Raw genomic sequence first — 222,404 nt, 5'->3', positions numbered from 1 at the left:
CCGCTCGTGAGCGCGCCCAGGCCGCCGAGGTTGGCGATCTGCACGGTGGTGCGCCCGCTCGCCGTGCCGCCGTCGATCACCAGGCGGTCCGAGGTGCCGCCTTCGCCGAGCACGGTGCCCAGGCGCAGCACGCCATTGCTGCCGACGTAGTTGCCGCGCACGGTGAGCGTGGTGCCCGGCGTGCTGCCGGCGAGCGAGACGGTGCCGCTGTTGGCGAGCGAGGCGACGGTCTGGTTGAAGCCCGCGAGATCGAGCGTCGCACCGGCAGCCACGCTGTGGGCCGAAGCCGCGCTGAAGCTGTTGACCGCACCCGCACGCAAGATGCCCTGCGCCACATCGGTCGCGCCGGTGTAGGTGTTGGCGCCGGTGAGCGTGAGCGTGCCTGTCCCCTGCTTGGTGATGAAGCCGCCGCCGCTGATCGCACCGGCGAGCGTCGCGCTGAAGGCGCCGGTGTCGATCACCGGATCGTTGCTGCCGGTGAGTTCGATCGCGTTGGCGATGGTGAGCCCGTCGGCGCTGAAGCCCAGCGTGGTGCCGTCGTCCATCGCGAGCGCGCCGGTGCCTAGCGCCTGGCTGTGGCCGAGGTTGAGTCGCCCTTGCTTGAGCGCGGTGCCGCCGGTGTAGGTGTTGGCGCCGGAGAGCGTGAGCGCGCCGCTGCCGACCTTGACAAGCGAGCCGCCGGTGCCCGAGACCTCGCCCGAGATCTCGGTGTCGGTGCCGAGCCCGCCGGTGGTCAGCGTCTTGGCGCCGAGGATCACCTGGCCCGCACCCGAGAGCGCGCCGATCGCCACGCCGCCGCTCGAGAGCGAGCGGATGCGCAGGCGCCCGCCCGCGTGGTTGACCACGGTGGCCTGGTCGGCGGTGGCGCGGTCGAAGAAGTCGATCAGGCCGCCGTTCTCGTTGACGAAGGTCGCCTGGCCCGCGCTCGCGTCGTCGAGCAGGTTGATCTCGCCGCCGGCGAAGTTGGTGATCTGCGACTTGCCGGCCGTGGCGTTGAACCACAGCCGCGTCATGCCGCCGCGGTTCTCGATCACCGACGTGCCCGCGCTCGCGCTGCCGCGGAACTCGGCGACCGCATCGGTGTTCATCACGAGGTGCGCATTGCCGGCCGAGCTGTTGTCGCGGAACTGCACCAAGCCCGCGTTGTCGGCGGGCGATGCGCGTCCGGCCGCGGTGATGGTCAGGCCATCGGCCGCGGCGCTGCCGCCGAAGATCAGCGCCGCCTTGCTCGCCACCGAGACCGGCCCGCTGCCGAGCGCGCCGGTCGCGAGCGCCTCGAGGCTGCCCGCCGCCACGGCGGTGCCGCCGGTGTAGCTGTTCGCGGCCACGAGCGCGAGCGTGCCGCGGCCGGTCTTCGTGAGGCCGCCGCTCCCGCCGAGCGCCGAACTCACCGTCAGCGTGTGGAAGGCGCTGTCGACATCGATGGTGCCGCCCGCGGCGCCGAGCGTGGTGCTGCGCGACAAGGTGCCGAAGCCGGTGCCCGTGATCCGGAGCGCGCCGCCGTCGAGCACCAGCGCACCCGCCGCATCGCCGAGTGCCGCATCGCTCGCGACCGACAGCGTGCCGGCGCGCACGTGCGTGCCGCCGGTGTAGGTGTTGGCGCCCGTGAGCGTCAGCGTGCCGGCGCCGGTCTTCGCAAGGCCGTCGGTGCCGGCGATGACGTTGGCGATGGTCGCGTTCCAGCCCGCACTCGCGGCGCTGCCGTCACCCACGCGCACCTCCACCGGCGCGGGGTGGCCCGCATCGGCCACGAGCGTGAGCGCGCCGCCCGCAAGCCGGTAGCCGTCGCTCGCGAACTGCACGCCGCTCGCCGTGACCGCGCCATCGGCGTTGTCGACCGTCACGTTGCCCGCGGCGCCGCCGAAGATCGCAAAGCCCGGCGCCGGCTGCAGCGGCCCGGCGACTGCGCCCGTCACGTCGGCCCAGTTGGCCGCGCCCATCGACCAGGTGCCGTCGCCGCCGCCGCTCTGGGAGCCGCTCGCAAGGCCGTTGCCGTTCCAGAAGTTCAGCGTGTAGCCGGCCGCGGTGATGAGGTTGATCTTCTTGCTGGCCCCGAGGATCTGGATCACCTGGCCCGGCGGCGGCATCAGGCCGCCGTTCACGAACAGCGTCTGGCCCCACGAGAACAGGTTGTAGACGCCCGGCCCCATCCCGCCCACGTTGGTGACGTTGATCGTGGGCGCGTTGAGCGTGAGGTTGCCGCCGACCGAGACGTTGTCGCCCTGCCCCGCCGCACCGCCGCTGCCGGGCGCGCCGAGGTCGAAGTCGAGCTGGGCGCCGGCGCCGATCGTGAGGTCGCCGTCGATGCGCAGCGCGCCGATGCGGGTGGCGGTGTCGCCGGCTGCGAGGTGCGCGCCGCTGGCGAGCGTGACGTTGCCGCCGACGGTACCGAAGCCGCCCAGCGTGGCGCCCGAGGCCACGTCGACCGCGCCTGCGACGCGCGCGGTCGGGCTCGCGCTGCTGCCCACCGTCAGGCGCCCCGCGAGCACCTGCGTGAGGCCCGTCGCGTTGTTGCTGCCGTCGAGAATGAACTCGCCGCCGCCCTGCTTGACCAGCGAACCCGTGCCCGCGATGGTGCCGGTGAAGTTCATGCCGGCGGCCATGTCCAGGGTGAGCGTCTTGCTGCCGAGCAGCACGTCGCCGCCGCTCATGAGGCCGCCGATCGTGGTGCCGGCGCCCGAGAGCTTCGAGATGTCGAAGCTGGCGCCGCCAGCGATGCCCACCAGCCCCGTGTTTGCGAGCGCACCGCTGCCTGCGAGCGCGAGCGTGCCCTGCGCGACCAGGGTGACACCGGTGTAGTCGTTGATGCCGGTCATCGTCAACGTGCCGGCGCCGGTCTTGGTGACGGAACCGGTGCCGCTGATGGCGCCGGCGAAGCTCGCGTTCGCGGAATCGTTGATGCTGAGCGCCCGGCTGCCGAGCATGACCGCGCCCGCGCCTTCGAGGGAAGCGATCGGCACGGTGGTGTCGGCGGCCTGGATGTCGAAGGTCGCACCCGCATCCACGGTGAGCCGGCTTCCGCCCGGCAGCCGTCCGGCGGCCGTGAGCGCGAGCGTGCCCTGCGCGACGTGCGTCGCGCCGCTGTAGGTGTTGACGCCGCCGAGGCTCAAGGTGCCGAGAGAAGTCTTCTCGAGCCCGCCCGCACCGGTGATCACGCCCGAGAAACTGCCCGCGGCCACGCCGACGGCCGCATTCGCCAGCACGCCCGTGCGCACGGTGCCCTCGCCCTGGAGGCTTTTCACCGGGCTCAGCGCACTGCCGTGGTCGTTGAAGTCCAGCGTGGCACCGAGCGCCACGGTGGTGGAGGCCGCGGCGCTCGTCATCGCCGCGAGGGCATCGCCGCCCGCGCGCAGCGCGCCGTGGTTGACCGCGATCTTGCCCGGCGTCGCACCGCTGCTCTTGCTGGCGGCGATCTCCACGATGCCGTCCTGTCCGGCCGAGCCGAAGCTCAGGTCGGCGTTGAACACCGGCTGGCCCGTGAGCCGCAAGGTGGTGCCGGCGGCCGCGGCGATGGTCGCGTTGCCGGCGATCGTCAGCGAATTGGCGAGCGTCGTCGTCATCGTGCCGCGCAGCTCCGCATCGCCGATCGTGACCATGCCCGTTCCGAGCGCGCTGCCGTTGCCGACCGCGACCACGCCCTGGTTGATCGTGGTGCCGCCGCTGTAGTTGTTGGCGCCCGACAGCGTCAGCATGCCCGCGCCGTTCTTGATCAGCGCGCCGGTGCCGGACAGCTTGCCGGACAGGCTCGCGTCGAAGCCGTTGGTGTCGATGGTCGAGGTGGTGCCGCCCATCGTGGCATCGACCGCATTCGCAAGGCCCCCGTTGATCACGCGCAGCATGCCGCCGTTCCAGTTGAACGCCCCCGTCGCGCCCGCGGCGGGCGGAGACAGTCCTGCCCCCCCGAGTTCGAGCGTCCCCCCGCTGTTCAGGTTCACCGTGCCCGAGCCGCCCGGGGTGGCGCCGAGTTCGAGCACGCCGCCGACCGTGACCCGGCCGCCGTTCGCGATCGTCAGCACGCCCTGGCCGCTGCTCGCGAAGCCCAAGGTCATGCCGCCCACGTCGAGCCAGGCGCCGCCGCCATCGACTTCCACCGTGCCCCTGAAGCCGCGGCCGAGCCCGATCTTCACGGCCTGGAGCTGGCCGCCCGCGAGCACGCGCACGGTGCCGTCACCGATGGTGTCGCCCACCGTGAGGAAGTGGACCCGGGCGGAGCCGCCGATGATCTGCGCCTCTCCTTCGTAGACCTGGGCGTCGTCGGCCGCCGTCGGCACCGTGCCTTCATCCCAGTTCAAAGCATTGAACCAGCTGCCCACTGACATGCCCCACCCGTAGACCGCGGCCGAGGCGCCGAGCGGCATCGCACCGAGCATCGCCGCGATCGCGATGACCACCGCGGAGTGCGCACTCGAGCGCCCCCCGGACGAAGATTTCGCGGTCTCGGGAACGGCCTGGCGCGCGCCGGTACGGCGGTTGATGACGATGCGGTGGGTACGGTTCATGGCAGGAGAAGCGCGCAGCACCGCTGCGACATGGTCAGGAATATGGGGGAATCGTAAGTTTGAGTTTCAATTGTTAAATAAATAGACGGCCCGCGTCTACGGAAGATTGCGCCCGCTCGGTGGATCGGCGTACGCCGACGCGGCTTCGCTGCCTTCGGCAATCGGCAGTGGCGCCTGGCGCCTAGCCCGACTTGAGCAGCCCCACCACGCCGGTCGCGACCGAGAGCACCGCCGTCGCGATCGGCGCCACCAGCGTGATGACTTCCTTGATGCTCTCGGTATAGCGCTTGATGCGCTTGGCCCGGCCCGGCAGCGGCGCGTCGCCCTCGATCGCCTGCGCGAGCTTCGTCGCCATGCGGTCGATGCCGCGGTTGCGCCGGCGCAGCACCAGCATGCCCGTGAGGATGCCGGTGATGTGGCTGAAGCCGATGCTGAGGATGTAGTAGACGACCTCGCGCCATTCGCGCGCATCGCGCGGCAGGAAAGGCTGCTCGTCGACCTGCGCGACCACGGCCGTCATCGCGGCCACCGAGCTCACAGCGATGAAGCCGGCCGCGAGCAGCTGCTGCGGCAGGCGGACCCTGTACTTGGCGACGAACAGCACGCCGAAGCCGAGCGGCAGCACTACCGACAGCACGCGCAGGTAGATCGGATGGAGATCGAGCAGCATCACCATCACCCCATGCGCGGCCACGAGGCAGGCGACCGGCAGCAGCGGGAACAGCAGCTTCGCGAGCAGCCCCGGCGGGCGCTGCGCGGCCGGCTGGTTGGCCGCCGGCGCGTCGGACGCCTCGGCCGCGGCAGCGTCTTCGGCGGCCGCCGCGGGCTTGGCGAAGCGCTCCGTGATCAGCGCCGCGAGCCGCGCGTTCTGCGCCTCGAGCCTCTCGACCTTGCGCGTCAGCGCCTCGAGTTCGCGCTTCAGCGGCGTGAAGAACAGCAGGTCGCGATGACAGTGCTTGCAGACGATGGCCTGCGCCGAGATGCGCTCGGTGCAGTAAGGGCAGGACATCGTGGAGTCCGCGGACTCCGACGCGGCAACGGGCGCGGCGGCGGCCACTGGCAGCTCAGTCGGCCTTGAAGCTGATCAGCTTGCTGCTGATGCGGCCTTCGGTGTCGGCCACGTCCACCTTTAGCTGATGCTCGCCCGCGGGAACGCGCGCGCCGTCGATCGCGATGCCGCTCTCGCTCACGTGCGTACGCACGCGCTCGGTCAGGTCGACCGCGGGCGACTTCATGTAGACCACGCGCACGCTCTTCGGATCGATGGCGACGCCGCCGCGCGGCTTGAAGCCCACCTTGAGCGCCATCGCGCCCTTGTCGACCGCGCCGGACGGGCTCTGGACTTCGATGCCGGGGCCGCGCGTCAGGCCCGCACGCTTGCCCTCGGCATAGGCCGAAGGCAGCCGCGCCTCGGCATCGGTGATCAGGTCGATGGCCCACGCCTGGGCCGCGAGGAAGCTGCCGAGCAGCGCGAGCAGCATGCGCGAGGACTTCTTCGAGACCGGCACTACGAGGATTCGTGGCATTGAAGTAGGCGGAAGAACGGGGCCACATGCAGCCCTATACTTTTTCCGGTGCAGTTCAAAGGCCGCAGATGCTACCGAAAAATTCGCGCTGGTTCCTTCTGTTTCTTTTCCTGACCATCACGCCGTGCATTGCACAGACAGCATCGCCGCCAGCACCACCACCGCAGCGCGATCCCTTGCGCATCCTCGACGGCCCGCTGCTGCCGCTGCGCGACAAGGTCGTCGAGGCCCGCGGCCTCGCGCAGCGCGGCGCATTCCGCGATGCCGAAGACCTGCTGCAGCAGTCGCTCGACACGGTCGCCGACGAAGCGGCCAACCCGATGCGGCCCTACCTGGCGCGCGACCTGCTGCTCGACCGGCTGATCGACAACGCCGCCGCGCGCTTCGACGACGAGGCGCAGCTGCGCTTCATCGACAGGAAGGTCGCCCTGCGCACCGCCTTCTGGGGCGCCGATGCGAACGCGACGCTGGCCGCGCGTAATGCTTTTGCCTTGCAGCTGTGCAAGCTGGGGCGTTGCGCCGAGGCGCTCGAGATGCAGGACGAGATCGAGCGCAAGACGCTCGCGCTCGCCGGCCCCGATGCGCGCAACACGCTGGTCGCGCGCCACAACCGCACCGTGACGCTGGCGCAGATGGGGCGCTACGCGGAAGCGCTCGAAGCCTCGCAGGGGCTCGCGGCGCGTGCCGAGGCGCGCTGGGGCGCGAACGATGCGACCACGCTGCGCTTCCGCAATGCGGTCGCGACCTTCTACACCGACCTCGGCCGCTATGCGGAGGCGCTCGCGCTGCACGAGCGCGTGTACGAGGCGCGCAAGACCACGCTCGGCGCGAGCGCGCCCGACACGCTGAGTTCGCTCGCGAGCCTCTCGGCCTCGTACTCGGCGCTCGCACGGCGGCGCGAGGCGCTCGCGCTGTCGCAGCGGCTGCACGAGCTCTCCGCGGCCGCCTACGGGCCGCAGCATCCCGGCACCTTGAACGCGGCGGCCGCGCTCGCGCTCGAACTGCGGCGCGCGGGCCGGCTTGAGGAGGCGCGCCGCATGGCGGCGGCGACCTGGGAGCGGCTGCGCGAGGTGCTCGGTCCGCGCCATCCGGACACGCTCTATGCGATGAACATCCACGCGAGCATCCTGGAGCAGATGGGCGCGCACGCGGAGGCGCTCGCGGTCTCGACGCAGGCCTACGAGGCGCGGCGCGAGGTCATGGGCGAGCTGCATCCGCTCACGCTCGCGGCGCGGCAGAGCCTGGGCCGCGCCCTGCTGTCGGCCGGCGACACGCAGCGCGCGCTGGCCGAGCTGACGCAGGCGCACGAAGGCCATGCGCGGCTGCTCGGGCTGCAGCATCCGTACACGCTGCTCGCGCTGGTCGAGCGGCTGCGCGCGGCGATCGCGGCCGACCGGATCGACGACGTGCGGCATCTGCTGCCCGCGTTCCGCACCGACGTGGAGGCGCTGCGCGCGCAGCACGGGCTGAGCAGCAAGAGCCGGCGCACGCTGTTCGAGCGCTATGTCGAAGGCTATCGCCACTACGCGCTCGCGAGCCTGCGCGAGGGCGCGTCCGAGCAGGCCTTCCAGCTGGCCGAACTGTCCAAGGCGCGCACGCTGCTCGAGAGCACGGCGCTGCAGCGCGCGAACCGCGCCGGCGTGCTGCCCAGCGCGGCGCAGGAAGCGGTGGAGCGCCACGAGGCGGAACTCGCGGCGCTCGACCGCGCGCTCGACGAAGCCAAGGGCCAGACCGACCGGCGCCAGGCGCTGGAGTCGGAGCGCAACCGCGTGGTCCGCGCCTATGCCGACCTGCAGCGCGAGCTGCGCGAGCGCCATCCCAAGTACCGCCTGCTCATGGACCCGCCACAGGCCACGCTCGCCGATGCCGCGAAGCTGCTGCCCGCGAACAGCGCCTTCCTGAGCTACCTGACCGACGGCGACCGGGTGCTGGCCTTCGTGGTCGAGCGCCGCGGCCTGGTGCAGGCGGTCGAGCTGCCCGCGCTGCCCGGCCTGAGCGACACCGTCGAGGCCTACCGCAAGCTGGTCGGCGATGCGCTGGAGGGCGGACAGGCGGTGTGGAAGCTCGGGCCCGCGCGCTACCGGATCGCGCCGTCGAACACGCCGCCCGCGCCGGGCGCCGAGCAGGTCGGCGATGCGCGCCCCATCGGCGAACTGCTCGCGAGCCATCTGTTGGCGCCGCTCGCCAGCGCCACCGCGGGCCGCGAGCGGCTCATCGTCTCGCCCGATGCCGCGCTCGCGCTGCTGCCCTTCGAGGCGCTGCCGGTCGGCGGCGAACCGCTCACGCGGCGCCACGACGTGAGCTATGTGCAGTCGCTCTCGATGCTCGCGCTGCTGCAGTCGCGCACCGCCGAGTACCGGCAGCTGCGCGCGCGCCGCACGCTGCTCGCGGTCGGCAACCCGCGCTACCAGGGCGGCGCGGAGGCGCCGCGTCCGGCGGCCGCGCGCTCCGCCGCCGACGGCGGCGCGGTCGATGCCGTGGCCGCGGCGCAGTCGCTCGCCGAGACCGAGACCGAGGTCGACGTCGACGAGGCGATCGGCATGCTGCGCGAGGCCAGTTGGGAGAACCTGCCGGGCACCGCGCGCGAGATCGAAGCCGTGCGCGGCGTGGTGCGGCGCGGCCGCGTCGACACCCTGACCGGCGACAGCGCGACCGAATCGAAGCTGCGCTCGCTCGACCGCGAGGGCGAGCTCTCGAAGTACCGCTACCTGCTGTTCTCGGTGCACGGCTACCTGAGCACCGCGGTGCCCGCGCTCAGCGCGCTGGTGCTCGGCCAGGTGGCGAACCCGCCCGGCATCGACGGCTACCTGACCGCGGCCGAGTGGCCCGGCTACACGCTGCGCAGCGACCTCGTCGTGATGTCGGCCTGCGACACCGGCGTCGGCAAGGTGGTGCACGGCGAAGGCGTGATGGGCCTGCCCTACGCGCTCTACGTGGCCGGCAACACCAGCACGCTGATGACGCTGTGGCCCGTGGCCGACGAAAGCACCGCGCGCTTCATGACCGCCTTCTTCGCGCGCCTGTCGGCCAACGAGACGCCCCAACAGGCGCTCTCGGCCACCAAGCGCGCGTTCGCGGACGGGGCGCATGGCGAGAAACTGCGCAAGCCCGCCTACTGGGCGCCTTTCGTGCTGTACGGCAGCTGAACGCGTGCGTGCCGGCAGCGCAGATGCATAGTTAGCATCGCCGCGATGAACCACGTTGCGATTCCTCCGGCCATCGCGGCCCAGCTTGCGCTTGCACGCGCGGTGCTCGAACGGCAGCTCGGCGCCAACCTGCAGTCGCTGCACCTCTTCGGTTCCGCGCTCGACGGCGGCCTGCAGCCGCGCAGCGACATGGACCTGCTCGCCACGGTCGCCGCACCGCTTTCGGAAGCCGAACGCCGCGCGCTGATGAGCGGGCTGCTGCAGGTGTCGGCGCCACCGGGCGCGCCGGGACCGCTGCGCCCGCTGGAGCTGACGCTGCTGGTGCGCGCGCACGTGGTGCCGTGGCGCTATCCGCCGCTGCGCGAACTGCAGTTCGGCGAATGGCTGCGCGAGCCGCTGCAGGCCGGCATCGTCGCGCCGCCCGAGCGCGATCCCGACATCGCGATCCTGCTGCACAAGGCGCGGCAGCACAGCATCGCGCTCACCGGGCCGGCGGCCGCCGAATGCTTCGCGCCCGTGCCCGCGCGCGACTTCCGCCAGGCGCTGGCCGACACGGTCGCGCAGTGGAATGCGCCGGAGGACTGGGAGGGCGACGAGTGCAACGTGGTGCTCGCGCTGGCGCGCATCTGGTTCAGCCAGGCGACCGGCGGCATCGCGCCCAAGCACGTCGCCGCGGACTGGGTGCTCGAGCGCCTGCCCGCGGCGCACCGCCCCGTGCTCGCGCGGGCGCGCGCCGCCTACGTGCAGGGCGTGGACGACCGGCTGGCGGACCTCGGCGCGGAACTCGCGGCCTTCGTGCGCCACGCACGCGCGGCCATCGAAGACGGCCTCAGAACAGGATGATCCATTCCCCGCGCAGGTAGCGGTACTGGTAGCTCGGGCCCGAGAAGCTGGTGCTGCGGTTGTAGCCGAAGCCGAAGCGGAACACCTGCGAGCCGCGCACGGGGCTCTGCAGGTTCACGTCGAGCAGGCGCGTGGGCTGGCTGATCTCGTGGTTGATCTTCTCGTTGCCCAGGCCCGCGGTGACCGAGGCGGTCCAGCCGTTGAAGCGCTGGCGCCAGCCCACCGCGAACATGCCCTCGCTGTAGCTCTTCGGGTTGAAGTAGGCGCGGTCCACGTCCTCGTGCGTGCTGCGGTAGGTGCGGTAGCGCAGCTGCAGCGTCAGGCCCAGATCGAGCGAGGGCTGGTAGATCACGCGGAAGCGGCCGAGGTCGCGCCGGTTGCCGTCGGAGAAATACTGCTGGCCGAGCAGGCCGACCAGCGTCACGTGCTCGCCGAGGCCCTGGTCCACCGCCACGCCGACGATCGAGAAGTCGATGCCGCGGTCGAGCGACTTCGGCGTCTCGACCCAGTCGCGGTTGACGATGAATTCCACCGCCGTGCGCTTGGCCGGCGTGATGCGGTAGCTGCCGTCGAGCGTGAGCAGCGTATGGCCGCCCTGCTCGAACACGCCCACTTCCATGTTGCCGCCGTCAGCGGTGCGGGTCTCGACCGAGCGTGCGAGGAACGAGAGCTTCTTGCCGTTGCGCCGCCAGCTGTCCTGCTGGTAGTTGTACTCGCCGAGCCGGATGCCGAGGTAGCGGTCGGCGTTCTCGAAGGCCGGGAAGAATTCGGCCGACACGCGGCGCGACTGGAAATGGTCGCTGTCGTTGGTCACGAAGGCCTCGGTGCCGAAGGCCATGTCGGACCGCGCGGCGCCCTTCTCCACATCCTGCGCCTGGCATGGCCCCGCCAGCGCCACGCAGCAGCCCGACAGCGCGACGAGCCAACCGCCCGAAGCCCGCTTCACTTTGTGCCCCATTTCTTCGGCTTTCTCAGCAATTCGTCCAGATAGCCCAGGGCGCTCGCCGGCTGCAGCATGAAGCTGTAGAGCAGCACATAGGCGAAGAAGCCCTGGATGTTCCTGCGCACCACGAGCCCCTGGGTCCTGAAGGTGCGCCGTTCGATCAGGAACTGCAGCAGGCTCAGCGCGAAGGCGGCCGGCAGCAGCGCCAGCGTCATCGGGCCTACGACCCAGTAGTAGCCGAACAGCGCGAGGATCACGCCCGGAATGAACCCGAGCGTGAACGCCACGTCCAGCCAGGGAAAGAACAGGTTCCACCAAATGAAGAAGGTCGACAGCCGCGGCTTCAGCAGGATGCCCGGATGCTGCACGAAGGCTTCGGCCATGCCGCGCGCCCAGCGCTGGCGCTGCTTCACCAACTGCTTCAGCGTGGTGGGCGCATTGGTGAACAGGCACGCGTCCTCGCAGTGGCCCACGCGATAGCCGGCCTTGAGCAGCGCCCAGGTGAGCACGATGTCCTCGCCCACGCACTCGGGCCAGCCGCCCACTTCGGCGAGCGCGTCGCGGTCGTAAATGGAGAAGGCGCCCTGCGCCACCAGCGTGCCCTGGAACAGCGACTGCACCCGCTTGATGGCCGCGATGCCGTGGAAGTAGTCCCACTCCTGGCAGCGCGTGATCCAGTTCAGGCGCGAGTTGCGCACCAGGATCTTGCCCGCCACGGCGCGCGTGTTGGGCGGGTCCTCCAGATAGCGCTCGACGATGTTGGCCAGCGCCCCGCGGTAGAGGAAGGAGTCCGCATCCACCGTGATGACGAGGTCGTGCCGCACCTGCTGGAAGCCGATGTTCAACGCGCGCGCCTTGCCGCCGTTCTTCTCGAGGTCAACGAAGGTGAGCCACGGGTACCGCGCCTGGACGCGGCGGACCACCTCGGCCGTGCCGTCCTTCGATCCGTCGTTCACCACCAGCACCTGCATCTCGCCGGGGTACTTCTGCCGGTCGATGCTGACGAGCGTCTCCTCGATCGAGGCTTCCTCGTTGTAGGCGGCCACGAGGATGGAGATCGGCGGATAGACCTGCAGCGGCACGCGCCGCGGCCGCCGGTCCAACATGAGGCTGATGGCGACGAACGCGTTCATGAAGCCCGGGATGATCGCGATGCCATACACCAGGAAGATCGTGAGCGCGAGGCCGACGTGCTGGCGCAGGTCGTCGAACCACTTCTGCGCAATCCAGATCGAGAACGCCATCCAGGCGATGGCGCCGATCAGCGCGATGGTGAACTTGCCGGCGACCGGCAGGTACAGCCGGGATCGCCGTGGTGTTTGGCTTTGTGCGTTCATGACGCCCTCGGTGGTTCCAGGAATGTTACGCCCGAGAACGTGTTAACTAATTTGTTTACATCTTACCGAGGCACCCGAAATTGTCCGGGGTTTCGCGTCAAAGGTGTGAACTAGTTCACATGAGGTGGCGTTCCTGCACCACAAAGGCGCTGCGGGTTGGGCGGAACGCGTCGCTCAGCGCCGCACCCACGCCACCATCGGCGCGAGCAGCGCCGGCCGCCAGGCCAGCGCAAAGGCGACCGCGACGGCGGCGCCGCTCAGGGTCATGATCCACACCAGCACCGCCATGGTCGGGTGGTCGGCGCGCAGGCACAGCACCAGCGCTGCGGCGATCGCGAACGCGCCCGCGAGCCGCATCGCGGCGGCAATGCCGGCACCGAGCGGCGCCGGGCCGCGCACCTGCTCCCAGTGCACGTCCATCGCGAGCGCGAGCCAGGCCATGCCCGCAAGGTTGGCGAGCGCAGCCGCGAGCAGCAGCAGCCCGGCCTCAGACACGCTCGGCCTCCGCCATCGGCACCGGCTTCAGCGTGCCGCCACCGCCCGCGGCGGCGGCAGCAGCGGCAGCAGCCACGCTCTGGCGCTCGCGCCGGCGCAGCCGTCTCGCGGCCAGCGCCGCAAGGCCGGCACTGACCAGCAGCGCGAGGTCGAGCCCCGCCACCGGCCAGTAGGCCTGCGCCAGCGTCCTGCCGAGGTGGTCGCCGGTGGTGATCCAGTTCAGCGCCACGGCGGACACGGCCAGCGCCGCGATGACCCAGCACTGCTCGCGCCAGGCGGGCGCGAGGCGGGCCTGCGCGACCGGCGCGCTGCGCCAGGCGGCATGCGCGAAGGCCAGCAGCCAGCTGCCCCAGAAGACCGACTTCTCCCAGTCGCCGCGGTGCGAAAGGTCCGCGGGCAGCAGGCGGTTGGCCACGAGGATCGCGAGCGCCGCGATCACCATGCCGGTGACCGTGGTCACCGCGAGCGCATCGACGCAGCGCACCGCACGGCTGCCCTGCTTCGCATGCTGCGCCTTGCGCTTCTCGACGAAGAAGAAGAACCCGGTCGCGATGCACGCGCAGCCCAGCAGGCCGCCCAGCACGTAGAACCAGCGCAGCATCCAGTGCTCGAAGTGCTGCAGGTGCAGCCCGGTGAGGAAGTTGTTGATGCTCGCCACCGGCGTGGGCGGCGGCTCCTCGAGGATGACCTCGCCCGTCGTCGCCGCGAAGTGCACCGCCTGCCCCACGAGCGCGACGCGGTCGCTGCCGGCGCGGTAGATGCTCACGTAGGCGTTGGCGTCTCCCACGTGGTTGATCTGCAGGAAGCCCACTTCGCCGGGCATGTCGCGCGCGGCCCAGCGGCGCTTGGCCTCGAGCACCATCGCGTCGACCGAGGCCATGGGTGCCGGCACGCCGGCCGGCTTGAACGCCAGGCCCTTGGCCTGCGCCTCGGCCATGGCGTGCGCCTGGGCCTGCGGCCGCAGCATGGTCTCGGACACGGGCAGGTAGATGCCCGCGAAGATCGTCAGGCCGGAGAGCGCGAACACGAAATGGAACGGCAGCGCGACCACGCCCGTGAGGTTGTGCAGGTCGAGCATGCTGCGGCGCACGTGCTTGCCCGGGCGGAAGGTGAAGAACTCGCGGAAGAACTTGCGGTGCATCACCACGCCGCTGACCAGCGCTGCCAGCATCACCAGTGCCGCGAGCCCGACGATCCAGTAGCCCAGCGACTTCCATTCGATGTGCAGGCTGTAGTGCAGCGGATAGAAGAACTCGCTGCCGATCTTCAGCTGGTCGTGCGGCAGCACCGCGCCGCTGCGCGGATCGATGGTGACGTGGCCGTGCACATGGTCGTCGGGGTCGTTCGGGTTGTTGGTGACCGCGAACTCGGCATACATCTGCAGCACCGGGTCGCGGTGGGTGGTGTAGGCGCTCCAGTTCATCAGCGGCAGTGAGGCGGGCAGCGGGCCGCCGACGCGGGCGCGCGCGGCCGCGAGCTCCTCTTCCTCGGGCCCGATGGTCTTGAAGATCGGTGCGAGCATGCGGTCGAACGAAGGCATCACCTGCGGCTCGAAGCGCGTCTGCGGAATGGCCCAGCGGTCGATCTCGCGGTCGAACACCGAGAGCGCGCCGAAGAAGAACGCGATCATCAGCACATAGCCGAGCACCAGGCCGAACCAGGTGTGCAGCCAGGCCATGGAGAGGCGGAAGGACTGGAACATGGGTTTCGCCTCCAGCCTTCAGCGCGCGCCGCCGAGCAGCAGCCAGGCGGCGCCCGTCATCAGCGCACCGCCGCCCGCGAGCACGCCCCAGACCCGGCGCAGGCTCGCCGCGGCAAAGGCCCAGCAGAAACAGGCCAGGAACACCAGGAACGCCAGCAGGTTGCACAGCAGCCGGGCATCGTCATAACCCACGCCCGCGGCCAGTTGCAGGGCGATGCCCAGGGTGACGAAGCCCCAGACGAATGCGTAGCCGCCGAGCAGGCTGGCGGCCACGCGCGATGCGATGTGCAGGGGCGTCATCTTGAATGTCGGAATGCGCAGGAAGGGAAGACAGGACGGAGATCGATGGATGCGAGCGAGTCGCATTCCCATTCTAGGGGGCAGCGCGTGCGCAGCCCGGCCAATATCCCTGCAAGCCGGGGGGCACTGGCGCAGCGATCGGCTCCGCTGCGCGCTTTGCGGAACTGAAGGCGCTGGAACAGAAGAGTCGATGGCCCGCGCAAGCGCGAGTTCGGCGAGACCTACAAGGAATGGATTGCCGCGCAGAACGATCTCGTCGACCGCATCGCCGTCTTCGGCGAAGAGTTCAGGCCCTGGTGAGGTTCCGCGCAGTGGCTCAATTCGACGTCTACGCCAACCGCTCGAAGCATCAGCGGTCCGAGCGGCTTAGACGAATTCGGGCAGGGTCTCGCCTTCGGTCAGCACGGCTTCGACTTCGGCGCGGAACTCGGGCTCGACCTCGAGCGAGGGCAATGCGGCGGTCTTCATCCGGTCATCGTATTGCAAAGGCAACGCCTGCGCCCATGCTCCTCGCCGCCGCGCTTGCCGCCATGCGCCCCGCCCGCGTAGCATCCACGGCTTTTCGATCCCCGCGCGCAGCGTTCTTCCGCCCCACGGGGCACGGAGTGAGACATGAACACGGAAGCATTCGATCCGGAACCCGCCGGCCGCCGTCGCCGCCTGCTGCGCGGCCTGGCCGCAGGCATCGGTGCCGCGGTCGCGCTGCCGCGATGGGCGCAGGCCCAGGCCGGGCCGGCCGCGCCGCCGAGCACCATCACGCAGCCGCCGCGCGACTTCGGTCCGAACGGCGCGCCCACCACCTACTTCACCGATCCCGACGTGCTCACGGTCGATCCGGCCTTCGATGCGCTGCGCCAGCCCAACGCGCCGATCCAGCGCCTGTGGACCGGCGCGCTGTGGTCCGAAGGGCCGGCATGGAACGGGGTCGGGCGCTTTCTGGTCTGGAGCGACATCCCGAACAACCGGCAACTGCGCTGGAGCGAAGACGACGGCCACGTGAGCGTGTTCCGCTCGCCCTCGAACAACAGCAACGGCAACACCTTCGACTACCAGGGCCGCCAGATCTCGTGCGAGCACCTCACGCGCCGCCTGGTGCGCTACGAGCTCGACGGCTCGGCCACGGTGCTGGCCTCGCACTTCAACGGCAAGCGGCTCAACTCGCCCAACGACGTGGTGCCGCATCCGGACGGCAGCTACTGGTTCACCGATCCGCCCTACGGCGCGCAGCTCTACGAAGGCGCGGTCGATGCGCCCGGCGGGCCCGCCAACCGCTCGGGCCGGCTCAACCCGCGGCTCGGCCAGCCGCCCGGGATCGGCAACGACAAGCGCGAGCTGCCGACCGCCGTCTACCGCCTCGACAAGAACGGCACGCTCTCGCAGGTGGCCGGCGAGGACCTCGTGCCTGACCCGAACGGCCTGTGCTTCTCGCCCGACTTCAAGAAGCTCTACATCGTGAGCACGGGCCAGGGACCGGGCGACACCATCGCGGGCGGCAAGGGCGACATGTACGTGTTCGACGTAGGCGCGGACAACCGCCTGAGCGGCGGACGGCGCTTCAGCGACTTCATGATCGACGGCGTGAAGTGCGGCCCCGACGGCGTGCGCGCCGACGTCGACGGCAACCTCTGGTGCTCGAGCAACGCCGGGCGCAGCGTGGGCTACAGCGGCGTGACGGTGTGGAATCCGCAGGGCCGGCTGATCGGCCGCATCCGGCTGCCCGAGGTCTGCGGCAACCTGTGCTTCGGCGGTCCGAAGCGCAATCGGCTCTTCATGGCGGCGAGCCAGTCGCTCTATGCGGTCTACACCGCCACGCAGGGCGCGGCGCCGAGCTGAAGCCCGAGGCGATGCCTACCGGAACGGCACGCTCTTGTACGGGCTGCGCGCATCGCGCAGCAGCATCGCGTTGGTGCGCACCAGCGCTTCCTGCCGCGCATCGGAATACTTCCAGATCAACCCGCCCGCCACATAGGCCGCGCTGACCTGCGGCCAGTTGGCGTAGGCGGTGCGCACGCGACCGGCAAGGCCGCCGGCGAAATGCGCGAACTCGCCGCGCTCGATGTAGCCCAGTTCCACGGCCCAGCGCGACAGGCTCGCGAGGCGCACCGCGTCCCACGCGACGAGGTCGGTGATCTCCGCGGGCGGCACGCCGAGCGGATCGCGCAGGTCGCCCAGCCAGTCGTCGTAGGCGGTCATCAGCGCCGCGATCTCGGGCACGCTCTTGCCGGTCTGGTTGGCGAAGGCCTGGTAGTTGAGCTCGTTGCGCAGCTTCAGCATGAAGAGGCCCGGAAAGACCAGCGAGGCCACGCTGCGCAGCAGCAGCGGCGCCGAGCGGTGCGCGGCATCGAGCTTCTGCAGCGCCTGCCAGACCTCGCGGTACTTGTCGCGGTGGCCCTCTTCCACCAGCCAGCGCGCGGTCTGCTCGAAGCTCTTGCGGTCCTTCACGCCCCACAGGCTCGCGATGCCGTCGCGCAGCGCCTCCGGGTCCTGCCCGGTCTCGACCGCATTCACGAAATTGCCGTTGAAGGCCGAGAGCGGCGCGCTCAGCGTCACCAGCCAGCGCTCCTCGGGCGAGCAGCGGGGGTCGTCGGCGAAGTGCAGCTCGTCGTTGTCCAGCAGCGCATGGCCAACCTGATCCATCAAACCCATGGGGGCTCCTGTGTGGCGAGAAATGATCGGCCGCGAGTCTATGCAAGGCCCGCCCGCGCCGCCAGTTGGAAGAAGGTTCACATCCCGCGCCGCGCGGCTCGTTAAGATGCGCGCGGCCGCGCACCGCCGCAACCCTTTCCCGCTCCCCTTCCCTCTCTCTCTCTCTTCCACGAGGATCAAAGCCAGTGACCATCAACCTGCAAACGCTCAAGTGCGGCGAATGCGGCAGCGGCACGCTCCAGCGCTCCGGCCTGAACCAGTACACCTGCGCGCACTGCGGCTCGGTGTCGATCGTGGAAGACGACGTCTCGGCGCGGCTGGAGCGCGTGCTCGAGCAGGTCAAGAACGAAGCCGGCCGCCGGCTCGCGGCCGAGCAGTCGGCACGCCAGCAGCACGTGGGCCGCGCGATGGGCATCGCGGCGATCGCGATCGTCGGGCTGGTGGTGGTGGTGTTCGCGGTCACGGCGTTGCTCACGGGCGGGCGCAAGGACACGCAGACGGCCGCCGCGAGCAGGCCCGCGGCCGTCTCGAGCGCGCCGCGCAGCATTCCCGTCGACGGGCTCAAGCTCGACCCGCCGCGGCAGGTGCTCGTGGGCAGCGGCAGCTCGGCCAAGCCGCGGCTGCTGGTGGTGGCGCGCAACGAGACCGGCCAGGCGCTCGAGCGCCCGAGCATCAAGGCCGTGTTCTACGAAGGAGAAAGCCGCATCGGCGAGCGCAGCGAATCGCTGCCGATCGGCACGCTCGCGCCCGGCGAGAGCGCCCCGGTGCTGATCGACCTGCCCGGCGACCGCAACGTCACGCGCCAGGAGCTGCAGGTGCAGCCGCTCTCCGCGCCCTACCGCACGGTCGAAGGACCGCCGCTGAAGTTCGCACGCGCGCGGCTGGTGCAGCAGCAGGACAACCTGCGCCTGGTCGGCCGCATCGTGAACGACCGCAAGGACCGCGCGATGCTGACCGGCGTCGAGGCGCTGGTCACCGTGTACGACGATGCCGGCGCGGTCATCGGCTTCGGCCGCGGCTTCGCGCAGGCCAGCGAGATCGCGCCGGGCGAGCGCAGCGCGGTGGAAGTACGGGTGGAGCGCATCGGAAACCGCGAGACCCCGATCGCGGCCTGGGACTACCGCATCGACCACAACCTCACCGAGCAGGCGCAGCAGGGCCGCACGCGCGTGCTGAGCGGCAGTGCGCGCGTGGTCCGCACCGCGGGCGGCCCCGAGCGTTTCCATCCCTCGCTGCGCCTCGGCAGCGAAGACCTGCTGGCCGACGAGGCCGAGCGCTTCGACGCCGCGAAGATCGAGCTGCTGCCGCTCGTGGCCGGGCGCGACACCACGCAGCGGCCGGTGTACCTCGCCGAGGTGGTCAACCGCAGCACCGATGCGATCGCGATCGCGCCCGGTGCCGTGGTCTCGCGCTACGACGGCAGCCGGCTCGACGGCACCACCGCGGTCGGCGGGCCCGCGTACCTCTACCCTGGCGAGCGCTTTCCGGTGCTTCTGGAGCCGCGCGGCGCCGACCGCATCACGTCCACCCGCGTCGAATGGAAGCCGATGCGCCGCGCCGCCCTGCCCGGCCCGCGCGCGCCGCTCGAAGTGCGCGTGACCGACACGCGCGCGGCCACGAGCAGCGTGCTCGTCAACTTCAGCCGCCGCTACAGCTACAAGTACGTCGAGGTCAGCGGCACGGTGGCGAACCCGACGCAGGCGATCGTGCGCAAGCCGCGGCTCTGGGTGAGCCTGCGCGATGCCGCGGGCCAGCTCGCGGGCTTCACGCTGCTCGACAACCTGCCGGCGATCGCACCGGGCGAGAGCGTGCCGTTCCAGGCCAAGGTCGACCAGTACGGGCGCGACTTCGCGCGCGTGGAGACGCTGTTCCAGAGCGAGTAGCATCCACCGCGGGCGCGCGGGGCCGCTGCCAGGAAGATCATCACCAATGCGCATATTGCTCGTCGAGGACGACCGGGTGCTGGCGGACGCGCTGTCGCGTGCGCTGGTGCAGTCCGCGCACGCCGTCGACGTGGTCTCCACCGGCGAGGAGGCCGACCATGCGCTCGCGGCCGGCAGCTACGACCTCGCGATCCTCGACATCGGCCTGCCGGGCCTGAGCGGGCTCGAGGTGCTCAAGCGCCTGCGCGCGCGCAAGTCGACCATGCCGGTGCTGATGCTCACCGCCTTCGACACACTCGCCGACCGCGTGCAGGGCCTCGACCTCGGCGCCGACGACTACCTCGCCAAGCCCTTCGACCTGCCCGAACTCGAGGCGCGCGTGCGCGCCCTGCTGCGCCGCAGTACGCGCTCGACGCCCTATCTCGAGCACGGGCTGCTGCGCTTCGACACCGTGGGCCGGCGCGTGTTCCACGACAAGCGGCCGCTCGATCTCTCGCCACGCGAGCTCGCGCTGCTCGAGCTGCTGCTGATGCGCGCCGGCCGCGTGGTGAGCAAGGAGCACATGGTCAACCATCTCTACGGCTGGGGCGACGAGGTCGGCGACAACGCCATCGAGGTCAACGTCTACCGGCTGCGCAAGAAGCTCGAGCCGCTGGGCTGCGAGATCCGCACCGTGCGCGGCATGGGCTACCTGATCGACAGCAGCGATGCGGAGGTCTGAGCCCCGGCTGCAGCGCAAGCTGCTCGCGTGGCTGCTCGGCCCGCTGGCCGTGCTGCTGGTGCTCGACACCGGTGCGGCCTACTGGAACTCGCTGCGCTTTTCCAACCTCGCCTACGACCGTGCGCTGCACGAGATCGGGCGCGAGATCGCGATGCACGTCCGGCTCGACGGCGAGCGCCCGCGGCTGGAACTCTCGAAGCCCGCGGCCGACATCCTCTTCGTCGATCCCGAGGACCGGCTGTTCTACCGCGTGGTCGGCGCCGACGGCACGCACCTGGGCGGCGACGCGCAACTGCCCGCGCCGCGCAACGCCCGGCCCGCGGGCTCCGACTTCTACGGCGCCACGGTGCACGGGGAACCGGTGCGCATGATGGTCGCTCGCATGCGCATCGGCCCCGACGCCCAGCTGCCCGAGGTGCTGGTGCAGGTGGCCGAGACGCTCCACAAGCGCGACCGCTTCACCTGGGAGATGGTCGCCAACGTGGTGCTGCCGCAGCTGCTGCTGATCGTCATGGCGACGCTGGTGGTCTGGTTCGGCGTCTCGCGCGGGCTCGAGCCGCTGCAGCGGCTGCGCCGCGCCGTCTCCGACCGTTCGCACCTCGACCTGAGCCCGATAGACACCCACGACGTGCCCGGCGAAGTGCGCCCGCTGGTGGACGACGTGAATGCGCTCATGGCCCGGCTCGGCCGCACCTTCGATTTCCAGAACCGCTTCGTGGCCGATGCCGCGCACCAGCTCAAGACGCCCGTCAGCGGTTTGAAGGCGCAGATCGAACTCGCGCTGCGCGAGAACGACCTGCAGCGCGTGCGCCATTCCCTCGCGCAGCTCTACATCAGCGCCGACCGGCTCTCGCGGCTGGTGCGGCAGCTGCTCTCGCTCGCGCGCAACGAGCCCGGTGCGCTCGATTCCATGCAGCTGCAGCCGCTCGACTTGAACGCGCACGCGCTCGAAGTGAGCATGGAATGGGTGCCGCAGGCGCTCAAGCGCAACATCGACCTGGGCTTCGAGGGCACCGACCATGCGCTGATGATCGATGCCGACCACGACCGCCTGCGCGAGCTGCTCAACAACCTGATCGACAACGCGATCCGCTACAGCCAGCCGGGCGGCCGCGTCACCGTGCAGACCAGCCAGACCGGCGACGACCAGTGCCGCCTCGCGATCAACGACGACGGGCCGCGCATTCCGGTGGAAGAGCGCGCGCGCATCTTCGAACGCTTCCACCGGCTGCTCGGTACGCAGGAGGACGGCAGCGGCCTCGGCCTCGCCATCGTGAGCGAGATCGCCACGCTCCACGGCGCGCGCATCACGCTCGAGGAAGACAGCGACGGCGTGGGCAACACCTTCAGCGTCTTCTTCCCGCTGCGCGCGGGGGACGGCGCCGCGCCCGCGGCCTGACCCCCGGCTGTAAGCTTTCTGACAGCTTGCCGATAGGCAGCTGTCAGCCGGCCGGCAGAAAGGTGACAGCACGGGCCCCTACGCTCGTGGATGGCGGAGCCACCGTGGCTCCGGACGTCATTCACCGAGGAGACACCCGTGTCGTTTTTGTCGAGCCCCGAGTTCTGGATCGCCCTGTCGCAGATCATCCTGATCAACATCGTCCTGAGCGGCGACAACGCCGTCGTCATCGCGATGGCCTCGCGCTCGCTGCCGCCCGCGCAGCAGAAGAAGGCCATCATCTTCGGCAGCGTCGGTGCCATCGTGCTGCGCGTGGTGCTGACCTTCTTCGCCGTCTACCTGCTCACCCTGCCCTACCTCAAGCTCGTGGGCGCGGCGCTGCTGCTGTGGATCGGCATCGGCCTGCTGCAGCAGGAAGACGAGGGGCATGACCTCGAAGGCCATTCCGGCCTCGCCGGTGCCATCAAGACCATCGTGGTGGCCGACCTCGTCATGAGCCTGGACAACGTCGTCGGTGTGGCCGCCGCGGCCAAGGGCAACGTGCCGCTGCTGGTGTTCGGCCTCGTGATCAGCATTCCGCTCATCATCTTCGGCAGCACGCTGATCCTGAAGCTGATGGACCGCTTCCCGATCATCATCATGGTCGGCGCTGCGCTGCTCGGCTGGGTCGCCGGCGAAATGGCGATCGGCGACCCGTCGATCGCCGGCTGGGTCGCGGAACGGCACACCCTGCACACCGTGGTTCCCGCGCTCGGCGCCATGTTCGTGGTGGCGATCGGCAAGTGGCTGAGCGTGCGCCGCGAGCACCGCCGAGAGCAGCTCGAGGCGCAGCAGCAGCAACAAGAAGCCAAGAACCAACCCGCCGTCTGAGCGAGTGCCGGCATGACGCGCATCTTGGTACCGGTCGACCCGGACCAGCCGGCGCGCACGCGCTCGGCCATCGAGGAAGTGGTGCGCATGCACCGCAGCGGGCGCGTGAGCGTCCGGCTGCTGCGCGTGCAGCCGAGGGTGTCGGGCCACGTGGCGATGCTCTTCGACAAGCAGGAACTGCTCGACCTGCAGCGCGAGACCGGCGCCGAGGAGCTGCGCTTCGCCGAAGGCCTGCTCGACCTCGCCGGCGTGCCCTACACCAGCACCGTGCTCGTCGGCCGCACCGCCGAGACCATCGCCATGGCCGCGCGCGACTACGGCTGCAGCCGCATCGTCTTCGGCCGCGACGCACCCACGCTCGCGGGCCGCGTCTTCGGCTCGCTCGCGCAGCAGGTGCGCCAGCAGCTCAGCGCAAGCGGGGATTCGCAGGCGCAGGTGATCAGCTTCTGATAGGGGCGCGGGCCGTTCACTCGATCGCGTCGCGCCATAGACCCGTATCGGTGATCTGTTGCAGCTGCGAAAACTGCGTGCCGTCGTAGTGCCAGAAGTGAGCGAACGCAGCGCGAAACGCCTTGCCGCTCTGCTTCGCAGTGCCGTGGTACATGCCGCGGGCGATGAGCATGTCGCCCGCTTCGAACAGCTGATCGACCTCCACATCCAGGTCGAACAACTGGTCGACGACCGCCCACGCCTCGCCCATCATTGCGTTCAGGCCGCCGTAGGTCTTGCCCAGACCTCTCGGCAGGCCGGGAGACAGGCAGCCGCTGAAGTCATCCCGCAGCAATCGCGCCAGCGCATCGGCATCTCCGCTGTTCAGCGCCGCGTAGAGTTCGCGGCCCTTGGTGGAGATCTCGCTCATGAACCGGCTTCGCTTCGACGCCTTCTCCGGGGCGACCGCCCACGCTTCATCGCGCCACCTTTCGCATTGCCATGTACAGCGGCAAGGCGAAAGCGAGCCCAAGTCCGAACGTCAGCGCGACATAGATCCACGGCCGGCGAACGCGCGCTGCCGATGCATCTCGAAGCAGCCAGACAGAGAACGCTGCGGCAGCGAGGTAGACGTCCCAGGTGATGCCTGCCACCAGCTTGTTGGCCGAAACGGCGGCCATGAAAGGCCCCGGCGCGAAACTGCCGCCGTCCAAGAGGAACGCGGCATGGAAGTACCAGGGAACAACCAGGCCGGCAAAAGCCAGGATGAAGAGGACGCGCGCTGCATTCTTCGGTGTCATGCGTGGGCATGCTATCGGGCCGGTCCCGCGGCCGATAGGAAAAATGCGACATCGGCTTCAGTGCGACGATCACCGGGCCATGCCAACGGCGAGCGCCCAGTTCTCCGAGTCCTGCCGGCGGGCGGCCTCGACCAGCGTGCTCAGCGAAGCGCCGGCCAGCATGCGCAGGTCGCGTGCCATGTGCGATTGGTCATAGTAGCCATGACGCAATGCGAGTGCCGCGTCCGTCTTGGCCGTGGCGAGGGCATCGCGCAGCAATCCTTCGACGCGGGCCACGCGCTGGAACCGCTTCGGCGTCAGGCCGAAGGTGCCGGCGAACACGCGCTCGAACTGCCGCACGGAGAGGCCCACCGCATCGGCCGGCGTCGCCGCCCGCAGAGCAGCCTGCTGCAGCAGAGCGGCACGCCGCAAACGCTGTAGATGCACTTCCTGGCGCAGGTGCTCGCGTGCGAAGGTCAACAGGGCCGCCAAGCGCCGCTCGGGGACGGTCTCCGCCCTGATGCGCTCCACCAGACCCGGCCACGCCCGGCCGAAGACATCCGCCGCATCGGCAAGCCGGTGCGGCAGGGACAGCGGACTCGATTGCAGCATTCCGAGCGTCCCGGTGGGCTGCAGCCGCAGTCCGGCGTAGCACAGTCGAGGCGTGCGGTAGAGCGTCAGCGGCAAGGCGCGGGCGCTGCCCACGAATCCGGCAGGAAGAGAGGCGAACACACCCGAGGGTTCCTTGACGAAGAAGCGGCCCTCGAGCACCACGACGAGCCCGCCCTCGACCAGCGCGGGAAAGTGGCAGGGCACCGGTTGCGTGCCCGGGCTGTCGAACGAGAGGTGCACAGCCATTGAAACCCACGCGCTCACATCGGGATGCGGCCGCGCGACATGGAGTTTCATCAGCGGATTATCCGACGCACGGCTGCGTCTCCTCTGCGAACGCTCAAGGCCCCAACGCCACCCCCGCCGGCGCCACCGCCACCTTCCTGCGCGCCTGCAGCACGAAGGCCGTGAGCTGCCAGACCACGAAGACCGCCACCAGGCTCAGCAGCGTGCCGCTGATCGGCCGCGAGGCGAAGACACCGAAGCTGCCGCGGCTCAACAGCATCGCGCGGCGGAAGTTCTCCTCGAGCATGGGGCCGAGGATGAAGCCGAGCATCAGCGGCGCGGCGTCGAGTTCGAGCCGCATGAACATGTAGCCCATGAAGCCGAAGCCGGCCGTGATGAACACGTCCTCGAGGTTGTTGTTCACGCTGTAGGTGCCGATGCAGCAGAAGAACAGGATCGACGGGAACAGCACGCTGTACGGGATCTTGAAGACCGAGAGCCAGTAGCGCACCAGCGGCACGTTGAGCACCAGCAGGAACACGTTGCCGATCCACATGCTCGCGACCAGGCCCCAGAACAGCTCGGGATGGCTCGCGATCATGTTCGGGCCGGGCTGGATGCCCTTGATGATGAAGGCGGCGAGCATCAGCGCCATCACAGCGTTTTCCGGAATGCCGATGCTCATCAGCGGAATGAAGCTGGTGCGCGCGGCGGCCTCGTCGGCCGCGGCCTGGCCGGCCACGCCTTCGATGCAGCCGGTGCCGATCTCGTGCTTGTACTTGCTGACCTTCTTGTCGAGCGCGTAGGCCGCGAACTGCGCGATGGTCGGGCCGCCGCCGGGCAGGATGCCCAGGAAGGAGCCGATCACGCTGCCGCGCAGCGCGCTCGGGATGATGCGCTTGAACTCGGCCCAGGTCGGGATGAGGTTGATCTTGCCGTTGAAGGGCGATCGCTCCTCGCGCGCATCGAGGTTCTTGGTGATCTCGGCAATGCCGAAGCAGCCGAGCGCAATGCTCACGATGCCCACGCCGTCGACCAGGAACGGCAGGTCCATGGTGAAGCGCTGCATGCCGCTGTTGACGTCGGTGCCGATGGTGCCGAGCAGCACGCCGATCATGCACATCGCGAGGCCGTTGAGCAGGCTGCCGGTGGTGACGAAACTCACGCATACGAAGCCCACCAGCATCATCGCGACGTAGTCGGCCGGCCCGAACAGGAACGCGACCTCGCCGAGCACCGGCGCGAGGAACGACAGCACGAGGATCGCCACCGTGCCACCGATGAAGCTCGAGAATCCGGCCGTGAACAGCGCCAGCCCCGTCTTGCCCTTGAGCGTCATCTGGTAGCCGTCGATGCAGGCCACGATGCTGCTCGCATGCGGGATCTTCATCGTGATCGCGCTCACGCTGTCGCCGTACTGCGCGCCATAGTAGATGCCCGCGAGCATGATGAGCGCGCCGGTGGTAGGGATGGAATAGGTCAGCGGCAGCAGCAGGCTGATGGTGGCGAGCGGGCCGAGGCCGGGCAGCAGGCCGACGAGCGTGCCGACGCTGCAGCCGATGGCGCAGAACAGCAGGTTCTGCCAGGTCAGGGCGTGCGAGAAGCCGAACGCGAGGTTGTGGAGCACTTCCATGGTCGGCCTCCTCAGTAGAGCGGCAGGTTGAGGCCGAGCAGCTTCTGCAGCGCGAGCGCCATCGCGATCAGGCCGAGCGAGATCTTGACGTTGCGCACCCACGAGTAGGAACTGCCGGCAAAGCCGGAGCAGAACACCATGAAGACGATGCCCGCGATCATGTTCAGGTACATCGAGATCAGCGCGAAGCCGCAGAGGCTCGAAAGAATCAGCGCGATGTTCCTGAAGCTGAACTGCAGCGGGACCGGCTCCACGAAGCGGGCCCGGATGACGGTGGACAGGCCGATCAGCAGCAGCAGGCCGCTGATCATCGCGGGGAACAGTCCTGGCCCGGCGCGGCTCAGGTCGCCGATGGGATAGCGAAGCGCCGTCAACCCGAAGGTCAAGGCGATCGCCATGAGGAACAGGCCTCTGACGAGGTTTCTATTTTTCATACGCTCACGATCTGGTGTTCGTTCGTCGGATGCACCGATCCCGGAGGGCCGGGCGCGGGCTGTCTCCGCCCGTGGCGGGGAGCACCACGGACGCTCGGATGCTCTTGCGCGGAACTGATCCCTGTCTGACCTGCGGCGTAAGGGGAACTACGTAAGCCTCGACTATGCTCGGCGCCTTCCACCCACGGACGCGACGGAGGCGACCCCCATGTACATCGAACAAGGCGGCGAGGGCCCGGACCTGCTGCTCATGCTGCACGGCATGGGCGCCACGGGCGCGGTGTGGTCGCCCATGTGCGCCGAAGCCGGTGCGCGATGGCCCGGCCGCTGGCTGGTGCTCGACCTGCCGGGCCACGGCGCTTCCGAGCGGCAGGAGTGCTATGCGATCGGCCAGCACGCCGCGAGCGTCGCGCGCGCGGTGCGGCCGCACATCGCCGAAGCACCCGGCCGCCTCGTGGTGCTCGGGCACTCGCTGGGCGGCGTGATCGGGCTCGCGCTGGCCACGGGCTGGTTCGGCGTGGTGCCGCAGCGGGTGTTCGCTGCCGGCATCAAGATCGCATGGACCGACGACGAGCTCCGCCGCATGGACACGCTGGCGGCACAGCCCGCCAAACGCTTCGCCACGCAGGAGGAGGCCGGGGATCGCTACCTCAAGGTCGCCGGCCTGGCCGGCATTGCCGATGCGTCGTCCGCCGTCGTCGCGCGCGGCATTGCCCGTGATGAGGATGGCTGGCGCCTCGCGATGGACCCGCGCGCGAACGCCGTGGGCAAGCCGCCGCTCACCGAACTCATGGGGCTGGCGCGCTGCCCCGTCCACCTGGGCCAGGGCCGCGACGATGCGCTGGTGACGATGGCGCAGACCCGCGGCCTCGACCCCAACGCGCAGGAGCTCGGCCCGCACGGCCACAACGTGATGGTCGAGGCGCCCGGGCGGGTCTGGGAATGGGTCGTGTCGTCCTGCGGGATCAGCTGAGGCCGTTCGGGCGCACCAGCGTGACCCGCGCCTCGGCCGCACGCGCCCTGAGCTGCCCGCATCCGCCGTCGACGTCCTGCGCCGCCGAATGGCGCAGCTTGGTCAGGATGCCGCGCCGGTGCAGCGTGCGCGCGATCTGCTCGCAGCGCGCCAGCACGGGACGGCGGAACGCCACGCCGTCGACCGCGTTGAAGGGAATCATGTTCAGCACGCCGAACTTGCCGGAGAGCAGTTCGACGATGCCTTCGATCTCGTCGTCCCCGTCGTTCACGCCTTCGAGCAGCGTCCACTGGTACTGGATCGGGTAGCCGGTGGTTCGCGCATAGCGCTCGGCCGCGTCGACCAGTGCCTCGGGCGAGAGCTTCGGCGCGCGCGGCAGCAGCGTCTCGCGCAGGCCGGCGCGGGTGGTGTGCAGCGACAGCGCCAGCGCGGGGCGCACGCGCCCCTGCAGCAGCCGCTCGAACACGCGCGGATCGCCCACGGTGGAGAAGACGATGTTCTTGTGGCCGACGTTGCCCACCGTGCCGAGCAGTTCGATCGCTTCCATCACGTTGTCGAGGTTGTGGGCGGGCTCGCCCATGCCCATGAACACCACCCGGCGCACCGGCCGGCGCGTGCGCGCGAGCGCGACCTGGGCCACGATTTCGGCGCTGCCCACCTGGCGCAGCAGGCCGTCGCGCCCGGTCATGCAGAACTGGCAGCCGACCGCGCAACCGACCTGCGACGAGACGCACAGGCCGTCGCGCGGCAGCAGCACGCTCTCCACCGTCTGGCCGTCCGCCAGCGCGACGAGCAGCCGCTCGGAACCGTCCGCGCCCGGGTGCACCGCCGCGATGTGCGCGAGGCCCGCCAACTCCGCCTCGATGGCGGGCAGCTCGGCCAGGAGCGCGGCCGGGAAGAAGGTCTCCGGCAGGCGCCGGCCGCTGCTGCGCGGCAGCGCATGGGACCACAGCCGCAGGATCCGCTGCTCGTGGCTCGGGCCGGCGCCCGCCTGGCGCAGGCGATGTCGGAGGTCGGGAATGCGCATGCGTTTGTCGGTCGGGTTGTGGTGGGGATGCGGCGGCTGCGCGGTGATGAACCCGCCATTGTGCCCAGGCGTGGCGCGGGAGTGGCCAGCCGTTGAAAGACCAGTCTCGGCATCTTTCGCCTGTTGTCCTACACACCGGCGCACTCAGCCGCTGCAAGGTGATCCGGACGGCTCGAACGAAAACTTGAGAAATATCGACGCGGACCGCGCGGGCATGGGCTCGCGCGGCCCGCTCGTCTGCGCTCGTTGCAGCCGTTCGACTTTCTGGACACAGCAAAGGAGTTTCACCATGCACAAGATCAAGGATGTCATGAGCCGGGACGTGCAGGTCATCAGTCCCGACGCCACCATCGCCGAGGCGGCCCGGCGCATGCGCGAGGGCGACTTCGGCATGATGCCGGTGGGCGAGAACGATCGCCTCGTCGGCGCGATTTCCGACCGCGACATCGTCGTGCGCGGACTGGCCGAAGGCCGCGACGGCACCGCCAAGGTGCGCGACGTGATGTCGGACGGCATTCGCTGGGCCTACGACGACGAGACCGTGGAGCGTGCGGCGCTGATCATGGCGCAGTACCAGATCCGCCGCCTGCCCGTCATCAACCACGACAAGCGCCTCGTGGGCATCCTGGCACTGGGCGATGTCGCGGTGAAGGAACGCAAGGTCAAGCCCGCGGCCGAGGCGCTCTGCGGCATCTCGGAACCCGTGCCGGCCTGAGGCGGCACGCCATCGCACCCGGGCCGACGCACCGACACCCCACGAAGGAGAAGCCATGGTCACATTGGATGGGCAGCATGTACAGAGCGGCACCGGCGAGACGGTGACCTACGAGATGAGCCTGATCCACGGCCTGGATTCCAGCACCTACGCGGCCCGCGTGCTGCTGGCGGGCGACGTGCGGCACGAGCTCGAGGGCGGCATGGTGATCGGCCCCGACCAGAACGCGCGCACCGCCGCGGCCAAGCATGCGGTGCTCGCGCAGATCGACAACCTCGACTTCGAAGCGCTCAACCGCCCGCTGATGCCGCTGCGCATGAAGCAGCGCGCGGCGCGCGAAAGGGCCGGCGCGTCCTGACTGACCCTAGCCGGGCGGCGCCGCGTCGGCCGCGCGGCCTGATCGCGTGCGGTCGTGCCAGATCTCGACGATCGCGGCGGTCACCGCGAGCACCAGCGGGCCGATCACCACGCCCGGCGCGCCGAAGGCCACGAGCCCGCCCACGATCGCCACGAAGACCGCGAGCGTGTGCAGCCGCAGCCGGTCGCCCACGAGGATCGGGTAGAGCAGGTTGTCGATGAGCGCCACCACGATCGAGCCCCAGGCGGTCAGCACCAGGGCCTTTTCCCAGTGGCCTTCGAGCAGCAGGAACAGGGCCGCCGGCACCCAGACGACCGCCGCGCCGAGCAGCGGCAGGATCGACAGCAGGAACATCACCGAACCCCAGAACAGCGGCGCCGGAAGACCGAGCCACCAGAACATGAGGCCGCCGAGCAGGCCCTGGACCGCCGCCACCAGCAGCGTACCGAGGACGCTCGCGCGCACCACCTCCGAGACCCGCTTGAACATGCGGTTGGTCTCCGGCGTCGTCAGCGGCAGCACCGAGCGCAGGTAGACCAGTGCCTGCTCGCGGTCGCGCAACAGGTAGAACAACGCGAAGAAGGTGACCAGCAGCTGGATGCAGGCCCACACCGACCCGGTGAGGAAACCCGACACGCGCGGCGCGAGCTGCTTGGCCAGTTCCTCGCCCGAGGGAGCCTGGCGCGACACCCATTCCACCGCGGGCGCCAGCGCCGGCTGGTTGCGGACGAGCGCCTGCACGCGGCTGCGCACCGACTCCGAGCGCAGGCTGTCCCAGCCGTCGCGCACGCTGTCCATCGCCACGGGGGCGAAGGCGACGAGCGGCGCCACGACCAGCACGCACAGCACGGCCGTGACCAGGCCTGCGCCGAGGCTCGGCCTGCCCCACCGCTCGGACAGCCTCTGGTGCACGCGTGCGCCGAGGATCGAGAGCGTCAGCGCCCAGGCCAGGGCCGGCACGAACGGCTCGGTCATCTTCCAGCACAGGTAGAGCGCCAGTACCGTGACCACCATCAGCACCAGCGCCGAAGTGCGCGCACGCGTGAACCAGCCGGCCTCGCGCCGGGGCGCTGCTGCATGGACGACGGGCTCGTGGGCCGAGGGAGCGGTCATGGCGGGTCGGGCCTCGCGAGGAGGCCGGCAGAAAGGACGGGCACAGCCTAGCTTCCGTCGCCGGCGCCGCGGGACGGACAGCGCCCCGCGCGGCGGTCAGCCGCGGGCTCGATCCGAGGCCATGCCGTCCAGGAAGACCTCGATCGACTGCCCGGCGCTTTGCAGCAGTGCTTCCGGCCGGGCATCGGGCGTCTTGAGCATGCCGATGCCGAGCAGGGTGGCCAGCCCGTGCACCATGGCCCAGCACGCGTGCGACAGGTGGCGCGGGTCGCCGCCTCGGAAGACGCCGCGTGCCTGCCCTTCGGTCACGAGCCCGAGCAGCACCTCGAAGAGGCGTGCGCCCGCGCCGACCAGCGCTTCGCTGGCCTGCGGCTCGGCCACGGTCTTGAACATGTGCGCCAGCAGCCGCGGCGTGGCCATGCCGAAGGCCACGTAGGCCAGGCCGCAGGCCCGGAGCCCGGACCTCGGCCCCTCCGGCGCCGCCTGCATGCCCGCCTGGAAGCCCGCGATCAGTTCCTCGAAGCCCTGCACCGCCACCGCGTCGAGCAGCGAGCGCCGGTCGGCGAAGTGCCGATAGGCCGCCGTGTGCGACACCCCGACGGCCTTCGCCATCTCGCGCATCGACAGGTCGTCGAGGCTGGCGCGCTCCATCTGCTCGCGCGCATAGTCCAGCAGCACGCTCTTCAGGTCGCCATGGTGATAGGAGTTGCTCATGCGCGGCTCGACCCTTCAAGTTGACAGTGTAAACATTCAGGCATCACAATGTTTCCATTGTAAACACCACCTGGAAGGCTCATGAGTTTCCTCGCACTGATCGCCGTCGCCGCCGCGATGGCATGGGCCCTGTCCCGCCTGGTCCGCCGCCCGCTGGACCTGCGCGGCGCGATGCGCTGGGGCATGGGACTGGGCTTCATGTTCACCGGCTCGGACCATTTCGCGAATGCGGCGACCCGCTACGTGCCGATGATTCCCGACACGCTCGCGGCGCACGCCCTGGGCTGGGTCTACCTGACCGGCGCGGCCGAACTGGCGGGCGGCATCGGCCTCCTCACGCCCGCGTCGCTCTACCGTCGCCTGGGCTGGCCGAACCTGCAGCGCCAGGCGGGCATCTGGCTCGCGGTGATGCTGGTGGCCGTGGTGGCGGCGAACATCAACGTCGCGCTCAAGGGGCAGTCGGTCGAAGGGCTGGCGTTCGGCGCCTGGTACTACTGGCTGCGGCCGCTGTTCCAGCCGGTCTTCGTCGCCTGGGCACTGTTCAGCGTGGGCGTGTGGCCGCGGCGCGCCGGCGCGGCTGCGCGCTGACCGCGCGCTGACCGCGCGGCCGTACAGGCCATGTTCGAGGCTTCTCTGCCTATTTTTGCCATATTTGCCATAATGGCCCCAAAGGAGCATCCTCATGGCCGCCGTCCTGCCCTCTCTCGATGAACTGCCGCGTCAGAACGCCTCCCAGGTCAAGAACCGCTGGGGCGACGTGGTCCGCCAAGTCCAGAAATCGGGCAGCGTGGCCGTGACCAACCACTCGACGGTGGAAATGGTGCTGCTCACTGCCGCCACCTACAACCAACTGGTGGAGGACGCGCAGGCGCTCAAGGCGCGCGAGCAGTCGGTGCTTGACGAACTCGCGCGCCGCTTCGACGAGCGCCTGGGCGTGCTGCAGCAGCCGGGCGCGGCGGGCCGTGCCGCCGATCTGTTCGCTGCCAAGGGCCGGCTCGGGCGCCGTCCCAAGGCGGGCGACAGCTTCTGATGGCGGCGGCCGCGCGCCCCTTCATCCTCGTGCTGGCGGGCGTCAACGGGGCGGGCAAGAGCTCCGTTGGTGGCGCCCTGCTCGCAGAGCACGGCCTGCCCTGGTTCAATCCCGACAGCTTCGCCCGTGAACTGGTTGCGCAGCTCGGGATCACGCCCGAGGAGGCGAACGCCCGCGCCTGGACGCACGGCCGCGAGCGGCTGGAGGCGGCGATCGCCGAGGGTCGCAGCCATGCCTTCGAGACCACGCTGGGCGCGCGCACCATCCCTGCCCTGCTCGCGGGCGCGGCCGCGACGCACGACGTGCTCATGATCTTCTGCGGACTCTCGTCGCCCGAGCAGCACATGGCGCGCGTGCGCGCACGGGTGGCGCATGGTGGGCACGACATTCCCGAAGCCAAGATCCGCGAGCGCTGGACCGCATCGCGCGCCAACCTGATCCAGCTGCTGCCCAAGCTCGCGCGGCTGCAGGTGTTCGACAACAGCGCCGAAGCGCCGCCGGGCGGCGAGATCGCCGATCCGCTGCTGGTGCTCGAACTGGAGGCGGGGCGCATCGTGTATCCCGGCGCCGGCGACGTCGAGGCGCTCGCGGCCACGCCGGCCTGGGCGCGCCCGATCGTGCAGGCGGCGTTCGAGCTGCTGGGCTGAGACCGCCAGGTCAGGCAGTCGACCTCATCACGCCGTCTTCAGACCTGCCAGAAACGAATCGAAGCCAGAGGCGATTCGGCGCATGTATTTGTACGAATTGGTGGGCGGCTCCGGCTCTTCGGACCATGCCCAGTAATAAACATTGCCGGCGTCCGTACCTTCGACCGAAATCAGGATTCTGTCCCCGTTCGCCACCACTGCAACCGGCAGGAGATTGCGGGGGATCCATCCGCTGGACGCAAACTCTCGATATTCGGTTTCACAATTCTCGGCTTCCTGCATGGCACTCTTCGTGACCAGGAAATCGACGATCCAGCCGGCAACCTTCTTGTCCTCGGTTTCAAACATGAGGTTTTCATGAGGGATCGACTCGCTTTCCACCGCGGAAACGAGAGCGCGGGGCAAAGGCGAACCGATGCTTTTCTCGAGAGAATCGAAGATTGAATTCATTCAATAAGTCCGACGGAAAGAATTTGCCTCACGGCATTTTTTGGACGGCCTGCAGGAACCGGGTAAGACTCCCTGCCACCTCAAAGACGCCATTCTCGTCCAGGAGCTCGCGTTCATGGTCCCAGAAGTACACGGGACCTTCGGCTCCGGGACCGACATCGAGGCCGATCATGTTGGTTCCGACATCCACGGCGACCGGAAGAAACCATGAGGGAATCCGCTGGCTGCCGGTGTAGTAGTTGTAGTTGCTGATCAAATCGAAGTCTGCGTTCGAAGCGTCGACGGAAAAAAATCGCTCGAGCGGGATGCCGATCTTGCCGTGATCCGGATGCATGATCTCGCAGCCGAATCCCCGCACGTCGCCGCCATTGGACGTCAGCAGGAACCGGATGTATTCCTTCGGCAGGGCAAACCCCAGCGTTCTTTCCACGAACCCTATTCTGTCGAGTGCAGCGGGGGTGCTGGCAGTGAAAGGGAGCATCATGGTCAAGGCGAGCCCGCATTGCGCGCCGCCGATGCGGTTCCCGTGTGCGGAGTTGCGGAATGGATGTCCGTACGGATCAGTTGCATTTGATTGCTGATTGCGTCGTGGTGCCAGGTATATCCCGCCGGATGACTGTAGGCACCCTGGCCAAAACCGGCAGCGCGGTTGGCGGCAGGAAAATCCGTGGCATTGTTGCCTGTCACTTCGATGGGAACCTGCCATTTCCCCGCATCCCCTTGATAACGATAGGGCGTCAAGTCAGGATACCCATCCCTGAACGTCACGTCGAAAGTCTCGCCTGATTTTGTTTTCAGCGTATAGGTCGTCGATCCATCCGGATTGACGACCTTGCGTTCGTAAGTACGCGGCTCGCGCAATTTTCTGGGCCGCCTCCGAGGTGGACGTCTGACCACGGTGCCTTCGGTCTCCGGTCCGACGGGCTCTCGGGGCGCGCTGCGATTTGCTTGTCGGATCGGCGCGCCGGCCCCTTTTCCAGTGCCTTTGACCGCGCCCGCGGTCGCCATGTCGAAAGCCATCGCACCTGCATCGTTCGCCGCGGCCACCTGACTTTCACTTCCTCCTCCCATGCGAGTGAGCAGTCCGGGGATTCCGAACGGCCCCAGAAGCGCCATGCCCATGGTGTTGGTGGCGTACAGGTTCTTCTCGTCGACCCAGGCCTGCTCGGCGGAACTCAGTGCCAGATCGGGGTACTGCCCGGGCTGATAGACGCGCTGCAGGATATTCAGATCGTTCTTCAGCTTGACCGATTGTTCCGGAGGCAACCCGCCTTGTGCCCGCTGGCGCATGTCGTCCAGGATCGCTTTATCGATCTCGCCGGGCAACGCCCTGCACTCCCTTTGGAACATCAGCGCCGAATTGATCTCCGGCGTCTCGCCGGAACCCACCGGCCTCCCATGGCCTTGGATGAAGGTCCGATAGAACCATCCATGTTCTCTCTCGTTTTCCTGGCGGAGGCGGTTCAGCAACTCGTCGCAGATCCCGTCGGGCTTCCTGAGCTTTTCTGCGGGGCGCGGAACCTGGCAGGACAGAAGCCGGCCGGGGGTTCCGTTTCCGTTGAACGAGGGCATCTCTGCCATCAGGCAGCCCCGTTCATCTCGCACAGATCGCCGTGGCGGGCGACAGCCCGGCTCTCGACGAAGACCGTCTGGGAGCCGGAAACGATCTTCACATTCCCGGCACCCAGCGAGACACCGGACCGCACCCCGCGGCCGGCGTTGCCGGCAACGCCCTTCACCACGCTGTCGACCATCAATACCTTCTCGCCCCGCGCGAACACGGTTTCAGCGTAGGCCGCCTTTTCGGGCGGAAGAATGGACACGATGTCGAAGGGGATCACCTGGTTGCCGACGATGCAGAAATCGGGGGCGATGTTGACGACCATGAACTGCGCCTCTGCATCGGCAATGTGCTTTTCCATGGTCATGGGCGCGCTCCGGCCGCAGGGGCGATTTCATCGAGTGGCTGCTCGGCGAGATCGACCGCCACCGTGTCGGCTGTCTGATCGAGGGTGAGCCGCCAGGTCAGATGAACCAGCATCTCGTCAAGGTCGAGATGCACGGTATCGAGCTTCATCTGCTCGGCGTACTCCGAGCCGTCGCCGCGTCGGCAGAGCGCCTGGATCCCCACGAGGGGCAGCTGCATCTCGATGGATTCGGTGGAGGCGAAGAAACCGCTCAGGCGCAAGCACTCGTCGCCGACCAGGTGATGCGGAACGACCTGATCGGCCGGGGCGTACTGGAAGAACCGTTCATCGAAGTCCTCGGCGTAGTCCATGAACGGCTCTTGGGCGTTTCGCCGCTGCCACGCCTCGTCGTAGGTGCCGGCCAGCCCGGCTCTTGGCTGCCAGTGGCGTGCAATGGGGCCAAGCCCCGCAACGGGCGTGTCCTTCTGATTGGCTCTCAGGACCGGTGTATCGACCACTTCGATCTGCGGCCCCTGGAACACGTGTCCGGCAGCCTGCCGTGCCTTGGGATGGTGCTCGCGCAGTGCCGTGCCGAAGCAACCTGTCCCGGACGGATTGGCCGCATGAATGCGCGGCGCCGCCTCTGGGTCATCGCCCTGATCGAACCACCATCCGCCGTAGGCGAGTTCATATCGCAACGGCACTTCGTGGGTGGGAACAGGCTCGGACAACGTCCGCTGCTCGGGGTCGGGATGCCAGTGCCAGACGCGCGGCCCCGTGAGATGCAATGCCTTGTGCAGCAGAACCGCACCTTGCCGCGACACCTGCAGCTCGACCCACCAGTCGGATCGTGCTGTCCAGTGCAATGCACTGGCCGCTCCGGTGATGTACACGTCGGTGCCGGGCTTGCGCAACAAGACGTCCGTTGCCCTTCGCAGGCTGGACAACTCCGCCGCTGCGGGATCCCAAGGCTCGTCCGCGAAGACGGGTCCGCGGTGACTGGCGGCGGCCATCAATCGGCCGGCCGCAAGCACATGACTCGCGCAGAGGATCACGACGTCGTAGAACCGACGCCCCTTGCCCATCTTGTCGAACTGAAAGTGCGGAAAGCGTGTCGCGTTGCGCACCTGCTGCAAACGCGGCGAAGGAATGACGGACGAGCGCCCCGCCATCAGGCATTCCCTTGCTGGCTGCCGCCCGGTCCGGTGGCGGTCCTCAGGACTTGTCTCGCAGCGCCGTCAGGCCCTCCGGCCCGGCCTGCGACCGCCGAGGCGGCGCCGATGATCTGACCGACCTGGCTCGCAGCACCGCCTCCGCTGCCCGCCATCGAGGCAACCTGCTGTGCAACGGAGGCCAGCTGAGAGACCTGACCCAGCATGGAACCCGGGTTCTGCATCAGTGCACCGAGCTTGCTCATGGGACTGTCCGCAGGTTCGGCCGGTGGTGGCGTTGGCACCGCCGACGGCTGCAACGCCGCCTGACCGCCTTGGGGGTTGAGCCAGATGTTGTTGCCGTTCACGGTGACGTCGTCGCCTTGCGCGGTGATGTTGATCTTCTTTCCCGTCACCGCGATCGAGCCGTCGGCCTTGAGCTGCATGACCGATGCACCCACGCGCAGAGAGATGGTCTTGCCATCCATCTCGATGTGGCTGCCCTTGTCACCCCCGACGGACAACAGGTACTTCTCGCCGACATGGGCGGCCTGGGTCTTGCCGACGATGGTGTTGTCCATCATGCCGACGACGGTGTTGCGCAGCATGCCGACGTTGAAGGAATAGGCCAGGCCGATATTCACCATCTTGGCGAGGCCCACGTTGTGCATGTAGGTCATGCCGATCGTGACCATCTGGTTGCGCCCAACCTTCTTGCTGCGGTCACGGCCCACCGAATGGGTCTCGTCATGCTCGACCTCGATGTCCTGGTTGCGTTCGGCATGCAGCCACACCTGCTCCTCGCCCTTCTTGTCTTCGAAGCGCAGCGCGTTGGCATTGCTGTCACTGCCGCCTTCGGAACTGCGCGTGAGCAGCCCGCTCTGCGTGGCGTTGTCGGGCAGCTTCCACGGCGGCATGTTGTCGGCGTTGTAGACCCGGCCGGTCACGATCGGCCGGTCCGGGTCGCCGTTTTCGAAATCGACGATCACTTCCTGCCCGATGCGCGGAATCTGGATGCCGCCGAAGTTGGTGCCGGCCCAGGGCGAGGACACGCGCACCCAGCAGGAGCTGTTCTCGTCCCTGGTGCAGTAGCGGTTCCAGTGGAAGCTCAGTTTCACGCGGCCGTATTCGTCGGTCCAGATCTCGCGGCCTGCGGGGCCGGTGACGATGGCGGTTTGCGGGCCCGTGGTGCGCGGACGCGGCACGGCGGGCGGCGGCGGCCGGAACACCTTGCTCGCGGGAATCACCTCGAAATCGACGCGGCACTCGAACTCCTGCTGCGAACTCGCGTCGCCGACGTCCTGCAGCCGCAGGCGTGCATCGGTCACGAGGTACTGGCGGTTCGATTCGTTGTGCGGATGGCGCTCGAGCGTGACGAGGCAGCCGGGCACCACCGCGCGCAGGTTGCCCGAGCCACTGGCGCGCTCGCCCCGGCTCCCTGCTTCTTCCATGCGGGTGCGCACCAGCTGCTCGCCCTCGGACTCGACCACGTAGTCACCCGGCCAGCCGTAGCGCTCCCAGGTGTTCTGCGCCGTCCTGCGCGGCATGGCGCTGACCTGCTGCAGGTCGGCCTTCGGACGCTTGAAGTCGAAGTCGTCGGTCACCCAACGACCGCTTTGCAACTCTTCGCAAGCATTGAAGCGGTCGCAGTGCTCTTCGCGAACAGTGGCCTCCGCTGCGTGGAAAGGAACAACCTTGTAGCCCGAATGAGCGAAGGGCTGGTGCGAAGTCATGTCGTCGACGATCACCAGCTTGTGGCTCTTCTCTTCGTGCTCGAAGAAAAAATACAGACCCCACTCATGCAGCAGCCGTGCGACGAAGTCGTAATCGCTTTCACCGTACTGCACCTGGAACTCGCGCAACGGATACTTGCGCGTAGCACGCACGTCGAAGGGCAATCCATATTCGCCGAGCACCTCCCTGACGATGTCCAGCACGTTCTGGTTCTGGAAGATGCGGTAGTCGCTGGTGCGCGTGGCCAGCGTGAGCCAGGGCTCGATCACCGCCTCGTACAGCGCGCGGCGGTTCTCCAGGCGCAGAAAGCGCACGCGCGTCACCAGCCCCGCGAGATGGCGCTGTGCAGGCCCCTTGCCGGGGCGGCCGTCGAGCACGATGTGCGCGATGAGCGGCTCGCCCACCAGCTGCTTGACGGCCACGTTGGCGGCCTGGCGCTCGTTGTAGCCGGGCTGCTCGGGCGTGGCCAGCGTCAGGGTGTAGCGGAACAGGCGACTGAGGCCTTCGTCGCCCTCGATGGCGACGGGCTCCAGCGCCGGTTCGCCGCCCAGCGCGGGCATGGCGGGCGACGAGACACTGAGAACACGCACGAGCGCAGTGCCTTGTGGCATGAGGATCTCAGCCCTCGCGGTTTTCCTTGATGTTCCAGGCCAGCACCGTCTCGGCGCCCTTGCCGCCCTTGTCGGTCTGCTCCCAGTACTGCTGCTTGACCTTCGCGGCCTGGAACGCGTACTGCACCAGCACCGCCTCGCTGCCCTGCTCGGCCGAGTACTGCACCGACGTCACCAGCACCTCTTCCAGCGTCACGCGCGTGTACTCGATCTGCGAACCGCCCGCCTTGCACACCGACACTTCCACCTTGCTCAGGTGCTTGCCGCTCGCGCAGTTCTTCAGCACCGACGGCGCCGCCTTGTCGATGCGTGCGATCACCTGCAGATCGTTGAAGCTGGCCTTGCCCACGCCGCCCCCGCCGCCGCTCACCATGTTGCCTGGCTGCGTCGCTCCCCATGCAAACGACCGGATATCCGTCCACTCCTTGTGGTTCGAGTCCTTGGATTCGCCGTTCGCGCCCTCGACGCGCATGAACATGTCGACTGCCATGATGAAGCTTCCTTTCTGGTCGGATGGATGGATCGATCCACGCGCCCGAATGGGGCTCGGCCTTCGACGCCGCGCGGGACCAATCGTTAATCTATTTAAAGGTCGTTACTTCAGCGTGACTCGAATTAACGAGTGGATGGATTCTTTGGAGATCCGTGAATTCTTTCCATAAGCCATTGGAATTAGCGAAGCATCGATACAGCTTTTTGATTAACGCTTTCGCACCCCTGGAAAGAAAAACTTCGTCGATCTCTGTAACCCCTCGGCACAAGGCGTCGAACTGACACCGCGCATGTCAGCGGTGCCACGGTGGATCGCCGGCCTGCGTGCCCTGCAAAGGTGCTGCCGCGCGGTATGGAGGGCGCGGCTTTTTCAACCATTCCATTCGGAGAGAAATACATGACCAAGCCTTCTTTTGCCGCCACCCTCGCCGGCACCGCCGCCATGTTCGCGCTTTCGGCCTGCGCGGCGACCGCGCCCCAGGGCAGCACCGGCGCCGCCATCGCCGCCAGCGACAAGGTGCATTGCTACGGCGTCAACCAGTGCAAGGGCACGGCCGACTGCAAGACCACCGAGAACGCCTGCAAGGGCCAGAACGCCTGCAAGGGCCACGGCTTCAAGGCCGCCACCGCCGGCGAATGCCTGTCGAAGAACGGCGTCATCGGCGACATCGTCGCGAAGAAGTAAGCCATGCCCGCGGCGCCTGCCTCCGAGCCGGGCCGGGCGCCCGGATTCGGCCTGGGCCTTCGCACGGCCCACTACAACGATTTCCTCGCCGCGCCGCAGCGCGTGGACTGGCTGGAGGTGATCTCCGACAACTACATGGTGCCCGGCGGCAAGCCGCTCGCGATGCTCGATGCGATGCGCGAGCGCTATCCGCTCGCGATGCACGGCGTGTCGCTGTCGATCGGCAGCGTCGACGGCCCCGACCCCGCCTACCTCGAGAGGCTCCGTGCACTCGCCACGCGGGTGCAGCCGATGTGGATCTCCGACCACCTGTGCTTCACCGGCGTGCACGGCCGGAACACGCACGACCTGCTGCCGCTGCCCTACACCGAGGAAGCACTGCGGCTCGTGGTGCGCCACGTGCAGCAGGTGCAGGAGTTCCTCGGGCAGCGCGTCCTGCTCGAGAACGTGTCGAGCTACCTGAGCTTCGACGCGTCGACGATGCCCGAATCCGAATTTCTCGCGCAGGTGGCGCGGCAGGCCGACTGCCTCATCCTGCTCGACCTCAACAACGTGCACGTCAGCGCCGTCAACCACGGCCTCGATGCGCTCGACTACCTGCGCGCCATGCCGGCCGAACGCGTACGGCAGTTCCACCTCGCGGGCCACACCGACCACGGCGACCACCTGATCGACACCCACGACCATCCGGTCGCAGACCCGGTGTGGGCGCTCTACCGCGCGGCGCTTCTGCGCTTCGGCCCCGTGGCCACGATGATCGAGCGCGACGACCACATTCCGCCGCTGGCGGAACTGCTGGCCGAACTCGACATCGCGCGCCGCATCGCGGCCGACACGCTGCGGCAGGCCGCATGAACGGCCACGGCGCCCCCACCGGCCTGGCCACGCTGCAGCATGCACTGCAGGCCCACCTGCTGCACGGCGACGAGGCGGTCGCCGCCAGCCTGCAGGGCGGCGGCATCGGCATCGCGCGGCGCCTGGCCATCTACCGCAACGGCTACCGGCTGCGGCTACTGGATGCGCTGAAGGACAGCCATGGCCATCTCGCGCGCTGGCTCGGCGACGCGGTGTTCGAGCCGCTCGCCCTCGCCTGGATCGAAGCCCACCCCTCGCAGTGCCGCAACCTCAACGACTACGGGGCCGGCTTTTCGCAGTGGCTGCAGCAGGCCTGCCCCGAAGCGCCCGTGCGCGCCGAACTCGCGCAGATGGACTGGGCGCTGCGGCGCGCCTTCGACGGTCGCGACAGCCCTGTGCTGACGCGCGACGAGCTGGCCGCGCTGCCGCCCGAAGCATGGGCGGACGTGGGCTTCACGCCCGTGCCGACCTGGACGCTGCTCGTGCAGCGGCACAACACCCTCGCGCTCTGGCTCGCGCTCGACGAAGAGGACACGCCGCCGCCCGTGCAGGCGCTCGCGGCAGCGCAGACGGTGATGGTGTGGCGCAAGGGCCTGCAGCCGCATTTCCGCAGCATCGGCCGCGACGAATGCGAGGCGCTGCAGCTGCTGCATGGGGGCGCGAGCTTCGCCGAGGTCTGCGGCCGACTGGCCACGCAAGATCCCGAGCAGGCACAGCATGCCGCGCAAACGGCCGGCCGCTGGCTGCAGCGCTGGCTCGACGAGGAACTGCTCGGCCCCCTCGCCGGCCGTTGAGGGGCGCGCGGCCGTCCCTCAGCCTTTCTTCGCCGCGCCCGCCGCGGGAGCAGCCCGCTTGCGGCAGTCCGCGCACTGCCCGTAGAGCGTGAGCTCGTGCGACTCCACGCGGAAGCCCTTCGGCGCCAGTTCGGAGAAATCGCCCGGGCATGCATGCACGTCGAAGACGCGGCTGCAGGAGCGGCATTGAAAGTGATGGTGGTGCCCGTGCCGCGCCGACTCGTAGCGCGGCGCCTCGCCCGGCAGTTCGACGCTGCGGATCTGCCCCGCCTCCGCCAGCAGCTTGAGGTTGCGGTAGACGGTGGCGATGCTCAGCGCCGCCACTTCCTGCTGCGCGGCCTCCAGGATCTCCTGCGGCAGCAGCGGCCGCGCGGCACCGTCGATCACCGCGCGGATCGCGGCCTTCTGCCGCGTGCCGCGCTGGGTCACCGCGGGCGCTTCCAGGCCCTGGGCAGAAACAATTCGGGTCGATGGGGAAGCAGCCATGAAAAGCAAAAAGGAACGCGCCGCCGTGCGGCAGGTGGGGGACGGGAGCCGAGTCTAGTGCCTTCGCCCGGTGCGTGTGGTCCGTATTATTGCGATTGCAATATCATTAGCGGTTAACATTTCCGCACACCCGGCCCCCGATCCATGAACGCGCCCCCGACGCCCAGACTCCGACTCCCCTCCTCGCTGGCTTTCGTGGCCGGCCTCACCTGCGCCGGCACCGCCGCGGCGCAGGACCCGGTCCAGACGCTCGGCGAGATCAGCGTGACCGCCTCCGACGATGCCGAGCGGCAGATCAGGCGCACCCGCCTCACGAACGACAGCACCGGCCTGCCTTCGGGGCTCAGCGTCATCACGAGCGAGGAGATCGGCACGCTCAACGTGGGACGCGACATTTCCAACGTGTTCCGGCGCGTGCCCGGGGTGGTGGCCAACAACATCGACCAGGGCGACACCGGCAACGGCTTTCGCATGCGGGGCTTCGCCACGCAGGGCACGCACGGCGCGGACACCGCCGTCTACGTCGACGGCGTGCCGCAGAACATGCCCTCGAGCCAGGCCGGTGCGGGCCACGGCCCGGCGTTCCTCGAATGGATCACGCCCGACATGATCGGCCGCATCGACGTCATCAAGGGGCCGATCTCCGCGCTCTACGGCGACCAGAACCGTGCCGGCGCGGTCAGGGTGGACACCCGGACAGGGCCGGTGCCGTCGAGCGTCGGCCTGTCCCTCGAAAGCTACGGCGGGCGGCGTGCCTCGCTGGTGCTGGGCAACGCCTTCGCGAGCGTGCAGTCGCTGCTCGTTGCCGACAGCTACCGCACCGACAGCTACCGCTTTGCCGGCCGGACCGAGCGCGACAACCTGTTCTGGAAGCTCTCCACGCGCCTGGGCGACGGCCTCTACAGCCTGCGCGTCAACCACTACCGGTCCGACAGCGTCGCCGCGGGCTACCTGCTGCTGCCCGACCTGCAGCGCGGTGCCGTCGATCCGCGCGCGACCCAGTTCAACCTCCCCGGCTTCGGCAGCGGCCAGCGCACGGGGCTGGTCTTCAACCGCAGCCCCGCCACGAGCGAGGAAGGCTGGTCGGCCAGCGCGTACGCCGAGCGCTTCGAGCGCTTGCGCGGCATCGCGAGCAGCCATGTGCAGCACACCGTGGGCTCGGACGACCGCCATTTCTACGGTGGCCGGCTGGCGCGGAACTTCGTGTTCGCCGACAGGGCCTCGCTGATCGTCGGCGCGGAGCTGCGCCGCGATGCCGGCGACGCCGAGCGCCGCATCTGGCGCGCATGGCTGCCGACGGCCAACTACGTCAACAACCAGAAGCTCGATCTGCTGACCTACGGTCTCTTCGCCCAGGGACAGTACAAACTCGCGCCCAACCTCAAGCTGCTCGCGGGCGTGCGGCGCGACTGGTTCGACTACGACATCGACAACCGCAAGCTGCCGGGCGCGTCGACCCACTACAAGGATGCGGTCACCACGCCCAAGCTGGGCGCGGTCTGGAGCATCACGCCCGCGCTCGACCTGTTCGCCAACATTGCCGAGGGCTTCCGCTCGCCGGCCGCGGAGCAGATCAGCGGCAGCGGCGCGACCGGCCCGCTTGGCGCGGCCGGCGGCACGGTGTACGACGTGGCGCCCTCGAAGGTGAAATCGCGCGATCTCGGCTTCGGCTTCTCGCCCTCGCCCGACTGGACCACCTCGGGCGTGGTCTACCACACGCTCAACCAGGACGAGATCGTGGCGCAGGCCGACGGCTCCTACAAGTCGGTGGGCGAGACCACGCGCAAGGGCTACGAGATCGAGACGCGCCTGCGTCTCGATGCGCGCTGGTCGGTGTACGGCAGCTACGGCCGCATCGTCGAGGCGCGCGTGAACAACCCGCTGCCCAACACCGGCGCCCGGCTCTCGGTGCCCGAGCATCAGCTCAAGCTCGGCGCGGAATACCGCCAGCGCCTCGGCGCCGGCCGGCTCACGCTCAATGCCGACGCCTACCTCACCGCCAACAATCCCTACTACGTCGGCACGCCGCAGACCCAGCTGCGCATGATGCCCACCTACACGCGCTACGACCTCAAGGCGACCTACGACCGCGAGAACGTCCAGTTCACGCTGTTCGCGATCTTCCAGCCACACCGCTTCGCCGCCGACATCGCCTACGGCTCCGCGGCCGGCCTGCTGATCTCGCCCCAGCCGCGGCGCCAGGTCGGTGCGTCGGTGCGCTACTTCTTCTGAGCGCCACGCCATGACGCCACAACAGGACATCCTCTCGGTGCGCGCGCTCACCGTCGAGCGCGACGGCCGCCGCACCATCGACCGCCTCGATCTCGGCGTCGGTGCCGGCTGCGTCTTCGCGCTGCTCGGCGGCAACGGCGCGGGCAAGACCACCACGCTCAACGTGCTGCTGGGCTTCGTCGCGCCCGCGTCGGGCGAAGCGCGCGTGGCGGGCTTCTCGCCCACGCGCGATGCGGCCGAGGTGCGACGCCGGCTCGCCTACCTGCCCGAGAACGTGGCGCTCTATCCGTACCTGAGCGGCGTGGAGAACCTGCAGTACTTCTGCACGCTCGCGGACATCGCGCTCGGGCGGGCCGACGCCCGGGCGCTGCTGGCGCGCACGGGCCTGCAGGCGCAGGCGCACGAGGCCAGGGTCGCCACCTACTCCAAAGGCATGCGGCAGAAGGTGGGGCTCGCCATCGCCCATGCCAAGCGGGCCGAGGCCATGCTGCTCGACGAGCCGACCTCCGGGCTCGACCCCGGCGCGGCCAACGATTTCGCGCGCCGCATGCGCGCCGCCGCCGACGGCGGCATGGCGGTGCTCATGGCCACGCACGACCTGTTCAACGCGCGCCAGGTGGCCGACCGCATCGGCATCCTCAAGGCGGGCCGCCTCGTCGCGGCGTTCGATGCCCGCACGGTGAGCCACGGCGAACTCGAACGCGCCTACCTCGCCCACGCGCACGGCGATGCCACGGAGCCCGCGCCGTGATGCTGACGGCGGTGATCCGGAAGGAACTGCGCGCGCTGCTGCGCGACGGGCGCTTCGCGGTGCTGGCCGTTTCGATGGGGCTGCTGCTCGCGGGCCTGCTCGTGGTCTCGGCGCAGCAGCACCGGCGGCTGGCCGCGGAAAAGGCCGAGGTCGCCGCTGCCGTGCGCCACCAGTGGGACACGCAGGGCGACAAGCATCCGCACCGCGGCGCGCACTTCGGCCTCTATGCCCTGCGTCCCGACGCGCCGCTCGCGGCCATCGATCCGGGGCTCGGGCCCTACCTGGGGCAGGCGCTCTGGCTCGAACCGCATCGCCGCAACATGACGCGCTTTCGCCCCGCGGCCGACGAGGCGCCTTCGGTGCGCTTCGGGCAGCTGACGCCGGCCTTCGCGTTGACGGCATTGATGCCGCTGCTGATCATCGCGCTCGGCTTCAACGCGGTGAGCGCCGAACGCGAGAGCGGCACGCTGCGCATGCTGCACGGCGCGGGCCTGCGCCCCGGCCGGCTGATGGCGGGCAAGCTCGCCGCGCTGCTCGCGGTGGTGGCGCTGATGCTGCTGGCCTGCGTCGGCGGCGGGCTGCTGCTCGCCGCGGCCGGCGGGTTGCCGGATGCGGATGCGTTCGGCCGCGGCGGCCTGCTGGCGGCCTCGTTCCTCGTCTACTACGGCGTGTTCGCGGCCCTGGCGCTGGCCGCATCGGCGTGGCTTTCCACCAGCCGTCTCAGTCTCTTCGTGCTGCTCGGGCTCTGGGTGACGTTCGTGTTCGTGGTGCCGCGCCTCGGCGCCGCCGCGGCCGAGCGCGCGGTGCCGCTGCCGAGCGCCGAGCGCTTCTGGGGCGACATCCAGCGCGACTACACGCAGGGCCTTCCCGGCGACGCGGATCTCGCAGCCCGCGGCAGGGCCTTCGAGGCCGAACTCCTGCGCCGGCACGGCGCCGCCAGGCTCGAAGACCTGCCCTTCGGCGTCGCGGCCGTGCGGCGCATGGAACGCGACGCCTACGCGGACCGCGTGCATGCGCTGCACTTCGACGCGCTGTGGTCGCGCTATGCCTCGCAGGAGCGCTGGCTGCGCGCCGCTGCCGGGCTCAGCCCCGCGGTCGCGATGCGCGCGATCTCGATGAAGCTGGCGGGCACCGACCTCGCGCACCAGCGCCACTTCGAGGACGCCGCCGAAGCCTACCGGCGCCAGGTCAACACCACCATCGACGAATGGGACGCGGGCCACACGCGCGGACTGACCTCCTTCGACGACCGCTATGCCGACGATGCGCTGTGGCGTTCCGTCGCACCCTTTCGCTATGCCCCGCCCGGCGCGGGCTTCGCGTGGACGGCCGCGCTGCCCGACATCGCGCTGCTGCTGGCCTGGGCGCTCGCCGCCGCATGGCTGTGCATCGCGAGCCTGCGGAGGCTGCAGCCATGAACGCGGCCATGACGCTGCGGCTGGTGCGGGCCGAATGGCTGCGGCTCGTGCGCCAGCGCCAGAACCTCGGGGTGCTCGCGGTGTTCGCGCTGCTGCTCGCTGCGAGCGCGGCATGGTCGGGCCTGGCGGCGCGGGAGCATCGCGCGGCGGCTGCCGCGCAGCAGGCGCGCTGGGAGCAGCTTCGCCTCGACGCCCGTGCCGGCGCGGGCGAGCCCCGCGACGCGATGCAGGCCATGATGGCCGCCTTCCAGTTCGCACGCAGCGAAGCCCCGCCGGCGCGGCTGCCCGCGCTGGGCGGGCTCGCCCTCGGCACCGGCACCTTCGACCTGATGGGTCCGGAGGTGCGCGTCACCGTCGAGAACCGCCACACCGACGCGCGCAGGTCGGAGCGGCTCGGCAATCCGCTGCTGGAGGATTTCGGTCTGCCCGACTTCGCCACCGTGCTCGCCCTGCTGCTGCCGCTGGCGCTGATCGGGCTCTGCCACGGACTGGTGCAAGAGGAGCGCGAGCAGGGCCGCTGGCGGCTCGTGGCGGCGCAGTGTGCGCGGCCGGCCCGGGTCGTCGCCGTGGCGCTCGCGCTGCGCGGCGCCGCCGTCTGGGCGGTGGCCGCGGCTGCCTCCCTGCTCGCCTTCGCGCTCGATCCGGGTGCGGGCGCGGCGGCGCTTCTGTGCTGGCTGGCGGCCATGGCGGCGTTCTGTGCCATCTGGCTCGCGGCGGCCGGGCTGTTCTGCCTGCTGCCGTTCTCCTCGGGCTCCGCGGCGCTGGGCCTGCTCGCCTGCTGGCTGCTCTCGACCTTCGCCGTGCCCGCGGCACTGGCGGCCTGGGCGGACCGCGAAGCGCCGATGCCCTCGCGGCTGGCCGCCGTCGCGGCCGTGCGCGAGGCACAGCAGGCGGCCGAAGTCGACATGGACCGGCACCTCGCCGCCTGGTACGCCGCGCATCCAGAAGCGCTGCCGGCCGACGGACGCACGCGCCACGCCTGGCCGGTTTCGTTCCTGCCGCGCTACCTTGCGCAGGACCGGAAAATCCGGCCGCTGATGCTGCGTTTCGACGAGGCGCGCGCGCGCCGCTTCGCGTGGCTGGAGCGGCGGAACTGGCTCTCGCCCAGCCTCGCCCTCGCGATGCTCGCCGACCGCCTGGCCGGCATCGATGCGCCGCGCTACCTGCGCCACGTCGAGCGCGTGAACGCCTACGAAGACGCGTGGCGCGACTTCTTCGTGCCGCGCATCATGCGCTACCGCGGCCTCGCGCCGGAAGACTTCGATCGGCTGCCCCGCTTCGAACCCGTGCCGGAGCCGGCGCCCGCGGACGCCGGCCGCCAGATCCTGCAGCTCGTGCTGGTTGCGCTGGCGCTCGCGGCCTGCGGCGCGGCGGCGCATCGCACCCTGGAGCAGCCTTAGCCTCGTCGCACCCGGCGCACGGCCTCACGCCGCCGCGAGCACCGATGCCGCGAATGCCGCATTGGCCACGGCGAGCGCCAGATCGACGAAGAAGATGAGGCGCATCGGCCCGCGCAGCACCGCCCAGCTGTCGGCCCGGCCGCGGCGATGCCGCAGCGCCATGTGCGCATTGACCGCGAACTGTCCCGCATGCACGAGCGCGAGCACCGCCGCCAGGCAGGCCCACTGCGCCGGCGCCGCGAACAGCCCTTGCCCGGCGAGCAGCAGCAGGCAGAAGACCAGCCATGCCAGGTTCATCGCACCCAGGAAGCGCACCGCGCCCGCGACCGCGAACAGCAGCGGCGACGCCCGCTCCGCCCTGGGCAGGAGCAGCCTCGCGGCGCCGGCCGCATCGACGCAGAAGAACCGCGCGCCCAGCGCGAACCACAGGGCGTTGAGCACCAGAAGGCCGGTCCAGACCGTTTGCTGCATTGCACTTGCGTCCATGGGTTCGTCGGATTTCGAGTTTAGGTCAATAATGTTGACATGACAAACTCCGCAAGCTCCGGCGCGGCCGGATCCATGGCCGCGAGCGGCCTCGACGTCCTGCAGGCCATGATGGAAGGCCGCATCGCGCCCTCCGGCATCGCGCAGACGATGCCGATGCGGCTGTCGGCGGTCGCACCCGGGAAGGTGAGCATGCGCGTCGTTCCAGACGAGCGGCATCTCAATCCCGCGGGCATGGTGCATGGTGGATTCGCGGCCACCTGCCTGGACGGCGCCGCCGCGCTCGCGCTGTTCTCCGCGCTCGATGCGGCAACGCCCTATTCGACCGTCGACCTCAGCGTGAAGTACCTGCGCCCCCTGGCCGCACACACCGAGTACCTGGCGCATGCGACGCTGGTCGAACGCACGCGCTCGCTCGGCATCTGCAGCGCCGAACTCCGGGGCACGGACGGCAAGCTCCATGCGCTCGCGTCCGCCACGCTGATGGTGAAGACCTAGTGCGCTGTCGCGTGCTGCCGGGCTAGGCGTTGCGCGCGAGCTCGAGCATGACCCGGCGCCAGGCATCGCGTTCGCGTTCGCCCACGGATCGCAGCGCGCGGTCCATCACCGCGGCCTCGTGCGCAGAGGCGGCCCGCTCGATGCGGGCGCCTTCGCGCGTGAGCCGCAGCAGCTTGGTGCGATGCTCGTGCGGACTGCGCTCGGCGAGGACCAGCCCTTCTTCCTGCAGGTGCTTGAGCGGCCGGTGCAGCGCCTGCTTCGACACGCCCAGCAGCGCGACCAGTTGGCCGACCGGCATGCCGTCGGCACGCGCGATCGCATAGAGCATGCGGTGATGCACGCGCGAGAGCCCGTGCCTGGCCAGAAACACGTCGGCCTGCGCGACGAGCCCGCGGAACGCGAAGTGCATCAGCAGCAGCGCGCCGTCGTCGGGACGCACCGCTTTCAGCCCGGCTTGGGCCACCTGCAGCAGGTCGAAGATGTTCTCGGGGCGGGAGGCTCCCATGGCCTGGACGGATGCGACGGAGGATGATGAAGAAGGCGGAGCCGCAGTCTAGCGGCACCGCCCGTGCATCGCGTCGCCGCCGCCGGCCGCTCAGACCCTGAAGGAAAGCGGCTTGGACGCCAGCGGCCCGCGCCGCCGCGGCAGCGATCTGGCCGGCAGCGCCTTCAGGGCCTGCCAGCGGCTCGGCGGCGTGCGCCGTGCATAGACGAGCGCAGCCACCAGGCCCAGCCCCGCAAGGGCGGCACCGCCCCAAGCTGCCGCGGGACTGCGGAGCGCGCGCGCGAACCTCGATCGCTCGCCGTCCCCCGGCTGCCAGCCGGAAGCGGCGCGCTCGCGCGCGGTCAGGGGGCGCGCCGTGTTGGGGTTCTCCTCGCTCTCGAGAACGGCCTGGGAGACCTCCAGCGGCGTGAGTTCGTCGGCGCTGGACCCGGCCGGGGCGTTGGCTTGCGAATGGATGCTCATGGGGAAACCTCTCCTTGCTTGCGTGGTGGATGGGTGAGGGTCGATGGACCGTTGCACCCGAGCCTCTCCCCCCGCCTGCACGCGGCCGTACAGCGCGCAACCGACATTCGCGTAGGTCAAAAGCGCAAGCGGGAACCCGACGCCCGGGGACGCGCGGCGGCGTTCCCGCCCGCCGGCGCCGGGTCGCACGCCAGTCCCGCCAGCAGCAGGTCGAGGCTGGCCCGGAACTCGTCCTCGGGCGTGCTTCCGATCGCCGCGGAGGCCGTGTCGATCAGGTGCGGAAAGCGGTCGGCGGGCAGCGCCCGGAACCTGGCGATCGTTTCCTCCGCCGACTCCGCCGCCTGCAGCGACAGCGGCCCGGCCAGCTCGGCCTGGGCCAGTCCGGTGACCAGCGCGGAGATCGCGCGGAACGCCACCAGCAGCCGCGCGCCCGAGCGCCCGCTGCGCGCCAGGGCCGCCAGCAGCGCCTCCAGCACTTCGAACATCGCCGGCGCCCGGCTGCGGCGCGTCAGGATCAGCGGAATCGCGTGGGGATGCGCCCGCACCGTGCGCCACAGCGCCGTCGCGATGGCATGCACTTCGTCGCGCCATGTCGCGTAGGGCCCGGGCGCCCAGGCGACCTCGGCGAGCACCGCCTCGATCACGAGCAGGTCGACCGCCTCGCGCTGCGGCACGTAGTTGTAGAGGGTCATCGCGCTGGTGCCCAGTTCGGCGGCGAGCGAGCGCATCGACAGGCCGCTCGCCCCCTCGCGGTCGAGCAGGCGCAACGCGGCGGCCTGCAGTTGTGCGTGCGTGAATCTGGCAGGTCGGCCCATCGCGGCTCCGTTGACGTCGGTTCGATCGGGCGAGTATAGTCTTTTACGTACACTGTACGTTTATGGCTGCGCACCTCCCGCCGCGGCTCCAAAGGAAATCCATGAAGCTCTCTCCAGGTGCGGTCGCGCCCGCCTTCACCGCCCAGACGATCCTGGGCAAGCCGGTCTGCGTACCGGCCGCCGGCGAGACATCGTTGGTGCATCTGCAGTTCCGCCGCTTCGCGGGCTGCCCGGTGTGCAACTTCCATCTGCGCACCATGGCCCTGCGGCAGGCGGAGATCGAAGCGGCCGGTGTCCGGCAACTGATCTTCTTCCACTCCTCGGCCGACGAGATGCGCAAGTACCAGGCCCAGCTCCCCTTCGATTGCATCGCCGATCCGCAAAAGCAGCACTACCGCGCCTATGGCGTCGAGACCTCCTGGCGCGCGATGCTGCACCCTCGTGTGTTCTGGAGCGGCATGCGCTGGGTGCTGTCCACCGGGCGGTTCTACCGGCGGGCGGAGAACGGCATCGCGGGGCTGCCCGCGGATTTCCTGCTCGACGCACGGGGCCGGATCCTGTTCTGTCGATATGGCCAGCATGCCGACGACCACTGGGAGGTCGACGAGCTGCTGCGGCTCGCGGGCCATGCCGCCACCCGGCCGCACGCCGGCGATGCCGGCGTGGCGAGCGCCTGAGCGCGCGCGATCAGGCCTTGTCCGCCACGCGCATCTCGGGCCGCCAGCCCAGCACGCGCCGGGCCTTGGCGCTGTCGACCTCGGGCCCGTCCTCCGTCACGTTGAAGACGCCGCCGATGCCGCGCTGCCAGGCCAGCAGCGCCGCCCATGCGGCCGCCTCCACATGCACCGGACCCGGGCCCGCCGGCGCCTCGGTGCCTGTGCCCGATCCGTAGAACCGGCCGTAGCGCAGCACGGTGCCGGTCATGCCCTCGGCGTTCAGCACTGCCTGCTCCAGCGCCGCCACGCCGCGCACGCTCACGCCACGCGCACCTTCCGCATCCAGGTCCAGCGGCAGGTCCTCGGTGAAGGGCTTCGGCGCGGGTGCATAGGCCCAGGCGATGCTCTGCGCGACGATGCGCTTCGCGCCGGCGGCGCGCGCGGCGTCGACCAGGTGGCGCGTGCCCTCGGTCCGCACGCGGGCATTGCGCACCAGCGACTCGGCCATGCGCGCGGGATCGAGCCCCGGCGGCAGGTCGGTGAGCTGGTGGATCACGCCCGCGGGCGCGATGCGCACGAGCGCCTCCTTCAGCGCCTCGGCATCGAACACGTCGACCAGCACCGGCGTCGCGCCCATCGCCTGCAGCGCCGCCGCGCGTTCCGGCCGGCGGGTGCTGCCGTGCACCTCGTAGCCCGCTCCTCGATCAGCAGCGGGACCAGCACGCGGCCCACGGCGCCCGTGGCACCGGCCAGGAAGACCTTTTCGCTCATCGCTCGTGTTCCTTCTTCGTGTGCGGCCGGAGGTTCATGCGGACAGGCCGGCCGGCAGCTGCCGCTCCAGCAGCGCCTGCGCGTCGCGCAGGGCTTCTTCGACGCGCGCTTCGCCCCCGACCATGCGCTGCAGTGGGAAGAAGCGCAGGTCGCGCAGGCCGATGGTGCCGAGCGCGGCCTGCAGGTACGGCGTCAGGAAGTCGGGCTGCCGCGCGTCCGCGCCGGTGTAGCTGCCGCCCGCCGCCACGGCGACGTAGACGGGCCGGTCGGCCAGCAGCCCCTTCTTGCCCTCGGGCGTGAGCCGGAAGGTGCGGTGCACCCGGATCACATGGTCGAGCCAGGCCTTGAGCACCGAGGGCACGGTGTAGTTGTGCATGGGCGTGCCGATCACCAGCGTGTCGGCGCGCTCGAGCTCCGCAATGAGCTGGTCGGAGCGCAACAGCGATCCGCCGTGCGCCGGCGCGTCGTCCGGCGGTGGACGCGAGCCGGCCAGCGCATGCCCGTAGTCTTCGTCGGCATGCGGCAGTGGCACCGCGCCGAGGTCGCGCGTCGTCACCTCGGCGCACGGATGCCGCGCCACGAGCCGCGCGACGATGCGCTGCGAGAAGCGCAGGCTCAGCGACTCGGCGCCGCGCGGGCTGCAGACGATGTGCAGGATCTTCATCGCGCGCCTCCATCGGCGAGCGGCTTGCTGAAGCGCATGGCGCCGCTCAGCAGGCCCTGGCGAAAGTAGAAGCGCTGCGCGAGCGCGTTCGACAGGCCGGTGTCGAGCACATAGCGCACGCAGCCCGCCGCCCGCGCGATGCGCGTGGTCTCGTCGATCACGCGTTCGCCCCAGCGGCGGCCGCGCGCCGATTCGCGCGTGACCAGGTCGTCGAGGTAGAGGAAGCGGCCGTAGACGAGGTTCTCCTGCAGGCGGTAGCCGCCGAGCGCCACCGCCTCGCCGTCGTGCCAGACGGCGAGCAGGCGGTATCCGTCGGCCTGCATGCGGCGCATGCGCGCGATCATGTCGTCGGCGCTCTCGAGGTGCGGGCGCAGTTCGCGCATCACGGGCCAGCAGGCGCGCAGTTCCTCGTCGGTGTCGGCATGGCGCACGATGGCGCCGGCGTGTCGGGCGTCGGTGGCCCGAGGGTGGGTGGCGGGGGTGGAATGCATCGGCACGACTCTAGGGAGCGCTGCGCCGGCGCGAAAGGCCCAAGACATGGGCGCTGCGCTGAACCAAGCAGGCGCGCCGCCTCGCATACGGAGCGCTGCCTCCGAGGCCGTCAGCGATGGCGCGCGATCAGCCGCAGGAGCTTGGCGCAGGTCTCGTGGGCGATCTCTTCGCGCAGGTTGGTCACGCCGAGCAGCAGGCCCGACTGCGCAGACGTCGGCGCCGCGTACCACGGCGACAGCGGCACGGGCGCCATGCCCTCTTCGTGCGCGGCGCGTGCGAGCGCGAGGTCGGAACATCCCGGCGGCAGCCGCAGCAGCACCGCGAGGCCCGCGGCATGGTGCGTGGCGGCCATCGCATCGAGGCCGGCGACCAGCGCGTCGCGGCGCGCCGCATAGAGGCGCCGCATGCGGCGCAGATGCCGCAGGTAATGGCCGTCCTGCATGAAGTCGGCCACCGCATGCTGCACCAGCGGCGAAGGCGCGGCGCCCGTGGCACCGGCATGCCGGCCGAAGTGCTCGGCCTGTTCCGGCGGCACCACCAGGAAGCCGAGCCGCAGCACCGGACTCAGGGTCTTGCTGAAGCTTCCGATGTGCAGCACGCGTGCGCGCCCGGGCGCATGGCCGGCGGGCTGCTGCGCCGCGCAGAGCGACAGCGCGGCGCGGCCCTGCAGCTGCAGTTCGCTCAAGTAGTCGTCCTCGACGATCCATGCCTGCGACCGTTCGGCCCATTCGAGCAGCGCCTGCCGGCGGCGCGGCGACAGGGTGACGCCCAGCGGCGCCTGCTGCCCCGCGGTCACCACCGCGAGCGATGCCCGCGGCGCCCGCGCGATGCCTTCCGCCACGTCGAGGCCCTCGGCATCGACCGGCACCGCGACCGGCGCCATGCCCAGCAGCGCGAGCGCACGGCGCGCGACCGGATAGCCCGGGTCCTCCATCCACGCGGCGCCGCCGGCCAGCCGAAGCGCCCGCACCGCCAGCGACAGCGAAGCGCCGTAGCCCGTGGTCACGAACACCTGCGCCGGCGTGCACGCCAGCCCGCGCGCGAGCGACAGGTAGGCCGCGATCTGCGCGCGCAGCGCCGGTTCGCCGCGCGGATCGGGGTATTGCTGCGGCGCCTGCGTCACGCGGCGCGCCGCGGCGGCCAGCATGCGCGACCAGGTCTTGGCCGGGAACATGTCCTGCGCCGGCACGCCCATCTGGAACACGCCGGCGGGCCGCGGATGCCCGCCGATCTCATCGTCCAGCCGGATCGAGGCTTCGGCGCGCGGTGCCACCGGCGGGCGCCGCGCGACATGCGTGCCGGCCGCGCCCGAGGAGACGATCAGCTGCTCGTCGCACAGGCGTTCGTAGGCGAGCCGCACCGTGCCGCGCGCCACGCCGAGCTGCGACGCCAGATCGCGCCATGACGGCAGCCGCGCCCCAGCCGCGAGCCGGCCTTGCTCGATGGCGGCGCGCAGGCCGTCGCTGATCTGTTGCGTGATCGGTTCGCGCGCGTTGCGGCGGATGGAAATCTGCAGGTGGTCGGGCATCCGCCAATGTTAGGCAAGAGAGGCCGACCTGCTCCGTACGGCCGTCGCGACGGCGGCGACCGGGCCGCGCTTAGAGTGCGGAGGGGGCGCCCGAACGCACGCGCGCATTCCGCGCCGGGTTCAGGAACTCGAAATGCCGCTCCACCGGCGACGATTCCGGCAGCACGTAGACCACGCCGCGGCGCTGTCCGAGCGCGGGCTTCACATGCGCGTCGTAGAAGGCGGCGGGCACGTTGATGCAGCCGTAGGAGATGCGGTTGTCCGCGATCGTGCGCGAGGCCAGCCGCTCGAGCCGTCGGTCGGCCTTGTTGGTGGTGCGCACCCGGTGCATCGAGACGGCGGCGCCGTAGTCGACCCACACGATGTCTTCGCCGAGGGTGTTGCGCCCCGGCTCGGAAGCGAAGCGGCCCGCCGGCGTGGTGCGTTCCTCGGGACGGACTTCCGCCATCGGGCGTTCGCCGATGCCGGGCACCGAATCGTCGCCGCGCGCCAGGCCCAGCAGCACCGGTGACGCGCCGAGCAGCTTGCCCTGGGCATCGAAGACGAACACGCTGGCCGCCTTCTTGTCGACGACCGCGAACGCGGCGCCCGCGTTGTCGCGCGCCGCGACCGCCGCACGGGCGATGCGCTGCGCATCGGCCGTGAGCGGTGCCGCAGGCAGCGGCTTGTCCGCCGGCGCAGCGCCCGCCGCGAAGGCCGCGGGCCCCGCCAGCAGCAGCGCCGCCAGCAGGACGGCCCGCGGCCATTCACGGCGACGCGCCGCGCAGGTGGGCATGCCCATGGCTGTCATCGACGGGATGGTGATCGCCGCCTCAGTTGCGGTCGGCACGGGCCGGACGCATCGGTTCCGCCGCGGCCATGTTGGTGCCGCTGTTCATGCTGCCCGAGCTCTGCGACGTGGTGGTCGAGCCCGACGAGGTGGTGCCGGCGGTGTTGTTCTGCGGCAGGGTGCCGGTGGTGCCCATCGGCGTGCCGGTCTGGCTTTGCTGGCCGGCGGCCGTCGCGGGATTCGCGGGGGCGGTGGTGGGCGGATTGCCCTGTGCGAAGGCGGCACCGGCGGCGCCGAGTGCGAGGACAGCGATCAGTTGGGAAGTGCGACGCATGACGAGTCTCCTGGAAGTTGAACAAAAGAATCCGCCGGACCGTTTGCCCGACTGAGGCCAACTTAGGCGCCGAGAGAAATCGCCGGGTCAGTTCGCAGCGCGGGGTCCTGTAGGAGCTTGGAGCGCCCGCGCGACGGTCAAGGAGACCGCCGGTTCACATCGCGCGAAGGATCGCGGCCGCGCCGGCCAGCGGCGCATGCAGCGCCATCAGTTCGTCGATCCACTCGATGAACACGCGCAGCTTCGCGCTGACATGGCGGTTCGGCGGGAACACCAGGTACATCGGCATCGACGCGACCTTCCAGTCCTCGAACAGCGGCAAGAGCTCGCCGCGCGCCACGTGCGGATCGGCCATGTAGCGCGGCAGCCAGAGAATGCCCATGCCCGCGAGCCCGGCCGCGAGGTAGGCGTTGCCGTCGTCCACCGCAACCACGTAGCGGCTCTGCGGCGCGAGCTGCTCGCCGTCGCGCTCGAGCGCGATCGGCGCGATGCGGCCGCTGCGCGCGCGCAGGTAGCCGACGATGCGATGCTGCGTGTCCTCGAGGTCGCGCGGATGCGCGGGCGTGCCGGCGCGCGCCAGGTAGGCCGGTGCCGCATAGACGCCCAGCCGCAGTTCGCCCACGCGGCGCGCGGTCAGCGAGGAGTCGCTGAGTTCGCCGCCGCGCAGCACGCAGTCGACGTTGTCGCCGATCACGTCCACCATGCGGTCGCTCGCGCCGAGGTCGAGCTGGATCTCGGGATGGCGCGCATGGAAGCCCGGCAGGGCCGGCACGAGGATCAGGCGGGCGAACGGGCTCGGCACGTCCACGCGCAGCCGCCCCTTGGGCGAGGCCGAGGCGCTCGCCAGGCTGGTGTCGGCGTCCTCGAGGTCCGCGAGCACGCGCACCACCCGCTCGTAGTAGGCCGCCCCGTCGGCCGTGACCCGGACCTGCCGCGTGGTCCGGTGCAGCAGCCTCACCTGCAGGCGCGCCTCCAGCTGCTGCACCAGCTGGGTCACGGTGGTCTTGCTCATGTGCAGCGTCTGCGCCGCCTTGGTGAAGCTGCCGGCCTCCACCACCCGGGCGAAGGCCTGCAGCGTGTCGAACCGGTCCATGTCGCGCCTCGCGGGGTTCAGGATGCGCGCGAAGCGGCCGGCTCGCTGACCAGCGCCCACAGGGCCTCGGCCACGGGCGCCATGTGCGCGAGCTGGCGATAGAGCCGGATCTCCACCGGCACGCGCCATCCGCCCGCGCCGGCATCGACGAGCGCGCCGTGCTTCAGGTCGTCCGCCACCAGGCTCATCGGCAGCCAGGCCAGGCCGCGCCCTTCGAGCGCCATGGTGCGCAGCAGCGCGGCGTGGTGGGCGGTGAAGACCACCGACAGCGACGATGCGAAGGCCTTGCCGAACTCGCTGTCCTGCAGCGCGCGCATGATCCGCCCGAGCCCGGAGGCCTCGCTGTAGGCCAGCACCGCGGGCGGCCGGCCGGTGCCGAGCGCATGCAGCGGCGCGCCGCCGGCACCGGGGGCCGCCACCGGCACGAGGATGTCCTCGCTGAGCCGCTGCACCGGGTACTGCGCCTCGTCGAGCCGGCCCGGCGCGCCGGCATGGCCGTGGCACAGCACGAACTGCACGCGCCGCTGCAGCATCAGGTCCTCGCAGGCCTGCGAGCTGTCGGAGACGGTCTGGATCGGGCCCATGCTGAGCCGTGCCTCCACGCTGCCGAGCCAGCGCGGAAAGAAGGTCAGCGACAGCACGTGCGTGGCCGCGAAGCTGAGGCTGGCCGCCGCCATGTCGTGCGCGGCCCGCGCCTTGATGCGCGCGGCTTCCAGCCCAGCCAGCACGTCCTGCAGCAGCGGCTGGAAACGCTTGCCCGCGGCCGTCAGCGCCGCCGGATGCGCGCTGCGGTCAAACAGGTCCACGCCCACCCATTCCTCGAGCGCGCGGATGTGCCGGCTGAACGCGGGCTGCGCGATCGAGCGTGCCTGCGCCGCGCGCGAGAAATTGCCGCTCTCGGCCAGGGCCAGGAAGTCTTCCAGCCATTCGAGGTCGAGGGGTCGGTTGCCGGGGCCCATGCGCAGCGTGGTCGGTGGGTGGGTTGAATAGTTGTATGCGATTCGAGTATTGGACGGCGCGCGGCCCGTCGGCCGAAGATGCCGCCATACCTGCACCTCGAACCACGGAGACGGACACAGCATGCCTTCCATCGCGAATTATCGCGGGATCATTCCCGCCATTTCCTGCCCCTTCACCGCCGACCACCGCATCGACGAACCGGCGCTGCGCAAGCTGGCGAGCTGGCTCGCGGGGCACGACGGCGTGGTCGCGGTCATGACCAACGGCCACACCGGCGAGGTGTTCTCGCTCACCCCCGCCGAGCGTGCCGAAGTCACGCGCATCGTGGCCGACGAACTGAAGGGCCGCATGCCCGTGATCTCGTCGATCGTCTGCGAGGGCCTGGCCGAGGCCGCCGAGCATGCGCGCGCCGCGGCGGCCGCGGGCGCGGTGGCGCTCGACGTGATGCCGCCGCACCACTGGCTGCGCTTCGGCTTCACGCCCGGCCATGCGCTGCAGTACTTCGAGGCCATCCACCGCGCCGCGCCCGAATGCGACCTGGTGTGCCACGTGTACCCGGCCTGGACGCGCGCCTCCTACTCCTCGCAGCTGCTCGCCGACCTCGCCCGCCTGCCCTACCTGCAGGCCTTCAAGGTCGGCCAGCGCGACATGAACAAGTACGCCCGCGACATCCAGGCGATCCGCGAGGCCGACGCCTCGAAGGCCATCCTCACCTGCCACGACGAATACCTGCTGGCCTCGATGGTGCAGGGCGTGGACGGCGCGCTGGTCGGCTTCGCGACCTTCATCCCGCAGCTGATCATCGACCTGTGGAATGCGGTCAAGGCCGGCGACCTGAAGAAGGCGATGGCGGTGCAGGCCGTGATCACGCCGCTCAAGGACGCGGTGTACGGCGGCGGCGAGCCGACCGGCGAGGCGCATGCGCGCATGAAGGGCGGCATGTACCTGGCCGGCGTGCTGGCCAATGCCACCGTGCGCCCGCCGACCGAGGCGCCGAATGCGCAGGAGATGGCGGCGCTGCGTGCCGCCGTCGAGCAGGCGGGGTTGCTGCCGAAGCGCTGACCCGCACGCCCCGCGCGCGGCACGGCACCGCGCCTCGAACAACCAGAAGGAGACAAGAGACATGCAACGCAAGAATTTCGTCCGTGCCGCGCTCGCCGGCCTCGTGCTCGCCGGCACCGGCGCGACCGCCCTGGCGCAGGCGCCGGCCTGGCCGAGCCGCCCGGTGCGCGTGGTGATCCCGTTCCCGCCCGGCGGCACGCTCGACACCGTGGGCCGCATGCTCGCGCAGAAGCTCGGCGAGCAGACGGGCCAGTCCTTCGTCGTCGACAACCGCCCCGGCGGCAACGGCGTGATCGGCGCCGACGTGGTGGCGAAGGCGCCGGCCGACGGCTACACGCTGCTGTTCAATGCCTCCACCTTCACGACGGCGCCCATGACCATGAAGTCGGTGCCCTACGAGGTGGTGCGCGACTTCACGCCGGTGGCGCTGGTCGCGAAGGCGCCTCTGTCGGTGGCGATCAACAAGAACCTGCCGATCACCGACATCAAGTCACTGATCGCCCATGCCCGCGCCCACCCCGGCAAGCTGAGCTTCGCCGTGGGCTCCGTCGGCTCGGCCGGGCATCTGTCGACCGAGCTGCTCAAGCGCGCGGGCGGACTCGACTACCTGATCGTGCCGTACAAGGGCACGGCGCCCGCGTTCCAGGACCTGATCGGCGGGCAGATCGACGGCTTCATCGACCCGATCCTCGGCTCGCTGCAGTACCACAAGAGCGGCATGCTGCGCGTGGTGGCCGTCACCTCGGCACAGCGCGCGGCGAGCCTGCCCAACGTCCCGACCGTGGCCGAGACCATCCCGGGCTACGAGTTCTACAGCTGGTACGGCCTCTGGGGCCCGGCGAAGCTGCCGGCCGCGATCGCGCAGAGGCTCAACGCCGAGGTCAACAAGGCGCTGGGCGGCGACATGCGCGAGACGCTGGGCGCGCAGGGGCTGCTGCTGACGCCCGGCAGCGTGGAGGACTTCGCGAAGTTCCAGCAGGCCGACATGGAACGCTCGAAGAAGATCATCACCGAGGGCAACATCCGTGTCGAATGACAGCGCCGCGCCGCATGCCGTGGTGACGGGCAGCAGCAGCGGCATCGGCCGCGCCATCGCGACGCTGCTGCTGGAACAGGGCTGGCGCGTGAGCGGGCTGGACCTCGCGGCGCCGACGCTCTCGCACGAAGGCTTCGCGCATGCGACGGCGGACCTGGGCAACGCGGCCGCCCTCGCGCGCGCCGCGGCCGGGCTGCGCGATGCCGACGCGCTCGTCCATGCGGCCGGCGTGCTGCGCGTCGGCCCGCTCGGCGAACTCGACCATGCGGGCGGCGAACTGATGTGGCGCCTGCACGTCGACGCGGCCACGCGGCTGGCCGATGCGCTGGTGCCGGCGATGGCCGCGCGCGGACGCGGGCGCGTGGTGTTCGTCGGCAGCCGCGTGTCGCACGGCATGCCGGGCCGCGGGCAGTACGCCGCCACCAAGGCCGCGCTCGTCGCGCTCGCGCGCAGCTGGGCCGCGGAGGTCGCGGACCGCGGCGTGACGATCAACGTGGTGTCGCCCGGCGCCACCCGGACCCCCATGCTTCAGGACCCCGCGCGCGCCGCCAGCGCGCCGCGGCTGCCGCCGATCGGCCGGCTGATCGCGCCCGAGGAGATCGCCGCGCTGGTCGGCTTTCTGCTCTCCGCGCCGGCGGCCGCGATCACCGGGCAGGACATCGCGGTGTGCGGCGGCGCCTCGCTGCACCGCTGAACCCGCCCCGCTCCGCCTTCTTCGTTCTCTCTTCCTCAAGCACACGCAAGCGTTCATGAAAATCGTCAACATCCTCGAGTCCACGCGTCCCATCCAGTCGGACATCCGTAACGCCTACATCGACTTCTCGAAGATGACCCTGAGCCTCGTCGCCGTGGTCACCGACGTGGTCCGCGACGGGCGGCCGGTCGTGGGCTACGGCTTCAACTCCAACGGCCGCTACGGCCAGGGCGGCCTGATCCGCGAGCGCTTCCTGCCGCGGCTGCTCGAGGCCGAGCCCGCCACGCTGCTGGACGAGACCGGCGACAACCTCGATCCGCACAGGATCTGGGCCCGCATGATGATCAACGAGAAGCCCGGCGGCCACGGCGAACGCTCGGTGGCGGTGGGCACCATCGACATGGCGGTGTGGGACGCCGTCGCCAAGATCGCCGGCAAGCCGCTCTACCAGTTGCTCGCCGAGCGCTACGGCAACGGCACGCCGAACCCGCGCGTGTTCGTGTATGCGGCCGGCGGCTACTACTACCCCGGCAAGGGCCTCGAGGGCCTGCGGCGCGAGATGGGCAGCTATCTCGAACGCGGCTACTCGGTGGTCAAGATGAAGATCGGCGGCGCCACGCTCGCGGAGGACTGCGAGCGCATCGAGTCGGTGCTGAAGATCCTCGGGCCGGGCCAGCAGCTCGCCGTGGATGCCAACGGACGCTTCGACCTGCAGACCGCGATCGACTACGGCCGCGCGCTCTCCCAGTACCCGCTCTTCTGGTACGAGGAAGCCGGCGATCCGCTCGACTACGAGACTGCAGGCGAAGCTCGGCGAGGTCTACGCCGGCCCCATGGCCACGGGCGAGAACCTGTTCTCGATGCAGGACGCGCGCAACCTGATCCGCCACGGCGGCATGCGGCCCGACCGCGACTGGCTGCAGTTCGACTGCGCGCTGAGCTACGGCCTGGTCGAGTACCTGCGCACGCTCGACATGCTCAAGGACCACGGCTGGTCGGCCTCACGCTGCATTCCGCACGGCGGCCACCAGATGTCGCTGGCGATCGCCGCAGGGCTGGGGCTGGGCGGCAACGAGAGCTACCCGGACCTGTTCCAGCCGTACGGCGGCTTCCCCGACGGAGTGAAGGTCGACAACGGCCATGTCACGCTGCCGCCGCTGCCGGGCATCGGCTTCGAGGGCAAGGCGGACCTGATCGCGCAGATGCGGGCGCTGGCGCCGTAGCGGCGGCCGTTCAGCGCGCAGGTTCGATGTGCGTGACCACGATCTTCCCATCCACCTTCGCCGCATCGAACCGCACCTTGTCGCCGGCCTGGAGCGTCTCCAGCATCGTCTCGTCGCGCACGCCGAAGACCATGGTCATGCTGGGCATGTCCAGGCTCTTGAGCGGGCCGTGCTTGATGGTGAGCTTCCTGTTCTCCTTGTCGATCTTGCGGATCTCGCCGTCGGCCAGCTCGGCCGCCGCGGCGGGGGCGTTCGCTGCCGGTGCCGCCGTCTGGGCGACGGCGGCACCCGAAAAGCCCGCTGCGGCCATTGCCGCCGCCAGTGCCATGCGTGAAATGAAACTGATCTTCGCTGCCATGGTTCTGCTCCTGCGTTACTTCGCGCCGGTCTTCGCCACCGTCACGGCGCCTTTCATGCCCGCGTCGTAGTGGCCCGGCTGCAGGCAGCCGAAGTCGACGCGCCCGGCCCTGGTGAACTGCCACACGATCTCCCCGCTGCGGCCCGCGTCCAGCGTCACCATGTTCGGGTCCGCGTGTTCCATCTCGGGGTTCTTCTTCATGGCCTCGTAGTGCGCCTGCAGTTCCTTCTCGGTGCCGAGCACGAGCTCGTGCTTCAGCGCGCCCGCGTTCCTGACGACGAAGCGGACGGTCTCGCCCTGCCGCACCGTGATGCGCGCGGGGCTGAAGCGCATGTCGTCGGTCATGTCGACCTTCACCGTGCGCGTGGCCCTGGCGGCGTTGCCGGGCCTGCCGATGGCTTCGCCGGCGTCATGGCCGTGGCCGTGGCCGTGGCCGCCGGCATGATCGCCCGCGGCGCAGGCCGCCGCGCCCGCCAGGGCCAGCAGCGCGGCGAGAGCGGTGTTGCGGAATGCTTTTCTCATGGGTTGTCCTTTTTTCAATGGGTAGGGAGGGGGAAGGAGGTTCAAGGGCACCGCGTCAGTGCCCGGCATGGCCGCCGCGGGGCTTGCGCACCTGCACTTCGATGTTGCGGGCCGGCATGTTCCGCGCGGGCATCGCGGCCGCGCCCGCATCGCGCCGGCGCGGCGGCTCGGCGGGCGCGCCGTCGAACTCGTAGGCGACCGTGCCCCGCGGGTGCTTGAACCATCCGGGGTTGCCGTAGTCGCCGGGCTTCTGGTGCCTGCGCACCTTGACGACGCTGAACATGCCGCCCATCTCGACCGAGCCGAACGGTCCCTCGCCGGTCATCATCGGCGCGGTGTTGTCGGGCAGGGGCATCTCCATCTCGGCCATGTCCGCCATGCCGCGCTCGCCCATGACCATGTAGTCGGGCACGAGGCTCGTGATCTGGCGCGCCACGTCCTTGTGGTCGAGGCCGATCATCGTGGGCACGTCGTGCCCCATCGCGTTCATCGTGTGATGGCTCTTGTGGCAGTGGAAGGCCCAGTCGCCCTCCTCGTCGGCCAGGAACTCGATCTGCCGCATCTGGCCGACGGCCACGTCGGTGGTCACCTCGTGCAGGCGCGTGCTCTTCGGCGTGGGACCGCCGTCGGTGCCCGTGACCTGGAACTCGTGCCCGTGCAGATGCATCGGGTGGTTGGTCATCGTCAGGTTGCCGATGCGGATGCGCACCTTGTCGTTGAGCCGCACGTTGAGCGAATCGATGCCCGGGAAGATGCGGCTGTTCCACGACCAGAGGTTGAAGTCGAGCATGGTCATGATCCTGGGCGTCGCGCTGCCGGGCTCGACGTCGTAGGCGTTGAGCAGGAACACGAAGTCGCGGTCCACCTTCTCGATCAGCGGATGCTCGCCCTTTGGGTGCGTGACCCAGAAGCCCATCATGCCCATCGCCATCTGCGTCATCTCGTCCGCATGCGGGTGGTACATGAAGGTGCCGGGCCGCCGCGCCACGAATTCGTAGACGAAGGTCTTGCCGGGCCGGATCGGCGGCTGCGTCAGGCCCGAGACGCCGTCCATGCCGTTGGGCAGGCGCTGGCCGTGCCAGTGCACGCTGGTGTGCTCGGGCAGCTTGTTGGTCACGAAGATGCGCACCCGGTCGCCCTCGACCACCTCGATCGTCGGGCCGGGCGACTGGCCGTTGTAGCCCCAGAGGTTGGCCTTGAAGCCCGGCGCCATCTCGCGCACCACCGGCTCGGCCACCAGGTGGAACTCCTTGACGCCGTTGTTCATGCGCCAGGGCAGGGTCCAGCCGTTGAGCGTGACCACGGGGTCGTAGGGCCGGCCGTTCGCGGGCACGAGCGGCGGCATGGTGTCGGGCCGGGTCTGCAGCACGGGCTCGGGCAAGGCGGCCATGGCCGCCCTGCTCACGGCCGCGGCCGCGATGGCGCCGGTGATCGCACCGGCGCCGCCGAGGAAATTGCGTCTGCTTGTCATGTCGTTGGGTTCCATCGGTGGAAGGGAGGTCAGTGCGCGGCGCCGGCGTCGGCCGCACCGGTGGTGGCGGGCATCGCACCGGCCACGGGCGTGGGCTTGCCCATGACGGACGCGGAGAGCGCCGCATCGGCAAGCCAGAACTGCTGCTGCGCCTGGATGGCGTTGCTCACGCTGGCGATCTGGTCGCGCGCTTCGGCCAGCAGCTCGAAGACGCCGATCAGCATGCCGTTGTAGCGCAGCACGTTCTCGTCGGCCATGGCCTGTCGCAGCGGCACGATCTCGTCGCGGTAGTGCCGCGCGATGTCGTAGGCGGTGCGGTAGGCGGAATAGCCCTCGCGCAGCTGCGAGGAGGCGCCGCGCACCACGGCGTCGTAGCGGTTGGCGGCGGCGATCGACTGCGCATTGAGCGCATCGCGCTGCGCCGAGCCCCAGTCGAACAGCGGCAGGCGGATGTCCGCCTCGAAGCCGCGGCGCGTGTGCTTCGTGCCTTCGGCGTTGTCGAACACCGTGTCGCGGCGGCCGCCCACTTCCACGTCGACGAAGGTCGACAGCAGGTTCAGGCCCTGCGAGCGGCCCGCCACGTCGAGCTGCGCGCGCGCGAGCCGGACGTCCAGGCGCTGTTCGGTCGCGGTGGCGGCCACCTCCTTCGCATCGCGCGGCGTCTTCGGCAGGTCGGGCAGGCGCTCGGGCAACGCGAGTTGCGCGGCCTGCGCATCGTCAAGGCCGAGCGCGCGCACCAGTTCCTCGCGCGCGGCGGTGCCGGCATGCCGGGCCGCCGCGAGCTGCGTGGCGGCATCGGCATAGAAGACCTGCTGCCGCGCGCGCTGCAGCTTGCTGAAATTGCCGATGCGCTGCATGCGGCGCGCGAGCTCGGCGCTGGCCTGCGCGGCGCGGTGAACCTGTTCGGCATACGTCAGCATCTGCTGCGCGGCCACGGCGCGCACCCAGGCCTGCCGCACCTGCGTGACCTGATCGACCACGCTCGCCGTGAGCTGCACCTGGGCCTGGCGCGACAGGCCCTTCGAGATCGACAGGCGCTGCGGCAGCAGGATCAGGTCCACGAGCCCGAACGAGAGCAGGCGCCCCAGTTCGAGTTCGCTGCCCATGCGCATCCGCTCGAACGAGAAGACGGGGTTGGCCAGGCGGCCCCGCTGGTCGGCCGCAGCGATGTCGGCCCAGCCTTGTGCGACCAGCACCTGCACCGCGGGGCTGTTGGCCAGGGCGAGCTGGACCGCATCACTCTGCGACAGCGGCCGCGACAGCAGTTCCTGCGTCAGCGCCGCGCGCCGGTCGCGCTGCGCCGCGGTGCGGCTCAGTTCGAGCCTGCCGTCGGTGAACGATGCGGCGTCGGCGTTGGTGGCCTGCAGCGCGCCGTCGATGCCGACCGAGGCGCAACCCGCGAGCACCATGGCGGCCGCGGCAACGGCCGAGCGGCGGACCAGGCCCCTGTGCGCGGCCTTCATGGCTTCTTCTCCGCTGCCGGCGGCGCGGGCCTCGCATGGCCCGCGTGCGGATCCGCGGCGGCGCCGCCTTCCGAAGGCCCCGCCGCCTCCTTCGCATAGGCGCGCCAGCCGCCGCGGCGGTGCACGGTCTCGTTGGCCTCCTTCCAGGGAATCGGCTGCGCGTCGGCGAACGGCTGGTAGCCCTCGAAGGCGCTTTTGTAGGCGGGAACGGCCGGCGCGCGCGCGGCAGGCGCCGGCGTCGGCTGGGCTGCGGCGGCGAGCGCCGCCGCGGCGATGGGAATGACGGCCAGCCACCGGGCTGGCGATGAATGGAACATGGCGTCCTCGCGGGTTCATGAACGGGATGCGCCGGCGCGGCCCCGGACGGGCACGCATGGCGCAGGCGATGCATGGGTGTGCGTGCGCGCGTTCGCCGCAGCCCGTTGCCGGACTGCGGACGCACGAACGCCTCAGGCGCGAGGAGGTTTGTCGAGAAGGCGCGGCGCGACCGTGGCCACCGCGGCGGGCGGCTCGCTCAGGTCGGCGCGCGGCAGGCCCTGGAACGCCAGCAGCTCGGGCGTGCAGGCGATCGCCGTCGCATGGCAGGCGGCGCAGCTGCCGCACTTGTGCAGGGTGTCGGAGGACGATGCATGCGAGGTCGGGTCGGCACCGTCGCCGTCGCCGTCGTCGTGCGCGAGCGCATGGTGGTGGTCCGCATGGGCCGCATCGCTGCCATGCGCATGCGGCGCCGCATGGTCATGCGCCATGCTGCCTGCCACCGCCGGGGCGCCCGGCGCGCCCGGTCCGCAGAAGACCATGGCTGCCGCCGCGAATGCCTGCAGGGGCACGGCGAACAGCATGAGCCAAAGGACGAGGAGGCGAACCCGGGACATGGCGCGGATTCTAAACAGCACGGTTTTCTCCGGGCGCCGAGCAGGGACACCCGCATCCGGCGCAGGCCCGGTAGGACAGTGCCGACCCCGACAGGCGGCGGCGGCCCGCGCCCGAGCCGGGCGGCACTGGCTCAGATGGCGTCTCGGCAACCCAGGAGGTGATCCCATGCGTGCAAGAGTTCGTTTGCTCGGCCACCCGGTGCACCAGATGCTGGTGGTGTTTCCGCTCGGCCTTCTCGCCACGGCGGTGGTCTTCGACCTGATCCATCTCGCCACCGGCAGCCAGGTCATGGCGGCGGTGTCGTACTGGATGATCGCCGCCGGCCTGGTGGGCGGGCTGCTCGCCGCCCCGTTCGGCCTGATCGACTGGCTCGCCATTCCCGCGGGCACGCGCGCCAAGCGCATCGGTGCGATGCATGGCGGCGGCAACGTGGTGGTGCTGCTGCTCTTCGCGCTGAGCTTCATGCTGCGCGACCGGAACTATGCGCCCGAACTCGGCGAGTCGATCTGGGCCTTCGCCGGCGCGGCGGTCGCTCTCGTCACGGCCTGGCTCGGCGGCGAGCTGGTGGACCGGCTCGCGGTAGGGGTCGACGAGGATGCGGGCATCGATGCGCCGAGCTCGCTGCGTTCCAAGCCGCTGCACAAGCGGACCGTGGTGGCCGGCAAGTAGCCGCCGTCCGGGCGGGCGGCGTCAGGACCCAGCGCCGCCGGCACGCTCGCGGTCCAGCATCATCTGCATGGTCATGTCCTTCATCTCCATGCAGCGCTTCATCATCATCTCGCCGCCCGCGGGGGCGGCCGCGCCCGCCGGTGCGGCCGCGCCCATCTCACACATCATCGACATGCCGCCCTGCATGGCCTTCATGTGCTCGGCCATCAGGGCCTGGCGCTCCTGAGGCGTCCTCGCGGCGCGCATCTTCCGATGCATCTCGCGCATCTGCATCATCTGCTGGTCCGCCTTCGCGGCCGCGGGCGCATTGGCGCCGGGCGGATGGTGCCGCGCGTGGTCCTCGGCGGACGTTGCGCCGCCGGGGGGCAGCACGGTGCAGGCACTCAGAACGGCCATTGCGGCAAGGCCTGCCATGGGAATGCGCGTCATGGTGAATCCTCGGTGGAGAAGTGACGCACCGATGATCGGCCGGCACCGCGCCGCCATGTTGATGCACATCAAACCGGGTGCGTGGCCCGCGCGCCCTCTTCGCGCTTACCATCGCGAGCCCCGACCAACCATCGAATCCCATGACCCGACGACGCATCAGCTCCGGCTCCACCTTCGAAGAACAGATCGGCTACTCCCGCGCCGTGGTGGCGGGCGACTGGGTGTTCGTCTCGGGCACCACCGGCTTCGACTACGCGACGATGACCATCGCCGACGACATCGTCGAACAGGCCGAGCAGTGCCTGAAGAACATCGAGTCCGCGCTGCAGCAGGCCGGTGCCGGCATCGCGGACGTGGTGCGCGTGACCTACGTGCTGCCCGACGGCGCCGACTTCGAGGCCTGCTGGCCGGTGCTGCGGAAGTACTTCGGCACCGTGCGGCCCGCCGCCATGATGATCTCCGCGGGCCTGGCGGACCCGCGTATGAAGATCGAGATCGAGGTCACGGCGTTGAAGCAGGGCGCCGCGGGCTGAGCCCGACCAGCCGCAGCAGGTTGCCGCGCGCGACCGGCTCTCGCGCCGACGGCGCCAGCTGGCGCAGGAAGGCCTGCACGCTCGCGAACTTCATCGCCTCGCTCTCGGCCGAGCGATGGCTGGCGTCGGTGCCGACGAGGAAGCGCTCCGGCATCTGCTCGATCAGGCGCAGCCACTCGGACCACACCTGCGCGCCGTCGCCGAGAATGGTGTAGTCCGGCGAGCGCGGATGCCGCGGCCAGGTGCGCGCGCTGAGTTCGTAGTAGAGGTTGGGATGCCGCTCGAGCATGCGCCGCGCCAGGAAGAGCGGCGTGTACCCGCCATGCGCCCAGATCACGTCCACGTCTCGGAAGCGCTCCAGCAGCGTGCCCAGCTCGTTCATGCGGGTGAGCTCGACGTGCACCATCACCGGCACCCGGTGCTTGCGCGCGAGGTCCATGATGCCCGTCATCGTCGCGCCGAGCGGGCTGAAGTCGGTCTCGGCAAAGCCGGCCGAAGGAAAGTGCGCGGCCGAGATCTCGCCGATGCCCTTGTACTCGCCCGATTCCAGCAGCGCATCGAGCTGCGCCAGCAGTGCCGGATCGTCCTGCGCCCATGCGGGCCGGTAGGCGGTGCGCTCCGGCGAGATCGAAGCGAACGGAATCAGGCGGCCCGGATGACGGCGCGCGGCCTCCAGCACCGAGGCGTTGCTGCTGCGGCCGCCCCAGAACACCACCGCCTGCGTGGCGCCCCAGCGCTCCATCAGCTGGAGCTGCATCTCGACGTCGTTGAGGTGCACGTGCGCGTCGGCGAACGGGATCGGCGGCGCGGTTGCCGCTTCAGGCGGCTCCGAACGGGTGGGCGAGGCCAGCAGCGCGGCCAGCAGGGAGACGGCAAGAAGGCGCATCGAAGGTCAACGCGTCGCCTGCCGTTGCGTTTACACGGCGCGCCGGCGGCCGCGCCCGGGGCCTACGCGCAGCTGTAGCTCGCCGCCGTGTTCGGATCGCCCGCGTTGTAAACCGCCTTCAGCGGATAGAGGCACAGCGGCCGCGTCTTCACCACCGGGAAGGCGGCGCTCGCGGTGGTGGCGACCTCGAGCCGCGCGGGCGGCGCAATGCCCTTCTCGACCCAGTCGGTCAGCAGCGCGTAGAGCTGCGCGTTGGTGGGCAGCGGCGGATTCGCGTCGGGGTTGGCGGTGCCGTTGTTGAAGCCGTGGCCCATGCCCGGCACCAGGTACAGCCGATAGAAGTCCTGCGTGGCGGCGATGCCACCCATCTGCGCGGCCACGCGGCCGTAGTAGTGCAGCGTGCCCTGCGGCGGGATCAGCGTGTCGGCCAGCCCGTGGTACGACAGCAGCTTGCCCTTGCGGTCGCGGAAGGCGGAGAGGTCGGGGTTGTCGGTGTTGATGTTGGCGAACGCGGCCTGCAGCGCGACGCCGCGGTCCCAGGCATTCGCGAGCTGCGCGTAGCCGAGCGACTTCCAGCCGTCGGCGCCGTCGCCCGTGGCATTGCGGAAAGTCGGCGTGGCGAGCCGCGGGTCCTGCAGTTCGAGCGCGACCTGGTCGGTCGAGATCGGGAACGGCGCCGCGCCGGCCAGCCCGGTGAGGCTGGCGCCGCGCGCGAGGCCGAACCACTTCTGTCCCGCGGCGGTGGTGGCGGCAAAGCCGTTGTCGAGCGCGGGATCGGGCACCGAGCCGTCGGCCGTCTGGCCGTACCAGAACTTGTTGAAGGCCGTCGCCTGCGCGGGCGTCACGCAACCTGCCGTGGCGTTGGTGCCGCCGTCGGCGGTGCAGATCACGGCCGCGTCCGCCGCCGGGTCGTAGCGACAGCTCGCCGGGTCGGGCACATAGCCCAGGTGCACGCCGCCGACGAGGTCGCAGGCGTTGATCGCCGCTTTCGACACCGTGGTGTGCTGCGCCGCCGTCAACGCAACGCCGCCGAGGTCGCGCTGCACGACGATCTGCGGATAGAGCTCCGTGGTGATGAACTTGGACCAGTTGTTGGCCGGCGCGCCCGCGAGGATGCCGTCGAAATCCGCGGGGTTGGCCTGCGCCTCCTTCAGGCCCTGGCGGCCGCCGGTGGAGAAGCCGTTCCAGTACGCATACTTCGCCTCCTCGCCGTAGTAGGCCTTGGCGAGCGCCTTGGTCTTGATCGCCATCTCGTGGATGCCGCGTTCGGAGAAGTCCTTCCACAGCGTCGTGTTGACGGTGCCGTCGGGATTCATCGCGAACGAGCCGTTGCTCACCGCATGGCCGGTGTCGGTGGTGGCGGAGACCGCACCTTCGATGCCCGCGGTGTCGCTCGCCGAACCGGCGGAGCCGGAGTTCGGCAGGATGCCGCCGAGCGTGCCCTGCGTGCCGCCCGCCCAGCCGCCGCCGCCCTTCACGTGGATGCGCCTGTTCCAGTTGGCCGGCGCGGGCAGCCAGACCTCGATGCCGATGCCGGGCGAGGTGGACGGCGCGTCGGCCGGGCCCGGGTGGCCGGGCCCGACGTTGAGCTTCACGAAGCAGAGGTCGTTCTGCGCCGTCGGCGTGGCGGCCGTGGCGGCACCGCTCAGCAGCAGCGGATCGCCCTTCCTGAACGCCTTCACGAGCAGCACCGTGGTCTGCGCGTCGGGCGCGAAGCCGGTCTTCAGGGTCTCGTCGCAGGCGAGCTTCTGCGGCGCCGGGGGCGGATTGCCGCCGACGATGGGCGGAAAGCTCCAGCCGGGCCGGCCGCCGCCTCCGCCGCAGCCGACCAGCGCCGCCGCAGCGGCCATGCAGGCGAGCGCCACGGCGCCCTCTCTTCGGTGTGCAGGCATTTCCGTCTCCTTGGGGTGAATTAAATTGCCGATCTGCTTCGATGCGGCAGAGGCCGCAGCGAAGAGACGTGCAAGATGATGCATGCATCCCCGCGCCGCCACCCCCGAGGAAACGACGAGAAGCAGCTTGTAGCCAAAGCGCTTCTTCCGGGCGGCGCAGCGCGCCCGCCGCCGCCGCAATTCCAGTGCATGTCACGCAGCGGAACATGCATCATCGTGCATGTCGCGCCGGCCGCGCGGTCTGCCCGCGCCGCCGCGCCACGGGTAGGATCGCCCGACGACGAACCACCCCCAACGCCAGGAGCGCGCATGACATCGCCCGAGAACGCAGCAGCCGGCACCCTGCCGGCCTCCGAGCAGATCGATCGCAAGATCGCCGAACTCGGCGACTGGCGCGGCCGGACCCTCGCCCGGATGCGTGAGCTCATCCTGCAGGCGCTGCCCGACGTGGTGGAGGAGGTGAAGTGGATGGGCACGCCCGTGTGGTCGCACAACGGGATCATCACCACCGGCGAGACCTACAAGGCCGTGGTCAAGCTGACCTTCGCGCACGGCGCCTCGCTCGACGATCCGGCCGGCCTGTTCAACGCCAGCCTCGAAGGCAAGGTGCGCCGCGCGATCGACATCCGCGAGGGCGAGGCGGTCGATGCGGAGGCGTTCAAGGCCCTGGTGCGCGCGGCGGCCGAGCGCAATGCCGCCAAGGCGAAGCCCGCGAAGCGCAGGAAGTGAGCGGCATGGGCATGCACCATCTGTTCAACGTCTTCGGCCAGCTGCTGCGCATCGAGCGCGCCGGCGACGCGTGGCGGGCCTCGGTGGTGAGCGCCGACGGCAAGCGCCGGCCGGCCGAACTCGCGATTCCTTCCGACCTGCCGCGCGGCGAACTCGCCCAATACCTCTACGACATCTATCACGAGAACGCGACGCCCACCAACGGCGACGTGTTCGAGGTCGACGCGCGATGAGCCTCTCGATCGAGCCGCTTGCCGAGGCGCATTTCGACGCGCTGCGCGCCGTGCTCGACACGGTGGCGCGCGAGAAGCGCTATCTCGCCTTCACCCAGGCGCCGCCGCGCGAGCAGGCCTTCGCCTTCTACGGCCAGATCCTCGCCCGCGGCGATTGCCTGCGGGTGGCGCTCTGGCAGGGGCGCGTGGTGGGCTGGTGCGACGTGCTGCCGGTGCACGGCGAGGCGCGCGCGCACGTGGGCACGCTCGGCATCGGCCTGCTGCCGGCGTTCCGCGGCCGCAGCATCGGCGAGCCGTTGATGCGCGCGGCCATCGCGGGCGCATGGGCGCGCGGCATCACGCGCATCGAACTGACGGTGCGCACGGACAACACCCGGGCCAAGGCGCTGTACGAGCGGCTCGGCTTCCAGACCGAGGGCCTGATGCGGCACGCCATGCGCATCGACGGCGTGGGTCTCGACAACTGGGCGATGGCGCTGCTGCGCGATCAGCCCGCGAGCGCCACGGCCTCGACTTCGAGCTTGAGCCCGTAGTGCAGCTTGCCGGTCGGCACGATCGCGCGGCTCGGTCGCGCGCTGCCGGCCCAGTCGGCATAGATGCGGTTGAACTCGGGCCAGTTCTCGATGTCGTCGAGGTACACGCGGACCTGCACCAGCCGCGCGATGCCGCTGCCGCTCGCCTGCAGCACCGCCGAGACGTTCTCGAGCACCTGCCGCGCCTGCTCGGCGAAGCTCGCGCCCGCCAGCTTCTCGCCGGCCGGCGTGATCGGCAGCTGGCCGGAGACGAACACGAAGCCGTTGGCCACCATGCCGTGCGAGTAGTGGCCGCCCGGTGGCGGCATGCCGGCAGGCTGCACGGGGGTCGGGTTTTCAGAGGGCATGGCGACGTTCTTTCTTCAGAGGGATGAGGCGCCGGCATTGTCACGCGGCGGCGGCTACGATCGGCGCCCGCCCACGATCCCGGACCGCCCGATGCCTGCCGAAGCGCCGAACCCTCCCGCCGACCGCCCGCCCGGCCTCGTGGTGATCGAGGGCATCATGGGTTCGGGCAAGTCGACCACCATGCGGCGGGTCGCGCGGGCCTACGAAGCCGCGCAACGGCCCGTGCTGGCGATCCACGAGCGCGCCGACCCGCACCCGGTGCGCGCCACCGACGAGCTCGCGCACTGGTTCGAGCCCTGGCGCGACTGCACGCCGAACGAGCTCGCCGCGCGTGCGGCCGCGCGATGGCAGCGCTTCGTCGAGGGTGCCCGGTCCGATGCCGCGGTTGCCGTGTTCGACGGACAGCTGTATCACGGCGACGTCACCCACCTCTTCCTCATGGAAGCGAGCTTCGACGAGATCGCCGCGCATTGCGATACCGTCGCGCGCCTCATCGCGCCCCTGAGGCCGTTGATCGTGTACCTGTGGCAGCAAGACGTCGAGCGCGCCATCCATGTCGTCTGCGCGGAGCGCGGCGAGGCCTGGGTGAAGTACCAGGTCGACTGGAAGCTCAAGGGCCCCTACGCCGCGCGGCGCGGCCTCGCAGGTCTCGATGGACTCGTCGCGCTGTACCGCGACTACCGGCGCCTGACAGACGCGCTGTTCGACCGCCTCGAGCTCGACAAGATCGCCATCGAGAACTCGGCTCGGGGCTGGCCGCGTTACGAGGGCCAGGTGCTGGCGCGTCTGGGGCTCGCGCGGCCGCGCCACGGCGACGCGGCATAAAGTTCTAGCCGCCCCTGCCATCCCGCCCGCCGAGGGCTGCGATGGTCGTCGACGTTACGGATCGTCTCCGGCCGACGTAACGTAACGCGGACCCCCACCACCGCGCCGAACACGGCTCAAAGCGGACTCTTTTCATACTTTTAGGCTGTTTTTGCGGCTGTTTCGCAGCGGCACACAACTTGCCCTGGACTCCCCACCAATGACGAGGAGGCCCCATGGCTGTTGCTGACAATCTGAATTCTTCTTCCACCCCGGCGAGCGACTCCAAGGTCGCACCGGTGGTGATTGCGCAGGCTGGTTCCACGCCCATCACCTCCGGCGCCGTCGCGCCCGTGGCGGTCGGCGCATCGCCGGGGCTCGAGGGCCGCGCGGGCATCGGCTCGATCACCGAGGCCACGCCCGGGACCATGGTGATCCGCGACGGCGCGCAGATTCCGGTGGCGGGCTCCCAGGCGCTGATGCCCGGCGACCGCGTCATCGTTCCCAGCGACGGCCACGCCAACGTGATCTTCCCGGGCAGCGCTTCCAACAAGGCGCCGCTGGCCGGCGTCTTCACCGGCGGCACCGATGCCCTGATCGGCTCGACCAAGCTTCCGGGTGGTCTCGAACAGGTCAACGTGGACGTCGCCGCGGGCGACCTCCAGATGACCCCGCCCGACAGCGATGCGGATGCCGCCGCGGTGGCCGTCACCAAGTCGACGGCCGGTGCCGGGGGCATCGGCCTGGGCGAATTCGCCCTCGGCGCGCTGGGCGCCGTGGGCCTGGGTGCCGCCCTGGGCGGCGGTGGTGGCGATGGCGGCGGTGGCGGCTTCATTCCGCTGCCCGTGGGCGAGGCCGATGCCGACGCGGATGCCGATGCGGACGCCGATGCGGATGCGGACGGGGATGCCGACGCCGACGCCGACGCCGACGCCGACGCCGACGCCGACGCCGATGCAGATGCGGACGCAGATGCCGATGCCGATGCCGATGCCGATGCCGATGCCGATGCCGATGCTGATGCTGATGCTGATGCTGATGCTGATGCGGACGCTGATGCTGATGCTGATGCGGACGCTGATGCTGATGCTGATGCTGATGCTGATGCGGACGCTGATGCCGATGCCGATGCCGATGCGGACGCTGATGCGGACGCTGATGCCGATGCCGATGCTGATGCCGATGCCGATGCTGACGCTGACGCTGATGCTGATGCTGATGCCGATGCGGACGCTGATGCCGACGCTGATGCCGACGCTGATGCCGACGCGGACGCTGACGCCGATGCGGACGCCGATGCGGATGCGGATGCGGACGCCGACGCCGACGCCGATGCCGATGCCGATGCCGATGCCGATGCGGACGCTGATGCCGATGCGGACGCTGATGCCGATGCGGACGCTGATGCCGATGCGGACGCTGATGCAGATGCAGATGCAGATGCAGATGCAGATGCAGATGCAGATGCGGATGCGGATGCCGACGCAGACGGCGACGCCCTCCTCGATCCCTCCGACGGCCTCCTGGGCAACGTGATCGGCGCGTCCGACGACAACCTCGGCCTGGGCGATTCGCTCGACCCGGTCAGCGGCGTGGTCGACGGCACCACCGACCTGGTCGACGACATCCTCTCGCCCGTGCTCGGCGACGACTTCACGCGCGACAATCCGAACCAGTTCGACCCCGTCGACGACGTGGCCGAGACCGTGCTCGACGACCTCGACGGCGTGCTCAATCCGGTGCTCGATCCGCTGCTCGGCAACGGCGCGACCGACGCGCTCGTCGGCCAGGTCGATCACGTCACCGATGCGCTGCAGAACGGCCTCGACAACCTGCTGGGCGACAACGGGATCCTCACCGGCGTGACCGGCGCGCTGGGCCTGGACGACACCGTCGACACCCTCATCGGCGACGGCGGCGTGGTCGAGAACGTGGTCGAGGGCCTGCTCGGCGACGACAGCCTCGTGGCCGGCCTCGTGAGCGAAGACGGCCTGGTCGGCGGCCTGCTGGCCGAAGACGGCGCGCTCGGCGGCCTGCTCGCCGAGGATGGCCTGGTCGGTGGTCTGCTCGGCGACGTGATGGCCGATGAAGGCCTGGTCGGTGGCCTGCTGGGTGACGACGGCCTGCTCGGCGGTCTGCTGGGCGGCCCGCTCGGCGATGAAGGCCTGCTCGGCGACCTGCTTGCGGGCGATGGCCTGGTCGGCGGCCTGATCGGCGGCGATGGACTGGTGGGCGGACTGCTCGGCGGCGACGGCGCGCTTGCCGGCCTGCTCGGCAGCGAAGGCCTCAGCGGCGGTCTGCTGGGCCAGGACGGCGTCGTGGACAACCTGCTCGGCGCCAACGGCGTGGTGGGCGGCCTGCTGGCCGACAGCCCGCTGGGCGGCTTGCTTGGTGGCGACCTGTTGGGCGGCGACTTGCTGGGCGGCGTGCTCGGCGAAGACGGCATCGTCGGTGGGCTGCTCGGCGGTGACCTGCTGGGTGGCGACCTGCTCGGCGGTGTGCTCGGCGAAGACGGCATCGTCGGTGGCCTGCTTGGCGGCGACCTCCTGGGTGGCGATCTCCTCGGTGGCGACCTGCTCGGCGGCGTGCTCGGCGAAGACGGCATCGTAGGCGGCCTGCTCGGCGGTGACCTTCTCGGTGGCGATCTGCTCGGCGGCGTGCTGGGTGAGGATGGCATCGTCGGCGGCCTGCTCGGCGGCGATCTCCTGGGTGGCGACTTGCTGGGCGGCGTGCTCGGTGAGGACGGCATCGTCGGTGGGCTGCTCGGCGGCGATCTCCTCGGTGGCGACCTGCTGGGCGGTGTGCTCGGTGAGGACGGCATCGTAGGCGGCCTGCTCGGCGGTGACCTTCTCGGTGGCGATCTGCTCGGCGGCGTGCTGGGTGAGGATGGCATCGTCGGCGGCTTGCTCGGCGGCGATCTCCTGGGTGGCGACTTGCTGGGCGGCGTGCTCGGTGAGGACGGCATCGTCGGTGGCCTGCTCGGCGGCGACCTCCTGGGTGGCGACCTGCTCGGCGGCGTGCTGGGTGAGGACGGCATCGTCGGCGGCTTGCTCGGCGGCGATCTCCTGGGTGGCGACCTCCTCGGCGGCGATCTGCTGGGCGGCGTGCTCGGTGAGGACGGCATCGTCGGTGGCCTGCTAGGCGGTGACCTCCTGGGTGGCGATCTCCTCGGTGGCGACCTGCTGGGCGGCGTGCTCGGCGAAGACGGCATCGTCGGTGGCCTGCTCGGCGGCGACCTCCTGGGTGGCGATCTCCTCGGTGGCGACCTGCTCGGCGGCGTGCTCGGCGAGGACGGCATCGTCGGTGGCCTGCTTGGCGGCGACCTCCTGGGTGGCGATCTCCTCGGTGGCGACCTGCTCGGCGGCGTGCTCGGCGAGGACGGCATCGTCGGTGGCCTGCTTGGCGGCGACCTCCTGGGTGGCGATCTCCTCGGTGGCGACCTGCTCGGCGGCGTGCTCGGCGAAGACGGCATCGTCGGCGGCTTGCTCGGCGGTGACCTCCTGGGTGGCGACCTGCTCGGCGGCGTGCTCGGTGAGGACGGCATCGTCGGTGGCCTGCTCGGCGGCGACCTCCTGGGTGGCGACCTGCTCGGCGGCGTGCTCGGTGAGGATGGCATCGTCGGTGGCCTGCTAGGCGGCGACCTCCTGGGTGGCGACCTGCTGGGCGGTGTGCTTGGCGAGGACGGCCTTGTCGGCAGCCTGCTCGGCGGCGACCTGCTCGGCGGCGACACCGTCGCCGGCATCCTGGAGCCGGTGCTCGACGTGGCCAGCAACGTGGCCGAGACGGTGGAACCGGTGGTCGCCACCGTCTCCGAAGTGGCGCAGCCCGTGACCGACATCCTGGCCGGCGCGGGCAGCACGCTCGAGCCGGTGGTCGCGACCGTCGCGGGCGTGGTCGACACGGTCGAACAGGCGGCGCCGCTCGTGAGCGAGGTCGTGACCCCGATCACCAGCCTGGTCGATCAGGTCGCGGGCAGCAACAGCGTGCTGACGCCGGTCTCGAACCTGCTGCACGGCCTGCTCGGCTGAGAGGACAACAAGAGGAGAGAGGAAGGGAAGCAAGAAAGAACCAGAAGCGACGCCACGCGGGACGCAGGTCGCCACCGGCCTGCCCCGCACCAAGCGCGCTTCGTTCGCGCGGCGGTCTTTCGGGACCGTCCGTCGGCGAAGGGGGTGTTGCGGCAGCCGGGGATGAGACGCTCATCGCCCGGCTGCTTTTTTTCAGGAGGGGCTCAGGCGTCGACCGGCACGTGGAAGTCGATCACCGCCCCGGCCCGCATCGGCTCGAAGCGGTCGTCGTAGCGCTCGAAGTCGGGACTGTCGGCGACCCTGAATCCCGCGGCTGGAATCAGTTCGCCCCAGATGGCCGCCATCGCCGCCTTGATCTGCGGATGCACCGCCGAACCGTCGAGCGTGATGCGGAAGACGGCATAGCTCGCCGCCGGAATCCGCTTTTCGACGAAGCCCCGCGGAAGAGCGCTGCCGGGCTTCACGCCCACGCCCGCCATGTAGTCGAAGCTGCCCTCTTCGCGGTCCACGCCCCAGACGGCGCCATAGGTGGTCCAGCTGGGGCTCTGGCCGTCGAAGGGCAGTGCACGCATGAGCGCCGACCAGAGCTGAGGGATCTCCGAGCGGCTCGCATCGTCGAAGCGCCGCGTGGGGCCGGCGATGCTGAAGGCGTCGAGCCGGGTGAGCCCGGGCAGCAGGACGACGGGAACAGCCAGGGCGGAACCGAGCGTCATGGGGCAGTCTCCTTCGAAGGGGATCAGTGCGAAACCGGCGCGGAAGCGGCCGGGCGAAACGCCGAACACGCGCTTGAACGCGCGCGTGAAGGCTTCCTGCGATTCGAAGCCGCAGTCGAACGCGAGATCCACGAGCCGCAGGCCTGGCTCGTCGCAGAGCCTGCGCGCCGCGCGGAGCAGGCGCCGGGCGCGCACGTAGGCCATCACGCTGCGCCCCATCCGGGCCGTGAAGAGGCGCGAGAAGTGGTACGGCGACAGCCCCGCCTGCGCGGCGATGCGCTCGACCGTGAGCGCCTCGTCGAGCTGCGTCTCGATCCAGCCGATCAGGCCGGCCAGCGGGTCGAGCGCGGGAAAAGTCAGGCGATCCATGCGGCGATCATGGCGCAGCCGCAGCGCCGCCGTCCTGACCGAACTTGCTGCGCGGCCTCAGTGCGCGAGCCGCAGCCCCACGACGCCGCCGACGATCGCCGCGATCGAGGCCAGCCGCGGCGCCGACACGGGCTCGCCGAGCAGCGCGATGCCGACCAGCGCGGTGCCCGAGGCGCCGATGCCGGTCCAGACCGCATAGGCCGTGCCCACCGGCAGCTGGCGCAGTCCCATCGAAAGCAGCGCGAGACTGCCGACCAGCGCCGCCGCGGTGCCGAGCGCGACCCAGGGCCGCTCCAGGCCGTTCGCATGCTTGAGGCCGATCGCGAACAGGATCTCGAGCAGGCCGGCCGCGATCACCAGGGTCCAGGCCAGTCCGCGGTTCATGCCAGCAGTCTCCCGTCGATGGCCATGCGGACGGTGCGCACCGCCAGCACCCTGAGCGCGAGCGTCAGCGCGCCGAGCAGCGCGGCCGCGAGCAGCCACAGCGGCGTGCTGGCGCGGAAGGCCGCGTACTTGAGTGCCGCATTGGCGAGCGCCGCCATCGGGAAGCCGATCGCCCACCACGCCGGCGAGAACTTCACGCTCGGGCGGAACACCATGGGCGCGACCACCGCGAACATGAAGAGCGCGAAGTAGAACAGCAGCGCCGCGAAGCGGTCGATACCGCCCGTCACTTCGACGTAGGCGAGAAAGCCCACCGCGAACGGCGCGACCAGGATCATCAGCGACGGCGTCATGGCCGGCGCGATCGGCTCGCGGTGCACCAGCCGGGCGACGATCAGCGTGAAGAGCACGAGCGCGAGCACGGCGCCGATCGCGCTCGCAAGCAGGATGAGCTCGACGGCCCAGCCTGTCGACATGTGACCACCGGTGACGGCGATGTCGAGCGTGGCCACGCCCGGCACCAACCATGCCGGCACCGCAAGCGACGCATCGACCTGGCCCCTGAGAAGCCGCGAAACCACGGCGAAGCTCAGCACGAAGGTCGCGAGCACGCCAGCGGCCCAGAGCATCTCCGCGGCCGAGGCAGCGTACGGCTCGACGATGCCCGACAGCAACAACAGCGAGATCGCGATGGTGCCGAAAAAATTTCCCGCCACCGGATGCAGGAACTCCGCGCGCACTGCGTCGGCATGGCGAGCGAGCTTCGCCAGATAGCCGATCCCCAGCAGCACGAACACGCCGGCCGCGAGCGTGCCGATCGCCTCGCCCACGAAGGCCGGCGCGCCGAGCCCGCGGTGCGCGAGCCGCCAGGCCATCGCGAGCCCCGAAAGGCCCATGACGGCGCCGAAGAGGTTGACCGGCAGGTTGCGTATCGAAACCCGCGCGGGCGAACGGAAAACCGGAGGAGCCGGATCGGACGGCTGGGCTTGCATGGGAACTCCTTGGCAGAATTTGCTGATGTGGATAGTTTCTGCCAAACTGCCCCGGCCGGCCGCGCGCCGTCGCGACGTTTTCCGCCAATCCTCGAACCTTGTCCGCCATGCGCATCGCCATCCTCGCCTTCCCGCGTTTCCAGCTGCTCGACGTGGCCGGCCCGGCCGACGTCTTCGCCGAGGCCTCGCGCCAGCTCGGCCGGCCGCGGGCCTACCAGGTGCAGCTGATCGGCACCGCGCCGGGCCGGCTGCGCAGCAGCAGCGGCCTGAGCCTGGAGGTGGACGCGACCGTGGCCACGCAGCGCGGCGCGATCGACACCCTGCTGGTCGCGGGCAGCCCCCACATCGAACAGGAGGCCGGCGATCCGCGGCTGCACGCCTGGCTGCAGCGCCAGGCGCGCGCGGCGCGGCGCTACGGCTCGGTCTGCAGCGGCGCCTTCGCGCTCGCGGCCGCGGGGCTGCTGGAGGACAAGTGCGTGACCACCCACTGGAACTCGGCCGCGCGCCTCGCGGCGGCCTATCCCGGCGCGCGCGTCGATGCCGACGCGATCTACGTCAAGGACGGCAAGCTTTTCACCTCGGCCGGCGTGACGGCCGGCATGGACCTCGCGCTGGCCCTGGTCGAGGAGGACCACGGCCGCGAGCTCGCGCTGCGCGTCGCGCGCGAACTCGTGATGTTCCTCAAGCGGCCCGGCGGCCAGAGCCAGTTCAGCGCCCACCTCGCGGCCCAGGCCGCCGAGCGCTCCAGCGTGCGCCAGGTGCAGGACCATGTGCTCGCGCACCTCAGGGACGACCTCTCGGTGCCCGCGCTCGCGCGCCGCGCGGGGATGAGCGAGCGCAGCTTCGCGCGCGTGTTCCGCGCCGAGACCGGCACCACGCCCGCGGATTTCGTCGAGAACGCGCGCATCGACGCCGCCCGGCGCCTGGCCGAGGAGTCGGACCTGCCGGCCAAGCGGCTCGCCGATGCGGTGGGCTATGTCAACGTCGACGGCTTCCGCCGCGCCTTCAGCCGGCGGCTCGGCGTGAGCCTGGTCGACTACCGCCGCCGCTTCGCGCGCTGAGGCGGCCGCGGCGCGGGCTCACTCGAGCGGCTGGTAGATCTGGATCAGGTTGCCGCAGGTATCGGCGAAGACCGCGATCCGGACCGGGCCGTGCGTGGTCGGATCCGTGGTGAAGCGCACGCCGTGCTCGCGCAGGCGCTTCACATCGGCATCGAGGTCGTCGCTGTGAAAGGCGGTGATGGGAATGCCCTGGCGCATCAGCGCCTGCTGGTAGTCGCGCGCCGCGGGATTGGCGTTGGGTTCGAGCGACAGCTCCGTCTCGCCACCTTCCGGCGACCGCACCGTGAGCCAGCGGTAGGCACCGGCCGGGATTTCGCGGCTCTTCACGAAGCCCAGCACCCGCGTGTAGAAGGCCAGCGCCTTGTCCTGGTCGTCGACGAAGATGCTCGTGAGATTGATGCGCATGGTGTTTCCGGTCAGTGAGGGTGACGATGGGGAAGGATGAAGCCCTCATGCTGCCCGATCCCGTCGGCGCCGACTTCGCCGAAATTCCGGTCGTCCGCTAGGGCCTGGTTCATCAGCCCGATGCAGCCGAGGGGCGCGGCCACGAACGGCTTCGCCTGGCGCCGATAGGCGCGCGGCGGCATGCCGAAATGCCGCGTGAACAGCCGCGAGAAGCTGCCGAGGTTGTCGAAGCCCAGTGCCAGGCCGATCTGCGTGGCGGGCTCGTCGCTCGCGAGCAGCATCTCGCGCGCGCGCATGAGCCGCGCGCGCGTCCGGCAGCGCAGCGGCGTCTCGCCGAACAGCGCGCTGAACTGGGTGATGAAATGCGCGGTCGACAGCCCGGCTTCGCGCGCGAGCTGCGCGACGCTGGCGGGCGGCTCGAGCTCGCGTTCCAGCCGGTGGCGCGCATGGCACATGCGTTGCAGCAGGTCGGGCGTGATCATGGCGCACGCATTCTGCCTCTGGACTACGATCGGCCGCATGTCCGCCCTTCCCTGCTCCTCATTCACCGTCCGGCAGCTCACGGCCGAGGACGAACCGCTGATGCACGACCTGCTCAGCATGTTCGGCGAAGCCTTCGACGATCCCGAGACCTACGGCGCGCGCCGTCCCGGGCCGGCCTACCTGCGCCGGCTGCTCGGCGGCGACACCTTCATCGCGCTGGCCGCCTGCGAAGGCTCGCAGGTGATCGGCGGCATCGCGGCCTACGAGCTCATGAAGTTCGAGCAGGAGCGCAGCGAGATCTACATCTACGACCTCGCGGTGGCGCAGGCCCACCGGCGCAAGGGCGTGGCGACCGGGCTGATCCGCGCGCTGCAGCGCATCGCCCGCGAGCGCGGGGCGTGGGTGGTGTTCGTGCAGGCCGACCCGCCCGACGAACCCGCGGTCGCCCTCTACACGAAGCTCGGCGTACGCGAGGACGTGCTGCACTTCGACCTTCCGCTGCCGCCGACCGAAGGCCCATGAAGCCGGCACTGGCCGACCACTTCCGCGCGCACGGCCACGTGCGGCTCGAAGGCTTCCATCCGCGCAAGCGCCTGGCGCCGCTGCGGCGCCAGGTGCAGGAGGCGCTCGCGCGCGCGGGAGCACAGGGCCGGGGCCGGACGGGGCCGCTGCACGGCCTGACGCCGTTCCAGCAGACGGCGAAGCTCTCGACGCTCGTCAAGCTCCCCGGTATCGACGACCTGCTGCTCACCCAAGAGCTTCTCGACACCGTCGGCGGCCTCGCGCAACGCGCGCTGCCGCCGGCGACCGGCATGCAGCTGCTGCTCTCGCTGCCGCACCAGGGGGAATGGACGCTCGAGCGCCTCCCCTGGCATGTAGACGTGGCCGCGGAGCCGCGCGACCGCCTGCCCGGCATTCAGGTCTTCGTGCTGATCGACGACGTGGCCCCGCACGGCGGCGCGACGCTCGCGATCGCGGGTTCGCACCGTGCCGCGGGCGACGGCAGCCTGCGTGCGCTGCTCAAGGGGCCGGGCGATCAGCTCGAGGCGCGGCTGCGCGAGCGTGGGCTGGCGATCCTCGAGATGTCAGGCCGCGCGGGCGACGTGTTCCTGATGGACATGCGCCTGCTGCACACGCCGTCCGTCAACACGACGAAGAACGTGCGGATGATGGCGACCGCGCGCTACGTCCTCGGCGGCTGACCGCCGCAGGGCGCCGCGCCGAGGTCCGTCAGCCCCGCGCGATCGCGACCCAGGCCGTCGCCACCAGCGTCGACCCCGCGGCCGCGAGCAGCCCGCCCACCAGCCACTTGAGCGTGCGCGGCGAGAGCCGGTTCGGCAGCCGGTGGTGCAGCCGCGTCACGCCGTAGACCACGGGCACCGCGCTGCCCGCGAGCAGCGCCGAGTGCCACGAGAAGTGCCCGGTGGAGAGCACGACCACCAGCCGCACCAGCGAGTTGAACGCGAACATCAGCAGCAGCGCGCGGCGCACCAGTTCGCGGTCCAGCGGCTGGCGGTACATGTGGAAGACGATCGGCGGCCCCGAGCTCGAGAACAGCCCGCCGAGCAGCCCCGAGAGCCCGCCGATGATCGAGAAGCTCGCGCGCCCCGAGACCGCCGGCAGCGGCCGCCCCTGCAGCACCAGCAGCAGCGCGCACGCCAGGATCGACACGCCCAGCAGCCCGCGCAGCCAGTCGACCGCGCCGCCGCTGAGCCAGGCGAGCAGCATCAGGCCCACGAGCACGCCCACGGTGCTGCCGTTGAGCGCCGGCTTCATCAGCTGCCAGGGCACCACGCCGGGCCGGGCGCGGAAGTAGGTCCAGGCGTTGATCAGCGTCAGCACCATCGCGGCATTCGCGGTGTCGGTCACGCTGGCGACGTGGAACACCGACACCAGGCCGAGCAGGATCAGGCTGAAGGCGAAGCCGGTGAGGTTCTGCGCATAGGTGGCGAGGGCCACGCAGGCCATGAAGACCAGCACCGGGCCGGCGTCGGAGAGCATTGCTTGCACGGGAGGAACGGACGGCGGCAGCGACGCGCGCGGGCGAAGCGCCCGGCATCGAAGCCGCAGGAAGGAAAAAGCGGTCGGGAACGGCGTTCGAGGGAACGCGGCGGAAAACTGCGGAGTCCCCGATTGTCCCCGAAGACCGATGCCGCACCGCGCCGGTGGGCCATGCGCGTGCCGCTCAGGCGGCGAGTTGCGCGAGCGCGGCGGCGATCTCCCGGGCTAGCTTCAGCAGCGGCGCGCGCAGTTCGCGCTCGGCCTCGGCGAGGCTGCCCGCGGTCGCGATGCTGATGTTCAGCAGATAGGGCGGATGCCCCGCCACCACGATCGGCGTGGCCAGCGCCACCACCTCGGGCTGCCACGAGGCCGCGCAGTAGCCGTGCGCCTTTACGCTGGCCGCGGCCTCGTCGATGGCCCGGCGCAGCGGCTCCCACTGCGCGCGGCGGCGGCGCCGGAACAGCGCCATCAGCGTGCGGCGCTCGGCCGCCGGCGCCACCGCGAGGTAGGCGCGCCCGAGCGAGGTGAGCTCGATCGGCACGCGCTGGCCGGCCACCACGTTGCGCAGCGACACCTTGCGGTTGTAGCGCACCGATTCGAGATACACCATCTCGTCGCGGTCGGCCATCGCGAGGCCGACGTTCACGCGCAGCTTCTCGGCCAGCCGGCGCATGCGCGGCGCGGCCACGGCGAGCACCGGCGAGCCGGCGCGCATCGCATGCGCGAAGCTCAGCAGCGGCGCGGCGAGCCGGTAGGCACGGCGCGCGCGGTCGTGCTCGAGCAGCCCGGCCTCGACCAGCGTCTGCACCAGCCGGCTCACGGTGGCGCGCGACAGGCCGGTGCGCTCCGCGAGCTCGCCGTTGCCGAGCAGCGCCGCGCCCGGCTTGAAGGCGCGCAGGATCTCGACGCCGCGCGCGAGCGAGCGGTTGAGCGTCGGGTCTTCATGGTGGCGGCGCCGGCTGGCAGGCGCTGCCTCGGGGGCGTTCGATGGCATGGCAGGTGGCCTCGGTTCGCGCGACTCTACCGCAGGCAGGGGCAGCATTTCCAAGCAGTGGAAATGAGGGGATGCGCCCACGGGCATGCGTCCGTACGCTTCGATCACCGCAGCCCGAAGTGCTGCTGCCAAGAACCGGAGACAAACCCATGCCGAACCACCGTTCATTGCTCGCCCGCGCCTGGCGCGGCGCCTTCCTCGCGGGGGCCCTGGCCGCCGCGGCCGTGCTGCCGGCCCACGCGGCCTTTCCCGAGCGCCCCGTGCGCATCGTCGTGCCCTTCGCGCCGGGCGGCGGTACCGACTTGGTCGCGCGCACCATGGGCATCGCGATGGGCGAGGCGCTCGGCCAGCCGGTCATCATCGACAACAAGCCCGGCGCCGGCACGATCATCGGCACCGATGCGGTCGCCAAGAGCGCGCCCGACGGCTACACGCTGGTCATGGCCACGGTGGCGCACGTGGTCAATCCCAGCCTCCAGAGCCGGCTGCCCTACAACACGGAAAAAGCCTTCGCGCCGGTGATGCTGGTCGGCGTTTCGCCGAACGTGCTCGTGGTGCGCGCCGAAAGCCCGATCACCTCGGTGCAGGCGCTGATCCGCGAAGCCAAGGCGCGGCCGGGCAAGCTCTCGTTCGCCTCGCAGGGCGCAGGCACCTCGGCGCACCTGGCCGGCGAGCTGTTCAAGAACCTCACGCGCACCGACATCATCCACATCCCCTACCGCGGCGCCGGCCCCGCGCTCAACGACCTGCTCGGCGGCCAGGTCGACGTGATGTTCGCCACCGCGGCGGCCGTGGGCAGCTTCATCGAGAACGGCAAGCTGCGCGCGCTCGCGGTGACCACCGCCACGCGCGCCGCATCGCCCGGGCTCGCGAAGGTGCCAACGATTGCCGAGAGCGGTGTGCCGGGCTACGTGGCCGACAGCTGGTACGGCCTCTATGCGCCCGCGGGCACGCCGCCCGAGGTGATCGAGCGCCTCAACGCGGCCGCGCGCAAGGCGGTGCAGACCGAGGCCTTCCGCCAGCGTGTCGAGAGCGAAGGCTTGGTCATCAAGGCCGGCTCGCCGAAGGACTTCGAGACCTATGCCAAGGGCGAGGAAGCGCGCTGGCGCAAGGTCGTGAAAGAGAACCGCATCACGACAGACTGAAGACCACCCCCGTCCCTCGCTCACTTCGTGTAGCTCGACTCCCCCCTCGAGGGGGCAACACCGGCGGCCCGGCGAAGCCGGTTCCGCGGTGTTCCCGGGCATACCGACAACCACATGGCAACAGAAATGAACACTCCCTCCCTGATCGAACTCGAGATCGACGCCGGCATCGCCACGCTGCGCCTCAACCGCCCCGAGAAGCGCAACGCGATGAGCGACGAGATGCGCAGCCAGTTCATCGATGCGCTCGAACGCGTGAGCGCCGACAAGGCGATTCGTGCGCTGGTGCTCACGGGCAACGGCAAGGGGTTCTGCGCCGGCGGCGACGTGGCCGGCATGGAGCGCCGCATGAGCGCGCCGGCCGGCGAGATCGGCTTCAACGGCTGGCATCGCCAGCAGCGCGTGCACTACACGCAGTCGCTGCTGCACACCATGCCCAAGCCCACCATCGCGGCGGTCAACGGTGCCGCCTCGGGCCTGGGCGCCGACACGGCGCTGGCCTGCGACTTCATCATCGCGAGCGAGGCCGCGAACTTCACCTGGTCGTACATCCACCGCGGCATCGTGCCCGACGGCGGCGGCATGTACTTCCTGCCGCGCCGCGTCGGCCTGCCGCGCGCCAAGGAACTGATCTTCAGCGGCCGCAAGGTCGAGGCCGAGGAGGCGCTGCGGCTCGGCATCGTCGATCGCATGGCGCCGGCCGACAGCCTCGTCGCCGAAGCCCGGGCCTGGGCCGCGGAAATGAGCAAGGGCTCGGCCACCGCGCTCGCGCTCGGCAAGACCATCCTCAACCAGAGCTTCGAACTGCCGTCCGAACAGGTCTTCGCGCAGGGCAGCCAGGCGCAGGGCATCTGCTACACCAGCACCGAGCACCGGGAGGCGGTGATGGCCTTCCTCGACAAGTCCGCCGCCGGAGGTGCGCGATGAACGCGATCGCCCGGCTGCTGCAGCCGCGCAGCGTGGCCGTGGTCGGTGCCTCGGCCGACGCCACCAAGACCGCGGGCCGCCCCGTGTCCTACCTGCTCAAGCACGGCTTCGCGGGCAGCATCTATCCCGTCAATCCCAAGGTGGAGCGCATCGGCGAGCTGCGCTGCTACCCCGACGTGGCGTCCCTGCCCGAGGCGCCCGATGTCGGGATCGTGCTGCTGGGCGCGGAACGCGCGCACCTGGCGGTGCGCGAGCTGGCCGCGCGCCGCTGCGCAGCCGCCATCGTGCTGGCGAGCGGCTACACCGAGACCGGCGAGGAAGGCGCGCGGCGCCAGCGCCAGCTGATGGAAGCGGCCGGCGGCATGCGCATCCTCGGGCCCAACACCATCGGCCTGGTGAACCTCAGCGACCGCATCGTGCTCTCGGCCACCGGGGCGCTCGAGATGCAGGACTTTCCGGTCGGCGGCATCGGCGTGGTGTCGCAGAGCGGCGGCATCCTCGGCGCGCTGCTCTCGCGCGCCGCGGCGCGCGGCATCGGCCTGTCGAAGCTGGTCTCGACCAGCAACGAGGTGGACCTCGAACTGGCCGACTTCATCGACCACCTGGCCGACGACGAAGCCACCCGGGTCATTGCGCTCTACATCGAGACCGTGCGCGATCCCGTGCGCTTCCGCCAAGCCTGCCTGAAGGCCGCGCGCGCCGGCAAGCCGGTGGTGGCGTTCAAGGTCGGCCGCTCGGAGGCCGGCGCCCGCGCCGCGGTGTCGCACACCGGCGCGCTGGCCGGCGCCGACCGCATGTACGACGCACTGTTCCGGCAGGTCGGCGTGCTGCGCGCGCAGACCTTCGGCGAGCTGCTCGACATCGCCTCGGCGCTCGCCACCGGCCGCCGCCTGCGCGGCACGCGGGTCGCGATTCTCACCTCGACCGGCGGCGCCGGCACGCTGGTGTCGGACGACCTGGGCCTGGCCGGCTTCGACACGCCCGCGCCCGATGCGGCCACGGCCGAGGCGCTGCGCGCGCTGCAGACCGGCGACCATGCGGTGCTCGACCGCAATCCCATCGACGTGACCCTCGCGGGCCTGAAGCCCGACCTGCTGCGCGGCGCCATCGACGTGCTGCTCGCGAGCCCGAGCTACGACGCGCTGGTGGTCATCGTCGGCTCGTCGAGCCTGGCGATGCCCGAACTGCTCGCTGGCGCCATCCAGGACTGCCTGCCGCGCTCGGACAAGCCGGTGATCGCCTACGTGAGCCCGCATGCGCCCGAGGTCGGCGCGCTGCTGACGCGGCGCGGCGTGCCCGCCTTCGCGGCGGCCGAGAGCTGCACCGCCGCGCTGCGCGCGATGCGCCAGGCCGCGCAGGCCCGGCCGCAGGCCGAAGGCGGTGCCCCGGCCGCCCCGGTCGCGATCGACGACCTTCCCGCCGGTTCGCTCGACGAGCACCAGGCCAAGCAGCTGTTCGCGCGATTCGGCGTGCCCTGCGCGGCCGAGCGCGTGGTCGCCACGCCGGCCGAGGCCGAGGCCGCCGCGCGCGAACTCGGCGGCCGCGTGGTGCTGAAGCTGCTCTCGGCAGCGATCACCCACAAGAGCGATGTCGGCGGCGTGGCGGTCGGCCTCACGGCCGAGAACATCGGCGCGCGGCTGGGCGCCATGGCCGCCGAGGTCGAGGCCCGGACCGGCGTGCTGCCGCGGCGCTTCCTCGTGCAGCAGATGGTCGAGGGCGGCACCGAGCTGATTCTCGGCATGCACCGCGATGCGCTCGGCACGGCGATCCTGCTCGGCATGGGCGGCGTGACGGCGGAGCTGTTCAAGGACACCACCCTGCGCCTGCTGCCGCCCACCGGCGGCCTGGGCCGCGACGAGGCGCTGGCGATGGCGCGCGAACTCCGCTCGTGGCCGCTGCTCGACGGCTTCCGCGGGCGCCCGAAGTGCGATGTCGAGGCGCTCGTCGATGCCATCGTCGCCTTCTCGCGCATGGCCGCGCAGCTCGGCGAGCGGCTGGTCGAGGCCGAGATCAATCCGCTGTTCGTGCTGCCGGTGGTGGACGGCCAGGGCCGGGGCGTGCGCGCGGCCGACGGGGTGGTGGTGCTGGCCTGAGCCCGTCATCATGGCCCACCCATACCGACAGACCGCCATGCACCCCACCGAAGCCTTGGGCCTCTATGCCCGCGCCCACCGCGACGCGGCGCTTTCCGAGGAGGTCCTCCACCACGCCAAGCGCGCCGTGATCGACTGGTACGCCTCGCTGTTCCCCGGCCTCGCGACCGACCCGCTGCCGCAACTCGCGCAGGTGCTCGCCGACGACCTCGACCGCGGCCGCGCACAGCTCGGCGACGGACGCCGCGCCACGGCGCGGGCCGCCGCGCTCTACAACGGCGCCGCGGCGCACGCGGCCGAGGTGGACGACAGCTTCCGAGACGCGATGTACCACCCGGGCGCCGCCACCATCGCCGCGGCGCTGGCCGCGAGCCAGGAGGCCGGCGCGAACGGGCTGGCCTTCCTGCGCGCGCTGGTGCTCGGCTACGAAGTCTCCACGCGCATCGGCGTGGTGATGGGCCGTGCGCACTACCGCCACTGGCACAACACCGGCACGGTCGGCACCTTCGGCGCCGCGGCCGCGGCGGCCGGCGTGCTGCAGCTCGACGCCCTGCCCTTCGCGCATGCGCTGGCCACGGCCGCCACCTTCGCGGCCGGGCTGCAGCAAGCCTTCCGCATGGATTCGATGTCCAAGCCGCTGCATGCGGGCCGCGCCGCCGAAGCCGGCCTTCTCGCGGCGCAGCTGGCCGCGCGCGGCGTGACCGGCTCGCTCGACGTGCTCGACGGCGAGGCCGGCCTGGGCCATGCCATGAGCGACGGCCCCGACTGGTCGCAGGCCGCCGCGACGCTGGGCCGCGACTTCCACATCACGCGCCTCAGCTTCAAGAACCACATCGGCTGCGGCCACACCTTCGCCGCCATCGATGCCGCGCTCGCGCTGCGCACGCAGCACGGCCTGCGGCCCGAGGACATCGCGCACGTGCAGGTCGACACCTACCGGCCCGCGCTCGACATCGCCTGCCATGCGCATCCGCGCACCGCGAACGAGGCGCGCTTCAGCCTGCGCTATGTGGTCGCGACCGCGCTCGCGCACGGCAGCGTGCGGCTCGCGGCCTACGAGCCCGCGCGACTGGACGACGCGCGCACGCGCGAACTCATGGCGCGCATCGACGTGCGCGTGGACCCGGCACTGGACGCCGCCTTCCCGGGCCGGCGCGGCGCGCACGTGGCGATCACCACGCGGGACGGCGCCACGCTCGCGCACCTGCAGCCCGACCGCAAGGGCGACCCGGAGCTGCCGCTCTCGGACGCCGAGCTCGAAGGCAAGTTCCTGGAGCTCGCCGGTCCGGTGATCGGCGCCGCCGAGGCCGGCCGGCTGCTCGCGCAGCTGTGGTCGCTGGAGCGGGCGGACGCGCCGCCCGGCTTCGTGCCGCGCTGAGCGGCCCGGAAGCATCGGATATTGAACGTCGTATAAACTTGGACGACGTTCAATATTCGAGACACCCCCTTGCCAGTTCCCGAACTCCCCGGCCGCCGCGAGCGGCGCCGCGCCCAGACGCTCGACCACGTGGCCACCACCGCGATGCGGCTCTTCAACACCGCGGGCTACGACGCCACCACCATGGAGCAGATCGCGCTCGCGGCCGATGTGGCCAAGGGCACGCTCTACAACCATTTCGCGACCAAGGAAGCGATCCTCGCGCACTGGGTCCACATGCAGCTCGCGGCCGATGCCGAGCGCTTGGGCGCGCTGCTGGCAGAGCCCGGCGATTTCGAGACACGGCTCGGGCGGCTGCTCGCGGCCTCGGCCGACTGGTCGGAGCGCCACCGCGGCTACCTGCTCGACTACTTCCGCTTCCGCTTCCTCAACATCGAGGACGAGCTCGGCGGCGGCGGCCCCGACGCGGAGGGCCGGCCGCGCGACCTCGCGGGCCTGTTCGCGCTGCTGATCGAGCAAGCGCAGCAGGACGGCACGCTGCGCGCCGACCTCACGGCCGAGCACCTCGCCTCGCTGCTGCACCACCTCTACTTCGGCGCGCTGATGCGCTGGCTCACGCTGCCCGGCCTCGTGCTGTCCGAGGAGTTCGAAGCCGTCGTCGAACTCTTCGTGCGCGGCGCCGCCGCCGCGGGCAAGGCACCGCGCGGGAGGAAGCGCGCATGAAGATCGCCGTGCTCACCTACGGCACCGAGGGCGACACGCGCCCGCTCGGTGCCCTGTGCCATGCGCTCGACCAGGCCGGCCACGCCTCGGTGCTGCTGGCCGACGCCGCCACGCTCGCGAGCACGCAGGCACTCGGCGTATGCACGCAGGCGCTCGCGGGCGACATCCGCGGCGCGCTCGGCGCGAGCGGCGCGATTGCCAACGTGGTGGCGCAGAGCGAGCGCCCTGGCGCCGCCGCCAAGGCGCTGGCCGCGATCGCCAACACGCATGCGGCCGCCTGGCTGCGCCAGACGGTGCAGACCGCGCAGGGCTGCGATGCGATCGTCTGCGCCGGCCTGGCCGCCTTCGTGGGCCTCTCGGCCGGCGAGGCGCTCGGCGTGCCGGTGATCGGCGCGGGCCTGTTCCCGCTCACGCCCACGCGCGACTTCGCGACGCCCTTCATCCCGCCCGCGCGCGTGCCGCGCTGGCTGAACCGCCCGAGCCATCACCTGATCAACACCCTGCTGTGGCGCGCCTTCCGGCCCGCGGTCAACGCGGCACGCGCCGAGGTCTGCGGCCTGCCGCCGCGCCGGCGGCTCTGGACCACGCATCCGATGCTCTACGGCTTCTCGCCCAGCCTCGTGCCGCGGCCGGCCGACTGGCCCGCCAACGCTTCGGTCTGCGGGCAGTGGATTCCGCCCGCGCGCGCATGGCAGGCGCCCGAGGCGCTCGAGGCCTTCCTCGCCGCGGGCGAGGCGCCGCTCTACATCGGCTTCGGCAGCATGACGGGCTTCGACGCGCGCCGCATGCGGCAGACCATCGTCGATGCCGCCGCGGGCCGGCGCGTGGTGCTCAACCCGGGCTGGAGCGGCCTCGACGCCGAAGGGCTGCCGCCGAATTTCCATGTCGTCGGCGACGTGCCGCACGACTGGCTGTTCCCGCGCATGGCGCTGATGGTGCACCACGGCGGGTCGGGCACCACGCATTCGGCCGCGCGCGCGGGCGTGCCCTCGGTGGTGGTGCCGTTCGCGGGCGACCAGTTCTTCTGGGCGCACCGGCTCGCGCAGGCCGGCGTGGCGCCCGAAGCCGTGGCGGGCAGCCGGCTCGATGCGGACGCGCTCGCGCGCGGCATCGCGTTCGCCGACAGGGCCGAGGTGCGCGAGCGGGCGGCGGTGCTCGGCGCGCGCATGCGCGCCGAAGACGGGCTCGCGCGCGGCGTCGAGGCGATCGAGCGCGCGCTCGCCGGTACGTCAGTCGGCCGTCGCGCCTGACTTCTTCACGAGCTCGGCCCAGCGCGGGATCTCGCGCGCCATGTGCGCGCGCAGCTCCTCGGGCGAGCTGCCGACGATCTCCATCGCGAGCTGACCCGAGAGCTTGGCCTGCACGTCGGGCTGCCTGAGCGCCTTCGCGATCTCGGCGTTGAGGCGGTCGACGATCGGCTTGGGCGTGCCCTTGGGCGCGTACACGGCCTGCCAGGACGACATCTCGAAGCCCGCCACGCCCGACTCGATCATGGTCGGCAGCTCGGGCACCAGCGCGATGCGCTTGCCGGTGGTCACGGCCAGCAGCTTGAGCTTGCCGCTCTTCACCAGCGGCAGCGCGGCCGTCACCTGGTCGAACATGAAGGGCACGAGGCCCGAGGCCACGTCGGTCATCGCGGGCGGCGTGCCCTTGTACGGCACGTGCGTGAGCTTCACGCCGATCATGTCGGCGAACATCTCGCCCGCCAGGTGCGTGGAGGTGCCCGCGCCCGAGGACGCGAAGGTGCGCTTCGACTCGTCCTTCTTGAGCAGCGCGATCAGCTCGGCCACCGAATTCACGCCGAGCTGGCTGTTGACGATCAGCACGTTCGGCAGCCGGCCCACGAGCGTGACGGGCTCGAAGTCCTTCATCGCGTCGTAGGGCAGCTTCTTGTAGAGGCTCGGATTGATCGCGTGCGTGCTGATGGTGCCGCCGAACAGCGTGTAGCCGTCGGGCGCGGCCTTGGCGACGTAAGCGGCGCCGATGCCGCCGGCCTGGCCGGGCCGGTTGTCCACCACCACCGACTGGTGCAGGCTCTCCTGCAGCTTGTTCGCGAGGATGCGGCCAACGATGTCGGTCGAACCGCCCGCCGTGAACGGCACCACGTAGCTGATCGGCTTGGCCGTGGGCCATTCGGTCTGGGCGCGCGCGGGCGCGGCCGACAACGCGGCAAGGGTGAAGGCCGCGGCAAGGAGCGCCGCGGTGCGGTGCAGGGAAGCCATGGTTTGTCTCTCGTTGTGATGTGGTGAATGCGGGGCGCGCCTCAGCGGCCCTCGGCCTGCCGCCAGGCGGCGAACTCGGTGCGGCTCTGTTCCTCGGTCGGCGGATAGAGGCCGAGGATCGAGCGGCCTTCCTGCACCTTCTGCTGCACGAAGTCCTCGAACACCGTCATCTCGGTGGCCTCGGCCGCGATCTCGTCGGCCATGGCCGCGGGGATCACGACCACGCCCTCGGCATCGCCCACCATCACGTCGCCGGGCCAGACCGCCACGTCGCCGCAGCCGATCGGCACGTTGATGTCGATCGCCTGGTGCAGCGTGAGGTTGGTGGGCGCGCTCGGGCGCTGGTGGTAGGCGGGAAAGCCGAGCTTCGCGATGTCGGGGCTGTCGCGGAAGCCGCCGTCGGTGACCACGCCGGCCGCGCCGCGCTTCATCAAGCGCGTGACGAGGATGCCGCCGGCGGATGCGGCGCGCGCGTCCTTGCGGCTGTCCATCACCAGCACCGCGCCCTCGGGGCACTGCTCCACCGCCTGGCGCTGCGGATGGCCGCGGTCGTTGAACACGGTGATCGGGTTCAGGTCCTCGCGCGCGGGCATGTAGCGCAGCGTGAAGGCCTCGCCCACCATGTTGGGCAGGGTCGCGTTGAGCGGATGCACGTTCTGGATGAACTGGTTGCGCAGGCCGCGCTTGAACAGCGCGGTGCACAGGGTGGCGGTGCTGACCTTCGTCAGCTTCTCGCGGGTGTCAGGATTCACGTCGTCTCCGGGGTGGTGGTTTCAGAAGATGTCGGGCTCGGGCACGGGGCGGCCGAAGGTGGTTTCGAGGAAGTCGAAGTCGCAGCCCTCGTTGGCCTGCAGGATGTGGCGGCCGAACATCCAGCCGTAGCCGCGCTCGTAGCGCGGCGGCGGCGCGGTCCAGGCGGCGCGGCGGCGCGCGAGTTCCTCGTCGCTCACTTCGAGGTGGATGCTGCGCGCGGGCACGTCGACGCGGATGCGGTCGCCGGTCTGCACCAGCGCGAGCGGCCCGCCCACCGCGGCCTCCGGCGTGCAGTGCAGCAGGCAGCCGCCGTAGCTGGTGCCGCTCATGCGCGCATCCGAGAGGCGCAGCATGTCGGTCACACCCTGCTTCAGCAGCTTGGTCGGGATCGGCAGCATGCCCCATTCGGGCATGCCCGCGCCGCGCGGGCCGGCGTTGCGCAGCACCAGGATGTCCTCGCCCGTCACGTCGAGCGCCGGGTCGTCCACCGCCTTCTTGAGGCTCGGATAGTCGTCGAACACCAGCGCGCGGCCGGTGTGCTGCAGCAGGTGCGGCGCGCAGGCGCTGGGCTTGATCACCACGCCGTCGGGCGCGAGGTTGCCGCGCAGCACCGCGAGCGCGCCCTCGGCGTAGATCGGGTTCGAAAGCGGCCGGATCACGTCGTCGTTGAACACCTCGGCGCCCGCGATGTTCTCGCCCAGCGTGCGGCCGTTGACGGTGAGTGCCTCGGTCTTCAGGTGACCGCGGATGCGCTCGAGTAGCGCGGGCAGTCCGCCGGCGTAGAAGAAGTCTTCCATCAGGTAGCGGTCGCCGCTCGGCCGGATGTTGGCGATCACCGGCACGCGGCGGCTCGCCGCGTCGAAGTCGGCCAGCGTGATCGGATGGCCCGCGCGGCGCGACATCGCGATCAGATGGATGATCGCGTTGGTGCTGCAGCCCATCGCCATCGCGCAGGCGATGCCGTTCTCGAAGTTCGCGCGCGAGAGGATCTTCGCGGGCGTGAGGTCGTCCCAGACCATCTGCACGATGCGCCGGCCGCACTCGGCGCTCATGCGCACGTGGTTGGCGTCGGCCGCGGGAATGCTCGATGCGCCCGGCAGCGTGAAGCCCACGGCCTCGGCGATGCCCATCATCGTGGCGGCCGTGCCCATGGTCATGCAGGTGCCGTGGCTGCGCGCGATGCCGGCCTCCATCTCCTGCCAGGCCTGGTCGCTGAGCTGGCCGGCGCGGCGCTGGTCCCAGTACTTGAAGGCGTCGGAGCCCGAGCCCAGCACCTGGCCGCGCCAGTTGCCGCGCAGCATCGGCCCGGCCGGCAGGTAGATGAAGGGCAGGCCCATGCTCAGCGCACCCATCGTCAGCCCCGGCGTGGTCTTGTCGCAGCCGCCCATGAGCACCGCGCCGTCGATCGGATGGCTGCGCAGCAGTTCCTCGGTCTCCATCGCGAGGAAGTTGCGATAGAGCATGGTCGTGGGCTTGACCATGCTTTCCGACAGCGAGATCGCGGGCAGCTCGAGCGGAAAGCCGCCGGCCTGGAAGATGCCGCGCTTCACGTCGTCCACGCGCTGCTTGAAGTGCGAATGGCACTGGTTGGCATCGCTCCAGGTGTTGACGATGGCGATCACCGGCTTGCCGGCCCAGTCGGCGCTCGCATAGCCCATCTGCATCACGCGCGAGCGGTGGCCGAAGGAGCGGAAGTCGTCGGGGGCGAACCAGCGCGCGCTGCGCAGGGTGTCGTAGGTGCGGGGCATCGGGGGTCTGTCTCGGTCGTTCGGTGGGGGGATGCGGTACATTAAAACACTAATATATCAATGGGTCAAAGCGAGAATCTCCGGCGATGACTGCCCTCCCCCCGATCCGACTCGACCGCACGCGCCTGGCGGCGCCGCAGGTGCTCGAAAAGCTGCGCGACGCCATCCTGTCCCTCGACCTCGCCCCCGGCACGGTGCTGGCCCGGCAGGAACTGGCCGACCGCTTCGGCGTGAGCCAGACGCCCGTGCGCGAGGCGCTGCTGCGCCTGGCCGAGGAAGGGCTGGTCGACGTGTTCCCGCAGCATGCGACGCTGGTGAGCCGCATCGACCTCGACGCGGCCAGGGAGGCGCACTTCCTGCGCCGCTCGATCGAACTCGAACTCGTGCACCAGCTCGCCGAGGAGGCGCCGCCCGCGCTCGTGCCGCAGCTGCAGGCCCAGATCGCGCTGCAGGCCACGCTCGCCGCCGCGCGGCAGTACGGCGACTTCGTCACCGCCGATCGCAAGTTCCACCACCTGATGTACGAGGCCGCGGGCATGCCGGGCCTCTGGGACCTGGTCTGCCGCGTCTCGGGCCACGTCGACCGGCTGCGCCGCCTGCACCTGCCCACGGCCGGCAAGACCGAGGCGATCCTGCGCGACCACCGCGCCATCGTGCGCGCGATCGCGAAGCACGACGGCGCCGCGGCGCAGAAGGCGCTGCGCGCGCACCTCTCGGGCACGCTGAGTTCGCTACCGGAGATCTGTGCGCGGCATCCGGAGTTCATTGCGCCGGGGCGCTGAGGCATCTGACGATGGCGATCTCCGCTTTCATCGTCGACGTACCTGCCGCCGAACCGCGGGTCGCGGACCTGCGGGCGCGCTTCGATGCAACCGCCGCGCTCGGCGTGCCCGCGCACGTCACCGTGCTGGTGCCGTTCATGGACCCGGACAAGATCACGCCGGCCGTGCTTGCGGAAGCGCAGCGCGCGCTCGACACGATCTGTGCGTTCGATTTCTCGCTCGACCGGGTAGGCCGGTTCCCGGAGACGGCCTACCTCGCGCCGGAGCCCGCCGCGCCCTTCGTCGAGATGACGATGGCACTGTGGCGGCGCTTCCCGGAATTTCCGCCCTATGGCGGCGAACACGCCGGCGTCATCGCGCATCTCACGGCCGCGCACGGCAGTGCCGCCAACGCAGAGGCGGCTGCCGCGCTGCTGGAAGAGCGGCTTCGCGCGCAGGGGCCCGTGCAGGCGCGATGTGCCTCGGTGACGCTGATCGAGAATTCCTCGGGCGTGTGGAAGCGGATGCAGGTCTTTCCGCTTCGGGACGCGGGCCGCTAGCCTCCGACGCGCGTCGCGAGCGGCTTACGCCTTGCCAGACGCACCTTCGAGCCCCTTTCTCGGTGCCCGACGTCGAAACGGCCGAAGCCCGAAACTGTTCCCCGCCCCTTCGCGTCGAGGTTCGTGCCCTTCGCTCGCGTGGCCTTGGCGAGCCGGAGAACACCGTGCCCAACGCTGTGTGCGTCGTGCAATCCTGTGCCTGCCTCAGGTCCCGAACGTCGCGGCGCAGGCGCGAAAGCTCGCATTGCGCTCGTCGAGCGCCTGTTGCGTCGCCGGCACCATGATCGGCGCGCCCTGGTGGGCGAATGCCTGGCACTGCTCGACGTAGGGCCGCAGGCGTTGGTGGTAGGTCGGCGACGCCGCCGCCAGGTCGCCCTCGTGCTCGCTCCAGGTCGTCGCGAGCGTTTCCGCGGCGACCATCGCCAGGGTCGTGCCCATGCCGGAGAGCAGTGCGGCGCAGTGGCCGGCATCGCCGATGACGGCGACCCTGCCCCGGGTCCAGCTCGGCATGTGGGTCTGGCTGACCGAATCGAAGTAGAAGCCCTCGGCCGCGGGGTCGCGGAAGGCCGCCCTCAGGGCCGGCACCTGCCATGCGTCGACGCGCGAAAGGAAGCGGTCGATCATCCGCCGCTGGGCGTCGAGGTCGCGGTAGTCGTAGGCGAGCTCGGGGCTGGCGACGAGCATCATGGCCTGGGGCCCGTCACCCGCGTCGCGCACGGCGATCGTCAGGCCGGGCACGCTGAGCATCGCGCGCTGCCAGTCCCGGTCGTCCGGCAGATCGACCAGCGCGACGTAGTGGCCGAAGTGGCGCACGTAGTCCTTCTCCGGACCGAAGGCGAGCTTGCGCACGTTGGAGTGCAGTCCGTCGGCCCCCACCACCAGGTCGTAGCGGCCGTGCTGCCCGTCGGTGAAGGCGACCCGCACACCGGCGTGGGCGTCCTCGAGGGAGGCGATGGATGTGCGGAAGCGAAACACGACATCCTTCGGGATGGCGTCGAGCAGGATGCGGTTGAGCCGGTCGCGCGTGATCTCGACGTCCGCCTCGGTTTCGTTGGCGAACCAGCGCAGGTCCAGGGTCGCGACCTGTGCGCCCGCGCCGTCGAGCACCGGACCGGGCTCCAGGATGCGAACCTTCTCCTCCTCGATGCGCGGCAGGATGCCCATGCGCTGCGCGGTGCCGATCGCCCGGCCGCGCACGTCGATGGGGGCGCCGCCCGGCCGCAGCCCGTTCGCGCGTTCGACGACCGTCACCCGGTGACCGAGGCGGGCGAACCAGTGGGCGGCCGACAGGCCGGCCATGCTGGCGCCGGAGATGAGGACATCCATGGGGCTGCTCCTGAATCCGATGCGTCGCCTGCCGCCTACAGGCGGAACTCCCGGGCCATCTGCACCACCGCCTGCTTGTCGAAGGCGTTGATGTCGTCGATCAGCTCGTTGGTGAACAGGCGACCGGGGTCGCCCAGCTCCTCGGCGAGCTTCGGGTTACGGGTGCTCTCGGCGGTCATCTCGATGTTGGCCTTCCATTCGGCCGGCGACGAGGCGCCCATGCGCTGGTCCGGATCGTCGGGCCGGCGCATCCAGCTGTTCCTGCGGTCCTTGAGGATGAAGGCCAGTTCCCTGCGCGCCTCTTCCGGGCTGCGGCCCTTGGGCCGGCTCTCGGGGTACACCGCCCAGTGCAGGTCGATGGCCGCCTCGAGATTGGCGTTCGAGAAGATCGTGGACTTGGCGATGCCCTGGAACAGCGCCACCAGCGATTTGCGGTCCTCCTTCAGCAGCTTGCGCGGCACGCACATCCAGCCCGAGCCCAGCTGCGCGAATTTCGGCGTGAGCGGCACGTAGCGCAGCTTGGTCCCCACCAGCTCGATGCGCGCGGTGGCGGTGTCGAAGGCCACCATCGCGTCCACCCGGTCGTTGTCGATCGCGGCGCCGGCCGGCGCGCCGTCGCCGATGGCGATGTACTCGCACCGGTCGTCCTTCAGGCCCAGCTCGGCCAGCATCGTCCGGGTGACGACGATGCCGGTATCGCCCTGGCTGCGCACGCCGATGCGCTTGCCCGCGAGGTCCGCCGCCGACTTGATCGGGCTGCCCGGCTTCACCACGATCACGTTCGCATTGCGAGGCAGCCACTTGTACACGACCACCAGGTCGAGGCCCGGATCCTTCGCCATGGCCGGCAGCAGCACGCCGGGAATGGCGGGCCCGAACTCCACATGGCCGCCGCGCAGGCTCTGCAGCGCCTGCGTCATGCTCGACATGTTGACGTACTCCACGTCCACGCCCCGGGGCTTGTAGAAGTCGAGCCTGGGATGCTGGCCCGCGGTGCAGAAGCACTGCTGCGGATCGTTCACCGCCACCGTGTTCGCCACCCGCATCATCCGCAGGTTCTGCGCCATCGCCGGCAGGCCGGCACCGAGCCCAAGGGCGCCCAGGCCCAGGCCGAAATCACGTCGCGTCCACATGGTTCGCTCCTTCATCAAGGGATGGGCTGGCCGCCCGGGCTCAGACGTTGACCGTCCGCTGCGAGGTGTCGGCCGGCATCCAGTGCAGCACGCGCCGCTCGATGCGCCGCAGCAGCCAGGTGAGCAGGATGCCGATCACGGAGAGCAGCACGCACACCGCGAAGCTGCCGCCGGTGTCCATCTGCGCCTCCATCTGCAGGATCAGCACGCCCAGCCCGGCCTGCGCACCGACGAACTCGCCGACCACCGCGCCCACCACGCTGAAGGCCGCCGCCATGTTCAGGCCCGCGAAGATGTAGGGAAGCGCGCTGGGGAACTTGGCCTTGCGGAAGATCTGCCATCGCGTCGCGGACAGCGAGCGCAGCAGGTCGATCCGGTCCGGGTCCACCGCCTTGAAGCCCGCGATGCTGGTGACCAGCACCGGGAAGAAGGTCAGCAGGCAGATGATCATCACCTTCGAGCCGATGCCGAAGCCCAGCCACACCACGATGACCGGCGCGATGGCCACCTTCGGCACGCTCTGCAGGGCCGCCACGTAGGGCTCCAGCAGCGCCTCGACCTTCGGCATCTGCGACACCACGATGCCGATCGCCAGCCCGATGCCGCTGCCGATCAGGAAGCCCAGCAGGATCTCGGTCACGGTCACGCCGCCGTGATACCAGAAGCCGTCCTTCGCCATGGGGCCGGTCGCGAGGCCGCGCCAGAGCGCGACCGCGATGTCGCTGACCGGCGGCACCAGGTGCCTGGGCACCTTCAGGATCCGGACGGCGGCTTCCCACGCGCCGAGCAGCGCGGCCAGCAGCAGGAGCGACTGCACCCGCGTCGACGCGAGCGGATGGCCCCGGCGCGGAGCACCCCTCGGCTTCGCCGGGCCCGGCGCCGCGTCGGAGGGTGGCGCGGCGGGTTCATCGGTGGTGAGCATGGCGGTGGTCATGGCATCCCTTCCAGGTCAATCAATCGAACGAAGCGGCGTGCGAGAAGCGCTCGCGGATGGACGCGGTCGCGGCGGCGAAGACCGGATGCGACATGACCTCCATGGCGCGCGGACGCGGCAGCTCGATGGGCAGCACGCGCTCCAGGGTGCCGGGGCGGGGGGACATCACCAGCACCCTGTCGCCGAGGAAGACGGCCTCGGGAATCGAGTGCGTGATCAGCACCACGGTCTTTCCGCTCTCCATCCAGATGCGCTGCAGCTCGAGGTTCATGCGCTCGCGCGTCATCGCGTCGAGCGCACCGAAGGGCTCGTCCATCAGCAGGATCTTCGGGTCGTGCAGCAGTGCCCGCGCGATCGACGCGCGCTGCTGCATGCCGCCGCTGAGCTGCCGCGGCAGCTTGTGCTCGAAGCCCTCGAGCCGGACCATCTGAAGCAGCCGCATCGCGCGTTCGCGCGCCTGTGCCGCCGGGATGCCGAGCACCTCGGCCGGCAGCATCACGTTCTCCAGGATCGTGCGCCAGGGCAGCAGGATCGAGCTCTGGAACACCACGCCCACGTCGCGCCGCGTGCCGCGGATGGGCTGCCCGTCGAGCGTGACGCGGCCGACGTCGTAGTCGAGCAGGCCCGCGAGGATGCGCAGCAGGGTGCTCTTGCCGCAGCCGCTCGGACCGACGATGGTCACGAAGCTGCCCTGCGCGATGGTGCAGTCGATGTCCTTCAGCGCGAGCACGCCATCGCCGCCGTCGCCGAAGTGCTTCGAGAGCCCCTCGACCCGGATGTAGTCGGGCCGTCCGCCCGCGCGTTCGTGGTTCGTGCTCATGGCTGGGCTCCTTCGGGGTTCAGGAAGCGGACGATGTGGTGCGCCAGCACCTCCGGCGCCTGCATCGCGCCGACGTGCCCGACGCCGGGCAGCAGCACCGCGTCGGCGCCCCGGATCCGTCCCGCCATGGCGAGGGTCACGGCCGGGGGGACGACGCGGTCGAGTTCTCCGGCCAGCACCAGGGTGGGCGCGAGGATGTCGGCCACGCCCAGCTCGAGCGTGGTCGTGACGGTGGCGGCGCGGCGCGCGGCGCGCGCCGACGCGGGCCGCGCCTGGGCGAAGAGGCGCCGCAGCTGCGGCTGCTCGCGCAGGTAGGCTTCGGGAAAGAACCAGGTCGCCAGTTCCTCGGCCGTGTCCGGCAGCCCGCGCCTCAGTTCGGCGAGCCGGGGCGCGTCGGGGCACAGCTCCTCGTAGGGTCTGGGCAGCGGCCAGGTGCTCGCCAGCACCAGGTGATCGACGAAGCGCGGGTGCAGCAGCGCCAGGGCCTGCGCCACCCGCCCGCCGAAGGACGAGCCGAACACGTGCGAGCGCTTGAACCCCAGCGCCTGAATGAGCTGCTGCGCATCGCCCGCGAGGTCGGCGAGCGTCGAGGCCAGTTCGGGGCCTTCGGTCTCGCCGCAGTCGCGCTGGTCGTACGAGATCACGGTGAAGTGCTTCGACAGCTGCGGCACCAGCGCCGAGAACATCTGGCGGGAAGCCTCCGCGCCATGCATCAGCAACAGCGGCGGACCCTCGCCCTGGCGATCGAAGGCGATGCGCTGGTCGCCGGCGTGCACGAAGTGCGTCATGCGGCGCCTTCGGCTTCCTGGTCCAGCCAGAAGGTCATCTCGATCCTGAGGCCGCGCGGATCGCGCAGGAAGAGCTGGTGGATCGCCCAGCCCGGGATGGGCGCCTCGTCGAAGGGTATGTCGAGCGCGCGAAGGTGCGCGCGCATCTCGGCCAGTCCCTGCGAGCGGAAGGCGATGTGATCGACGTGCCCGGTGACGGGCTGCACCGGCCGGTCGGGCTCGCTCAGGTGCGCGTAGAGGTGCACGATCGGCTGGCCGTGCGCGTACAGCCACGCGCCGGGCGCCGGGATCTCCGGCCGCGCCCCGGGCTCGAGGCGCATGACGCGCGTGTAGAAATCGACCAGCGGCGGCAGCTCGTCGGGCGTGCAGCGGATCGTGAAGTGGTGCAGGGCGCTCACGGGCATCGCGTTTCCCTCTCTTCAGTCGAGCGGCATCGGCAGCACGCCGGTGTCGCGGATGGCGGCTTCGGTCCCCGGGAGCGTGTAGGCCAGCCCCGGCGCGCACGGCACCCAGCGGGCCGCCGCGAGGGCCAGCACGCGAATGCCCAGCAGCTGCTGCGGCTGCCAGCGCGCGCCGGTCCCGAAGACGTTGAAGGTGGCGTAGCAGAGCCGCCCCTGCAGCATCGGCACGTTGACGACGCTGCGCAGCCTGTAGGCGCGCATCTGCGCGAAGTCGTCGAAGGTCGCGGCAAGCACCTGCTCGCCCTCGCCGACGAAGGGGCGGTGCTGGACGAAGAGGCGTTCGGTCCAGGGCGTCATCGTCTTGCGCTTCGCGCCATGGACCGGGAATGTCCCCGCTTCGGACGAATAGAAGCGCCGCAGCAGGATCTCGCCGGCGGCGTCGCGCGCCGTCGTCACGTTCTGCTGGATGCTGAAGATGCCGCCCGGGACCAGTTGCGCGCGCTGCCGGTCGATGCGGCGCAGGGCCTCTTCGGCATCTCGCGCGCTCGCGAGCTCGTCCAGAAACTCGGCTGTGATGAGACTGTTCGCCGCTGCGTCGATGAGGTCCATGGAAAAAGTCTAGACCCGCGTCTTCACAAAAATGAAATAAATTCTCATAGACCTATAACCATGGAGTTAAGGCATTGGCCACTGCGATCGACCCCGCCGCCGCGCTGCAGCACGCACTGCTCTCCCGCCTGAAGCTGCGGCAGCTCACGCTGCTGCAGGCCGTGGACCGCCATCGCTCGCTCGTGCGGGTGGCAGCCGAGATGCAGCTGAGCCAGCCGGCCATCACCAAGGCCCTGCACGAGGTGGAGGACATCTTCGGCAGCACCCTGTTCGACCGCACCAGCCGCGGCCTGGTGCCGACCGCCGCCGGCGAGGCCGCGCTCCACTGCGCCCGGCGCTGGCTCGCCGAGCTGGAGGCGACCACGCGCGTGCTCACCTCGCTCGAGGCCGGCCGCAGCGGACGCATCCGGCTGGGCCTGACGCAGCAGGTGCCGCACCAGCTCATGGCGGCGGCGCTCACGCACCTGATCGACCGCTCGCCGCGCATCTCGGTGATGACGCGCGAAGGCACCACCGACGAGCTGGTCGCCGGCCTGATCGCGCGCGAGATCGACTGCGCCATCGGGCGTTCCTACGACGGCGAGGCCGGCGGACTGGTGCAGCAGGCCATCTACGAGCAGGAGCCCTGCCTCGTGGTCGGCGCGAAGAACGTCAAGCGCCTGTCGCGCGGGCCGCTGGACTGGGCGCGGCTCGCGCAGCTCGACTGGATTCTTCCGCCGCCCAACACCCCGATGCGCAGGACCTACAACGCCGTCTTCGTCGGCGCCGGTGTCCAGCCGCCGATGCCGATCCTGGAGACCACCTCGCTGCGCACCATCGAGATGGTGCTGCGCCAGGAGCCCAACGCCGTCACCATCTTCGCGCGCGACGTCGTGGTCGAGATGGAGCGCACGACCCAATGGGCGGCGCTGCCCTACAAGCTGAGCTGGAACCTGCCGCCGGTGAGCTTCTTCACGCTCAAGGACATGGAGGCGCATCCCACCGTGCAGTCGCTGCGCCAGCAGGTCCTCGAGGCCGCGCGGCGGATGAAGCGCGCCGCGCATTGATCCGCGGCGCGCGGCGGCAGATTCATGAAATCGTTTACCAATACAATTGCGAACCATTCGCATCGACGATTCGACGTCCGCCCTCCAGAACTGCGCCCCATGCCCGCCGCCGGCCTTCCTCGCCAACCCATCGAACTTCTCTACAGCGATCACCACGGCTGGCTGCTGGGGTGGCTGCGCCGTCGCCTGGGGGATGCCTGCGATGCGGCCGATCTGGCACACGACACCTTCGTGCGGCTGATGGTTTCATCGCGCACCACCAACCTCGGGGCCGAACCGCGCGCTTTCCTGACCCATGTGGCCAAGGGCCTGGTGGCGGACCATTGGCGGCGGCGCGAGGTGGAGCGGGCCTACCTCGAGGCGGTGGCGCACCTGCCCGAGCCGGAAGTGCCCTCGCCCGAGGCCCGCATGCTCATCATCGAATCGCTGCTGCGCATCGAGGCCATGCTGGCCAGCCTGCCGGCCCGGACGCGGCAGGTCTTCCTGCTCGCGCAGTTCGATGCGTTGACGCTGCAGCAGATCTCCGAGCGCATGGCCATGCCCGTGATCACGGTGCGCCGCCACATCCACAAGGCGCTGATCGCCTGCATGTCCGTCGCCTGAGCGGCGGCCGCCCGAATGCGATGAACAGCCAGCAGCCGACCCGGGGGGAGACCGACCTCGATCCCCAGCTCCTGAGCGAAGCTGCCGACTGGCTGCTGACCCTGCGCTACGGCGACGAAGCCCAGAAGGCGCAAGCGGGCTTCGACCGGTGGCGTCGGCAGAGCCCGGCGCATGGCGCGGCCTGGGCGCGGGCCGAGGCCCTGCTGGGGGTCTTCGCGCAGGTTCCTGCAGGCATCGGCAGGGATGCCTTGCAGGCCATGCAGCGGCCCAGCCGCCGCCGCGGCATGGGCATGCTGGGCGCCTTGCTGGTCGCCGCGCCCGCCGGCTGGCTCGCGTGGCGCCACATGCCCTGGCGCGAATGGACCGCCGACGTCGCCACCGCCACCGGCGAGCGCCGTTCGATGGTGCTGGCGGACGGCTCGCAGCTGGTGCTCAACACCGCGAGCGCGGTCGACATCGTGTTCACCGCCGCCGAAAGGCGCATCCGGCTGCAGGCGGGCGAGATCCTCGTCACCACGCATGCCGACCCCTCGCCCACCTACCGGCCTTTCGTGGTCCAGACCGCGCAGGGCACGGTGCGGGCCCTGGGCACGCGCTTCGGCGTGCGCCGCCTCGACGACCACACCACCCGCGTCGCGGTGCTCGAGCACGCCGTCGACATCCGCCCGGCCAACGGTGCGTCGCGCGTGCTGCGGGCCGGCACGCAGGCCGATTTCGAGGCCGGGGGCATCGGCCCGGCCGCCGCGGTGGAGAGCAGCGCCACGCTGTGGGAGCAGGGCATGCTGCTCGCGCGGAACATGCGTCTGGCCGACGTGGTCGCCGAAATGGGCCGCTACCGCAGCGGCGTGCTGCGCTGCCATCCGGCGGTCGCCGACCTGCGGGTGTCGGGCGCCGTGTCGCTGGCCGACACCGACGCCGGTCTGGCGCTGCTGGCGCGCTCGCTGCCGTTGCGCATCGAGCAGGCGACCCGGTACTGGGTCACCGTGGCGCCGCGCTGAGGGCGCGCGCGGCTCTTCCGAACGACCGCCTCGCCGGTCGGCAAAAAAGATTCGCGGCCGGGTGATCACTTTTTTCGTCTCGTCCGGTGTGAGGGGGAGAGACGCATCGATGCCGATGCGCCCACCCGCCATCACAGACACCGAAGGACGCAGACACATGGGATCGCAGCACGCGCGCAGGCACCACCACCCCGGGACCGCCACGGTCACCCTCGCTGCCGCGGCAGTGCACGCGGCGCTTCGCGCGGCATTCGTCGGCGGCGTGGGCATGGCCGCGCTGGCCGCCAACCCCGTGTTCGCGGCCGAGCCGGCGGGCAACGGCGCACGCCAGTTCGCGATCGGCGCCGGCCCGCTCGCCGATGTGCTGGCGCAGTACGCCGCCAGTGCCGGCGTCCAGCTGATCTTCGAGCCCGCCACGCTCGCCGGGCTGCGCAGCCCGGGGCTGCGCGGGCGCTATACCGTGCAGGAAGGCTTCGAGCAGGTGCTGCGCGGCAGCGGCTACGAAGTCGTCGGCAGCGGCAGCGGCGGCTCGATGCTGCGCAAGGCAGGCGCCCCGTCGCGCAGCGGCGCGGCCGATGCCGGCGCCGTGATGCTGTCGCCCGTCACGGTGACGGCCACGACAGAGCGCGAAACGCCCACCGGCCGCGTCGACGGCTACGTCGCGCGGCGCAGCCTCACGGCCACCAAGACCGACACCGCGCTGATCGAGAACCCGCAGTCGGTCTCCGTGATCACCGCCGACGAGATCGGCGACCGCAAGGCCGAGTCGCTCGACCAGGCGCTGCGCTACACCGCCGGCGTCACGCCGAACCTCAAGCCCTGGGCGGTCGACGAGTTCTCGCTGCTGCGCGGCTTCGAGCTCGGCACCGCCGGCGTCTTCATGGACGGCCTGCTCACCTCGGGCCGTTCCTATGCGGCGCCGATCGAACCCTACGGCCTCGAACGGCTCGAAGTGCTGCGCGGCCCGGCGTCGGTGCTCTACGGCAAGATGCCGCCGGGCGGCATGGTCAACGCCGTGAGCAAGCGCCCGAGCGCCGACACCCTGCGCGAGATCGGCATCGAATACGGCAGCTACGACCGCAAGCAGTTCAAGGCCGACCTCTCCGGTGCGCTCGGCAGCGACAGCGACTGGACCTACCGCCTCACCGTGCTGGGGCGCGAATCGAACACCCGGCTCGACCGCGACCGCGACAACCGCCTCTTCATCGCACCCGCCCTCACCTGGCAGCCCAGCGCCAGCACCCGGCTCACGCTGCTCGGGCGCTACCAGAAGGACAACCAGGCCTATGCCTGGCCGAACCAGCTGGAGCAGCCCGGCGTGTTCGGCCAAACCAGCCCGCGCGTGAACATCGGCGCCGACGACAACCGCTGGCGGCGCGACAACAAGATGCTCGGCTACGAGTTCGAGCACAGCTTCGACGACACCTGGTCGGTGCAGCAGAGCATGCGCTACAGCGAGCTCGACCGCTCCGAGACCAACGTGTTCCCGCGCGGCCTGCGCGCCGACGGCTACACGCTCGGCCGCAGCTTCTCGCCGCGCGAGACGCACTGGAAGGGCCTGCTGCTCGACACGCGCGTGCAGGCCCGTTTCGACAGCGGCCCGCTGAAGCACACCGTGCTGGCCGGCGTCGACTACGCTCGGTCGCGCACCACCGACGAATTTCCGTACGACCGCCCCCTGCTGCCGTCGATGAACCTGTTCGCGCCCGTGTACATGCACCAGCCGCTGGCGCCGGCCGCCGATCCGTATGTCGACCGTGCGCCGTCCAAGCAGGTCGGCCTCTACCTGCAGGACCAGATCAAGTGGGACCGCTGGGTTCTCACGGCCGGCGTGCGGCACGACAAGGCCGAAGCGACCGGCACCCGCACCTTCGGCAACACCGGCGAGCGCAGCGAGATCTACGACACCTCGGCCAGCGCCACCACCGGCCGCGTCGGCGTGGTGTACCTGTTCGATTCCGGCTGGGCACCCTATGCGAACTACGCCACCTCCTTCTCGCCGGAGATCGGCAAGGACCTGAACGGCAACCTGCTGAAGCCTTCGAAGGGCCGGCAGATCGAAGCGGGCGTGCGCTACCAGCCGAACGGAAGGAACGCCAGCTACACAGCCTCGGTATTCGACATCGTGCGCAGCAACGTGACCACGGCGGCGCCGCAGGCGCCCGGCGAAGTCATCCAGACTGGCGAAGTCAGGTCGCGCGGGCTCGAGCTCGAAGCCCGGGCCGACGTGACGAACAACATCAGCCTCGTCGCCCAGTACACCTACCTGGACACCCGCATCACGCGCAGCAACGACGGCGACCTCGGCCTGCCGCAGATGAGCGCGCCGAGGCACAGCGTATCGGTGTGGGGGAAGTACGCGTTTCCCGTGGGCGACGCGACCCGCGCCTTTGCCGCCCTCGGCGTGCGCTATTTGGGCAAGGCGCGTTCGGCCTGGGACACCGGCAACGCCAACATCACGAACCCGGGCATCGCGATGGTCGACCTGGCATTCGGCTTCGACCGCGGACCCTGGCGCGTCTCGCTCAACCTCAGCAACCTGCTGAACAAGCAATCGCTGATGGATTGCAACGGCAGCCTCTGCTATCGCAGCGCGGAGCGCACCGCCAACCTGAGCGCGCTCTACCGCTTCTGATGCCGCTGTCGCACGCCGCGGCACGCCGCAAGCGGGCCGCCCTGCTGTCGCGCATCGTGGCCGCGCTGTTCGGCGGCTATGCGCTGGCCGCACTGACGAGCGCGGCCGCACTGGCCCTGCCCATGGACCCCGTCGAGGCCGTGCTCGCCGGCATGCAGGCCAGCTTCCTCGTATACGCGGGTGCGGCGGTCTGGGTGTTCGCCGCACGCAGCGCGCGGCGTGCCTGGCTCGGCCTGGCAGTGGCCGCGATGCCGTTGCTCGTGCTCGCAGGCAGAACCTGGGCGTCGGCGGGTGCATGAAAGCCGCCGCGCCGCGCCTGCGCCCGTCCATGGCCGGCCTGCATACATGGACCGGCCTGCTGTTCGGCTGGTTGCTCTACGCGATGTTCCTGACCGGCGCGGCGAGCTACTTCCGCGAAGAGATCTCCCAGTGGATGCGCCCCGAGCTGCCGGCGCTGAAGCAGCTGCCGGATGCCGCCGGCAGTGCGGTGTCGGCCATCGCGAGCTTGCAGCTGCTCGCCCCGGGCGCGTCCCAATGGGTGGTCGAGCTCGCGGACGAGCGCAGGAACGTCGTCGCCGCGTCCTGGCGCATCGGCGACGACCACGGCCGCGCCATGCTCGATCCCCTCACGGGCAAGCGCCTGTCCGCGCGCGACACCGACGGCGGCGAGTTCTTCTACTACTTTCATTTCTCGCTGCACTACCTGCCGCGCGTGGCGGCGCGCTGGCTGGTGGGCCTGGCCACGATGTTCATGCTGGTCGCGCTGGTCAGCGGCGTGATCACCCACAAGAAGATCTTCGCCAACTTCTTCACCTTCCGCCGCGGGAAGGGGCAGCGCTCATGGCTGGATGCGCACAACCTGTTGTCCGTCGCCGCGCTGCCCTTTCATTCGATGATCACCTACACCGGTCTGGTCACGCTGATGACCTTGTACATGCCCTGGGGCATCGACAGCGCGCCCGACCCCGCGCAGATGCGCCAGTCGCTCAGGGCCGAAATGACGGCGCTCCTGCCGGCGAGCACGCCGAGCGGCATGCCCGGGCCGCTGCCCGACGCGGCCGCGATGGTGCACGCGGCCGAGCGGCGCTGGGGGAGCGGCCGCGTGGCGCGGCTGATCGTCGACAACCCGGGCGATGCCGCATCGCGCGTGCGCATCGTGCGCGGCGATGCAGAGCGTGTGTCCGTGAGCCCGCGCTACCTGGTGTTCGACGGTGCGACCGGCGAACTGCGGCAGGTCAAGGACCAGGTGGGCCCCGTCGCCGAAATGCGAGGCGTGCTGTACGGGCTGCACCTGGCGCGCTTCGCCGATGTGGCGACGCGCTGGCTGTATTTCCTGTCGAGCCTGGCCGGTGCGGGCATGGTTGCCACGGGGCTGGTGCTGTGGACGGTCAAGCGGCGCGCGAAGCAGGCGCGCGCCGGTGAGCCGGCGTTCGGCTTCAGCCTCGTGGAGCGGCTCAACATCGCCGCCATCGCGGGGCTGCCCGTGGCGATGGCCGTGTTCTTCTGGGGCAATCGGCTGCTGCCGCTGGCGCTCGCGAACCGGCGCGAGTGGGAGATCCACCTGTTCTTCATCGCCTTGGCGCTCGCGCTGCTGTACGCGATCGCCAGGCCCGTTCGCCGCGCGTGGGTCGAACTGTTTGCGACGGCTGCCGTGCTGTTCGCGGCCTTGCCGGTGTGGAACACGCTCTTCGGCAGCCGCCACCTGTTGGCCAGCATTCGTCAGCAGGACATGGTGTTCGCAGGGTTCGAGCTGACGGCGCTGGCAGCAGCCGCGGTGCTCGCCGCGATGTCGAGGAAGACAGCCGAACGGGCCACGGCCTAGGAACGGCTCACCCCAGAAGCAGGTGGGCGGCCCGCGCGCGGTCGCAGGTGCGGGACCTCTGAGTTCGGCGCCTCAGCGCCGCAGCAGCCGCAGCGCGACCAGCAGGCCCGCCGCCGCCGCGCCCGCCCCGGCCAGGAACACGCCGGCCGGGCCCGCGCGGTCGGCCAGCAGGCCCGCGAGCGGACCGGTCAATCCGTAGGCGACATCCTGGAAGGCCGAGAAGGCGCCGAGCGCGGTGCCGCGCAGATGCGGCGGCACGCGCTGCACCACCTCGCGCCCCATGGCCGGGAAGACCATCGAGCAGCCCAGCCCCGTGAGAAAGGCACCGGCGAGCGCCGACGCCGGGCCGGCCGCCTGCCAGATCAGCAGCTGCCCGAGCGCCTCGATCGCGAGCGAACCGATCGCCACCGGCAGGCCGCCGAAGCGGTCGGGCAGCCGGCCACAGGCCAGCCGCACGAGCACGAAGCCGCTGCCGAAGGCCGTGAGGCCGAGCCCCGCATGCGGCCAGCCCTGGGCGCGGAAATGCAGCACGAAGAAGGCGCCGATCGCGGCGAAGCCGATGCCCTGCAGGCAGACGATGGCGCCGTGCGGCCCGATGCGTGCGAGCACCTGCGCGAACGGCGGCCGCTCCGCGGCGGCCTGCGGCACGATGCCGGCCGTGCGCCGGATCGCGAGCAGCGCCAGGCCCGGCAGCAGCGCGCCGGCCGCCGTCGCGAGCGCGAAGCCGCCGCTTTCGAACAGGAACAACCCGATCGGCCCGCCGAGCGCGAGCGCGCCGTAGATCGCGGCACCGACGCGGGCCAGCACCATGCCCGAGCGGGCGGGTCCGGCCATGCCGATGGCCCAGCCGATCACGCCCACGGTCACGAAGCTTTCGCCGACGCCGAGCAGCAGGCGCCCCGCGAGCAGCGCCGCATAGGCGAGGCCCGTCGAGGGCAGCGGCAGGCCGGCCACGAGGGCCGTCGCCGCGCCCGCCATGCAGCAGACGAGGCCGCGCGCCACCGCGGGTTTCGGCCCGCGATGGTCCGAGAGGCTGCCGGCATGCGCGCGCGTGGCGACGGTGGCGAGGAAGGCCACGCCCACGCCGAGCCCGGCCCAGGCATTGCCCAGCCCGAGCCGCGCCGTCACGAACGGCGCGACGCTGCCGAGCGCCATGCCGACGCACAGGTAGGCGATGAAGAGCACCGCCAGGAGCAGCAGCAGACGATGCTGCTGCGGCACGGCGGTGGATGTCGACAAGGAGGTCGATGGAGAAGTCATGGCGGTCCAGGCTTGTTCCCCGACGCGGGCACGCAAAAGCCGACGCGCGGCAGCGCACCCGATCGCCGGGGATCGTGGTGTGCGTTGCCTGACGTGAGACGCTTACGGCCAGCAGGACTGGCGTGGAAACGGAAAGCTCAGCCGAGCCGCATCGACAGCTCCAGGTCGCCGCCGAACGGCACCGAGAGGTAGCCCGCGGCCGGCGAACGCACGCGCGCGAGGTACTCGGGGCTGTAGTCCGCGTTGTCGGCCACCACCAGCGCGCCGGGGCGCAGCCGTGGCTCGACCAGCGCGAGAACCTCGGGATAGAGCCCCTTCGCGCCGTCCAGCAGCAGCAGGTCGACGGTCTCGGGCAGCCCGGTGCGCAGTGTCTGCAGCGCATCGCCTTCGCGGATCTCCACCAGGTCGGCAAGGCCGCCCGCTTCGAGGTTGGCGCGCGCACGCGCCACCTTGGAAGGCTCGAACTCGGTGGTGATCAGCCGGCCGCCGCCGTTGTCGCGCAGGGCCGCGGCGAGGTGCAGCGTCGAGATGCCGAACGAGGTGCCGAACTCGACGATGCTGCGCGCGCCGCCGTGGCGCGCCAGCATGTAGAGCAGCGCGCCGGCCTCGCGCGAGACCGGCAGGGCGTAGTCCTTGAGCTGGCCGTAGAACGCGAGGTAGCCGGTCTTGCTGCGCATCAGCCGCGCATGGTCTTCGCCCGCGAGCGCGGCCATCGCCGGGTCGTCCGCGGGCGAGGTCGCGGCGGCCTCGGCGAACAGGCGATCGAGCAAGGGCGCGAGCGGCGCGGTGGTGAGCGTGGTCATCTGTGCTTCCTTCGAATGAGAGAGAGTGCATCGATAATATGAAGGAACATTCATGTTTTCCATTCGCGTTCCGAAGCCACGCCATGCCCGCACGCCGCAGCACCCCGCTCTCCTCCCGCAGACAGCCCCAACAGGCCCGTTCGAACGATCTCGTCGCGGCCATCCTCGAAGCCGCTGTTCAGGTTCTCTCGAGGGAAGGCGCGCAGCGCTTCACCACCACGCGCGTGGCCGAGCGGGCCGGCGTGAGCGTCGGCTCGGTGTACCAGTACTTTCCCAACAAGGCGTCGATCCTGTTCCGGCTGCAGAGCGACGAATGGCGCCAGACCAGCGAGATGCTCTCGGGCATCCTCGAAGACGCCGCGAAGCCGCCGCTCGAACGCCTGCGCACGCTGGTGCACGCCTTCGTGCGCTCGGAATGCGAAGAGGCCGAGATGCGCGTCGCGCTCAGCGACGCCGCCCCGCTCTACCGCGACGCGCCCGAGGCGCAGGCGGTCAAGGCCTCGGGCGCGCGCACGATCCGGCGCTTCATGCAGGAGGTGCTGCCGGGCGCATCGCCGGCCCGGCGCAGGCTCGCGGGCGAGCTGATCACGAGCACGCTCGGCGCGGTCGGCAAGCAGTTCTCCGAAAGCCCGCGCACGCCGGCGCAGATCCGCGCCTACGCCGATGCGATGGCCGACATGTTCTGCGCCTACATCGAGCGCCTCGGCGCGCGCTCAGGTGGGCCGTGAGCCGAACAGCCCACCCCATCCGCTGACGCGGCGCGGATCGGCACCCACGAGGCCGAGCGCGCGCCACACCACGGTCGCGACCGAGTCGTAGATCGGAATGCCGAGTTCGCGCTCCATCTCCTCGACGAGCTGCGCGCCGCGCAGGTTGGTGCACATGATGGCGATCGCCTCGGGCCGCGCCTGCGCGACCTCGCGCAGCATGCGGCGCAGCGTGTCGGGCGCGACCTCGCTGAAGGCGAAGTTCACGGTCAGGTCGAGGTGCCGCTCCGCCACGCAGTCGATGCCCAGCGCCGCATAGTTGACGACGATGCGCCGCTGCACCTCGCCGACGTAGGGCGAGACCAGGCCGAGCGTGCGCGCGCCCTGGGCCGCCAGCAGTTCGTTGAGCGCCAGCACCGAGGTCGTGGCGGGAATGCCAGTGGCCGCGCTGATGCGCTCGCACAGCGCGCGGTCGCGCGCGAAGCCGAGCCAGCTCGCCGAGGTGCCGCTCCAGCAGATCGCGCCGACGCGCGCGTCGGCCAGCAGCCGCGCGGCCTCGAGGATCCTTGCTTCGCCGAACTGGCCCTGCGAGGCAGGGCCCATCGATATCTCGGTGACGCCGAAGCGCGCGAAGTGAGCCGTGACGCCGGGCACGCCCGCGAGCATCGCGCTGGTGAGCGGCTCCAGCACGGTGTTGGAGGAAGGCGTGAGCACGCCGATGCGTTGTTGCTGCGGGGTCATGGCAGTGGGACGGTGTCAGAAGAAGGCATCGATCGGCGCCAGGCCGAACAGCTCCGCGCGCACATGCGTGCCCTCGGAGGCGAAGAGCCTGCCGGTGCAGGAGCCGGTGGCGACCACCTGCCCCGCACGCAGGCCCGTGCCGCGCCGTGCGCAATGGTTGGCGAGCCAGGCGAGCATGCCGCGTGCATCGGTGACCGGATGTTCGGCGACGGTGCGCGCCACGACCTGGCCGTCGAAGCGCAACTCGGCCTCGACCGCGCGCAGGTCGAGCCAGGCGGGATCGAAGGGCTGGGCCGGGCCGAGCACCAGGCCGCCGTGGCACAGCAGGTCGGCGAGCTGCGCGTCGCAGCCCGCGTCGAGCCAGTCCGCGAGCCGGGTCTCCGCGACCTCGATGGCGGGCAGCACGGCGTCGATGGCGGCCGCGGCCTCGTCGGCGCCGTAGGGCGCCGCGCGCGGCGGCATGTCGCGGCCGAGCCGGAAGCAGACCCCGGCCTCGATGCCGCGCAGGTGCCAGGCGGGGCCGCGCAGCACGGTGCCCGCAGGCCGCAGGCCCGCGGCGGGCAGCGGCGCGCACAGCGGCGAGCCGCCGTCGGCAGCGAGGCCGACCTTCCAGCCGCCGATCGGGCCGAGCCCGGCCAGGCTCGCATCCTGGACCGCATAGGCGTCCTCGCGGCTGCGGAGCCGGAGCAGCGACGACGGCACGCGCCGGCCCTCGCGACGCGCCTGGCCGAGCGCGTGCGCGGCGGCCTGCGTTCCATCGGCGGGCGCGGCCGCCGCAGCTTGTCTCAAAGCGGCGGAAAGCGTTGCCACGGGCGGCTCTTCTCGATCGCACCGGCGAGCGCGAGCAGCGCATCGTCGGCGCCCTCGGGCCCGACCAGCTGCATGCCGACGGGCAGGCCCTCCGCAAAGCCGCAGGGCAGCGCGATCGCCGGCAGGCCGACCGCGTTCGCGAAGCCCGCGAACACCGCATGGCCGCGCGGCCCGACCTCGCGGCCCGCGATCCGCGGCGGATGCGTGTCGCCGGCGGGCCAGGGCAGCGCGGCCGCCGCGGGCGTGAGCAGGAAGTCGCAGTCCTCGAAGACGCGCGCCAGCGCCACGCGCAGCCGCTCGGCCTCGTAGAGCAGTTCGAACAGCTCGCCGGCCGATGCGCGGCGCCCGGCCTCGGCGTTCGCCTGCATCGCGGGGCCGAAGCGTGAGGCGTCGATGGTCCGGTCCCACAGCGCCTGCGGATGGGCGACCAGCCAGGCCAGCCCGACCTGGGCCAGCAGCGGCCAGCGCTGGTTGACGGCCTCGGCAAGATCGAAATCCTGCGCCGTGCGCACTTCGTGGCCCAGCGCCGCGAGCCCCTCGGCGGCGGCCTCGGTCAGCGCCGCGATGCGCGGATCGACCGGATGGTCGCCGAAGCGCGGCACGAAGAGAATGCGCGCGGGGCGCGGCTCGGCGGCCTCGCGCGGCGCGGCGCGGCCGATCGCCTGCATCACCGCCCGCGCGTCGTCCACGCTGCGCGCAAGCGGCCCCGCCACCTCGAAGTCCAGGAAGATCGGCGGCAGGCCCTCGCCGCGCGGCACGCGCCCGCGCGAGGGCTTGAAGCCCACCAGGTTGGTGTGCGAGGCCGGCCGCCGTATCGAGCCGCCGCCGTCGGTGCCGAGCGCGACCGGGCAGCCGCCCGCGGCCACCAGCGCCGCCGCGCCGCCCGAGGAGCCGCCCGGCGTGAGCGCGAGGTTCCAGGGGTTGCGCGTGGGACCGAACACGGGGTTGTCGGTGTAGCCCTGCATCGTGAACTCGGGCACGTTGGTCTTGCCGAAGATCACGGCACCGGCGGCGCGCAGCCTGGCCACGGGCAGTTCGTCGCGCGCGGCGACCAGGCCTTCGAGCGCGCGGCTGCCCCAGTGCGTCGGAAGGCCGGCGACCTGCAGGTTGTCCTTGATGGTCACTGGCACGCCGTCGAGCGGGCCGAGGGCGCGGCCCGTCTGCCAGCGCGCGCCGCTCTCCGCTGCCGCGTGCGCGGCGCCCTCTTCGTCGATCGCGACCAGTGCGTTGAGCCTAGGGTTCACCGCGCGGCTGCGCGCGAGGCAGGCCTCGAGCGCCTGCGCGGGCGTGAAGCGGCCCTGCGCGAAGCCGGCCGAGAGCTCGGTCGCGGTGAGCTGCCAGAGGGGGATGTTCGCCGTCATCGTCGGCCTGCTCACATGTGCGCCGGCAACCAGGTCGCCAGCTTGGGAAAGACGATCATCAGCAGCGTGAACAGGATCATGATCAGCGCATAGGGCAGCGCGCCGAGGATCGCGTCCTGCACGTTGCCCTTGTCGGGCCGGATGCTGTGCACCACGAACAGGTTCATGCCCACCGGCGGCGTGATCAGGCCCAGTTCGCACATCAGCACGATGAAGATGCCGAACCAGATCGGATCGATGCCCACCGCGAGCGCGATCGGGTAGGTGATCGGGATCGTCGCCACCTGCATCGACAGCACGTCCATGAACATCCCGAGGATCAGGTAGAACACGATCAGCGCGAGGATCAGGCCGGTGGCCGAGAGCCCCAGGCCCGCGACCCAGCGCGTCATCGCCTCGGCCACGCCCGTGAGGCTCACCGTCAGGTTGAGGATGAAGGCCGCCACCACGATCAGCAGGATCATGCCGCTCACGCGCGCGGTCGAGATGAAGCAGTTGCGCAGCAGCTCGCGGTCGAGCCGGCCCGCATGCCACACGAAACCCAGCGCCGCGATCACGCCCAGCGCCGCGCTCTCGGCCGCGGTGGCGATGCCGAAGTAGAGGCTGCCCATGACGATGCCGAACACCACCATCGGCGGCACCAGGTGCACCAGCACGCGCAGGCGCTCGCCGAGCGGCACCGCGGGCTCGCGCATCGCCTTGCCGCTCGCGAGGCTCGACAGCGCGATCCAGACCATGAAGCACAGCGTGAGCAGCAGGCCCGGCACGATGCCGGCGACGAACAGCTTGCCGATCGAGTTGTTGGTGAGCGAGCCGTAGACGATCATGTTCACGCTCGGCGGAATCAGGATGCCCAGCGTGCCGCCCGCGGCCAGCGTGCCGAGCGAGGCGCGCATCGGATAGCCGCGCTTCTGCAGCGAGGGCAGCGCCACCGTGCCCACGGTGGCGGCCGTGGCCACCGACGAGCCCGAGGTCGCGGCGAACAGCGCGCAGCTGCCGATGTTGGTGTGCAGCAGGCCGCCCGGCAGCCGTCCGAGCCAGGCCGAGAGCGCGACGTACATGCGGTCGGCGATGCCCGAGCGCAGCAGCAGCTCGCCGAGCAGCACGAACAGCGGCACCGAGGTGAGCAGGTTCTCGTTCTGCACGCCCCAGACCACGGGCGCGATCGATTCGAGGAACGGCATCCCGTAGGCGGCGATGCCGCCGACGATGCCCACTGCAGCCATCGACACCGCGATCGGCAGGCCGGCCAGCATCATCGCCAGCATCGCGACGAAGGCGAATCCGATCAGCGCGACGTTCATGGCGTCTTTCCTTCGGCGGCCTGGCGCTGCCTGAGGTCGTCGAGCTCTTCCTTCAGCTCCTGCTTCGCGCCCTTGGGCTGGAAGTCGCGGTTGAGCGCGTCGAGGTCGCCCGCGATCAGCAGCCGCGTGGCGCGCAGCGCGAAGGCGCAGCCCACCAGCGCGAACACCACGAGCCCCGCGTACCAGACGCCCTGCGGAACGATCAGCGGCGTGGCCCACGGCGTCTGCGCGGTGCTGCGGTAGGCCATGGTGTCCTGGATCACCTTGAACGCGACCCAGGCGATGAACACGGCGAACAGCGCGAGCGAGACGATCGACACCCAGTTGAGCAGCGCCTGCGTGCGGCGCGAGAACTTCTCGTGGAACACGTCGACGCGGATGTGGCTGCGGCCCATCAGCGCGAGGCTGAAGGCGATGGTCGATCCCACCGCGAGCGCATAGCCGCCGAGCTCGTCGGCGCCCTGCAGCGAGATGTTGAAGAGCTTGCGCGCGATCGTCTCGACCGTGACCACGACGGCGAGCCCGAGGAAGATCGCGCCGAACACCGTGGCCAGCGCGGTCTCGATGCGCGCCTTCGACTCCGCGCCGGGCGCGGCCTGCGCGGGCGCTGCGGCGGGCTCGGCAGGCGGCGCGTCGGTCCTCATCGCGCCGGCGTTCACTTGAGCCCCAGCACCGGCGCGACGGTGGCCTGCCAGGCCTTCGAGCAGCCAGGGTTGGACTTGTCGCACACCTCGGCCCATACCGGCAGCGACACCTTGCTCACCGCGCCGCGCACGAGGTCGACGTCGGCGGAGGTGACCGGCACGTTGGTGAGGTTGAATTTCTTGCCGGTGGTACACGGGTCCTTGCCGGCGTTGCAGTTCAGCGCGTCCTGGAACAGGGTCTCGGAGTAGGTCCAGATCTCCTCGCCGAGCGCGTCGAAGGCCGCCTGCAGCTTGCTGCGCTGTTCGGGCGACAGCGCCTTCCACGACTTGAGCGTCATCGCGTAGCCGTTGAGCGCCATCTGGAAGCCGATCGCCAGCTGGTGCGTCGTCACCTCGGGCCAGCCGGCCGAGTTGGCCGAGCTCGGGCCGGTGATCGCGCAGTCGACCACGCCGAGCGACAGCGACTGGTGGGTGTCGGCGAAGGAGACCGGCACTGGCGTGCCGCCGATCATCTCGATGAACTTCGCGAGGTTCTGGTCGTACACGCGCACCTTCAGGCCCTTGACGTCGGCCAGCTTGGCGATCGGCTTCTTGCAGAACAGCACCTGCGGCCCGAACGGCCACACGCCGAGCAGCTTGACGCCGAACTGCGACTGCAGCCGCGCATCCGCGGTGTCGAAATACGCCTTGGCGACCTTGCGCCCGGTCGCATAGTCGGGCGCGGCGCCCACGAGGTCCAGGCCGAGGATCGTCGGCTCGTCGCGCGAGTTCTGCGACACGCGCAGCGAGACGATGTCGAACAGGCCGGCCTTCATCACGCGCAGCTGCTCCGTGTCCTTGATGCCGAGCGTGTCGATGGGCTTGTAGTCCACGTCGATCGGCAGCCCAGTGCGCGCCGCGAAGTTCTCGAAGAAGGGCTGTTCCTTGTTCTTCTGGATCAGCCCCGTGGCGAGCGGCTGGCCGATGGCCTTGAGCTTGATCCGGTCGTCGGCATGGGCCGCGGGCAGCGCGAGCGCGGCGCCGAGCGCAAGCGCGAGGGCGGCCAGGGTCTGGGGTCGGAGGAAGTGCAGCGGCATGGTGGCTCCTGGGAAACGATGGGTCGGTGCCGCTCCGCCCGGACGCGGTGCGCGGCGGCGGCGGCGGCGTGATGCCATTGAAGCGCGCCGCGGCCACTGCGCGCGGACTTTCCCGCAGCGCGGGAAGGCACGCAGAATTCCTTTGATATCAACAACTTGGCGGCGCCCGCCCGTGGAAGGAACGAAGCGCTCAGGCGCCGCGCCCGCCATAGCTCGCCGTGATCTCGTCGGCCGCGGCGCGCACCGTCTGGCCCAGCGCCGGGAAGTCGGCGCTCTTGATGCGCTGCGTGGGGCCCACGAGCGAGATCGCGCTGAAGGGCTGACCGTGCTCGTCGCGGATCGCCGCGGCGATGCAGCGCAGGCCGAGGGCGTTCTGCTCGTCGTCGACCGCATAGCCCGCGCGGCGCACCTCGCCCAGCGTCTCGTGCAGGCGCGAGGCGCGCGCGATGGTGTTGCTGGTCAGCTTGGGCAGCCCGTAGGTGCGCAGGTACTGCAGCACGTCGTCCTCCGCCATCGCGGCGAGGATCGCCTGCCCCATCGCGGTGCCGTGCAATGGTGCGCGGAAGCCCGGCTTGCCGATGGCGCGCATGGTCTCGCGGCTCTCGACCTGGGTCACGAACACGATGTCGCCGAGGTCGGCCACGCCGAGGTTGATGCTCTCGCCCGACAGGTCGCGCAGCCGGCGCATGACCGGCAGCGCCAGCTCGGCGATGCGCCGCCGCCGCGCGAAGGCCGCGCCCACCGAGAAGCAGCGCACGCCCACGTACCAGAGGTTGGTCTCGCGGTCGAACTGCACGAAGCGGCGCTGCTCCAGCGTGGTGAGCAGCCGGTGCACCGTGGAGGACGACAGCCCGCTGTGGGCGGCGATGTCGACCAGCCGGTAGCCCTCGTCGTCCTCGGCGAGCAGTTCGAGCAGCTGCATCGCGCGCGTGAGCGACTGCACCGTCCCGTCGCTGTCGCGTTCGAGGCGGATCACCGGGGAGGGCTTGGCGGTTCGGCGGGTCGGGTTGGCGGTCATGGCACCCCCTGATGCAAATTGCGCACCAGATCGTCACGGACGCGCGGGTCCGTGGCGCAGGGTGTTTACACCTAGGCGCGACCCCGCGGCCGCATGTCTCAGAGCACGCTGCCCGAATGCCGCCGCAATGCCTCGTGGTCCAGGATGCCGATCGAGTTGTAGCCGAGGCTGATCGCCCCTGCGTCGGCGAGCCTGCGCAGCGCCTTGTTGACCGACTGTCGCGTGACCTGCAGCAGCGCCGCGAGGTCTTCCTGCGTGAGCCGCAGGCCGATGCGGACCTCGTGGCCGTCGTCGGTGCCGTAGAGCGCGGCAAGGCGCTCGAGCGTGGCGGTCAGGCGCTCCGAGAAGCTGCCCATGCGCGCGGTGAGCAGGGTCTCGAGCACCTGGCGGTGCTGCTTCATCAGCATCAGCGCCATGTCGCGCCAGAGCGCGGGCTGCTCATCGAGCAGCCGCCGGATCTCCGCGGTCGGCATGCGTGCCACCGTGGTGTCCACGGCGGCACTGAAATCGTAGGCCACCCGGCCATCGACCTCGGGACCTTCGAGCACGCGCACCAGGCCGACCAGGCTGCCGGGCCCGAGCATGGTCACGGCCGCGCGCCTGCCGCCGGGCGGCGTGCGGCTCACGAGCACGTGGCCCGAGATCACGAAGAAGGTCCAGGGAGCGCCCGTCTCGCTGCCCACGAGTTCGTCGTGCGCGCGGCGCTCGATCCGGGAGCCGGCGATCAGCCGCGCCATCAGGGCCGGCGGCCAGGATGCGAAACCGGAAGTGAGCCGCAGCGCCTGCTCCATCAGTGCGGCGTCCTGCGGTGAAACGGGAACGTTGTTCATGCAATGGGTGGTCGGCACCCGCAAGCGGGCGACATGGACGGCATCCGGCTGTCCCCCGCGATCTTAGGAGACAGCCGGCGCCTCTTCTCTTTCTTCTCTCTTTCTCTTCTTCTCCTCTTCCCGGGCGCCTACGGCTTCAGCGCCCGACCCTGGATGTCGACGACCACGCGGCGGTCCGGCTGCAGGCAGGCCACGAGTTCCGCGCTGCGCCGGCTGCCCTGGCAGTCGCGCGTCACGGGCTCGCGCTCGCCCATCGAGCGCACTTCCATCGGCACGCCCACGCCGGCGTTGCGCAGGTGGTCGCGCACGGTGCTTGCGCGCTGCAGCCCGAGGCGCTCGTTGTAGGCCGGGTCGCCGAGCCGGTCGGTGTGGCCGGTGATCGTGAGGCGCTCGACCTGCATCGGCTCGGTCTGCAGCGCGCGCGCCAGCGCGTCGAGCTCGGCGCGGCCCTGCGGCAGCATGTCGGCCGGGCCCGCGCGGTCGAAGCGGAACAGCGCATCGGCGCTGAGGCTGACGCGGCGCACCGTCGCGGCCGGCGGCGGCGGCGCGGGCACCGGGGCGGGCGCCGGCGCCACCACGGGCGCGGGCGCGCAGCTCTGGCCCTGGCACCAGTGGTAGCGCTCGTCGTGCAGATTGGCGCAGCCGGCGAGCGCGAGGCCCGCGAGGGCAACGGCGCAGCGCGCGCGCAGGGAGGATGTGTCTTGGATCGGCATGGCTGGAGTCCTTCGTGTTCCGTTGATCGATGGGGTGCTCGCGCCGCTCACCACGCCACGCGCACGCCGAGCTGGCCCGACACGCCTTCGCGCTGGCTGCCGCCGAGCGAGCGCTGGTACTGCAGGCCGCCGTAGACGTACGCGGCCTTGCTCAGCGGGAACTGCGCGCCCACGCCGAGTTCGGCCCAGGTCTTCTTGCCCCAGTCCTCGCTGACCGTGGTGCCGCCGATGGTCACGCCCTGGGGATCCTTGAACTCGTGCAGGATGTTGGCCGTAACGTAGAAGGTGTTGGTGCGCACGAGCTTTTCGCCGCGCTCGGCCTTGTCGTTCCACGCCAGGCGGGCGCCGATGCGGCCGCGCAGGCTCTGGCTCGTGAAGCCGTCGACCGACGACACGCCGTCGGCAAAGCCGCGGTAGCGCGTGAGCTGATAGCTCAGCTGCGCCTGCGGCTCGATCAGCCACTGGCTCTCGCCGATCTGCCAGGGCCGGCCGACCTCGACGCTGAGCCCGACGCCGCTGCCCTTCTGCCGCGCCTCGCCGCCGAAGCGGTCGACGTACTTGTTGCGCACCGCATGGAGTTGGCCGACCAGGTCGAGGTAGCTGCCGTTGTCGGCATAGCGCGTGTGGTAGGCGCCGAGCGTGAGCATCTCGCCCTTCATGCGGCCGGTGTCGTAGCCCATGCCGGCCGCGCCGCGGCGGCGGTCGTTGAAGTCCACCTGGTTGCGGCCGTAGCCGAGGCTGATGCCGGTGTGGCTGCGCGAGCGGTCGGCGGGATCGGCGCCGTAGCGCACGGCGAGGTCCTTGCCGATCTGGAAGTACTGCATCTCCTGCTCGAAGCCGAACTGGCGCTTGCCGTCGACGTCGAGGCGCTGGGCATGCAGGCGCATCCAGAGCTGGTCGTCGGGCGCCTTGTCGCCGCAGCCGCAATGGTCCCACTTGAGCGTCTGCTGTTCGCCCACGCGCTTGTGCAGGCTGCCGAGCAGGCCCAGGCCGAGTTCGGCCGTGGCCGCCTGGCCGAGCACGTAGCCCGCCACCGCGGGGCGGAACACCTCGGGCGCGGGCACCGGCAGCGGCGCGGGCGCCGGCGCGGGCGCCGCTCCGGGCACCGGCACGGGTGCGGGCGTGTTGTAGACGCTGCTCAGGTAGAAGCTGTTGGCGTCGCCGTCGATGCGGCCGCCGCGGTGCAGCCCGTATTCGTAGGCGCCGGCCTGCACCGGCGCGGCGAGCACGAAGTTGCCCTCGCTCGAGGTGCCCGTGACCTGCACCACCTGGATGCCGTTGAGGGTGGCGGCGCCCGCACCGCCGGCATTGGCCACCAGCACGCGCGTGACACCGCTGGTGCTGCCGTTGACCACCAGCTTGTCGGTCGCGCTCGCATCGCCGCCGAGCGCGGTGTTGATGCGCACGATGCCGTTGGCGCCCGCGTAGTTGCCGTAGAGGCTCAGCACGTTGCCGGGCAGGCCGGCCGGGTTGCGCAGGTCCAGCAGGCCGGCGTTGTGCAGGTCGCCCGTGATCGTGAAGGCCTGCTGGCCCATCGAGACGCTGCTGTTGGGCTGGATGAACAGGCCCAGCGGCGCGCCGGCGCCGTCGGTGCCCGCGCCCACCGTGAGCGGTGCACCGGCCAGCGTGAGACGGGTGTTGTCGAGCGTGATCGACTCCCAGTTGCGCAGCGTGTCGCCGCCCGCGGTGACGGTCGCGCCTTGCAGCGTGAGCCGGTCGACGAAGCCGTCGGCGGCCGAGGCATCGTCGCCGCCGTCGAGCAGCTGGCTGCCGTTGTAGGCCGGCGCGGTCACCAGCGCGGTGTCGGAACCGTCGCCGCCGAGGAAGCCGCCCGAGAGGCTGCCGCCCGACCAGGCGAAGCGGTCGTCGCCGCTGCCCGCATCCACCTGGCCCGCGACCGAGCCGCCGACCAGCTGGATCGCGTCGTTGCCGCCGCGCGTGAGGATGTGGCCGGTCAGCGTGCCCGCGGTCGTGAGCGCGACCGCGCCGTCCTCGTCGATGACTGCGATGCCGGAGCGCGAGCCGTCGAGCGTGGCGCTGGCCGCGATGTCGATCGTGCCGCCCGCCGCGCCCCCGGTGTGCACCGCCGCCGCGTTGCTGCCGGAGCCGCCGGTCACCGAGCCCGCGGCCGACACCGCGTAGCGGCCGGTGCCGGCGGCGCGGGCGTTCAGGCCGTTGCTGTTGGCGCCGGTGGCCGAGGCCGTGAGGCCCGCCGCCTGCACCACGGTGGCATTGCCGGCGCCCGCCGCCGAGGCGGCCACCGCGGCCGCGTTGCTGCCGGTCGAGCTCACGCTGCCGCCGGCCTGCTCGGCCCAGGCATTGCCGCTGCCGCTCGCCACCGCGCCGATCGCGCCGCCCTGGCTGCTGGTGACGATCGTGCCCCCGCTCTGCGTGGCGCGCGCATCGCCGGTGCCCAGTGTCTGGGCCACGATGCCGGCGTTGACGAAGGTGGTGGACTCGGCGTGGATGGTGCCGCCGGTCTGCGTGGCCGTTGCGCTGCCGTTGCCGCGCGCGAGCGCATAGGCCGCGTGCGAGCCGTTGGTGGCGATGGTGCCGCCGTTCTGCGTCGAGACCGCAGCGCCCGTGCTGTAGGTTTCGGAGAACAGGGCCACGCCGTTGCCGCCCGTGCCGGTCGTGGAGATGCTGCCGCCGTTCTGGATCGCGGTCGCGGTGCCGCCGCCGTCGGTGCGCACCGCGATGCCGAAGGCGTTCTGGCCGACCGCGGTGATGGAACCGCCGTTCTGCACCACGAGCGCGTTGCCGCCCTGCTGCTGGTAGGCCTGCGCGCCGATGGTCGGACCGCCCGCCGTGCCCGCCATGGTCGTGATGCGCACGTCACCGTTGATCTGCACCTCGCGCGTGCCCACGCCTGCGCCGCCGCGGCTGGCGACGGCGATCAACGGCGTGGCGGGCTGCACGGTCAGGGTGCCCGCGCCAGCGTCGAGCACGATCTTCGCGTCCTGGCTCGAATAGAAGATGCCGGCCGCATACGGCGCCGCGTCGGTCGCAGGCGTGCCGTCGCCGTTGCAGATGGCCGTGCCGCCCGCCGCGACGGCGCCGCATTCGTTCACCGCCCAGGCGGGCGTCGCCGCGACCGCGGCCAGCAGAACGGTGCCGAGCGCCAGGCCGGAGGCCTTCTTGCCGCGCGCGGCGCAGAGCTCGCTCGCCGCGACCCATGTACCCAATGCTTCGTTGTAGACACTGCGAAAGTAGGTGTTCATATCGTCCGGCGGTCAGGCCGCCCGGCCCCAGAAAGATGAGGCCGCGATCGTCTACTTGCGTGTCGCTTTGCGCTGGGCGTGTTTGTCCCGCTTTGTCGACTGCCCGACATTCGGCGCCGGATGCGCGCATGAAATGTGAACTAGTTCGCTTCGTTGGCTAACTACTGTTAGTTTTTGGCAGCATCATCTCGGGCTTGTCGAGAGAAAGTTCACAAAAGAAGCCGGGAACGCGTGCCTATGCCTTGGGCGGCGGCACCGCCCGGGCCCGCCTGGCCCTCAGCCGTCGACCTTCGAGGCCTGGAAGTAAGGCTGCGTCGATTCCATGAACGCGTGGTGCAGCCGCGCGAGTTCGATCGCGAGCTGCTGCGCGCGCGGCCGCGCCGCCGGATCGCCGTCCGCCATGGCGCGCACCTCGGCCTCGAAGCGCACGGTGGCGTCCTTCCATGCGTCGTAGCGCTGGCGGAACTCGTCCCAGTCGAGTGCGTCGTCCGCATGCCGGCCCTCGCGCGGCGTCTCGCCGCGTGCGGCCTGAAGTTCCCACGGGCTCGCTTCGACATTGGGCCCTTCGGTGAAGGTATCGGCCGCGCGCTTGAGATCTTCCGGCGAGGGCGCGGGATGGCTGGTGGCGGGATCGGATGAGGATGAATGGGCCATGGCGGCATCTCCTGGTGCTTTGCTGGGCTCCACGCTGAACCGCAGCCCCGCCGTGCCGTGTCGGACGGGTTCCGCTCGCGGGGTCGGCGCGGCCCGGGCGCTCAGGCGGTCTGCCCGAGCCACTCGACCACGCGGCGGTGGTAGAGCGCCTTGTGGCGGTCGTCGCTGAGCGCGTGGTCGGCGCCGGGCAGCATGAAGAAGGCGAACGAGCGCGCCCGGCCGAAGGCCGCGCGGTAGCTCTCGATCACCGGCGGCGGAATCACTTCGTCCTTTTCCGAGGCGACGAGCAGCACGTCGCCCTCGAACGCCGCGCAGCAGCCGAGCGCGCGGTTCTCCGACGGCGCATGCACGCGCGCACGGAACGCACGCAGCTCGGCCTCGTCGAGCGCGACCTTGGGCGCGTTCCAGTCGTGGTCCGGATAGAGCGCGGGCGAGCGCAGCACCAGCCGGTTGACGCGGCGCACCGAGGTGAGCAGCGCCGCCATGTAGCCGCCGTAGCTGAAGCCCAGCACCGCGACGCAGCGCGGCGCACGGCCCATGCCGTGCAGCAGCGCGTCGTGGTCCTCCTCCACCTGCGCGAGGCTGTCGCGCGGCACCACGCCCGCGCGCTCGTCGTCGCGCCAGTCGGCGTCGGGCAGGCGAGCGCGGCGGCAGCGCCAGCCGAGGCCGGTGAGCTCGGCCTTGAGCTTCTCGTACTGCGGGCGGCCGTGGTCGTCCCATCCGGGACAGACGAGCAGCGCGTTCTCGGCGGCGATGGCGGGCTCCTGGGTCGTGATCGAAGCCGGGAGCTTTGACGCGGGGCGACCGGCGGCGCGTAGGCGCGGGGCTTCTGGCGGCGTCGGAAGCGCCCTAACGCAGGCCCACCTGCCGGTCCGCCATGTTGACCAGCTGCACCAGCGCCGGCCCGATGGTCTTCACGAGGTCGGCCGACTTCGCGCGGTAGCCGGGCACCGCGCAGTTGAACAGCAGCCGCCGCGGGCCGTAGCGGATGTTCGAGGCCACGCCCACCGCGAGCACGCCGAGGCCGGCGTCGCCCATGTTGATGGCGAAGCCGCGCTTGCCGTGGTTCGCGAGGCTGGCCTTGAGGCCTTCGCTGCTGCGCGCGTACTCGTCGGTGCGCTCGCGCTTCGCGCGCGCGAGAAAGCGGTTGCGCTCGGCGGCCGGGAGTTGCGCGAGCCAGGCGCGGCCCATCGCGGTCTCGACGATGCCGCGCACCGCGCCCACGCCGGGGCGCTTCAGCGTGCCCTGCTCGTGCGCGCAGGTCTCGACATAGACCACGTCGAGGTCCATCGTCACGCCCACCGACACCGCGCCCTCGAAGCGGTCCGCCATCGACTGCATCGCGGGGCGCAGCTGCGGCAGCAGCGGCGTGTTGATCACGTAGGGATAGCCGAGCGCCACCGCGGCCGGGCCGATGAAGTAGCGGTCGAGCCGCTCGTCGTGGTCGAGGAAGCCCAGCGCCTGCAGGCTGCGGCACAGGCGGCTCACGGTGGGCCGCGGCAGGCCCAGGCGGTCGGCGAACTCGCTGTTGGCATGCGCGCGCGGGTCGCGCACGAAGCTCTGCAGGATCATGAGCCCCTTGGCCAGCGTGCCCGAGAAGTCCGGATCGGCCGCGCGCACGCGGCGCAGGTCCTGCTGGTCCTTGAGCTGGTGCATCGGCCGGTCTGCGCGCATGGGTCCGCATTCTGCATGGCGGCTTGCGCATGCGCATGCGCATCACGATTCCAATATGCGAAACACCTGCCCGGCGGCTGTCGACCTTCGACCTACAGTCCGCCGCATGATCCGCGACCCCCGACGACTCGACGCCCTCCTCGACGACATCCGCGCCTTCGTGCGCACCACCTGGCATCCGCTCGAGGACGAGGTGGACCGCACCGGAGAGATCCCCGAAGCCGTGGTCGAACGACTGCGCCGCAAGGGCTACTTCGGCTGGAGCATTCCCGAGGCGCACGGCGGCCTGGGCCTGAGCACCGAGGAACTGGTGCTCTGCGCGATGGAACTCTCACAGGCCTCGGTGGCGCTGCGCGCGCGCGTGGGCACCAACACCGGCATCGGCTCCGAGGCGCTGGTGGCCGACGGCACGCCGTGGCAGAAGGAGCGCTGGCTGCCGCGCATGGCGAGCGGCGAGCTGACCGGCTGCCTCGCACTGACCGAACCCGACGCCGGCTCCGAGGCGACCAACATCCGCACCACCGCCCGCCGCGAGGGCGACCACTACGTGCTCGACGGCAGCAAGTGCTTCATCACCAACGCGCCGCTCGCGGACGTGTTCACCGTGATCGCGCGCACCGGCGAAGGCAGCCGCGGCCATGCCGGGCTCAGTGCCTTCCTGGTCGAACGCGGGCCGGGCCTGCGCACGGGTGCGCCCTACCGCAAGATGGGACAGGCAGGATCGCCGGTGTCCGACGTGCATTTCGAGCACTGCCGCGTGCCGGCCAGCCACCTGATCGGCGGTGAGGAAGGCGCGGGCTTCAAGACCGTGATGAAGGTGCTCAACAAGCAGCGCCTGCACCTGGCCGCGCTGTGCACCGGGCCCGCGATCCGCATGCTCGACCTGGCGATCGCGCACGCCACGCGGCGCGAGCAGTTCGGCCAGCCGGTGGCGAACTTCCAGCTCGTGCAGGCCCTGATCGCCGACTGCCGCACCGAGATCTTCGCGGCGCACTCGATGATCCTCGAAGCCGCGCGCGCACGCGACCGCGGCGAGGACGTGGCGCTCTCGGCATCGATGTGCAAGTACTTCGCCTCCGAGATGTGCGGCCGCGTGGCCGACCGCTGTGTGCAGATGTTCGGCGGCGCGGGCTACATCGCCGATTTCAGCCCCATCGAGCGCTACTACCGCGACGTGCGGCTGTTCCGGCTCTACGAGGGCACGAGCCAGATCCACCAGCTCAACATCGCGAAGCTCGCGCTGCGCGAGCACGCGGAAGGCGAACGGCCGTGAACCGGCTCGACGTGGCGGGTGGCCCCGCGCCGGTCCAGCGCAAGCTGCACCGCGCCGTGCCCGGCCGCCGCTTCCTTTCATCCCACCGCACCAGAGACAACGCCCGATGACTTCCCGCTCCGCTCTTTCTTCCCGTCTTGCCGGCCTGCTCGCCGCGGCCGCGCTGTCGGCCGGCGCCGCGCACGCGGTGTACCCCGAGCAGCCGATCAAGCTCATCGTGCCCTTCCCCGCCGCGGGCAGCACCGATCTGGTGGCGCGCGCGCTCGCCGTCGACCTGGGCACCGCGCTCGGCCAGCAGATCGTGGTCGAGAACAAGCCCGGTGCGGGCAGCCTGATCGGCTCCGAGTTCGTCGCCAAAGCCGCACCCGACGGCTACACGCTGCTGATGGCGGGCCTCTCCAACGTCTTCCTGCCCTACGTGCACAAGGAGCTCAAGTGGGATCCGGTCGACGACTTCGTCGGCGTCGGTCTCGTGGCCGACCTGCCCAACGTGATCGCGGTCAACGCGAAGACGCCCTATCGCACGTTCGGCGATCTGCTCGCCACGGGCAAGGCCAGGCCGGGCGGGCTGTCGTTCGGCTCGGCCGGCGTCGCCACGCCGTCGCACCTGGTCTGCGAGATGGTCAACCACCAGAGCGGCATCAGGATGCAGCATGTGCCCTACAAGGGCAACGCGCCGGCGGTCAACGACCTGATGGCCGGCCACATCCCCGTGATGTGCAACAACCTCGGCGGCACGCTGCCCTACATGCAGGGCGGGCAGATCCGCATCCTCGCGCAGACCGGCAAGACCCGCTCGGCGGCCGTGCCCGAGGTGCCGACCTTCGCCGAACTCGGCCTGTCGGGCTTCGACGCCGGCCTCTGGGTGGGCCTGGCCGCGCCCAAGGGCACGCCGAAGAAGGTGGTCGAGACGCTGAACCAGGCGCTCGCCAAGGTGCTCGCCACGCCCGAGATGAAGCAGAAGTTCGCGCGCCTCGGCGCGGCGCCGCTCGATCCGAGCCTGGCCGCATGGGCCGAGCGCATCAGGACCGACCGCCGCACATGGGACCCTGTGCTCAAGTCCGTGGACCTGAGGACGCAGTGATGACGCAGGCGACGCAGGGCCTGCCGCTGCAGGGCATCCGCATCCTCGACATGGCGACCGTGCTCGCCGCGCCCTTCGCGGCCACGCTGTGCGGCGACATGGGTGCCGAGGTCGTCAAGCTCGAACTGCCGCGCGGCAACGACACGCTGCGCGGTCTCGCGCCGGTGCACCAGGGCCACGCGCTGTTCTGGAAGACCGCCAACCGCGGCAAGCGCGGCATCTCGCTCGACGTGCGCAAGCCCGAGGGACGCGAGATCTTCCTGCGCCTGGTGGAAGGCTTCGACGTGCTGGTCGAGAACTTCCGCACCGGCACGCTCGACGGCTGGGGCCTCGACCTCGCGACGCTGCATGCGCACAACCCGCGGCTCATCGTGCTGCGGCTCACGGGCTTCGGCCAGACCGGGCCGAATGCGCGCAAGCCCGGCTTCGCGCGCATCTTCGAGGCCATGAGCGGCTTCACGCACCTGAGCGGCGAGCCCGGCGGCCCGCCGCAGCACATGAACTACCCGCTCGGCGACACCATCGCCGGCCTGTTCGGCGCCTTCGCGATCGCGACCGCGCTGGCCGAACGCAACGCGCAGCCGCCCGATGCCCGGCGCGGCGCCGAGATCGACCTCTCGGCCACCGAGGCGCTGCTGCGCCTGCTCGATCCGCTCGCAGCCGAATACCGCTTCTCCGGGGTGGCACGCGAACGCACCGGCTCGCGCGCGAGCTACACCGCGCCCTCGAACGTCTACCGCACGGCCGATGGCGCCTGGATCACGCTGGTGGGTTCGGCGGACCCGATCTTCATGCGCCTCTGCGCCGCGATGGAACAGCCCGCGCTCGCGACCGATCCGCGCTTCGATAACAACCTGCAGCGCACGCAGCACCATGTGGCGCTCGACGACATCGTCGCTGCATGGGCGGCGCACCATCCGCTCGATGCGCTCGCCGCGCGGCTCGCGCAGCACGAGGTGCCGTTCAGCAAGGTGTACTCGATCGCGGATGCGATGGACGACCCGCACTTCCGCGCGCGCGCTGCCTTCGTCGAGCTGCAGGACCCGGAGCTCGGCGCGATCCCGGCGCCCGCTGCGGTGCCGCGCTTCGTGGGGCGCGCGGCGGGCGCCGCGCCCGTGGTGGGGCCGCGCACGGGGCAGGACAACGCAGCGGTGTATGGCGAGATCGGCCTCGGGGCTGGCGACATTGCGCGCTTGCGCGAAGCCGGTGTGGTCTAGGCGGGATTTGCCCACCTCATGGGTATCCGGGCAAGGCCGCAACGGCACGATTCAGTGAAGACAGGAGAAAAGATCACGCCTTGAAGCGTGAAGCCCGCTTGCAGCCTTCCAGTCAGCAGACAGCTACGGATGCCAGGTCGACACCACCGCCGGCGTCTGCGCCGTCGGCCGGCCCGCGAGCGCGTACGAGAGCTCGTTGGCGGCCTTCATGATGGTCTTGGCGAGGCCGATCAGCTTCGCCTTCGGCAGCCGGTCGGCGGGGCCCGAGATGCAGACCGAGCCGAGCAGCGCCCAGCGCAGCCCGAAGACCGGGGCCGAAACGGTGGCGACGTTCTTCTCGCGCTCGCCGATCGAGTAGTGGTAGCCCTTCTTGCGGATCTCCTCGTAGAGCTTGCCCGGCGCGCCCGAGAACGCGAGGATGACGCGGCCCGGCGAGCCGAGTTCGAGCGGCAGCATCGCGCCCATGCGCGCGTGATGCCGGATCGGCTGCGGTCCCTCGACGCGCGCGAGGCAGGTCCGGGAGTTGCCCTCGCGCACGTAGAAGGCGGCGCTCTCGCCGGTGGCCTGGGACAGCGCGAGCAGCATCGGCTCGACGACGTTGTTGGCATCGAAGCTCGCCTGGTAGCGCGCGCCGAGCCAGCCCGCGGCGGGACCGAGGCGCCATTCGCCGTCGTCGCGCTGCACCACGTACTTCGCCAGCGCGAGCGTGCGCAGCAGGCGCAGCGCGGTGGTCTTGTGCATGCCGCTGCGCCGCGTCAGCTCGGCCAGCGTCAGGCGCTCGTCCTGCATGCCGAAGGCATCGAGCAGCTGCAGCGCGCGCGTGACGGCGGTGACGCCGCCGTTCGCCTCGGCATCGGCCTCGCGGGGCTGCTCGACCACTTCGGCGGCCTGTTTCTTGGAGGGAGACTTGTTTCGCACAGTGGTCCATGGTCCGTTGCGTGGACCACCATTGTATGGAACGAAACGCAAACCTACAGTCGCGTCCATGGCCGGAGCGTCGCTCGCGGACCCACGGATTTCAACGAACGGAGACAAAACCATGCACAGTGCGAGCCCCGGCTCCATCCCCCGCCGCACGGCCCTCGGCCTGGCCCTCGTTCCCACCCTGCTGCTCGCGTCCGGCATCGCGCTGGCGCAAGCCTATCCCTCGCGGCCGATCCGCCTGGTCGTGCCCTTTCCGCCCGGCGGCGGCACGGACATGATCGCCCGCGAGGTCGCGAACAAGGTCGCCACCTCGGAAGGCTGGACCATCGTGATCGACAACCGCCCGGGCTCGGGCGGCAACATCGGCGTCGATGCCGCGGCCAAGGCCAGCCCCGACGGCTACACGCTGGTGCTCGGCCAGACCAGCAACCTCGCGATCAACCCCTCGCTCTATGCCAAGCTGCCCTACGACCCGGTGAAGGACCTCACGCCCGTGGGCCTGGTCGCCTCGGCGCCGCTGGTGCTGGTGGTGGCGGGCAACTCGCCCTACAAGAAGCTGGCCGACGTGGTCGCGGCCGCGAAGGCGAAGCCGACCGCGCTCAACTATGCGAGCTCGGGCAACGGCACGGTCGCGCACCTCGCCGCCGAGCAGTTCCAGAAGGCCGCGGGCGTGCAGTTCACGCACGTCCCGTACAAGGGCGCCTCGCAGGGCCTGACCGACCTGGTCGGCGGCCAGATCCAGATGTACCTGTCGTCGGTGCCCACGCTGATCGCGCAGATCCGCACCGGCCAGCTGCGTGCGCTCGCCGTGACCTCGCTGCAGCGCACGCGCGACCTGCCCGAGGTGCCGACCATGGCCGAGTCGGGCTACAAGGACTTCGAGGCCGTGACCTGGTTCGGCATCGCCGGCCCCGCCGGGATGCCGAAGGAAGCGGTCACCAGGCTCAACGCGGCGTTCAACAAGGCGCTCGCCACGGCCGAGGTGCAGAAGAAGCTCCAGGCCCAGGGGGCCGAGGTGCTGTCCGGCCCGCCCGAGAAGTTCGCGACCCTGATCCGCACCGATGGCGAACGCTGGGGCGCGATCGTCAAGGCCTCGGGCGTGAAGATCGACTGAGGTCCGCATGACCGAACGCGCAGCGCATCCGGGCCCCGGCCCGGCCGCACCGTTCTCGGCCGGAACCGGCCGCACGGCCGTCGAGGTGCCGGCCGGTGCCTGCGACTGCCATGTGCATCTCTACGACGCGCGCTATCCGGCCGTCGCCGGCGCGAAGCTGCTGCCGCCCGATGCCGGCGCGGACGACTACCGGCTGCTGCAGCAGCGCACCGGCACCGCGCGCGCGGTGTTCGTGACGCCGTCGACCTACGGCGTCGACAACCGCGCGCTGCTCGACGCGCTCGATGCCTTCGGCGAGGCCGCGCGCGGCGTGGCCGTGATCGGCCCCGACACCGGCGACGAAACGCTGCACGCGCTGCATGCGCGCGGCGTGCGCGGCGTCCGGCTCAACCTCTCGCTGGGCGTCGCGAACGACGCAGCCGACCTGCTGCCGCTCGCGCGCCGCATCGCGCCGCTGGGCTGGCACCTGCAGTTGCTCGCGCCGCCCGACCTGCTTCTTGGGCTCGCACCCGCGCTCGAGGCGCTGCCGGTGCCGCTGGTCTTCGACCACTTCGGCCGGCTCGCGCCCTCGATGGCCGGGCGGCACGGCGCCCATGCGCTGATCCTGCGCCTGCTGCGCGCAGGCCGCGCGTGGGTCAAGCTGTCGGGCGGCTACATCGTGAGCGAGCGGCCCGCGCCGCACGACGACCTGATGCCGCTCGCGCGCAGCTGCATCGAGGCCGCCCCGGAGCGCGTGCTCTGGGGCAGCGACTGGCCCCATGCCTCGGCCTCGGCGGGTCACCAGCCGATGCCCGACGACGCGCGACAGATGGACCAGCTCGCGCAGTGGGCCGGCACGGCCGGCGTGCTGCGCCGCATCCTCGTCGACAACCCGGCGGCGCTCTACGGCTTCGACCTTCCACCCACAACCAACAGGGAGACATCATGATCCGCATGCACCGGCGCCGCTTCGGCGCACTGGCCCTCGCCGCGCTCGCAGCGGCCTCGAGCACCGCCTTGGCGCAAGGCGGCGGCTGGCCCACCGAACGCCCCATCACCTGGGTCGTGCCCTACCCGCCCGGCGGCACCACCGACATCCTCGGCCGCGCGCTCGCGCTGCGGCTCGCCAGCGCGCTCGGTACCACCATCGTGGTCGACAACAAGGCCGGCGCCACGGGCACCATCGGCTCGGCCTTCGTGGCGCGCGCGCCGGCCGACGGCTACACGCTGCTCGGCACCTCCATCGGCCCGCAGGCCGTGGTGCCGAACCTGCTGCCGAAGATGCCCTACGACGCCGTCAAGGCCTTCGCACCGATCTCGCTGATCGGCACCATCCCGCACGTGCTCGTGGTCGGTGCGGACCAGCCCTTCACCTCCGTGGCCGCGCTGGTCGCCGCGGCCAGGGCGCGGCCCGGCGAGATCTCCTTCGCCTCGGGCGGCAACGGCACCGTGCTGCAGATGCAGGGCGAGATGCTGCGGCTGCAGACCGGCACGCGCATGACGCACGTGCCCTACAAGGGCGACACGCCGGCGATCCAGGACGTGCTCGCGGGCCATGCCGGCTTCATGTTCGCGCCGGTGGCCGCGGCGCTGCCGCACATCAAGAGCGGCCGCCTGCGCGCGCTGGCCGTGACCTCGGCCGACCGGCTCGCGGCGCTGCCCGAGGTGCCGACCATGGGCCAGGCCGGCTTCAAGGACTTCGTCGTGGCGCAGTGGCAGGCCGTCTACGCACCCGCGGGCACGCCGGCGCCGCTCGTCGAGCGGCTGCACGCCGAGATCGTGCGCCAACTGAAAGACCCGGAACTGGTCGCGATGGCCGACAAGCTCGGCGTCACGCTCGTGGGCAGCACGCCGCAGCAGCTCGCCGAGACGCAGAAGGCCGACCTCGCCAAGTGGGGTCAGGTGATCAAAGCCGCCGGCATCAAGCCTGATTGAGCCCCCCTTCTTCTGTTCAACCTTCCTGAAAGCACTCCCATGTCCTCGTCCCTTCCCGACATCCTGCGCGACTTCGAACGCGTGCCCGCATCGGTCGTCGCGCGCGCCGCGGAATTCCAGAGCGCGATCCTGGCCGACGTGGCCGGCCGCCGCGGTGCGCTCGACGGCCGCATCAAGGCGCTGCGGCCGCGCATGAAGCTCGCGGGCAGTGCGCTCACGGTCGAGGTGCGGCCCGGCGACAACCTCATGATCCATGCCGCGATCGCGATGGCGAAGCCCGGCGACGTGCTCGTGATCGACGGCAAGGGCGACACCAGCGCCGCGCTGATGGGCACCATCATGATGACCGCCTGCCAGAAGCTCGGCATCGCCGGCGTGGTGATGGACGGCGCCTGCCGCGACAGCCTCGAGATCGACGAGATGAACTTCCCCGTCTTCGCGGTCGGCACCAACCCGAACGGACCGACCAAGAACGTCGGCGGCCGCATCGGCCATCCGGTCTCGGTCGGCGGCGTGACCGTGCATGCCGGAGACTTCGTGATCGGCGATGCCGACGGGGTGGTCGTGGTCGAGCGCGCCAAGATCGAGTCGCTGCTGCCGCTGGCCGGGAAGAAGGTGGCCGACGAGGCCGCGCGCGTGGCCGCGATCGGCCGCGGCGACACCACCGCCAAGTGGCTCGACGCTGCCCTGCGCACGGCCGGCGTTCTCAAGGAAGGCGAGACGCTGTGAGCCGCGTTCTCGTCACGGGCGCCGACCTCGCGCCGCAGGCCGTCGAACTGCTCGCCGGCCACGAACTCGTGTTCGCCGGCAAGGCGCCGACCGAGGAGGACCTCGTTGCGCTCTGCCGCGCGCACGATCCCGTCGCCATCATCGTGCGCTACGGCAAGGTCGGCGCGGCCGTGATGGACGCCGCGCCCTCGCTCAAGGTGATCTCCAAGCACGGCAGCGGCACCGACACCATCGACAAGGCCGCGGCGCGCGCGCGCGGCATCGAGGTGGTCGCGGCCGTGGGCGCCAACGCGGCGGCCGTGTCAGAGCAGGCGCTCGCGCTGCTGCTGGCCTGCGCCAAGTCGGTGGTGGCGCTCGATGCGCGCATGCATGCGGGCCACTGGGACAAGGCCACGCACAAGAGCCTGGAACTCGGCGGCCGCACGGTGGGCGTGGTCGGCCTGGGCGCGATCGGCCTGCGCTTCGCGCGCATGGCCGATGCGCTGGGCATGCGCGTGCTCGGCTTCGATCCGTTCGCGAACCAGCTTCCGGCGTATGTGCAGCGCGTCGAGCTCGATGCGATCTGGCGCGAGTCGGACGCGATCTCGCTGCACTGCCCGCTGACCGAAGACAACCGCGGCCTGGTCAACGCCGAGACGCTCGCGCGCTGCAAGCGCGGCCTGATCCTGGTGAACACCGCGCGCGGCGGCCTGATCGACGAGGCCGCGCTGCTCGCGGCACTGCGCTCGGGCCAGGTGGCGATGGCGGGCCTCGACAGCTTCGCGGCCGAGCCGATGGCGCCCGGCCATCCCTTCCAGGGCGAGCCGAAGCTGGTGCTGAGCCCGCACATCGGTGGCGTGACCAGCGACGCCTACGTCAACATGGGCGTGGCGGCGGCGCGCAACCTGCTGGACGTGCTCGCGCGGCAGCCCGCCGCGGCCTGAATCCGCGCGCATTCCTCCAAGAAGACAAGGCAATGAAGAAGACGACGGGGCGGCTGCCCCGCACCCTGGCCGTGCTGGCGCTCGGCGCGGCGATGCTGCCAGCGGCCCAGGCGCAGCAGGCCTGGCCGTCGAAGCCGGTGCGCCTGCTGGTCGGCTTCTCGGCGGGCGGGCCGACCGACGTTGTCGCGCGCGCCTTCGCCGAGCACGCCGCGCGCACGCTGGGCCAGCCCTTCGTGGTCGACAACAAGCCCGGCGCCAACACCATCCTCGCAGCCGAGGCCGCGGCAGCGGCGCCGGCCGACGGCCACACGCTGCTGCTCGCGGCGACCAACCACACGATGATTCCGGCGCTCTACAGCCAGCGCGTCAAGTTCGACGCCGTGCGCTCCTTTGCGCCGGTGTGCGCGCTCGCCGCGAGCCCCACGGTGCTGGTGGTGGGTCCGTCGATGCCGGCCAGGTCTTTCGGCGCCTTCATGCAGGCGGTCAAGGCCGAGCCGGGCAAGCGCACCTACGCCACGCCGGGCTCGGGCAGCTCGGGGCATTTCGCGAGCGCGCAGTTCACGCGGCTCACGGGCACCTCGATGAACCACATTCCCTACAAGGGCGCGGCACAGGCCGTGACCGACCTCATGGGCGGCCAGGTCGACAGCTCCTTCGCGACGCTGGGCTCGGTGCTCGCGCAGGTGCAGTCGGGCAAGCTCGCGGCGCTGGCGCTCGCGGCGCCGCGGCGCTCGGCGCTGCTGCCCGAGGTGCCGACCTTCGAGGAGCTCGGCGTCAAGGGCTACGCGGCCGACGCCTGGTACGGCCTGCTGGCGCCGGCCGGCACGCCGCCCGAGGTGCTCGCCGCGCTGCGCCGCGCCGCGACCGCTTTCACGCAGGCGCCGGTCACGCAGCAGAAGCTGCGCTCGCTCGGCATGGAGGCGCGCGACACCTGCGGCGACGCCTTCGGCGCGCAGCTCGCGCGCGAAGCGACCCTGTACGGCGAGCTCGCGCGCGCGCTCGATCTCAAACCCGAATGACATCCGCAAAGACCATGATCAAGATCCTCAAGAGCCTCCTCGCGGCCTGCCTGTTCGCCGCCGCCGGCGCCCACGCCGCCTTTCCCGAGCGTCCGATCACGCTCGTAGTGTCCTATGCGCCCGGCGGCTCGGCCGATGCGCTCGCGCGCGTGGTCGCGGTGCGCCTGGGCGAGAAGCTCGGCACCAACGTGGTGGTGGACAACCGGCCGGGCGCCAGCGGCACCATCGGCGCGGGCTTCGTGGCCAAGGCCGCGGCCGACGGCTACACCGTGCTCTACGACGCCACCCCCTATTCGATCAACCCGCACCTGTTCGCGAAGATGCCGTTCGCGGCCCACGCGCTGCAGCCGCTCGCGCTCGTGTCGCTGGCGCCGAACATCGTGATCGTGCGCGCCGATTCGCCGATCAAGGACATCCGGGGCCTGGTCGACAAGGCCCGCGCCGAACCCGGCAAGCTCAACTTCGCCTCGGGCGGCAGCGGCACGGTGCAGCGCCTCGCGGCGGAACTTCTGCGCCAGCGGCTCGGGCTCGACATGGTGCACGTGGGCTACAAGAGCGGCGGCCCGGCGATCGTCGACGTGATGGGCGGACAGGTGGACTTCATGTTCAGCACCGTGGCCGCGTCCTCGCCGCTCGTGGCCTCGGGCAAGCTGCGCGCGCTCGCGATCTCCTCGCCCGCGCGCTCGCCGCGCCTGCCCGAGGTGCCGACGATCGCCGAGACAATCGCGCCGGGCTACGAGGCCTTCGAGTGGAACGGCGTCTTCGTGCCGGCCGGCACGCCCGCGCCCGTGGCCGACAAGCTGCACAAGGCGCTGGTCGAGGTGCTCAAGGAGAACGAGGTGCAGAAGCGCTTCGCCGACGTGGGCGTGCAGCCGGTCGGCTCGACGCCCGCGGAGTTCGCCGCCTTCCTCAAGAAGGAGGACGCGCGCTGGGCCGAGGTCATCCGCAAGGGCAACATCAAGCTCGACTGATGACGACCATGCGCACGCACGAAGGTGCCCCGCCCGTCGCGGTGCCGCATTCCGCGGGCACCGCGCGTCCCGCGCTCGCGCTGCCGCCCGGTGCCTGCGACAGCCACATGCATGTCTTCGATCCGCGCTTCCCGCCCTCGCCGCACTGGCAGCGGCAGCCGCCGCGCGCCGAGGTTGGCGCCTACCGGCTGCTGCAGCGGCGGCTCGGGACGACGCGCGCCGTGGTGGTCAACCCCTCGACCTACGGCACCGACAACCGCTGCACGCTCGATGCGCTCGCGCAGCTCGGGGCCGATGCGCGCGGCGTGGCGGTGGTCGGGCAGTCGGTCACCGACGCCGAACTCGATCGCCTCGCCGCGCAGCGCGTCTGCGGCCTGCGCGTCAACTTCGTCACGCCGCAGTCGTGGGGCACGACCACGGCCGCGATGCTCGAGACGCTCGCGCGTCGGATCGCGCGGCTCGGCTGGCATGTGCAGGTCTTCGTGCATCCCGAGCGGCTGGTCGAACTCGCGCCGGTGCTCGCGCGGCTGCCCGTGCCGCTCGTGGTCGACCACATGGCGCGCATCGATCCGGCCGAAGGCCCGCGCAGCCCAGCCTATGCGGTGCTGCGCCGGCTGCTCGACGGCGGCAACGCCTGGGTCAAGCTCTCGGGCGTGTACATGCGCTCGCGCGAGGGCGCGCCGGGCTACGCGGACTGCTTCGCGCTCGGCCGCGCGCTGGTCGAGGCTGCGCCCGAGCGCTTGGTCTGGGGCAGCGACTGGCCGCACACGACGGCGGCGCCCGGCAGCGTGGACGATGCCGACCTCGCGAACGTGCTCATGGCCTGGTGCGGCAGCGAGGCCGTGCGCGACCGCATCCTGGTCGACAATCCGGCGCGGCTCTACGGCTTCGCCTGACATCGAGAAGAGGTCCGCATGTACTTCCTGCAAGCCCCGCAACTGCTCGAACTCGAGCCCTTCACCCGCCTGCCCGACGCACTGCGGCGGCGCCAGCCCTCGGCCTGGGCCGACGCCAACCGCGGCGGCCAGCCGACCGACTCCTTCCTCGAAGGCCCGGTGTTCGACGACGCGGGCCACCTCTACGTGGCCGACATCCCGTTCGGCCGCATCTTCCGCATCGACCCGGCAGGCGCATGGAGCCTGATCGCCGAATACGACGGCGAGCCCAACGGCATGAAGTTCGTCGATGCGCACACGCTGCTCGTGGCCGACTACCGCAACGGCCTGGTGCGCATCGACATGCGCAACGGCCAGGTGACGCCGTGGCTCGAACGGCGCAACAGCGAGCGCTTCCGCGGCGTGAACGACCTGGTGCTCGATGCCGAAGGCAGCATCTACTTCACCGACCAGGGCCAGAGCGGGCTGCACGACCCGTCGGGCCGCCTCTACCGGCTGCGGCCCGACGGCCGGCTCGACCTGCTGCTGTCGAACGTGCCGAGCCCCAACGGCGTGGCGCTGTCGCCCGACGGCCGCGTGCTCTACCTCGCGGCGACGCGCGGCAACTGCGTCTGGCGCGTGCCGCTGATGCCCGACGGCAGCGTGGCCAAGGTCGGACAGTTCTTCACCTCCTACGGACCGAGCGGGCCCGACGGGCTCGCGGTCGACAGCGAGGGGCGGCTGCTGGTCGCGAACCCCGGCCTCGGCCTGGTCTGGGTGCTCAACGGCCGGGCCGAGCCCGTGGTGGTGCTGCGCGGCCCGGTGGGTGCGTCGACCACCAACCTCGCTTTCGGCGGGCCGGATAGGCGCACCGTCTACGTCACCGATTCCACGCATGGCCAGGTGCTCAGGTACACGCTCGACGTGCCCGGCCTCGCGCTGCACCGCGCGCCGGCCCCGCCGCCGCACTGAGGCGTCGCCTTTCGGTGGTATGTTGCGCGGCGCCCTGCGCCCATGCTCATGCCCATGCCACCGACCCTTCCCCTCCCCCTTGCCCGCATCCGCATCACGCTGCTCGCCCTTCTTCTCGGGCTGGCCGCGGGCGCTGCCTTCGCCGCCGACGACGCCGCATCGCACAGCCGCGACCCGTCCGGCAACGCCGCCTTCCTCGCCGCAGTGCGCGACACCCCCCTCGGCCCTGACGCGGCGCAGGCGTACTTCCTGGTCAGCCTGTTCCGCCGCGCGGGCGCGCCGGCCGATGAAGTGGCGGCGCTGCAGCGCGAACTGCTGCATGCCTACGTCGCACAACTGAACGCGCCCCCACAAGCGGCGCCAGCGCCGCCGCCAGCCAGTGCCTGGGATTCGCTGCGGCGCCGGCTGTCGGACCGCGCGCAGCCGGCGCCCGAGACCGTGGCGACCGCGATCGCGCGCGGGCGGACGCGTCCCGCACCGCTCGATGCGTCGTTCCGCGAGGCGTGGCAGGCCTCCTTCGACCAAGGCCTGTCGCTGCGCCTCGGTCCGGGCGAAGGGCGCTCGCCGGTCTTTCTGATCGACGGGCGCGATCTCGAAGCGATCGGCCCCGGCACCTGGGCCGCGCCCTCGGCCAACGGGCAGGTCTGGCTGCGGCTGTCGCTGCGCCTCGTCAACAACTCGGCGCGGCCCCTGCCAGTGCAGCGCCCCGAGCTGCGGCTCGTCGCGGAGAACGGCGCGTCGCTGGTCTTTCAATGCGACTGGGACCGCGCGCCGCCGCTCAGGCCGCCGAGCGAGATGCAGGCGCATGCCGTCACGCTGCTCGCGCCGGGCGCGGAATCGGCGCCGCTGGCCTGCGGGACCGCGCCCGCCCCGGGCTACTGGCGCGAACGCGTGCCCGCGCTGCTGCTCGCGGCGCGCACGAGCGAGGCCGGCGCCGGGCCGCGCCTGATCTCGCACGACCTCGACAGCGCGCGGCGCCTGTTCCACCTCGAACTCGCGCTGACGGAGAGTGCCCCGCAGGCCGCGGACTGGGGCCAGCGCCTGCAGCTGGCGCGCCGGGAGCCCGGCAGCCAGTGGACGGCCGGCGAGCGCCTGCTCGAGCCGCCCGAGCGGCGGCGCTGGGCCTCGGCGCCGCACCAGGGTTGGCAGAGCTCGCTCGCGGCCTTCAAGGCGTTCATGGCCATGACGGTGCTGGCCCTCGGCCTGTTCGTCGCCGGGCGCGGGCTGCGGCGCGCGGGCGTGCCTTCGGTCGTCGTGGGCGTGGGCACGCTCGCGGCGGGCGCCGGTGCCTTCGCGCTCGCCATGGCGCAGCTCGGCGGCGGCAGCGGCACCGGCTACGGCCATCCGCTTTGGACCGGAATCGCGCTCTGGAGCGTCTATTTCGGCCCGATGCTATTCGCGGTGCTGGGCCTGCACTGGCTGCACAAGCTGCTCGATGCCGAGGATCTCAGTTGGTGGGAGACGGTGGCCACCGGCTGGCGCCATGCCGCGAACCTCACGCGCCCCACCTCGCGCGCCGAGTTCTGGGGCTTTCTCGCGCACTGCACCTGGCTCTGGATGCTGGCGCGGCTCTGCGCCGCGCCGCTCGACCGCTGGCTCGGCGCCGCCCTGCTGCTGCCCGTGCTCACGCTCGCGGTGCGCCGCCTGCACAGCCTGACGCGCGACGAACTCGCCGAGATCGGGCTCACGGTGATCGGCGTGCTGCTGCTCGTGCTGCTGCAGGTGGTCGAGAACATTTAAGCCGTTTGCATACACAATCCTTACCAAAAGGAGCGTGCAATGCCGTCTGATAACGACTTCGAATCGATGTTCGAGTTTGCGCCCATGTCGCTGTGGCTCGAGGACTACAGCGGCCTGCTGCGGCTGTTCGATTCCTGGCGCGCAACGGGCGTGACGGACCTGGTCGCGCACCTGAAGGCCGATCCGCAGCGCGTGCGCGACTGCATGGCACAGCTCCAGGTGGTCAGCGTGAACCGCAGCACGCTCTCGCTCTTCGGTGCGCGCGACCAGGCCGATCTGCTCGCGCGGCTCGACAGCGTGTTCCGCGACGACATGGCCGCCCCGGTGATCTACGAGCTCGACCAGCTCTGGCGCGGCAACCTCTGCTTCGACAACCGCAGCTTCAACTACACGCTCGACGGCCGCCGGCTCGACGTGCACGTGCGCGTGCGCGTGCTGCCCGGGCACGAGCACTCATGGGACCGCGTGCTGGTCTCGCTCGAGGACATCACCGCGCGCGTGCAGGCGGAGCGGCTGCGCGACGAGAGCGAACGCTATGCGCGCGAGCTGTTCGAGCGCTCGCCCGTGTCGCTGTGGGTGGAGGACTTCAGCGCGGTCAAGGCGCTGCTCGACGACATCCGCGCGCGCGGCATCACCGACTTCGCGACCTTCATCAAGGTGCACCCCGAGTTCGTCACGCGCTGCATGAAGGAGATCCGCGTCATCGACGTGAACCGCGAGACCCTGCGCATGTTCGGCGCGCCCGACAAGGCCGCGCTGCTCGAAGGCCTGCCCGAGATCTTCCGCGACGAGATGCACGACTCCTTCGCCGACCAGCTGCAGGACCTCTGGAACGGCCGCATGCAGCAGCAGCGCGAGGTCATCAACTACGCCCTGACCGGCGACCTGGTGAACATCCACATGCAGTTCGCGGTGCTCGACGACCGGCTCGACACCTGGGACCTGGTGCTGGTGTCGCTGATCGACATCACGGCGCGCAAGAAGGCGGAGGCGTACCTCGAGTACCTCGGCAAGCACGACGTGCTCACGCAATTGCACAACCGCACCTTCTTCACCGAGGAGCTGAACCGCCTCTCGCGCAAGGGCCCGTGGCCGGTGTCGGTGCTCGCGATCGACATGAACGGCCTCAAGCCCGTGAACGACGAGGAAGGCCACGCCGCCGGCGATGCACTGCTGCGGCGCATGGGCGAGGTGCTCGGCAAGGCGGTGGACGAACCCGGCTGGCCCGCGCGCATCGGCGGCGACGAGTTCGCGGTGCTGCTGCCCAAGACCGACGAGCGCGGCGCCGAGGCGATGCGCGAACGCATCATGTCCATGCTCGAACTCAACAACCAGTTCTACGCCGGGCAGACCGGGCGGGTGCTGAGCATCTCGATCGGCATGGCCACCTGCGAGGCCGGCGATTCGCTCGATGCGACGCTGCAGCGTGCCGACCGCGCGATGTACGAGGACAAGGCGCGCTACTACCGCGAGAACCCGGATGCTTCGCGGCGGCAGATCGAGGCGGATGCGGCGCCGGGGGTGAGTCGGTACTGAGGTTGCGCGACCGCGCGCCGCGCTGCACCGGCACGCCCCGGGCGGGCTCTCACAGCCTGTCCGGCGCGGGCAGTTCTACCTGCCGCCGGCGTTGTCGCCGTACGACGGCAGTTGCCCGGAGCGGTTCAGTTCCGCCACCTGGGCACGGCTTGCCCTGCGGCCCGCGCGCCGTTCCTCGCGCGAAAGCCGCGCCGTGGCCTGCGGCCGCGGGTTGCCTTCCCCGGGCTGGAAGCTGCGCGCCGCCGCCGCCCCGCGGGCGCGGCGTGCAGGCCGAGCCTCGGCTCGCTCGGCCCGTGACACCCGGGGCCGTGCAGCGGGTCGGGGATTGCCTTCGCCGGGCGTGAAAGAGCGCGCGGCCTCGACGCCTTCGGCGCGCCGCTGCGCCCGCTCGGCCGCCTCGCCCGCAGCGGGCGTCTGCGCGGACGCATGAGAAACGATCAGTTGCGTGATGACAAGGGCCGAGGCCCGGACCAGATGCTTCATGGTGAACTCCTTGGGTTGAGGGAACGAACGAGCGAGCGCAACCTGGCCCGGCCGCGAGGCGGCGATACCGGGAAGGCGCTCCGGGGGAAAGCGGCCTCAGGCGTGAAGCAGCGTCTCGATCCGGATCGGCAACTCGTACTGCCGTTTTCCGGTGGCATGGAACACGGCATTGGCGATCGCGGGCGCCACGCCGACCAGGGCAATCTCGCCGAGGCCCTTGACGCCCAGCGGATTGACGTGCGGATCGACCTCGTCGACGAAGAGCACGTCGATGCGCCCGATATCGAGGTTCACCGGCAGCAGATAGTCGGCCATGTGCGCATTGACCGGGCGGCCGTCGCGCGGATCGAGCACCGTGCGCTCCATCAGCGCCATGCCGATGCCGCCGACGATGCCGCCCACGCACTGGCTCGTCGCCAGCCGCGGATTGACGATCCGGCCCGCGCCGTAGGCGCCGACGACGCGGCGAACACGCACGAGCGCCAGTTCAGGGTCGACCGTGACCTCGACGAAGACCGCACCGAAGGCATGCATCGAAAAACGGCGGGCGATCTCGGGGTCGCGCGCCGACGACCCCGTGGCTTCGATTGCGTTCGCCCCGATCCGGGCCAGGATTTCCGCATAGCTCTCGCCAGGTCCGCTTCCAGCCCGAGCGCGCAGCCTGCCGCCCTCCCACGCCATCGCGGCGTTCGAGAGGCCCTGGACCCCGGTGGCGCCGACGGCGGCGCGGCGCCCGACCTCCGCCTGCACTGCCTGGCACGCGGCCCGGATCGCGGAACCGACCGAAGCCATCGTCTGCGATCCGCCATGTGGCGGTGCCGGCGGGAAGTCGGAACGCCCAAGGCTGAAACGCACCCGCCCTGCATCGAGGCCGAGCGCCTCGGCCGCGACCTGGGTCATCGAGGTGTAGGTACCCGGCCCCATGTCGCTTGCGGCCGCCTCCACTTCGGCCGTGCCGTCCGCGAGGATCCGCACGCGCGCACTCGCAGGGCTGTGCAGCACAGGATAGTTGGCGCATGCCACGCCCCAGCCGACACGCAGGCGGCCTTCGCGCATCGAGCCCGGCTGCGGGTTTCGCCGCGCCCAGCCGAAGCGCGCGGCTCCCGCTTCGTAGCACTTGAGCAGCGATCGACTCGAGAACGGCAGCTGCTCGCCCTCGTCGAGCGCGGGCTCGTTGCGGCGCCGAAGTTCCAGCGGATCCAGCCGCAGCGCATGCGCCAGTTCGTCCATCGCACACTCGAGCGCGAACATGCCGCTCGCCTCTCCGGGACCGCGCATGTAGGTCGGCGTCGAGGTATCGAGCGCCGTGAGGCGGTACTGCGTGCGCACGTTCGGGCATGCGTACATGAAGGACGAGACCGATGTCAGCGCTTCGACGAACTGCTCGTAGCGGCTGGTCTCGCCCGTGCCTTCGTGGATCAGGCTCGTGAGCCTGCCGTCGGGCGTCGCGCCGAGTGCCAGCCGCTGGATCGTGCGCGGCCGATGGCCCGTGGCGAAGAACATCTGCCGCCGCGTCAGCACGAGCTTCACCGGACGGCGGACCTCCCTCGCCGCCATCGCCGCGAGGGTGACGTGCGACCAAGTGCGCAGGCTGGTGCCGAAGGCACCCCCGATGAAGGGACAGACCACGCGCACCTTTTCGGGCGCAATGCCGAAGATGGCGGCGATCTCGGCCTGCTCGTTGACCACGAACTGGCTCTTGCTCCACAACGTCAACTGGTCGCCCTGCCACGCGGCGACGGTGGCGTGCGGTTCCATCGGCATGTGGTTCTCGCGCGCCATGTCGAACGTCACGTCGACCTTCACGGGCGCCGCCGCGAGCGCGGCCGCCGCATCGCCGCGCGAACGGTCGGCCGCACCGCGGCCGCCGCGCTTGCCAGCTTCGGGGATGACCGGTCGCGCGCGTGCGTCGCGGCCGTCGACCAGCGGCTGCTCGGCCACGTAGCGGATGCGCAGCGCCATCGCGGCCCGCTCCGCCTGGTCGAGCGTCTCGGCCACCACCACCGCCACCGGCTGGCCATGGAAGCGCACGCGGTTGTCCTGCAGCACATGCAGCCTTTCGCCGAAGGCCGGGTCGATCGGTCCCTTGTGCCCGCGGTAGGGCAGTCGCGGCGCGTTGAGGTGGCTCAGCACGCCCAGCACACCGGGCATCCGTCGTACCGCGTCGGCCTCGATGCCCGCAATGCGGCCCAGTCCGATCGTGGCGTTCACGATCACGGCATGCGCCTGGCCGGGCTGGTTGAACTCCGCGGCATAGAGCGCGCGGCCCGTCACCTTGGCCCTGCCGTCGATCCGGGCCACCGGCTGGCCGATGAGGTTGTGGTCGCTCATGTGCGTTCTCCTGCCATCTCCAGCGCGCGGACGACTGTGCGTCCGAGCAGTTCGACCTTGTAGCCGTTGTGCGCCGAGGGGCTCGCGCCCGTGGCTGCGATGTTCGCAGCCTGCTCGAAACTGGCGCGTGCGAAGGGTTTGCCGACCAATTGGTTCTCGACGGCGCGCAGCCGCCACGGGATGGTGCCCACGCCACCGCAAGCCACGCGCGCCGCGCGGATCACGCCGCCCTCCACCTGCAAGGCCGCGGCGGCGGAGACCACCGCGAACTCATAGGACGAGCGGTCGCGCACCTTGAGATAGCGCGCGGCCCGGGCGTGCGCTGCGTTCGGCACCCTGACCTCCACGATCAGCTCGCCGGGCGCCAGGCTGTGCTCGAGGTGCGGCGTCCGCCCCGGCAGGCGGTAAAGCGCTTCGACCGGCAGTGCACGCAGGCCGGCGGGCCCCTGCACCCGAAGCGTCGCATCCAGCGCGACCAGGGCGACGGCCAGGTCCGAAGGATGGGTCGCGATGCAGTGGCTGCTCGTGCCGAAGATCGCGTGGCCGGCATTCAGGCCGCCGAGCGCCGCGCAGCCCGAATTGGGCGTGCGCTTGTTGCAGGCCGCATCGAGCATGCGGAAGTAGGGGCAGCGTACGCGCTGCAGCAGATTGCCGCCGACCGACGCCATGTTGCGCAGCTGCGGCGAGGCGCCCTCGACGAGCGACTCCGCGATCAGCGGCTGCAGCGCCCGTACCTGCGCATGCGCGGCGACCTCGGACATGCGTGCCAGCGCGCCGATCACGAGCTCCTCGCCCTCGATGCGGATATGGCCGAGCGGCAAGGCGTTGATATCAACCAGCTTCTGCGGCTGCTCGACCTCTTCGCGCATGAGGTCGATCAGCGTGGTGCCGCCGGCGATGTAGCGGCCGCCGCTGGCCGCGGCCTGCAGCGCGGCGCTCTGGGTCGAGACCTTCTGAAGGGTGAACGGGATCATGATGACCGCTCCTTTCCGACCTCGACGATCGCTTCGACGATGCCCGGGTAAGCGCCACAGCGGCAGATGTTGCCGCTCATCCAGGCGCGGACCTCGTCGGCCGAGCCGGCATGCCCTTCACGGATGCAGGCGACGCCGGACATCAGCTGACCGGCCGTGCAATAACCGCACTGGAAGCCTTCGTGTTCGATGAAGGCGGCCTGCAGCGGATGCAGCTGCTCGCCCTGCGCGAGCCCCTCGACGGTGGTGATCTCGGCGCCATCGTGCATCGCCGCAAGAGTCAGGCACGCATTGATCCGCCGTCCGTCGAGGAGCACCGTGCAGGCGCCGCACGCACCCTGGTTGCAGCCCTTCTTGGTGCCGGTCAGCGCGAGCTTCTCCCGCAGTACGTCGAGCAGCGACTGTCGCAGGTCGACCTCGAGCTCCACCGGTCGACCGTTGACCCGCAGGCGCACTGCGGCCGTGGGTTCGGCGCGGCCCGACCCTGCCGCGGCGGCCGCCGGTACAGGCGACAGGCCCGCCGCAGCGAGCACGCCGCTGCTCGCGAGCAGCAGTTGCCTGCGCGTGAGCTCCGGATCCCCCGGGCCGAACGCGTCGGACGCCGTGGACCATGGAGAAGGCTCTTCGTATCGATCGAACGCTGTTGACATGAACTTCCTTTCATCAGCCTGGAGGGCCCTGGTGGGGGATGCCGGCTGGCGATGATGAAGCGACGTGCTGCGTCTTTCGAGTTAAGACTTGTCAATCCTTGATTAAGTGGCAAAAGGTGCTAATCGGGCGAAGAAAGGCCGCCAAAGATCAAGGTCGAGGGGCCAGGCCGCGCAGTTGCAAAGATTTTTTCTTACGTCTACGCTTCGTTGACACATACCAAGAACCCCAGAAGCCAGAGCCGGTGCTCGTGCACTCCCTTGGCGAGGAGAACCATGAGCAACAGGCGCAAATGGCCATTGGAATGGGCCGAGGCCTTCGACCTCCAATGCAGGGAAACCGCCCGTCGCGGCGGCGCACGCGGCGGCGCCCACCACGCGCGGTCCGGCTTCGCAAGCGCGCACATGCTGCGCGACATTGGCGGCGGCGATCCGCCCTCGGGCGGCGGCGGAGGGCCGGCCGGCCTGGAGATGCTGATCCATTTCGGTCCGTTCAGCCTCTCGCCGACCCGGCGCGTGCTGCTCGAATCGGGCCAGCCGGTACGGCTCGGCAGCCGGGCGCTGGAGATCCTGCTGTTCCTGATCGAGAACGCGGGCAAGTTCGTCAGCAACACCGAAATCTTCAAGCGCGTCTGGCCGCGCAACGTCGTGGTCGAAGGCAATCTCCGCGTGCACATCGCCAGCCTGCGCCGGGCCATCGGTGACGGCCAGGAGGGACGGCGCTACATCATCAACGTGCCCAACCGCGGCTACAGCTTCGTCGCGGAGCTGTTCCGCAGCAGCGCCGCGGTGCCGGCCCCGCCGTCGGCGCAGACGCGCGGCATGCAGCCGGCGCCGGGCGGCTTCGTGCCCTCGCCGCTGAGCCGCGTGATCGGCCAGGAGGCAGCGATCCAGACGCTGGTGCAGCAGATCGCGCGGCGCCGCCTCGTGACGCTGGTGGGGACGGGGGGCATCGGCAAGACGACCGTCGCGATGGCCGTGGCCACGCGTGAGGACGTCGCCGCGCAATGGAGCGGGGTGCACTTCGTGGACCTCGCCTCGCATTCGGATCCCGCGCTCGTGCCGGCTGCGCTGGCGTCGGCGCTCGGCCTCGGCTCGCTCGTGGGCGATGCGCTCAGCAGCCTCGTCGCCTTCCTGCACGACAAGCGCCTTCTGCTGCTGCTCGACAACTGCGAACACCTGATCGGCCCGGTTGCCACGCTGATCGAGGACATTCTGCGGCGCGCGCCCGGCGTGCACGTGCTCGCCACCAGCCGTGAGCCCCTCGGGGCTCAGGGCGAGTGGGTGCAGCGGCTACCGCCACTGACCATGCCGCCTGCGGGCGCGGGCCTTTCGGCCAGGCAACTGCTCGCCTTCTCCGCGGTGGAACTGCTGGTCGAGCGATGCGCCGCATCCGTCGACCAGTTCAGCCTGCAGGACTCGGACGCAGCCGCGGCCGAGGCCATCTGCCGGCGCCTCGATGGGCTTCCGCTGGCCATCGAGCTCGCAGCGGCACGTGTCGGCTCGCTCGGACTCAAGGCCGTCGCCGAGGCGCTCGACGACAGGTTTGCGATGCTCAACAAGGGCCGTCGCACGGCGGTGCCGCGCCACCGTTCGCTGCGTGCGACGCTGGACTGGAGCTTCGAGCTGCTGTCGGACGCGGAGCGCCGTCTGCTGCTGCGGCTGTCGGTGTTCGCGGGGCCGTTCACGCTCGACGCCGCGCTGGCCGTGGCAGTGAGTCCGGACCTCGCGCAGGAAGAGGCCGTGGACGCCATCACCGAACTCGTCGCCAAGTCGCTGCTCACGGTCGATGCAGGCGGCGAGGAGCTCAGCTTCAGGCTGCTCGAGACCACGCGCGCCTATGCGGCCGAGCGACTCGCGCCCGTCGACGTCGAGTCGGCGCGGCTGCGCCGCCTGCACGCGCAGCACTTCCTGGCAGCGCTCGAGCGCTCCGAGGAGGCATGGCGGACGATGCTGCCTGCCGATTTCATGGCTGCCTTCGGCGGCCACGTGGACGACGTGCGCGCCGCATTGAACTGGTGCTTCCAGAGCGGTGGCGACCTGTCGCTGGGCATCGCGCTCGTGGTGAAGGCGGCGGCGCTGTTCTTCCAGATGTCGTTCACCGACGAGCACCGCCAATACGTCGAGGCGGCGATGGCCGAGCTCGCGCGCTCGGGGCATCGCATCGAGCCGCGGCTGGAGCTCGAACTCAACGTGATCGCGGGGCATGTGATCTTCAATGCCCACGGCTTGCATCCCGACCGGGATCGCGCCTTCGCCAAGGCCCTCGAACTGGCCGAGCAGATCGGGGACGCGCACCTGATGGCGGTCACGCGCAGCACGCAGTGGATGGGGGCCTACCAGGCCTCGGACCCCGGCCTCATGCTCCTGCATGCGCAGCAATATGAAATCCTGACCGCCGGCACCAGCGACGTGGCGCTGCAGCTGCACCGCGACCGCATCTTCGCACCCACGCTCCACCTGCTGGGGGCGCAGCGCGAGGCAGCGGCCTGCTGCGAGCGCGGCCTGGCCGAACCGGCGCTCACGCGCGTGCCTTTTCTCGCGGGCGTGCGCATCGATCGACGCGTCGCGATGGGCGCCATCCACGCGCGCGTGCTCTGGCTGCTCGGATTGCCCGAGCAGGCAGAGCGCGCCGTCCGGCAGGCGATCGACGCGGCCGAGCGCGCGCACGAGCCCGTCGCCCTGGCGAGCGCGCTCGCCTCGAGCGCCTGTCCACTCGCGATCTGGTGCGGCCGCATCGAACTGGCGCGCGAGCGCCTCGACCGGCTCTTGCGGCTGACTGCGGAGCGCGCGCTGACGGTCTGGCACGGCTACGGCCGCGCGTTCGAGGTCTACATCCGCTGGCGCGAACAGGGAGCCCAGGGCCTGCCGCCACCGCTGCCCTCCTCCGTCGAGCGGGTGCCGCAGCTGTCGCAGCTGCTGGCGACCTTCCATCCCCACTACGTGACCGATCGCCTGGTCGGGATCGGCGAAGCGGGCCTCGCGGGCTGGTGCCGCTGCGAGCTGCAGCGCGTCGCCGCGGAGCGCCTGCGCGCAACGGACGCCGTCGCGGCTGAGCGGCTGCTGGTCGAGACGCACGCCCTCGCCCTGCGCGAAGGCACGCTGCCCTGGGCGCTGCGCACGGCGGTGAGCCTTGCCGCCGCGGCCCGCGCGCGCGGCGAGCCGCAGGCGGCGATCGAGGTGCTCGAGTCGACGCTGGCGCTCGTGAGCGAAGGCTTCGACACGCAGGACGCGGTCGCGGCGCGTGCCGCCTCCATCGAAGCGAAGGCGCTGCTGGATGCACCGCGCTAGTTGATCGCGAGGCCGAGCGCCTCGGCGAGCCTGCGCGCGTTTTCGTAGCCGGCCTGGATCTGCGCCTTCATCGCAGCCGGGCTCAGGTCCGGGGAGGGCGTCACGCCATCGTCGAGCCAGCGCTGCTGGAGCGCGGCATCCTGAAGGGCATCGCGCAGCGCCGCATTGAGTCGGCCGACCACGTCGGCCGGCGTCTTCGCCGGCGCCACGAGCCCCTGCCACACGTTGAAGGCGCCAACGTCGAACCCCTGGTCCGCGAAGGTCGGCACCCCGCGCAATGCGTCGAGCCCGGATTTGCCGATGATCGCGATCGGGCGGACGGCCCCCGAGGCGATGAAGCCCATCGAGACGGTGGTGACTGCATCGCTCGCGAGCGTGACGCGCCCGGCGATCAGGTCCAGCGTGGCCTGGTTGTTGCCGCGGTACGGCACCGGCAGGATGCGCCCGCCGCCGCTGCGGTTGAGCATCTCGACCAGGAAGTGCGCGTTGCTGCAGACGCCCGGCGTGCCCCAGGTATAGCGCTCGGGTTCCTTTCTCGACGCGGCGATCAACTCGGCAAAGCTCGTGAACATGGCGTCGCCCTTCACCAGCACCAGCGTCGGCGCGGTCGCGATCAGGCCCACCATCTCGAAATCGTTCACCGGGTGGTACGGCGGCTCCTTGCTGCAAGCGGGCGTGAATTCGTGCGTCGACGCCGTCGCAATGCCAATCGTGTAGCCGTCGGGCCTGGCCTTGGCCACCGCATCGGCGCCGATGGCGCCGCCCGCGCCGGCGCGGTTCTCGACGTGCACCGGCTGGCCGAGCGAGGCACTCATCTTCGTCGCGATGCCGCGCGCCACCAGGTCTGTGGGGCCGCCCGTGCCGAAGGGCACGACGAGGCGGATCGGCCGGCTCGGGAACGGCTCGGCCGCGAGCACTGGCGAGACTCCGGCCCATGCAAACAGGAGGGCGGCCATCGCCGAAGCGCGGCAGGTGGAAAGAAGCGGGACAGCGGACATCGCAAGGGCTCCTGACCTGGTGGGCCGCGAAGTTTAGGCAAGCGCGAATCAACCGGCAAGGCAGCGCTAAGCAAGGATTGACGCGAATTAACTCGACGCGCTGCGGCGGCGGTCCGACCATGAAGCGGACCGTCGGGGCATGGCGCGGGCCGCGCTTTCGTCGCCCCGCGGCCCATTCCCATCCATCGTTCATCGACATCGGAGAAGCACAGATGCAGATTTCCTCTCAGCAGGCCTCGGCGATCGTCGCCGCGGGCGAAGCGCGCGCCAAGGCAATCGGTGTGCGCGCGAACATCGCAGTGCTCGACGGCGCCGCCCACCTCAAGGCCTTCAGCCGCATGGACGGTGCCCTGCTCGGCTCGATCGACATCGCGCTCGGCAAGGCCAGGACCGCCGCCCTGTTCGGCATGAGCACCGAAACCGTCGGCGAGTTCTGCCGGCCCGGCGGCACCTCGCCGGGCCTGGAGCTCACCAACGGCGTTCTCGTCGTCTTCGCGGGCGGCGTCCCGCTGCGCGACCCGGGCGGCGCCCTGCTCGGTGCGGTCGGCGTCTCCGGCGGCGCCGTGGCGCAGGACCTCGATATCGCCCAGGCCGCGGCCGCGGCACTCCCGGCCTGAGCACCGAGTCCTTCTCGAATCCAACCTCAACCCAACCCTCCGAAGGAGCACTTTCATGAGCAAGACCATCCTCATCACCGGCGCGGGCAGCGGCTTCGGCGAAGCCGCCGCCATCGGCATGGCCCGGAACGGACACCAGGTGATCGCCACCGTGCAGGTGTCGCCGCAGGTCACGCCGCTGCGCGAGAAGGCGAAATCGCTCGGACTTTCCAACCTCCGCGTCGAGCGGCTCGATCTGACCGACCGCTTCGACATCGCTCAGGCGCTGACCTGGGACTTCGACGTGCTCTGGAACAACGCCGGCCAGGGCGAGAGCGGACCGGTCTGGGAGATCCCGATCGAACTGGTCCGGCGCAATTTCGAGATCAACGTCTTCCTGCCGCTGGTGCTGACGCAGGGCGTCGTGCAGAAGTGGGTGAGCCGCAAGACACCGGGCAAGGTGGTGTTCACCTCGTCGATGGGCGGTCTCTTCACGCCCGCGAACTGGGGCACCTACGTCTCGACCAAGCATGCGCTGGAATCGATCGCCGAGGCGCTGCAGCAGGAGCTCAGGCCGCACGGCATCAAGATCCAGACGATCAATCCGGGCGCCTACTACACGGGCTACAACGAGACCATGGCGGACAACGCCTTCCGCTGGCTCGACGACGCCCGCAACTTCACCAAGCGCGCCGACCTGCGCAAGGGCTTCGACGACTTCTTCGCGACACCCGAAGGGAAGATGGACCCGCAGGAGATGATCGACCGCATGATCGAGATCGTGCCGGCCGACACGGGCAGGTTCCGCAACGTCGTGCCCAAGGCGATCGAGGACATGCTCAAGCTGCACCAGCATTCGGCGTGGGAAAACACGATCTGACACGGCGCCGCCGGCAAGCAGCATCGCCACGGAAGCCACGGGGATGAGTGCGTCGCGGCATGGCATCGATCTGCTGCCGGTCGTCACGCTGCTCGCGGCCGCGGTGATCGCCGCGCCGCTGTTCAAGCGCCTTGGCCTGGGGTCGGTGCTCGGCTATGTCGCCGCGGGCCTGGCGATCGGGCCTTTCGGCCTGGGTCTCTTCACCGACCCCTCGGCCATCCTGCAGCTCGCAGAACTCGGGATCGTGATGTTCCTCTTCATCGTCGGGCTGGAGATGCGCCCCTCACGGCTCTGGGGCATGCGGCGGCAGATCTTCGAACTCGGCTCGGTGCAGGTGGCGGTCTGCGCGGCGGCACTCACGGCCGCCGGGATGGCCATGGGCGAGCGCGCCGCCATCTCCTTCATCGCTGCGGCGGGCTTCGTGCTGACCTCCACGGCCATCGTCATGCAGATGCTCGAGGAGAGCGGGCGGCTCGCATCGCCGCGCGGACAGAAGATCGTGTCGATCCTGCTGCTCGAGGACCTGATGATCGTGCCGCTGCTCGCTGTCGTGAGCCTGCTCGCGCCGGCGCACGGGGGCACGGGGACGACGCAGGCAGGTGGCGCGTTCGGTACGGTTCTTGCCGCCGCGGCCGCGATCGCCGGGCTCGTCGCGGCGGGCCGCTGGCTGCTGAACCCGCTGTTCGACCTGCTCGCGAAGGCCAGGGCGCGCGAAGTGATGACGGCAGCGGCGCTGCTGGTCGTGCTGGGCGCCGCCTGCATCATGGAGCGCAGCGGCCTCTCCATGGCGATGGGCGCGTTCGTCGCCGGTGTGCTGCTGTCGGAATCGTCGTATCGCCATCAGCTGGAAGTCGACATCGAGCCGTTCCGCGGCGTGCTGCTCGGCCTGTTCTTCCTGGCTGTCGGCATGTCGCTCGACTTCGGCCTGGTCGCGGCCCAATGGCCGTGGGTACTGGCGCACGTCACCGTGTACATGCTGCTCAAGTCGCTGGCGATCTACCTGGTCGCCCGGGTGTTCCGTACGCCGCGCGACGAAGCGCTCGAACGCGCCGTGCTCATGGCGCAGGGAGGCGAGTTCGCCTTCGTGCTCTACGCGGCTGCGGCGGCCGTCGGCATCATCGATGCACGGCAGAGTGCCGTGCTGACCGCCATCGTCATCCTCTCGATGGTGCTGACGCCACTGGCGACCACCGTCATGCGCATCGCGCGAAGCCGGCGCCGCACGTCGGCACCCGGCGGTTTCGAAGGACCGCCCGACGTCACCGAGGCGGCGCTGCTGATCGGGTTCGGCCGCGTCGGTCAGATCGCGAGCCAGTTCCTGCTCTCGCGCGGCTATGGCGTCTCGATCATCGACACCGACGTCGAGATGATCGAAGTCGCGCGCGGGCTCAAGTTCGATGTCTACTACGGCGACGGCACCCGACTCGACATCCTGCGTGCCGCCGGCGCCGGCAGGGCCCGCGTCGCGCTCGTCTGCGTCGATGCTCCCGAGGCGGCCACGCGCATCACCGAGGTGCTGAAGGCGACGTTTCCCCTTCTGCCGGTCGTCACGCGCGCCAGGGACCGCATCCACAGCCTCGATCTCATCCACGCCGGCGCCGATGTGCAGGTGCGCGAGACCTTCGAATCCGCGATGGTGCTGGGCGCAGCCGCGCTGCAGCGGCTGGGCGTGGACGCGGCGGCGATCGCCGAACTGTCGCGGCGCATCCGACGGCAGGACGAACAGCGCCTGCAGATGGAACTGGTGAGCGGCCTCGCCGCAGGCCGCGCCTTGTTCAGCGGCGACGCGCTTGCGGAACCGCCCCGGCAGTGTTAGCCTTCGCCCCCCAAAGAAATCAACATCGTCGTGTGGCCGAAGCCGGCCGCACGCCCAGCACCATGAAGCCGTTCGCCAACGCGCAAGCCGACTCGAAGACCCGCACCGCTGCTGCGGCGGCTTCGTTGAGCGCGTTTTTCGCTGAACCGCTTTTCTAGAGCTTTCCCCCGGAGGCTCGGCCTCCTGAGTTTCACAAGACCCGGTAGGCCTCGAGCCACCGGGTCTTTTCTTTTTTGTCTGCTTACCTGGAGATTCGGACATGAGCCTTGAACGAGAACTTTCTTTCGCCGCACGTGCTGCCTGCGCAGTGCCGTGCTGCGCCTCCGTGGAGTGGTTCGTGTAGAGCTCCAGGCCCTCGTGCGCCTGGAGGTCCATCCTTCAGGCAAGAAGAAAGCCTGTCGGGTGGTCAGCCCGACAGGTTTTTTTTCGTCCGCTTGGCGGACACGTGAGTTTGGTGCGCGCGCACCTGCAACCCGCCGACTGTTTCGCCTGGCCAGCGGGCCGGATCGGCTTTTTCACTCTCTCAAACTGGAGAAAAAAATGATGAACAACAAAGTTCATGTGAACGTCGGAACCATCGGTCACGTCGACCATGGCAAGACGACCCTGACGGCCGCTCTGACCTCCGTGCAGGCTGCACGCCTCGGCGGTCGTGCGCTGTCCTACGGTCAGATCGACAACGCGAAGGAAGAGCGCGAGCGTGGCATCACGATCAACGCCTCGCACGTCGAGTACGAATCGCACAGCCGCCACTACGCGCACATCGACTGCCCGGGGCATGCCGACTACATCAAGAACATGATCACCGGCGCCTCGCAGATGGACGGCGCGATCCTGCTGGTGGACGGCACCGAGGGCGCCGCACGGCAGACCATCGAGCATGTGCTGCTGGCGCGCCAGGTCAACGTCGGCCACATGGTGGTGTTCGTGAACAAGATGGACCTCGTGGCCGAAAGCGACCGCGCCGACATCGAGCAGCTGATCGAGATGGAGATCGGCGCGCTGCTGGAAGCCCACGGGTACCGCGATCCGCGCTTCGTCTTCGGCAGTGCGCTGAAGGCCCTGGCCGCCGCCGAGCGCGGCGAGCTCGAAGGGCCCGATGTGCAGTGCATTGCCGATCTGGTCGACGCGCTGGACACGTGCATCCCCGATCCGGTGCGCGACTACGGTGGCCCGTTCATGATGCCCGTCGAAGGCGTGCACACCATCACGGGCCGCGGCACCGTGGTGAGCGGCCGCGTCGAGCGCGGGGTGATCCGTGTCGGCGACAGCCTGGAGATCATCGGGCTCAGCGCGGCCGGCGACGAACAGGTGGTCGTGACCGGCGTGCAGTCCTTTCACAAGGACGTCGTCGAGGCACGGGCCGGCATGAACGTCGGCCTGCTGCTGCGCGGAGTCAAGCGCGACGATGTCGTGCGAGGCCAGGTGGTCGTGAAGCCCGGTGCGCTGAAGCCGTACCGGACGGGGCGTGCGCAGATCTTCGTCCTCGGCAAGGACGAAGGTGGCCGCCACACCCCGTTCGGCTCCGGCTACCAGCCGCAGTTCTTCTTCGGCACGACCGACGTGACAGGTGTCATTCGCGTCGAGACCGAGACCGGCCTGGTCGAACCGGGCGCACAGGCGCAGATCAGCTTCGAGCTGAACAAGCCCGTCGCGATCGAAGCCGGCATGCGCTTTGCGATGCGCGAAGGCGGCAAGACCGTCGGCGCAGGCGTCGTGACCGCGCTGATCGGCTGAAAGGCTGATGCGCACTTGCCCCTGTCGCCTCTTGCGAGGCGGCAGGGGCATTTTTTTGGAGCGCCCACCTTTCGGTCGAGGTGGCGGCGGCTTGCAGGGTGTGCGCCTCAGTGCTGCGTGACGACGATCGGCGCGCCCTTGGTGATGATCATCGTGTGCTCGTACTGCGCCGAGAGGTTGCCGCGGACGCCCGCGAGCGTCCAGCCGTCGCCGGTCTCTTCGACGATGCGGCTCTTGGTCGAGAGAAAGGGCTCGATCGTGATGACCATGCCTTCGTGCAGCACGCGTTTGTCGGCCGGATCGAAATAGCCGGCGATCTGCTCCGGCGCCTCGTGCAGCGCGCGGCCCACGCCGTGGCTCGCGAGGTTCTCGATCACCTTGAAGCCATAGGCCTTGGCCGTGCGCTCGATGGCGGCGCCGATGCCGCTGACCGGCTGCCCGGCCCGCGCGCGCTTCATCGCTTCGACCAGCGCCGTGCGCGTGGCGTGGCAGAGCCGCGTCTTCTGCAGCGTGGACGGCGGCACGATCCGGGTGCCGCCCGTGTCCGCGAAGTAGCCGCCGAGCTCGGCCGACACGTCGACGTTCAGCACGTCGCCCGCACGGATCACGCGCTCACCCGGAATGCCGTGCGCCGCTTCCTCGTTGATGCTGATGCATGTCGCCCCCGGAAAGCCGTAGGTGAGCCGCGGCGCGGAGCGCGCGCCATGTTCCTCGAGCAGCCGCTCACCGAGCTGATCGAGTTCGCGCGTGGTCATGCCGGGGCGGGCGGCATCGAGCATCTGCTGCAGCACCAGCGAGACGATGCGGCCGATGCGCTTCAGCGCGAGGACGTCGTCTTGGGTTTCGATGGTCATGGGGGTCCTCTTCAGAAAAAGAATTGCGCGGAGGCGCGGGAGAGCGTAGGTCGCTGTTCGGCGATGGTGCCATGGTGGATGATTGTGCCCAGGCTGTTGCGCTGCGCCGCCATTCGCCCGGAAGTCCTTCGTGCCGCTGCAGGGCACAACGCTTGTGCGGTGATCGCGCCGAGCGCAAGTGTGGGTCAACGGCAGTACTCGCCGCGCTTTTTGGCCTGCTCGAGAGGAATTTTGACGACGCTGTCGACCAAAAAGGGCAATCGCAAAGCCGATGGCACCTTTGCAGCGAAAGCCGACGCTCAACAATTCACGGCCAGCAGGCTGCTCAGTGGTGGATACCAGACGATTCCAAGGCCCCCAATATCTAGCAGTCGTCACAACAGGACGCCTTGACTTCTAACAGTTAAGACAGGCACTGCCAGGCTCGCGCGTCGAAGAACCGTTGTAAGCAGCACCGTATCAGTCCCTATCGCCCGGAACACGACACACGCGATACTGTTGGGAGTCTTATCCTTCTCTCGGGTACTGCGAAGCAGTTTGCCGACAGCATCTCGTGCAGGTTCAATCATTTGAATCGCACTTTGGCGAAGATAGGACTCCGCAAATGCCAGCCAGTGCCCAACATCTTTACGGCAACGGTCGGCGACTTTGAGCTTGTTGATGGCGACGAGGCACACGCGTCCCGGATCGCACGAGCCTGCCCGCAGATCCTCTGTGTCGAACATGACGTCATGGGGTGTTCAAGGTGGCTATGCAATCCGCGGGCATCAGCTACCTACATCTGCCTTTCGATCAAAGTCAGAATTTGTAATTCAGATACGCTTTAGCCCCGTTGTCACGCAATCTCTTTGCGAACTGTCCCGAGTAGGCTGCACCGACCGTGAGCGCCGGAGTAACCGCTATTTCGATGGAAGCCTCAACGATCGCGGTGTCCTTGGCCAAAGGTGTGCCGTACACCGCAAACGGTTGGCCGCCTCTGAATGCGCTCGCGCTTGCCGCGAGCACGTCGCCGTATGCACGCCGCCAGCCGATCATTCCGGTGAAAGTGGTTGTGCTATTGAGGTGAGAATGAAGACGAGCGCCAAGGGTGCTGAACGTGGTTTTCTGACTGGCCTTGCCCACGTTCAGCGCCGCAGCATTGCCGCTTTCACTGAAAGCGTTCGTCTTCGTGTTTGCGTAAGCGAGTCCGGCAAAAGGCTCGACGGCAAAGCCGTCGTTGATCTTCATCGCATATCCAATCTCACCAAAAACCTGCGTCGAAGAGCCGTCGTATTTGGCATTCAGCGCATCGAAATAGTCGCCGAAGCTCACACGTCGCTGCGTCTCGATACTATGCTTTGTATAGTTTGCGCCCAAGCGCAGTCCCAGAGCACCCCAGCGTTTGCCGCCGTACACACCAAGGTGAATGTTGTCGATATTCCCTTGATCGTTGCCCGCGTCGCTGGACGTGCGGCCATACCCCACCAGCGCGCCTGCGCGCCATCCCTCTGCTAGAGGGGTGTCTGCCCCGACAAGGATGCCGCTCAGGGAGCGGCGCATGCCTTGCGAGTTGCCGTCTGCATGAAACTTGCCAGTTGAGCCAAAAGCTTGCGCCCAGACCGTGTGCTGCGTGCTCGGGCACCGCTCCCAACTGCTGCTGACCGGCTCACGCTGGCCGGTTGGGCCGAGATCAGGATCGTCTAGACCACAGGACCAATCTGCAAGCCTTGCGATCGCCGCCTCGCGCACGAATCGGCTGTCCTCCACCATCGAACGGCGCATGGAGCCGTGAACTTCACCGGAGAGGCGATCAAACGCCTGACGCGCCACGACGTCATTGGGCAGAAAGGCAACTTCATTGCGCAAGACGCTTCCACTGCTGAGGCCGTCCAGCGCAGCACTTGTTGCGGTCTGATTGACAGTTGTCGCAGCCGTCACGAACGATCGAACCTGCGATGCCGTCAGATAGACATTGCTCTGGTCGTATGTATCGCCGATCTGGACAAAAGCCGTGCGCGTATCACCTGCGAGCGAGAACTTGCCACTGACCTGGCCCGTCGTGCTGAGCACGGTGTACTTGCTGTCCAGCATATAAGGCGCCGTGGAGGTGCGTGAGACTGTCAACACGGAGCCGTCCTCTATGGCGACATCACCAGTTGCGCTCACCCGGCTGGATACGCCCTTGGTCGAGGAGTCGACCTGGACCTGAAAATTCGAGTTTGCCTTGGACGTGAAGCCGCCATTGACTTTCAACGTTCCGATGGCGCCATCGCCTGGCGCGATGGTCCCCCCACTCGTGATCAGAACGGAACCCACTGTACCGGTGCCGGCAAGCGTGGCGGCGTTGGCAACGGTCATCGCGGAATTCGCCAATGAGCCATTGACCACCAGCTTGCCTGCCGAAACGCTGGTCGGGCCCGTTAGGGAGCCGACGCCGGTGTAGATCAAGGTGCCGGCGCCCTCCTTCACGAGCGATCCATTGCCGTTGATGGCGTTGCGCATGATCGCAACGTCAGCCTCCTTGAAGAGCTTGCCAGCGCCGCCGATGGTATTGGGGGCGGCCGCATCACCTGCTTGATCGATCACCAGAGCCGCATTGTTGGTGATGTCGCCGCTACCAAAGCTGGAGGCAGTACCCACCAATTTGCCTGCGGTGATGGTGGTGCCGCCCGCATAAGCGTTGACCGCCGACAAGGTCGTCGTGCCGCTACCCGCCTGGGTGACGCTGCCCGCGCCTGTGATCGCGCCGGGAAAATTCACCGCATCCGAGCGTTTGAAGACAAGGACGCCATCGTTTTGCAGATTCGCAGACTGGATGCTGCCTTGGGTGCCTCCATCGCCAAGCTGCAGCGTGCCACTTGCAATGTGTGTGGGGCCTGCGTACGTGTTATCAGCTCGCAACACCAACGTGCCTTCTCCGACTTTGACAAGTCCTCCCGCGCCGGACAAGGTGCTGTTCGCACCAACGGTGTGGCCATTGGTGTCGAGCATCAAGCCGCCGCTCATAATTTGCAGCTCGCCCGCACCAAAGCCCTGGATGAAGTCCGGTCGATCTGCCGTGGCCTGCAGCACGCCGTTGTCGAAGGTCACGTCGCGAAAGGCTTTGCCGGTGGGGGCCGTACCAGCTGTCAATTGGCCTGTACTCAATATTCCGCGTGCATCGGCTGCTCCTGAAATATTGAGCGTCGCAGTGCTTCCCGTTGAATCGCCAATGATGGTGGTTGCACTGCGAACCTGCGCTGCGTTGCTTACCGAGAGGGTCCCCTTACCCGCACCTCCCACCGTCAGATTTCCGACGACATCCCAGAGCGACCCCTGGCCATCAATGGTTGCGCTGCCGTTTCCTGTCGTGGAGGCTCCTAATGAGGCAGCCTTGGTCGTCTGAACAGACGCTCCGCGGGTGACATTCAGCTGCCCGACACCGCCGTCCCCGACCGCGAGGTTGCCTCCAGCGGTCACGCGGCTTCCCGCTCCATCGACATTCAGGATGCCAGACGAACCACTCTGCAATGCGATGACAGCAACTCCGCGACTTGCCACCTTTCCACCGTCCAGTACATCCAAACGCCCGCCAGCATCGCCGAACTGGCCGACGAGCAGGGCGGATGCATTCCACGTGGACCCAGCGCCAGTCACGATCGCAGTGGAACCGGCGGAGCCTGCATCTAAACCGACCACGCCGCTTGCGGTACTTACGACTGCGCCACCAGAAATCCGCAGAGATCCCACTCCAGAGTAGCCTATCGCAAGGTTGGCGTTGGAGGTGAAGTTCGAACCCGCCCCTTCAACGACCATGGAGCCCGTCGACCCCGTGGAGGACGCCACTTCGTTGAAATAACCAGCAAAGGGCGAGGAACTGCTGACTTTCCCGCCATCCTTGATGATCAAAGTGCCTGAGCCTCTCCTACCAACTAACAATGGATATTGCCCAGCAGCTGTCGTACTGAGAGCCCAAACCGTGGATGGGCCGGCCACTGTCACCGTCCCGGTCGCTCCAGCCTGGGCCCCCAACACCGCTTGCCTGTTATTGGTGGTAACCCCAACTGGCACGGCATATGTGGCGTTGTCGCCAGGGGGCCCTCCGACAGTGATATCCGTGGCGGGCTGGGCAAAAACGCCCGTGGACACGGAAAAGCCCGACATCAACATCGCCGATAGAGTGGTATGACGGATGGCGCGGGGTTCGATCAGGGACGCAGCTCGTTTCCGAGATCCAACAAACATAGTCCTAGCTCCTGTAAGACTGACGCATGACCACAAGCGGGTGCCACGTCGCTCGGGCGAGCGAAACGCTTTCTGTTTGTTGTGAATCTTGTTATGCAGCTGCCGCTCTGTGTGATTTTATTTACGACGTAACATCGTGTACACAAAGTCACGCTCGAAGTCCGCGCTATATGTGTAAATAGTCACAGTCAACGCGGCGTGCACCTCACGGCTCAGCGTTTCTCGGAGATCCTCTCTGATGCCAGCATGAAGCTGGAGCAGGTTGCGCAGGAACACTCGAGCCTGAGCCGAGTGCGTGTGCTCAGCCTCCCTCGCCGGCTTCGTTCACGAGGCTTGCTACGAAATCCAGCAAGGCGCGCGTCTTGGCCGGCACATGATGTCGGGACGGGTGGTAGGCGTACAGCGGGAAGCGCTCGTCGGACCAGTCCGGGAACAGCGGCACCAGCTTCTTCGCCGTGATGAAGGACTCGGCCCCAAGCTCGAACAGTTGGGCGATCCCGTGGCCGGCCAGGCAGCTGCTGTAGAGGGTGCCGGCATCGTTGACCATCAGGGACCCGCGGACGGCAACCGTGCGCCTGCGGCTACGCTGATGGAATTCCCAGGGAAAGGGCCGGCCAGTAGCCGGATCCCGGAACAGGATGCACCGGTGGTGCTGGGTCTCGAGTTCCCGCGGGTCCGACGGATGTCCATGACGCCGGAGGTAGCCAGGAGACGCCACCGTCAGCACTCGCGTGTCGAGCAGCTTTCGGGCGACCAGGGAACTAGGCCTGGGGTGTCCGAAGCGGATTGCCAAGTCAAAGCCTTCGGCCACCAAGTCGCCCAGGTCATCGCGGCTGCGCAATTCGATCTCCAGGTCCGGATGCTTGTCCAGCAGGGCCCCCAGTCGCGGAGCCAGGATGAGGCTGGAAAAGAAGGGGTCGATGTTCACCCGGAGGCGGCCCCGCACGGCCGCTGCGCCGCCCGCCGCCCTGGAAGTGACTTCTGCCAGTGCGCCAACCAGCGGCATGACCTCTTCGTAGAAGCGCCGCCCCTCTTCGGTCAGTCGGACGGATCGGGTAGTGCGATCGAACACTCGGATGCCCAAACGTGCCTCCAGCCGCTCGACGGCGCGGCTCACGCCAGACTGCGACATGCCAAGCGCTTCGCCGGCACGTCCGAAGCTGCGCGTGTCAACAACGGCTGCGAGGACATCGACGCCTTCGAGCATCTGCACGCTGACATGGTTCATTGATGATTCTCGCGCATAAATTAAATGCCTTTCATGCTATCGCTCTTTGCGGGCGAGCTTCGCAAAATCGCAGCAACGCGGCGCGCGGTGCGCCGAAGCAGGAGAAAAGACGATGTTCGTTGTCACGGGAGCCACTGGCAAGGTCGGCGGTCAGGTCATCAGGCAATTGCAGGGGGCAGGCTTGCCGACGAGGGCTGTCTTGCGAGACAAGGCCAGAGCCGCGGCGTTCCAGGCGCTGGGTTGCAACACCGCCTTCGCGTCGATGGACGACGCCGCCGCGCTGGCTCGCGCATTTGCCACCGCGGAAGCCGTGTTCGTGCTGTTGCCGCCGGTGTTCGACCCGTCGGAGGACTTCGCAGAAACGCGGGCGAATGTCGCCGCGCTCGTCGCCGCCTTGCACTTGGCCCGGCCGCGGCGGGTGGTGGCCCTCTCCACCATCGGCGCACAGGCCGCGCAAGTCAACCTGCTCACGCAGCTGCAGATGATGGAGCGCGGACTTGCCGCGCTGCCGATGCCGCTCGCGTTCCTGCGTGCTGCATGGTTCATGGAAAACGCCGCCTGGGACATTGACGAAGCGCGGTCGCTGGGGGTGCTGTCGAGTTTCCTCCAGCCCCTGGACAAGGCGGTGCCAATGGTCGCGACGGCGGATGTTGCCGAAACGGCGGCGCAAATGCTGCAAGACAGCTGGGAGGGGCACCGGGTGATAGAGCTGGAGGGGCCGGTTCGGGTCACGCCATCAGGGCTAGCTGCTACCCTGGGCCGGGTGCTCGGGCGCGAGGTCGTCGCTCGCGCGGTGCCTCGCACGACGTGGGAATCTCTGTTTCGCTCGCAGGGCATGGTCAATCCTCTCCCGCGCATGCGAATGCTGGATGGCTTCAACGAGGGTTGGATCGAATTCGAAGCCGCAGCGGGCGAGACCCGAAAGGGGAGGACCGGACTCGACACAGTGTTGAGCCGTCTTGCCGCATCCGCTGTGCAGCAGCGCGCTTCGTCTTGATGCATCAGTAGCCGGCAGTTTCTGGCGCGGGCACGCGATAGAACTACGAGAACGACGAGCGTACCGGTCGGAAGCTGGAGGAGTAGTTTGTGTCTCCGCGCTGCACCCCGAAGGAAGCGGCGCTTCGCACCAAGCCGCTCCGGCTAGACCCTGCACCTTGCAGTGCAGCGGGTGGAAGAAGGCTTACCTCACCTGTTGGAACATCAGCATTGGCAACGTCAATGTGAACAGGCTGCCTGTCCCGGCGTGCTGGTACATGCCACACGACCACCATGCCGTTGCGCCACCGTAAGCACCAGCCACAATCCAAGACCGTGGCCGGCGCCGAGTCGGCAGCCACCCGCCCGCCGGTAACGTTCGAACAGATGCGGCAGGTCCGCGGGGGCGATGCCGATACCTTCATCGCGCACAGTGATCGTCACCACCTTGCCGCAGACATGCAGCGCGCCGCGCCGACTGACAGCAACCAGTCTAAAGCGGCCGCTTCGCAGCAGTTGCAGTCGCTGCAGGCGACGCCGACTCACGCGGTCTGGCACCAATAAGTCGCTGGACCGGAGGATCAACAAGAGCACGAGTGAGAGCAGTGCACGTTACTGCGGCTTTCGACCTGCTTCAGTCCCTCGCGGACGCGAGGAACTTCGGGACTGGCTTCAATGCGGCGAGCGTTCAACTGAAGACGTCGAAAGTGATTTCGAGGACTTCCTTGTCCACAAAGGAAAAATTCGCCTGTCGAGCCCCAACTGGAGCGCTGGCAGCCGGAGCAAGCCAACGGCACAATCCCGCCATCACAAGGCATTCACCGAGTACCTTCCATCCCGCCTCACGGCGACTTCCCCCAATCTCTGAATGGGCCGCGCGCGTGCAATCTCTCCCCCTGCGGTCCTTCACCCCTTGGCTCGTTCCCGTCGCACTCGCCGGCCTCGTGTTGGCGTTGCAGGCAGGCGGTGAGCCGGTGTACGAAGCGCTGCGCTACGAACGCGCGGCCGTGCTCGGCGGACAGTACTGGCGCCTGCTTTCGGCGCATGCGGTGCATCTCGGCTGGGCGCACTGCCTGATGAACGTTGGCGGGCTGGCGCTGTGCGCCGCGTTCGCGGCAGGCACCCGCAGCGGGTCTGCCTGGGCTGTTGCGATCGTTGTGCTGGCCCTCGGCGTGGGGATTCTGCTGCTGGCTGCGTCGCCCCAGGCCATGAACTATGCGGGCCTCTCGGGCGTGCTCTACGGTCTATTCGTCTGGGTGCTGGCGCCGCGCGCCTGGCGCGGCGATCGCGTGGCCTGGATCGTCCTGATGGCCGTCATCGCACGCGTCGGCTGGCAGATGTTCCATCCGCCTTCGGACGCGCAACGTGCGCTGATCGGCGGCGAGGTGATGGTCGAGGCGCACCTGTACGGCGCGCTGTGCGCACTGGCGCTCTGCCTTTGCCAGGGTGCGTGGCCGCACCTGCGGCGGGCCTGGGCCGGCGCCGAGGTCTGAGCTCGGCGCCTGCCCCGCCGCTTCAGGACCGGCGGCGACGGCGGGCGAGCGCAAGCGCCGCGAGGCCGGCCAGCGCGAGCGCGAGGTCGCCCGCGTCGAGCGATCCGCCGCGTCGGGTGAACGGGAAGGCGATCGACATCTCCGGCGGAGGGGGCTCCGTCGTCGGCGGCGGCGTCGTCGACGGCGGCTCGTTGTTCGACCTGTAGGGCTCGATGTCGTAGGCGTAGAGCTTGACGCTCGTCCCCTCCTTGGGACTCTCCGCCTGCATGGCGACGAACCCGCCAACCGCCCCCTGCCGCTGGCTGATGGCGTTGCCGGCGTCCCTGTTCGGCGTCTCGCCGTCGCCGACTTCCTTGAGAACGTGATGCTGCTTGACGCCGTCCTTCTCGGAATACAGGAACATCTTCATCTCGCCGGTCTTCGGGTCGATGGGGGTGTTGAACCAGACCGCCTGGTCCAGTGCCCTGTCGGCGATCTGCGAGCCCTCCTGGCCGTTCGTCTGTCGCGTGATCAGCGAATGCTGACCCGCCACCACGGTGCCCGTCGCGCCGTTGCCTCTGAACACGACATGCGGGTAGACATTGGTGCCATGGATGAAGCTCTGCATCGTGTGCCCTTCCTGGGCGGCGTAAGGGCCCGCGGCGGGGCTCTTCGCCTCTTCGAAGACGAACTTGAGGTTGTCCTGCGCCAGGGCGGGCTCACCCGGTGGCGCATTCGAGTTGGCGGATGGCAGCAGGATGTCGCCACGAAGGATGACAGGCGTGCGCGACAGCGATTCCGGCGAGGCCGCGGTCGCGGGCTTGCTTCTGTTGGTCAACGCGGCGGCCTGTGTCTGTCCGTTGAGGTCCGACTCCGCGGATACGACCATGTACGTCCTTCCGGGCTCGAACCGCGTGACGAGCCGCCAGGATTTTTCAGTCCCCGCATGCTTGTGCAAGCGCAGTCCGAACGGGCTGACGACCGGGTCCTGCGGCGACAGGACGAGCGTGCTGCGACCATGTTTGGGCACCGCCTTGGTTTCCGTGCCGCCGGACGCCCTCGCGATGCCGTCGCTCCCATAGGAGGTCTTGTACTGCTTGAGGGGAGTCACGCCGTCACTGAAGCGAACGTCCGCATAGGACAAGGGTGCCTCCAGTGCATTGGGGGCTTCCATCCACCCGACGGTCATCTTGCCGAAGGACAGGACGAAGGTCGCCGTGTTCTCCGCATAGGCCGTCGCCGGTGCGGGCCCCCTCGCGGTCACCGTGACATGGCAGGGCGCGCCAGGGACCACCGCGCAGTCGGGCGGATTGAACTTCATGCTCTCGACGGCAAAGCCCGCGGGCAGGGAGACGTTGGCAGCGGTGAAAACCACGTTCTTCGTTTCGGCCGGCACGTTGATGTCGAGCATCGCCTGGGCGTTCTTGCCGCCCCAGGTCCGGGCCTTGAAGGATTCGCCGCCATAGCTGAAGGTCGCGGTGACCCCGTTCGGCGGCAGGCCCGCATCGATGAGGTACTGCTCCGGATTCGTCGTGGCCCAGTACGCCTCCTTCGGTCGGCCGACGCCGGACCACGGATAGCCGTTGGTGTGATAACCCGGGTCCGTCATCCCCCACCAGGTGACCCGGTGCACACCCCCCTTGTACTCTGGGTGACGACCTCCGGGGCCGGCGGCGTACTCCTTGAGCAGGCTGAAAAGCTTCGCGTACTGGATGCCCTGCTCCATGAACAGCGCATCCATCTCAGGGCCGTTCTGAATCCGCAGGCCTTTGTCCAGGCCCAGGAGCGGCGCGAGATCCAGCTCGGTCAGGTCGACGTTCGCCCCGGTTTCCAGATAGGTCTTGATGGTCCGCTCGAAGGCGTCGAGGTTGAGCCGCATGTCCCAGTGCCCCTGCGTGCCGATGACGTCGACCAACGGCCTGGGCTTCCCCTTGGCGTCCAGAAGTACCCGCCCTTTGCCCGCAGCCGATTCGGCCGCGTACCGCTCATTGAACTCCTTGACCATCGCGGCGATCGCCGTGGCCTTCGAGGCGCGCTCGTTGTCATTGAAGTCGTTGTAGTTCAGGATGGCTGTGGTGTGCTGGCGCGCGTAGTAGAAAGCGTCATACATGTAGTCCCAGCTTTTCCCGCCCTTGGAATAGGCCTGGGCCCATCGGGACGGCCGCTCCTCGGGGCTGTAGCCGGTTCGGAGGGCGTTCCTCCAGTCGGCGGGGTTGTCGGGGTTGTCCTTGAACGCTTCGTTGACGACGTCCCAGGAGTAGGCCTTGAAGGGCTCCTTGTCGAAATGGCCGGCCACGGTCCGGACGTAGTACTCCAGGTTCGTCTTGGCCGTGGCGTAGTCCCACGGCGTTTCCCATCCGCCCGTCGGAGTCAGCACGTTGGGGGCGGGCCATTGGGCCGACTGGTTGTGCCAGAGCAGCACGTGCCCGGTGACCTTGACGCCGCGCGCATTGGCCGCGCTGATGTCGGCGTTGATGCCCGAGCTCAGGTTGGTGAGGAAGTTCGGGCTCGGGTTGCTGCTCCCGCCGTTCCAGAAATCCGGCTTCATCGCGTTGCTGGGCGTCACCGCATTGAAGTGCTTCAGGGTCATGGCGGCGACCGAGTTTTCACCCGGCACCACCTCGGCGCCGAAGTTGCGCGCGTCGAGATTGGTGCTGCCGATCAGGAAGTAGTTCTTGTACACATCCTTCAGCGCCGGCCAATCGGCGGGGTTCGAAGGCCGCTCGGCCGCCAAGGCGGCGTTCGCGATCACGAGTCCGGTGGGCAGCGCAATCCAAAGACGCTTGAAGTCGAGTCTGCTGAACATGATCCGGTCCTTCTAGTGAGTCCTGCGATCGAGGCGTTCTCTTTGGCTGGCTCTGCGGCGCCCGCCTGTGCGCCCTCTCGCGGATCGAGGTTCGATGGTCAGATGCATGCTTGTCTCCTTGGGTTGAAAGGAATCCTGCGGCGCATGGCCGTCACAGCTGCGCGCCCTGCAGCAGGCCGCGGTCGGCCAGGTTGCCGATCAAGGCACGCAGGCCGAAGCGCCATGGCGATGCCGCCTCGCAATGGGCCACCCGGTTCCTCAGGCAGCCCAGCCAGGGGCTGTGGATGCTGACCACGTCGCCCAGCTTGTGGGTGAAACCGCCGCCCGGCGCGTCCCGGTCTTCGGTGGGCGCGAACAGCGTGCCCAGGAACAGCATGAAACCGTCGGGATACTGGTGGCAGGCCAGTGTCTGCGCCACCAGGTCGACCGGGTCGCGGCTGATGCTGACCATGGTGTTGATGCCTCGCAGCGTGTAGCCGTCGTCGCCGGTCACCTGCAGGTGCACGGTCTCGTGGCGCAACTGGTCGAGGCCGAAGTGAGCGTCGAACAGGCGGATGAACGGACCGATGGCGCAGGACGCGTTGTTGTCCTTGGCCTTGCCGAGCAGCAGTGCGCTGCGGCCTTCGATGTCGCGCAGGTTGACGTCGTTGCCCAGCGCAGCGCCGACGATGTCACCGCGGCTGCTGACGGCCAGCACCACCTCGGGCTCGGGGTTGTTCCAGGTCGATTCGGCGCGGATGCCGATGTCCTGGCCATGCCCCACCGACGCCAGCACCGGCGCCTTGGTGAAGACCTCGGCATCGGGCCCGATGCCGACCTCCAGGTATTGCGACCACAGCTTCTGCTGCTGCAGCAGGTTCTTCAGTGTCAGCGCTTCGGCAGAGCCGGGACGGACGTCGGACAGGCTGGTGCCGATCAACCCCGTGATCTGGTTGCGTAGCGCGAGCGCACGACTGGCGTCGCCGCCGGCCTGCTCCTCGATCACGCGTTCGATCATGCTGCCCGCAAAGGTCACGCCGGCGGCCTTGACCACCTGCAGGTCGCAGGGCGCCAGCAGCCAGGGAACGGTGGGGTCCTGCCCTTGCGCCTTGCTGTTGTCGAGCAGTGCATCGACGCTGCACAGGAACTCGCCGGCCACCGAACGCACGGCCTGCGCCGGCTGCTCGGTCTCCAGCAGCGTGCTCATGGTGGGGAAGTGCTTGCTCAGATCGAACACGCCATCGGGGCGCAGCACCACCACGGCCGGGCCCGCCGGCGCGCCGGCACGCCAGACACGACCGACGAGCGTTCCGGCCAGGCCGTCCTGCGGCAGCACCGGGTGCAGGCCATCGGTGCGCACCGGCATGGCCGTCGTTGTTGCAGTCATTCAGATTTCCTTGGGGTTTCGCCAATGCACCTGCAGCGCGGGCAAGTCGCGCGGGCGGCGGGCGATCTCTTCGTCGGACACCCACGTGTCGCCACGGCGACCTTGCCGCGCGTCGCCGGCTCCCTGCGCAGCCGTGCTTGATGCATCCGAAGGCTAGGTGACGGCCCCCTGCCGGTCCACTGACTTTTTCGCTAGCATCCATTCCAAATGCTGATGAGTTCAGGCCAGACCTCTGACAAACCCCTGATGCTGGCGCAGGTCTCGCGGCTGCGTTTCCGGCACCTGCAGTTCCTCGATATCCTGGGCAAGACGCGCAATCTGCGCCTGACCGCCGAGCAGATGTACATCACGCAGTCGGCGGCCACCAAGGTGTTGATGGACATCGAGGAAATGCTGGAGGCGCGCCTCTTCGATCGCCTGCCGCGCGACATGCAACCGAACGAGCTCGGGCTCTTCACCCTGCGTTATGCGCACTCGGCACTGGACGGCCACCGCAAGTTCGTGGATGAGTTCAGCGACCTGAAACTGGGCGGGCACGGCCATCTGTCGATCGGCGCGATCTCCGGTGCGGCGGCGCATCTGCTGATCGCCGCGGTGGCCGAGCTGCAGCGCCTGCGGCCGCTGCTGGTGGTGAAGGTGCTGGAACAGAGCAGCGATCAGCTGATCGTGTGGCTGGCCGAACGCAAGATCGACGTCATGATCGGCCGTTTCACCGACGAATCCCAGCGCGGCCAGTTCCACTACGAAAACCTGACCGGTGAAGGTTTGCAGATCACCGCAGGCGTGCACCATCCGCTGCGGGGACGGAAGCCCCCCGGACTGAAGGAACTGTCGAACTGGCCATGGATTCTCTATCCGACATCCACGGCGCTGCGCAAGGTATCGGACGACATCTTCCGCAGCACGGGCCTGTCGCTCACTTCGGGCATCGTCGAGACGCCGTCGTTCCTGTTCGCATTGGAACTGATGCAAAACACGACCATGCTGTCGCTGCAGCCCTCCGCGCTGGTGGACAAGTACGTGCGGCGTGGGCTGCTGACGCGCATCGCGGCCGAGCTCCCCAACCGCGTACCAGACTTCGGCCTGATCACGCTGCAAGGCGAGCCGCCCAGTACGGCCGTGCTGGCGTTCATGGACGTGATCCGCAAGATGTCGGACCGCGAGGCCGAAGCGGCATCGGTCGAAAGAGCAACGGCCGTTGCCAGGCCCAAGCCACGAGGTCTTCCGCCTGCGCGATGATGGGAGGCCACGCAGCTGAAGCAGGCACATCCGACGGGCAGCTACGCAGCGGTTGCCGAATCCCCTGGGCAGCGCAAATGGGTACTATCGGCCGTCAGCAGACTTGGACGGCACTTTCGCAGGGGGAGACGGGGTGATCCACAAAATCAGAGAGGCGATCGCAAGCAGCGGGGTACTCACCGATGTCGAGGTGAGAGAAGACATTGTGGTGGGCCGGGCTCGCGTGTTGGCAGCGCAAGCTGACGTTTGGGTCAACGTCGATCCTGAGCTCCAGGACGGGGGAGCACCGGACGTTGCGGCTCTGCTGCGCGGCATCGACCAAATGCTCGGCATCTCGCCAACGCAGTGGGACCTGATCATCGACCAGATCGCAGACGAGATTGAAGCGGCGGTCGGTGACGAGCCAGTGCAGGAAACCACCAGCCTGCGCTCCGACTTGATCTTGAAATCTGTCGTTGTGTTCGCCGGGGCGACACTCCTGCGCTTCGAAGCGCCGCGCCAGTTTCCCGACAGCTGGATCCATGCCCAGCTTGACGAACAACTCGCTCTTGAAGACCTTGCTGTCGATGCGCGAGAAGTGGATGCAGAAACGGTGTCCTTCAACACCGTTGACGATCTGCTAGATCACGTCAGCGAGGACAATACGCCGCGCGAATCGTAGAAGAAAGACCGCTTCTACGGCGATCCGAAAGTCTCCGGTTCAATGGCCTGAGTCATGGATGCTAACAGCAGGAGAAGCTCAGCGGCTCGATACGCAGCACGACGCAGTAGCATTCCTCCTGCAGGCCGCTTGCGGGCCAGGAGCGGACGGCGGACCTGCCGCCCAATCTGTAGCATTGGCGGCTTGTTAGCCTGTATGGAATTGAACCAATAGCATGATTTGGCCATTCAAGAAGAAAGCTAGTGAACCGCGTAACGCCCACCGGTTGAGGCCGGCGCAAGCTCCGACGGCCAGGCAGTTTCCTCCGGTCCCCGCGTGGAGGCCGACCTACCCGATTCCTGTCGATAAAGTTGTAGATAGAACCCACACGTACTGCAACGGCTCACGAGACTTCGCTGTGTTTCGCGAGGGCACCATTTCCATACTTCCGGACGGACTGTCAGACAATGCTGCTGAGGCGCACGCTATGGCCGCCCTTCGAAGCGTTTTTCACGCTCACGTTGACATGAACCCGGTCGCGATGAAGGACGGCAACATTCTTATTCACTACAACCACGATGTCGCGACGATCGTCCTCAAGGATCTGGTTGACGGCCACTGGCCAGAGATTCAGCAGCGGCACCTGGACGCCCTGGCCACTGATGAGGTCCTCATCACCGGCGCGGGGCCCAATGTGTTTGATGATCATGGAAAGGCGGCGCTCTTCGGCCGCTGCTACATGTTCATGGATGCCGTTGACCCGCAGGTAATTCGCATTGAGCGCAAATCAGCGAGCTAGCTCAATCGGCTGCCTTCGGCCATAAGCGGCCCTTCCGCCAGTGGTCAGAACCGAGGCGGCTAGCAACCTCAGATGTTCAACATAAGTCGCTGGTTCACGTATCGGCTAATCAAGAGGAGGCGTTTGTGGTCCATCTTGCGGGACATAAGCTGAATTATTCGGTCGTGCAGTGGTCTTATGACTGGGACCCATCACTCTTTGACTTACTTGACCGTATGCCCGAACTGGTTCTCGGGAGACATGTGGCCATTGCTTCATGTGACAGCGGCTATTACAAGCCGACCGAGGCCGAGTTGCGATCCGGTTGGGAGGTCGTGGATAGAATTGCTGTAAGCCCCAAGATAACCGCCGTTTCCGACCTGCCTGCGCCCGGTTTTGATGAGTGGTACGTGTACGAAGAGCGTCCGAGGCCGTACTGCTATCGCTCATCTGTTAACCACTTCGGCTTCGCCCCGCTGCCGCCGGACCAAGCTACGGGATTTTGGGCTCAAGTTGAGGCCGCGCTGCCGCTGCATGTCTTGGGTGCCGGAACCCCGACGATGTTTCTAGCAACGCGGGACAGGAACTCGTTCGACCGGGCGTTGAAGCTTGGTGCCATCTGACCGACTACCGTCGGCCAAAAGCGGAAGTACGAATCGAACCGCTGGCCTGACCTCGGCCAGAAGCTGCCGTTCACCGGTGGGGCACAATCTACTCATTCGAGCTCACCCGCTCTCCGAGCAGCGTTCCGACTGCTCATCACCTCGCCCGGCCTCATAAGGACTGGCGACACGTTGACTCCTGTTGACCCAACATGAGCTGATCAAGGCCGTGCAACCGCATCGCCTCCGTGACCAGGTCACCCAAGGCTCCCGGAACTCCGAGGGCCCCAAGTCAAGGAGTTCAGCCGTAATGCCCTCGCAAGCCCAGCAAGCGCCGCCTCTTTTTGTCTTGATTGCCGTTTCTGCACTCGCGGTCCTGCCGGTCAACATGTTCGTGCCTTCGTTGCCTAGCATTGCCAGGGATCTTGGTGTGGAATTTTTCGTGGTCAACGCCGCTATTGCCGGATACGCCGTGGCCACGGCCTTCACACACTTGATCGCGGGCGCCCTCTCAGACCGCTTTGGACGCAAGCCCATCGCGCTGGTTGCTTTGACCGTTTTCACGATCGCCTCGATCGGCTGCAGCTTGGCGACAGACATTCGCACGTTCTTGTTGTGTCGATGGTTACAGGGGGCCGTGACCGCGGGGTACGCAGTCTCCCTGGCTGCCATTCGCGATACCTCGGACGAGCGTGCAGCGGCCAGCCGGATTGGCTATGTCTCCTCCGCTTGGGCCGTGGCCCCGATGATCGGACCCCTCTTCGGTGGAATGCTCGATACGCACTTCGGTTGGCGTGCAAACTTCATTGCATTCGCACTCCTGGGGTTCGCCGGCGTGTACCTGGTCGCGTTTCATTTGCGAGAGACGAACCGTCACCCATCGAAGTCCATGGGGGTGCAGTTCAGGGGGTATGGCGACCTACTTCGCTCGACGCGGTTCAGCGCATACGCTCTCTGCATGGCGTTGGCCATAGGAACGTTGTACGTTTTTCTGAGTGGAGCACCGTTGGTTGCAGCACAACTGCACGACACGTCCGGCACGGCGCTCGGCCTCTATATGGGAATGGTGCCGGCTGGCTTCATCGTTGGAAGCTACTTTGTGGGACGCACGAGTTCCCACCGTTCCTCCACAGAGTTCATCGTTGCAGGCCGCATCCTCACTTGCTCGGGCCTTCTGATCGGGCTCGGCTTGATGATCGCCGGCGTGACACACCCGCTTGCGTTCTTCGGCCCGTGCGTCAGCGTCGGACTGGGCAATGGACTGACGATGCCAGCGGCAAATGCACGAGTGCTTTCTTTTCACCCGGGTCTTGCGGGAACTGCATCGGGGTTGGCGGCGGCCTTGACCTTGATCGGTGCGGGCATCATTGCCTTTGCTTCGGGGTTGGTCGTGGACGCGCCGAATGCAAGCGTTGCAGTCCTCGGCGCGATGTTGACAGCTTCATTGCTGTCGCTTGCAACCGCCTTGTTCATCGCCCGTGCGGAAAAGACGAAGAGATGGAAATGACGCTGGCAATGGGCGGGAAGCGGCCAAAAAGATGCCTCAGATGCTGTTGGCCAGGAACAAGCGTGCAGTCCTTGCAGAGAGCTGCCTCGGACAACATTGAAGGCTTCTCGGCTGTGCTTCGTGCTGCCGAACTGTCTCACCACATCGAGCGGGTCCAGCACGAGCTCAATACCGATGACGAATTCATTTCTTACTTCGCCGAGACCGAGAGAAGCCCGAAAGATGGGCCGTTTCACACGGTTGACGCCGAACTGAACGACCGCTTCGGAGCAAAACGAACTTCAACTTAGGGCCCAAACCGGAAGTCTGGAGTGTGCGTAAGCGGACGTCTAGATGACTGCCCGGTTCTGGCGAAACGGCTACTCGTTGTCCCATGGGATCGCGCCGCTGAACCAAGTTCCATCAATTCGCCTCGCTCTCCATCCACAGAACCAAGATGAGCGCTCCGGGTCTCCGCGCCAACCTTGCTCATAGCGTTCGATGACCGCCTCGCAAGCAGTGATTTCACCGGGAGTGTCATAGTCAAATAGGACGACCACTTCGCCAACCAAGGATGCGAGTCTGTCAATGTCTTCCCTGAACGAGTAGTAACAGACGTCATCCAGCTCGTTGCTCAAAGCATAGGCGTTGAAGTCGCAATCAACGCGAGGGAGCGAAAGATTGAGCTCGTGCATAGCATTCGAATGGTCGTCTGTAACCGTCGGGCCTGGGCGTGCTTCCAGTCGTTTGCGGCTCACCGATTCCAGGCCCCATATGTTGCAAGTATGTGCGCTTCAAATGCAGGCGGACCAGTTACCTCCCAATACGAGGAATCCACAACCACAAATTCGAACAAGCGCTGTCCTTTTGCGAATCCGCAGAATCGCCCGTCGATGGTCTGATAGATGCCACGATAGAGGGAACGAAACTCGGCGTCTGAAAGACAGAGGCCGGGAAACGACGCTTCCTCGATGCTCAACGCATTCGAGCCCAAACAACTCTCGACAGAAATCTGCCACTGTTCGGGACGAAAAAAGCAGTCGACGTCAGCAAGGAAGGAGGAGATGTCGAACAGTTGCCCCGCTTCGCCATGCTGTCTCACTATGACCATCGGAAAGTTCCTTCGAGTTCTTCACCTGAATCCTTCGGTCTGCTTGCGGAGGTACGGGACGAACGTCAGCTCCTGGGCCGACCGTAGCCACTCGCACCGCCCCTCAGCGGTCAATCGTCCGATCACGCAAGCGCCATCGCGTCCATCTCGACCTTGAACCCGAAGTGCAGCGGCCCGGTCGGCACGATGGTCCTGGCCGGGCGCGATGGGCCGGCCCACTGCGCATAGATCCTGTCGAACGCCGGCCAGTTGGCGACGTCGTCGAGGTAGACCCTCACCTGCAGCAGCCTGTCGATGCCTGAGCCCGCGGCCAGCAAGGCGGCCTGCATGTTCGCGAGCATCTGCGCCGCCTGGACTTCGAACGCCGCCTCGACCAGACGCTCGCCCTCCGGCGTGATCGGCAGTTGCCCGGCGATGAAGACCAGGCCGCCGCCCACGGCGGCATGGCTGTAGTGGCCGCCCGGCCGGGCCAGGGCGGGCACTGCGACATGGACCGGGTCCGACATATCGCGGGGTTCAGGGGCGTTCTCACCAACCATGGAAGCGCTCCCAGGTTTGCACCGTGCCATCCGCGGCCAGCGCCTGGTAGGCCGGGAACTGCGCGCCGGTCGCGCAGGCATGGTTGGGCAGTATGCGCAAGCGGGTTCCGGCCGGGAAGCGCGATGCGATGTCCGGGTCCGCGGCCCCCTCGCGCGACAGGATGCCGTGCTCCTGGTTGGCGGCCGACAGCAGGTAGCCCTCGATCGGCGTCCCGTCCACGGTGCACACCTGGCCATAGCCGTAGTCGCGCTGCTGCTTGCCCGTGCCCCGGTCGCGGCTCATGGCCATCCAGCCGGCATCGACGATGGCCCAGCCCTTGTCGGCCTGGTGCCCGATGACGGTGGTGAGCACGCTCAGCGCGATGTCTTCGACGCTGCAGACGCCGACGTTGCGCATCACCAGATCGAAGAAGACATAGACCCCGGCGCGCAGTTCGGTCACGCCCTCCAGCGACGCGGCTTCCAGCGCCGTGGGCGTGGAGCCTACCGACACGATGGCGCACGGCAGGCCCGCGTCGCGCAGGCGTTGCGCAGCCTGCACGCAGCCGGCGCGTTCCTGCTCGGCCAGGGCGGCCAGGGCCTCGGGCGTGTGCAGTTCGTAGCTGGAGCCCGCATGCGTGAGCACGCCGGCCAGGCGCATGCCGCCCTCGTGCAGCACGCGGCCGACCTCGAGCAGGAGGTCCTCGCCCGGCTTGATGCCGGAGCGGTGACCGTCGGTGTCGATCTCGATGAGCACCTCGAAGGCGTGGTCGTGCGCGCGGCCGTATTCGGCGATGGCCTGCGCGCCGTCGACGCTGTCGGTCAGGATCTGCAGCGCGCAGCCGCGCCGGCCCAGGTCCAGCGCATGTGCGAGCCGGTGCGGCGCCATGCCGACGGCGTAGAGGATGTCGGTCACGCCGCGGGCGAAGAACTGGTCGGCCTCCTTCAGCGTCGACACCGTGATGCCCGTCGCGCCGGCGGCAAGCTGGGCCGCGACCACATCCGCGCATTTGCTGGTCTTCACGTGCGGGCGGAAGCGCACGCCCAACGCATCGGCCTGCTGCTGCATCCGCGCGATGTTCCGCTGCATGCGCTCAAGCGCCACGATCGCTGCGGGGGTGTCGATCCCGGCAAGATTCGGGAGGTTGTTCTGCATATTGTTCTTTCGGGTCAGTCCAGGTATTGGCCTTTGGCCTTGAGGGCCGGCACGTCGTCGCGGATGCCGCGCGCGATGAGGGCGGTGACGGCCTCGGGCGTTGCATCGGCGGGTGCGGGCAAGTCGACGCCCAGCCCTTCCATCTGCTTGCGAAGCGCCGGATCCCCCACTGCCTGCTGCAGCGCGCCCGTCAGTCTGGCGAGCACGGGCTGCGGGGTGCCGCGCGGGGCGAAGAAGGCATTCCAGGACCGCACGTCCAGGGCATGGCCGCTTTCCGCAGCGGTGGCTGCGCGCGGCAGCTGCGCGAGGCGCGTGCCCGACAGCACGCCGACGGCCTTGATGCGCCCACCGGCGACCTGCGGCAGCGCGGTGGTGGTCTGGTCGCACATGAAATCGGTCTGCCCGCCCATCAGGTCATTGATGGCCGGCGCAACCCCCTTGTAGGGCACGTGCGTGGCGTTATGGCCGAGGGAAGACAGCAACAGCACGCAGCCATAGTGCGAAATCGACCCGACGCCCGCGCTGCCGTAGGAGGCCTTGTCCTTGTGCTTCGCCAGCCAGGCGCTGAACTCGCGCAGATCGTTCGCCGGCAGGTCGGCGCGCGCCAGCAGCAGCATCGGCGCCGCGCCTGCGGGGCCGATGGGCGCGAAATCGGCGACGGGGTCGTAGGCCAACTTCTTGTACAGCGCGAGGTTGGCCACATGCGTGCCGATGCCTCCGAAGGAGATCGTGTAGCCATCGGCGGCGGCCTTGGTCGCCTTCGTCAGGCCGATGACGCCATTCGCGCCGCCGAGGTTCTCGATGACGATGGGCTGGCCCAGGGGCGCAGCCATCTTCTGTGCGACAGCGCGGGCCAGTGCATCGCTGGGGCCGCCGGCCGGGAAGGGAACGATCAAGGTGACCGGGCGGTTCGGAAACGCCTGTGCGAATGCGCCGGATGCGGCCAGCAAGCCGGCACAGAGGCCAGCAAGGCTGCCGGCCATGCGAAGGGAGCGGATCATGGGCAGGTCCTGGAGTGGTGGGTTGAATCAGGAAGCGACCGGTCGGAAGCCGCGCAGCCATGGCAACGCGTCATCGAGCGTGGGCGACTCGACCTCCGCCGGCGGCGCGCCTTCGGGCCGGGCGAGGCCGACGCGGTTGTGCCAGTAGGTGCGCAGGCCCACGCTGGCGGTGCCGAACATGTCATAGCCTGAACCGGCAACGAAGGCTGCCTCGGCCGGCTGCACGTCCAGACGCTCCAGGGCGAGCCGGTAGGGCCTCGGATCGGGCTTGTAGAAGCCCGCCTCCTCGGAGGTCACGACCACGTCCCACTCGATTCCCAGGCGATCGGCGGCACGCTGGCCCAAACGCCGCGAGCAGTTGGTCACCACGGCCAGCTTGCAGTGAGGCTGAAGCGCCCGCAGCAGTTCGGTGGCGCCGCTCCATGCGGGCAGTTCGTCCCAATGGTCCTCCAGCGACTGGGGGGCGCTGGCGGGCAACCTCACGGTGGCGGCAGCCTGTCGCACCAGGTCTTCGTAGGGCACGTAGGCGCCGCAGCCATAGGTGAGCCGCAGGTACTCGGCGCGCCAGGTACGGCCCATCTGCTCGGAGCCCGCAGCCGCGTTCCAGACGGCCCACGAGTCGAGCAGCGCAGTGAGCAGGTCGAATAGCACGGCCCGGGGATAGCGCCCGGCCGCGGCGGCAATGGGAGTGGAAATGTCTTGCATGCCGCTCACTTTAGGTGTGCCAAGGCGCTTTCGGGCTTCACTCTTGCGTCATCAATAGTTAAGCTCCGTTGAATGATGCAGATCGAAGACCTTCGCCTGGCTGCCGCGCTGTTGCGCGAGAGCTCGCTCAGCGCGGCTGCGCGCTCGCTCGGTGTCACGCCGCCCGCGCTGTCGATGCGTTTGCGCAAGCTCGAGGCGTCGCTGGGCTTGGTGCTTGCCAACCGCACGTCGCGCAAGCTGCACCTGACCTCCGAAGGCGAACGGTTCGGGCGCGAGGCCTATGAACTCCTGCTGAAGTTCGACGGCCTGCGCGAATCCCTGCAGCGCGACGACCGGCGCCTGAGCGGAACGCTGCGGGTGGCCGCGTCCTTTGGCTATGGCCGCACGCAGGTCGCGCCGTGGCTGTCCCGTTTCTCCCGCCTGCATCCGGCCCTGCGGCTGCAGCTGGACCTGCGCGAAACGCCGTGGCCCGACAGGCACGATTCCGACGCCGTGGTGCACGTGGGCACGGTGCGCGACTCGTCCTGGGTGGCCCATACGCTCGCTTCCAACGAACGCTGGCTGTGCGCGAGCCCCGGCTACCTGCGCGAGCACGGCACGCCCCGCAACCCGGCGGACCTGGCCTATCACGCCTGCATCTGCATCCGCGAGAACGACGAGGACGTGACACTTTGGCACATGCGGCCCGCGGGCAGCGGCGCCCGCAAGAGCGAGACGCTGCGCATCAACCCGGCGTTCGTCAGCAACGACGGCAGCGTGGCCCGCCAATGGGCCGAGGATGGCCTGGGCATCGTGCTCCGTTCCCAATGGGATGCCGCCGAAGCCCTGGCCGCCGGCCGCCTCGAGCGTGTGATGGCGGACTGGGAATTTGGCGCCGCCCCGGTGGTGGTGCTGGTGCCCACGCGCAAGGGACGCAGCGCGAGGGTGCAGGCGCTGGTCAGTTTCCTGATGGAGGCGGCGGGTCGATCGGACGGGCGTGGCGCCGAGTCGCATCCGTGAATCCGCGGGCGGTGCGCGACGACCAAGCGGCCGACGTGCAAGGCCGCTCCAATCAATGACTGCTTGCGGGCGAATGGACCCGGTGCATCGTCGAGGGGAGAACGCTTTTGGCGTCCAATTTGGCCAGACCTGCGCTATGTCCGCTCATGGCCGACTGTAGCCGGTCGCGCCGGCGTCGTGCACGCGCCCAAAGCCGACGCTGGGATGGGTCCGATGGCGGAAGCTCAGGAGTCGCTGGCAGCGATGCGCAAGTCTGCGTCGGGCAACGAAGAGCGCAAATGACGGCTAGGCCGACTGTCTGATGACCAACTGTGGCTCCGCCAGATATACCTGCCGAGCGCGCGCTGGCTCCTGAATTCGATTCAGCAAAAGCGTCGCCGCATGCTCGCCCAGGGCATCGGGTTGAATGTCGACCGTTGTCAATGGCGGGTTCGAATGCGCGGCATCCCGAACGTTGTCGAAGCCCGTCAGCGCAAAATCCCTTCCGGCATGCAATCCGCGCTCGCCAAGCGCGGACAACGCACCAAAGGCCACCACGTCGTTGTAGCAAACGGCCGCAGTTGGACGAGGCTTCATGTCCAAGAGCGACCTCATCGCCTCAGATCCGCTGCGTCGGGTCGGTTGCGCCGCGACCACCAAGCTTTCGTCGAATTTGATCTTTCGCTCTGCGAGTGCCGCCCTGAATCCGTTCAGGCGCTGTTCGAGGACTACGCCGGTCAGTCCGCCCAGAAATCCGATCTTCTTGTGTCCCGCGTCCAGCAGGTGCTTTGTCGCGGCATAGATCCCGCGCTCGTTATCCGCCCCGGCGAAGTCGTACTTTCCAGGACCCAATGTTCGAACCATCACGACCAACGGCATGCCCGAGGCTTCCACTTCCTTCGTGAAGGCGCGCGGCGTGCCATAGGCAGGGCACAACACGGTTCCGGCGGCCCCTTGCTCACGCATGATGCGTAACACGTCTCGCTGGCGATCGACGTCTTCATTGGTATGGGCCATCAGCACGATATACCCCGCCTCGACGAGCTTTCGCTCCACGCCAACGAGGATCTCCGCGAAGAAGGGGTTGGCGAGATCGTTGACGACCACTCCGATGGTCTTTGACCTGCCGCCGCGCAACTCGCCGGCACGGCTGTTGTAGACGTATCCGAGTTCGCTGGCCGCCGCGCGGACGCGGTCGGCCGTCTCGGCCGGGATAAGCGGGCTGCCCTTTAAGACAAGCGAAACGGTGGACTTGGAGAGCTTCGCGGCTGCTGCCACGTCAAGGATGGTGACGGGCCGGGATGTGACGGTTTTTCGCATGATCTTCTTCGACAACCTCCACTCTACGCGAGACGCCCCGCGAGCCCGCGGGTCCCACAAGGGCTCGGGCTCCTGAGCGGCGGGCTAAGTGCTTACCCTAGCACTCATTGACCCTCCATTGGAACGATCCAATAATTCTATTCAACCGTTCCAGTAAACGCGAGGCGAACATGCGATTCCACATGCCAATGTGTCTTCCCGACGCCGGGGTCCACGGGGAAACCTCGTGAACTACCAGTTCCAGTTCGACGCTGTTCTTGCCGCGTGGCCGCTGCTCTTGCAGGGCACGTGGATCACGGTTCAGTTGTCCATCAGCGCGACGATCCTCGGGCTCGTTGTTGCGATCGTCTGTGCGTGGGGGAAGACCTCGGGCCCTGCGCCGGTGCGCATGGCGGGCAATGCCTATATCGAGGTGATTCGAAACACGCCGTTTCTGATTCAGCTGTTCTTCTTCTTCTTTGCTTTGCCCGCGGTGGGCCTGCGCTGGTCGCCTCATACCGCTGCGCTGACTGCGATGGTCGTGAACCTCGGCGCCTATGCGACCGAAATCATCCGGGCCGGAATCGAATCGATCCCGAAGGGACAGATCGAAGCGGGCTTGGCATTGAACTTGAAGCCCCATCAGATCTTCCGTCTGGTTGTGCTCAAGCCCGCACTCAGGGCGATCTTCCCGGCGCTGTCGAGTCAGTTCATCCTGCTCATGCTGACGTCGAGCGTGGTATCGGTCATTTCGGCTGACGACCTCACCTCCGTTGCAGCAAACCTCCAGTCGCAGACCTTCCGCAGTTTCGAGATCTACATCGTCGTCACCGGGATCTACCTGTCGCTGGCTCTCGCCTTTTCATTCATCTTCCGCACGATTCAGCGCCGCGCGCTGTCGTATCCGGACCGTCGCTGAGGAGGCGCCGTGCGGACATTCGGTATCGGTGATGTTCTGTTCATCCTGCAGGCAGCGCAATGGACGATTCTTCTTTCGCTGATCGCCTTCATCGGCGGGGCCATTGGAGGGCTGGTCATCGCTCTCGCTCGGACCTCGGAGAACGCGGTGCTGGAACGCATCGCCACGATCTTCACGCAGGTGTTTCAGGGCACGCCTCTGCTCATGCAACTGTTCCTGGTGTTCTTTGGCGCACCGATTCTTGGGCTCGACGTCAGCCCGTGGCTCGCAGCCGGCGTCGCGTTGATTCTCAACACCAGCGCCTTCCTCGGTGAAATCTGGAGAGGATGCATCCAGGCAATTCCCCGAGGCCAATGGGAAGCAGCTCACGCGCTCGGTCTGCACTACTTCGCACGCATGCGCCTGGTCGTGCTGCCACAAGCCTGGAAGATTGCCCTGCCGCCCACCGTCGGCTATCTCGTCCAAGTCGTCAAGGGAACCTCGCTGGCGGCAATCATCGGCTTCACCGAGATCACTCGGGCAGGCCAGATCATCAACAACGCCACCTTCCAACCACTGATCGTGTTCAGCGTGGTCGGTGCAGTCTATTTCGCGCTGTGCTGGCCGCTTTCGCTGCTGGCCGGTCGAATGGAGCGGCAACTGAAGCTCGCCGCCGCTCGCTAGCTCGCGTCACTTTCGGCCAATGCACTTTCCCTAGGAGACATCATGTTCCACGCCATCCAACGCCGTAGCCTGCTGACTTTCGCCTCCGCCGCGCTGTGCGGCGTGCTACTCGCCTCGCACACCCTGAACGCTTCGGCCCAGACGGTCGAAGAAATCAAGAAGAAGGGCACGCTGACGGTCGGACTTCTCGTCGATTTCCCGCCGTATGGCACGGTGGACAGCTCCAATCAGCCTGACGGCTACGACGCCGATGTCGCCAAGCTGCTGGCAAAGGAGTGGGGGGTCAAGCTGAATCTGGTGCCCGTCACTGGCCCGAACCGTATCCCCTTCCTGCTAACCAACAAGGTCGACCTGCTGATCGCGTCGTTCTCCCCGACGCCGGAACGTGCCAAGCAGGTTCAGTTCTCGCGCCCCCACAGCGCAGCAACCATCGTGCTGTACGGCCGGAAGAAGATGAACATCAAGGCGCCCGCGGATCTCAAGGGCGTGCGCGTCGCTGTCGCTCGCGCAAGCACGCAGGACACGGCGCTCACCGCCGTCGCTCCGGAGGGCACGGACATCCGCCGGTTCGATGACGACGCATCTGCCATGCAGGCACTCCTGTCCGGCCAGGTGGATGCACTTGGTTGCGCCACGACCATCGCGCAGCAGATCGACAAGCGCACCAACGGCGAATACGAGAACAAGCTGGTGCTACGGCAACAGTACATGGCGCCGGCGATGCGGTTGGGCCAGCCCGATCTGCTCAAGGGCGTCGACGCCTTCATTGGCAAGTACGTGGACAACGGCGAACTGAACAAGCTCTACAAGAAGTGGCTGCAGGTCGATCTGCCCGCGTTGCCGACCACGCCGCTTCCGCTCGCCAACTAACGCGTGAGCAGCACCGACCCCGAACGAGCGCGCCGCCATGACTGCCGATCCCATCATCCGTATCGAGAAGGCCAACAAGTGGTATGGCCAGTTCCAAGTGCTGACCGACGTTGATCTTGAGGTCCAGCCAGGCGAGCGCATTGTCATCTGTGGCCCTTCCGGCTCCGGGAAGTCCACTCTCATCCGCTGCATCAATCACCTGGAAAAGGTGCAGAAGGGCCGGATCATCGTGGACGGCATCGAGCTGACCGGTCACGAACGCAAGAACGTGGACGCCGTGCGCAGTGAAGTCGGCATGGTGTTCCAGCAGTTCAACCTTTTCCCGCATCTGACCGTCCTGCAGAACTGCACGTTGTCTCCGGTGCACTCGCGCGGCATCGGGCGCGAGGAAGCCGAAGCGACGGCGATGAAGTTCCTCAAGCGCGTACGCATCCCGGAGCAGGCGAACAAGTACCCCAGCCAGCTCTCGGGCGGTCAGCAGCAGCGCGTAGCCATTGCCCGCGCCTTGTGCATGAATCCCAAAGTCATGCTGTTCGACGAGCCGACATCAGCCCTGGATCCCGAAATGGTCAGCGAGGTGCTCGACACCATGATCGGCTTGGCGGAAGACGGCATGACGATGCTTTGCGTGACCCACGAAATGGGATTCGCTCGTCAGGTGGCCGATCGGGTGATTTTCATGGCCGATGGCCGCGTCCTCGAGATGGCGCCCCCTGAGGAGTTCTTTGGCAACCCTCAGCACCCGAAACTCAAAACCTTCCTCGGCCAGATCTTGAGCTCGGCGGCGCATTAAGCCAACCCCCCACTTTTGTCGGACGCTTGACGCGGATCGCGAGGTTCGTGCGGGAGCGCCGCATCCAGCGCAAAGGAGTTCCCATGAAAAAAGTGATCACCGCCGAACAGGCGGCCGCGCTTATCCGCACTGACGATGTCGTCAGCATTTCCTCTTCCAGCGGGCTCGGCTGCCCGGACAAGGTTCTCGCCGCCCTGGGCGCCCGGTTCCACAACGAGGGTCAGCCCCGTAACCTCACGACTCTGAACCCGATCGCCGCGGGCGACATGTACGGAATCAGGGGAATCGACCACATCGCCAAGCCAGGACTCCTGTCCCGGATCCTTGCCGGTTCCTATCCGAGCGGCCCTTCCTCGCTTCCGATGCCCGCAATCTGGCACATGGTCGTCGACAACCAGATCGAGGCCTACAACATTCCCAGCGGCATCCTCTACGACATGCATCGCGATGCAGCCGCGAAGCGCCCTGGCGTACTCACCAAAGTTGGCCTGGGCACCTTCGTGGATCCGGACCAGCAGGGGTGCGCGATGAACGACGCAGCAGCTGCAAAGCCCATCGTTCGCAAGGAGACATTCGATGGCCAGGAATGGCTGTACTTTCCCGCCATTGCTCCACAGGTCGCCATCATTCGTGCGACCACAGCGGATGAGAATGGAAACCTGACCTACGAGCACGAGGGAGCACTGCTTGGTGCGCTGGATCAGGCCCTCGCCGCTCGCAACAACGGCGGCATCGTCATCGCTCAGGTCAAACGGGTGGTGAAAGAAGGAAGCCTGCGCCCGCACGACGTTCACGTCCCGCGCAATCTCGTGGACTACATCGTGGTCGATCCCGATCAGTGGCAGACGACCCAGACGCCCTACGACCCAGCGATCAGCGGCGAGGTCGCGCAGCCGTTAGCGACGTTCGATCCGCAGGCCTGGGGCACCGAGAAGGTCATCGCCAGGCGCGCAGCCATGGAACTGGCGCACGGCAGCGCGGCCAATCTCGGCTTCGGGATTTCCGCCAATGTGCCACGCATCCTGCTCGAAGAGGGCCTGCATGGGCAGGTAACGTGGGCGATCGAGCAAGGCGCGGTCGGCGGCATGCCGCTGCTGGGCTTCGCGTTTGGCTGCGCCTCGAATGCGGACGCGATCATGGCTTCGCCGAATCAGTTCACCTATTTTCAAGGCGGCGGTTTCGACGTGACGCTCCTGTCGTTTCTACAGGTCGATCGCAATGGCAGCGTCAATGTTTCCAAACTGGGTGCGAAGCCTTACCTCACGGCCGGGTGCGGTGGGTTCGTCGACATCACCGCGCACGCCAAGCGGATCATCTTCTCAGGCTTTTTCACGGCCGGCGCAAAGCTTGAAGTCGGCAACGGGAAACTCACTATCCTGAAGGAAGGCAAGACCAGAAAATTCGTCGAGTCGGCTGAACACATCACCTTCAGCGGGGTGATCGGTCGCCAGCGTGGGCAAAGGGTCACCTACGTGACCGAACGCTGCGTCATCGACCTGGAGGACGACGCCCTGGTCGTGCGCGAGATCGCGCCGGGAATTGACCTGCAGCGCGACATTCTGGACCAGGCGGAGATCCCGCTGCGAGTCGCCGAGGACCTTCGCCTCATGGACGCTGCGCTCTTCACGGACGCCCCGTTTGGCCTGAAGCTGAAAGCCGAGGAGGCGCGCCGTGGCTGAGTCACTCGTTCAAGTGGAGCGCGAAGGCACCGTCGCAACCGTCACGCTCAATCGCCCGAGCAAGCTCAACTCACTGACGCCGCAGATGCTCGACCAGTTGGAGCTCGCCGCGCGCGAGCTGGAAGCCCAGTCCGACCTGCGGGTGGTGATCCTGACGGGCGGAGAAGAGAAGGCGTTCTGCGTCGGCGCTGACATCAATGAGTGGGCTGCGCTCCGCCCGCTGGACATGTGGCGCCGCTGGGTGCGGCGCGGCCACCAGGTGTTCGACCAGTGTGGCGCGGCTGCGTCAACCCGTCATCACCGCGATCAACGGACATGCTTTCGGCGGTGGCCTCGAGTTGGCAATCGTCGGTGACATTCGCATCGCTGCAGACCACGCGCAGTTTGCCCTTCCGGAAGCATCTATCGCGACCTGCCCGGGATGGTCTGGAACTCAACGCTTGGTGAAGCTTGTCGGCGCCAGTCGCGCGAAGTACCTCGCCTTGAGCGGCGTACGCCTGAGTACAGCCGATGCCCTGACCGGCGGCCTCGTCCATGAGGTGGTCAACGCAGCTCAGCTCCGGGACAGGGCCATGGCTTTGGCGCGCGACATGTCGCTCAAGGCTCCGATATCGCTGCAGTTGACCAAGCAGCTGGTCAACGCCGCTGTGGACGAGGACTCGGGTGCGATCCTGGAAGCGATGGCCGGTGCGCTCGCGGCAACGACGCAGGATGCGGCGGAAGGAATTCAAAGTTTCCGCGCGAAGCGAACGCCGAACTATCTGGGCCGTTGAAAGGAAGATCATGAGTACAAACAGGCCTCTCGCGGTGGTGACCGGTGGGCGACGCGGCATCGGTGCAGGCATCGCGATCGAGCTTGCATCGCGTGGATTCGACATCGCACTCACGGACATCGAAGGCTCCGTCGCCGAGGAGACCCTGGCGGCGATCGGTGGGCACGGTGCTGCCGGCAAGCTCTTCCATTCCGACGTTGGCAACGTCGAGGAACACACCTCGGTCGTCGAACGTATCGTCGAGTGGCACGGCCCGATCTCGTGCCTCGTGAACAACGCTGGCATTCCATCGCCAAGCCGAGGGGACTTGCTTGACGTCACCCCCGCGTCCTTCGACCGGGTGATGGGGGTCAACCTGCGTGGCACCTTCTTCTTCACGCAGGCTGTCGCACGCCATATGTCGGGCATCAAGGCCACCGATCCTCGATCCATTGTCACAGTCTCCTCCGTCAGCGTGGAGATGGCCTCGATCGAGCGGGCCGAATACTGCGTCTCGAAATCGGGCCTCGGCATGCTCACCAAGCTGTTCGCCTTGAGGCTTGCGTCGCTGGGCATCGGGGTCTTCGAGGTACGGCCGGGGATCATCCGCACGCCCATGACGGAAGGCGTGGCTTCTAAGTACGAGCAACGCATCGCGGACGGCCTGGTCCCGATGGAGCGCTGGGGCTACGCCGAAGACGTCGCACGCGCGGTGTCTGCCCTGGCCTGCGGCCAGATCGCCTTTTCGACCGGCAGCGTCATCCACGTCGACGGCGCCCTTTCCATACCGCGCCTGTAGCGCCGCCCGCGCGGGCAGCCGCCAACCGGCGGCGCAGCCGCGGCTTCCCTTCCATCAGGAGAACACCATGCAAATCAAGCTACCCCAGGCCGACGGCACGATCAAAAACCATGTGCTGAAGGCTCAGCCGATCGTTCCGACCGGTGCGCCATCGAAGCTCAATCGCACGGTTTTTGCGGCCGTCCACGTCGTCGTCGACCCGCTGGCGACCCAAGACCCCTGGGATGCATCGCCAGTCGTCGACTGGGAGCGCACCATGGCGTTCAGAGAGTATCTTTATTCCCTCGGCTTCAAGGTTGCCGAAGCCATGGACACGGCTCAACGCGGAATGGGGGTGGACTGGGCTGTAGCGCGGCAGCTCATTCAACGCAGCCTGCGTCATGCCCGCACCATTCCCGGCGCCGATCTGGCCTGCGGCGTCGGAACAGATCAGCTCGTGGCAACACAGGATGTGACCATCGAACAGGTCGAAGCCGCCTATCGCGAGCAACTGGAAGTCGTCGAAGCAGAGGGTGGCCGCGCCATCTTGATGGCCAGCCGTGCGCTGGTACGCTGCGCCAGGAGTGCGGACGACTACCTCGCGCTCTACGGTCGCCTGCTCAAGGACACTTCCAAGCCAGTGATCCTCCATTGGCTGGGCGAGATGTTCGACCCGGCGCTGCGAGGCTACTGGGGGACCACCGACATTCCGACCGCACTCGATACTGTAGCCAAGCTGGTCAGCGAAAACGCCTCGAAGGTCGAGGGCATCAAGGTGTCACTCCTGGACGCGCGATGGGAGCTGGATCTGCGCCGGCGTCTGCCTGAAGGGGTCAAGATGTACACGGGCGACGACTTCAACTACGCCGAGCTGATCGCTGGCGACGAACAGGGCCACTCTCACGGCTTGCTAGGCATTTTCGATCCAATCGCCCCTGTGGCCGCCGTTGCACTGGGCGAACTCGCGGCAGGCCGGGTCGATCGCTTCCGAGAACTGCTGGACCCTACGGTGGCGCTGTCACGAGAGATGTTTCGTGCGCCGACTCGGCATTACAAGGCTGGCGTCGTATTCCTGGCCTGGCTCAATGGCCACCAAGACCATTTCTCGATGGCGGGTGGACTGCAATCCGCGCGCGGGGCGGCACACTTTTCGAGGTTGTTCGAATTGGCGGACGCCAGCGGCGTGTTGATCGACCCGGAACTCGCCACGCTGCGGATGAGGCGCCATCTTTCCGTCGCGTGCGGCTTATCGGACTAGGACCGCACGAGCAGGCAGGTTCAGCAGGTACGGCGGGCCTATCGCTACTTGACCACCGTCCCGCGCTTTAGGCCGCAGAAGCTTGACCGATCCGGAAATTGTCCCTCGCCCAAGACGCGAAGGGAGTCGGCGTCCCTCCCGCAATCTTGTTCGCGAGCGCGATCTCGTCACTGTGGGATCCTGGGCCGAGGTAGGTATAAGTCTCGTAGTAGGCCAGTGTTTCGCCCAATGCGTCCGCACCAGGGAAGAAGCCTGCGTACACCTCCCGCGGAACGCGAGTGAACGTGAGTTGATGGCCCAGTTCATTCAACGCACCGACAAGGTCGCCGAAGCTCAGAAAATCGCCAACCAATGGCAGGTATGCGCCGTCGCCCGTTTCATCGGGGTGCGCGAACGCACCGGCAACGATGTCGCCCAGTTCGTTGATGTCGCCCATGTGAAAACAACGCACCGCTGGATCGATGGGCAGAACCCACCCCAGGCTGCCATCCGGCTGCTTCTGCGGGCCGAAGGGGCCTGAGAAGTTCTGGTAGTAGGCGGGCGGCACGACGAAGGTGTGGCGCGCGAACCCTGCCTCCTTCACGATTGCATCGACCTTCGCCTTGCCCGTGAACTGGGGAAGCTTGAACTCGCCGCGGCTGATCGCCTCGACGTTCGGCAGCGTCGACCAGATCAGATGGTTGACGCCGGCAGCCTTCGCGGCTTCAACGGCCGCTGTCGCCTGTTTGATCTCATCGGCGTCTTCCTGCCAGAAGTTGGTGACGAGAAACACGCCGTGCGCGCCCTCGAGCGCGGACACAAGCGTCTCTGGCCGCGCCAGGTCTGCTGCGACAACTTCGTCGGCGCCACCCTTGTACTTGCCCGGCTCGCGCGAGAGCGCTCGCACCTTGAATTGGCCGCTGGCTTTCAGGGCTCGCACAACCCCGGATCCCTGGTTTCCCGTTGCGCCAAAGACGGCAATCAGCTTCTTTTCGACGGACATCACTGCACCTCTTTCGGTTCTGCTCCAGCGCGTCAGCACGGACGCGGGAACGTTCTGTTGATAGGACAGGCTGATCTTCCATTGGATCGATATTCGTGGCAATGCCGCAAAAATTGGCATCATTTGCTAGGATTTGATCCATATGGACGATCCTGTCGAAACATCGGAACTCATCGCCTTCACGAGGACGGTAGAGGCCAACTCCCTCTCGCGGGCCGCCGCCGAACTGGGCGTTCCGCGTGCGACCGTGAGCCGTCGTCTCGCGCGCCTCGAGGAGCGTCTCGGGGCGCGTCTTCTGCGCCGCACCACGCGAAGTCTTGTCCTCACTGAAGTCGGTGAAGTCTTCTACCAACAGGCCTGCGCCGCACTCGAAGCCGTGCGCGTGGCCGAGCAGAGCGTGCGCAAGACCGACGACGTCGTGCGTGGCGACCTGCGCGTGTCCATACCGCCGATGATGGACGCCAGCTTCCATGCGATGCTCTGCGACTTCGCAGCGCGCCATCCCGCGCTGCGCATGCACGTCCACACGTCGAGCCAGCACGTTGACATCCTCCACGACGGCTATGACGTCGCGCTGCGTGCCAGCAGCCAAATCCAGCCCGGCCTCGTCGCGCGCACGCTCTTGCGCGATCCGATGATCGCCGTGGCGGCACCCGCCTACCTCATCGATCACGGCACGCCCCAGACGCAGCGCGATCTCCGTACGCACCGCTGTTTGCTCGGCTTCGCTCGTGGCGAGCTGCCGCAGTTTCACTGGCCCTTGATCTCGGGAGCCAAGCTCCATGTCGACGGCGTATTCATCTCGAACGATATCGGCCTGTTGTGTGACGCCGCCGTCCGAGGGCTAGGCATCGCGCTCCTCCCGCACGGTCTCGTGGCACCGCACCTGGACAGCGGCGCGCTCGTGCAGGTGCTGGCCAACGTAGTCGGCGCCGAAATGCAGATCGCGCTGGTCTACCCGGAGCGAGCGTTCTTACCGCCGAAAGTACGCGCCCTCATCGACGCGGTTGCAGCGTGGGTCTCGCGCGACCTGGCCCCAATCCGGCGGACTCCTCCACGCTAGTCGTCGGGGTTCGTTACAGGACCAGGGGAGGGGTTCGCTGCAACACATTCGCTGAACATCTCAGCGGGCGTAGGGCAGGTCTGTCTGAGCAGCCCATTCGTGTTCTCGTTACTTCCGCGCTGCCACGGGCTTTGTGGGTCGCAGAAGTAGATCTGGATATCGGTGGCTATCGTGAATTGCTTGTGCGCATGCATCTCAGTGCCCCTATCCCAGGTCAGTGATTTGTAGAGCTCCTGCGGCAACTTGCGAGCGTTCTTGATGAGGGCCTTGACGACCGTCTGAGAGTCCTTGCCATCCAGCTTCACCAACATCACGTACCGTGTTTGACGTTCGACCAATGTCGCGATCTGGCTATTGCCGCTGCCAAAGACCAAGTCCCCTTCCCAGTGACCAGGAACCGCTCGGTCTTCCACGCAAGATACTCGGGTGACACATGCTGGCTCTCATCGCTCGGATGAGTATGCTTGAGCCACCCTGCGAATTGTTCCGGCGACCCAAGCATCCGCAGCTTGTCAGCCACAACGCGAGCCAAGGCGCGGTTCTCGCTCAGCTTGCAGCGCCTCGGTCGCTGCGCTCGATGCCAAGCTGCGTCATCGGCCTGGTTTGCACGGTAGCCTTCGCCGCCTCCGTTGCGCTTGATCTCTCGGCTGATGGTCGACGATGCTCAACCCAGACGAGCCGCGGCCGATCGAATCGATTCGCCTGCCGCAATCGCTCGAGAGATCTCCTCGCGCTCGGCCAGCGTCAACGCATTCGGTGGGCGCGATCGTTGCGCCGGCCGGAATCCGCCTGTCTCTGCAAGTACTCGGTGCCGTCGCAGGGATCGCGATCGACCTAGCGGCGCAGATGCAGGCGCACCTGATCGTGACAGCAAGACAGCCGACGGGCTCGCCCAATGCCCGAACCGCAGCCCGCCTCCACCGCTTGAACACCTACCGCCACCGCAACGCCTCAATCACCAACCCCAACGCCGGCGAAACCTGCCGCCGACCCGCGTAATAGAGGTGATACCCCGGAAAGCTCGGCCACCAGTCTTCGAGCACCGTCACGAGCCGCCCCGCGGCCACGTGCGGCTCGACGATGTCGTGCGGCACGTAGGCAAAGCCCATGCCGTCGAGGGCGGCCTGCAGCATCAGAAAGGTGTTGTTGAAGACGGTCTGCCCCTGCACGCGCACGCTGAGCGCCTGGCCGTCCTTCTCGAAGTCCCAGGCATAGAGGCCGCCGTGCGTGGGCAGGCGCAGGTTGACGCAGCGGTGCTCGGCCAGCTCCTGCGGCGTGGCGGGCGGCGTTCTGCCGGCCAGATACTCGGGCGAGGCGGCGACGGCCATGCGGAACGCCGGGCCGATGCGCACGGCGATCATGTCCTTGTCGACGCGGTTCCCCACACGCACGCCGGCGTCGAAGCGCTGGGCGGCGATGTCGACCATCGCATAGTCGACGCTGAACTCGACCTGCACCTCGGGGTGCGCCTTGAGCATGGGCATGAGACGCGGCCAGAGCGTGGTGACGATCGCATGGTCGTGCGCAGTGATGCGCACGGTGCCCGCGGGCCTGTCGCGCATCGCGCTCAGCGAACTCAGCTCGTGCGTGATCTCCTGCAGCCGGGGCGCCACGGTGTCGAGCAGCCGCGCGCCGGCTTCGGTGGTGGAGACGCTGCGCGTGGTGCGGTTGAGGAGCCGCACGCCCAGGCGCTCCTCGAGCGCCAGCATCGCGTGGCTCAGCGCGGAGCGCGAAAGCCCGAGTTGCGCGGCCGCGCGCGTGAAGCTGCGCTCGCGTGCCACGACGACGAAAGCCTGCAGATCGTTGAGGTTGCCGTTCAACACACTGGTGAATTCCATGCACAGGGGCGTGCAGATTATTCCATCTACACAACCAATGGCGCGATCCCTACAGTTGGTTTCCATATGTCCAAACGCTCCTCCCCTTCCTCTTCGAATGCTGCTGCTTCGAATGCGTCCTCTGCACCGAACGCGCGCCTGCGCGGGCTCGCGCTCTGCGTGGCGGCATGCGCCGGCTCCGCCGCCGCCTCGGCCCAGCCCGCCGAAGCGCAGCAGCAACAGCAGCAACAACACCAGCAGCAGATCGTGCGCGCCGGCACGCAAACCGTCGTCGACGGCCCGGCGAGCTACTTCACCGGCCGTGTGCGCGTGGAACCGGTCTGGCCCGCGGGGCCGGACATCAACGCCTCGGGCGGGCTGGTGAGTTTCGAGCCCGGCGCGCGCTCGGCCTGGCACACGCATCCGAAGGGCCAGGTGCTGGTGGTGACCTCGGGCGTGGGCCTGACGCAGGAATGGGGCAAGCCGGTGCAGGAGATCCGCGCGGGCGACGTGATCACCTGCCCGCCCGGCGTGAAGCACTGGCACGGCGCCGCGCCCACCACCGCGATGAGCCATCTGGCGGTGACCGGCACGGCGGACGGCAAGAACGTCGAATGGATGGAGAAGGTCAGCGATGCGCAATACCACGCACGCTGACCGTGGCCCGCGGCGCATCGCATGCGCGATGGCCGCGGCGATCGCCTGGGCCACCGCGCTGCCGGGCCATGCCCAGCCCGCCCCGCAACCTGCCGAACCCATGAACACCATGCGACAGGCCCCGGCCTCCGAAACGCTCTCCGCCCGGCAGCAGGCCATCGTGCCGATCGCCGCGACGGCCGCGGTGGGCGACATGACGCGCCTTTCCGATGCGCTGAACCGCGGCCTCGACGCCGGCCTCGCGGTCAACGAAATCAAGGAGGTGCTGGTGCAGGTCTATGCCTATGCGGGCTTCCCGCGCAGCCTCAATGCGCTAGGCGAACTGATGAAGGTGCTCGAAGCCCGGCGCGGGCGCGGCATCGACGATGCGCCCGGCCGCCTGCCGAGCCGCCGCGCGCCGCAGGGCGAGGCGCTGCTCGCCGCGGGCACGGCCAACCAGACGCGGCTCACGGGCGCGCCGGTCAAGGGCGCGCTGTTCGACTTCGCACCCGCGATCGACGAATACCTCAAGACCCATCTGTTCGGCGACATCTTCGAGCGCGACAACCTCGACTGGCAAAGTCGCGAGCTCGCGACCGTCGGCATGCTCGCGGCGTTGCCGGGCGTGGAATCTCAGCTGCAGGCGCACATCCGCATCGGCATGAACGTCGGACTCGGCGCGGGCCAGTTGTGGCAGGCCGCGCAGGTGCTCGCCGAGCGGGTCGATGCCGATGCGGGGCGGCGCGCGAACGAGGCGATCGCGCGCCATCTCGCGTCGGCGGCCGCGCCGGCGCGTTGAAACGCGCGCCGCTTCAGGCGGCCGCTGCAGCCTCGGCCACGGGCCGCTCCTCGTCACGCCGGTGCGCCAGCCGGTAGAGCATCGGCAGCACCAGCAGCGTGAGCGCGGTCGACGACAGAATGCCGCCGATCACCACGGTCGCGAGCGGCCGCTGCACCTCGGCGCCGGTGCCGGTGGCGATCGCCATCGGCACGAAGCCCAGCGAAGCCACGAGCGCCGTCATCAGCACCGGCCGCAGCCGCGTCAGCGCGCCCTCGCGGATCGCGGCATCGAGCGGCATGCCGCCTTCGCGCAGGTTGCGGATGAAGGAGATCATCACCAGCCCGTTGAGCACCGCCACGCCGGAGAGCGCGATGAAGCCCACCGCGGCCGAGATCGACAGCGGAATGCCGCGCAGCCACAGCGCCACGATGCCGCCCGTGAGCGCGAACGGAATGCCGGTGAACACCAGCAGCCCGTCGCGCAGGTTGCCGAACATCGCGAACAGCAGCGTGAACACCAGGAGCAGCGACACCGGCACCACCACCTGCAGCCGCCGCGCGGCCGACTGCAGGTTCTCGAACTGGCCGCCCCAGGTGGTCCAGTAGCCCGGCGGCACCTGGACCTGCGCGCGGATCGCCGCCTCGGCCTCGTGCACGAAGGAGCCGAGGTCGCGGCCGCGCACGTTGGCGCTCACGACCACGCGGCGCTTGCCGTCCTCGCGGCTGACCTGGTTGGGGCCGGGCGCGAGCCGCAGCGTCGCGACCTCGCCGAGCGGGATGAAGCTCGCCCGCGCCGCCGTGCCGCCGCCGGCCGCTTCGCCCGCGCGCGGCAGCGCGATCGGCAGCCGCTCGATGGCCTCGATGTCGCCGCGCAGCGCTTCGGGCAGCCGCACCACGATGTCGAAGCGCCGGTCGCCCTCGAACAGCGTGCCGGCCTCGCGCCCGCCGATGGCGGTGGCGACGGTGTCCTGGATCTCCGCGATGTTGAGGCCGTAGCGCGCGGCCTTCTCGCGGTCGATGTCGACCGTGAGCATCGGCAGGCCCGTGGTCTGCTCGACCTTGACCTCCGCCGCGCCCGGCACACGGCCGAGCACGCCCGCCACCGCGCTCGCCGTGCCTTCGAGCAGCGCCATGTCGTCGCCGAACACCTTGACCGCCACGTCGCTGCGCACGCCCGAGACCAGCTCGTTGAAGCGCAGCTGGATCGGCTGCGACAGCTCGTAATTGCTGCCCGGCAGCGCCTCCAGCTCTTCCTGCACAGCCGCCAGCAGTTCCTCGCGCGTGCGGCGCGGTTCGGGCCACTGGTCCAGGGGCTTGAGCATCACGTAGCCGTCCGAGATGTTCGGCGGCATCGGGTCGGAGGCGATCTCGGCCGTGCCGGTGCGCGCGAACACGCGCTCGATCTCGGGGAACTTCTGCTTCAGCGTGCGTTCGAGCTGCTGCTGCATCTGCACCGACTGGCTCAGGCTGGTGCCCGGAATGCGCAGCGCCTGCACCGCGAAGTCGCCCTCGTTGAGGCTGGGCACGAACTCGCTGCCCATGCGCGCGGCCATCAGGCCCGAGAGCACCACCGCGACGATCGCGAAGGCGATCACCACCGGCTTGGCACCCATCGCGCGGTCGAGCAGCGGCGCATAGGCGCGGCGCGCCCAGCCCATCAATCGGTTCTCCTTCTCGGCCACGCGACGGCCGATGAACAGCGCCACCGCGGCGGGGATGAAGGTGATCGAGAGGATCATCGCGCCGAGCAGCGCGAGCACCACCGTGAAGGCCATCGGATGGAACATCTTCCCCTCCACGCCGGTGAGCGCGAAGATCGGCAGGTACACGATCATGATGATCAGCTGGCCGTAGAGCAGCGGCCGGCGCGCCTCCTGCGCGGCCGCGAACACTTCGTGGAAGCGCTCGCGCCGCGTCAACGAGCGCCCGACCGCGGCTTGCGCATGCGCGAGCCGGCGCACGCAGTTCTCCACGATCACGACAGCACCGTCGACGATGATGCCGAAGTCCAGCGCGCCCAGGCTCATCAGGTTGGCGCTGACCTTCTGGCTCACCATGCCGCTGAAGGTGAAGAGCATCGACAGCGGAATCACCGTCGCGGTGATGACCGCCGCGCGGATGTTGCCGAGGAACAGGAACAGCACCGCGATCACCAGCACCGCGCCTTCGAGCAGGTTCTTCTTCACCGTCTCGATCGCGCGGTCGACGAGCACCGTGCGGTCGTACACCGTCACCGCCTTCACGCCCGCGGGCAGCGTGCGGTTGATCTCCTGCATCCTGAGGTCCACCGCCTGCGAGACCACGCGGCTGTTCTGGCCGATCAGCATGAAGACCGTGCCCAGCACCACCTCGCGGCCGTTGTCGGTCGCCGCGCCGGTGCGCAGCTCGCGCCCGATGCCGACCTCGGCCACGTCGCGCACCCGGATCGACACGCCGCCCACGTTGCCGAGGATCACGTTGCCGATGTCCTCCACGCCGCGCACTTGGCCCGGCGTGCGGATCAGGTACTGCTCGCCGCGCCGCTCGATGTAGCCCGCGCCCACGTTGGCGTTGTTGCGCCCGAGCGCCGTCACCACGTCGGCCAGCGTGAGGCCGTAGGAGGACAGGCGCGCCGGATCGGGCGCCACCTGGTATTCCTTCTCGAAGCCGCCGATCGAGTTGATCTCGGTCACGCCGGGCACGTTGCGCAATTGCGGCTTGATGATCCAGTCCTGCACCTCGCGCAGGTCGGTCGGCGTGTAGGGCGTGCCGTCGGCCTTGCGCGCGCCCTCCTCGGCCTCCACGGTCCAGAGGTAGATCTCGCCGAGGCCGGTCGAGATCGGCCCGATGGCCGGGCTGATGCCCTCGGGCATGTGGGTGCGCGCCGACTGGATGCGTTCGTTGACGAGCTGGCGCGCGAAGTAGATGTCGGTGCCGTCCTCGAAGATCACCGTGACCTGCGACAGCCCGTAGCGCGACAGCGATCGCGTCTGCGCGAGGCCCGGCAGGCCGGCCATCACGGTCTCGATCGGGTAGGTGATGCGCTGCTCGGTCTCGAGCGGCGAGTAGCCTGGCGCCTCGGTGTTGATCTGCACCTGCACGTTGGTGATGTCGGGCACGGCGTCGATCGGCAGCTTCTGGTAGCTGTAGACACCGAGCGCCGCCATCGCGAACACCGCGAGCAGGACCAGCCATCGCTGTTCGATGGCGAAGCGGATGATGCGTTCGAACATGTCGTGGTCCGTCCGCCTCAGTGGGTGTGCGTCGCAGAGCCCTTGCCCTGCTGCGACTTGACGACGAAGCTGCCCGCCGCCGCATGGCGCACGCCGGGCGCAAGGCCGCTCACGATCTCGATGCGCCGCCCGTCGCTGCGGCCGGTCTGCACCGGCCGCGCGACGAAGCCGCCCTCGACCGCGACGAAGACCACCGGCTTGCCGTCCACGGTCTGCACGGCCTCGCTCACGACCGTGACCGGCGCGCTCGCCTCGTCCGCCACCACCTCCACGTTGACGAACAGGCCCGGGCGCCACGCGAGCTGCGGGTTCGCGAGCGTCACGCGGGCGCGCGCGGTGCGCGTCTGCTCGCCGATCAGCGAACCGACATAGGCCACGCGGCCCTCGGCCGTCGCGTCGAAGGCGCTCGCGCGCACCGTGACCTTCTCGCCCACGCGCACGCGCGGCAGCTCCTTCGCGCCGATGTTCATCTCGGCCCAGACCGTCGAAAGGTCGGAGATGGTGAAGACGTTGGCGTCTTCCTTCACCGATTCGCCGAGCGCGATGTGCTTCTCGACCACCATGCCGTCGAAGGGCGCGCGCAGCTCGTACTGGCCCAGACTCGCACCGGTCGCCGGGGCGCCGAGCGCGGCGAGCTTCTGGCTGGCGTTGGCCACCGCGATCTCGGCCTCGCGCAGCGCCTGACGCGCCTGCAGCACGTCCTGCTCGGGCGAGATCTTCTCTTCCCAGAGCTTCTGCTCGCGCGCGTAGGTGGCGGCCGCGAGCTCGCGCCGCTTCTGCGCCGCGCCGAGTTCGCTGCGCTGCTCCGAGACCGTGGCGCTCGCGATCACCGCGAGCACCTGGCCCTTCCTCACTTGCTGGCCCAGGTCGGCCGACACGCGTTCGACCACGCCCGCGACGCGCGGCACCACGTGCGCGGTGCGGTCCTCGTTGAAGCGGATCTCGCCTGGGAACTGCAGCGCCTGGCGGATCGGCGCCGGGGTGCTGGCCTCGACCGCGATGCCTGCGGCCTGCGCCTGGGCCTCGGTGATCGCGACCTTGCCCTTCTCGTCGGCATGAGCGCCCTCCTCCTTGTGCGCGGCCTCTTTCTTGTGCGCGCCCTTCTCCTCATGGTCGTGTCCGTGCGCGTCTTCTTCCTCGCCGGCATGCTGTTCGGCCGCGCCATGACTGTGGCCATGTTCGTCCTCGCCGCCGGCGCGGCCGGGCTGCGCGCGCAGGATCAGCGCGCCGGCGACCAGGCCGAAGACGACGATGAGGGCGATGGCGATCGCCTGCTTGCGGCCGATGCGCGAGGTGGGTTTCTTCTGTTCGGATGTCATGAGCGGTCCTTGTCCTGGTGTGCAGCGGGCGTGCCGATGAGGCGATCGAGCTCGGCGGCGGCGCGGTGCGCCTCGCCGAGCGCCTTGAGGTGTTGCGCACGCGCCTGGAACAGCGTGCGTTGCGCGTCGAGCGCTTCGAGAAAACTGAACTTGCCGAGCTCGAAACCGCGCGTGGCGGCCTCGAAGGCGCTCTGCGCGCCGGGCAGCACCTCGCGCGCGAGCGTCTCGGCTTCGAGCCGCGCGGTGTCGAGGCGCTCCCGCGCCGCGAGCGCCTCGGCGCGCAACCGCAGTGCGAGCGCCTCGGCTTCCTCGCGCGCCTTGTCCTCGCGGCGCAGCGCCTCGCGCTGGTTGCCGCGGTTGCTGTCGAAGATCGGCAGCGGCACCGAGATGCCGAGCACCGCCTGGTCACGGCCAAGCTCGGCCGCGCGCTTGGCGCCCAGGGTCAGCGTGATGTCGGGCATGCGCTTCGACTGCTCGATCGCGGCGAGCGCGCCCTGGCGGTCGGCTTCGAGCGCCGCCACGCGCAGCGCGGGCGCGTCGGCGAGGCGCTGCTCGAGGTCATCGCTTCGCGCGGCGGGCGGCAGCATCTGCGCGCTGCCGTCGAGCCGCGAGAGGTCGAGCCCCGGCACGCCGATCGCGGCGCGCAGCGCGTGCAGGCCGGCCGCGCGCTCGCTGCGCGCCTGCGCGAGTTCGACCGCCACGCCCGCGGTCGCGACGCGCGCCCGCGTCTCCTCGACCGGCGAGACCTTGCCCGCAGCCACGCGCTTGCCCGCGGCCTCGCTGCCGCGCTTCGCCAGGCCGAGCAGCGCCTCGGCCAGCGCCACGCGCTCTTCGGCGACCAGCGCCGCCAAATAGGCCGAGGTCACGGCCGCGCGCAGTTCGATCTCGCGTTGAACGCGCTGCGCCCGCGCCACGTCGCGTGCACGCTCGGCCGCGGCGATGCGCGCCGCGCGCTTGCCGCCGAGCTCGATCGGCTGGCTCAGCAGCAGCGTGGTGGTGCGCGTCTCGCGGCGCGTGTCCTCCAGCTCGATGCCGAGCGTCGGGTTGGGCAGCAGCACGCCGGCCTGGTCGCGCGCGGCGCCGGCGGCCTCGATCTCGCGCTCGGCGGCGCGCAGCTCGGGGTGATTGGCGATCGCGAGCGAGACCGCCTGCGCGAGCGTCAGCGGCGGGGCCGCGGGCTGCGCGAACGAAGGGTTGATAGCCGATGCCGCCAATATGAGCGGCACGAAAAGCCTGTGCATCGAATTCTCCGGGGTTGTGGAAAGGACAACGGGGGGAATCCGGCGCGCGCGTCAGCGAATCGTCCGAAGACGATGGAAGAACGGGGAAAAGGAATCGGGGCCGCGCGCCGGACTAGCCGAGGCGCTGCCAGTTGGGGCGGTCGATGCGGTCGACAGCAATCAGCGCGGGCGGGCCCGGCGGCGCGAGCGCGAAGTGCTGGCCGAGCGCCAGCATGGTGCCGGCGAGTTCGCGCGCGAAGGGCTTGGCGCAGCCCAGGTGGCAGAAGCTGCAGTCGCTGTGTTCGAGGCCGAGCGCGGTGGCGTCGCCATCGTCGGCGGCGGGTTGGGCGGCCTTCGAAGCGGCCTCGCGATCGCCCGCATGCTCGTGCGAATGATGGCCCACGTGGCGCGCACCCGCTTCCTGCTCATGGCGGCAATAGCCGGCCGCCGATGCCCAGGTGAACTGGAGCGGCAGCACGAACAGCAGAAAGACCAGGAGCCAGCGGCGCATCGCGCGGAGTATATCGACGGGCCTTGCGGCGCCCGGCACAAAAGCCCACACGCACACGCGGCGCAAAGCAGGTTTTCGCTTTCGTGCGCGATGCAGCGCGGCTCGGTTCCTAGACTGCGCCGATGCATCACCCCACCATCTCCCCTCCCCTGTTCGACGGCACCGTCGCGCTCGTCAGCGGCGCGAGCCAGGGCATCGGCCGCGCGATCGCGCTGCGCCTGCTCGACGCCGGCTGCCGCGTCGCGATCACCGACGTGCAGCTCGACAATGCCCGCGAAGCCATGGCCGGCCTCGACGCCGCATCGGCCGCGCGCTGCCGCGCCTTCGCGCTCGACGTGCGCGACGCCGCGCAATGCGCCGCGGTGGTGGCCGAACTCGCTGCCGACTGGGGCCCCGTCGGCGTGCTGGTCAACAACGCGGGCGTCGGCGGGCGCAGCCAATCGACCGATCCGGCCGCGCTGGCCGAAGACCTCGACCGCGTGATGGCCGTCAACGTCAAGGGCGTGCTGCAGCTCACCATGGCCTGCGCCGACGGCCTGAAGGCGACGCGCGGCGCGGTGGTCAACGTGGCCTCGATCACCTCGTTGGTCGCGACGCGCGCGCACCTGGTCTACGGCGCCTCGAAGGGCGCGGTGGCGCAGCTCACGAAGTTCCTGGCGCGCGACTTCGGTCCGCACGGCGTGCGCGTGAACGCCGTCGCGCCGGGCCTGGTGATGACGCCGATGACCGCGCAGGTCGCGGCCGACCGCGAGCGCTTCTCGACGATGGTGGCGCGCACCTTCCTGAAGCGCGCGGCCGAGCCCGACGACATTGCAGGGCCGGTGGTCTTCCTCGCGTCGGAACAGGCGCGCTACATCACGGGCACGGTCGTGCCGGTGGATGGCGGCTACACCGCCAACTGAAGACCGCGCCGCTTCAGTGCTGCTTCGGCAGATTGAGGCTCTGCAGCACCGGCACCCAGCGGTCGTGCTCGGTCTGCACGAACTTCGCGAGTTCCTGCGGCGTGCTGCCGCGCGGCTCCATGCCCATGGCGCGCGCCCTGGTCACGAACGCGGGGTCGGCGATCACCTCGTTCACCGCCTTGTTCAGCCGCATCACGGCGTCGTTCGGCGTGCCCGAAGGCGCCGAGAGCGAGTACCAGAGCAGCGCCTCGAAGTCGAAGCCCTGCTCCTTGAAGGTGGGCGCATCGGGCACCTGCGGCAGCCGGCGGCCGTCCATCACGCCGAGCACCCGCAGCTTGCCGCTCTGGACCAGCGACAGCACGCTGGTGATGGAGGTGCCGTCGATGTCGATGGTGCCGCTCAGCAGGCCCTGGATCGCGGGCGAGTCGCCGTTGAAGGGCACGTGCGTGGTCGAGATGCCCACCGTCTTCTCGAAGCTCAGCGGCGCGAGGTTGGTGAGGATCGCCTCGCCCGGCGAGCCGCGGTTGATCTTGCCCGGGTTGGCCTTCGCATGGGCCACCATCTCCTTGATGTTCCTGTATGGCAGGTCCGGCCGGCCGACCACGATCGCGGGCTGGTAGGCGATCTGGGTGACGGGCGCGAAGTCCTTCTTCGGGTCGTAGGGCAGCTTCTCGAACAGCACCGTGTTGCTCGCGAGCGTGCCGAGCGAGGAGACCAGCACGGTGAGCCCGTCGGGCTTGGCGCGCGCGACGTAGTCGGCGGCGACGATGCCGCTCGCGCCGGGCTTGTTCTCGACGATCACGGGCGTGCCCTTCTTCGCGAGTTCGGATGCGAGCAGCCGCACGTACTGGTCGGTGCCGCCGCCCGCGGCGAAGGGCACCACGAGCCGCAGCGGCTGCTGCGCATGGGCCGCGCCCGCGACCAGGCTGAGGCCGATCAGGGCGCGGGTGATGAACTTGAGGAAGGCCATGGTTCGTTTGTCTCCGGTTGCGCTTGCTTCCGCCCGTGCGGACAAGCCGGGCCGCTTCGGCGGCCTCGAGAAGCCAGTCTATCGAGCGCCCCGCGCCGGCGCGCTGCGAGGTCTGAAAAGCTGCTTTGCACGAAGGCGCTGCCGTGCGCGCGACGGCAGCGCCACACTGCCGCCCCATGAACGACAAGGCCGCCATACGCATCCTGGGGGAAACCCGCGACCTGCTCGGCGAGAGCCCCTGCTGGGATGCGCGCGGCGGCGGCACGCTGTGCTGGATCGATGCGCTCGCGGGCACGCTGCACCGCCTGCGGCCCGACGACGGCGCGGCCGAGCGGCACCGGCTGCCCGCGCCGGTGGGCTCGATCGCGCGCTGCGAAAGCGGCGCGGTGCTCGTGGCGCTGCGGCACGGCTTCGCGCGCTACGACTTCGAGACACGCCGGCTTGAGACCATCGCCAGCATCGACACGGCGCACCCCGAGGTGCGCCTCAACGACGGCAAGTGCGACCCCTGGGGCAACTTCATCGCGGGCACGCTGCACGGCCACCGGCAGGACGGCGAGCCGGTCCTCGGCGCCCTCTACCGCCTGCGCCCCGGCGGCCGCGTGGAGCGGCTCGCCGACGGCTTTGCGCTCGCCAACGGCCCCTGCTTCAGCCTCGACGGCCGCACGCTCTATGTGGCCGACAGTCCGCTGCGCACCATCTGGGCCTATGACTACGACCCCGAGGGCCCGCTCGCCAACCGCCGCGTCTTCGCGCGGACCGAGCACTTCGCCTCGGGCCCCGACGGCGCCACCGTGGATGCCGAGGGCTTCGTCTGGAGCGTGCTGCCGCGCGCCGCGAAGATGGCGCGCTTCGCGCCCGACGGCAGCGTCGAGCGCAGCATCGACCTGCCCGCGACGTACCCGACCAGCCTGTGCTTCGGCGGCCCGGAACTCGACCGCGTCTACCTGACCTCGATCTCGAAGAGCACCAACCTCACGGGCAGCGCACCACAGGACGGCGCGCTGTTCGAGCTGCGGGGGCTGCCGGCGCCGGGTCTGCCGGCGCACCGCTTCGCGGACTGATCAGGGCGGCGCGCCGCGCTCGCGCAGCGCCTCGGCCACGTAGTCGACGAAGGCCCGCACCTTGAGCGGCAGCGTGCGGCTCTTGCGGAACACCGCGTAGATGCCGTTGGAGAACTGCCGCACCGCGAAGCGGTAGTCGGGCAGCACGCGCACCAGCGTACCGTCGTCGAGGCAGCTGCGCACCGTCGCTTCGGACAGCAGCGCGATGCCCATGCCGCCGATGGCCGCGAGCCTCAGCACCTCGCCGTTGTTGGCGCTCATCACGCCTTCGATCGCAAGCTCCTGCTGCACGCCCTCTTCGTCGATGTACTTCCAGGTGGTGGCCTCGCGCTCGCGGCGGTAGGTCAGGCAGCGCACCTCCGCGAGGTCGCGCGGATGGCGGATGCGCTTGTGCACCTTCATGAAGGCCGGGCTCGCGACCAGCACCTCGTCGCTGCTCAGCAGCCGCTTGATGACGAAGCTCGAATCGTTCGACTCGCCGGTACGGATGTCGACGTCGAAGTCCTGCTCGACGAGGTTGACCGGATGCTCCGAGAGTTCGAGTTCGAGCCGGATGTCGGGATGCCGCTGCGCGAAGCCCGGCAGCAGCGGTGCGATCACGCGCAGCCCGAGCTGGGTGCGCGAATGGATGCGCAGCCGCCCCTCGGGCAGCAGCTTGGCGTTGCGCGCGGCCTCCTCGGCGCGCGCCATGGCCTCGAGCACTTCCTCGGCATGTTCGAGGAAGGCCTGCCCGGCTTCGGTCACTTTGAGGTTGCGGCTGGTGCGGTCGACCAGCTGCACGCCGAGCTCGTCCTCCAGCGCGCTGATGCGGCGCGAGATCGTCGCGGGCGAGAGGCTCAGGCTGCGCCCCGCGGCCGAGAGGCTGCCCTTCCTCTGGACGATGACGAAGATCCGCAGCGAGTCGAGCGCCTTCATTTCAATCCACGCAAAGAAGCTGTGCGAAGCATGGTGCGCCGCATGCGGACCCCGCTCCTACGATGCCAGGCACGCAACCCGCCAACACAAGGAGCCCAGCGATGGATTTCGGAATCTTCATATTGATGCAGCAACGGAACAAGCATAAGACGTCCCACCAGATCCTTCGCGACGCGGTGGAGCAGACGCGGCTGGCCGACGAGCTGGGCTTCGGCGCGGCCTGGTATGCCGAACACCATTTCAGCAACTACGGCATGTGCTCCTCGCCGCTGACCATGATCGCGCACTGCGCCGCGGTCACGCGACGGATCCGGCTGGGTACCGGCATTGTCGTCGCACCGCTGTACACCCCGGCGCGCCTGATCGCCGACGTGGCGATGGTCGACCAGCTCTCCAACGGCCGGTTGAACCTGGGCATCGGCTCGGGCTACCAGCACTTCGAGTTCGAGCGCTTCGGCGTCTCGCTCGACACCGCCAAGGGCCGCACCTTCGAGATGCTCGACATGCTCGAGATGGGCCTGGCGCAGCCCAAGTTCAGCTACGAGGGCGAGTTCTACCAGCAGCCGATGAGCGCGATCAGCCAGCGCGCGGTGCAGCAGCCGATGCCGCCGATGTGGATCACCAGCGTGGACCCGGCCTTCCTCTCGCGTGCGATCCGGTCCAACCACCATGTGTTCGTCTCGGGCGGCGACGGCGGCCTGGAGAAGCTCGCGGGCACGCGCGCCCTGATCGACAAGGTGGCGCGCGCCGAGGGCAAGGACCCGGCGGGCGTGCAGGTGGGCCTGCTGCGCGCCGCCTATGCCAGCGACAACAAGGACGAGGTCGAGCGCTACCTCGACTGCGCGCGCTACCAGCGCCGCATCGCCGTGAGCCTGAAGCGCCGCACCGCGCAGATCGCCGACGACTACCAGGTCGAGGAAGGCATCGTCGAGGGCGAACCCACGCTCGACGAGATGCGCGCGCTGCTGCCGGTGGGCTCCATCGACACCGTGATCGAGCGCGTGGTCGCCGAGATCCGCACGCTCAAGCCGGTGCACTACTGCTTCCAGACGCAGATGGGCGACTTCGACCATCCGACCATGCTGCGCCAGCTCGAGACCTGGGCCAAGGTGATCATCCCCGCGGTGCGGCAGGAGATCGCCAACGACCCGCCGCACGTCGCGGCGCCCGCGCCCGAACTCGCGGCGGCCTGAGCCGCGCGGCAGCCAGGAGACGCCATGTCCGAAGTCGCCGAACGCGAGGCCCGCGCGGCCTCACCCGCCGTCGAGCCCGCGCTGTTCCGCCAGCTGCTCGGCTGCTTTCCGACCGGCGTGGCCGTGATCACCACACGCACGCCCGAAGGCGAGCCCGCGGGCCTGACCTGCAACTCGTTCAGCTCGGTCTCGCTCGAGCCGCCGCTGGTGCTGTTCAGCCTGCGCAAGGCGAGCCGGCTGCTCGCCACCTTCGAGCAGGCCGAGGGCTTCGCGATCAACATCCTCTCGGCGCAGCAGGACGCGCTCTCGGCGCGCTTCGCCTCCAGCAAGGTCGAGCGCAAGTTCGAGGGCGTGGCCTGGCGCCCGGGGCGACTCGGCATGCCGCTGATCGACGACTGCCTCGCGAGCTTCGAATGCAGCGTGTTCGCACGCCACGAGGCCGGCGACCATGTGGTCTGCATCGGCGAGGTGCGCCACATGGGCGCGGGCGCGGCCGACCAGGCGCTGGTGTTCTACAAGGGCGCCTACATGATGCTGGCCGAATCGCTGCGCCAGCTGGTGCTGCAGGGCCGGCTCGGCGACGCCGACATCGACGAGGCCTACCGCACGCTCTACGGCACGCTGCTCAAGCTCGCCTGCGCGCGCGCGGACGAGGCCGAGCTCGACGCGGTCGAGGCCGCGGTCGACGCGATCGAGGCCCATGCCGACGACGCACCGCGCCGCGACCGCATCGATTCCGCCAGCCGCTTCTTCTCGGCCATCGCGGCTGCGGGCCACAACGAGGCGCTCACGCTGATGGCGCAGACCATGACCAGCGTGCTGCGCGAGCGCATGACGCATGTGCTGCCGGTGCGCGCGCGGCCCGACCTCTATCCACTGCGCCGGAACATCGCGCGCCGCCTGCGCGCACGCGACGCCGAAGGCGCCGCCGCCGCGCTCGACGAACTGATCGCGCAGCTGCGCAAGGGCTGAGCCACGGCCCGCACAACGAAAACCCAGGAGACGAATCCATGTCCATCGACTACGCCGCGTTCCGGCGTGAACTCGAAGCCTTCGCGCGCGCCTCGTGCCCGCCGGAGATCCGCGCCGTGGTGGCCGCGGGCCAGAAGATCACCAAGCGCGAGTACCAGGCCTGGCAGAAGATCCTCCACGCCAGGGGCTGGGGCGCGCCGAGCTGGCCGGTGGAAGCCGGCGGCACCGGCTGGGACATCCGCCAGCGGCTGATCTTCGAGGAAGTGATGGCCGAGAACGACTGCCCGCCGCTCTACCACCACGGGCTCGGCCACATCGGCCCGGTGATCGTCCGCTTCGGCACGCCGGCGCAGAAGGCGCGCTTCCTGCCGCGCATCCTCGACGGTTCCGACTGGTGGTGCCAGGGCTATTCGGAGCCGGGCTCGGGGTCCGACCTCGCCTCGCTGACCACCAGCGCGCGCCGCGAGGGCGACGACTGGGTGGTCAACGGCCAGAAGATCTGGACCTCGCATGCCCACGAAGCCAACATGATCTACATGCTGGTGCGCACCTCCAAGGAGGCGAAGAAGCAGGAAGGCATCTCGCTGCTGCTGGTGCCCATGGACGCGCCCGGCATCACCGTGCGCCCGATCCGCACCATCGACGGCTGGCACCACCTCAACGAAGTGTTCTTCGACGAGGTGCGCGTGAGCGCCGACAACCTGATCGGCGAGGTCGGCAAGGGCTGGACCTGCGCCAAGTTCCTGCTCGAACGCGAGCGCCTGCCGCCGGCCAACGTCGCGCGGCTCGAACTGGTGCGGCGCCAGGTCACGCGCCTGGTGGAGGAAGCCGCGCAGGCCGCCGCGGGCCGGCGCGACTTCAGCAGCCTGCAGCACAAGCTGCTGCTGTGCGAGGCCGACGTGAAGGGCGCGCGCGTGATGATGGCGCAGGCCACCGACGACCTGATCCACCAGCGCCCGCTCGGCGTCCAGCCCTCGGCCATCAAGATGACCTGCGCCGACGTGGCGCAGCGCCTGACCACGATCGCGCTCGACGCGGTCGGCCCCGAAGCCGCGCACCGCTTCCTCGCGCTCGATGACGCCGAGGACGTGCCGGCCGCCACCTGGATCCAGAACTACATGTTCACGCGCGCCCGCACCATCGCCGGCGGCACCTCGGAGGTGCAGCGCAACGTGGTCGCCAACGAACTGCTCGGAGCCTGAATGTCCACCACCACCTCCTTCCCTCCCCTCTTCCCGGGCATGCTGCTCGACGCGGCCGGGCGCTACGCGCAGGACCATGCGGGCGCGGCCGAACTGCCGGGCGACCCGGTGCGCGAGCTCGGCTGGACCGCCACGCTGGTGCCCGAGGCCGCGGGCGGCGTGGGCGGCACGCTGGCCGACCTGGCCTCGATCGTCGAAGGCCTTGCCACGCACGGGCTGCACCTGCCGGTGGTCGAGACCTGCGCGGTCGTTCCGCTGCTGCTGCAGGCCGCCGCGCCCGAGACCGCGAACCGCTGGCTCGAGGCGGTGGCCGAGGGCAGCGCCCAACTCGCGCCACTCTGCGCGCTCGCGGCCACGCCGGACGAGATCGCCGTCGATGCCACGCACCTCGACATCGGCTTCGAACTGAGCGGCCGGGTGCAGGGCGTCGACGCCTCGCTCCCCGCCACGCACTGGCTCGTGCCCGCGACGCTCGACGGCGAGGCGGCGATCTTCCTCGTCGATGCGGAACGCATCGGCGCGCCCGCGGCCACGTACCGCACGATGGAAGGCCCCCGCGGCGCCGACTTCGCGCTCGACGGCCTCGCCGTGCCCGAGGCGGCCTGCATCGCGCGCGGCGAGCCGGCGCGCACTGCGCTCGCGGCTGCCACCGATGCCGCGCTGCTGCTCACCGCCGCCGACACCGTGGCCGCGCTCGCGGCGCTGGTGCAGCAGACGGTCGCGCACCTCAAGGAGCGCCGCCAGTTCGGCGTGACGCTCTCCACCTTCCAGGTGCTGCGCCACCGCACCGCCGACATGTACGTGAAGTACCTCGGCGCCAAGGGCCTCGTGGTGCACTGCTTCGACCAGCAGGCGCAGCAGGCCCCTGATCTGCGCCGCACGCTGCGGCTGGCCAAGGTCTCGCTCGCCGAGACCGCGCGCCACTGCGCCGAGGCCGCGATCCAGATGCATGGCGGCATGGGCGTGAGCGAGGAAGTGCTCGCCACGCGCCTCGCGCAGCGCCTGATCGCCTCGGAGTTCCGCTACGGCGACCGCCTTTCGCATGCGGCGCACCTGCATCCGGCGCGCGCGCATGCGACGCCTTCGCCTTCTGTTTCCAACCCACGCACCGGGAGCGCACGATGAGCGTCCACCTCGAAGTCTCTGAACACATCGCCGTCGTGCGGCTCGACAAGCCGCCCGTCAACGCGGTCGACCGCGACACGCGGCGCCGCATCATCGAGGCCTTCGACGAGATCTCCGAACGCACCGACGTGCGCGTGGCGATCCTCACGGGCACCGGCAAGTACTTCTGCTCGGGCGCCGACCTCAAGGACCGGCCCGACCCGGAGAAGGCCGGCGACTTCCTCGGCCACAACCGCCTCACGCGCGAGACCGGCAACGCGATCCGCGAATGCGCCAAGCCAGTGATCGCCGCGGTCAACGGCCCGGCGCTGGGCGCGGGCTTCGGCCTGATGGCGGCCTGCGACATCTTCCTTGCGAGCGAGGACGCGAGCTTCGCGATGCCCGAGATCAACGTCGGCCTCGCGGGCGGCGTCTCGATGCTGCGCACCATGGTGGGCCGCTCGTTCACGCGCCGCATGTTCTTCACCGGCATGCGCGTGCCCGCCGCCGAGCTGTACCGCCGCGGCGTGCTCGACGAGGTGGTGCCGGCCGATCGGCTGATGCCGCTCGCGATGGAGATCGCGCAGGAGATCGCCTCGAAGGCGCCGCTCGCGATCGCCTATGCCAAGCAGGCCGCCAACATGATGGACCTGATGCCGCAGCGCGACGGCTACCGCTTCGAGCAGAACTTCACCATGGCGCTCGCGAAGACCGAGGACGCGCAGGAGGCGCGCCGCGCCTTCCTGGAGAAGCGCAAACCCGTCTACAAGGGGCGCTGAAATGAAACTGTGCACCACGTTCGGCACGCCGGGCTCCTTCCCCCTCTGGGGGAAGGCTGGGATGGGGGCAGGCACGGCGCACGCGGGTGAAGCGCCGCTCGCCCCCACCCCGGCCCTCCCCCAATGGGGGAGGGAGAAAATCCGCCGCCCACTTCATCGGCTGCTGGTGGCGTGCAGCGCCACGGAAAGCTGATATGCAGCCGCCAATGGAAGTCGGCCGCGGCCTCGACGCCGTGTTCGCGCCGCGCTCGATCGCGATCTTCGGCGCCTCCGACGACGTCACCAAGATCGGCGGCCGGCCGCTGCAGTTCCTGCAGAAGTACGGCTACCGCGGCGCGATCCTTCCGATCAACCGCAAGGGCGGCACGGTGCAGTCGCTGCCCGCCCATGCCAGCCTGGCCGAGCTGTCGCAGGTGCCCGACCTCGCGCTGATGGCGGTGCCGCCCGAGGCCGTGCTCGAGGCCGTGCGCGACTGTGCGGCGCGCGGCGTGCGCGCGGCGGTGATCCTTTCTTCGGGCTTCTCCGAGATGGGCGAGGCCGGCGCGCGGCTGCAGGCCGAGATCGGCGAGGTCGCCCGCAGCTCCGGCATGCGCGTGGTCGGGCCCAACTGCCTGGGCGCCATCGGCGTGCCGGAGCGCAGCATCGCCACCTTCTCGGTCGCGCTCGAAGCGGCATTCCCCAACGAAGGCCCGGTGGGCATCGTCTCGCAGAGCGGCAACCTCGGCAGCTACACCATGCGGCTCGCGGTGGAGCGCGGCATCGGCATCAGCCGGCTGCTGACCACGGGCAACGAGTGCGACGTCGACATTGCCGACGGCATCGCCGCGCTGGCCGGGGACCCCGGCACGCGCGTGATCCTCTGCTGCATGGAGACCTGCCGCCATGCGGGCAAGCTGCTGCGCGCGCTCGCGATGGCACGCGAGGCCGGCAAGCCGGTGATCGTGCTCAAGGTCGGCGTGTCCGACGCGGGCAGCGCGGCGGCCGCCTCGCACACCGGCGCGCTGGCGGGCTCCGACGCGGTGTTCGACGCGGTGCTGCGCAAGGCCGGCGCGCTGCGCGTGCCGAGCATCGAGCAGTTGATCGAGGTCGGCCACGCGGTTGCGGTGGCCGGCGCCGCGGGGCTGCCGCGCGGCGGGCGCGTCGCGCTCGTCACGGCTTCCGGCGGCTTCGGCGTGCTGATGGCCGACGCCGCGAGCGCGCAGGGCCTCGAGCTGCCCAGGCTCTCGGCCGCCACCCAGGCGCGCATTCTCTCGGCGCTGCCCTACGCATCGCCGGCCAACCCGGTCGACATGACGGCGCAGGTCTCGAGCCGACCCGAATTGCTGGTGCAGGTGCTCTCGGCCGTGGCCGAGGACCCGGGCTGCGACGCCATCCTGCTGCAGTCGGCCTACGCCTTCCAGATGCCGCGCCTGCGCGACGTGTACCTCGCGGCGCTCGAACAGGTGCGGCGCGACCATCCCGCCAAGCCGATCCTGCTGTGCTGCAAGGCGCCGCGCGACACGGCCGCGCAGCTGCATCGCATGGGCCTCGCGACCGTCGAGACCATCGATGTCGCCTGCGCCACGCTCGCGGCGCTGGTGCGGCTCGGCACCGCCGACCGCGTGCCGGCCGAGGTGGTCGCGGCGCTGCCGCCGGCCGAACCGCTGCCGGCCGAACCGCTGCCGGCCGATGCCTTCGCCGGCGAGGCCGGCGCCAAGGCCGTGCTCGCGAAGGCCGGCCTGCCGGTGCTCAGGGAAGCCACCGCGACCAGCCGCGAAGGCGCGCTCGCCGCCGCGCGCGACATCGGCTTTCCGGTGGTGCTCAAGATCGTCTCGCCCGACATCGCGCACAAGACCGAGGTCGGCGGCGTGGTGGTCGGCATCGCGTCGGAGGAACAACTCGGCGCGGAGTACGACGCCATGCGCGCGCGCGTCGCGCAGAAGGCGCCCGCGGCGCGCATCGCGGGCGTGCTCGTCGCGCAGATGGCGAGGAGCGGCACCGAACTGATCCTCGGCACCACGCGCGATCCGGTCTTCGGCCCGGTGGTGATGGTGGGCCTGGGCGGCATCTTTGCCGAGGTGCTGCGCGACGTGGCGCTGCAGCCCGCGCCGGTGAGCGAGGCGGAAGCGATGCGCATGCTGCGCTCGCTCAAGGCCTTTGCGCTGCTCGACGGCGCGCGCGGCCGCCCGCCGGCCGATGTGGCCGCCGCGGCACGCGCGGTGGCGGCGCTTTCGCGCTTCGCGGCGCAGCATGCCGACACCGTTGCCGAGATCGACATCAACCCGCTGGTCGTGCTCGACCAGGGCCAGGGGGCCTTCGCGCTCGATGCGCTGCTGGTGCCCGCGACGACCACGAAGGACACGCCATGAATGCATCCTCTTCCTCCCTCGAAGGCCGCGTGGCCTTCATCAGCGGCGCGGGCCACGGCATCGGCCGCGCGACCGCGCTCGCGATGGCGCGCCTCGGTGCCACCGTCGGCGTGAACGACCTGAAGCCAGAGTTCGTCGAGGATGCTGCTGCCGAGATCCGCGCATTCGGTGGCCGGGCGATTCCGCTGGCGCGCGACGTGGCCAGCCGCGAAGGCATGCGCGAAGCGGTGCAGCAGCTCGCGCGCGAGGCCGGCCGGCTCGACATCCTCGTCAACAACGCGGCCTGGGTGCGCTACCAGCCGCTGGCCGAGATCACGCCCGAGGTGATGGACCGCATGGTCGAGATCGGCTTCAAGTCGGTGATCTGGGGCATCCAGGCCGCGGCCGAGGCGATGGATCCGGAACGCGGCGGCGCGATCGTCAACGTGGCCTCGATCGCGGCCTTCAAGTCGCCCGCGCGCTCGGTGGTCTACAGCGGGCTCAAGGCCGGCGTGCTCGGCATCACGCGCGCCGCGGCGGCGGACCTGGGCGCGCGGCACATCCGCGTGAATGCGGTCGCACCCGGCGCGGTGCCCACCGAGGGCACGGCCAAGCACCGCAATGCGGAGCTCGACGCCAGGCGCATCGCGCGCACACCGCTGGGCCGGCTCGGCACCGTGGCGGACATCGCCGATGCGATCTGCTTCCTCGCGGGCGATGGCGCGCGCTTCGTCAATGCGGAGGTGATCCGGCTCGACGGCGGCGCCTCGGAGACCTCGCTGTGAGCGCGGCGGCGGACTTCGCGCCCCAGCGGCTGCAGAACGTGTTCGTGGTGGCCGAGCGGCCGGCCGTGCTGCATGCCTTCTACGAAAGCGCGCTGGGCCTGGCGCTCAAGTTCCAGGACAAGGAACGCTGGTTCCAGTACGGCGTGGGCAACACCAACGTGGCGCTGGCCTGCCGCGAAGAGGCGGCGCCCGCCACCGCGGGGCTGGTGATGGTGTTCGAGGTGAAGGACTTCGACGGCGCGCGCGAGCGCATCGAGGCCGCGGGCGGCGAGGTGCTCGGCACGCGCGACATGGGCGCGCATGGTGCAGTGATGTCGCTGCGCGACCCCGAGGGCAACATCGTGCAGCTGTTCCGGCGCGCGGGGACGCCATGACCGATGCGGCCGCCGCGCTGCAATCGCTGCTCGACCGCGAGGCGATCCGCGAATGCCTGTTTCGCTACTGCCGCGGCATCGACCGCGCGGAAGAAACCGCGCTGCGCTCCGCCTACTGGGACGACGCGACCGACTGCCACGGCGCCTGGCACGGCAGCGCGAGCGGCTTCATCGACCAGGCCCTCGCACGGCTGCGCCAGGGCGGGCGGCGCGTGCACCAGGTGACGAACATCGCGATCGAGCTGCATGGCGATGTCGCCGCGGTGGAGAGCGCCTTCTTCGCGCTGCAGGCGCCCGCCGCCACGCCCACGCTGGAGACCTTCCTGTGCGGCCGCTACGTGGACCGCTTCGAGCGCCGCGGCGGCGAATGGCGCATTGCGGCGCGCACCGTGGTCTACGACTGGATCGAGGAGCGCGAGCGGCCCGAACTCGCGCAGCACGATGCGGCGCTGTTCGGCAAGCGCCAGCCCGTGGGGCGCGCGGCGCCGCACGACGCGGTGTACGCGCTGCTGCAAGCCGTGCGCGCGCAGGGCGCCGCCGGGAGCCCGGCATGAGCGAAGCGCCCGCCGTGCTCATCACCGGCGCGGCGTCGGGCATCGGCCGCGCCGCCGCGCTGCGCCTCGCGCGCGACGGTTGGCGCTGCGTGCTCGTCGATGCCGATGCGGCGGCCCTGGCGCGGCTGCAGGCCGGCTGGCCCGCGGACTGCGCCGAAGCGCTGGGCCTCGTCTGCGACCTGACGGACGGCGCGCAGATCGCACGGCTCGCGCAGGCGCTGCCGCCGCTCGATGCGCTGATCAACAACGCGGGACTCTCGACCGGCGGTGCCGATGCGCTCTCGGGCGTGGACGATGGCACGGCCGCGCGGCTGCTCGCGCTCAACCTCGAGGCACCGGCGCGGCTGGTGCAGGCCTGCGCGTCGCGCCTGCGGCCCGGTGCGCGCATCGTGAACCTCGCTTCGGGCGCGGGCCTGCGCGCGATCCCGTGGCGCGGTCTCTACAGCCCGAGCAAGGCCGGGCTGATCGCGCAGACCCGCGCGCTCGCGCGTGCGCGCCCCGACTGGTGCGTGAGCGCGCTGTCGCCGGGCTTCGTCCGGACCGAGCTCGTGCAGCGCCTGATCGACAGCGGCCGGCTCGATCCCGCGCAGGCGATCGCGAAGATTCCGCTCGGGCGCATGGCCGAGCCCGAGGACATGGCCGAGGCGCTGTGCTTTCTTGCGAGCCCCGGCGCGCGTGCGCTCGCGGGCCAGTTGCTGGTGCTCGATGGCGGTTCCTCTGTTTATGGCGGCAGCGGTGCGCTGCCTCCGGCCGTGGCGGCGCCGCTGCCGTTCGACGCGGCGACGCGATGGCATGGCGTGGACCTCGGCGCGTCGTCGGGCTGGCGCGCTGCAGGGTCCGGTGCCACGTCTTCGGGCGATGCGCGGTTGCGCTACACCGCGGTGCTCGACGGCGCCGCGCTCGATGCCGCACCGGGCCAGGTGCTCGACACCGTGCTGCGTTCCGCGCGCCGCTTTCGCGCGGCACACGATGCGCCCGCGAGCCTCACGCTGCTGCTGCCCGCGTCCGTGCCCGACACCGACTGGACGCTGGCCGGCGACGCAGCCGCGGCGCGGATGCTCGTCGCCACGCTCGCCGCCGAATGGGGTGCCCTGGGCCTGCGCATCAACGCGCTCCAGCCCGCCGCGGGCGTGACGGCGGCCGACTGCATGCCGCTCGTCGACTACATCGCCGGCGCGCGCGCACAGTTCCTCACCGGGCAGGTGCTGCGGCCCGGCGCAGGTCGATTCGAACCACAAGGAGACTGACCCCATGAACCACGACACCACCACGACCGCCGCCACCACCCTGCGCCGCCGCACCCTGCTGGCCGGCGCCGCCGCCTCCTTCATCGCCCTGCCCGCGCGGGCACAGGGCCAGGCTTCATCTTCTTCCTCCTCGGGCGCATGGCCGAACCGGCCGATCCGCTTCGTCGTGCCCGGGCCGGCCGGTGCGGGTTCGGACATCTTCGCGCGCCTGCTCGGCGTGTCGCTGCAGGCCGCGCTCGGGCAGCCGGTGGTGGTCGACAACAAGGCCGGCGCCAACGGCCTCATCGGCAACGACGCGGTGGCCAAGTCGGCCGGCGACGGCTACACCATGCTGCTCGCGCCCTCCTCGGCCATCTCGATCAACCCGATCATCCAGCCGAAGATGCCCTACGACACGCACAAGGACCTGGTGCCCGTGGCGCAGGTCGGCGCCGCCGGCATCCTGCTGATCGCGCATCCGTCCACCGGCTTCAAGTCGCTCGCCGACATGGTGCGCCACGCCAAGGCCAACCCCGACAAGCTCGCCTACGGCTCCTGGGGCAGCGGCTCGACCGGCCATCTCGCCATGGAGGGCATCAAGGCCCACTACGGCCTGGCCATGCCGCACGTGCCCTACAAGGGCGCCGCGCAGGTCGTGACCGACGTGCTCGCCAACAACATCGGCGTCGCCTTCGCCGACATCGCCTCGCCCGTGCCGCACATCCGCGCCGGCCGCCTCGTCGCCCTCGGCTGCACCGGCTCCGCCCGCGGCCCCGCGCTGCCAGAGGTGCCGACCCTGACCGAGCAGGGCTACCGCTTCGACGTCGACGGCTGGTACGGCGTGTTCGTCCCCGCCGGCACCCCGCGCGAGATCGTGCAGCGCCTCAACCACGAGATCAACCGCATCCTCGCCTCCGACGACGTGATCCAGAAGTTCGCGGCTCAGAACATGGCGCGGCCGCCGATCAAGAACACCGAGCAGTTTGCGGCGACGGTGCGGGAGGACATCGAGACCTGGCAGAGGCTGGCGAAGGTGGCGAAGTTGAAGATTGATTGAGGGTCGTGGGCAGGTTCGCGCGGCTGGGGCAGCGGGGAAGCTCAGTTGTGAAGGGCTGAAGCCGCCGTGGCCGGGGGAGCGCCCTCCCTCGTTGAGTGCTGGAGTACGGCCGAAGGTCTGCTTCAGACTGGTCAGAGTCATTCGCGGCCGTAGGCTGAACGACCGCGGCCTTCAAACCGGTCATCAGAAGGGCAGCGCTCGGTAGGTCCGCTCCGGATTTATCGCGATGCAGTTGGTTCGCAGGCTCTGGCCGAAGCTCAGGTTGGAGCATCCTCCGCTGATAGACTCTCGTCCGGTTTAATCAATTTGAGACGCTTCTATTTGGCAAGCGTAGACGCCATGAGTACAGAACCGTGGGTTTCCGTCGACCAGGTCGCCCAACACCTGGGAGTGGCCAAGGACACCGTGTATCGCTGGCGGGAACACCGGGGGCTACCGGCGCACCGCGTCGGGCGCCTGTGGAAATTCAAGTTGTCTGAGGTTGACGACTGGGTGCGCGCCGGGGGCGCGGACGAAGGCACCGACACTAACAAAGAAAGAGCCTAAAGGCCATCACCATCATGCAACTCACCGAACTGACCAAGCGCGCCATCGCGGATGGTCACCTGCAGCTCATTACCACTGGCAAGACCGAGAAGATTCGCTACGTCGGGGTGAACATCACGGAAAAGTGGTCCGACCCGGAGGAGAAGATCCGAGCCGCCTACTACGCGGAGCTGATCTACCAATACGGGTACGCGCCAGAGTGCATCGGCATCGAAGTCACTGTGCCCGACCGGACGCCAGTCGATCGTGCCGACCTGGTGGTCTTCCGGGACCCGGCGCGAACGCAACCTTTTGCCGTCATTGAGTGCAAGCGCGATGCTGTCACAGACACCGAGTTCAAGCAGGCCATCGAACAAGCTTTCGGCAACGGCCACGCGCACAAGTTTCGCGCTGTGTACGTCGGCGTTATCGCCGGCCAGACGCGCGCTTTTTACGACTGCTCCGACCGCTTCGGCGTCCTGGAGCGGGAGGCCAACATCATTGCCGACCTGCCCGCGCAGTACGGCAGGCCAGAGGAGTACAAGTACTACCACAAAGCCCCCGGCAAGCCTGACATTGGCGCCGTAACCCGCGACAACCTGATCAAGACCATCCGCAAGTGCCATCAAACCCTGTGGGGTGGCGGACGGCTCTCACCACCCATGGCATTTGGAGAGCTGACCAAGCTCATCTTCCTGAAGACCCGGGACGAGAAGACCGCGCGCAAAAAGGGCGACCCGTACGCCTTCCAGGTCAAGACCTTCGAAACGCCCAAACGTCTGGCCGAGCGCATCAAGATTCTTTACTCCATTGAGCGACAGAGCGAGCCCGATGTCTTCAACGAAGACATCAAGATCGACGACGTCACGCTCAAGAACGTCGTGCTGCACCTGGAAAGCGTAAATCTCACCGCCACTGACCTGGACACCAAGGGCGTGGCCTTTGAGCAGTTCATGGACGGCTTTTTCAAGGGTGACTTCGGCCAGTACTTCACACCGCGTAACATCATCGCCTTCGCCATCCAGATCCTGGATATCAAGGCTAGCGACGACGTGATGGACCCCGCTTGCGGCTCCGGCGGTTTCTTGCTGCACGCACTCGACCACGTGCGCAAGCTGGCAAGCCAGTACTACGACGACGACAGCCGAGAGCACTTCAACTACTGGCACAGCTTCGCGGAGAAGCGCCTCTTCGGCATCGAGATCAACGAAGAGATCGCCCGCGTCGCAAAGATGAATATGATCGTGCACGACGACGGGCACACCAATGTCATGGGCCACGACGCGCTGGAGCCGCTGGGCGCGATCGCGCTCAAAAACGACGCGTTCGCCAAGGTCATGGGCATCTACCGCGATAGCGAATACAACCCTGAGACCGGCAAAGTCGAGGACGTGGTCAAGCGCGACGAGCGCAAGGGCTTCTCCAAGATACCCACCAACCCGCCTTTCGGCGCGGTCATCAAGGAAGAGCTGCACGCCTACCTCAAGAGCTATGAGCTGTCACGCTACGTCGGCAAGGGAGGCGGCAAGGACGAGGACGATCCCGAGGACGCCGCCGCCGACCCCAAAGCCGGCAAGAAATCCATCAAGCAGCGCGCCAGCGTCAAGACGGAGGTCATCTACTGCGAACGCATCTGGCAACTGCTCAAGCCCGGCGGCCAGGCGGCCGTGGTGTTGCCTGATGGCCTGCTCACCAACGCCAGCTTGCAGGGCGTGCGCGAATGGCTGCTGGAGCGCTTCAAGGTGCTGGCGGTGGTAAGCCTGCCGCAGTTCGCCTTTGCGCACTTCGGTGCGGGCGTTAAGTCTAGCGTCGTGTTCCTGGAGAAGCGCCAGCCTGGCGAACAGGCCAGTAACGACGAAGCCATCTTCATGGCCATGGCCGAGAACATCGGCTACGACGCTACCGGCCGCAGCACCTACCAGATTGACGTGCTCAGCGAAGTGCCCGAGCAACGTCGCATCGAAAGGCAGCGTTGCGACCTGTTCAACTGGGAAGTCGAGTTCGACTGGGTGCCCGGCGAAGGCAAGAAGCCCGGTCGCTGGAGTGAACGCCACCGCAAGGTCATCCCCGGCACTGGATTGCTCGGCCAGTACGAGGCCTTCAAGAAGCAGCCTGAACCTTTTTTCGTCTGACCCCCGTCCCCGCAGGGCAAGCCATTTGCTTTGCGGTGCGGCGGGGGGACTCGGCCGCACGACTCGACCCGCAGTATCAGGAGGTGAACCGGCGCAAGCGCGCCTACTATGCCAGCCCGCGCTACCCAATGGTGCCATTAGGCAAGCTGGCCACCTTCATTCAGTACGGGATCTCGGAACGCGCCAATACAGGGGGCTTGGGCGTGCCGATGATTCGCATGAACAACCTCCAGGCGAATGGCTGGGATCTTTCCGACTTAAAGCACATCGAGCTGGACGATCTGGATCTAGATCGCTATCGCCTGCTCAAGGGCGATTTGCTCTTCAACCGCACCAACTCCAAGGAACTGGTTGGCAAATGTGAAGCCTTCGGCGAAGACGGCGATTGGGTTTTCGCCTCGTATCTGATTCGCGTGCGGCTGGATACTCAACGGGCTGTACCTGGGTTTGTCTCTGCCTTCCTGAACTCACCCGCCGGCCGCATACAAATCGATCAGGTGAGCCGGCAGGTGGCGGGGATGTCGAACGTGAATGCCGAAGAGCTGCGAGACCTTCTGATCCCGCTGCCGAACATCTCGGAACAGGAGCGCCTACTCGCTGAGCTTGAAGCCGCCCGAATTGAACGAGATAGGGCGTCAGCGGAAGCAGACCGATTGCTCTACGCGGTGGACGAACTCATTACGAGCACCCTCGGCCTGCCGGAGGTCTCGACTCCCACGCAGGGGGGCTATGCGATTCGGCTCGGCCTTGCAAAGACTGTCTCAACGATCTCAGCTGACTACTTCCACCCGGAGCGCATGGGCGCTCTCAAGGCGATCAAGGCGCTTCCAAATGCCCCGTTGGGCAGCCTAGTTTCATTCCAGAGAAAACTTGTCTCCAGCCCCGGAAAGGCCAGATACATCGGCCTGGCATCGGTAGCCAGTCACGCTGGCCAGTTGACGGATGCGATTGAAACCGCTGCCGGGCAATGCTTTGCGTTCGAAACGGATGAAGTACTCTATGGCCGCCTGCGGCCATATTTAAACAAGGTTTGGCTCGCGCAGTTCGCGGGCGTTTGCTCGACGGAGTTTCACGTCATGCGAGTGCGGGACCGGTCGACCCTACTGCCCGCCTATCTTGCAGTCGTGATGCGCACCCGCCTTATCGTGGCGCAGACCAAGCACATGATGACTGGCAATACCCATCCACGTCTGGCCAATGAGGATGTGGTCAATCTCCTTATCCCTCTCGCTGAAATAGCCACCCAGCAGCGCATCGTTGACGAAACCCTTATTCGACAGGTCGAGGCCACCCGCCTTCGCGCCCACGCCGAAGCACTCTGGCAGAAAGGCCGCGCGCGATTTGCGCAACAACTCTTGAAGGCGGACGTATCGTGATCCTCTCCGGCATCCTGCATACCTCGTTGGGCGGCTTCACGGTCATCCGTGGCGTGGCGCCGCTGGGCGATCTGGCTCGTTGCTCGCGCTTCGACGGTGCCTACCAGCGCAACCTGATCGAAACCCATCGGAGTGAGATCGAACAGTTCCTGGCAGACCGACAGTTTCTGTTCTTCCCCGAGGTAGTGCTGTCTGCCTCGCTCAGTTTCGATTACAAGCGCGTGGGCAAGCGCGAGGTCCAACCGCTGGGCGACCTGTTCACGGGCAAGGGCTTCGCATCAAACGTGGACGGACTTTCGGTGCGGGTGGTCAAGACCAAACTGCCAAAGGGCCTGGAGATTGTGGGCGGCAGTGCAGCCCCCACGCTGGCTTACCTCGACATCCCCGAGGATCAGTTGACGCGAGAGGACGGCGTGCGGCTATTTCGCATCGACGGCAACCATCGCTTGAGCGCGGCACGCGATCTAAAGCCGGGTGATTCGACCTATCAGCTCGACACGCCGTTTTGCGTGGTGCTGCACGAAGACCCCACCGAGAAGCAGCGCTTCGAGAAGGTCGTCTTTCATAACATCAATGCGAAGCAGATACCGCTCACCTCCGAGGAGAACCTGCGGCTGATCCTGCAAGACGGCGATGGCGCCTTGTTCAGCGACGAGGACCTACTCACCAAGCCGAGCTTTGGCGCAGCCTACTGGCTGGCGCGCCACCTGCTGCCACAGTTCAATACAGACTTTCTCGGTGGCTTGACCGAGCATTTCAAGAACAAGCACACCCTGGCGCTGGGTCTAGCGCAGTTCTTGACGGCCAAGCAGATGGTGGCGGGTGATCCCAACCAGGCGCGATTGAAGCCCGAAGTGGAGCGCATCCGCCAGGCTCTGATCTCGGTTAATGCCTACTACGGTGCTGTGGACGGACAGGCGCTGCGCGCGTCCGGTTGCCACGGGGTGCTGACGGCCTTCTTGTACTTCGCGCTCAAAAACGAAGGCCGCCAACTGCCGCCGTTTGTGCGCTGGATCGAGAGCAACCGGATTGACCGTCTGAGCCCGGACACTACCACGCGAGGCTTGGGCTACCACTACCACTTGGGCCGGACGCAGGCGGTGGATGCGGCCAGCTTGGTGGACGTGTTCGAGAGCGTGCTGACGGCGCGGCAGCGTCAGATCTTCGTTTCCATGGCTTTCCGAGATGAAACGAAAGAAGCCTTCGAGACCATCAAGAAGACCGTGCGCCAGATCAACGAGCAGCACCGACTCGACATCCGGCTGAGCGAGATCCGCATCGATCAGTTCAATAAGGGCCATAGCTACACCATCGACGACGAAATCCTCAAAGTGATTGAAGGCTGCGGGCTGTTGATCGCGGACCTCACCTTTGGCAATCGCAACGTCTATCACGAGATCGGCTATCTGATGGGGCTCAACCGGGGCAAAGGTTTGGCGCAGGACAACTTCGTGTTGATCGCCGACAAGAAGACGCGCGGCCCCGAGCTCGAAACTGACATCGGGTTCAACCTCAAGAGCTGGCAGCAATTGCGCTTTGAAAGCACGCGGCAACTGGAGGAGGCCTTGACCGAGAGCATCGAAATCTTTTACGGGCTGCGCGGCATTGGCACGTGAACGAGGGACTGGGTCGCCCCTAGACGCTGCGCGACCGGTACCCAGGCCTGCGGCTCGACAATCGGAGGGCGTTGCGGGCGCTCCTGACTTGCGGGCCCAATGGCTGATCACCGGGAGGAACCGCGCATTCGGTTGTCCACACCGATCGTCAGCTCCCGCTGCAGAGCAGTCCCTCGATTCCGAATGGACGC

At 69.3% G+C, this 222,404-nt stretch carries 212 protein-coding genes and 4 pseudogenes (1 of these 216 cut by a window edge); 108 read left to right on the top strand and 108 right to left on the bottom strand.

The window, feature by feature from the left end:
* The 3 genes from M2165_RS01600 to M2165_RS01590 form a co-directional block, all read right to left on the bottom strand.
* Nucleotides 1-4,499, bottom strand: partial view of an autotransporter outer membrane beta-barrel domain-containing protein gene (locus M2165_RS01600; protein WP_280812912.1) — the 5' portion only. 1,177 nt of this gene lie to the left of the window's left edge; only the first 4,499 of its 5,676 coding nucleotides appear in the window; it begins with the start codon at nucleotides 4,497-4,499; its stop codon lies off the left edge, out of view.
* 181 nt (nucleotides 4,500-4,680) lie between these two features.
* The gene (locus M2165_RS01595) at nucleotides 4,681-5,508 is read right to left on the bottom strand and encodes a hypothetical protein (protein ID WP_280812911.1); all 828 of its coding nucleotides are present in this window, start codon (nucleotides 5,506-5,508) and stop codon (nucleotides 4,681-4,683) included.
* Between the two features lie 55 nt (nucleotides 5,509-5,563).
* Nucleotides 5,564-6,025: a hypothetical protein gene (locus tag M2165_RS01590; protein ID WP_280812910.1), complete on the bottom strand. Its 462-nt coding sequence runs from the start codon at nucleotides 6,023-6,025 to the stop codon at nucleotides 5,564-5,566.
* Nucleotides 6,026-6,201: 176 nt separating this feature from the next.
* Here M2165_RS01590 and M2165_RS01585 point away from each other — a divergent pair, with 176 nt between their 5' ends.
* Together M2165_RS01585 and M2165_RS01580 are read left to right on the top strand one after the other, a co-directional pair.
* Nucleotides 6,202-9,171, top strand: a complete 2,970-nt coding sequence (locus M2165_RS01585; RefSeq protein ID WP_280812909.1) for a CHAT domain-containing protein — start codon at nucleotides 6,202-6,204, stop codon at nucleotides 9,169-9,171.
* 45 nt (nucleotides 9,172-9,216) lie between these two features.
* Nucleotides 9,217-10,014 (top strand): aminoglycoside adenylyltransferase family protein, encoded by a 798-nt coding sequence (locus M2165_RS01580; RefSeq protein ID WP_280812908.1) that lies wholly within the window; start codon nucleotides 9,217-9,219, stop codon nucleotides 10,012-10,014.
* Here M2165_RS01580 and M2165_RS01575 read toward each other — a convergent pair.
* The 5 genes from M2165_RS01575 to M2165_RS01555 all read right to left on the bottom strand — a co-directional run bounded on the left by M2165_RS01575 (nucleotide 10,001) and on the right by M2165_RS01555 (nucleotide 14,791).
* Entirely contained in the window at nucleotides 10,001-10,972 is a 972-nt protein-coding gene (locus M2165_RS01575) for a hypothetical protein (RefSeq protein WP_280812907.1), read from the bottom strand. The genes M2165_RS01580 and M2165_RS01575 overlap by 14 nt on opposite strands.
* Nucleotides 10,957-12,294, bottom strand: a complete 1,338-nt coding sequence (locus tag M2165_RS01570) for a glycosyltransferase (RefSeq protein ID WP_280812906.1) — start codon at nucleotides 12,292-12,294, stop codon at nucleotides 10,957-10,959. The genes M2165_RS01575 and M2165_RS01570 overlap by 16 nt, the downstream gene beginning before the upstream one ends.
* Before the next feature lie 174 nt (nucleotides 12,295-12,468).
* Nucleotides 12,469-12,789, bottom strand: a complete 321-nt coding sequence (locus tag M2165_RS01565; protein ID WP_280812905.1) for a DUF3325 family protein — start codon at nucleotides 12,787-12,789, stop codon at nucleotides 12,469-12,471.
* A complete protein-coding gene (locus M2165_RS01560; protein ID WP_280812904.1) occupies nucleotides 12,782-14,491 on the bottom strand; it encodes a PepSY-associated TM helix domain-containing protein in 1,710 nt (569 codons plus the stop codon). The genes M2165_RS01565 and M2165_RS01560 overlap by 8 nt, the downstream gene beginning before the upstream one ends.
* Nucleotides 14,492-14,509: 18 nt before the next feature.
* The gene (locus tag M2165_RS01555) at nucleotides 14,510-14,791 is read right to left on the bottom strand and encodes an iron uptake protein (protein WP_280812903.1); all 282 of its coding nucleotides are present in this window, start codon (nucleotides 14,789-14,791) and stop codon (nucleotides 14,510-14,512) included.
* Between the two features lie 612 nt (nucleotides 14,792-15,403).
* On the opposite strand from M2165_RS01555, the gene M2165_RS01550 reads away from it, so the two are divergent.
* Nucleotides 15,404-16,624, top strand: coding sequence for an SMP-30/gluconolactonase/LRE family protein (locus M2165_RS01550; protein ID WP_280812902.1), 1,221 nt, complete (start codon nucleotides 15,404-15,406; stop codon nucleotides 16,622-16,624).
* A 15-nt stretch (nucleotides 16,625-16,639) separates the two neighbouring features.
* On the opposite strand, the gene M2165_RS01545 is transcribed toward M2165_RS01550, so the two are convergent.
* Entirely contained in the window at nucleotides 16,640-17,437 is a 798-nt protein-coding gene (locus M2165_RS01545; RefSeq protein WP_280812901.1) for a DUF1266 domain-containing protein, read from the bottom strand.
* 185 nt (nucleotides 17,438-17,622) lie between these two features.
* On the opposite strand from M2165_RS01545, the gene M2165_RS01540 reads away from it, so the two are divergent.
* The 5 genes from M2165_RS01540 to M2165_RS01520 all read left to right on the top strand — a co-directional run bounded on the left by M2165_RS01540 (nucleotide 17,623) and on the right by M2165_RS01520 (nucleotide 22,760).
* Complete coding sequence (locus M2165_RS01540) at nucleotides 17,623-19,320, top strand: FxLYD domain-containing protein (protein ID WP_280812900.1); 1,698 nt, start codon at nucleotides 17,623-17,625, stop codon at nucleotides 19,318-19,320.
* Nucleotides 19,321-19,366: 46 nt separating this feature from the next.
* On the top strand, nucleotides 19,367-20,041 hold the full coding sequence (locus M2165_RS01535; protein WP_280812899.1) for a response regulator transcription factor: 675 nt from the start codon (nucleotides 19,367-19,369) through the stop codon (nucleotides 20,039-20,041).
* Entirely contained in the window at nucleotides 20,028-21,440 is a 1,413-nt protein-coding gene (locus M2165_RS01530) for a sensor histidine kinase (protein WP_280812898.1), read from the top strand. The genes M2165_RS01535 and M2165_RS01530 overlap by 14 nt, the downstream gene beginning before the upstream one ends.
* Nucleotides 21,441-21,578: 138 nt before the next feature.
* Nucleotides 21,579-22,310 carry a TerC family protein gene (locus M2165_RS01525; RefSeq protein ID WP_280812897.1) on the top strand — a complete coding sequence of 244 codons (732 nt, stop codon included), beginning with the start codon at nucleotides 21,579-21,581 and terminating at the stop codon, nucleotides 22,308-22,310.
* Between the two features lie 12 nt (nucleotides 22,311-22,322).
* Complete coding sequence (locus M2165_RS01520; protein ID WP_280812896.1) at nucleotides 22,323-22,760, top strand: universal stress protein; 438 nt, start codon at nucleotides 22,323-22,325, stop codon at nucleotides 22,758-22,760.
* Between the two features lie 16 nt (nucleotides 22,761-22,776).
* Here M2165_RS01520 and M2165_RS01515 read toward each other — a convergent pair whose 3' ends face one another.
* The 5 genes from M2165_RS01515 to M2165_RS01495 all read right to left on the bottom strand — a co-directional run bounded on the left by M2165_RS01515 (nucleotide 22,777) and on the right by M2165_RS01495 (nucleotide 26,422).
* Entirely contained in the window at nucleotides 22,777-23,169 is a 393-nt protein-coding gene (locus M2165_RS01515) for a nuclear transport factor 2 family protein (RefSeq protein WP_280812895.1), read from the bottom strand.
* A gap of 46 nt (nucleotides 23,170-23,215) precedes the next feature.
* Entirely contained in the window at nucleotides 23,216-23,539 is a 324-nt protein-coding gene (locus M2165_RS01510; RefSeq protein ID WP_280812894.1) for a DUF2834 domain-containing protein, read from the bottom strand.
* A gap of 69 nt (nucleotides 23,540-23,608) precedes the next feature.
* Nucleotides 23,609-24,427, bottom strand: coding sequence for a helix-turn-helix domain-containing protein (locus tag M2165_RS01505; RefSeq protein ID WP_280812893.1), 819 nt, complete (start codon nucleotides 24,425-24,427; stop codon nucleotides 23,609-23,611).
* A gap of 43 nt (nucleotides 24,428-24,470) precedes the next feature.
* Nucleotides 24,471-25,988, bottom strand: coding sequence for a tripartite tricarboxylate transporter permease (locus M2165_RS01500; protein ID WP_280812892.1), 1,518 nt, complete (start codon nucleotides 25,986-25,988; stop codon nucleotides 24,471-24,473).
* 11 nt (nucleotides 25,989-25,999) lie between these two features.
* A complete protein-coding gene (locus tag M2165_RS01495; protein WP_280812891.1) occupies nucleotides 26,000-26,422 on the bottom strand; it encodes a tripartite tricarboxylate transporter TctB family protein in 423 nt (140 codons plus the stop codon).
* A 208-nt stretch (nucleotides 26,423-26,630) separates the two neighbouring features.
* Between M2165_RS01495 and M2165_RS01490 the strand changes: the two genes are divergently transcribed.
* The gene (locus M2165_RS01490) at nucleotides 26,631-27,395 is read left to right on the top strand and encodes an alpha/beta hydrolase (protein WP_280812890.1); all 765 of its coding nucleotides are present in this window, start codon (nucleotides 26,631-26,633) and stop codon (nucleotides 27,393-27,395) included.
* Here M2165_RS01490 and M2165_RS01485 read toward each other — a convergent pair.
* Nucleotides 27,388-28,422, bottom strand: a complete 1,035-nt coding sequence (locus M2165_RS01485; protein WP_280812889.1) for an RNA methyltransferase — start codon at nucleotides 28,420-28,422, stop codon at nucleotides 27,388-27,390. The two genes, M2165_RS01490 and M2165_RS01485, sit on opposite strands and share 8 nt — an antisense overlap.
* Nucleotides 28,423-28,711: 289 nt before the next feature.
* On the opposite strand from M2165_RS01485, the gene M2165_RS01480 reads away from it, so the two are divergent.
* Complete coding sequence (locus tag M2165_RS01480) at nucleotides 28,712-29,137, top strand: CBS domain-containing protein (RefSeq protein WP_280812888.1); 426 nt, start codon at nucleotides 28,712-28,714, stop codon at nucleotides 29,135-29,137.
* A gap of 55 nt (nucleotides 29,138-29,192) precedes the next feature.
* The gene (locus M2165_RS01475; RefSeq protein WP_280812887.1) at nucleotides 29,193-29,495 is read left to right on the top strand and encodes a hypothetical protein; all 303 of its coding nucleotides are present in this window, start codon (nucleotides 29,193-29,195) and stop codon (nucleotides 29,493-29,495) included.
* 6 nt (nucleotides 29,496-29,501) lie between these two features.
* On the opposite strand, the gene M2165_RS01470 is transcribed toward M2165_RS01475, so the two are convergent.
* Both M2165_RS01470 and M2165_RS01465 read right to left on the bottom strand, forming a co-directional pair.
* Nucleotides 29,502-30,608: an AI-2E family transporter gene (locus tag M2165_RS01470; RefSeq protein ID WP_280812886.1), complete on the bottom strand. Its 1,107-nt coding sequence runs from the start codon at nucleotides 30,606-30,608 to the stop codon at nucleotides 29,502-29,504.
* A 96-nt stretch (nucleotides 30,609-30,704) separates the two neighbouring features.
* Nucleotides 30,705-31,322 carry a TetR/AcrR family transcriptional regulator gene (locus M2165_RS01465; protein ID WP_280812885.1) on the bottom strand — a complete coding sequence of 206 codons (618 nt, stop codon included), beginning with the start codon at nucleotides 31,320-31,322 and terminating at the stop codon, nucleotides 30,705-30,707.
* Between the two features lie 81 nt (nucleotides 31,323-31,403).
* Here M2165_RS01465 and M2165_RS01460 point away from each other — a divergent pair, with 81 nt between their 5' ends.
* The 3 genes from M2165_RS01460 to M2165_RS01450 all read left to right on the top strand — a co-directional run bounded on the left by M2165_RS01460 (nucleotide 31,404) and on the right by M2165_RS01450 (nucleotide 32,999).
* Complete coding sequence (locus tag M2165_RS01460; protein ID WP_280812884.1) at nucleotides 31,404-31,910, top strand: hypothetical protein; 507 nt, start codon at nucleotides 31,404-31,406, stop codon at nucleotides 31,908-31,910.
* Between the two features lie 94 nt (nucleotides 31,911-32,004).
* Entirely contained in the window at nucleotides 32,005-32,352 is a 348-nt protein-coding gene (locus tag M2165_RS01455; RefSeq protein ID WP_280812883.1) for a type II toxin-antitoxin system prevent-host-death family antitoxin, read from the top strand.
* Nucleotides 32,352-32,999, top strand: a complete 648-nt coding sequence (locus tag M2165_RS01450; RefSeq protein ID WP_280812882.1) for an AAA family ATPase — start codon at nucleotides 32,352-32,354, stop codon at nucleotides 32,997-32,999. Before M2165_RS01455 ends, M2165_RS01450 begins: the two co-directional genes overlap by 1 nt.
* 27 nt (nucleotides 33,000-33,026) lie before the next feature.
* Here M2165_RS01450 and M2165_RS01445 read toward each other — a convergent pair whose 3' ends face one another.
* The 7 genes from M2165_RS01445 to M2165_RS01415 are packed head-to-tail and all read right to left on the bottom strand — an operon-like array spanning nucleotide 33,027 to nucleotide 39,342.
* Nucleotides 33,027-33,449 (bottom strand): SMI1/KNR4 family protein, encoded by a 423-nt coding sequence (locus tag M2165_RS01445; protein ID WP_280812881.1) that lies wholly within the window; start codon nucleotides 33,447-33,449, stop codon nucleotides 33,027-33,029.
* A gap of 28 nt (nucleotides 33,450-33,477) precedes the next feature.
* Nucleotides 33,478-33,933, bottom strand: a complete 456-nt coding sequence (locus M2165_RS01440; RefSeq protein WP_280813157.1) for an SMI1/KNR4 family protein — start codon at nucleotides 33,931-33,933, stop codon at nucleotides 33,478-33,480.
* Between the two features lie 2 nt (nucleotides 33,934-33,935).
* Nucleotides 33,936-35,021, bottom strand: coding sequence for an HNH endonuclease (locus M2165_RS01435; RefSeq protein ID WP_280812880.1), 1,086 nt, complete (start codon nucleotides 35,019-35,021; stop codon nucleotides 33,936-33,938).
* 8 nt (nucleotides 35,022-35,029) lie between these two features.
* A complete protein-coding gene (locus M2165_RS01430; protein WP_280812879.1) occupies nucleotides 35,030-35,377 on the bottom strand; it encodes a PAAR-like domain-containing protein in 348 nt (115 codons plus the stop codon).
* Entirely contained in the window at nucleotides 35,374-36,528 is a 1,155-nt protein-coding gene (locus M2165_RS01425) for a DUF2169 domain-containing protein (protein ID WP_280812878.1), read from the bottom strand. The genes M2165_RS01430 and M2165_RS01425 overlap by 4 nt, the downstream gene beginning before the upstream one ends.
* Nucleotides 36,528-38,831 carry a type VI secretion system tip protein TssI/VgrG gene (gene tssI / locus M2165_RS01420; protein WP_280812877.1) on the bottom strand — a complete coding sequence of 768 codons (2,304 nt, stop codon included), beginning with the start codon at nucleotides 38,829-38,831 and terminating at the stop codon, nucleotides 36,528-36,530. Before tssI ends, M2165_RS01425 begins: the two co-directional genes overlap by 1 nt.
* A 28-nt stretch (nucleotides 38,832-38,859) precedes the next feature.
* A complete protein-coding gene (locus M2165_RS01415) occupies nucleotides 38,860-39,342 on the bottom strand; it encodes a type VI secretion system tube protein Hcp (RefSeq protein ID WP_280812876.1) in 483 nt (160 codons plus the stop codon).
* A 399-nt stretch (nucleotides 39,343-39,741) separates the two neighbouring features.
* Between M2165_RS01415 and M2165_RS01410 the strand changes: the two genes are divergently transcribed.
* From M2165_RS01410 to M2165_RS01400, 3 genes are read left to right on the top strand one after another with little or no spacing between them, the layout of a single operon-like run.
* Complete coding sequence (locus M2165_RS01410) at nucleotides 39,742-40,029, top strand: hypothetical protein (protein WP_280812875.1); 288 nt, start codon at nucleotides 39,742-39,744, stop codon at nucleotides 40,027-40,029.
* A 3-nt stretch (nucleotides 40,030-40,032) separates the two neighbouring features.
* Nucleotides 40,033-40,884 (top strand): DUF692 domain-containing protein, encoded by an 852-nt coding sequence (locus tag M2165_RS01405; RefSeq protein ID WP_280812874.1) that lies wholly within the window; start codon nucleotides 40,033-40,035, stop codon nucleotides 40,882-40,884.
* Complete coding sequence (locus tag M2165_RS01400) at nucleotides 40,881-41,678, top strand: DNA-binding domain-containing protein (protein WP_280812873.1); 798 nt, start codon at nucleotides 40,881-40,883, stop codon at nucleotides 41,676-41,678. Before M2165_RS01405 ends, M2165_RS01400 begins: the two co-directional genes overlap by 4 nt.
* 18 nt (nucleotides 41,679-41,696) lie before the next feature.
* Here the strand turns inward: M2165_RS01400 and M2165_RS01395 are convergent, their stop codons facing one another.
* Nucleotides 41,697-42,164 (bottom strand): transcriptional repressor, encoded by a 468-nt coding sequence (locus M2165_RS01395; RefSeq protein ID WP_280812872.1) that lies wholly within the window; start codon nucleotides 42,162-42,164, stop codon nucleotides 41,697-41,699.
* A gap of 144 nt (nucleotides 42,165-42,308) precedes the next feature.
* On the opposite strand from M2165_RS01395, the gene M2165_RS01390 reads away from it, so the two are divergent.
* The 4 genes from M2165_RS01390 to M2165_RS01375 are packed head-to-tail and all read left to right on the top strand — an operon-like array spanning nucleotide 42,309 to nucleotide 47,965.
* Entirely contained in the window at nucleotides 42,309-44,396 is a 2,088-nt protein-coding gene (locus M2165_RS01390; RefSeq protein ID WP_280812871.1) for a TonB-dependent receptor, read from the top strand.
* Between the two features lie 10 nt (nucleotides 44,397-44,406).
* Nucleotides 44,407-45,147: an ABC transporter ATP-binding protein gene (locus M2165_RS01385; protein ID WP_280812870.1), complete on the top strand. Its 741-nt coding sequence runs from the start codon at nucleotides 44,407-44,409 to the stop codon at nucleotides 45,145-45,147.
* Nucleotides 45,147-46,565 (top strand): DUF3526 domain-containing protein, encoded by a 1,419-nt coding sequence (locus M2165_RS01380; protein ID WP_280813156.1) that lies wholly within the window; start codon nucleotides 45,147-45,149, stop codon nucleotides 46,563-46,565. The genes M2165_RS01385 and M2165_RS01380 overlap by 1 nt, the downstream gene beginning before the upstream one ends.
* Nucleotides 46,562-47,965 (top strand): DUF3526 domain-containing protein, encoded by a 1,404-nt coding sequence (locus tag M2165_RS01375; RefSeq protein ID WP_280812869.1) that lies wholly within the window; start codon nucleotides 46,562-46,564, stop codon nucleotides 47,963-47,965. Before M2165_RS01380 ends, M2165_RS01375 begins: the two co-directional genes overlap by 4 nt.
* 24 nt (nucleotides 47,966-47,989) lie before the next feature.
* Here the strand turns inward: M2165_RS01375 and M2165_RS01370 are convergent, their stop codons facing one another.
* Entirely contained in the window at nucleotides 47,990-48,436 is a 447-nt protein-coding gene (locus M2165_RS01370; protein WP_280812868.1) for a hypothetical protein, read from the bottom strand.
* A gap of 54 nt (nucleotides 48,437-48,490) precedes the next feature.
* Between M2165_RS01370 and M2165_RS01365 the strand changes: the two genes are divergently transcribed.
* On the top strand, nucleotides 48,491-48,949 hold the full coding sequence (locus M2165_RS01365; RefSeq protein WP_280812867.1) for a PaaI family thioesterase: 459 nt from the start codon (nucleotides 48,491-48,493) through the stop codon (nucleotides 48,947-48,949).
* A 22-nt stretch (nucleotides 48,950-48,971) separates the two neighbouring features.
* Here M2165_RS01365 and M2165_RS01360 read toward each other — a convergent pair whose 3' ends face one another.
* The 3 genes from M2165_RS01360 to M2165_RS01350 form a co-directional block, all read right to left on the bottom strand.
* Nucleotides 48,972-49,454, bottom strand: a complete 483-nt coding sequence (locus tag M2165_RS01360) for a MarR family transcriptional regulator (RefSeq protein ID WP_280812866.1) — start codon at nucleotides 49,452-49,454, stop codon at nucleotides 48,972-48,974.
* A gap of 90 nt (nucleotides 49,455-49,544) precedes the next feature.
* Entirely contained in the window at nucleotides 49,545-49,916 is a 372-nt protein-coding gene (locus M2165_RS01355; protein ID WP_280812865.1) for a hypothetical protein, read from the bottom strand.
* Between the two features lie 116 nt (nucleotides 49,917-50,032).
* Nucleotides 50,033-50,731 carry a TetR/AcrR family transcriptional regulator C-terminal domain-containing protein gene (locus M2165_RS01350; protein WP_280812864.1) on the bottom strand — a complete coding sequence of 233 codons (699 nt, stop codon included), beginning with the start codon at nucleotides 50,729-50,731 and terminating at the stop codon, nucleotides 50,033-50,035.
* Nucleotides 50,732-50,832: 101 nt separating this feature from the next.
* Between M2165_RS01350 and M2165_RS01345 the strand changes: the two genes are divergently transcribed.
* On the top strand, nucleotides 50,833-51,408 hold the full coding sequence (locus M2165_RS01345; protein WP_280812863.1) for a peroxiredoxin-like family protein: 576 nt from the start codon (nucleotides 50,833-50,835) through the stop codon (nucleotides 51,406-51,408).
* Nucleotides 51,409-51,418: 10 nt separating this feature from the next.
* Here the strand turns inward: M2165_RS01345 and M2165_RS01340 are convergent.
* The 8 genes and pseudogenes from M2165_RS01340 to M2165_RS01305 form a co-directional block, all read right to left on the bottom strand.
* Nucleotides 51,419-52,158 (bottom strand): annotated as a pseudogene (locus M2165_RS01340) (NAD(P)-dependent oxidoreductase).
* 34 nt (nucleotides 52,159-52,192) lie between these two features.
* The gene (locus M2165_RS01335; protein ID WP_280812862.1) at nucleotides 52,193-52,822 is read right to left on the bottom strand and encodes an NAD(P)H-dependent oxidoreductase; all 630 of its coding nucleotides are present in this window, start codon (nucleotides 52,820-52,822) and stop codon (nucleotides 52,193-52,195) included.
* Nucleotides 52,819-53,313: a GNAT family N-acetyltransferase gene (locus M2165_RS01330; RefSeq protein ID WP_280812861.1), complete on the bottom strand. Its 495-nt coding sequence runs from the start codon at nucleotides 53,311-53,313 to the stop codon at nucleotides 52,819-52,821. Before M2165_RS01330 ends, M2165_RS01335 begins: the two co-directional genes overlap by 4 nt.
* A 110-nt stretch (nucleotides 53,314-53,423) precedes the next feature.
* Nucleotides 53,424-54,842: a PLP-dependent aminotransferase family protein gene (locus M2165_RS01325; RefSeq protein ID WP_280812860.1), complete on the bottom strand. Its 1,419-nt coding sequence runs from the start codon at nucleotides 54,840-54,842 to the stop codon at nucleotides 53,424-53,426.
* 70 nt (nucleotides 54,843-54,912) lie between these two features.
* Nucleotides 54,913-55,671, bottom strand: coding sequence for a L,D-transpeptidase (locus M2165_RS01320; RefSeq protein ID WP_280812859.1), 759 nt, complete (start codon nucleotides 55,669-55,671; stop codon nucleotides 54,913-54,915).
* A complete protein-coding gene (locus M2165_RS01315) occupies nucleotides 55,655-55,945 on the bottom strand; it encodes a proteophosphoglycan ppg4 (RefSeq protein ID WP_280812858.1) in 291 nt (96 codons plus the stop codon). The genes M2165_RS01320 and M2165_RS01315 overlap by 17 nt, the downstream gene beginning before the upstream one ends.
* Nucleotides 55,946-56,099: 154 nt before the next feature.
* On the bottom strand, nucleotides 56,100-57,038 hold the full coding sequence (locus M2165_RS01310; protein ID WP_280812857.1) for a LysR family transcriptional regulator: 939 nt from the start codon (nucleotides 57,036-57,038) through the stop codon (nucleotides 56,100-56,102).
* Between the two features lie 17 nt (nucleotides 57,039-57,055).
* On the bottom strand, nucleotides 57,056-57,997 hold the full coding sequence (locus M2165_RS01305) for a LysR family transcriptional regulator (protein ID WP_280812856.1): 942 nt from the start codon (nucleotides 57,995-57,997) through the stop codon (nucleotides 57,056-57,058).
* A 121-nt stretch (nucleotides 57,998-58,118) separates the two neighbouring features.
* Here M2165_RS01305 and M2165_RS01300 point away from each other — a divergent pair, with 121 nt between their 5' ends.
* From M2165_RS01300 to M2165_RS01285, 4 genes and pseudogenes are all read left to right on the top strand, one after another.
* Nucleotides 58,119-59,060 carry a dihydrodipicolinate synthase family protein gene (locus tag M2165_RS01300; RefSeq protein WP_280812855.1) on the top strand — a complete coding sequence of 314 codons (942 nt, stop codon included), beginning with the start codon at nucleotides 58,119-58,121 and terminating at the stop codon, nucleotides 59,058-59,060.
* Nucleotides 59,061-59,121: 61 nt separating this feature from the next.
* Complete coding sequence (locus M2165_RS01295) at nucleotides 59,122-60,096, top strand: tripartite tricarboxylate transporter substrate binding protein (RefSeq protein ID WP_280812854.1); 975 nt, start codon at nucleotides 59,122-59,124, stop codon at nucleotides 60,094-60,096.
* Nucleotides 60,086-60,790, top strand: a complete 705-nt coding sequence (locus M2165_RS01290; RefSeq protein ID WP_280812853.1) for an SDR family oxidoreductase — start codon at nucleotides 60,086-60,088, stop codon at nucleotides 60,788-60,790. The genes M2165_RS01295 and M2165_RS01290 overlap by 11 nt, the downstream gene beginning before the upstream one ends.
* A gap of 55 nt (nucleotides 60,791-60,845) precedes the next feature.
* A pseudogene (locus M2165_RS01285) lies at nucleotides 60,846-62,013 on the top strand (mandelate racemase/muconate lactonizing enzyme family protein).
* A gap of 10 nt (nucleotides 62,014-62,023) precedes the next feature.
* Here M2165_RS01285 and M2165_RS01280 read toward each other — a convergent pair.
* The 6 genes from M2165_RS01280 to M2165_RS01255 form a co-directional block, all read right to left on the bottom strand.
* Nucleotides 62,024-62,371: a copper-binding protein gene (locus M2165_RS01280; RefSeq protein WP_280812852.1), complete on the bottom strand. Its 348-nt coding sequence runs from the start codon at nucleotides 62,369-62,371 to the stop codon at nucleotides 62,024-62,026.
* Nucleotides 62,372-62,386: 15 nt separating this feature from the next.
* Nucleotides 62,387-62,893 (bottom strand): cupredoxin family protein, encoded by a 507-nt coding sequence (locus M2165_RS01275; protein WP_280812851.1) that lies wholly within the window; start codon nucleotides 62,891-62,893, stop codon nucleotides 62,387-62,389.
* Nucleotides 62,894-62,948: 55 nt separating this feature from the next.
* On the bottom strand, nucleotides 62,949-64,364 hold the full coding sequence (locus M2165_RS01270; RefSeq protein WP_280812849.1) for a copper oxidase: 1,416 nt from the start codon (nucleotides 64,362-64,364) through the stop codon (nucleotides 62,949-62,951).
* A gap of 29 nt (nucleotides 64,365-64,393) precedes the next feature.
* On the bottom strand, nucleotides 64,394-65,827 hold the full coding sequence (locus M2165_RS01265) for a TolC family protein (protein ID WP_280812848.1): 1,434 nt from the start codon (nucleotides 65,825-65,827) through the stop codon (nucleotides 64,394-64,396).
* The gene (locus M2165_RS01260; protein WP_280812847.1) at nucleotides 65,824-66,144 is read right to left on the bottom strand and encodes a hypothetical protein; all 321 of its coding nucleotides are present in this window, start codon (nucleotides 66,142-66,144) and stop codon (nucleotides 65,824-65,826) included. Before M2165_RS01260 ends, M2165_RS01265 begins: the two co-directional genes overlap by 4 nt.
* Before the next feature lie 132 nt (nucleotides 66,145-66,276).
* Nucleotides 66,277-66,699, bottom strand: a complete 423-nt coding sequence (locus M2165_RS01255) for a hypothetical protein (RefSeq protein WP_280812846.1) — start codon at nucleotides 66,697-66,699, stop codon at nucleotides 66,277-66,279.
* Nucleotides 66,700-66,865: 166 nt separating this feature from the next.
* Between M2165_RS01255 and M2165_RS01250 the strand changes: the two genes are divergently transcribed.
* Nucleotides 66,866-67,369: a DUF2231 domain-containing protein gene (locus M2165_RS01250; RefSeq protein ID WP_280812845.1), complete on the top strand. Its 504-nt coding sequence runs from the start codon at nucleotides 66,866-66,868 to the stop codon at nucleotides 67,367-67,369.
* Nucleotides 67,370-67,390: 21 nt separating this feature from the next.
* Here M2165_RS01250 and M2165_RS01245 read toward each other — a convergent pair whose 3' ends face one another.
* Nucleotides 67,391-67,798: a hypothetical protein gene (locus M2165_RS01245; RefSeq protein WP_280812844.1), complete on the bottom strand. Its 408-nt coding sequence runs from the start codon at nucleotides 67,796-67,798 to the stop codon at nucleotides 67,391-67,393.
* A gap of 140 nt (nucleotides 67,799-67,938) precedes the next feature.
* On the opposite strand from M2165_RS01245, the gene M2165_RS01240 reads away from it, so the two are divergent.
* Nucleotides 67,939-68,331 (top strand): RidA family protein, encoded by a 393-nt coding sequence (locus M2165_RS01240; protein WP_280812843.1) that lies wholly within the window; start codon nucleotides 67,939-67,941, stop codon nucleotides 68,329-68,331.
* On the opposite strand, the gene M2165_RS01235 is transcribed toward M2165_RS01240, so the two are convergent.
* Both M2165_RS01235 and M2165_RS01230 read right to left on the bottom strand, forming a co-directional pair.
* Nucleotides 68,300-69,217, bottom strand: a complete 918-nt coding sequence (locus M2165_RS01235) for a TatD family hydrolase (RefSeq protein WP_280812842.1) — start codon at nucleotides 69,215-69,217, stop codon at nucleotides 68,300-68,302. The two genes, M2165_RS01240 and M2165_RS01235, sit on opposite strands and share 32 nt — an antisense overlap.
* Nucleotides 69,218-69,279: 62 nt before the next feature.
* The gene (locus M2165_RS01230) at nucleotides 69,280-71,109 is read right to left on the bottom strand and encodes a tannase/feruloyl esterase family alpha/beta hydrolase (protein WP_280812841.1); all 1,830 of its coding nucleotides are present in this window, start codon (nucleotides 71,107-71,109) and stop codon (nucleotides 69,280-69,282) included.
* Between the two features lie 309 nt (nucleotides 71,110-71,418).
* Between M2165_RS01230 and M2165_RS01225 the strand changes: the two genes are divergently transcribed.
* Genes M2165_RS01225 through M2165_RS01215 form a run of 3 tightly spaced genes read left to right on the top strand, consistent with a single transcriptional unit; the run spans nucleotide 71,419 to nucleotide 72,604 of the window.
* The gene (locus M2165_RS01225; protein WP_280812840.1) at nucleotides 71,419-71,838 is read left to right on the top strand and encodes a DUF1801 domain-containing protein; all 420 of its coding nucleotides are present in this window, start codon (nucleotides 71,419-71,421) and stop codon (nucleotides 71,836-71,838) included.
* Nucleotides 71,839-71,849: 11 nt separating this feature from the next.
* Complete coding sequence (locus tag M2165_RS01220; protein WP_280813155.1) at nucleotides 71,850-72,071, top strand: hypothetical protein; 222 nt, start codon at nucleotides 71,850-71,852, stop codon at nucleotides 72,069-72,071.
* A complete protein-coding gene (locus tag M2165_RS01215) occupies nucleotides 72,068-72,604 on the top strand; it encodes a GNAT family N-acetyltransferase (RefSeq protein WP_280812839.1) in 537 nt (178 codons plus the stop codon). The genes M2165_RS01220 and M2165_RS01215 overlap by 4 nt, the downstream gene beginning before the upstream one ends.
* Here the strand turns inward: M2165_RS01215 and M2165_RS01210 are convergent.
* Complete coding sequence (locus tag M2165_RS01210) at nucleotides 72,559-72,951, bottom strand: RidA family protein (protein ID WP_280812838.1); 393 nt, start codon at nucleotides 72,949-72,951, stop codon at nucleotides 72,559-72,561. The two genes, M2165_RS01215 and M2165_RS01210, sit on opposite strands and share 46 nt — an antisense overlap.
* Here M2165_RS01210 and M2165_RS01205 point away from each other — a divergent pair.
* Nucleotides 72,950-73,777 (top strand): hypothetical protein, encoded by an 828-nt coding sequence (locus M2165_RS01205; protein WP_280812837.1) that lies wholly within the window; start codon nucleotides 72,950-72,952, stop codon nucleotides 73,775-73,777. The two genes, M2165_RS01210 and M2165_RS01205, sit on opposite strands and share 2 nt — an antisense overlap.
* A gap of 215 nt (nucleotides 73,778-73,992) precedes the next feature.
* Nucleotides 73,993-77,784 (top strand): hypothetical protein, encoded by a 3,792-nt coding sequence (locus M2165_RS01200; RefSeq protein ID WP_280812836.1) that lies wholly within the window; start codon nucleotides 73,993-73,995, stop codon nucleotides 77,782-77,784.
* A gap of 203 nt (nucleotides 77,785-77,987) precedes the next feature.
* Here the strand turns inward: M2165_RS01200 and M2165_RS01195 are convergent, their stop codons facing one another.
* Genes M2165_RS01195 through M2165_RS01185 form a run of 3 tightly spaced genes read right to left on the bottom strand, consistent with a single transcriptional unit; the run spans nucleotide 77,988 to nucleotide 80,242 of the window.
* Nucleotides 77,988-78,866 (bottom strand): AraC family transcriptional regulator, encoded by an 879-nt coding sequence (locus M2165_RS01195; protein WP_280812835.1) that lies wholly within the window; start codon nucleotides 78,864-78,866, stop codon nucleotides 77,988-77,990.
* A 57-nt stretch (nucleotides 78,867-78,923) separates the two neighbouring features.
* Nucleotides 78,924-79,238, bottom strand: a complete 315-nt coding sequence (locus M2165_RS01190) for a multidrug efflux SMR transporter (protein ID WP_280813154.1) — start codon at nucleotides 79,236-79,238, stop codon at nucleotides 78,924-78,926.
* A gap of 8 nt (nucleotides 79,239-79,246) precedes the next feature.
* Entirely contained in the window at nucleotides 79,247-80,242 is a 996-nt protein-coding gene (locus M2165_RS01185; RefSeq protein WP_280812834.1) for an SLAC1 anion channel family protein, read from the bottom strand.
* 107 nt (nucleotides 80,243-80,349) lie between these two features.
* Here M2165_RS01185 and M2165_RS01180 point away from each other — a divergent pair, with 107 nt between their 5' ends.
* Nucleotides 80,350-81,303, top strand: coding sequence for a DJ-1/PfpI family protein (locus M2165_RS01180; RefSeq protein ID WP_280812833.1), 954 nt, complete (start codon nucleotides 80,350-80,352; stop codon nucleotides 81,301-81,303).
* An 18-nt stretch (nucleotides 81,304-81,321) separates the two neighbouring features.
* Here the strand turns inward: M2165_RS01180 and M2165_RS01175 are convergent, their stop codons facing one another.
* Both M2165_RS01175 and M2165_RS01170 read right to left on the bottom strand, forming a co-directional pair.
* Nucleotides 81,322-81,708 carry a VOC family protein gene (locus tag M2165_RS01175; protein WP_280812832.1) on the bottom strand — a complete coding sequence of 129 codons (387 nt, stop codon included), beginning with the start codon at nucleotides 81,706-81,708 and terminating at the stop codon, nucleotides 81,322-81,324.
* Nucleotides 81,709-81,719: 11 nt separating this feature from the next.
* Entirely contained in the window at nucleotides 81,720-82,190 is a 471-nt protein-coding gene (locus M2165_RS01170; RefSeq protein ID WP_280812831.1) for an AraC family transcriptional regulator, read from the bottom strand.
* Between the two features lie 37 nt (nucleotides 82,191-82,227).
* Between M2165_RS01170 and M2165_RS01165 the strand changes: the two genes are divergently transcribed.
* Nucleotides 82,228-82,713 carry an AAC(3)-I family aminoglycoside N-acetyltransferase gene (locus M2165_RS01165; protein WP_280812830.1) on the top strand — a complete coding sequence of 162 codons (486 nt, stop codon included), beginning with the start codon at nucleotides 82,228-82,230 and terminating at the stop codon, nucleotides 82,711-82,713.
* Nucleotides 82,710-83,393, top strand: coding sequence for a phytanoyl-CoA dioxygenase family protein (locus M2165_RS01160; protein WP_280812829.1), 684 nt, complete (start codon nucleotides 82,710-82,712; stop codon nucleotides 83,391-83,393). Before M2165_RS01165 ends, M2165_RS01160 begins: the two co-directional genes overlap by 4 nt.
* A gap of 28 nt (nucleotides 83,394-83,421) precedes the next feature.
* On the opposite strand, the gene M2165_RS01155 is transcribed toward M2165_RS01160, so the two are convergent.
* Both M2165_RS01155 and M2165_RS01150 read right to left on the bottom strand, forming a co-directional pair.
* Nucleotides 83,422-84,201 (bottom strand): sulfite exporter TauE/SafE family protein, encoded by a 780-nt coding sequence (locus tag M2165_RS01155; protein ID WP_348541038.1) that lies wholly within the window; start codon nucleotides 84,199-84,201, stop codon nucleotides 83,422-83,424.
* 175 nt (nucleotides 84,202-84,376) lie between these two features.
* Nucleotides 84,377-85,186: an IclR family transcriptional regulator gene (locus M2165_RS01150; protein WP_280812827.1), complete on the bottom strand. Its 810-nt coding sequence runs from the start codon at nucleotides 85,184-85,186 to the stop codon at nucleotides 84,377-84,379.
* Between the two features lie 149 nt (nucleotides 85,187-85,335).
* Between M2165_RS01150 and M2165_RS01145 the strand changes: the two genes are divergently transcribed.
* The 6 genes from M2165_RS01145 to M2165_RS01120 all read left to right on the top strand — a co-directional run bounded on the left by M2165_RS01145 (nucleotide 85,336) and on the right by M2165_RS01120 (nucleotide 92,702).
* Nucleotides 85,336-86,331: a tripartite tricarboxylate transporter substrate binding protein gene (locus M2165_RS01145; RefSeq protein ID WP_280812826.1), complete on the top strand. Its 996-nt coding sequence runs from the start codon at nucleotides 85,336-85,338 to the stop codon at nucleotides 86,329-86,331.
* A 126-nt stretch (nucleotides 86,332-86,457) separates the two neighbouring features.
* On the top strand, nucleotides 86,458-87,258 hold the full coding sequence (locus M2165_RS01140) for an enoyl-CoA hydratase/isomerase family protein (RefSeq protein WP_280812825.1): 801 nt from the start codon (nucleotides 86,458-86,460) through the stop codon (nucleotides 87,256-87,258).
* A complete protein-coding gene (locus tag M2165_RS01135; protein WP_280812824.1) occupies nucleotides 87,255-89,351 on the top strand; it encodes an acetate--CoA ligase family protein in 2,097 nt (698 codons plus the stop codon). Before M2165_RS01140 ends, M2165_RS01135 begins: the two co-directional genes overlap by 4 nt.
* Before the next feature lie 37 nt (nucleotides 89,352-89,388).
* On the top strand, nucleotides 89,389-90,729 hold the full coding sequence (locus tag M2165_RS01130; protein ID WP_280812823.1) for an MmgE/PrpD family protein: 1,341 nt from the start codon (nucleotides 89,389-89,391) through the stop codon (nucleotides 90,727-90,729).
* A 69-nt stretch (nucleotides 90,730-90,798) separates the two neighbouring features.
* The gene (locus M2165_RS01125; protein ID WP_280812822.1) at nucleotides 90,799-91,452 is read left to right on the top strand and encodes a TetR/AcrR family transcriptional regulator; all 654 of its coding nucleotides are present in this window, start codon (nucleotides 90,799-90,801) and stop codon (nucleotides 91,450-91,452) included.
* A complete protein-coding gene (locus M2165_RS01120) occupies nucleotides 91,449-92,702 on the top strand; it encodes a glycosyltransferase (RefSeq protein WP_280812821.1) in 1,254 nt (417 codons plus the stop codon). The genes M2165_RS01125 and M2165_RS01120 overlap by 4 nt, the downstream gene beginning before the upstream one ends.
* Here M2165_RS01120 and M2165_RS01115 read toward each other — a convergent pair.
* From M2165_RS01115 to araD, 3 genes are read right to left on the bottom strand one after another with little or no spacing between them, the layout of a single operon-like run.
* Entirely contained in the window at nucleotides 92,682-93,674 is a 993-nt protein-coding gene (locus tag M2165_RS01115) for a tripartite tricarboxylate transporter substrate binding protein (RefSeq protein ID WP_280812820.1), read from the bottom strand. The two genes, M2165_RS01120 and M2165_RS01115, sit on opposite strands and share 21 nt — an antisense overlap.
* Nucleotides 93,675-93,715: 41 nt before the next feature.
* Nucleotides 93,716-94,426: a ribonuclease activity regulator RraA gene (locus M2165_RS01110; RefSeq protein WP_280812819.1), complete on the bottom strand. Its 711-nt coding sequence runs from the start codon at nucleotides 94,424-94,426 to the stop codon at nucleotides 93,716-93,718.
* Nucleotides 94,427-94,447: 21 nt separating this feature from the next.
* Nucleotides 94,448-96,175, bottom strand: coding sequence for an L-arabinonate dehydratase (gene araD, locus M2165_RS01105; protein ID WP_280812818.1), 1,728 nt, complete (start codon nucleotides 96,173-96,175; stop codon nucleotides 94,448-94,450).
* Nucleotides 96,176-96,261: 86 nt separating this feature from the next.
* Between araD and M2165_RS01100 the strand changes: the two genes are divergently transcribed.
* Together M2165_RS01100 and M2165_RS01095 are read left to right on the top strand one after the other, a co-directional pair.
* Nucleotides 96,262-96,957 carry a GntR family transcriptional regulator gene (locus M2165_RS01100; protein WP_280812817.1) on the top strand — a complete coding sequence of 232 codons (696 nt, stop codon included), beginning with the start codon at nucleotides 96,262-96,264 and terminating at the stop codon, nucleotides 96,955-96,957.
* Between the two features lie 11 nt (nucleotides 96,958-96,968).
* Nucleotides 96,969-97,496: a 2'-5' RNA ligase family protein gene (locus M2165_RS01095; RefSeq protein ID WP_280812816.1), complete on the top strand. Its 528-nt coding sequence runs from the start codon at nucleotides 96,969-96,971 to the stop codon at nucleotides 97,494-97,496.
* Between the two features lie 204 nt (nucleotides 97,497-97,700).
* Here the strand turns inward: M2165_RS01095 and M2165_RS01090 are convergent, their stop codons facing one another.
* Genes M2165_RS01090 through M2165_RS01060 form a run of 7 tightly spaced genes read right to left on the bottom strand, consistent with a single transcriptional unit; the run spans nucleotide 97,701 to nucleotide 103,507 of the window.
* On the bottom strand, nucleotides 97,701-98,822 hold the full coding sequence (locus tag M2165_RS01090) for an FAD-dependent monooxygenase (RefSeq protein WP_280812815.1): 1,122 nt from the start codon (nucleotides 98,820-98,822) through the stop codon (nucleotides 97,701-97,703).
* Nucleotides 98,823-98,857: 35 nt separating this feature from the next.
* Nucleotides 98,858-99,955, bottom strand: a complete 1,098-nt coding sequence (locus M2165_RS01085) for an ABC transporter substrate-binding protein (protein ID WP_280812814.1) — start codon at nucleotides 99,953-99,955, stop codon at nucleotides 98,858-98,860.
* A 40-nt stretch (nucleotides 99,956-99,995) separates the two neighbouring features.
* Entirely contained in the window at nucleotides 99,996-100,889 is an 894-nt protein-coding gene (locus M2165_RS01080) for an ABC transporter permease (RefSeq protein ID WP_280812813.1), read from the bottom strand.
* Between the two features lie 19 nt (nucleotides 100,890-100,908).
* A complete protein-coding gene (locus M2165_RS01075) occupies nucleotides 100,909-101,709 on the bottom strand; it encodes an ABC transporter ATP-binding protein (protein ID WP_280812812.1) in 801 nt (266 codons plus the stop codon).
* Nucleotides 101,706-102,497, bottom strand: coding sequence for an alpha/beta hydrolase (locus M2165_RS01070; RefSeq protein ID WP_280812811.1), 792 nt, complete (start codon nucleotides 102,495-102,497; stop codon nucleotides 101,706-101,708). The genes M2165_RS01075 and M2165_RS01070 overlap by 4 nt, the downstream gene beginning before the upstream one ends.
* A complete protein-coding gene (locus M2165_RS01065) occupies nucleotides 102,494-102,901 on the bottom strand; it encodes a VOC family protein (protein ID WP_280812810.1) in 408 nt (135 codons plus the stop codon). Before M2165_RS01065 ends, M2165_RS01070 begins: the two co-directional genes overlap by 4 nt.
* Before the next feature lie 15 nt (nucleotides 102,902-102,916).
* A complete protein-coding gene (locus M2165_RS01060; RefSeq protein WP_280812809.1) occupies nucleotides 102,917-103,507 on the bottom strand; it encodes a GAF domain-containing protein in 591 nt (196 codons plus the stop codon).
* Nucleotides 103,508-103,581: 74 nt separating this feature from the next.
* On the opposite strand from M2165_RS01060, the gene M2165_RS01055 reads away from it, so the two are divergent.
* The 6 genes from M2165_RS01055 (at nucleotide 103,582) to M2165_RS01030 (ending at nucleotide 110,611) form a co-directional block, all read left to right on the top strand.
* Nucleotides 103,582-104,553 carry a LysR family transcriptional regulator gene (locus tag M2165_RS01055; protein ID WP_280812808.1) on the top strand — a complete coding sequence of 324 codons (972 nt, stop codon included), beginning with the start codon at nucleotides 103,582-103,584 and terminating at the stop codon, nucleotides 104,551-104,553.
* Between the two features lie 99 nt (nucleotides 104,554-104,652).
* Nucleotides 104,653-105,156: a sigma-70 family RNA polymerase sigma factor gene (locus tag M2165_RS01050; RefSeq protein ID WP_280812807.1), complete on the top strand. Its 504-nt coding sequence runs from the start codon at nucleotides 104,653-104,655 to the stop codon at nucleotides 105,154-105,156.
* 20 nt (nucleotides 105,157-105,176) lie between these two features.
* Entirely contained in the window at nucleotides 105,177-106,154 is a 978-nt protein-coding gene (locus M2165_RS01045) for a FecR domain-containing protein (protein ID WP_280812806.1), read from the top strand.
* A gap of 157 nt (nucleotides 106,155-106,311) precedes the next feature.
* Entirely contained in the window at nucleotides 106,312-108,789 is a 2,478-nt protein-coding gene (locus M2165_RS01040; RefSeq protein WP_280812805.1) for a TonB-dependent siderophore receptor, read from the top strand.
* The gene (locus M2165_RS01035) at nucleotides 108,789-109,088 is read left to right on the top strand and encodes a DUF3649 domain-containing protein (protein ID WP_280812804.1); all 300 of its coding nucleotides are present in this window, start codon (nucleotides 108,789-108,791) and stop codon (nucleotides 109,086-109,088) included. Before M2165_RS01040 ends, M2165_RS01035 begins: the two co-directional genes overlap by 1 nt.
* Nucleotides 109,085-110,611, top strand: a complete 1,527-nt coding sequence (locus M2165_RS01030; protein ID WP_280812803.1) for a PepSY-associated TM helix domain-containing protein — start codon at nucleotides 109,085-109,087, stop codon at nucleotides 110,609-110,611. Before M2165_RS01035 ends, M2165_RS01030 begins: the two co-directional genes overlap by 4 nt.
* 72 nt (nucleotides 110,612-110,683) lie before the next feature.
* Here M2165_RS01030 and M2165_RS01025 read toward each other — a convergent pair whose 3' ends face one another.
* Together M2165_RS01025 and M2165_RS01020 are read right to left on the bottom strand one after the other, a co-directional pair.
* On the bottom strand, nucleotides 110,684-111,850 hold the full coding sequence (locus tag M2165_RS01025; RefSeq protein WP_280812802.1) for an MFS transporter: 1,167 nt from the start codon (nucleotides 111,848-111,850) through the stop codon (nucleotides 110,684-110,686).
* Between the two features lie 158 nt (nucleotides 111,851-112,008).
* Nucleotides 112,009-112,674, bottom strand: a complete 666-nt coding sequence (locus M2165_RS01020) for an O-methyltransferase (RefSeq protein WP_280812801.1) — start codon at nucleotides 112,672-112,674, stop codon at nucleotides 112,009-112,011.
* Nucleotides 112,675-112,757: 83 nt separating this feature from the next.
* Here M2165_RS01020 and M2165_RS01015 point away from each other — a divergent pair, with 83 nt between their 5' ends.
* The gene (locus M2165_RS01015; RefSeq protein ID WP_280812800.1) at nucleotides 112,758-113,402 is read left to right on the top strand and encodes a TetR family transcriptional regulator; all 645 of its coding nucleotides are present in this window, start codon (nucleotides 112,758-112,760) and stop codon (nucleotides 113,400-113,402) included.
* Here M2165_RS01015 and M2165_RS01010 read toward each other — a convergent pair.
* The 13 genes from M2165_RS01010 to M2165_RS00950 form a co-directional block, all read right to left on the bottom strand.
* The gene (locus M2165_RS01010) at nucleotides 113,388-114,122 is read right to left on the bottom strand and encodes an aspartate/glutamate racemase family protein (protein WP_280812799.1); all 735 of its coding nucleotides are present in this window, start codon (nucleotides 114,120-114,122) and stop codon (nucleotides 113,388-113,390) included. The genes M2165_RS01015 and M2165_RS01010 overlap by 15 nt on opposite strands.
* A 15-nt stretch (nucleotides 114,123-114,137) precedes the next feature.
* Nucleotides 114,138-114,932 carry a fumarylacetoacetate hydrolase family protein gene (locus M2165_RS01005; protein ID WP_280812798.1) on the bottom strand — a complete coding sequence of 265 codons (795 nt, stop codon included), beginning with the start codon at nucleotides 114,930-114,932 and terminating at the stop codon, nucleotides 114,138-114,140.
* Nucleotides 114,908-116,293, bottom strand: coding sequence for an amidase (locus tag M2165_RS01000; protein ID WP_280812797.1), 1,386 nt, complete (start codon nucleotides 116,291-116,293; stop codon nucleotides 114,908-114,910). The genes M2165_RS01005 and M2165_RS01000 overlap by 25 nt, the downstream gene beginning before the upstream one ends.
* An 11-nt stretch (nucleotides 116,294-116,304) precedes the next feature.
* Nucleotides 116,305-117,597, bottom strand: a complete 1,293-nt coding sequence (locus tag M2165_RS00995; protein ID WP_280812796.1) for a TRAP transporter large permease — start codon at nucleotides 117,595-117,597, stop codon at nucleotides 116,305-116,307.
* Nucleotides 117,594-118,241 carry a TRAP transporter small permease gene (locus M2165_RS00990; RefSeq protein ID WP_280812795.1) on the bottom strand — a complete coding sequence of 216 codons (648 nt, stop codon included), beginning with the start codon at nucleotides 118,239-118,241 and terminating at the stop codon, nucleotides 117,594-117,596. Before M2165_RS00990 ends, M2165_RS00995 begins: the two co-directional genes overlap by 4 nt.
* An 11-nt stretch (nucleotides 118,242-118,252) precedes the next feature.
* Nucleotides 118,253-119,317: a TRAP transporter substrate-binding protein gene (locus M2165_RS00985; protein ID WP_280812794.1), complete on the bottom strand. Its 1,065-nt coding sequence runs from the start codon at nucleotides 119,315-119,317 to the stop codon at nucleotides 118,253-118,255.
* A 190-nt stretch (nucleotides 119,318-119,507) separates the two neighbouring features.
* Nucleotides 119,508-120,335 carry an IclR family transcriptional regulator gene (locus M2165_RS00980; protein WP_280812793.1) on the bottom strand — a complete coding sequence of 276 codons (828 nt, stop codon included), beginning with the start codon at nucleotides 120,333-120,335 and terminating at the stop codon, nucleotides 119,508-119,510.
* A gap of 98 nt (nucleotides 120,336-120,433) precedes the next feature.
* Nucleotides 120,434-121,165 (bottom strand): Crp/Fnr family transcriptional regulator, encoded by a 732-nt coding sequence (locus M2165_RS00975; RefSeq protein ID WP_280812792.1) that lies wholly within the window; start codon nucleotides 121,163-121,165, stop codon nucleotides 120,434-120,436.
* A 128-nt stretch (nucleotides 121,166-121,293) separates the two neighbouring features.
* Nucleotides 121,294-121,878 (bottom strand): OmpA family protein, encoded by a 585-nt coding sequence (locus tag M2165_RS00970; RefSeq protein WP_280812791.1) that lies wholly within the window; start codon nucleotides 121,876-121,878, stop codon nucleotides 121,294-121,296.
* 47 nt (nucleotides 121,879-121,925) lie between these two features.
* Nucleotides 121,926-125,099 (bottom strand): autotransporter outer membrane beta-barrel domain-containing protein, encoded by a 3,174-nt coding sequence (locus M2165_RS00965; protein ID WP_280812790.1) that lies wholly within the window; start codon nucleotides 125,097-125,099, stop codon nucleotides 121,926-121,928.
* Nucleotides 125,100-125,375: 276 nt separating this feature from the next.
* On the bottom strand, nucleotides 125,376-125,753 hold the full coding sequence (locus M2165_RS00960; RefSeq protein WP_280812789.1) for a hypothetical protein: 378 nt from the start codon (nucleotides 125,751-125,753) through the stop codon (nucleotides 125,376-125,378).
* Nucleotides 125,754-125,854: 101 nt separating this feature from the next.
* Nucleotides 125,855-126,352 (bottom strand): YqiA/YcfP family alpha/beta fold hydrolase, encoded by a 498-nt coding sequence (locus M2165_RS00955; RefSeq protein WP_280812788.1) that lies wholly within the window; start codon nucleotides 126,350-126,352, stop codon nucleotides 125,855-125,857.
* A gap of 250 nt (nucleotides 126,353-126,602) precedes the next feature.
* Nucleotides 126,603-127,427: a helix-turn-helix domain-containing protein gene (locus M2165_RS00950; protein ID WP_280812787.1), complete on the bottom strand. Its 825-nt coding sequence runs from the start codon at nucleotides 127,425-127,427 to the stop codon at nucleotides 126,603-126,605.
* Nucleotides 127,428-127,533: 106 nt separating this feature from the next.
* Between M2165_RS00950 and M2165_RS00945 the strand changes: the two genes are divergently transcribed.
* The 3 genes from M2165_RS00945 (at nucleotide 127,534) to M2165_RS00935 (ending at nucleotide 131,001) form a co-directional block, all read left to right on the top strand.
* Nucleotides 127,534-128,700: an acyl-CoA dehydrogenase family protein gene (locus M2165_RS00945; RefSeq protein WP_280812786.1), complete on the top strand. Its 1,167-nt coding sequence runs from the start codon at nucleotides 127,534-127,536 to the stop codon at nucleotides 128,698-128,700.
* Between the two features lie 106 nt (nucleotides 128,701-128,806).
* Complete coding sequence (locus M2165_RS00940) at nucleotides 128,807-129,784, top strand: tripartite tricarboxylate transporter substrate binding protein (RefSeq protein WP_280812785.1); 978 nt, start codon at nucleotides 128,807-128,809, stop codon at nucleotides 129,782-129,784.
* Nucleotides 129,784-131,001 (top strand): CoA transferase, encoded by a 1,218-nt coding sequence (locus tag M2165_RS00935; protein ID WP_280812784.1) that lies wholly within the window; start codon nucleotides 129,784-129,786, stop codon nucleotides 130,999-131,001. Before M2165_RS00940 ends, M2165_RS00935 begins: the two co-directional genes overlap by 1 nt.
* Before the next feature lie 123 nt (nucleotides 131,002-131,124).
* Here M2165_RS00935 and M2165_RS00930 read toward each other — a convergent pair whose 3' ends face one another.
* Entirely contained in the window at nucleotides 131,125-131,880 is a 756-nt protein-coding gene (locus M2165_RS00930) for an IclR family transcriptional regulator (RefSeq protein ID WP_280813153.1), read from the bottom strand.
* Between the two features lie 160 nt (nucleotides 131,881-132,040).
* Here M2165_RS00930 and M2165_RS00925 point away from each other — a divergent pair, with 160 nt between their 5' ends.
* From M2165_RS00925 to M2165_RS00875, 11 genes are all read left to right on the top strand, one after another.
* Complete coding sequence (locus tag M2165_RS00925) at nucleotides 132,041-133,039, top strand: tripartite tricarboxylate transporter substrate binding protein (protein ID WP_280812783.1); 999 nt, start codon at nucleotides 132,041-132,043, stop codon at nucleotides 133,037-133,039.
* Between the two features lie 7 nt (nucleotides 133,040-133,046).
* Complete coding sequence (locus tag M2165_RS00920; protein ID WP_280812782.1) at nucleotides 133,047-133,967, top strand: amidohydrolase family protein; 921 nt, start codon at nucleotides 133,047-133,049, stop codon at nucleotides 133,965-133,967.
* A complete protein-coding gene (locus M2165_RS00915; RefSeq protein ID WP_280812781.1) occupies nucleotides 133,964-134,953 on the top strand; it encodes a tripartite tricarboxylate transporter substrate binding protein in 990 nt (329 codons plus the stop codon). The genes M2165_RS00920 and M2165_RS00915 overlap by 4 nt, the downstream gene beginning before the upstream one ends.
* 39 nt (nucleotides 134,954-134,992) lie before the next feature.
* Nucleotides 134,993-135,682 carry an RraA family protein gene (locus M2165_RS00910; RefSeq protein WP_280812780.1) on the top strand — a complete coding sequence of 230 codons (690 nt, stop codon included), beginning with the start codon at nucleotides 134,993-134,995 and terminating at the stop codon, nucleotides 135,680-135,682.
* Nucleotides 135,679-136,605 carry an NAD(P)-dependent oxidoreductase gene (locus M2165_RS00905; protein WP_280812779.1) on the top strand — a complete coding sequence of 309 codons (927 nt, stop codon included), beginning with the start codon at nucleotides 135,679-135,681 and terminating at the stop codon, nucleotides 136,603-136,605. Before M2165_RS00910 ends, M2165_RS00905 begins: the two co-directional genes overlap by 4 nt.
* Before the next feature lie 92 nt (nucleotides 136,606-136,697).
* Nucleotides 136,698-137,624: a tripartite tricarboxylate transporter substrate-binding protein gene (locus tag M2165_RS00900; protein WP_280813152.1), complete on the top strand. Its 927-nt coding sequence runs from the start codon at nucleotides 136,698-136,700 to the stop codon at nucleotides 137,622-137,624.
* A 14-nt stretch (nucleotides 137,625-137,638) separates the two neighbouring features.
* Entirely contained in the window at nucleotides 137,639-138,595 is a 957-nt protein-coding gene (locus tag M2165_RS00895; RefSeq protein ID WP_280813151.1) for a tripartite tricarboxylate transporter substrate binding protein, read from the top strand.
* Nucleotides 138,595-139,491 (top strand): amidohydrolase family protein, encoded by an 897-nt coding sequence (locus M2165_RS00890; protein ID WP_280812778.1) that lies wholly within the window; start codon nucleotides 138,595-138,597, stop codon nucleotides 139,489-139,491. The genes M2165_RS00895 and M2165_RS00890 overlap by 1 nt, the downstream gene beginning before the upstream one ends.
* A gap of 18 nt (nucleotides 139,492-139,509) precedes the next feature.
* Nucleotides 139,510-140,442 (top strand): SMP-30/gluconolactonase/LRE family protein, encoded by a 933-nt coding sequence (locus tag M2165_RS00885; RefSeq protein WP_280812777.1) that lies wholly within the window; start codon nucleotides 139,510-139,512, stop codon nucleotides 140,440-140,442.
* A gap of 54 nt (nucleotides 140,443-140,496) precedes the next feature.
* A complete protein-coding gene (locus M2165_RS00880; RefSeq protein ID WP_280812776.1) occupies nucleotides 140,497-142,182 on the top strand; it encodes a hypothetical protein in 1,686 nt (561 codons plus the stop codon).
* 39 nt (nucleotides 142,183-142,221) lie between these two features.
* Nucleotides 142,222-143,718 (top strand): GGDEF domain-containing protein, encoded by a 1,497-nt coding sequence (locus tag M2165_RS00875; protein WP_280812775.1) that lies wholly within the window; start codon nucleotides 142,222-142,224, stop codon nucleotides 143,716-143,718.
* Nucleotides 143,719-143,793: 75 nt separating this feature from the next.
* On the opposite strand, the gene M2165_RS00870 is transcribed toward M2165_RS00875, so the two are convergent.
* The 4 genes from M2165_RS00870 to M2165_RS00855 form a co-directional block, all read right to left on the bottom strand.
* Nucleotides 143,794-144,201: a hypothetical protein gene (locus M2165_RS00870; protein WP_280812774.1), complete on the bottom strand. Its 408-nt coding sequence runs from the start codon at nucleotides 144,199-144,201 to the stop codon at nucleotides 143,794-143,796.
* A gap of 96 nt (nucleotides 144,202-144,297) precedes the next feature.
* A complete protein-coding gene (locus tag M2165_RS00865) occupies nucleotides 144,298-146,532 on the bottom strand; it encodes a xanthine dehydrogenase family protein molybdopterin-binding subunit (protein ID WP_280812773.1) in 2,235 nt (744 codons plus the stop codon).
* Nucleotides 146,529-147,506, bottom strand: coding sequence for a xanthine dehydrogenase family protein subunit M (locus tag M2165_RS00860; protein WP_280812772.1), 978 nt, complete (start codon nucleotides 147,504-147,506; stop codon nucleotides 146,529-146,531). The genes M2165_RS00865 and M2165_RS00860 overlap by 4 nt, the downstream gene beginning before the upstream one ends.
* Nucleotides 147,503-148,156, bottom strand: coding sequence for a 2Fe-2S iron-sulfur cluster-binding protein (locus tag M2165_RS00855; RefSeq protein ID WP_280812771.1), 654 nt, complete (start codon nucleotides 148,154-148,156; stop codon nucleotides 147,503-147,505). Before M2165_RS00855 ends, M2165_RS00860 begins: the two co-directional genes overlap by 4 nt.
* A gap of 402 nt (nucleotides 148,157-148,558) precedes the next feature.
* Between M2165_RS00855 and M2165_RS00850 the strand changes: the two genes are divergently transcribed.
* A complete protein-coding gene (locus tag M2165_RS00850; protein WP_280812770.1) occupies nucleotides 148,559-151,444 on the top strand; it encodes a winged helix-turn-helix domain-containing protein in 2,886 nt (961 codons plus the stop codon).
* Here M2165_RS00850 and M2165_RS00845 read toward each other — a convergent pair.
* Nucleotides 151,441-152,400, bottom strand: a complete 960-nt coding sequence (locus tag M2165_RS00845; RefSeq protein WP_280812769.1) for a tripartite tricarboxylate transporter substrate binding protein — start codon at nucleotides 152,398-152,400, stop codon at nucleotides 151,441-151,443. The genes M2165_RS00850 and M2165_RS00845 overlap by 4 nt on opposite strands.
* A 161-nt stretch (nucleotides 152,401-152,561) precedes the next feature.
* Here M2165_RS00845 and M2165_RS00840 point away from each other — a divergent pair, with 161 nt between their 5' ends.
* From M2165_RS00840 to M2165_RS00825, 4 genes are all read left to right on the top strand, one after another.
* The gene (locus M2165_RS00840) at nucleotides 152,562-153,059 is read left to right on the top strand and encodes a heme-binding protein (RefSeq protein ID WP_280812768.1); all 498 of its coding nucleotides are present in this window, start codon (nucleotides 152,562-152,564) and stop codon (nucleotides 153,057-153,059) included.
* A 55-nt stretch (nucleotides 153,060-153,114) separates the two neighbouring features.
* Nucleotides 153,115-153,918 (top strand): SDR family oxidoreductase, encoded by an 804-nt coding sequence (locus M2165_RS00835; protein ID WP_280812767.1) that lies wholly within the window; start codon nucleotides 153,115-153,117, stop codon nucleotides 153,916-153,918.
* Between the two features lie 43 nt (nucleotides 153,919-153,961).
* Entirely contained in the window at nucleotides 153,962-155,734 is a 1,773-nt protein-coding gene (locus M2165_RS00830; RefSeq protein WP_280812766.1) for a monovalent cation:proton antiporter-2 (CPA2) family protein, read from the top strand.
* A gap of 540 nt (nucleotides 155,735-156,274) precedes the next feature.
* A complete protein-coding gene (locus M2165_RS00825) occupies nucleotides 156,275-157,471 on the top strand; it encodes an elongation factor Tu (RefSeq protein WP_280813150.1) in 1,197 nt (398 codons plus the stop codon).
* 107 nt (nucleotides 157,472-157,578) lie between these two features.
* Here M2165_RS00825 and map read toward each other — a convergent pair whose 3' ends face one another.
* From map to M2165_RS00805, 4 genes are all read right to left on the bottom strand, one after another.
* Nucleotides 157,579-158,325, bottom strand: coding sequence for a type I methionyl aminopeptidase (gene map, locus M2165_RS00820; RefSeq protein ID WP_280812765.1), 747 nt, complete (start codon nucleotides 158,323-158,325; stop codon nucleotides 157,579-157,581).
* Between the two features lie 374 nt (nucleotides 158,326-158,699).
* A complete protein-coding gene (locus M2165_RS00815; RefSeq protein WP_280812764.1) occupies nucleotides 158,700-159,050 on the bottom strand; it encodes a hypothetical protein in 351 nt (116 codons plus the stop codon).
* A gap of 73 nt (nucleotides 159,051-159,123) precedes the next feature.
* Entirely contained in the window at nucleotides 159,124-162,447 is a 3,324-nt protein-coding gene (locus tag M2165_RS00810) for an autotransporter domain-containing protein (protein WP_280812763.1), read from the bottom strand.
* A 382-nt stretch (nucleotides 162,448-162,829) separates the two neighbouring features.
* On the bottom strand, nucleotides 162,830-163,756 hold the full coding sequence (locus M2165_RS00805) for a LysR family transcriptional regulator (RefSeq protein ID WP_280812762.1): 927 nt from the start codon (nucleotides 163,754-163,756) through the stop codon (nucleotides 162,830-162,832).
* A gap of 112 nt (nucleotides 163,757-163,868) precedes the next feature.
* Between M2165_RS00805 and M2165_RS00800 the strand changes: the two genes are divergently transcribed.
* Nucleotides 163,869-164,753, top strand: a complete 885-nt coding sequence (locus M2165_RS00800; RefSeq protein WP_280812761.1) for an NmrA family NAD(P)-binding protein — start codon at nucleotides 163,869-163,871, stop codon at nucleotides 164,751-164,753.
* A 218-nt stretch (nucleotides 164,754-164,971) separates the two neighbouring features.
* Here the strand turns inward: M2165_RS00800 and M2165_RS00795 are convergent, their stop codons facing one another.
* Nucleotides 164,972-165,163, bottom strand: coding sequence for a sensor histidine kinase (locus M2165_RS00795; RefSeq protein ID WP_280813149.1), 192 nt, complete (start codon nucleotides 165,161-165,163; stop codon nucleotides 164,972-164,974).
* 449 nt (nucleotides 165,164-165,612) lie between these two features.
* Between M2165_RS00795 and rrtA the strand changes: the two genes are divergently transcribed.
* Nucleotides 165,613-166,224: a rhombosortase gene (gene rrtA / locus M2165_RS00790; protein WP_280812760.1), complete on the top strand. Its 612-nt coding sequence runs from the start codon at nucleotides 165,613-165,615 to the stop codon at nucleotides 166,222-166,224.
* A 22-nt stretch (nucleotides 166,225-166,246) separates the two neighbouring features.
* On the opposite strand, the gene M2165_RS00785 is transcribed toward rrtA, so the two are convergent.
* Nucleotides 166,247-169,009, bottom strand: a complete 2,763-nt coding sequence (locus M2165_RS00785; protein ID WP_280812759.1) for an endo-1,4-beta-xylanase — start codon at nucleotides 169,007-169,009, stop codon at nucleotides 166,247-166,249.
* Between the two features lie 151 nt (nucleotides 169,010-169,160).
* Nucleotides 169,161-170,375 carry a fumarylacetoacetate hydrolase family protein gene (locus tag M2165_RS00780; protein WP_280812758.1) on the bottom strand — a complete coding sequence of 405 codons (1,215 nt, stop codon included), beginning with the start codon at nucleotides 170,373-170,375 and terminating at the stop codon, nucleotides 169,161-169,163.
* A gap of 207 nt (nucleotides 170,376-170,582) precedes the next feature.
* On the opposite strand from M2165_RS00780, the gene M2165_RS00775 reads away from it, so the two are divergent.
* The 6 genes from M2165_RS00775 to M2165_RS00750 all read left to right on the top strand — a co-directional run bounded on the left by M2165_RS00775 (nucleotide 170,583) and on the right by M2165_RS00750 (nucleotide 175,431).
* Nucleotides 170,583-171,614, top strand: coding sequence for a LysR family transcriptional regulator (locus tag M2165_RS00775; protein ID WP_280812757.1), 1,032 nt, complete (start codon nucleotides 170,583-170,585; stop codon nucleotides 171,612-171,614).
* A 133-nt stretch (nucleotides 171,615-171,747) separates the two neighbouring features.
* On the top strand, nucleotides 171,748-172,275 hold the full coding sequence (locus M2165_RS00770; RefSeq protein ID WP_280812756.1) for a hypothetical protein: 528 nt from the start codon (nucleotides 171,748-171,750) through the stop codon (nucleotides 172,273-172,275).
* A gap of 505 nt (nucleotides 172,276-172,780) precedes the next feature.
* Nucleotides 172,781-173,053: a hypothetical protein gene (locus tag M2165_RS00765; RefSeq protein WP_280812755.1), complete on the top strand. Its 273-nt coding sequence runs from the start codon at nucleotides 172,781-172,783 to the stop codon at nucleotides 173,051-173,053.
* A 215-nt stretch (nucleotides 173,054-173,268) separates the two neighbouring features.
* Nucleotides 173,269-173,655: a hypothetical protein gene (locus M2165_RS00760; RefSeq protein ID WP_280812753.1), complete on the top strand. Its 387-nt coding sequence runs from the start codon at nucleotides 173,269-173,271 to the stop codon at nucleotides 173,653-173,655.
* 289 nt (nucleotides 173,656-173,944) lie between these two features.
* Nucleotides 173,945-175,141 (top strand): MFS transporter, encoded by a 1,197-nt coding sequence (locus M2165_RS00755; protein ID WP_280812752.1) that lies wholly within the window; start codon nucleotides 173,945-173,947, stop codon nucleotides 175,139-175,141.
* 62 nt (nucleotides 175,142-175,203) lie between these two features.
* Complete coding sequence (locus M2165_RS00750) at nucleotides 175,204-175,431, top strand: hypothetical protein (protein ID WP_280812751.1); 228 nt, start codon at nucleotides 175,204-175,206, stop codon at nucleotides 175,429-175,431.
* A gap of 69 nt (nucleotides 175,432-175,500) precedes the next feature.
* On the opposite strand, the gene M2165_RS00745 is transcribed toward M2165_RS00750, so the two are convergent.
* The 6 genes from M2165_RS00745 to M2165_RS00720 form a co-directional block, all read right to left on the bottom strand.
* Nucleotides 175,501-175,815, bottom strand: a complete 315-nt coding sequence (locus tag M2165_RS00745) for a hypothetical protein (RefSeq protein ID WP_280812750.1) — start codon at nucleotides 175,813-175,815, stop codon at nucleotides 175,501-175,503.
* A gap of 59 nt (nucleotides 175,816-175,874) precedes the next feature.
* Nucleotides 175,875-176,231, bottom strand: a complete 357-nt coding sequence (locus tag M2165_RS00740; RefSeq protein WP_280812749.1) for a hypothetical protein — start codon at nucleotides 176,229-176,231, stop codon at nucleotides 175,875-175,877.
* Between the two features lie 122 nt (nucleotides 176,232-176,353).
* Complete coding sequence (locus M2165_RS00735) at nucleotides 176,354-176,737, bottom strand: RidA family protein (RefSeq protein ID WP_280812748.1); 384 nt, start codon at nucleotides 176,735-176,737, stop codon at nucleotides 176,354-176,356.
* Between the two features lie 22 nt (nucleotides 176,738-176,759).
* Nucleotides 176,760-177,905, bottom strand: coding sequence for a DSD1 family PLP-dependent enzyme (locus tag M2165_RS00730; protein WP_280812747.1), 1,146 nt, complete (start codon nucleotides 177,903-177,905; stop codon nucleotides 176,760-176,762).
* Nucleotides 177,906-177,919: 14 nt separating this feature from the next.
* The gene (locus M2165_RS00725; protein WP_280812746.1) at nucleotides 177,920-178,906 is read right to left on the bottom strand and encodes a tripartite tricarboxylate transporter substrate-binding protein; all 987 of its coding nucleotides are present in this window, start codon (nucleotides 178,904-178,906) and stop codon (nucleotides 177,920-177,922) included.
* 27 nt (nucleotides 178,907-178,933) lie between these two features.
* Nucleotides 178,934-179,611, bottom strand: coding sequence for an HAD-IA family hydrolase (locus M2165_RS00720; RefSeq protein WP_280812745.1), 678 nt, complete (start codon nucleotides 179,609-179,611; stop codon nucleotides 178,934-178,936).
* Between the two features lie 72 nt (nucleotides 179,612-179,683).
* Here M2165_RS00720 and M2165_RS00715 point away from each other — a divergent pair, with 72 nt between their 5' ends.
* Nucleotides 179,684-180,610 (top strand): LysR family transcriptional regulator, encoded by a 927-nt coding sequence (locus M2165_RS00715; protein WP_280812744.1) that lies wholly within the window; start codon nucleotides 179,684-179,686, stop codon nucleotides 180,608-180,610.
* Between the two features lie 285 nt (nucleotides 180,611-180,895).
* Here M2165_RS00715 and M2165_RS00710 read toward each other — a convergent pair whose 3' ends face one another.
* Entirely contained in the window at nucleotides 180,896-181,924 is a 1,029-nt protein-coding gene (locus tag M2165_RS00710) for a LacI family DNA-binding transcriptional regulator (RefSeq protein WP_280812743.1), read from the bottom strand.
* Nucleotides 181,925-182,135: 211 nt separating this feature from the next.
* Here M2165_RS00710 and M2165_RS00705 point away from each other — a divergent pair, with 211 nt between their 5' ends.
* The 8 genes and pseudogenes from M2165_RS00705 to M2165_RS00670 all read left to right on the top strand — a co-directional run bounded on the left by M2165_RS00705 (nucleotide 182,136) and on the right by M2165_RS00670 (nucleotide 189,600).
* Nucleotides 182,136-182,807 carry an amino acid ABC transporter permease gene (locus M2165_RS00705; protein ID WP_280812742.1) on the top strand — a complete coding sequence of 224 codons (672 nt, stop codon included), beginning with the start codon at nucleotides 182,136-182,138 and terminating at the stop codon, nucleotides 182,805-182,807.
* A 9-nt stretch (nucleotides 182,808-182,816) separates the two neighbouring features.
* Nucleotides 182,817-183,470, top strand: coding sequence for an amino acid ABC transporter permease (locus M2165_RS00700; RefSeq protein ID WP_280812741.1), 654 nt, complete (start codon nucleotides 182,817-182,819; stop codon nucleotides 183,468-183,470).
* A 42-nt stretch (nucleotides 183,471-183,512) separates the two neighbouring features.
* Nucleotides 183,513-184,340, top strand: a complete 828-nt coding sequence (locus tag M2165_RS00695; protein WP_280812740.1) for a transporter substrate-binding domain-containing protein — start codon at nucleotides 183,513-183,515, stop codon at nucleotides 184,338-184,340.
* Nucleotides 184,341-184,377: 37 nt separating this feature from the next.
* A complete protein-coding gene (locus tag M2165_RS00690; RefSeq protein WP_280812739.1) occupies nucleotides 184,378-185,133 on the top strand; it encodes an amino acid ABC transporter ATP-binding protein in 756 nt (251 codons plus the stop codon).
* Between the two features lie 83 nt (nucleotides 185,134-185,216).
* Nucleotides 185,217-186,812 carry an acyl CoA:acetate/3-ketoacid CoA transferase gene (locus M2165_RS00685; protein WP_280812738.1) on the top strand — a complete coding sequence of 532 codons (1,596 nt, stop codon included), beginning with the start codon at nucleotides 185,217-185,219 and terminating at the stop codon, nucleotides 186,810-186,812.
* Nucleotides 186,805-187,585: pseudogene (locus M2165_RS00680) on the top strand (enoyl-CoA hydratase-related protein). Before M2165_RS00685 ends, M2165_RS00680 begins: the two are co-directional and overlap by 8 nt.
* A 10-nt stretch (nucleotides 187,586-187,595) precedes the next feature.
* Complete coding sequence (locus M2165_RS00675; protein ID WP_280812737.1) at nucleotides 187,596-188,363, top strand: 3-ketoacyl-ACP reductase; 768 nt, start codon at nucleotides 187,596-187,598, stop codon at nucleotides 188,361-188,363.
* A 67-nt stretch (nucleotides 188,364-188,430) separates the two neighbouring features.
* The gene (locus M2165_RS00670) at nucleotides 188,431-189,600 is read left to right on the top strand and encodes a dihydrodipicolinate synthase family protein (protein ID WP_280812736.1); all 1,170 of its coding nucleotides are present in this window, start codon (nucleotides 188,431-188,433) and stop codon (nucleotides 189,598-189,600) included.
* A 67-nt stretch (nucleotides 189,601-189,667) separates the two neighbouring features.
* On the opposite strand, the gene M2165_RS00665 is transcribed toward M2165_RS00670, so the two are convergent.
* Entirely contained in the window at nucleotides 189,668-190,582 is a 915-nt protein-coding gene (locus M2165_RS00665) for an NmrA/HSCARG family protein (protein ID WP_280812735.1), read from the bottom strand.
* Nucleotides 190,583-190,724: 142 nt separating this feature from the next.
* On the opposite strand from M2165_RS00665, the gene M2165_RS00660 reads away from it, so the two are divergent.
* Complete coding sequence (locus M2165_RS00660; protein WP_280812734.1) at nucleotides 190,725-191,645, top strand: LysR family transcriptional regulator; 921 nt, start codon at nucleotides 190,725-190,727, stop codon at nucleotides 191,643-191,645.
* A gap of 80 nt (nucleotides 191,646-191,725) precedes the next feature.
* Here the strand turns inward: M2165_RS00660 and M2165_RS00655 are convergent.
* Both M2165_RS00655 and M2165_RS00650 read right to left on the bottom strand, forming a co-directional pair.
* Nucleotides 191,726-192,453, bottom strand: a pseudogene (locus tag M2165_RS00655) (IS30 family transposase); the annotation flags it as partial.
* A 124-nt stretch (nucleotides 192,454-192,577) separates the two neighbouring features.
* Complete coding sequence (locus M2165_RS00650; RefSeq protein WP_280813147.1) at nucleotides 192,578-193,468, bottom strand: LysR family transcriptional regulator; 891 nt, start codon at nucleotides 193,466-193,468, stop codon at nucleotides 192,578-192,580.
* An 81-nt stretch (nucleotides 193,469-193,549) separates the two neighbouring features.
* On the opposite strand from M2165_RS00650, the gene M2165_RS00645 reads away from it, so the two are divergent.
* Complete coding sequence (locus M2165_RS00645) at nucleotides 193,550-194,119, top strand: cupin domain-containing protein (RefSeq protein WP_280812733.1); 570 nt, start codon at nucleotides 193,550-193,552, stop codon at nucleotides 194,117-194,119.
* Nucleotides 194,120-194,219: 100 nt separating this feature from the next.
* A complete protein-coding gene (locus M2165_RS00640; RefSeq protein WP_280812732.1) occupies nucleotides 194,220-194,897 on the top strand; it encodes a carboxymuconolactone decarboxylase family protein in 678 nt (225 codons plus the stop codon).
* 13 nt (nucleotides 194,898-194,910) lie between these two features.
* On the opposite strand, the gene M2165_RS00635 is transcribed toward M2165_RS00640, so the two are convergent.
* From M2165_RS00635 to czcI, 4 genes are all read right to left on the bottom strand, one after another.
* Nucleotides 194,911-198,090 carry a CusA/CzcA family heavy metal efflux RND transporter gene (locus M2165_RS00635; protein WP_280812731.1) on the bottom strand — a complete coding sequence of 1,060 codons (3,180 nt, stop codon included), beginning with the start codon at nucleotides 198,088-198,090 and terminating at the stop codon, nucleotides 194,911-194,913.
* Nucleotides 198,091-198,107: 17 nt separating this feature from the next.
* Complete coding sequence (locus M2165_RS00630; protein WP_280812730.1) at nucleotides 198,108-199,409, bottom strand: efflux RND transporter periplasmic adaptor subunit; 1,302 nt, start codon at nucleotides 199,407-199,409, stop codon at nucleotides 198,108-198,110.
* On the bottom strand, nucleotides 199,406-200,650 hold the full coding sequence (locus M2165_RS00625) for a TolC family protein (RefSeq protein ID WP_280812729.1): 1,245 nt from the start codon (nucleotides 200,648-200,650) through the stop codon (nucleotides 199,406-199,408). The genes M2165_RS00630 and M2165_RS00625 overlap by 4 nt, the downstream gene beginning before the upstream one ends.
* A 112-nt stretch (nucleotides 200,651-200,762) precedes the next feature.
* Nucleotides 200,763-201,140, bottom strand: a complete 378-nt coding sequence (gene czcI, locus M2165_RS00620; RefSeq protein WP_280812728.1) for a cation efflux protein, CzcI family — start codon at nucleotides 201,138-201,140, stop codon at nucleotides 200,763-200,765.
* Nucleotides 201,141-201,262: 122 nt separating this feature from the next.
* Here czcI and M2165_RS00615 point away from each other — a divergent pair, with 122 nt between their 5' ends.
* Nucleotides 201,263-202,042, top strand: a complete 780-nt coding sequence (locus M2165_RS00615) for an SDR family oxidoreductase (protein WP_280812727.1) — start codon at nucleotides 201,263-201,265, stop codon at nucleotides 202,040-202,042.
* Between the two features lie 13 nt (nucleotides 202,043-202,055).
* Here the strand turns inward: M2165_RS00615 and M2165_RS00610 are convergent, their stop codons facing one another.
* Complete coding sequence (locus M2165_RS00610) at nucleotides 202,056-203,012, bottom strand: tripartite tricarboxylate transporter substrate binding protein (RefSeq protein WP_280812726.1); 957 nt, start codon at nucleotides 203,010-203,012, stop codon at nucleotides 202,056-202,058.
* A 176-nt stretch (nucleotides 203,013-203,188) separates the two neighbouring features.
* Here M2165_RS00610 and M2165_RS00605 point away from each other — a divergent pair, with 176 nt between their 5' ends.
* Complete coding sequence (locus M2165_RS00605; RefSeq protein WP_280812725.1) at nucleotides 203,189-204,076, top strand: SMP-30/gluconolactonase/LRE family protein; 888 nt, start codon at nucleotides 203,189-203,191, stop codon at nucleotides 204,074-204,076.
* On the opposite strand, the gene M2165_RS00600 is transcribed toward M2165_RS00605, so the two are convergent.
* Entirely contained in the window at nucleotides 204,077-204,991 is a 915-nt protein-coding gene (locus M2165_RS00600; protein ID WP_280812724.1) for a LysR family transcriptional regulator, read from the bottom strand.
* A gap of 101 nt (nucleotides 204,992-205,092) precedes the next feature.
* Here M2165_RS00600 and M2165_RS00595 point away from each other — a divergent pair, with 101 nt between their 5' ends.
* The 15 genes from M2165_RS00595 to M2165_RS00525 all read left to right on the top strand — a co-directional run bounded on the left by M2165_RS00595 (nucleotide 205,093) and on the right by M2165_RS00525 (nucleotide 222,213).
* A complete protein-coding gene (locus M2165_RS00595; protein WP_280812723.1) occupies nucleotides 205,093-206,184 on the top strand; it encodes an LLM class flavin-dependent oxidoreductase in 1,092 nt (363 codons plus the stop codon).
* 24 nt (nucleotides 206,185-206,208) lie between these two features.
* Complete coding sequence (locus M2165_RS00590; RefSeq protein WP_280812722.1) at nucleotides 206,209-207,156, top strand: flavin reductase; 948 nt, start codon at nucleotides 206,209-206,211, stop codon at nucleotides 207,154-207,156.
* Between the two features lie 38 nt (nucleotides 207,157-207,194).
* Nucleotides 207,195-208,358 (top strand): acyl-CoA dehydrogenase family protein, encoded by a 1,164-nt coding sequence (locus M2165_RS00585; RefSeq protein WP_280812721.1) that lies wholly within the window; start codon nucleotides 207,195-207,197, stop codon nucleotides 208,356-208,358.
* The gene (locus tag M2165_RS00580) at nucleotides 208,359-209,483 is read left to right on the top strand and encodes an acyl-CoA dehydrogenase family protein (protein ID WP_280812720.1); all 1,125 of its coding nucleotides are present in this window, start codon (nucleotides 208,359-208,361) and stop codon (nucleotides 209,481-209,483) included. It abuts the gene before it with no gap.
* Entirely contained in the window at nucleotides 209,480-210,241 is a 762-nt protein-coding gene (locus M2165_RS00575) for an enoyl-CoA hydratase/isomerase family protein (protein WP_280812719.1), read from the top strand. The genes M2165_RS00580 and M2165_RS00575 overlap by 4 nt, the downstream gene beginning before the upstream one ends.
* Nucleotides 210,242-210,447: 206 nt before the next feature.
* Nucleotides 210,448-212,589, top strand: a complete 2,142-nt coding sequence (locus M2165_RS00570) for an acetate--CoA ligase family protein (RefSeq protein WP_280812718.1) — start codon at nucleotides 210,448-210,450, stop codon at nucleotides 212,587-212,589.
* Nucleotides 212,586-213,353, top strand: a complete 768-nt coding sequence (locus tag M2165_RS00565; protein ID WP_280812717.1) for a glucose 1-dehydrogenase — start codon at nucleotides 212,586-212,588, stop codon at nucleotides 213,351-213,353. Before M2165_RS00570 ends, M2165_RS00565 begins: the two co-directional genes overlap by 4 nt.
* Nucleotides 213,350-213,727: a VOC family protein gene (locus tag M2165_RS00560; RefSeq protein WP_280812716.1), complete on the top strand. Its 378-nt coding sequence runs from the start codon at nucleotides 213,350-213,352 to the stop codon at nucleotides 213,725-213,727. The genes M2165_RS00565 and M2165_RS00560 overlap by 4 nt, the downstream gene beginning before the upstream one ends.
* On the top strand, nucleotides 213,724-214,281 hold the full coding sequence (locus M2165_RS00555) for a nuclear transport factor 2 family protein (protein ID WP_280812715.1): 558 nt from the start codon (nucleotides 213,724-213,726) through the stop codon (nucleotides 214,279-214,281). The genes M2165_RS00560 and M2165_RS00555 overlap by 4 nt, the downstream gene beginning before the upstream one ends.
* The gene (locus M2165_RS00550; RefSeq protein WP_280812714.1) at nucleotides 214,278-215,528 is read left to right on the top strand and encodes an SDR family oxidoreductase; all 1,251 of its coding nucleotides are present in this window, start codon (nucleotides 214,278-214,280) and stop codon (nucleotides 215,526-215,528) included. Before M2165_RS00555 ends, M2165_RS00550 begins: the two co-directional genes overlap by 4 nt.
* A 4-nt stretch (nucleotides 215,529-215,532) precedes the next feature.
* Complete coding sequence (locus M2165_RS00545) at nucleotides 215,533-216,564, top strand: tripartite tricarboxylate transporter substrate binding protein (RefSeq protein ID WP_280812713.1); 1,032 nt, start codon at nucleotides 215,533-215,535, stop codon at nucleotides 216,562-216,564.
* A gap of 339 nt (nucleotides 216,565-216,903) precedes the next feature.
* Nucleotides 216,904-217,110, top strand: coding sequence for a helix-turn-helix domain-containing protein (locus tag M2165_RS00540; RefSeq protein WP_280812712.1), 207 nt, complete (start codon nucleotides 216,904-216,906; stop codon nucleotides 217,108-217,110).
* Nucleotides 217,111-217,124: 14 nt separating this feature from the next.
* Nucleotides 217,125-219,221 (top strand): N-6 DNA methylase, encoded by a 2,097-nt coding sequence (locus tag M2165_RS00535; RefSeq protein WP_280812711.1) that lies wholly within the window; start codon nucleotides 217,125-217,127, stop codon nucleotides 219,219-219,221.
* A gap of 83 nt (nucleotides 219,222-219,304) precedes the next feature.
* Nucleotides 219,305-220,597, top strand: coding sequence for a hypothetical protein (locus tag M2165_RS00530; protein WP_280812710.1), 1,293 nt, complete (start codon nucleotides 219,305-219,307; stop codon nucleotides 220,595-220,597).
* A complete protein-coding gene (locus tag M2165_RS00525; RefSeq protein ID WP_280812709.1) occupies nucleotides 220,594-222,213 on the top strand; it encodes a hypothetical protein in 1,620 nt (539 codons plus the stop codon). The genes M2165_RS00530 and M2165_RS00525 overlap by 4 nt, the downstream gene beginning before the upstream one ends.
* The last annotated feature ends 191 nt before the right edge of the window (nucleotides 222,214-222,404 follow it).

The organism is Variovorax sp. TBS-050B (assembly GCF_029893635.1).
GTDB lineage: Bacteria > Pseudomonadota > Gammaproteobacteria > Burkholderiales > Burkholderiaceae_C > Variovorax.
This window is presented reverse-complemented; position numbering and strand designations above follow the sequence as displayed.

Excerpts from the sequence above, each read along its gene's own strand:
- M2165_RS01595 (WP_280812911.1), bottom strand. The coding sequence starts at position 5,508 with ATGTCCTGCCCTTACTGCACCGAGCGCATCTCGGCGCAGGCCATCGTC.
- M2165_RS01590 (WP_280812910.1), bottom strand. The coding sequence starts at position 6,025 with ATGCCACGAATCCTCGTAGTGCCGGTCTCGAAGAAGTCCTCGCGCATG.
- M2165_RS01580 (WP_280812908.1), top strand. The coding sequence starts at position 9,217 with ATGAACCACGTTGCGATTCCTCCGGCCATCGCGGCCCAGCTTGCGCTT.
- M2165_RS01575 (WP_280812907.1), bottom strand. The coding sequence starts at position 10,972 with ATGGGGCACAAAGTGAAGCGGGCTTCGGGCGGTTGGCTCGTCGCGCTG.
- M2165_RS01570 (WP_280812906.1), bottom strand. The coding sequence starts at position 12,294 with ATGAACGCACAAAGCCAAACACCACGGCGATCCCGGCTGTACCTGCCG.
- M2165_RS01560 (WP_280812904.1), bottom strand. The coding sequence starts at position 14,491 with ATGTTCCAGTCCTTCCGCCTCTCCATGGCCTGGCTGCACACCTGGTTC.
- M2165_RS01555 (WP_280812903.1), bottom strand. The coding sequence starts at position 14,791 with ATGACGCCCCTGCACATCGCATCGCGCGTGGCCGCCAGCCTGCTCGGC.
- M2165_RS01550 (WP_280812902.1), top strand. The coding sequence starts at position 15,404 with ATGAACACGGAAGCATTCGATCCGGAACCCGCCGGCCGCCGTCGCCGC.
- M2165_RS01545 (WP_280812901.1), bottom strand. The coding sequence starts at position 17,437 with ATGGGTTTGATGGATCAGGTTGGCCATGCGCTGCTGGACAACGACGAG.
- M2165_RS01535 (WP_280812899.1), top strand. The coding sequence starts at position 19,367 with ATGCGCATATTGCTCGTCGAGGACGACCGGGTGCTGGCGGACGCGCTG.
- M2165_RS01530 (WP_280812898.1), top strand. The coding sequence starts at position 20,028 with ATGCGGAGGTCTGAGCCCCGGCTGCAGCGCAAGCTGCTCGCGTGGCTG.
- M2165_RS01520 (WP_280812896.1), top strand. The coding sequence starts at position 22,323 with ATGACGCGCATCTTGGTACCGGTCGACCCGGACCAGCCGGCGCGCACG.
- M2165_RS01515 (WP_280812895.1), bottom strand. The coding sequence starts at position 23,169 with ATGAGCGAGATCTCCACCAAGGGCCGCGAACTCTACGCGGCGCTGAAC.
- M2165_RS01510 (WP_280812894.1), bottom strand. The coding sequence starts at position 23,539 with ATGACACCGAAGAATGCAGCGCGCGTCCTCTTCATCCTGGCTTTTGCC.
- M2165_RS01505 (WP_280812893.1), bottom strand. The coding sequence starts at position 24,427 with ATGAAACTCCATGTCGCGCGGCCGCATCCCGATGTGAGCGCGTGGGTT.
- M2165_RS01500 (WP_280812892.1), bottom strand. The coding sequence starts at position 25,988 with ATGGAAGTGCTCCACAACCTCGCGTTCGGCTTCTCGCACGCCCTGACC.
- M2165_RS01495 (WP_280812891.1), bottom strand. The coding sequence starts at position 26,422 with ATGAAAAATAGAAACCTCGTCAGAGGCCTGTTCCTCATGGCGATCGCC.
- M2165_RS01490 (WP_280812890.1), top strand. The coding sequence starts at position 26,631 with ATGTACATCGAACAAGGCGGCGAGGGCCCGGACCTGCTGCTCATGCTG.
- M2165_RS01485 (WP_280812889.1), bottom strand. The coding sequence starts at position 28,422 with ATGCGCATTCCCGACCTCCGACATCGCCTGCGCCAGGCGGGCGCCGGC.
- M2165_RS01480 (WP_280812888.1), top strand. The coding sequence starts at position 28,712 with ATGCACAAGATCAAGGATGTCATGAGCCGGGACGTGCAGGTCATCAGT.
- M2165_RS01475 (WP_280812887.1), top strand. The coding sequence starts at position 29,193 with ATGGTCACATTGGATGGGCAGCATGTACAGAGCGGCACCGGCGAGACG.
- M2165_RS01470 (WP_280812886.1), bottom strand. The coding sequence starts at position 30,608 with ATGACCGCTCCCTCGGCCCACGAGCCCGTCGTCCATGCAGCAGCGCCC.
- M2165_RS01465 (WP_280812885.1), bottom strand. The coding sequence starts at position 31,322 with ATGAGCAACTCCTATCACCATGGCGACCTGAAGAGCGTGCTGCTGGAC.
- M2165_RS01460 (WP_280812884.1), top strand. The coding sequence starts at position 31,404 with ATGAGTTTCCTCGCACTGATCGCCGTCGCCGCCGCGATGGCATGGGCC.
- M2165_RS01455 (WP_280812883.1), top strand. The coding sequence starts at position 32,005 with ATGGCCGCCGTCCTGCCCTCTCTCGATGAACTGCCGCGTCAGAACGCC.
- M2165_RS01450 (WP_280812882.1), top strand. The coding sequence starts at position 32,352 with ATGGCGGCGGCCGCGCGCCCCTTCATCCTCGTGCTGGCGGGCGTCAAC.
- M2165_RS01445 (WP_280812881.1), bottom strand. The coding sequence starts at position 33,449 with ATGAATTCAATCTTCGATTCTCTCGAGAAAAGCATCGGTTCGCCTTTG.
- M2165_RS01440 (WP_280813157.1), bottom strand. The coding sequence starts at position 33,933 with ATGATGCTCCCTTTCACTGCCAGCACCCCCGCTGCACTCGACAGAATA.
- M2165_RS01435 (WP_280812880.1), bottom strand. The coding sequence starts at position 35,021 with ATGCCCTCGTTCAACGGAAACGGAACCCCCGGCCGGCTTCTGTCCTGC.
- M2165_RS01430 (WP_280812879.1), bottom strand. The coding sequence starts at position 35,377 with ATGACCATGGAAAAGCACATTGCCGATGCAGAGGCGCAGTTCATGGTC.
- M2165_RS01425 (WP_280812878.1), bottom strand. The coding sequence starts at position 36,528 with ATGGCGGGGCGCTCGTCCGTCATTCCTTCGCCGCGTTTGCAGCAGGTG.
- M2165_RS01415 (WP_280812876.1), bottom strand. The coding sequence starts at position 39,342 with ATGGCAGTCGACATGTTCATGCGCGTCGAGGGCGCGAACGGCGAATCC.
- M2165_RS01410 (WP_280812875.1), top strand. The coding sequence starts at position 39,742 with ATGACCAAGCCTTCTTTTGCCGCCACCCTCGCCGGCACCGCCGCCATG.
- M2165_RS01405 (WP_280812874.1), top strand. The coding sequence starts at position 40,033 with ATGCCCGCGGCGCCTGCCTCCGAGCCGGGCCGGGCGCCCGGATTCGGC.
- M2165_RS01400 (WP_280812873.1), top strand. The coding sequence starts at position 40,881 with ATGAACGGCCACGGCGCCCCCACCGGCCTGGCCACGCTGCAGCATGCA.
- M2165_RS01395 (WP_280812872.1), bottom strand. The coding sequence starts at position 42,164 with ATGGCTGCTTCCCCATCGACCCGAATTGTTTCTGCCCAGGGCCTGGAA.
- M2165_RS01390 (WP_280812871.1), top strand. The coding sequence starts at position 42,309 with ATGAACGCGCCCCCGACGCCCAGACTCCGACTCCCCTCCTCGCTGGCT.
- M2165_RS01385 (WP_280812870.1), top strand. The coding sequence starts at position 44,407 with ATGACGCCACAACAGGACATCCTCTCGGTGCGCGCGCTCACCGTCGAG.
- M2165_RS01380 (WP_280813156.1), top strand. The coding sequence starts at position 45,147 with ATGCTGACGGCGGTGATCCGGAAGGAACTGCGCGCGCTGCTGCGCGAC.
- M2165_RS01375 (WP_280812869.1), top strand. The coding sequence starts at position 46,562 with ATGAACGCGGCCATGACGCTGCGGCTGGTGCGGGCCGAATGGCTGCGG.
- M2165_RS01370 (WP_280812868.1), bottom strand. The coding sequence starts at position 48,436 with ATGCAGCAAACGGTCTGGACCGGCCTTCTGGTGCTCAACGCCCTGTGG.
- M2165_RS01365 (WP_280812867.1), top strand. The coding sequence starts at position 48,491 with ATGACAAACTCCGCAAGCTCCGGCGCGGCCGGATCCATGGCCGCGAGC.
- M2165_RS01360 (WP_280812866.1), bottom strand. The coding sequence starts at position 49,454 with ATGGGAGCCTCCCGCCCCGAGAACATCTTCGACCTGCTGCAGGTGGCC.
- M2165_RS01355 (WP_280812865.1), bottom strand. The coding sequence starts at position 49,916 with ATGAGCATCCATTCGCAAGCCAACGCCCCGGCCGGGTCCAGCGCCGAC.
- M2165_RS01350 (WP_280812864.1), bottom strand. The coding sequence starts at position 50,731 with ATGGGCCGACCTGCCAGATTCACGCACGCACAACTGCAGGCCGCCGCG.
- M2165_RS01345 (WP_280812863.1), top strand. The coding sequence starts at position 50,833 with ATGAAGCTCTCTCCAGGTGCGGTCGCGCCCGCCTTCACCGCCCAGACG.
- M2165_RS01335 (WP_280812862.1), bottom strand. The coding sequence starts at position 52,822 with ATGAAGATCCTGCACATCGTCTGCAGCCCGCGCGGCGCCGAGTCGCTG.
- M2165_RS01330 (WP_280812861.1), bottom strand. The coding sequence starts at position 53,313 with ATGCATTCCACCCCCGCCACCCACCCTCGGGCCACCGACGCCCGACAC.
- M2165_RS01325 (WP_280812860.1), bottom strand. The coding sequence starts at position 54,842 with ATGCCCGACCACCTGCAGATTTCCATCCGCCGCAACGCGCGCGAACCG.
- M2165_RS01315 (WP_280812858.1), bottom strand. The coding sequence starts at position 55,945 with ATGCGTCGCACTTCCCAACTGATCGCTGTCCTCGCACTCGGCGCCGCC.
- M2165_RS01310 (WP_280812857.1), bottom strand. The coding sequence starts at position 57,038 with ATGGACCGGTTCGACACGCTGCAGGCCTTCGCCCGGGTGGTGGAGGCC.
- M2165_RS01305 (WP_280812856.1), bottom strand. The coding sequence starts at position 57,997 with ATGGGCCCCGGCAACCGACCCCTCGACCTCGAATGGCTGGAAGACTTC.
- M2165_RS01300 (WP_280812855.1), top strand. The coding sequence starts at position 58,119 with ATGCCTTCCATCGCGAATTATCGCGGGATCATTCCCGCCATTTCCTGC.
- M2165_RS01295 (WP_280812854.1), top strand. The coding sequence starts at position 59,122 with ATGCAACGCAAGAATTTCGTCCGTGCCGCGCTCGCCGGCCTCGTGCTC.
- M2165_RS01280 (WP_280812852.1), bottom strand. The coding sequence starts at position 62,371 with ATGGCAGCGAAGATCAGTTTCATTTCACGCATGGCACTGGCGGCGGCA.
- M2165_RS01275 (WP_280812851.1), bottom strand. The coding sequence starts at position 62,893 with ATGAGAAAAGCATTCCGCAACACCGCTCTCGCCGCGCTGCTGGCCCTG.
- M2165_RS01270 (WP_280812849.1), bottom strand. The coding sequence starts at position 64,364 with ATGACAAGCAGACGCAATTTCCTCGGCGGCGCCGGTGCGATCACCGGC.
- M2165_RS01265 (WP_280812848.1), bottom strand. The coding sequence starts at position 65,827 with ATGAAGGCCGCGCACAGGGGCCTGGTCCGCCGCTCGGCCGTTGCCGCG.
- M2165_RS01260 (WP_280812847.1), bottom strand. The coding sequence starts at position 66,144 with ATGTTCCATTCATCGCCAGCCCGGTGGCTGGCCGTCATTCCCATCGCC.
- M2165_RS01255 (WP_280812846.1), bottom strand. The coding sequence starts at position 66,699 with ATGTCCCGGGTTCGCCTCCTCGTCCTTTGGCTCATGCTGTTCGCCGTG.
- M2165_RS01250 (WP_280812845.1), top strand. The coding sequence starts at position 66,866 with ATGCGTGCAAGAGTTCGTTTGCTCGGCCACCCGGTGCACCAGATGCTG.
- M2165_RS01245 (WP_280812844.1), bottom strand. The coding sequence starts at position 67,798 with ATGACGCGCATTCCCATGGCAGGCCTTGCCGCAATGGCCGTTCTGAGT.
- M2165_RS01240 (WP_280812843.1), top strand. The coding sequence starts at position 67,939 with ATGACCCGACGACGCATCAGCTCCGGCTCCACCTTCGAAGAACAGATC.
- M2165_RS01235 (WP_280812842.1), bottom strand. The coding sequence starts at position 69,217 with ATGCGCCTTCTTGCCGTCTCCCTGCTGGCCGCGCTGCTGGCCTCGCCC.
- M2165_RS01230 (WP_280812841.1), bottom strand. The coding sequence starts at position 71,109 with ATGCCTGCACACCGAAGAGAGGGCGCCGTGGCGCTCGCCTGCATGGCC.
- M2165_RS01225 (WP_280812840.1), top strand. The coding sequence starts at position 71,419 with ATGACATCGCCCGAGAACGCAGCAGCCGGCACCCTGCCGGCCTCCGAG.
- M2165_RS01220 (WP_280813155.1), top strand. The coding sequence starts at position 71,850 with ATGCACCATCTGTTCAACGTCTTCGGCCAGCTGCTGCGCATCGAGCGC.
- M2165_RS01215 (WP_280812839.1), top strand. The coding sequence starts at position 72,068 with ATGAGCCTCTCGATCGAGCCGCTTGCCGAGGCGCATTTCGACGCGCTG.
- M2165_RS01205 (WP_280812837.1), top strand. The coding sequence starts at position 72,950 with ATGGCGACGTTCTTTCTTCAGAGGGATGAGGCGCCGGCATTGTCACGC.
- M2165_RS01210 (WP_280812838.1), bottom strand. The coding sequence starts at position 72,951 with ATGCCCTCTGAAAACCCGACCCCCGTGCAGCCTGCCGGCATGCCGCCA.
- M2165_RS01200 (WP_280812836.1), top strand. The coding sequence starts at position 73,993 with ATGGCTGTTGCTGACAATCTGAATTCTTCTTCCACCCCGGCGAGCGAC.
- M2165_RS01195 (WP_280812835.1), bottom strand. The coding sequence starts at position 78,866 with ATGGATCGCCTGACTTTTCCCGCGCTCGACCCGCTGGCCGGCCTGATC.
- M2165_RS01185 (WP_280812834.1), bottom strand. The coding sequence starts at position 80,242 with ATGCAAGCCCAGCCGTCCGATCCGGCTCCTCCGGTTTTCCGTTCGCCC.
- M2165_RS01180 (WP_280812833.1), top strand. The coding sequence starts at position 80,350 with ATGCGCATCGCCATCCTCGCCTTCCCGCGTTTCCAGCTGCTCGACGTG.
- M2165_RS01175 (WP_280812832.1), bottom strand. The coding sequence starts at position 81,708 with ATGCGCATCAATCTCACGAGCATCTTCGTCGACGACCAGGACAAGGCG.
- M2165_RS01170 (WP_280812831.1), bottom strand. The coding sequence starts at position 82,190 with ATGATCACGCCCGACCTGCTGCAACGCATGTGCCATGCGCGCCACCGG.
- M2165_RS01165 (WP_280812830.1), top strand. The coding sequence starts at position 82,228 with ATGTCCGCCCTTCCCTGCTCCTCATTCACCGTCCGGCAGCTCACGGCC.
- M2165_RS01160 (WP_280812829.1), top strand. The coding sequence starts at position 82,710 with ATGAAGCCGGCACTGGCCGACCACTTCCGCGCGCACGGCCACGTGCGG.
- M2165_RS01150 (WP_280812827.1), bottom strand. The coding sequence starts at position 85,186 with ATGCCATCGAACGCCCCCGAGGCAGCGCCTGCCAGCCGGCGCCGCCAC.
- M2165_RS01145 (WP_280812826.1), top strand. The coding sequence starts at position 85,336 with ATGCCGAACCACCGTTCATTGCTCGCCCGCGCCTGGCGCGGCGCCTTC.
- M2165_RS01140 (WP_280812825.1), top strand. The coding sequence starts at position 86,458 with ATGAACACTCCCTCCCTGATCGAACTCGAGATCGACGCCGGCATCGCC.
- M2165_RS01135 (WP_280812824.1), top strand. The coding sequence starts at position 87,255 with ATGAACGCGATCGCCCGGCTGCTGCAGCCGCGCAGCGTGGCCGTGGTC.
- M2165_RS01130 (WP_280812823.1), top strand. The coding sequence starts at position 89,389 with ATGCACCCCACCGAAGCCTTGGGCCTCTATGCCCGCGCCCACCGCGAC.
- M2165_RS01120 (WP_280812821.1), top strand. The coding sequence starts at position 91,449 with ATGAAGATCGCCGTGCTCACCTACGGCACCGAGGGCGACACGCGCCCG.
- M2165_RS01115 (WP_280812820.1), bottom strand. The coding sequence starts at position 93,674 with ATGGCTTCCCTGCACCGCACCGCGGCGCTCCTTGCCGCGGCCTTCACC.
- araD (WP_280812818.1), bottom strand. The coding sequence starts at position 96,175 with ATGCCCCGCACCTACGACACCCTGCGCAGCGCGCGCTGGTTCGCCCCC.
- M2165_RS01100 (WP_280812817.1), top strand. The coding sequence starts at position 96,262 with ATGACTGCCCTCCCCCCGATCCGACTCGACCGCACGCGCCTGGCGGCG.
- M2165_RS01095 (WP_280812816.1), top strand. The coding sequence starts at position 96,969 with ATGGCGATCTCCGCTTTCATCGTCGACGTACCTGCCGCCGAACCGCGG.
- M2165_RS01090 (WP_280812815.1), bottom strand. The coding sequence starts at position 98,822 with ATGGATGTCCTCATCTCCGGCGCCAGCATGGCCGGCCTGTCGGCCGCC.
- M2165_RS01085 (WP_280812814.1), bottom strand. The coding sequence starts at position 99,955 with ATGTGGACGCGACGTGATTTCGGCCTGGGCCTGGGCGCCCTTGGGCTC.
- M2165_RS01080 (WP_280812813.1), bottom strand. The coding sequence starts at position 100,889 with ATGACCACCGCCATGCTCACCACCGATGAACCCGCCGCGCCACCCTCC.
- M2165_RS01075 (WP_280812812.1), bottom strand. The coding sequence starts at position 101,709 with ATGAGCACGAACCACGAACGCGCGGGCGGACGGCCCGACTACATCCGG.
- M2165_RS01070 (WP_280812811.1), bottom strand. The coding sequence starts at position 102,497 with ATGACGCACTTCGTGCACGCCGGCGACCAGCGCATCGCCTTCGATCGC.
- M2165_RS01065 (WP_280812810.1), bottom strand. The coding sequence starts at position 102,901 with ATGCCCGTGAGCGCCCTGCACCACTTCACGATCCGCTGCACGCCCGAC.
- M2165_RS01060 (WP_280812809.1), bottom strand. The coding sequence starts at position 103,507 with ATGGACCTCATCGACGCAGCGGCGAACAGTCTCATCACAGCCGAGTTT.
- M2165_RS01050 (WP_280812807.1), top strand. The coding sequence starts at position 104,653 with ATGCCCGCCGCCGGCCTTCCTCGCCAACCCATCGAACTTCTCTACAGC.
- M2165_RS01045 (WP_280812806.1), top strand. The coding sequence starts at position 105,177 with ATGAACAGCCAGCAGCCGACCCGGGGGGAGACCGACCTCGATCCCCAG.
- M2165_RS01040 (WP_280812805.1), top strand. The coding sequence starts at position 106,312 with ATGGGATCGCAGCACGCGCGCAGGCACCACCACCCCGGGACCGCCACG.
- M2165_RS01035 (WP_280812804.1), top strand. The coding sequence starts at position 108,789 with ATGCCGCTGTCGCACGCCGCGGCACGCCGCAAGCGGGCCGCCCTGCTG.
- M2165_RS01030 (WP_280812803.1), top strand. The coding sequence starts at position 109,085 with ATGAAAGCCGCCGCGCCGCGCCTGCGCCCGTCCATGGCCGGCCTGCAT.
- M2165_RS01020 (WP_280812801.1), bottom strand. The coding sequence starts at position 112,674 with ATGACCACGCTCACCACCGCGCCGCTCGCGCCCTTGCTCGATCGCCTG.
- M2165_RS01015 (WP_280812800.1), top strand. The coding sequence starts at position 112,758 with ATGCCCGCACGCCGCAGCACCCCGCTCTCCTCCCGCAGACAGCCCCAA.
- M2165_RS01010 (WP_280812799.1), bottom strand. The coding sequence starts at position 114,122 with ATGACCCCGCAGCAACAACGCATCGGCGTGCTCACGCCTTCCTCCAAC.
- M2165_RS01000 (WP_280812797.1), bottom strand. The coding sequence starts at position 116,293 with ATGACGGCGAACATCCCCCTCTGGCAGCTCACCGCGACCGAGCTCTCG.
- M2165_RS00995 (WP_280812796.1), bottom strand. The coding sequence starts at position 117,597 with ATGAACGTCGCGCTGATCGGATTCGCCTTCGTCGCGATGCTGGCGATG.
- M2165_RS00990 (WP_280812795.1), bottom strand. The coding sequence starts at position 118,241 with ATGAGGACCGACGCGCCGCCTGCCGAGCCCGCCGCAGCGCCCGCGCAG.
- M2165_RS00985 (WP_280812794.1), bottom strand. The coding sequence starts at position 119,317 with ATGCCGCTGCACTTCCTCCGACCCCAGACCCTGGCCGCCCTCGCGCTT.
- M2165_RS00980 (WP_280812793.1), bottom strand. The coding sequence starts at position 120,335 with ATGACCGCCAACCCGACCCGCCGAACCGCCAAGCCCTCCCCGGTGATC.
- M2165_RS00975 (WP_280812792.1), bottom strand. The coding sequence starts at position 121,165 with ATGAACAACGTTCCCGTTTCACCGCAGGACGCCGCACTGATGGAGCAG.
- M2165_RS00970 (WP_280812791.1), bottom strand. The coding sequence starts at position 121,878 with ATGCCGATCCAAGACACATCCTCCCTGCGCGCGCGCTGCGCCGTTGCC.
- M2165_RS00965 (WP_280812790.1), bottom strand. The coding sequence starts at position 125,099 with ATGAACACCTACTTTCGCAGTGTCTACAACGAAGCATTGGGTACATGG.
- M2165_RS00960 (WP_280812789.1), bottom strand. The coding sequence starts at position 125,753 with ATGGCCCATTCATCCTCATCCGATCCCGCCACCAGCCATCCCGCGCCC.
- M2165_RS00950 (WP_280812787.1), bottom strand. The coding sequence starts at position 127,427 with ATGCGCGCAGACCGGCCGATGCACCAGCTCAAGGACCAGCAGGACCTG.
- M2165_RS00945 (WP_280812786.1), top strand. The coding sequence starts at position 127,534 with ATGATCCGCGACCCCCGACGACTCGACGCCCTCCTCGACGACATCCGC.
- M2165_RS00940 (WP_280812785.1), top strand. The coding sequence starts at position 128,807 with ATGACTTCCCGCTCCGCTCTTTCTTCCCGTCTTGCCGGCCTGCTCGCC.
- M2165_RS00935 (WP_280812784.1), top strand. The coding sequence starts at position 129,784 with ATGACGCAGGCGACGCAGGGCCTGCCGCTGCAGGGCATCCGCATCCTC.
- M2165_RS00925 (WP_280812783.1), top strand. The coding sequence starts at position 132,041 with ATGCACAGTGCGAGCCCCGGCTCCATCCCCCGCCGCACGGCCCTCGGC.
- M2165_RS00920 (WP_280812782.1), top strand. The coding sequence starts at position 133,047 with ATGACCGAACGCGCAGCGCATCCGGGCCCCGGCCCGGCCGCACCGTTC.
- M2165_RS00915 (WP_280812781.1), top strand. The coding sequence starts at position 133,964 with ATGATCCGCATGCACCGGCGCCGCTTCGGCGCACTGGCCCTCGCCGCG.
- M2165_RS00910 (WP_280812780.1), top strand. The coding sequence starts at position 134,993 with ATGTCCTCGTCCCTTCCCGACATCCTGCGCGACTTCGAACGCGTGCCC.
- M2165_RS00900 (WP_280813152.1), top strand. The coding sequence starts at position 136,698 with ATGCTGCCAGCGGCCCAGGCGCAGCAGGCCTGGCCGTCGAAGCCGGTG.
- M2165_RS00895 (WP_280813151.1), top strand. The coding sequence starts at position 137,639 with ATGATCAAGATCCTCAAGAGCCTCCTCGCGGCCTGCCTGTTCGCCGCC.
- M2165_RS00890 (WP_280812778.1), top strand. The coding sequence starts at position 138,595 with ATGACGACCATGCGCACGCACGAAGGTGCCCCGCCCGTCGCGGTGCCG.
- M2165_RS00885 (WP_280812777.1), top strand. The coding sequence starts at position 139,510 with ATGTACTTCCTGCAAGCCCCGCAACTGCTCGAACTCGAGCCCTTCACC.
- M2165_RS00880 (WP_280812776.1), top strand. The coding sequence starts at position 140,497 with ATGCCACCGACCCTTCCCCTCCCCCTTGCCCGCATCCGCATCACGCTG.
- M2165_RS00875 (WP_280812775.1), top strand. The coding sequence starts at position 142,222 with ATGCCGTCTGATAACGACTTCGAATCGATGTTCGAGTTTGCGCCCATG.
- M2165_RS00870 (WP_280812774.1), bottom strand. The coding sequence starts at position 144,201 with ATGAAGCATCTGGTCCGGGCCTCGGCCCTTGTCATCACGCAACTGATC.
- M2165_RS00865 (WP_280812773.1), bottom strand. The coding sequence starts at position 146,532 with ATGAGCGACCACAACCTCATCGGCCAGCCGGTGGCCCGGATCGACGGC.
- M2165_RS00860 (WP_280812772.1), bottom strand. The coding sequence starts at position 147,506 with ATGATCCCGTTCACCCTTCAGAAGGTCTCGACCCAGAGCGCCGCGCTG.
- M2165_RS00855 (WP_280812771.1), bottom strand. The coding sequence starts at position 148,156 with ATGTCAACAGCGTTCGATCGATACGAAGAGCCTTCTCCATGGTCCACG.
- M2165_RS00850 (WP_280812770.1), top strand. The coding sequence starts at position 148,559 with ATGCTGCGCGACATTGGCGGCGGCGATCCGCCCTCGGGCGGCGGCGGA.
- M2165_RS00845 (WP_280812769.1), bottom strand. The coding sequence starts at position 152,400 with ATGGCCGCCCTCCTGTTTGCATGGGCCGGAGTCTCGCCAGTGCTCGCG.
- M2165_RS00840 (WP_280812768.1), top strand. The coding sequence starts at position 152,562 with ATGAAGCGGACCGTCGGGGCATGGCGCGGGCCGCGCTTTCGTCGCCCC.
- M2165_RS00835 (WP_280812767.1), top strand. The coding sequence starts at position 153,115 with ATGAGCAAGACCATCCTCATCACCGGCGCGGGCAGCGGCTTCGGCGAA.
- M2165_RS00830 (WP_280812766.1), top strand. The coding sequence starts at position 153,962 with ATGAGTGCGTCGCGGCATGGCATCGATCTGCTGCCGGTCGTCACGCTG.
- M2165_RS00825 (WP_280813150.1), top strand. The coding sequence starts at position 156,275 with ATGATGAACAACAAAGTTCATGTGAACGTCGGAACCATCGGTCACGTC.
- map (WP_280812765.1), bottom strand. The coding sequence starts at position 158,325 with ATGACCATCGAAACCCAAGACGACGTCCTCGCGCTGAAGCGCATCGGC.
- M2165_RS00815 (WP_280812764.1), bottom strand. The coding sequence starts at position 159,050 with ATGTTCGACACAGAGGATCTGCGGGCAGGCTCGTGCGATCCGGGACGC.
- M2165_RS00810 (WP_280812763.1), bottom strand. The coding sequence starts at position 162,447 with ATGTCGGGCTTTTCCGTGTCCACGGGCGTTTTTGCCCAGCCCGCCACG.
- M2165_RS00805 (WP_280812762.1), bottom strand. The coding sequence starts at position 163,756 with ATGAACCATGTCAGCGTGCAGATGCTCGAAGGCGTCGATGTCCTCGCA.
- M2165_RS00800 (WP_280812761.1), top strand. The coding sequence starts at position 163,869 with ATGTTCGTTGTCACGGGAGCCACTGGCAAGGTCGGCGGTCAGGTCATC.
- M2165_RS00785 (WP_280812759.1), bottom strand. The coding sequence starts at position 169,009 with ATGTTCAGCAGACTCGACTTCAAGCGTCTTTGGATTGCGCTGCCCACC.
- M2165_RS00780 (WP_280812758.1), bottom strand. The coding sequence starts at position 170,375 with ATGACTGCAACAACGACGGCCATGCCGGTGCGCACCGATGGCCTGCAC.
- M2165_RS00775 (WP_280812757.1), top strand. The coding sequence starts at position 170,583 with ATGCTGATGAGTTCAGGCCAGACCTCTGACAAACCCCTGATGCTGGCG.
- M2165_RS00765 (WP_280812755.1), top strand. The coding sequence starts at position 172,781 with ATGAACCCGGTCGCGATGAAGGACGGCAACATTCTTATTCACTACAAC.
- M2165_RS00760 (WP_280812753.1), top strand. The coding sequence starts at position 173,269 with ATGCCCGAACTGGTTCTCGGGAGACATGTGGCCATTGCTTCATGTGAC.
- M2165_RS00755 (WP_280812752.1), top strand. The coding sequence starts at position 173,945 with ATGCCCTCGCAAGCCCAGCAAGCGCCGCCTCTTTTTGTCTTGATTGCC.
- M2165_RS00745 (WP_280812750.1), bottom strand. The coding sequence starts at position 175,815 with ATGCACGAGCTCAATCTTTCGCTCCCTCGCGTTGATTGCGACTTCAAC.
- M2165_RS00740 (WP_280812749.1), bottom strand. The coding sequence starts at position 176,231 with ATGGTCATAGTGAGACAGCATGGCGAAGCGGGGCAACTGTTCGACATC.
- M2165_RS00735 (WP_280812748.1), bottom strand. The coding sequence starts at position 176,737 with ATGTCGGACCCGGTCCATGTCGCAGTGCCCGCCCTGGCCCGGCCGGGC.
- M2165_RS00730 (WP_280812747.1), bottom strand. The coding sequence starts at position 177,905 with ATGCAGAACAACCTCCCGAATCTTGCCGGGATCGACACCCCCGCAGCG.
- M2165_RS00725 (WP_280812746.1), bottom strand. The coding sequence starts at position 178,906 with ATGATCCGCTCCCTTCGCATGGCCGGCAGCCTTGCTGGCCTCTGTGCC.
- M2165_RS00720 (WP_280812745.1), bottom strand. The coding sequence starts at position 179,611 with ATGCAAGACATTTCCACTCCCATTGCCGCCGCGGCCGGGCGCTATCCC.
- M2165_RS00715 (WP_280812744.1), top strand. The coding sequence starts at position 179,684 with ATGATGCAGATCGAAGACCTTCGCCTGGCTGCCGCGCTGTTGCGCGAG.
- M2165_RS00695 (WP_280812740.1), top strand. The coding sequence starts at position 183,513 with ATGTTCCACGCCATCCAACGCCGTAGCCTGCTGACTTTCGCCTCCGCC.
- M2165_RS00690 (WP_280812739.1), top strand. The coding sequence starts at position 184,378 with ATGACTGCCGATCCCATCATCCGTATCGAGAAGGCCAACAAGTGGTAT.
- M2165_RS00685 (WP_280812738.1), top strand. The coding sequence starts at position 185,217 with ATGAAAAAAGTGATCACCGCCGAACAGGCGGCCGCGCTTATCCGCACT.
- M2165_RS00675 (WP_280812737.1), top strand. The coding sequence starts at position 187,596 with ATGAGTACAAACAGGCCTCTCGCGGTGGTGACCGGTGGGCGACGCGGC.
- M2165_RS00670 (WP_280812736.1), top strand. The coding sequence starts at position 188,431 with ATGCAAATCAAGCTACCCCAGGCCGACGGCACGATCAAAAACCATGTG.
- M2165_RS00665 (WP_280812735.1), bottom strand. The coding sequence starts at position 190,582 with ATGTCCGTCGAAAAGAAGCTGATTGCCGTCTTTGGCGCAACGGGAAAC.
- M2165_RS00660 (WP_280812734.1), top strand. The coding sequence starts at position 190,725 with ATGGACGATCCTGTCGAAACATCGGAACTCATCGCCTTCACGAGGACG.
- M2165_RS00645 (WP_280812733.1), top strand. The coding sequence starts at position 193,550 with ATGTCCAAACGCTCCTCCCCTTCCTCTTCGAATGCTGCTGCTTCGAAT.
- M2165_RS00640 (WP_280812732.1), top strand. The coding sequence starts at position 194,220 with ATGAACACCATGCGACAGGCCCCGGCCTCCGAAACGCTCTCCGCCCGG.
- M2165_RS00635 (WP_280812731.1), bottom strand. The coding sequence starts at position 198,090 with ATGTTCGAACGCATCATCCGCTTCGCCATCGAACAGCGATGGCTGGTC.
- M2165_RS00630 (WP_280812730.1), bottom strand. The coding sequence starts at position 199,409 with ATGACATCCGAACAGAAGAAACCCACCTCGCGCATCGGCCGCAAGCAG.
- M2165_RS00625 (WP_280812729.1), bottom strand. The coding sequence starts at position 200,650 with ATGCACAGGCTTTTCGTGCCGCTCATATTGGCGGCATCGGCTATCAAC.
- czcI (WP_280812728.1), bottom strand. The coding sequence starts at position 201,140 with ATGCGCCGCTGGCTCCTGGTCTTTCTGCTGTTCGTGCTGCCGCTCCAG.
- M2165_RS00615 (WP_280812727.1), top strand. The coding sequence starts at position 201,263 with ATGCATCACCCCACCATCTCCCCTCCCCTGTTCGACGGCACCGTCGCG.
- M2165_RS00610 (WP_280812726.1), bottom strand. The coding sequence starts at position 203,012 with ATGGCCTTCCTCAAGTTCATCACCCGCGCCCTGATCGGCCTCAGCCTG.
- M2165_RS00605 (WP_280812725.1), top strand. The coding sequence starts at position 203,189 with ATGAACGACAAGGCCGCCATACGCATCCTGGGGGAAACCCGCGACCTG.
- M2165_RS00600 (WP_280812724.1), bottom strand. The coding sequence starts at position 204,991 with ATGAAGGCGCTCGACTCGCTGCGGATCTTCGTCATCGTCCAGAGGAAG.
- M2165_RS00595 (WP_280812723.1), top strand. The coding sequence starts at position 205,093 with ATGGATTTCGGAATCTTCATATTGATGCAGCAACGGAACAAGCATAAG.
- M2165_RS00590 (WP_280812722.1), top strand. The coding sequence starts at position 206,209 with ATGTCCGAAGTCGCCGAACGCGAGGCCCGCGCGGCCTCACCCGCCGTC.
- M2165_RS00585 (WP_280812721.1), top strand. The coding sequence starts at position 207,195 with ATGTCCATCGACTACGCCGCGTTCCGGCGTGAACTCGAAGCCTTCGCG.
- M2165_RS00580 (WP_280812720.1), top strand. The coding sequence starts at position 208,359 with ATGTCCACCACCACCTCCTTCCCTCCCCTCTTCCCGGGCATGCTGCTC.
- M2165_RS00575 (WP_280812719.1), top strand. The coding sequence starts at position 209,480 with ATGAGCGTCCACCTCGAAGTCTCTGAACACATCGCCGTCGTGCGGCTC.
- M2165_RS00570 (WP_280812718.1), top strand. The coding sequence starts at position 210,448 with ATGGAAGTCGGCCGCGGCCTCGACGCCGTGTTCGCGCCGCGCTCGATC.
- M2165_RS00565 (WP_280812717.1), top strand. The coding sequence starts at position 212,586 with ATGAATGCATCCTCTTCCTCCCTCGAAGGCCGCGTGGCCTTCATCAGC.
- M2165_RS00555 (WP_280812715.1), top strand. The coding sequence starts at position 213,724 with ATGACCGATGCGGCCGCCGCGCTGCAATCGCTGCTCGACCGCGAGGCG.
- M2165_RS00550 (WP_280812714.1), top strand. The coding sequence starts at position 214,278 with ATGAGCGAAGCGCCCGCCGTGCTCATCACCGGCGCGGCGTCGGGCATC.
- M2165_RS00545 (WP_280812713.1), top strand. The coding sequence starts at position 215,533 with ATGAACCACGACACCACCACGACCGCCGCCACCACCCTGCGCCGCCGC.
- M2165_RS00540 (WP_280812712.1), top strand. The coding sequence starts at position 216,904 with ATGAGTACAGAACCGTGGGTTTCCGTCGACCAGGTCGCCCAACACCTG.
- M2165_RS00535 (WP_280812711.1), top strand. The coding sequence starts at position 217,125 with ATGCAACTCACCGAACTGACCAAGCGCGCCATCGCGGATGGTCACCTG.